At 45.7% G+C, this 219,779-nt stretch carries 141 protein-coding genes, 1 tRNA gene and 3 pseudogenes; 42 read left to right on the top strand and 103 right to left on the bottom strand.

Annotation, left to right across the window (positions count from 1 at the left end; translation table 11 throughout):
* Nucleotides 1-154: 154 nt before the first annotated feature.
* Nucleotides 155-1,251: pseudogene (locus D7D25_RS05620) on the top strand (IS481 family transposase).
* A 57-nt stretch (nt 1,252-1,308) separates the two neighbouring features.
* Nucleotides 1,309-1,584: a transposase gene (locus tag D7D25_RS05615; protein ID WP_122967972.1), complete on the top strand. Its 276-nt coding sequence runs from the start codon at nt 1,309-1,311 to the stop codon at nt 1,582-1,584.
* A 17-nt stretch (nt 1,585-1,601) separates the two neighbouring features.
* Here D7D25_RS05615 and D7D25_RS18475 read toward each other — a convergent pair whose 3' ends face one another.
* Nucleotides 1,602-1,802 carry a hypothetical protein gene (locus tag D7D25_RS18475; RefSeq protein WP_255417204.1) on the bottom strand — a complete coding sequence of 67 codons (201 nt, stop codon included), beginning with the start codon at nt 1,800-1,802 and terminating at the stop codon, nt 1,602-1,604.
* On the opposite strand from D7D25_RS18475, the gene D7D25_RS18780 reads away from it, so the two are divergent.
* Nucleotides 1,719-1,955, top strand: coding sequence for an IS3 family transposase (locus D7D25_RS18780; protein WP_370453837.1), 237 nt, complete (start codon nt 1,719-1,721; stop codon nt 1,953-1,955). The genes D7D25_RS18475 and D7D25_RS18780 overlap by 84 nt on opposite strands.
* A 9-nt stretch (nt 1,956-1,964) precedes the next feature.
* Nucleotides 1,965-2,075: an integrase core domain-containing protein gene (locus D7D25_RS05605; RefSeq protein WP_122967970.1), complete on the top strand. Its 111-nt coding sequence runs from the start codon at nt 1,965-1,967 to the stop codon at nt 2,073-2,075.
* A gap of 134 nt (nt 2,076-2,209) precedes the next feature.
* Here the strand turns inward: D7D25_RS05605 and D7D25_RS05600 are convergent, their stop codons facing one another.
* The 14 genes from D7D25_RS05600 to D7D25_RS05530 all read right to left on the bottom strand — a co-directional run bounded on the left by D7D25_RS05600 (nt 2,210) and on the right by D7D25_RS05530 (nt 26,042).
* Nucleotides 2,210-2,848: a hypothetical protein gene (locus tag D7D25_RS05600; RefSeq protein WP_122967969.1), complete on the bottom strand. Its 639-nt coding sequence runs from the start codon at nt 2,846-2,848 to the stop codon at nt 2,210-2,212.
* 10 nt (nt 2,849-2,858) lie between these two features.
* A complete protein-coding gene (locus D7D25_RS05595; RefSeq protein ID WP_122967968.1) occupies nt 2,859-3,449 on the bottom strand; it encodes a hypothetical protein in 591 nt (196 codons plus the stop codon).
* A 387-nt stretch (nt 3,450-3,836) separates the two neighbouring features.
* On the bottom strand, nt 3,837-4,313 hold the full coding sequence (locus D7D25_RS18470; RefSeq protein ID WP_255417203.1) for a glycosyltransferase family 2 protein: 477 nt from the start codon (nt 4,311-4,313) through the stop codon (nt 3,837-3,839).
* A gap of 13 nt (nt 4,314-4,326) precedes the next feature.
* Nucleotides 4,327-5,592: a glycosyltransferase family 4 protein gene (locus tag D7D25_RS05585; protein WP_148038858.1), complete on the bottom strand. Its 1,266-nt coding sequence runs from the start codon at nt 5,590-5,592 to the stop codon at nt 4,327-4,329.
* 244 nt (nt 5,593-5,836) lie between these two features.
* The gene (locus D7D25_RS05580) at nt 5,837-6,634 is read right to left on the bottom strand and encodes a lanthionine synthetase LanC family protein (RefSeq protein ID WP_221407957.1); all 798 of its coding nucleotides are present in this window, start codon (nt 6,632-6,634) and stop codon (nt 5,837-5,839) included.
* A gap of 708 nt (nt 6,635-7,342) precedes the next feature.
* Nucleotides 7,343-9,304 carry an alpha-L-arabinofuranosidase C-terminal domain-containing protein gene (locus D7D25_RS05575; RefSeq protein ID WP_122967965.1) on the bottom strand — a complete coding sequence of 654 codons (1,962 nt, stop codon included), beginning with the start codon at nt 9,302-9,304 and terminating at the stop codon, nt 7,343-7,345.
* 27 nt (nt 9,305-9,331) lie between these two features.
* Nucleotides 9,332-11,680 carry a beta-galactosidase gene (locus D7D25_RS05570; RefSeq protein ID WP_122967964.1) on the bottom strand — a complete coding sequence of 783 codons (2,349 nt, stop codon included), beginning with the start codon at nt 11,678-11,680 and terminating at the stop codon, nt 9,332-9,334.
* Between the two features lie 222 nt (nt 11,681-11,902).
* Nucleotides 11,903-16,099 carry a beta-L-arabinofuranosidase domain-containing protein gene (locus tag D7D25_RS18775; RefSeq protein ID WP_255417202.1) on the bottom strand — a complete coding sequence of 1,399 codons (4,197 nt, stop codon included), beginning with the start codon at nt 16,097-16,099 and terminating at the stop codon, nt 11,903-11,905.
* A 254-nt stretch (nt 16,100-16,353) separates the two neighbouring features.
* Nucleotides 16,354-18,042: a sodium:solute symporter gene (locus D7D25_RS05555; protein WP_122967962.1), complete on the bottom strand. Its 1,689-nt coding sequence runs from the start codon at nt 18,040-18,042 to the stop codon at nt 16,354-16,356.
* 18 nt (nt 18,043-18,060) lie between these two features.
* On the bottom strand, nt 18,061-19,734 hold the full coding sequence (locus D7D25_RS05550; protein WP_122967961.1) for a ribulokinase: 1,674 nt from the start codon (nt 19,732-19,734) through the stop codon (nt 18,061-18,063).
* A gap of 59 nt (nt 19,735-19,793) precedes the next feature.
* The gene (gene araA / locus D7D25_RS05545; protein WP_122967960.1) at nt 19,794-21,296 is read right to left on the bottom strand and encodes an L-arabinose isomerase; all 1,503 of its coding nucleotides are present in this window, start codon (nt 21,294-21,296) and stop codon (nt 19,794-19,796) included.
* Nucleotides 21,297-21,379: 83 nt separating this feature from the next.
* Nucleotides 21,380-22,069 (bottom strand): L-ribulose-5-phosphate 4-epimerase, encoded by a 690-nt coding sequence (gene araD / locus D7D25_RS05540; RefSeq protein ID WP_122967959.1) that lies wholly within the window; start codon nt 22,067-22,069, stop codon nt 21,380-21,382.
* A gap of 62 nt (nt 22,070-22,131) precedes the next feature.
* On the bottom strand, nt 22,132-23,676 hold the full coding sequence (locus D7D25_RS05535; protein ID WP_185140221.1) for an alpha-N-arabinofuranosidase: 1,545 nt from the start codon (nt 23,674-23,676) through the stop codon (nt 22,132-22,134).
* A gap of 425 nt (nt 23,677-24,101) precedes the next feature.
* Nucleotides 24,102-26,042, bottom strand: coding sequence for a glycoside hydrolase family 97 protein (locus D7D25_RS05530; RefSeq protein WP_122967958.1), 1,941 nt, complete (start codon nt 26,040-26,042; stop codon nt 24,102-24,104).
* A 259-nt stretch (nt 26,043-26,301) separates the two neighbouring features.
* On the opposite strand from D7D25_RS05530, the gene D7D25_RS05525 reads away from it, so the two are divergent.
* On the top strand, nt 26,302-26,991 hold the full coding sequence (locus D7D25_RS05525; protein WP_122967957.1) for an NUDIX domain-containing protein: 690 nt from the start codon (nt 26,302-26,304) through the stop codon (nt 26,989-26,991).
* Between the two features lie 73 nt (nt 26,992-27,064).
* Here D7D25_RS05525 and D7D25_RS05520 read toward each other — a convergent pair whose 3' ends face one another.
* From D7D25_RS05520 to D7D25_RS05435, 18 genes are all read right to left on the bottom strand, one after another.
* On the bottom strand, nt 27,065-27,220 hold the full coding sequence (locus D7D25_RS05520) for a hypothetical protein (RefSeq protein WP_185140220.1): 156 nt from the start codon (nt 27,218-27,220) through the stop codon (nt 27,065-27,067).
* A 178-nt stretch (nt 27,221-27,398) separates the two neighbouring features.
* Nucleotides 27,399-29,540 carry a RagB/SusD family nutrient uptake outer membrane protein gene (locus D7D25_RS05515; protein WP_122967956.1) on the bottom strand — a complete coding sequence of 714 codons (2,142 nt, stop codon included), beginning with the start codon at nt 29,538-29,540 and terminating at the stop codon, nt 27,399-27,401.
* A gap of 32 nt (nt 29,541-29,572) precedes the next feature.
* Nucleotides 29,573-32,707, bottom strand: coding sequence for a TonB-dependent receptor (locus tag D7D25_RS05510; RefSeq protein WP_122967955.1), 3,135 nt, complete (start codon nt 32,705-32,707; stop codon nt 29,573-29,575).
* Nucleotides 32,708-32,893: 186 nt separating this feature from the next.
* Nucleotides 32,894-34,213, bottom strand: a complete 1,320-nt coding sequence (locus tag D7D25_RS05505) for a glycoside hydrolase family 28 protein (RefSeq protein WP_255417209.1) — start codon at nt 34,211-34,213, stop codon at nt 32,894-32,896.
* Between the two features lie 144 nt (nt 34,214-34,357).
* Nucleotides 34,358-35,092 carry a rhamnogalacturonan acetylesterase gene (locus D7D25_RS05500; protein ID WP_122967954.1) on the bottom strand — a complete coding sequence of 245 codons (735 nt, stop codon included), beginning with the start codon at nt 35,090-35,092 and terminating at the stop codon, nt 34,358-34,360.
* Nucleotides 35,093-35,188: 96 nt separating this feature from the next.
* Nucleotides 35,189-37,501, bottom strand: a complete 2,313-nt coding sequence (locus tag D7D25_RS05495) for a glycoside hydrolase family 2 TIM barrel-domain containing protein (RefSeq protein WP_122967953.1) — start codon at nt 37,499-37,501, stop codon at nt 35,189-35,191.
* Nucleotides 37,502-37,519: 18 nt separating this feature from the next.
* Nucleotides 37,520-40,321 (bottom strand): glycosyl hydrolase, encoded by a 2,802-nt coding sequence (locus D7D25_RS05490; RefSeq protein ID WP_122967952.1) that lies wholly within the window; start codon nt 40,319-40,321, stop codon nt 37,520-37,522.
* A gap of 191 nt (nt 40,322-40,512) precedes the next feature.
* On the bottom strand, nt 40,513-41,745 hold the full coding sequence (locus D7D25_RS05485; protein ID WP_122967951.1) for a glycoside hydrolase family 105 protein: 1,233 nt from the start codon (nt 41,743-41,745) through the stop codon (nt 40,513-40,515).
* Nucleotides 41,746-41,766: 21 nt separating this feature from the next.
* The gene (locus tag D7D25_RS05480) at nt 41,767-43,047 is read right to left on the bottom strand and encodes a rhamnogalacturonan acetylesterase (protein WP_122967950.1); all 1,281 of its coding nucleotides are present in this window, start codon (nt 43,045-43,047) and stop codon (nt 41,767-41,769) included.
* A 22-nt stretch (nt 43,048-43,069) separates the two neighbouring features.
* Nucleotides 43,070-43,384 (bottom strand): L-rhamnose mutarotase, encoded by a 315-nt coding sequence (gene rhaM / locus D7D25_RS05475; RefSeq protein WP_122967949.1) that lies wholly within the window; start codon nt 43,382-43,384, stop codon nt 43,070-43,072.
* Nucleotides 43,385-43,485: 101 nt separating this feature from the next.
* Nucleotides 43,486-44,463 (bottom strand): rhamnogalacturonan acetylesterase, encoded by a 978-nt coding sequence (locus tag D7D25_RS05470; protein ID WP_122967948.1) that lies wholly within the window; start codon nt 44,461-44,463, stop codon nt 43,486-43,488.
* Nucleotides 44,464-44,564: 101 nt separating this feature from the next.
* Nucleotides 44,565-46,610 (bottom strand): rhamnogalacturonan lyase, encoded by a 2,046-nt coding sequence (locus D7D25_RS05465; RefSeq protein ID WP_122967947.1) that lies wholly within the window; start codon nt 46,608-46,610, stop codon nt 44,565-44,567.
* Between the two features lie 116 nt (nt 46,611-46,726).
* A complete protein-coding gene (locus D7D25_RS05460; protein ID WP_122967946.1) occupies nt 46,727-48,445 on the bottom strand; it encodes a RagB/SusD family nutrient uptake outer membrane protein in 1,719 nt (572 codons plus the stop codon).
* A gap of 15 nt (nt 48,446-48,460) precedes the next feature.
* Entirely contained in the window at nt 48,461-51,502 is a 3,042-nt protein-coding gene (locus tag D7D25_RS05455; RefSeq protein ID WP_122967945.1) for a SusC/RagA family TonB-linked outer membrane protein, read from the bottom strand.
* A 35-nt stretch (nt 51,503-51,537) separates the two neighbouring features.
* Entirely contained in the window at nt 51,538-53,490 is a 1,953-nt protein-coding gene (locus D7D25_RS05450) for a RagB/SusD family nutrient uptake outer membrane protein (RefSeq protein WP_122967944.1), read from the bottom strand.
* 124 nt (nt 53,491-53,614) lie between these two features.
* Complete coding sequence (locus D7D25_RS05445) at nt 53,615-56,779, bottom strand: TonB-dependent receptor (protein WP_122967943.1); 3,165 nt, start codon at nt 56,777-56,779, stop codon at nt 53,615-53,617.
* Between the two features lie 490 nt (nt 56,780-57,269).
* The gene (locus D7D25_RS05440) at nt 57,270-61,169 is read right to left on the bottom strand and encodes an ATP-binding protein (protein WP_122967942.1); all 3,900 of its coding nucleotides are present in this window, start codon (nt 61,167-61,169) and stop codon (nt 57,270-57,272) included.
* Between the two features lie 519 nt (nt 61,170-61,688).
* A complete protein-coding gene (locus D7D25_RS05435; protein ID WP_122967941.1) occupies nt 61,689-63,326 on the bottom strand; it encodes an alpha-L-fucosidase in 1,638 nt (545 codons plus the stop codon).
* Nucleotides 63,327-63,791: 465 nt separating this feature from the next.
* Here D7D25_RS05435 and D7D25_RS05430 point away from each other — a divergent pair, with 465 nt between their 5' ends.
* The gene (locus tag D7D25_RS05430) at nt 63,792-64,094 is read left to right on the top strand and encodes a hypothetical protein (protein WP_185140219.1); all 303 of its coding nucleotides are present in this window, start codon (nt 63,792-63,794) and stop codon (nt 64,092-64,094) included.
* A 152-nt stretch (nt 64,095-64,246) separates the two neighbouring features.
* Here the strand turns inward: D7D25_RS05430 and D7D25_RS05425 are convergent, their stop codons facing one another.
* The 11 genes from D7D25_RS05425 to D7D25_RS05375 all read right to left on the bottom strand — a co-directional run bounded on the left by D7D25_RS05425 (nt 64,247) and on the right by D7D25_RS05375 (nt 81,760).
* On the bottom strand, nt 64,247-65,158 hold the full coding sequence (locus D7D25_RS05425) for a BT_3987 domain-containing protein (RefSeq protein ID WP_158602544.1): 912 nt from the start codon (nt 65,156-65,158) through the stop codon (nt 64,247-64,249).
* A gap of 21 nt (nt 65,159-65,179) precedes the next feature.
* The gene (locus tag D7D25_RS05420; protein ID WP_255417201.1) at nt 65,180-67,147 is read right to left on the bottom strand and encodes a RagB/SusD family nutrient uptake outer membrane protein; all 1,968 of its coding nucleotides are present in this window, start codon (nt 67,145-67,147) and stop codon (nt 65,180-65,182) included.
* 11 nt (nt 67,148-67,158) lie between these two features.
* Nucleotides 67,159-70,248 carry a TonB-dependent receptor gene (locus D7D25_RS05415; protein WP_122967939.1) on the bottom strand — a complete coding sequence of 1,030 codons (3,090 nt, stop codon included), beginning with the start codon at nt 70,246-70,248 and terminating at the stop codon, nt 67,159-67,161.
* A gap of 20 nt (nt 70,249-70,268) precedes the next feature.
* Nucleotides 70,269-71,642: an IPT/TIG domain-containing protein gene (locus tag D7D25_RS05410; RefSeq protein ID WP_122967938.1), complete on the bottom strand. Its 1,374-nt coding sequence runs from the start codon at nt 71,640-71,642 to the stop codon at nt 70,269-70,271.
* 520 nt (nt 71,643-72,162) lie between these two features.
* On the bottom strand, nt 72,163-73,710 hold the full coding sequence (locus D7D25_RS05405; protein WP_255417200.1) for an alpha-L-fucosidase: 1,548 nt from the start codon (nt 73,708-73,710) through the stop codon (nt 72,163-72,165).
* A gap of 35 nt (nt 73,711-73,745) precedes the next feature.
* Nucleotides 73,746-74,132 carry an L-rhamnose mutarotase gene (locus D7D25_RS05400; RefSeq protein ID WP_019537826.1) on the bottom strand — a complete coding sequence of 129 codons (387 nt, stop codon included), beginning with the start codon at nt 74,130-74,132 and terminating at the stop codon, nt 73,746-73,748.
* Between the two features lie 87 nt (nt 74,133-74,219).
* The gene (locus D7D25_RS05395) at nt 74,220-75,143 is read right to left on the bottom strand and encodes an amidohydrolase (RefSeq protein WP_019537825.1); all 924 of its coding nucleotides are present in this window, start codon (nt 75,141-75,143) and stop codon (nt 74,220-74,222) included.
* A 1-nt stretch (nt 75,144) separates the two neighbouring features.
* The gene (locus D7D25_RS05390) at nt 75,145-76,161 is read right to left on the bottom strand and encodes a zinc-binding alcohol dehydrogenase family protein (RefSeq protein WP_122967936.1); all 1,017 of its coding nucleotides are present in this window, start codon (nt 76,159-76,161) and stop codon (nt 75,145-75,147) included.
* Nucleotides 76,162-76,165: 4 nt separating this feature from the next.
* On the bottom strand, nt 76,166-77,098 hold the full coding sequence (locus D7D25_RS05385; RefSeq protein WP_026326981.1) for an aldo/keto reductase: 933 nt from the start codon (nt 77,096-77,098) through the stop codon (nt 76,166-76,168).
* A 29-nt stretch (nt 77,099-77,127) separates the two neighbouring features.
* Nucleotides 77,128-78,759, bottom strand: coding sequence for a RagB/SusD family nutrient uptake outer membrane protein (locus tag D7D25_RS05380; protein ID WP_122967935.1), 1,632 nt, complete (start codon nt 78,757-78,759; stop codon nt 77,128-77,130).
* 22 nt (nt 78,760-78,781) lie between these two features.
* On the bottom strand, nt 78,782-81,760 hold the full coding sequence (locus D7D25_RS05375) for a TonB-dependent receptor (protein WP_044059913.1): 2,979 nt from the start codon (nt 81,758-81,760) through the stop codon (nt 78,782-78,784).
* Nucleotides 81,761-82,145: 385 nt separating this feature from the next.
* Between D7D25_RS05375 and D7D25_RS05370 the strand changes: the two genes are divergently transcribed.
* The gene (locus tag D7D25_RS05370) at nt 82,146-83,006 is read left to right on the top strand and encodes an AraC family transcriptional regulator (protein ID WP_026326979.1); all 861 of its coding nucleotides are present in this window, start codon (nt 82,146-82,148) and stop codon (nt 83,004-83,006) included.
* Between the two features lies 1 nt (nt 83,007).
* On the opposite strand, the gene D7D25_RS05365 is transcribed toward D7D25_RS05370, so the two are convergent.
* The 5 genes from D7D25_RS05365 to D7D25_RS05340 form a co-directional block, all read right to left on the bottom strand.
* Nucleotides 83,008-85,503, bottom strand: coding sequence for a sugar-binding domain-containing protein (locus D7D25_RS05365; protein WP_185140218.1), 2,496 nt, complete (start codon nt 85,501-85,503; stop codon nt 83,008-83,010).
* Between the two features lie 15 nt (nt 85,504-85,518).
* On the bottom strand, nt 85,519-87,102 hold the full coding sequence (locus D7D25_RS05360) for a glycoside hydrolase (RefSeq protein WP_122967984.1): 1,584 nt from the start codon (nt 87,100-87,102) through the stop codon (nt 85,519-85,521).
* A 277-nt stretch (nt 87,103-87,379) separates the two neighbouring features.
* Nucleotides 87,380-89,008, bottom strand: coding sequence for a RagB/SusD family nutrient uptake outer membrane protein (locus D7D25_RS05355; RefSeq protein ID WP_122967983.1), 1,629 nt, complete (start codon nt 89,006-89,008; stop codon nt 87,380-87,382).
* Between the two features lie 5 nt (nt 89,009-89,013).
* Complete coding sequence (locus D7D25_RS05350; RefSeq protein WP_122967933.1) at nt 89,014-92,046, bottom strand: TonB-dependent receptor; 3,033 nt, start codon at nt 92,044-92,046, stop codon at nt 89,014-89,016.
* A 226-nt stretch (nt 92,047-92,272) separates the two neighbouring features.
* A complete protein-coding gene (locus tag D7D25_RS05340) occupies nt 92,273-93,808 on the bottom strand; it encodes a hypothetical protein (RefSeq protein ID WP_255417199.1) in 1,536 nt (511 codons plus the stop codon).
* A gap of 242 nt (nt 93,809-94,050) precedes the next feature.
* Here D7D25_RS05340 and D7D25_RS05335 point away from each other — a divergent pair, with 242 nt between their 5' ends.
* From D7D25_RS05335 to D7D25_RS05320, 4 genes and pseudogenes are all read left to right on the top strand, one after another.
* On the top strand, nt 94,051-98,100 hold the full coding sequence (locus D7D25_RS05335; RefSeq protein ID WP_255417206.1) for a two-component regulator propeller domain-containing protein: 4,050 nt from the start codon (nt 94,051-94,053) through the stop codon (nt 98,098-98,100).
* Between the two features lie 51 nt (nt 98,101-98,151).
* Nucleotides 98,152-98,354: pseudogene (locus D7D25_RS18770) on the top strand (type II toxin-antitoxin system RelE/ParE family toxin); the annotation flags it as partial.
* A gap of 174 nt (nt 98,355-98,528) precedes the next feature.
* Nucleotides 98,529-101,579 (top strand): TonB-dependent receptor, encoded by a 3,051-nt coding sequence (locus tag D7D25_RS05325; protein WP_122967931.1) that lies wholly within the window; start codon nt 98,529-98,531, stop codon nt 101,577-101,579.
* A gap of 17 nt (nt 101,580-101,596) precedes the next feature.
* Nucleotides 101,597-103,216 (top strand): RagB/SusD family nutrient uptake outer membrane protein, encoded by a 1,620-nt coding sequence (locus D7D25_RS05320; RefSeq protein ID WP_122967930.1) that lies wholly within the window; start codon nt 101,597-101,599, stop codon nt 103,214-103,216.
* A 176-nt stretch (nt 103,217-103,392) separates the two neighbouring features.
* Here D7D25_RS05320 and D7D25_RS05315 read toward each other — a convergent pair whose 3' ends face one another.
* From D7D25_RS05315 to D7D25_RS05300, 4 genes are all read right to left on the bottom strand, one after another.
* Complete coding sequence (locus tag D7D25_RS05315) at nt 103,393-104,523, bottom strand: glycoside hydrolase family 88 protein (protein WP_370453836.1); 1,131 nt, start codon at nt 104,521-104,523, stop codon at nt 103,393-103,395.
* Between the two features lie 88 nt (nt 104,524-104,611).
* Nucleotides 104,612-105,832, bottom strand: coding sequence for a DUF2264 domain-containing protein (locus D7D25_RS05310; protein ID WP_370453835.1), 1,221 nt, complete (start codon nt 105,830-105,832; stop codon nt 104,612-104,614).
* A 248-nt stretch (nt 105,833-106,080) separates the two neighbouring features.
* On the bottom strand, nt 106,081-107,769 hold the full coding sequence (locus D7D25_RS05305; protein WP_370453834.1) for a RagB/SusD family nutrient uptake outer membrane protein: 1,689 nt from the start codon (nt 107,767-107,769) through the stop codon (nt 106,081-106,083).
* A 21-nt stretch (nt 107,770-107,790) separates the two neighbouring features.
* Complete coding sequence (locus tag D7D25_RS05300; protein WP_255417197.1) at nt 107,791-110,829, bottom strand: TonB-dependent receptor; 3,039 nt, start codon at nt 110,827-110,829, stop codon at nt 107,791-107,793.
* A gap of 540 nt (nt 110,830-111,369) precedes the next feature.
* Here D7D25_RS05300 and D7D25_RS05295 point away from each other — a divergent pair.
* Nucleotides 111,370-115,491 (top strand): hybrid sensor histidine kinase/response regulator transcription factor, encoded by a 4,122-nt coding sequence (locus D7D25_RS05295; protein ID WP_122967927.1) that lies wholly within the window; start codon nt 111,370-111,372, stop codon nt 115,489-115,491.
* Between the two features lie 129 nt (nt 115,492-115,620).
* Here the strand turns inward: D7D25_RS05295 and D7D25_RS05290 are convergent, their stop codons facing one another.
* Nucleotides 115,621-117,777, bottom strand: coding sequence for a translation factor GTPase family protein (locus D7D25_RS05290; RefSeq protein ID WP_122967926.1), 2,157 nt, complete (start codon nt 117,775-117,777; stop codon nt 115,621-115,623).
* A gap of 450 nt (nt 117,778-118,227) precedes the next feature.
* Between D7D25_RS05290 and D7D25_RS05285 the strand changes: the two genes are divergently transcribed.
* From D7D25_RS05285 to D7D25_RS05270, 4 genes are all read left to right on the top strand, one after another.
* Entirely contained in the window at nt 118,228-120,903 is a 2,676-nt protein-coding gene (locus D7D25_RS05285) for a calcium-translocating P-type ATPase, PMCA-type (protein WP_122967925.1), read from the top strand.
* A gap of 247 nt (nt 120,904-121,150) precedes the next feature.
* Nucleotides 121,151-121,417, top strand: coding sequence for an OadG family protein (locus D7D25_RS05280; protein WP_122967924.1), 267 nt, complete (start codon nt 121,151-121,153; stop codon nt 121,415-121,417).
* An 18-nt stretch (nt 121,418-121,435) separates the two neighbouring features.
* The gene (locus D7D25_RS05275; RefSeq protein WP_122967923.1) at nt 121,436-123,361 is read left to right on the top strand and encodes a biotin/lipoyl-containing protein; all 1,926 of its coding nucleotides are present in this window, start codon (nt 121,436-121,438) and stop codon (nt 123,359-123,361) included.
* Between the two features lie 3 nt (nt 123,362-123,364).
* A complete protein-coding gene (locus D7D25_RS05270) occupies nt 123,365-124,573 on the top strand; it encodes a sodium ion-translocating decarboxylase subunit beta (protein ID WP_122967922.1) in 1,209 nt (402 codons plus the stop codon).
* A gap of 40 nt (nt 124,574-124,613) precedes the next feature.
* Here the strand turns inward: D7D25_RS05270 and D7D25_RS05265 are convergent, their stop codons facing one another.
* The 25 genes from D7D25_RS05265 to D7D25_RS05140 all read right to left on the bottom strand — a co-directional run bounded on the left by D7D25_RS05265 (nt 124,614) and on the right by D7D25_RS05140 (nt 159,453).
* Nucleotides 124,614-125,813 (bottom strand): PLP-dependent aminotransferase family protein, encoded by a 1,200-nt coding sequence (locus D7D25_RS05265; protein WP_122967921.1) that lies wholly within the window; start codon nt 125,811-125,813, stop codon nt 124,614-124,616.
* Nucleotides 125,814-126,003: 190 nt separating this feature from the next.
* Nucleotides 126,004-126,429: an ACT domain-containing protein gene (locus D7D25_RS05260; protein ID WP_122967920.1), complete on the bottom strand. Its 426-nt coding sequence runs from the start codon at nt 126,427-126,429 to the stop codon at nt 126,004-126,006.
* 56 nt (nt 126,430-126,485) lie between these two features.
* A complete protein-coding gene (locus D7D25_RS05255) occupies nt 126,486-127,790 on the bottom strand; it encodes a phenylacetate--CoA ligase family protein (protein ID WP_122967919.1) in 1,305 nt (434 codons plus the stop codon).
* A 1-nt stretch (nt 127,791) separates the two neighbouring features.
* A complete protein-coding gene (locus D7D25_RS05250) occupies nt 127,792-128,367 on the bottom strand; it encodes an indolepyruvate oxidoreductase subunit beta (RefSeq protein ID WP_122967918.1) in 576 nt (191 codons plus the stop codon).
* Between the two features lie 243 nt (nt 128,368-128,610).
* Nucleotides 128,611-130,356, bottom strand: coding sequence for a thiamine pyrophosphate-dependent enzyme (locus D7D25_RS05245; protein ID WP_255417196.1), 1,746 nt, complete (start codon nt 130,354-130,356; stop codon nt 128,611-128,613).
* Between the two features lie 537 nt (nt 130,357-130,893).
* On the bottom strand, nt 130,894-133,059 hold the full coding sequence (gene pnp, locus D7D25_RS05240; protein ID WP_122967917.1) for a polyribonucleotide nucleotidyltransferase: 2,166 nt from the start codon (nt 133,057-133,059) through the stop codon (nt 130,894-130,896).
* Nucleotides 133,060-133,282: 223 nt separating this feature from the next.
* Nucleotides 133,283-133,954 (bottom strand): hypothetical protein, encoded by a 672-nt coding sequence (locus tag D7D25_RS05235; protein WP_122967916.1) that lies wholly within the window; start codon nt 133,952-133,954, stop codon nt 133,283-133,285.
* A gap of 39 nt (nt 133,955-133,993) precedes the next feature.
* Nucleotides 133,994-134,674: a hypothetical protein gene (locus D7D25_RS05230; protein WP_255417195.1), complete on the bottom strand. Its 681-nt coding sequence runs from the start codon at nt 134,672-134,674 to the stop codon at nt 133,994-133,996.
* 41 nt (nt 134,675-134,715) lie between these two features.
* Nucleotides 134,716-136,866, bottom strand: a complete 2,151-nt coding sequence (locus D7D25_RS05225; protein ID WP_255417194.1) for a hypothetical protein — start codon at nt 136,864-136,866, stop codon at nt 134,716-134,718.
* A gap of 204 nt (nt 136,867-137,070) precedes the next feature.
* On the bottom strand, nt 137,071-137,823 hold the full coding sequence (locus tag D7D25_RS05220) for a hypothetical protein (protein WP_122967913.1): 753 nt from the start codon (nt 137,821-137,823) through the stop codon (nt 137,071-137,073).
* Between the two features lie 52 nt (nt 137,824-137,875).
* Nucleotides 137,876-141,652: a hypothetical protein gene (locus D7D25_RS05215; protein ID WP_255417193.1), complete on the bottom strand. Its 3,777-nt coding sequence runs from the start codon at nt 141,650-141,652 to the stop codon at nt 137,876-137,878.
* 72 nt (nt 141,653-141,724) lie between these two features.
* Nucleotides 141,725-142,729, bottom strand: a complete 1,005-nt coding sequence (locus D7D25_RS05210) for a FimB/Mfa2 family fimbrial subunit (RefSeq protein WP_122967911.1) — start codon at nt 142,727-142,729, stop codon at nt 141,725-141,727.
* A 10-nt stretch (nt 142,730-142,739) separates the two neighbouring features.
* Nucleotides 142,740-144,143: a fimbrial protein gene (locus D7D25_RS05205; RefSeq protein ID WP_122967910.1), complete on the bottom strand. Its 1,404-nt coding sequence runs from the start codon at nt 144,141-144,143 to the stop codon at nt 142,740-142,742.
* 138 nt (nt 144,144-144,281) lie between these two features.
* Nucleotides 144,282-146,741: a Calx-beta domain-containing protein gene (locus D7D25_RS05200; RefSeq protein WP_122967909.1), complete on the bottom strand. Its 2,460-nt coding sequence runs from the start codon at nt 146,739-146,741 to the stop codon at nt 144,282-144,284.
* A gap of 15 nt (nt 146,742-146,756) precedes the next feature.
* A complete protein-coding gene (locus D7D25_RS05195; protein ID WP_122967978.1) occupies nt 146,757-148,616 on the bottom strand; it encodes an OmpA family protein in 1,860 nt (619 codons plus the stop codon).
* A gap of 16 nt (nt 148,617-148,632) precedes the next feature.
* Nucleotides 148,633-149,238: a DUF3575 domain-containing protein gene (locus D7D25_RS05190; RefSeq protein ID WP_122967908.1), complete on the bottom strand. Its 606-nt coding sequence runs from the start codon at nt 149,236-149,238 to the stop codon at nt 148,633-148,635.
* A 36-nt stretch (nt 149,239-149,274) separates the two neighbouring features.
* A complete protein-coding gene (locus tag D7D25_RS05185; protein WP_148038856.1) occupies nt 149,275-150,273 on the bottom strand; it encodes a hypothetical protein in 999 nt (332 codons plus the stop codon).
* A gap of 138 nt (nt 150,274-150,411) precedes the next feature.
* Nucleotides 150,412-151,653, bottom strand: coding sequence for a hypothetical protein (locus D7D25_RS05180; protein ID WP_148038855.1), 1,242 nt, complete (start codon nt 151,651-151,653; stop codon nt 150,412-150,414).
* Between the two features lie 406 nt (nt 151,654-152,059).
* Entirely contained in the window at nt 152,060-152,437 is a 378-nt protein-coding gene (locus D7D25_RS05175; RefSeq protein WP_122967905.1) for an HU family DNA-binding protein, read from the bottom strand.
* A 521-nt stretch (nt 152,438-152,958) separates the two neighbouring features.
* Nucleotides 152,959-154,794, bottom strand: coding sequence for a response regulator (locus D7D25_RS05170; RefSeq protein ID WP_122967904.1), 1,836 nt, complete (start codon nt 154,792-154,794; stop codon nt 152,959-152,961).
* Between the two features lie 160 nt (nt 154,795-154,954).
* Nucleotides 154,955-156,001: a PstS family phosphate ABC transporter substrate-binding protein gene (locus D7D25_RS05165; RefSeq protein ID WP_255417192.1), complete on the bottom strand. Its 1,047-nt coding sequence runs from the start codon at nt 155,999-156,001 to the stop codon at nt 154,955-154,957.
* 342 nt (nt 156,002-156,343) lie between these two features.
* Nucleotides 156,344-157,195 carry an energy transducer TonB gene (locus tag D7D25_RS05155; protein ID WP_122967901.1) on the bottom strand — a complete coding sequence of 284 codons (852 nt, stop codon included), beginning with the start codon at nt 157,193-157,195 and terminating at the stop codon, nt 156,344-156,346.
* Between the two features lie 32 nt (nt 157,196-157,227).
* On the bottom strand, nt 157,228-157,893 hold the full coding sequence (locus D7D25_RS05150) for a biopolymer transporter ExbD (RefSeq protein ID WP_122967900.1): 666 nt from the start codon (nt 157,891-157,893) through the stop codon (nt 157,228-157,230).
* A 120-nt stretch (nt 157,894-158,013) separates the two neighbouring features.
* Nucleotides 158,014-158,616: a biopolymer transporter ExbD gene (locus D7D25_RS05145; protein ID WP_122967899.1), complete on the bottom strand. Its 603-nt coding sequence runs from the start codon at nt 158,614-158,616 to the stop codon at nt 158,014-158,016.
* A 30-nt stretch (nt 158,617-158,646) separates the two neighbouring features.
* Complete coding sequence (locus tag D7D25_RS05140) at nt 158,647-159,453, bottom strand: MotA/TolQ/ExbB proton channel family protein (RefSeq protein WP_122967898.1); 807 nt, start codon at nt 159,451-159,453, stop codon at nt 158,647-158,649.
* 757 nt (nt 159,454-160,210) lie between these two features.
* Here D7D25_RS05140 and D7D25_RS05135 point away from each other — a divergent pair.
* From D7D25_RS05135 to D7D25_RS05125, 3 genes are all read left to right on the top strand, one after another.
* Nucleotides 160,211-161,371 carry a TlpA disulfide reductase family protein gene (locus D7D25_RS05135; protein ID WP_122967897.1) on the top strand — a complete coding sequence of 387 codons (1,161 nt, stop codon included), beginning with the start codon at nt 160,211-160,213 and terminating at the stop codon, nt 161,369-161,371.
* A 141-nt stretch (nt 161,372-161,512) separates the two neighbouring features.
* Nucleotides 161,513-161,983 carry a transcription elongation factor GreA gene (gene greA, locus D7D25_RS05130; RefSeq protein ID WP_122967896.1) on the top strand — a complete coding sequence of 157 codons (471 nt, stop codon included), beginning with the start codon at nt 161,513-161,515 and terminating at the stop codon, nt 161,981-161,983.
* 28 nt (nt 161,984-162,011) lie between these two features.
* Nucleotides 162,012-162,401, top strand: a complete 390-nt coding sequence (locus D7D25_RS05125) for an HIT family protein (protein ID WP_122967895.1) — start codon at nt 162,012-162,014, stop codon at nt 162,399-162,401.
* An 84-nt stretch (nt 162,402-162,485) separates the two neighbouring features.
* Here the strand turns inward: D7D25_RS05125 and coaA are convergent, their stop codons facing one another.
* Both coaA and htpG read right to left on the bottom strand, forming a co-directional pair.
* Nucleotides 162,486-163,436 (bottom strand): type I pantothenate kinase, encoded by a 951-nt coding sequence (gene coaA / locus D7D25_RS05120; protein ID WP_122967894.1) that lies wholly within the window; start codon nt 163,434-163,436, stop codon nt 162,486-162,488.
* 125 nt (nt 163,437-163,561) lie between these two features.
* Nucleotides 163,562-165,457, bottom strand: a complete 1,896-nt coding sequence (gene htpG, locus D7D25_RS05115) for a molecular chaperone HtpG (protein WP_122967893.1) — start codon at nt 165,455-165,457, stop codon at nt 163,562-163,564.
* 623 nt (nt 165,458-166,080) lie between these two features.
* On the opposite strand from htpG, the gene D7D25_RS05110 reads away from it, so the two are divergent.
* A complete protein-coding gene (locus D7D25_RS05110) occupies nt 166,081-166,599 on the top strand; it encodes an RNA polymerase sigma factor (protein ID WP_122967892.1) in 519 nt (172 codons plus the stop codon).
* Between the two features lie 128 nt (nt 166,600-166,727).
* A complete protein-coding gene (locus tag D7D25_RS05105; protein WP_370453831.1) occupies nt 166,728-167,690 on the top strand; it encodes a calcium/sodium antiporter in 963 nt (320 codons plus the stop codon).
* Between the two features lie 80 nt (nt 167,691-167,770).
* Here D7D25_RS05105 and lon read toward each other — a convergent pair whose 3' ends face one another.
* A complete protein-coding gene (gene lon / locus D7D25_RS05100) occupies nt 167,771-170,224 on the bottom strand; it encodes an endopeptidase La (RefSeq protein ID WP_370453833.1) in 2,454 nt (817 codons plus the stop codon).
* Between the two features lie 123 nt (nt 170,225-170,347).
* On the opposite strand from lon, the gene D7D25_RS05095 reads away from it, so the two are divergent.
* The 11 genes from D7D25_RS05095 (at nt 170,348) to D7D25_RS05045 (ending at nt 178,055) form a co-directional block, all read left to right on the top strand.
* Nucleotides 170,348-171,064: a tRNA1(Val) (adenine(37)-N6)-methyltransferase gene (locus D7D25_RS05095; protein WP_122967891.1), complete on the top strand. Its 717-nt coding sequence runs from the start codon at nt 170,348-170,350 to the stop codon at nt 171,062-171,064.
* Nucleotides 171,065-171,234: 170 nt separating this feature from the next.
* Nucleotides 171,235-171,771, top strand: coding sequence for a hypoxanthine phosphoribosyltransferase (hpt, locus tag D7D25_RS05090; protein WP_122967890.1), 537 nt, complete (start codon nt 171,235-171,237; stop codon nt 171,769-171,771).
* A 212-nt stretch (nt 171,772-171,983) separates the two neighbouring features.
* Complete coding sequence (locus D7D25_RS05085) at nt 171,984-172,682, top strand: energy transducer TonB (protein WP_122967889.1); 699 nt, start codon at nt 171,984-171,986, stop codon at nt 172,680-172,682.
* An 86-nt stretch (nt 172,683-172,768) separates the two neighbouring features.
* Nucleotides 172,769-173,734 carry a polyprenyl synthetase family protein gene (locus D7D25_RS05080; RefSeq protein ID WP_370453832.1) on the top strand — a complete coding sequence of 322 codons (966 nt, stop codon included), beginning with the start codon at nt 172,769-172,771 and terminating at the stop codon, nt 173,732-173,734.
* Nucleotides 173,735-173,784: 50 nt separating this feature from the next.
* Entirely contained in the window at nt 173,785-174,480 is a 696-nt protein-coding gene (locus tag D7D25_RS05075) for a hypothetical protein (protein ID WP_122967887.1), read from the top strand.
* On the top strand, nt 174,477-175,253 hold the full coding sequence (locus tag D7D25_RS05070; RefSeq protein WP_122967886.1) for a TatD family hydrolase: 777 nt from the start codon (nt 174,477-174,479) through the stop codon (nt 175,251-175,253). The genes D7D25_RS05075 and D7D25_RS05070 overlap by 4 nt, the downstream gene beginning before the upstream one ends.
* 187 nt (nt 175,254-175,440) lie before the next feature.
* Nucleotides 175,441-175,528 (top strand) — tRNA-Ser (locus D7D25_RS05065).
* A gap of 112 nt (nt 175,529-175,640) precedes the next feature.
* Nucleotides 175,641-176,435 carry a MotA/TolQ/ExbB proton channel family protein gene (locus D7D25_RS05060; protein WP_122967975.1) on the top strand — a complete coding sequence of 265 codons (795 nt, stop codon included), beginning with the start codon at nt 175,641-175,643 and terminating at the stop codon, nt 176,433-176,435.
* A 5-nt stretch (nt 176,436-176,440) separates the two neighbouring features.
* Nucleotides 176,441-176,920, top strand: coding sequence for a hypothetical protein (locus D7D25_RS05055; RefSeq protein ID WP_122967885.1), 480 nt, complete (start codon nt 176,441-176,443; stop codon nt 176,918-176,920).
* A 41-nt stretch (nt 176,921-176,961) separates the two neighbouring features.
* Nucleotides 176,962-177,594 (top strand): biopolymer transporter ExbD, encoded by a 633-nt coding sequence (locus D7D25_RS05050; protein ID WP_122967884.1) that lies wholly within the window; start codon nt 176,962-176,964, stop codon nt 177,592-177,594.
* A 2-nt stretch (nt 177,595-177,596) separates the two neighbouring features.
* The gene (locus tag D7D25_RS05045) at nt 177,597-178,055 is read left to right on the top strand and encodes a biopolymer transporter ExbD (protein WP_122967883.1); all 459 of its coding nucleotides are present in this window, start codon (nt 177,597-177,599) and stop codon (nt 178,053-178,055) included.
* 91 nt (nt 178,056-178,146) lie between these two features.
* Here D7D25_RS05045 and D7D25_RS05040 read toward each other — a convergent pair whose 3' ends face one another.
* Nucleotides 178,147-179,391, bottom strand: coding sequence for an anaerobic sulfatase-maturation protein (locus D7D25_RS05040; protein ID WP_122967882.1), 1,245 nt, complete (start codon nt 179,389-179,391; stop codon nt 178,147-178,149).
* An 81-nt stretch (nt 179,392-179,472) separates the two neighbouring features.
* On the opposite strand from D7D25_RS05040, the gene D7D25_RS05035 reads away from it, so the two are divergent.
* The 3 genes from D7D25_RS05035 (at nt 179,473) to gcvT (ending at nt 182,911) form a co-directional block, all read left to right on the top strand.
* Nucleotides 179,473-179,886 (top strand): DoxX family protein, encoded by a 414-nt coding sequence (locus tag D7D25_RS05035; RefSeq protein ID WP_122967881.1) that lies wholly within the window; start codon nt 179,473-179,475, stop codon nt 179,884-179,886.
* Between the two features lie 705 nt (nt 179,887-180,591).
* Nucleotides 180,592-181,824, top strand: coding sequence for a peptidase T (pepT, locus tag D7D25_RS05030; protein WP_122967880.1), 1,233 nt, complete (start codon nt 180,592-180,594; stop codon nt 181,822-181,824).
* A 1-nt stretch (nt 181,825) separates the two neighbouring features.
* Entirely contained in the window at nt 181,826-182,911 is a 1,086-nt protein-coding gene (gene gcvT, locus D7D25_RS05025) for a glycine cleavage system aminomethyltransferase GcvT (protein ID WP_122967879.1), read from the top strand.
* 55 nt (nt 182,912-182,966) lie between these two features.
* Here gcvT and folD read toward each other — a convergent pair whose 3' ends face one another.
* A complete protein-coding gene (gene folD, locus D7D25_RS05020) occupies nt 182,967-183,848 on the bottom strand; it encodes a bifunctional methylenetetrahydrofolate dehydrogenase/methenyltetrahydrofolate cyclohydrolase FolD (RefSeq protein ID WP_122967878.1) in 882 nt (293 codons plus the stop codon).
* A 29-nt stretch (nt 183,849-183,877) separates the two neighbouring features.
* Complete coding sequence (gene ffh, locus D7D25_RS05015) at nt 183,878-185,203, bottom strand: signal recognition particle protein (protein WP_122967877.1); 1,326 nt, start codon at nt 185,201-185,203, stop codon at nt 183,878-183,880.
* A 482-nt stretch (nt 185,204-185,685) separates the two neighbouring features.
* Between ffh and D7D25_RS05010 the strand changes: the two genes are divergently transcribed.
* A complete protein-coding gene (locus tag D7D25_RS05010; RefSeq protein WP_255417191.1) occupies nt 185,686-186,609 on the top strand; it encodes a cation diffusion facilitator family transporter in 924 nt (307 codons plus the stop codon).
* Between the two features lie 107 nt (nt 186,610-186,716).
* On the opposite strand, the gene D7D25_RS05005 is transcribed toward D7D25_RS05010, so the two are convergent.
* The 7 genes from D7D25_RS05005 to D7D25_RS04975 all read right to left on the bottom strand — a co-directional run bounded on the left by D7D25_RS05005 (nt 186,717) and on the right by D7D25_RS04975 (nt 194,406).
* Nucleotides 186,717-187,178 (bottom strand): V-type ATP synthase subunit K, encoded by a 462-nt coding sequence (locus tag D7D25_RS05005; protein WP_122967875.1) that lies wholly within the window; start codon nt 187,176-187,178, stop codon nt 186,717-186,719.
* A gap of 102 nt (nt 187,179-187,280) precedes the next feature.
* Nucleotides 187,281-189,107: a V-type ATP synthase subunit I gene (locus D7D25_RS05000; protein WP_122967874.1), complete on the bottom strand. Its 1,827-nt coding sequence runs from the start codon at nt 189,105-189,107 to the stop codon at nt 187,281-187,283.
* Nucleotides 189,101-189,715, bottom strand: coding sequence for a V-type ATP synthase subunit D (locus D7D25_RS04995; protein WP_122967873.1), 615 nt, complete (start codon nt 189,713-189,715; stop codon nt 189,101-189,103). Before D7D25_RS04995 ends, D7D25_RS05000 begins: the two co-directional genes overlap by 7 nt.
* Entirely contained in the window at nt 189,715-191,031 is a 1,317-nt protein-coding gene (locus D7D25_RS04990; RefSeq protein ID WP_122967872.1) for a V-type ATP synthase subunit B, read from the bottom strand. The genes D7D25_RS04995 and D7D25_RS04990 overlap by 1 nt, the downstream gene beginning before the upstream one ends.
* A gap of 98 nt (nt 191,032-191,129) precedes the next feature.
* Nucleotides 191,130-192,890, bottom strand: a complete 1,761-nt coding sequence (locus tag D7D25_RS04985) for a V-type ATP synthase subunit A (protein ID WP_122967871.1) — start codon at nt 192,888-192,890, stop codon at nt 191,130-191,132.
* A gap of 30 nt (nt 192,891-192,920) precedes the next feature.
* Nucleotides 192,921-193,772, bottom strand: a complete 852-nt coding sequence (locus D7D25_RS04980) for a DUF2764 family protein (RefSeq protein WP_148038854.1) — start codon at nt 193,770-193,772, stop codon at nt 192,921-192,923.
* Between the two features lie 46 nt (nt 193,773-193,818).
* Nucleotides 193,819-194,406 (bottom strand): hypothetical protein, encoded by a 588-nt coding sequence (locus tag D7D25_RS04975; RefSeq protein WP_122967869.1) that lies wholly within the window; start codon nt 194,404-194,406, stop codon nt 193,819-193,821.
* Between the two features lie 503 nt (nt 194,407-194,909).
* On the opposite strand from D7D25_RS04975, the gene D7D25_RS04970 reads away from it, so the two are divergent.
* The 5 genes from D7D25_RS04970 (at nt 194,910) to D7D25_RS04950 (ending at nt 199,303) form a co-directional block, all read left to right on the top strand.
* Nucleotides 194,910-196,205 (top strand): MATE family efflux transporter, encoded by a 1,296-nt coding sequence (locus D7D25_RS04970; RefSeq protein WP_122967868.1) that lies wholly within the window; start codon nt 194,910-194,912, stop codon nt 196,203-196,205.
* 56 nt (nt 196,206-196,261) lie between these two features.
* Nucleotides 196,262-196,411: a hypothetical protein gene (locus D7D25_RS17950; RefSeq protein WP_158602543.1), complete on the top strand. Its 150-nt coding sequence runs from the start codon at nt 196,262-196,264 to the stop codon at nt 196,409-196,411.
* A 302-nt stretch (nt 196,412-196,713) separates the two neighbouring features.
* Nucleotides 196,714-197,262 carry a DUF3267 domain-containing protein gene (locus D7D25_RS04960; RefSeq protein WP_122967867.1) on the top strand — a complete coding sequence of 183 codons (549 nt, stop codon included), beginning with the start codon at nt 196,714-196,716 and terminating at the stop codon, nt 197,260-197,262.
* Nucleotides 197,263-197,382: 120 nt separating this feature from the next.
* The gene (locus tag D7D25_RS04955; RefSeq protein WP_122967866.1) at nt 197,383-198,459 is read left to right on the top strand and encodes a DUF3810 domain-containing protein; all 1,077 of its coding nucleotides are present in this window, start codon (nt 197,383-197,385) and stop codon (nt 198,457-198,459) included.
* Between the two features lie 142 nt (nt 198,460-198,601).
* Nucleotides 198,602-199,303 (top strand): SGNH/GDSL hydrolase family protein, encoded by a 702-nt coding sequence (locus D7D25_RS04950; RefSeq protein ID WP_122967865.1) that lies wholly within the window; start codon nt 198,602-198,604, stop codon nt 199,301-199,303.
* Nucleotides 199,304-199,332: 29 nt separating this feature from the next.
* On the opposite strand, the gene D7D25_RS04945 is transcribed toward D7D25_RS04950, so the two are convergent.
* The 11 genes from D7D25_RS04945 to D7D25_RS04895 all read right to left on the bottom strand — a co-directional run bounded on the left by D7D25_RS04945 (nt 199,333) and on the right by D7D25_RS04895 (nt 219,143).
* Nucleotides 199,333-200,694, bottom strand: a complete 1,362-nt coding sequence (locus D7D25_RS04945) for a fimbrillin family protein (protein ID WP_122967864.1) — start codon at nt 200,692-200,694, stop codon at nt 199,333-199,335.
* Nucleotides 200,695-201,119: 425 nt separating this feature from the next.
* Complete coding sequence (locus tag D7D25_RS04940; protein ID WP_122967863.1) at nt 201,120-203,843, bottom strand: alpha-L-rhamnosidase; 2,724 nt, start codon at nt 203,841-203,843, stop codon at nt 201,120-201,122.
* A 355-nt stretch (nt 203,844-204,198) separates the two neighbouring features.
* On the bottom strand, nt 204,199-204,726 hold the full coding sequence (locus D7D25_RS18765) for a TlpA disulfide reductase family protein (RefSeq protein ID WP_122967861.1): 528 nt from the start codon (nt 204,724-204,726) through the stop codon (nt 204,199-204,201).
* The gene (locus D7D25_RS17945) at nt 204,704-204,859 is read right to left on the bottom strand and encodes a hypothetical protein (protein ID WP_158602542.1); all 156 of its coding nucleotides are present in this window, start codon (nt 204,857-204,859) and stop codon (nt 204,704-204,706) included. Before D7D25_RS17945 ends, D7D25_RS18765 begins: the two co-directional genes overlap by 23 nt.
* A gap of 7 nt (nt 204,860-204,866) precedes the next feature.
* Nucleotides 204,867-205,082, bottom strand: coding sequence for a PLD nuclease N-terminal domain-containing protein (locus D7D25_RS18760; protein WP_122967860.1), 216 nt, complete (start codon nt 205,080-205,082; stop codon nt 204,867-204,869).
* Nucleotides 205,083-205,410: 328 nt separating this feature from the next.
* Nucleotides 205,411-208,194 (bottom strand): family 78 glycoside hydrolase catalytic domain, encoded by a 2,784-nt coding sequence (locus tag D7D25_RS04920; RefSeq protein WP_255417190.1) that lies wholly within the window; start codon nt 208,192-208,194, stop codon nt 205,411-205,413.
* Between the two features lie 130 nt (nt 208,195-208,324).
* Nucleotides 208,325-210,973, bottom strand: coding sequence for an alpha-L-rhamnosidase (locus tag D7D25_RS04915; protein WP_122967859.1), 2,649 nt, complete (start codon nt 210,971-210,973; stop codon nt 208,325-208,327).
* Nucleotides 210,974-211,134: 161 nt separating this feature from the next.
* The gene (locus D7D25_RS04910; protein WP_122967858.1) at nt 211,135-213,864 is read right to left on the bottom strand and encodes a glycoside hydrolase family 78 protein; all 2,730 of its coding nucleotides are present in this window, start codon (nt 213,862-213,864) and stop codon (nt 211,135-211,137) included.
* 237 nt (nt 213,865-214,101) lie between these two features.
* The gene (locus D7D25_RS04905) at nt 214,102-215,031 is read right to left on the bottom strand and encodes a BT_3044 domain-containing protein (RefSeq protein ID WP_122967857.1); all 930 of its coding nucleotides are present in this window, start codon (nt 215,029-215,031) and stop codon (nt 214,102-214,104) included.
* Between the two features lie 19 nt (nt 215,032-215,050).
* A complete protein-coding gene (locus D7D25_RS04900; RefSeq protein ID WP_122967973.1) occupies nt 215,051-217,096 on the bottom strand; it encodes a RagB/SusD family nutrient uptake outer membrane protein in 2,046 nt (681 codons plus the stop codon).
* Nucleotides 217,097-217,106: 10 nt separating this feature from the next.
* The gene (locus D7D25_RS04895; RefSeq protein WP_370453830.1) at nt 217,107-219,143 is read right to left on the bottom strand and encodes a SusC/RagA family TonB-linked outer membrane protein; all 2,037 of its coding nucleotides are present in this window, start codon (nt 219,141-219,143) and stop codon (nt 217,107-217,109) included.
* Between the two features lie 181 nt (nt 219,144-219,324).
* On the opposite strand from D7D25_RS04895, the pseudogene D7D25_RS04890 reads away from it, so the two are divergent.
* A pseudogene (locus tag D7D25_RS04890) lies at nt 219,325-219,779 on the top strand (IS1595-like element ISPba1 family transposase); the annotation flags it as partial.

The raw sequence follows: 219,779 nt of genomic DNA, 5'->3' as shown, positions 1-219,779 counted from the left end.
AAGATGGAATAGAAATTGAAGTTATACCCGCATGGAAGTTTATAAGAGGATGGTAGAACCACTTGATTGGGTTCATTAATTTGAATTAGTCAAGACTTAATCTGACAGCTACGCATAAAAAAGAATAATTTTGTAACAGAAAACAGATTGAGTTATGACGACAGCAGAAAAAGTCATTAAGAACAAACTGGGATTGCTTGAACTTTCCCAACAGTTAGGAAACGTATCACGAGCTTGCAAGATTATGGGCTATAGCCGTGACAGTTTTTATCGTTTTAAAGAGGTATACGAACAAGGCGGTGAAGTTGCTTGCAGGAGATTTCCCGCCGTAAACCGGTCATGAAGAACCGTGTGGAGGAACATATCGAACAGGCTGTTGTACAAATGGCAATAGACAACCCTGCATTAGGACAAGTCCGTGTATCTAATGAACTCCGTAAGAAAGGTATTCTTATTTCTCCGGGCGGGGTGCGCTCCATATGGCTACGGCATGATATGGAAACTTTCCAGAAACGCCTGAAAGCATTATCCGCTAAAGTGGAACAAGAGGGTATCATCCTTGACGAGAACCAGGTAGCAGCATTGGAAAAAGCGAAAGAAGAAAAACAAGCACATGGAGAAATCGAAACCTATTATCCCGGTTTTCTTGTCTGACAAGATACTTATTATGTGGGATATATTAAAGGTGTAGGACACATTTATCAGCAGACTGTCATAGACACTTACTCCAAAATAGGGTTTGCAAAGCTGTATGATAGGAAGAATGCGCTTGTAGCTGCTGATATGCTCAACGATAGGGTCATTCCTTTTTTCGAACAACATGACTTGAAGTTGATGCGCATGCTCACTGATAGGGGCACGGAATACTGCGGGAAGAGAGAAAACCATGAGTATGAACTGTATTTGGCTGTAGAGGATATAGACCACTCTAAAATCAAGGCAAAAAGTCCACAGACAAACGGTATCTGTGAACGGTTCAACAGAACTGTGCAGAACGAGTTCAATGCCATCGCATTCAGAAAGAAAATCTATGCCACTATTGAACAACTACAAAATGACATTGACGCATGGATGAACTCTTACAACACGGAAAGAACCCGCTCCGGGAAGTACTGTTTCGGGAAAACGCCCATGCAGACTTTTATAGAAGGTATAACAGTCGCAAAGAAATACCAACTGCAAAATCAGGAAACAATAAAACCGAATGAAGCTGATAAAACTTCATTCGGTTGTGAGAGTGAGGAAATATAATTACCCCCAAATCTTAGACAACAAGTATCATTAAAAAAAAGTATTAATTTTGTTGTCATGGTCAAGAGAAAAAGTTACAGTTCAGGCTTCAAAACGAAAGTCGTTTTAGAAGTCCTAAAAGAAAGGGAAACAGTACAGGAGATCGCCCGCAAATACGAACTCCACCCAAGTCAGACCTCAACATGGAAGAGTCAATTTCCATCCAATGCGGATTCGATTTTCGCAAGGGGAGCAAGTAAACCTGAGGAAGACAGGGAAAAGGACGCACTTTTCAAGAAAGTGGGCCAACTCCAGCTGGAGGTTGATTTCTTAAAAAAAGTATTGGGGAAATAGATAAGAAAAAGCGGATGTCACAGATCGACAAGTCTCACCCATTGAGCGTTTCCCGCCAATGTGAGGTCTTGGATGTTCCCCGCGGCAGCTTCTACTATTCTCCCCGTGAAGAGGGCTCGTACAATGAAGAGCTGATGGAGCTGACAGACAAGCAACACATGGACACCCCGTTCTATGGAGTACCCCGGATGACGGAGTATTTGCGTGGCTTGGGGCATAATGTGAACCACAAGCGCGTGCGGCGGCTATACCGCCAGATGGATTTATACGGCATGGGCCCCCGTCCGAACACCGGCAAGCCGCACAAAGGCGAAGGGCACACCGTCCACCCCTACCTGCCCAGGGGGGTGAGGGTGGATCGTGTCAACTAGGTTTGGGCGATGGAGTTATATCACAAAATAAAGGATTATATGGAATTTTATAACAGGAAAAGACCCCATCAGTCATTGGGATATAAAACGCCGGAAGAGATGTTCCGGGTGGCCGCTTAGTTTCCCGGTACCGCCCCGCGGGGCGGTACCGGGAAACTAACTTATCTGATAGTAATAACTGTCTAAGAAAGGGGAGAAGCTTAATTCACTTAAAAATTAATTTTGTTTATATTCCTCGCAAATAAAATTTAATGTCAATATGTATCAGTTGTTTTTATAGAAATCAATTTTCCATTTTTGAAAACAAGCTCTTCAAGTGGTGTCGACAGTAACCACTTTTCAATATCCTCAAACGAATCCCTGGCTCTTTTTATTAATAAAGTATCGTTAAACCAATTCGCCAGTATCATACCAATTGTATTAGTATGCCTAAAGGGATCGCTTGATAAAGGTCGTTTTGTTTTATCAATTTTCACTTTAGTCAATTTTTCCATTAATTTATATTGTTCGTTGTTTGGAAAAACTGATTTATAGTCACAAATACGGAGACTGTAAAATTTAATATCGGATAAATAAAGGACACTATCTTTTAGGTACCACATTACTTGATAAGCAGTGTGGTTAAATGGGGGTATTTGTGTTCCAAATTCAAATTTCAGCTCTACAGGGGTAATTTCTTTGTAGGCATCATACAAGTTCTTATATTTTGGAAACACCTCTAATGGTGATCTATTCATCAAATATGGGATAGAGTCGTTTAAATAGAGCAAATCGGATGTTTCCGCATTGCGTAAAAAAACGTAATATTTTTTATCTATTGATTGTGCTTTTACGAGAGCATTGAAATTACCAATCAACAATAAAATAACCACAATAAAACTAATTTTTTTCATATTTTTATATTTAATAGTTGCCACTTGGGTCATAGTTACCACTCGGATAATTGTAACCACTCGGGATATAAGAATTATATTGATACATAGTATTACTTCTATAATATTCTGAAGTGTTTTGAAAAGATGGCTGATTTATTTCATATATTAATGCTTGAAATTCAGATTGGCTTGTCCCCGCATCTTCCATAGACATTAAATGATGATTTTCGTGATGTAAAACAGATAAGAAATCGTAATAGTTATTATGTGCCATTATATTTGCATTATAATTGAAATCAACACTTCCATCTTCATGGGCTCTACCATATAGGTCTCCCCTATCGAATATAATATTAACATTCCCTGATATACCAACTGCTCTTGCCATAGTTGTCATCACCTTACCAACGGTTTCCGGCGAGGCAACATCAAACGATATACCGGAATGTAAAATAGTTGGAGCAATAATAATACCGTTTCCTTCGCCATAACTACCGACGAAATTCCCATTAGAATCAAAATACATAGCTCCTCCTATAAAGCCGTTTTGCTGCGTTTTACTTACAATAGGCATTGTTTTTGCCAATTCATCCAAACTTTTTCTTGTTAATTTTTTCATTTGATTTTGTTTTAAATTGTTTATATTTCAATTATCCATTATTTATATCGGTGGTCAGGAAAATTTCATTTTTTGTAAAAAGCACATGGAAGAATCGGATAATATCCTCTTCCGATAATAAGTTATTCGTTTTCAACTTGTAGAAAACTGTTAAAGTTTCAGATAGTTCTGTAAATAGGTTATTATTTGAGGCTATCAAAAAATCAATTATTTCTTTTTTTATCCGGATAGAGGTTTCTGTCATTTTGTACTTAAAACGATTTGTTACTTGTGATTCGGATATCCTGTAATACAATAGCGATTGCGGTTCAATATAAAATATTGCTCCTGCTTTTGCCATTTCCACCCACCACTTGTAATCTTCAGCAAAATCGTAATATTCATATTTTAATTTGTTTTTCTGACAAAATTACTACGCATCATTGATGTTGGATTAAAGAAAAGATTGTTTCGCAATAAATGAAGCAGAGGAGATTTTACGATGCCTGAAATGGTGCGGTTGACAGTTCCTTTAGGTATTCCTTCGCCGAAAGGCGATATCCATGATGTACATACTGTGATATCGGGGTTCTCTTCCAAAATGGCTTGTTCGATTCTTAACCGATCTATATGCATAATGTCATCGGCATCCATTCGGGCAATATATTTACCGGTAGCCGCCTTCATCCCTAAATTTAGTGATTCAATAAAATCATGTTTATTTTCAATCAGTTTTATCCGTTCATCTTTAAAAGAACGTATAATTGAAAGTGTATCATCGGTGAAGCCGTCATTAACGATGATAAATTCAAAATCAGAAAATGATTGTTTTAATACGCTTTCAATTGCTTCAGATACGTATTTTTCAACATTATAAGTGGACATTACCACAGATATTTTACACATGATTTATTTCTTTCGTTATATTTTTATAAACTTCTACAGTTTGTTTCATCATTCGATCTAATGTCAATTCAGTTTCATATAATCTGCGTACATTCAGACTTAATTGTTCCCTTATTTTTTTATTCTCTATTAAAAATATTATTTTCGCCGCCAATTGTACCGTATCAACCGTGAGACCGCGAGCTTTCGAAAAAAGGGTATTTACTTTAAGCGCATTTACATTGTCGGTGAAAATTTCATCCAATCCATCCACAGCAGTTGTGATTACCGGCAATCCAAACATTGCCATTTCGATGGCCACATAGCTGGATTGTTCCTGAAGGGATGCAATGACTCCTACATCGCTTTCACGATAATAAACGGACAACTCTTCAAAAGGAATCCGCCCAGTAACATTCAACAACAAGTCACGATTTTTTTCCTTTATATCAAAAGCTTGAAGAGGATGAACCTTCCCGGCTATTGTTAAAGAAATGGCATAGCCTTTTCGCTGAACTATTCGCATTGCCTCTAGAATATAACTTAATCCTTTGCTTTCAGATAAAACACCTACATAAAGCATTTTTAAAATTCCATTATTATTCTTTGTTAAATCGGATTTTTTGGATTTAAAGTCGTTTATTCCGTTAGATATTACTTTTATTTTATTTTGCCGAATACCCATTGTGTTTTGTAAAAACTCTTTGGCGCAATTGGTTACACAAATAATAATATCAGCCTCAGTATAGGACTGAAGTTCGCTGTTATTCGTTAAGAATTTATTTCGTTTTCGCGTTAAACTCTTTCCTTTTGTTAACTGTAAAGTAAATAACTCATTAAACTTATTTTTGTCTCTGTTGTATGAATCTTTCCATGGAATACAATGCAAATGTGTAATGATTTTACAGGCAATGTGTGTTTTAATATAAAGGGCTAAATCAATCAGATTGAGGGTATGAATATGTAAAATACAATTCTCTTTTTCTTCAAACAAGTGATGAGCAATACGATAAATCTGTTCATTATACTTGTTTATCCAGAATTTTTGAGATATGATTTCATGAAACTGTTGCGGTAAAGGAATAGTGATTTTAGTATAAAATTCGGTTCGTTCTTCATAGTGAAATAAAATAGTTGTATCATGTCTTAAATGAATCCAATAAACCTTGATATGTGCATAAGCTTCCAATCCTTTTAACAAAGTATGCATATACCTATCGACCCCCGATGTGTTATCGGCATGAGACATATCCATCAGATATAAATTGAAAGGTTCCATTATGTTTCTATAAAAAAGGAATATTCGCCTGTCGATTTGAGTTTTTAAATATCCAATAAAGTAAGTAACGGGATACTCCAGATTGATATCCGGCCATAAAGGTGTTAGATGAAATGTATCGCACCAAATTCTTTTCCAAAAATATATCTTTCGTATTATCAAATAAGTCTTTTTTTAACCTGATAATTTGTTGTGCATAGTTCTCCTTATGTTGATGTAGCAAATAAAGTAAATCAATTCGTTGCTATAAGGACAAAACTGTGGGATAAATATTTTGATGGGCAAATAATATATTTTGCTCCGCAACTTCTTTCAACTTTTTATCATTCCCCTTATCTGCAATCTTTTTCAAGGCACATCCAATTGAAAAATCACATACTGTTTTATTCTTAACGTGAAGATTGATGTATCCCTTTAGCACTTGTGGTGAAAGGATAAGAGATGGACATGAGAGGGTAATATCTACATAATTCTTGAAAAAAGTGAGAAAAGCAGTTTTTAAATTTCCTTCATGTTTTTTTTCTAAAATAGTAATATCCCTTTCTAATTCAATATTTACGTTTTCTGAAAAGAGACGAATGAAATAGCCTGATTTTTCAGAACCCCTGTATTCCTCTAATGCTGATAGAAAATATACAACTTTAAGATGAAATGAGAGTATTCGTTTATCAAATGGCTTCTTCTCTAAATCAGATAATTGATTGAAGATTTTATTCAAGTTTTCCCCGAATAATTCCTCAAAATCTCCATCTATAAATTTATTTCCTAGTAAATAAATTAAAACATATCCAATCCCCGACAATCCGTTTTCAAAACTTATATCTTCGTTTTTACTTAATAATGATTCTTGTAATAAATCAAATGCCTGTTCTTCGATATATTCATCTTGTAAATACCTAGAAACTTCGAACAATGTCAATGCTATTCCTGCTTTTCCGTTATACAGCCCGGAAGAATTCACGGAGCATGAATTTAGCAAGACATAATCGACCAGTCTCCTGACCGTTGACAACTCTGGCAGTATTTGTGTATTGAGTATCAAAGTTCTCGATTTAATTTTGCGAAAGTTAGTGAAAAGATTAATAGTAAAAAGATATTTGATAAAAAGTTTCTCTTAAGTTCCAACTTAGAATTCAAAAATTGTTCTTTATCTGTAATAAATTATTCGTTATTTTGCAAAGTATCAATTATTATTTTATAACGAATTAAGCATTATGTGCCTTTGCATTTGATACTTACATTTCTAATTATTTGGAATTGTTTTAAATTAAGCTCTTATACGTAGAAATAACTTTTCTCGCTTTAAATTAATGCCGTAAAAACTAAAAATTTGAATTTTTTAATTAGCTTTGTAAAAGAATTATCCGGCTTATGAAAAATGTAGCAGACGACTGTTAAAAGAACCGTTTCTAAATCGTTACCTATTAAAAAAGCCTTCTTTTCAGTGCGATGATAAAGAGATGATTAACCTTATTTGACTGCTATCTGGAGGAGGTATCTTCAGCCACTAATTTTTTAAACTCGGCAATGCGCCAATCATTGACAAAGTCATAGTAATATATAAAAATTCTTTCTGCTTGAAGAAGGACTTCAATATGTGTCCGAATAAATATATTGAAACGGTTTACAGAGATATTGGGAGAATAATCAAACAGGGGCGGCCAAACGGTCGCCCCTGATGATGAAAAAGAAGGTTTTCCTCCGGAGATCGAACTCCGCGATATAGAGTAACGGCTTTTTATACACCCCGTTAATCTGTATAAGCAATCTTATACACATTGAATGAACCGGCTTCTGCTGTCGTTTGCAATACCGTTCCGTTGACAGAAACGGAAGAGTCGACAGGTACAATGGCATCGGGATCATCCAGCCTGTTTTCTTGGTCCGCTTCCCCCTTCAACAGGAACGCCTGCGCTCGCGGTTGTATCTTCATCCCGCGGTTTAAACCCTCCAAGCTGATCCGTATCTCTTTGTTTTCTTCCGATAGGTTGCTTAACTTCACGATGATCTCTTTCTTATGGGTGTCGATCACGGCAGAGGCATACAACCCGTCTTGTCCTGTAAGGGCTTTCTTATTCGATGTAAGCGGTAATACATGGGTACCCGCATGGTGCGCGTATAGCTTCTGTACATAATAATTGGGCGTGCGCACACAACGCAGGTTGTCGAACCAGATCAGGTCGGGACGCCACTGCCACGCATCCACATGTGCCAGCAGGGGGGCATAAGTCGCCATGTGCACAATGTCGGCATTGCGTTCCAGTCCGGTCATAAATGCGGATTCGCACAATGCCGATTCAAAATTGTTCTTCCTGTTTTGCGGATGGCAGGCATACTCGCCCGCGAATACTTTTGGGCCTTTACGGTCATAGGAGTCGTAGCGCGCGGCCTGTTTGAGGAACCATTCCGGCGAACGGTAATAATGTTCATCCACCAGGTCCACTTTCAACCGTTTCATCTCCGGCCACAGATAATCGAAATCCTCACCTTCGGCTTGTGGTCCGGAACTTCCGACGATCTTTATTTCGGGATATTGCGCGCGGATGGCTTCGATAAATTTTTCCAGTCGGGCAGGGTATTCGGGTCCCCATTGCTCATTACCGATACCGATAAACTTCAGGTTAAACGGTTCGGGATGTCCCATTTCCGCCCTGACTTTACCCCAGGTGGTGGAAGTGGAACCATTGGCAAATTCGATAAGGTCTAACGCGTCCTGGATATAATCCTGCAGTTCTCCCACCGGCACATGGCAATGTTCCCCTTCGTTCTGGTATTGGCAGGATAATCCCACGTTCACTACGGGCAGCGGTTCGGCACCCATATCTTCGGAAAGCAGGAACAGTTCATAAAATCCCATTCCGTAGGTCTGGAAATAATCGGGGAATAACCGGTGTGCGAAGGTGTAATGCCAGCGATTTTCGTTCAAGGGACGGTTTTCCACCGGGCCGACCGAGTTTTTCCAGTTGTAACGCGTTTCCAGGTCGGTCCCCTCCACGATGCATCCACCGGGGAAACGGAACAGGCCGGGATTCAGTTCATTGAGCGCCTCTACCAAGTCTCTGCGTAGGCCGTTTTCCCTGCTTTTCCAGGTGTCGGTGGGGAAAAGGGAGATATGTTCCAGATCCACCGGTCCTTCCGATGTGAGGAATATACGCAGTGAAGCTTTTGGCTCTTCCTTTGGCGAGGTAAGCACAATCTCGTATTTCTTCCATTCCCCGGAATCGATTGCCAACTCTTTCCGTTCAAAAGGATCGTTATTGGCATTGATCAGTTCAATCCTGATCTTTTGTCCGGCAGCGTTGCCGGAGCGTGCCCAGACCGAGAAACGGTATGCGGCATCTTTCTTCACCCCGATGCCGCGGAAACCCTCGTTTTCCAGTCCGGTATGCTTATGGGCGTGTCCCGCGTTGTCCAGACGCACATAGTGAGGATTGCGCTCAAAGGGAGCGTCATCGCTGCGTACCTCCACTTTGCCGAAAGTGTTCCAACCCATCAACGACTGGGGAAATTCGAAAGAGCGGTTTTTGATCAGTTCGGCATACAAACCGCCGTCGGCTCCGAAATTGATATCCTCGAAGAACAACCCGTACATGGTGGGCTGTATCTCCGCTCCCGGCTTTCCCGCATTGACAACCAATTCGTAGGTTTGTTGTGCGGATAGGCTATTGATGCATATGCACGATAAAAGAATGATTAAAAAATATTTCTTCATATCCAATATGTTTTTGAGTTGCTTATGTCATTGAGTTAATTTAAAAGCCGTTTTCTTCACATATACCCTGTAATCTTTAATCATACCCGGTTTTCCCGATTCGGGACGCGGCAGGTATGAAAATCCGCTGATGACTTTGTCTTCACCCAGATCGATGACGATATGGTGCGGGTGTGTGGGATTAAGGGTGGAGTAGTCGGTATGCCAGAAGGTCGATTCCTGCAGGTCGAATACGTTGGAGGCAATATTATTGGCGTTGTTGGTCTCCTCACTATCTGCATACACCACTTTCCAATGTTGACGTGAAACGGGTTTCCCCTCTTCTCCCAGCAATTCCAGTTCCGCGATGGCGGCATAATTGTCTCCTCCGTGTGAATTGAGTGATTCAAGGCAGAAATAGCGGATCTGCTCCTGTTTCCCGAATTTCACATGCTGCCATCCGTTTCCCGGTGTGAACGAACCGGTATGGTAGGGTTGCTCGCCGCTGAGATTCAACTCTTCTCCCGCTTTCCGGTGTGCATAGGCGGAACCTTGCAGTGAGAGTTCGTCGAGAATAGGTTCAGCTAATCCGCTCAGCGTGGGCTTCTCAGGAGAAGCCATATCCAGCACGATCACCTCGTTCTTGCCCTTCTTCAGCCAGCACCCCGGCACATATAACGCTTGCTGGGGCCCGATATGCCAATAACGTCCGATAGCATAACCGTTCACCCAGGCCATCCCTTTACTCCAATTCCTCATATCGAGGAAGGTGTCGCCGGTTTCATCCAGCGTAAAGGTGCCCCGGTAATAAGCGGGATGCCCGCCACTGTTGGGCTCTTCCCTGTAGTTCTTCTCTTTTGCAAATGTATAATCTACCGGGATGTTGTATACTTCCCAGCCTTTTAACTCCGTTGTCCCGTTTTCAGCAACCAGTTCCACTTTTCCGGTAATCCCTTTCCAGTCATATATCCCCTTGCCGAAATTCATGCGTCCCATCGCTTCCACAAGAATATCCAGCAGATCACCTTCCTTCACAGGCGGCAGTACGGCAGCGCCTTCTCCTTTCAGGCGGCTGAGAGTAGCGATCCGTTCCCCATTGAGAAACAGCTGCGTCCAGTCATTGGCCTCTGTGATCACCAGCGTCTGGCGTACAGCCGATTCTTTTAGCTTGGTGCGATAAAGGATACTTCCCCATCCCTGGTCGAAATACTCCATCGACCTTACCTCTTCACTGCGTACCGGTTGGGGGAGATTGTCGAACAAAATGGCATTTTCCTTCAACTCAAATTCAGGGATCAAAATGATGGGCATTGGATCCGGAACAGGAGGCAACTGTTCTCCTTCGGGAAGATATTGTTCCAGCAGTTCGCGTACCTGGTAATATTTCTCTGTTGGCCGGCCATACTCGTTGATGGGGGCATCATAGTCGTAAGAAGTGGTCGTAGGTGAAAAATTGGGAAAATTGGCTCCGCCCCAGTGTCCGAAACTTGTTCCACCGTGCGTCATATACAGACTGAACGAAATATTCTGATCCAGCATTTCCTTCAGTCCCGCTACCAGTGCTTGCGCACTGCGTGTTTCGTGTCTGGCTCCCCAATGGTCGAACCAACCGGACCAGAATTCGCTGCACATCAGCGGGCTTTCGGGACGTAGTTCTCTCAGGCGACGGAACTGCTCTCCGATATTTGCCCCGGTGCCGAAATTGATCGTCCACAACAGGTCGTCGAGCGCGTTGTTCTCGAAGTTGGAATTCCAGTCACACTGAAAAAGAGGTACCTCATCCAACCCCGCGTCTCTTACGATATCGCGGATATTGGCCACGTATTCCTTATTGGTGCCGTATGCCCCATATTCATTTTCCACCTGAAACATGATGATATTGCCGCCTCTCGTGATTTGCAGGTCCGCGAGCTGTTTTCCAACCTCGTTCATGAACAGGCGGGTGCGTTCCAGAAAATAGGGATCGTTGTCCCGAAGCTTGATGCCGCTTTTCTTCAACAACCACCAGGGTAATCCCCCCATCTCCCATTCGGCACAGACATAGGGCCCCGGGCGCACGATCACATGCATCCCATGTTTCTGGGCTAGCCTGCAGAAGGCAGCCACATCGTTATTTCCGGTGAAATCGAATTGCCCTTCTTCCTGTTCGTGGATATTCCAGAATATGTAGAGGCAAATCGTGTTCATTCCTAACGCTTTGGTCATTTGAATGCGGTGTTCCCAATATTCCCGCGGGATACGCGGATAATGGAGTTCTGCCGCTTTTACCGCGAAAGGTTCACCATTCAGCAGGAAGACATTCTGTCCGACCTCGAATATACCTTTCTTCCTGTTATTGCAACTGCTTGCCAATATGGCCAGGAGGCCAATGAGAATTAGTGAGGTAAATTTATTCATTTGTTTAAATATTTGGAGCCAAGAATCAAGATTCAAGAATCAAGACTATTTTAGTTTTGGGATTTGGGAAATTACCAATTACTAATTACCAATTACTAATTACTAATTACCAATTACCAATTACCAATTACCAATTACCGATTTTCCATTATTCCTTCTCTTCTTGACTTTATAACTTCTTGATTTTCAGCTTCTTGATTTTCAGCTTTCCAATATCCATTGTCAATTGTCCACTGCGGTGGGCACTACCGGTTTAATACTCCCGTCCTCGTTGAATTCCATGCGGTCGATACAAACTTCACGGTGATAACCGGCAGCATCTCCCCACTTGATCCCTTCGGGACGGAAAAAACGGTGGTATACAATATACCATTCGTCTTTATCTTTTATTTTTAACGTCGAATTATGGCCAGTACCCCAAATCCCGTGGTCAGGGGACTTCGACAGGATCAAGTTATTCTCAGGAATGGCAAGTGGTCCCAGTGGCGATTTTGAGGTAGCGTAACGTACCCTGTAATTCTCGCTTCGGGTATCCTCTTCCGACCAGAGGAAATAATAGATGCCGTTGCGGTAAAAGAGATGGATCGCTTCGCGGAATGTATCATCGGGCGTCATCACTTTGATGGTGTTCTTTTTAATGGATACCATATCGTCGTTCAGCTCCGCCACGGCCATATAGCCGTTGCCCCAGAAAAGATAGTTTTTTCCCGTTACAGGATCGCGGAAGACATCCGGATCGATCTCCTGTCCGCCTCTCACTCCTTCGGGTTTAAAGTCGATCAGCGGTTTTCCGGAATCGACGAAGGGGCCGGCGGGATCATCGGCGACGGCTACGCCTATTTTCTGCGCCGCCGTGAAATAGTAATAATACTTATATCCTTCCTTTGTCTTCTTTTCAATAACACAGGGCGCCCAGGCGTTCCTGTCGGCCCAGGAGACATCTTTTTTCAGGTCGAGGATGATGCCTTCATCCTTCCAATCGGCGAGATTATCAGAGGAGAATGTCTTGAAATAGGTGCCTGACCAACCGTTATACCCGTCGCTGGTAGGATAGATATAATACCTGTTTGTATTGTTGGAATAGAGCGCATAGGGGTCGGCAAAGAACCCTTTCAGCACCGGGTTGGGGATATTTGCGGAAAATTTCTCGGGTTTACCCCACCGGGCAATCAGCTTATCCAGCTCTTTTTGGGTGACAGGAATAATGGATCCGTGCCGGGGATGGAAATCCATGGATATCTCATGGTCGATCACCTGGAAATTCATAAGGTCGGTAGTTTCGGTGAACTGGTAGGCCCCTTTCATATAGACGTCATACATCAATATATATTTGTCGGAATCGATCAGTTTGAACACACTCGATCCTTCCACGGCTTCCGGCGTCTGCTGCTTGTAATCCTCATGCTCTGTCCATTGCCCGGAGGTCAGCGAGCGGGTAGTCGCCAGTTTGATGCCGTTGCCGTCTCCTTCGGTCTTATAGAACATATGGAACAGGCCGTCTTTGAAGATAATATCTCCATCGATACACGATTTTCGGTTTTCAGGCAGGAACAACGGACGGGGTTCTCCCTCCAGGTCGGTGAAATCGTCATTGGCGTAAGCATAGTAAATGATATCAGCTCCGTCTGCGTGTTTCATCGACCAGTATACCATGTATTTCCCGGCTTCCGGATCGTAAATGGTTTGCGGCGCCCATACCCGTTTCAGATCTTCCTGCCCTTCGTATTTTTCCTGGATATTGATGACGTTCGATGTCCAGTTGACCAGGTCGGAGGACTTGAGCAGCACCATCGCGCGGTTTGAGTCCCATCCTTTGGATGAGGTCATGTCGGTCAGCACCATGTAAAAGGTCTTGCCGTCTTCTCCCCGCAGAATATGGGGATCACGCACGCCGCCGGTCGAACTGATTTTCTTGGAGTCGATCACCGGCTGGTTATCGTTCAGCGTATAATAATTGTAGCCGTTGCTGCTGATGGCATACCTCACCGCTTCTTCTTCCACCCTGTTACCGGTGAAATAGGCGAAGAGGTAAGCGACATATCCAGTTTCTCCCACACATTGAGAGAGCAGACGCGCTTCTGCGATCTTTGCCGTCATACTGCCCGGCATCGCCATGAATTTTACAGTGAGGGTTTCGCTTCGGGAAATATTCTCCGGAATGGGAACGATCAGCTTCTGCATCTCATCTCCCTTATTGCCCGTTAATGAGAGTCCCTTTACCCGTATATCATTGACAAGTATTTCGAAATTACGTGAACGATCCCTGTCGAAATACGCCAGATAAAGGTGACGGGCTTTTCTGCCGCTGTTCTTCAGTTTATAACTGAACCATCCGTTTGCTTCACGCCAGCGTGTATCCTCAAAAACACCCGTTCTCGAATTATCAGACTCGATAAAGTGATCCGATTCGGGTTGTTGTTCACCGCATACCACCTTGTCTTCGGTCACAGCATCCAGTCTCAATCTTTCTGCCTCCTGTTTTTCCTGTTCAAGACGGATCTGTTCCGCCTCCTCTTCGGTCGCCTGCGGCCAGTAAATGATATAGCGGGATTCATGCAGGCTGAAGAAGGGAACCAGCTCCATACCCTCTGCATACTGTTCCGGGTAAAGGTTGCCCAGATGGAAGGTCAGCGGCTTACCGGGCACGGGAGAGAGGTAAGAGACCAACTTGTCGGGCTCTCCCACTAACAGTGGCATATTTTTCATCGGAATGTGTTTTCCGTGTGCGATATGCCCGCCTCTGCTGTCATCGGCAAACAAACCGGCCAGGTCTTCAGTGCCGGTTTTTGCAGCAAGTACTATCGGACCATACAGGAACGAATAGTAGCCGGAACCGTCCGGCAGTTGCTCGGCTTTCAACCTCATAGGCATCTCCATCACCACTTTGTCGCCCTTTTTCCATTTTCTGTCGACAGGAATATATCCGTTTTTATTTTCTACCGGATATGGTTTCCCGTTCACTTTAATTTTTACGGTTCCTTCATTTACCCATCCAGGATAACGCAATAAGAGTGTAAACTGCTTCTGTTCACGGGGATTCACGGTAATCCGCGTGGAGGCTTCATAGGGAAAGTTGTTTTCCTGAATGATCTCCGCATCCTGCTGTTTCCACTTTAACAACGATGGAATAAAAAGATTGACATATAGCTCGTTGTCGGTATGGGCATAGATCATCTCACCGTATTTCGAATGATTCTCCATGCCTGACCCCACGCAGCACCACATGCTGGTATGCGGTTGCGAATAGACTCTGTAATGCCCGGGACGCATCTGCGTGAAATAGACGAATCCACCCGTATGCGGATGTTGGGTGGAGAGGATATGATTGTAAAGGGCACGCTCGTAATAGTCTGCATATTTCTTATCTTTCGAGGTCCGATACAACATTTTGCTTAACCGTAACATATTGTAGGTGTTACAGGTTTCAGGGCCTTCGATGCTGCTGATCATCCGTGAGAAATCGTCCACGGGGTTGAAATGTTCGGAAACACTGTTTCCCCCGATCGATACCGACCGGTTTTCCACCACGGTTTCCCAGAAGAAACGGGCTGCCTTCTCCCACGATTCATTGCCCTCGAGGTCTGCAATACGTTTAAAACCCAGTACTTTCGGTATCTGGGTGTTGGCGTGCATTCCGGTCAGTTGATCCTGACGGTGAAGCAAAGGTTCCAATATCAATTGATGGGAAAACTTTCGCGCCAGTTCGAGGTATTTTTCGTCACCCGTAATGGCTGCCACGTCGGCAAAGGTTTCGTTCAATCCGCCGTGTTCGCTGCGGAGCATATCCTGCAATTGTTCTTCCGATAATCCGGAAACAAGCGTGATTGCCCAATCGGTCATTTTTATCAACATCTCCTTCGCTTCTTCATTCCCTGCCACCAGCCAGGCATCTCTCAGTCCCGCGCAGGTCTTATGGATATTGTAGAGTGGCACCCATTTACCGTTCAAGTCGAACCCGCCGGCACGGATATTTCCTGCGGCAACCTCTTCCCAGATCGCTTTTCCACCGGGTACGCCACCGATATATCCGTTGCCGTTCGCATCCTGACACCGTTTGAGTTCAGCGAGCATGTAATCCAGCCGGCTTTTGATCCGCGCGTCTGCGGTAGATGCATACATCAGCGACAGTCCGGAAAGGTAATGCCCTCCGATGTGCCCGTCGAGCCCCGTATTCTCCCAATTGGTATAACTCTCGGTTTTCTGTGGCAGACCTGCCTCCCTCAGGAAAGGTGCAAGGAGTCGATCGGCATCCATCTCCAGCAAATATTGCTTGTTTAATTCTTCCGCGTGCTTGAAAGGACTTTCCAAAAGTCTGACATCCTGTAACCTGAAATATTCTATCTGCGGACTTATCTGAGCATTCGCAAACGAGACACAAATAAGAAAAATGATTATCCAGTTGAGTTTTTTTCTATTCATCCTGTTTCCTCTATTATTATTTTTTCTATCAAAACTCCATTTCCAAACAAAAAATATTTTCATCGGTTTATTTCCGGCCATGCTATTCTTTCGTCTTCACGCGAATACCGTTAAACCCTTCATTGACGAGTGCAACTCCTGTTTTCTGAATCTGTAAAACCGCAGGGGCGATGGCTCCATCTTCGTCATTCAGACTCCAGAGAGCATGCCATTGCCCGTCGGGAGCCTTTTTGTTATTTCGGTTTGACTTCTTTTTACCAGAAATAGATATAGAATGCCACGGTAATCCCCAGGATGACCATTGTATGGATGATATCCCACTTGTTCCAGCTCGCGCGTGTTTCGGCACGTTGCCCGGCAGTTGCCGTTCCGAATACCAATCCCTGTATCTTGGCGGGTGACGGTGCTTGGGTGAACAAGCTGACTACAATTACCACGATGATACAGAACAGGAACATCCAACCGCAGAAGAAGAGCCAGTTAATATCATAAAAAACCGCTTTAAAGAGGTTTTGGGATGGATTCGCGGCATTGCTGTAAAAGACGTTGGCGCCCAACCGGGTTAACCCGATGACCATTCCGGAAATAAGTGCCCACATACCCCCTTTGGCGCTGGCACGTTTCCAGGTGACACCCAACAGGAATGCCGCGGCAATGCCCGGTGCAAGTACCGACTGCACATCCTGCAGGTAAGCATAGAGTACGTCGCCTACACTCCTCATGATAGGAATCCAGAGCACACCTAATATGACGATCACTACCGTGGCGACCTGTCCGATGACGACTAATTTCTTTTCCGATGTATTGGGTTTGAACCGTTTGTAAAAATCGATAGTGAACAACATCGAAGAAGAATTGAATAACGATGCCAGCGAACTCATCAAAGCCGCAAGGATTCCGCACACCACCAGTCCTCTCACCCCGGCCGGCAACAATTTGGCTACCAGTGTGGGGAAAGCGGCGTCGGCATTGTGCACTCCGTTTGCCATCATGGGAAGGAAACCGCCATTGGCCAGACTCTGCTGGTGGAGGGCGTAAGCGATCATTCCCGGTATCAGGAACAAAAATACGGGAAGCAGTTTCAGATATGCGCCGAAGATGGTTCCCCGCCGGGACTCTTTCTGGTTTTTACCCGACAATACACGCTGAACGATATACTGATCTGTACACCAGTACCAGAACCCGATGATGGCCGATCCAATCAGGGCACCCAGCCAGGGGAAGTTGGCATCGCGGTTGCTGCGTATCAGGTCGGTCATGGTATCACCGTATTCGTTGACAGGCGTGGCACCCGCAATCCGCATCATTTCATCCCATCCGCCCAGTTCGCGAAGCCCCAGCACTAATATCACAAGGGATCCCAACAACAGTATAGGCGTTTGAAGCACGGAGGTGTACAACACTGATCTCATTCCACCGAAAATAGTGTAAATCGCCGTGATAAGGATCAAGCCGATGGCCGATATCCAGAAAAAATCAATTCCCCACAATTCCTGTATCCCAAACACCTGTTGAAACACAAGTCCTCCGGCATACACTGTCACGGCTACTTTCGTCAACACGTAACTCACCAATGAAATAAGCGATAATATTGTCCGTGATTGAGGATTATAGCGCTGTTCCAGAAACTCGGGCATGGTATAGACCATACTGCGTGAATAAAACGGCACAAATACCCATCCCAGTATCAGGATCATCCAACCCTGTATTTCCCAGTGGGCCATTGCCATACCACTCGACGCGCCCGCGCCCGCCAGTCCGATCAGGTGCTCCGACCCGATATTGGAGGCGAAAATGGATGCTCCGATAGCGATCCATGTGGCATCACGTCCACCCAGGAAATAATCTGCGGAACTATCCTGTTTTTGCCTCATCACCCAAACAATAATTCCTATCAGGACGAAGCAGAATAATATGATAACAATCCAATCTAATAGAGCCATGGTTTATTTTTTATCCGATTAATTGATTTGCGTTAGTTCATTCTCAGTAAAAAGAGCTATTTGTTGGTATTTCTTATACAACTCCATGTATGCGGCGTGATTTTCAGCGTTCGGGTGGTATTCGAAAGCAAATCCTTGTCCCATCGCATCCTGGGCATCCTCCACTTTCCCATATACACCTGCCGCAACGGCTGCGAACATGGCGGCTCCGAAGGCGCATGCCTGCTCGGTTTTTGCCACTTTGATGGGCATGCCCAACACATCGGATAAGGTTTGCATCACGAAAGGTGATTTTAAAGAAATACCGCCTATACCGATCACTTCTTTGATCTCCACTCCGTTTTCCAGAAAACGATCGACGATCGCCTTGGAACCGTAGGCAGTTGCTTCTACCAGTGCCCTGAAGATCAGGGGGGCGGTGCTTCCCAGCGTCAATCCGCAAATAGAGCCCGTCAACAGTTGGTTGGCATCGGGTGTGCGGCGCCCGTTCATCCAGTCGGTGGCAATGAGAGTACTTTCGCCCACCGGCACTTTTTCAGCTTCCTTGGTCAGTTCGGGGATGATCGCATCTGCAATTTCTGTAACCAGTTTTTCTTTTGTTTCCCTATCCAGCAGATTCGATTTGTTGACGAGCAGTTTGAGCGGCCACTCCAATACCTGCTTGAACCAGGCATAAATATCTCCGAAGCCCGATTGTCCGGCTTCCAGTCCGGCCATTCCGGGTATTACCGACCCGTCCACTTGTCCGCAGATACCCGGAATCAGTTTGTCGCCGATCTCCTCATAAGGCACCGCCATGATATCGCAGGTGGATGTGCCGATCACCCGTACAAAGTCTCCCGGCTTGATCTGAGCTCCCACGGCACCCATGTGGCAGTCGAACGCTCCCACGGCCACGGCCACGTGGGTGGTCAACCCCAGCCGTGCGGCCCATTCGGGAGTGAGGTGTCCCACTTTTACATTGCTGGGATAGGTCTCTTCATACAAACGTGAACGGAAGCCGGCAAGCAGCGGATCCAGCGCCATCAGGAATTCTTCGGAAGGCAGTCCGCCCCACGAAGCATGCCACATCGCTTTGTGTCCTGCGGCGCAACGGCTTCTCGGCATCGTCTCCGGTTTGGAATTCCCGGTGATGAATGCGGGCATCCAGTCACAGTGTTCCACCCATGAATAAGCTGTTCCCCGCACCTGCTCATCTTCGCGCAGGATATGCAGCATCTTGGCCCATACCCATTCGGAGGAATAAATGCCCCCTTCATAAGCGGTATAATCGATTTCCCATCTCTTTGCCAGCGCGTTGATTTGGGCCGCCTCTCTCACCGCCGTATGGTCTTTCCAGAGCACGAACATCGCATTGGGGTTTTCGGCGAACTCAGGGCGCAAGGCCAGAGGAGTGCCTTCTTCGTCGATCAGCACAGGTGTCGATCCTGTAGTATCGAATGCCATCCCCACTACATTTCCTGCTGTTCCTGCGGGGGCTTTCGTTAAAGCTTCCCGGATACTCTCTTCCAATACCTCGATATAATCGAGCGGATGCTGGCGGTAACGGTTAGTTTTCGGATCACAATACTTCCCCTGTTTCCAACGCGGATAATATTTCACGGCGGTGGATATTTCCTTACCGCTCAAAGCATCGGCAATGACGGCACGACATGAGTCCGTGCCGTAGTCTAATCCTATGACGTATTTCATAATGTGCTGATGTGTTGATATGTGCCAATTACGTTTTTCATGGGCACATGTTGCAATGATTATTTTAACGCTTTATTTAACAGGTAATACACCTCATTATCACGCAGTTTCTTCCGGAAATCACGGATAGTGGTGTCTTTATCGATGACAACCAGTTCTATGTCGGCTATTTCGGCATAGTCTTCCAACATTTCGGTGGTCACTGAAAAAGAGAAACTGGTGTGATGTGTTCCTCCGGCCAATATCCATGCACCGGCTCCTACCTCCAGGTTAGGCATTGGTTTCCATAATGCGCAGGCAACCGGCAATTTGGGTAAAGCTTGCGGTTTTACCACTTCCACTTCATTGACAATCATGCGGAATCGGTTACCCATATCCACGACAGTGGCAGCCACCCCTTTACCTTCATGCGCCTGGAATACCAAACGGGCACAGGTGCGGGCATCACCTATCCCAAGAAAATGCACTTCGATGCGTGGTTTTGTCCCTGTAATATCGGGATTGATCTCGAGCATGTGCGATTGCAGTATGGTACTGTTCTCCCCATCGAAATTCAGGGTATAATCTTCGAGGAACGATTGTCCACCGGGTAAACCTTGACCCATTACCCACATGGTACGTACAAGGGCGGCAGTTTTCCAGTCGCCTTCAGCCCCAAATCCATAACCTTCGGCCATCAGCCGTTGAGAAGCGAATCCCATCAACTGTTTCATGCCTTCCAACTCGTTGAAGCTGGTTGTAAAGGCTTTGGCACCCTTATCCTGGAGGAAACGGCGCAATCCTATTTCCTGTGCCGCGGCATCGCGTACGAATTGATGTTTTTTGGCACCTTTCCTGCAATCTTCGGCAAAGTCGTATATTTGTTCGTATTCGAAAACAAGGGCATCGATTTCGGCATCTGTGACTGCTTCCACATACGGGACCAGGGTCGCGATAGGTGCATTGTCGACATGGTATCCCAGACGTATCTCCGCTTCTACCTTGTCTCCGTCCGTTACAGCCACATTGTTCATATTATCTCCAAAGCGAATGATCAACATCCCCTGGGCGTCGGCCCAACCGGCACAAACCCGCATCCACGCCGCAATTTTCCGCAGTGTCTCCTCATCTTTCCAATAGCCGACCACCACTTTGCGGGGCATTCGCAAACGGCTTGTGATATGTCCAAATTCACGGTCGCCGTGTGCTGATTGGTTCAGGTTCATGAAATCCATGTCGATTTCATTCCAGGGTATCTCCTTGTTAAACTGGGTATGCAGATGCATTAAAGGTTTCCTGAAGCTTTGTAAACCTCTGATCCACATCTTGGCAGGAGAAAAAGTGTGCATCCAGGTGATCACACCGATACATTTCACATCGGTATTGGCTTCCTTGAATACTTTCTCCACTTCGGGCGATGAATTGGCAGTCCCTTTATAGACCACCTTTACGGGGAGTAGTCCCGCGTCATTCAGCCCTTTGACCATTTCTTCCGAATGGGCATTTACGGTAACCACCGCGTCGCCCCCGTACAGGAGTTGTGCTCCTGTAACAAACCATACTTCCTGATCTTTGAATTGCATAAGTTGATGAATTATGAATTAAAAATTAAAAGTTAAGAATTAAGAACTGAGAATTAAGAACTGAGAATTACTTGTAATAGTCGTTATTTTTGTCCGTAATATGCTGCGGGTCCGTGTTTTCTGTAGAAATGCTTTTGGATAAGCAATTCGTTCATGGTGATGTTGGGGTTGACCTGATAGGCGATAAAAGCCATTTTCGCCACCTGTTCCATTACGACGGCATTATGAACCGACTCGCGCGGATCCTTTCCCCAGGAGAAAGGTCCGTGATTTTTCACCAGCACGCCGGGCAGGTGTGCGGGGTTCAGTTCTTTGAAGCGTTCAATGATAACCGTACCGGTCTCTTTTTCATAGTCGCCATTCACCTCAGGTTCGGTCATATCCCGCGTGCAGGGTATATCTCCGCTGAAATAATCGGCATGGGTGGTCCCGATGTTGGGAATGTCACATCCGGCCTGCGCCCATGCGGTGGCATAGGTCGAATGGGTATGTGCTATCCCGCCTATGGAAGGGAATGCTTTGTATAATTCCACATGAGTAGGCGTGTCGGACGAAGGTTTCAAACTGCCCTCCACCATGTTGCCCTCCAGATCCACGACCACCATGTCTTCCGCTTTCATGTCGTCGTACGACACCCCGGAGGGTTTAATCACCACTAATCCTTTTTCCCGGTCGATACCGCTTACATTTCCCCAGGTAAAGATCACCAGACCGTGTTTTACCAGCTCCAAGTTAGCCTGGAATACCTGCTGTTTCAGTTCTTGTATATTCATTGACAATTGGTAATTGGTAATTGGTAATTAGTAATTAGTAATTAGTAATCGGTAATTGGTAATTATTCCACCTCAATCATCACCACCGATTTAGGTGGCAATACCACCGAAAGACCGCTATTGGAGAGCGAAGCGCCTTTGAAGTCGCTCACCGTTACTTTAGACGGTTGTTCGAAGCTATTGTAATCGTTTATCTTAGCGGAAGTGACCATTTTACCACTCACCTTCTTTGCCGATGCTCCAACCAACTGTGTTGAGATACGTTGTTCATTGTTCGGATCGGCATTTACCAATGTGATATGAATTTTACCTCCGGCATCTTTCGAAGCGGAAACGCTTACCGCGTCTATCTCTTTGTCTCCCTGACGGTATTTGTTCCCGGCAAAGGATATGGGCAGACGCGTGGCATCCTGATGCACCTTGAAGAGATGGAACACCCAATAGGTGGGAGTAAGTATCATCTTTTCCTCGTCGGTGAGTATCACAGCCTGCAACACGTTCACCGTCTGTGCCAGATTCGCCATCTGTACCCGCTCACTGTGGTTGTTGAAAATGTTCAGGTTGATACCCGCAACGATGGCATCGCGCAAGGTGTTCTGCTGATAGAGAAAACCAGGGTTGGTGCCGGGCTCCACATCATACCATGTGCCCCATTCATCAATAATCATTCCTACTCTCTTTTGCGGGTCGTAACGGTCCATGATATCCGAATGTTGGGTGATCAGCTCGTCCATGAACAATGTTTTTTCGATAGTAGCGAAATATTCCTTTTCATCAAAATTGGTTGCCGAACCTTTATTTGACCAGTCCCTGGGTACGGTATAGTAATGTAAGGATAAACCCTGCATATGGTGGCCGGCGTTTTTCATCACAGTTTCCGTCCAGTTATAATCACCTCCGTTAGCACCGCAGGCAATCCGGTAAAGACGATTGTCGCCGTAATTGCGGCAATAGGTGGCGTAATGGCGATACAGGTCGGAATAGTAGTCGGGAGTCATATTGCCGCCGCAGCCCCAGCTTTCGTTACCTACACCCCAGAATTTCACTTTCCAGGGCTCTTCGCGACCGTTCTTGCGCCGCAAATTAGCCATTGGGCTTTCACCATCGAAAGTGATGTATTCGATCCATTTTGACATCTCCCCCACGGTGCCGCTACCTACATTCCCGCAGATATAAGGTTCTGCGTCGAGTTGTTCGCACAGGTCGAGAAACTCGTGGGTACCGAAACTGTTATCTTCCACAACGCCTCCCCAATGGGTATTGATCATTTTAGGGCGATCTTCACGGGGACCTATACCATCCATCCAGTGATATTCGTCGGCAAAGCAACCACCCGGCCACCGCAGGTTGGGAATACGGATGTCTTTCAGCGCCTGCACCACATCGTCACGGATGCCGCGGGTATTGGGAACTGGCGAGTCTTCGCCCACCCAATATCCGCCATAAATACAGCGCCCCAGATGTTCGGAAAAATGACCGTAGATATGCCGGTTGATGGTGTTCTGTCCGCGGTCGGCTTCGATGATCAATCGGTTCTGGGCCGTGATAGACACACTACTACCGATAAGTGATAGTAGTACAACGTAGAAAGTTCTCTTTAGTTTCATGTTTCTCTTTTTTTATCTTAAGTACTTAATTTGAAATCTGTTCAAACTATGTATGTTTGTATTTTGCTGATAATATGAATATTAATGCATCTGACAATCAAAACTATTGAATGGATTGTACTTAGCTTAGATAGTGAATGTATAATGCAAAACTAAAAACCCGTTTTTATCAGGTTACCCGCAAAAGGTAAGCCGATAGATTTTCTGAACTTATTGCGGCAAAATTAATAATAAGTGTAATAAAATACACTTATTTTTGTATGTTTAAAAACATAATATTGAAAATTTTTATTCTTGATCTTGGAAATTGTTTTGCCGCAACAATCCGCCACCGGTAGAGAGCCAGATAAAATCCCTGCTGTCGGTATTTCATGTTCATTAACATACTGGTACCAGACCGGTTCTACTATACCCATAATACTCCTTTAATTTCTCAGTATTACTCCGCCTTCGGGTTGTATTTCCAATGTGATCTCCCCGTCCTTGATGATAGTCACCTGTTCCCACTGCGGTGAACGGTCTTTCCTATCGGAATACAGATCCACTTTCGTATCCCGGAACATCGGAAGTGTCACTTTCAGCTTCTTTGTTTCTTTTTCGGCGTTGATGGCCGCCACATACCATTTATGTCCGCTGCGACGGGCCATTACCACATACTTTCCGGGATAACCGTCGACAAACACAGTTTCATCCCAGAGAGTGGGCACTTCTTTCATAAAATCGATAACGAAGGAGGGATATTCGGTCAGGTTGTTGGGGGTAATGCCGAAATTCTGCACAGGCGTTTGGAACAGTACGGCTGTGGCCAACTGGAATGTTTCTGTTGTCCTACGTTCGGTTCCACCATCGTTATTGCGGTTGTGCCGTTTATTCAGCAAAACAGGGCCGAAGTCCATGGATGCCACGCTGTTCCGGATAAAGGGATGCAGCGTGGCATTGTAGGCCTCGGTGTCATTAGCATGCTGCGTGAAAATCAGGTTCTCGGAAGCAAGCACCGCCTCACTTCCCGCGAAGTTGGGATACATCCGTTCCCACCCCCGGGGCAGTGTGCATCCATGGAAGATCACTGCCAGGCCGTAATCGTTGGCATCCGACAGGATATCTTCGTATAACTTCATGGTTTCCTGCTTGTCGCCGCCGAAGAAATCCACCTTGATCCCTTTCGCCCCGATGCTTTTCAACCAGGCCATCTCTTTCTTCCGGACTACGGAAGTGTTCATCCGGTTTTTGGGTCCCTGGGGCGCATCGCTCCAAAAGCCGTTGGAATTATACCACAAGCAGATGCCCACATTTTTAGAAGCGGCATACTGTGCCAGATTTTCAATTTTTTCGCGACCGATGCGGGTATCCCACCAATTGTCAATCAATACCAATTCATATCCTAATGCAGAGGATAGATCGATAAAGGTCTTCTGGTCTTCGTAGTTGATACTTCCGTCCTGCCAGAGCAGCCAACTCCAGGTAGAGCGTCCGAACCAGTACGCTTGCGAAGGGTCATACAGCGGCTCTACCACATCGAATGCGATAGTGGTTTCGACGATCGGTTTCAGGTTGTCACCCACGGTAATGGTGCGCCAGGGTGTTTCTCCCGGTAAGGAAATCACCGGTTTGGCGCTGCCGATACCGTTATTCTCCTCCTCTTCGGGGAAAGCAATGGTGTAAAGACCCTCTTTGGAGCCTTCGCTGAGTTTTGCGCCGCAGTACAAACTTCCGACTCCCGTTTCGGAAACCAATGCCCACCCGTTGCTCCCCACATGGAACAATCCGGGAAAGGTGTACCCCGCGCCATATTTGGAGGGCGTGCCGACCGGCTCGTCGGCCACATATTCTTCTTCATAACTCGGTTTAGTGCGCATCCAACCGGTCATGGGAGTTGCCTGCGGCGTAAGGAACGTGGTCGTGTGTTGCGGGAATTTGAATCCCGTCAACTCCTTTTCAATGATACATCGGGCTGTTTCACCGTTCCGCGCCAGTGAATATTTGAACGCGATGTCGTTATTGCTTACATGGAAGGTTACACTGATCTTTTCTTTTTGGGCCGTTTCATATATGCTAACAACCTCATTTGCCAGATATTCCACACGGCTCTTCTTGATCTTAGGTTCAGTATATGTCCTACTGACAACCTGTTCTCTTTTCTCTACAAATACCAGATCCTTACTAAAATCACTTACATTGGTGATCATTCCCAAAGGCGAGTCTTCCAGAATGACTTTTCCTTTATAGTTTACGTTGTAATGCAAAGTCCCGTCTTTCAGAAAAACCGAGACCTGCAAATTCCGGTCCGGGCTCACTATGGTAAAATCGTTAGCAGAAATATACTCAAACAGGCAGGCCGTTAATAGTATAATCAATATTTTCTTCATGATGACAAAGTACTATTATTTTCTCTCGCTTAATGAAATAGATTTATTGTGACAAAGTTAACAATAAGTGTATGAGATCACACTTATAGTTGTATGTTTAAAAACATAAAATTAAAGATACTCATTTTCACCTCATATTAAGGTTGTTATATCAGGATGATCTTTTCAGGATAATCGTAGGCAGGGGTATTACATATGTCCGGATAGGGGAGTTTGGTGAAATATATTGTACCTTTGCGCAAAAAAGGAGATATTTTTAATGGCGCCGTTTTATATAGAACAAGAGAAGTTTTTACTATCGGTCGATTGTATAATACTTGGCTTTAAAAAAGGGAAATTGTATTTATTGATCTCGAAACGAAAATTCGAGCCGTTGAGAAATCAGGATACCCTGATGGGAGGATTCCTGCGTTCTGACGAAAACCTCGAGGATACTGTTTCGCGCGTACTATATGAATATACCGGCATTAAGGATGTTTATATGGAACAGGTGGGCACATATGGGAATATCCACCGTGACGAAGGTGAACGTGTGGTCTCGGTTGCTTATTATGCCCTCATAGACCTTGAATTATTTGATGATGAATTGTGCAAGATCCATAATGCCCGTTGGGAGGAACTGGATAAGGTCGGTAAATTGATCTTCGACCATAATCAGATGCTGGAGGATACTATTGAAATACTGAGAAGAAAAGCGGCTATCCTGCCATTAGGTTTTAATCTTCTCCCCGAAAAGTTCACCTTGCCGCAATTGCAATCTTTGTACGAAGCCATTTATCAGACGAAACTGGATAAACGCAATTTTCGTAAAAGGATACTGGAAATGGATATACTCGAGAAACAGGGTGACAAAGATAAGTCAACTTCTAAACGCGGAGCCTTTTATTATAAATTCAACAAGGAGAAATACGACCAGTTACTCCAAAAAGGGTACTACTTCTCCTTATAAAATGGAAGTGATAATCATTCTGCCATCACAACAAAAACTCTTCCATATTATCCGGTGCGACCACAGAGAAATACTACCCGGATAACTTTCTGAGCGCCTGTTTAGGCGCTTTGTACTTGACGGAAGGATTCCATTTGAACTCAAATGCCTGGGTTTGTCCGTCTCCTTCTTCGATATAGTCGATTTCTTTCTGGTTTGTAGTTCGCCAGAACCAACTATTGTGCCACATCTTAGTCGTATTCCAGTTTTTTCTCCCCATGAATCCAAACAAAAAAATGGCTATTGCGTAATTTAGGTTGAAATCATGATCAGAGAAAAATCAGCCTGTGCCGCTTAATATAAAAAAGAGCCGTCTCGTTTTGAGACGGCCCCATCTTTTATTATCTTGCTCAGAGAGGCAATAATAGTCACCAGCCTGGGTTCTGGAGGGATTTCTTTTGCTCTTCCGTGAGCGGTGAGCCATTATCCTGCGTTAATCCATCAATAAATGTTTGAGGTATCGGGCGGAGAATGTGCCTGTCTGAAATATTGCGGGCTGCTTCGGGATTGAATGCCTTGGTTCGTTTTAACAATAATCCGGTACGGCTTAATTCTTCCCATCGATTCCATTCCCCATTCAGTTCACGGGTACGCTCGTTAAAGATGAAGTTCAGCATACGTTCATATTCACTCGACACACCCAACTTAGAGAGGATTGCTTCATCTTCTTCGGGGAGGTTGGAAGGACTGTTTATCTGTAGAGAAGAGGGATCAGTTGTCTTGTCAATACCCGTGGAGAGATAATAGGTATTCCGGCTGAGATAAATATTGCCGGCCTCATCTTTCAGATTACCTCCGTCATATCCGGGATGGGAATTGGCGAACCAGTTTACATAATTATCTGTCTTGCCATTCTTGGAATAATTTGTAGAAGATGAATGGAGAGAATTGCTCAAAGGAAAAGCAATAGAGCCATCCACATACAGTTCCCTGTCTTCACCCGGTTTCCACTGTGCGCGTGCTCTGAGTTGATTTATAGTAGCAATAGCTTCCTGGTATTTACCTTGGCGTACTTGTGCTTCGGCTTTTACCAGATAGGTTTCACCGGTACGGGCCATGATCACGTCACGATGGGAATCCCCTCCTTCTGCCGTTCGTGTTCCATCTTGTGTTTTGTTCAATCCGCAGAACACATTAGACTTTGTGGCATCACCATTACTATTATAAGCAGGCAACACATATCTTCCTTCCAGATATAAAGGGAAAGCATTTGGGACCCATTTGTCTGTTTCAGGATTAATAAAAGTACTTCCACCTTCAACGGCACGTCCGAATCTACCATAAGATTCACCGTCGAATCGGTTATCATCTTTTTTATTCAGGATAAAAATAATTCCCTCGTCTCCTAAATCAACCGCATTTTCACCAAATGATTCATTTAATTCCTTATTTACTATGTTATTTACGCCATACACTGTCCTGAATGATTTCCACAAGCGTGCATCATTGATATTGTCGTAGGTAGAATAGTTGTATTCTGTAGGACGGCAGCGTTGGAAATCCTGTCCGCCGATATGTGGTCCGCGGCTCACCCAACCACCGCTGAATGTATTGAACTGCGGGGTGAAATAGGAGTGGGTACGGTTACCGAACCGTCCTCTGGTGGACGAGTCCGCATTATGTTGGGCCGACATCAGGATTTCGGGAAGCCCCTCGTTGGGATTATCCACTCCGGTCCAACGGGCGAAAAGATCCCAATAGTCGCCTGCCAACGGACGGGCGGTTATTACCTCATCACAAAGCTGGATACATTTGGCCAGATCCGCGTCTATATAGCTTGCATTCCAATCGCTGTTCCTTTCTGAAGCGCGGAATAGCAATGCTTTCGCCCAGAAATGGGTGGCTGCATATTTTGTCCATGTACCCATACCGCGCCAGTTGGTAGTGGGAAGGTAGTTATATGCATTTTCAAAATCAGAGATGATCTGTGCCATTGTTTCTTCTGCACTGGAACGCTCGAAATTGCGGACTACGCCTATTACGGGTTCTGTTTGGAGAACCACACCGCCATATTGGGCAAATAACCTGTAGTAGTTATATCCTCGCAGGAAGTAGGCTTCTCCCAAAGATTTATTACGGATGTCTTCGTTAGATATTTTCTCTGAATTGGCTATTATTAAATTGGCCGAGGAGATGCCATAATACATCTGATTCCATAAACCATCTACCGGAGGACAGTTGTTATTGGCAGCACCGGTACCAACGGTAGCGTTTGAAGGGTTCAGGCGATTATCGTAGGTATTCCAAGGTTCGCTGGTCAAGTCGGCGCCGTTGGTGAACTCATCCGTGCCATAAAGGGTAATACCATACGCCCATTCGTAACCGAAATGCCAGCGAATGTTACCATAGAGAGAGGTCGCAAGGGCGGCGAGCCCTTCTTCCGTTTCAAAATATTGTGTGGAATAGGCTGTGGATTGTTCCTCATGAAGGAAATCATCGCCGCAGGACCAAAGGCCGATGGCAGATAGTGCTATCAGCCCTATCGTTATTTTATTGTATAAATATTGCATACTATTGTTTCTTTTGTCTGTAAGTTGATAAATTAAAATCCTATTTCAACACCGAGGGTAATTCCCCTGTTGTAATATGTAGAAGTACCATAATCCAGATCCAGAAAATCGATGGAAGAGTAGAGATTCCCCGGGTTACGTAATTGGGTGAAAACTTTTAAGCTGCTGATCCCGATCGGTTCGCAGATATTTCTTGGGAGAAAATATCCCAAAGAGATATTTCTAAATTTAATAAAAGCAGCTTTTTTGAATCCCAATAGGCTGGAATATGCATCACCTCCCACACCCGGTGTTCCAGTATAAACCGGTTTTTGCCATTCGGCATTCCTGTTTTCAGGAGTCCAGTAGTTGATCTTACGTTGGTTGGGAATACCGTTTTGAGTTTCACCGCCGGTTGAAACCCAATAGTTCATACGTCCGTAAAGTTCAATATTCAGCTCGAGCCCTTTGTAGTTGAAGGTATTACCCCATCCCGTAGTCCAGCGGGGGTTGCGATTGCCTAAAACTACCCGGTCTTCAGATCCTATGACGTAATCGCCATTTTGATCGACAGGTCTTACGCTACCTGCTGTGAATTTTTCACCCTTTTCATTGAATTTTGCCATTTCGACGGCATCCTCTTCCTGCCACAGGCCCGCATGCTCATATCCGTAGTAAACGCTGATGGATTGTCCAATAAACCAGGAGTTATCGACCATGTCGTTCTTGCCATTGGCTAATTCCACGATCTCTTCTTTTTGCCAGGCCAGGTTGAGTGTGGAGTTCCAGTTGAAGTCTCTTGTCTGGACAGGCACAAAATTCAGTGAAATATCGAAACCTCTGTTTTTTGTCTTACCTACGTTGGCCATCATTTCATTATAACCGGTCAGTGTAGGAATAGTCATTCTCATTAACAGGTCTTTTGTGTCGGACTGGTATAAATCGATAGCACCGCCGATCCGTCCTTTCAGGAAAGTGAAATCAATACCGAAGTTCCATTGGGTAGTTTTTTCCCATTCCAACAGGGGGTTGGCCATCAATGTGGCGCTCGAAAAATAGTAAGGCTCGTTGGTTCCATAGGCCAACACATTGCCTGTGCTGCCGAAAGGCACATAGAAAGAACGGATATTTCCCAAGGTGTCGTATGGATTAACAGCGGAGTTTCCAGTCATTCCCATCCCTAAGCGTAGTTTGAGTTGTTCCAGCCATGTAATATTCTGCATAAAAGACTCTTGATCCATACGCCAACCCAACGCTGCGCTGGGAAAGAAAGCCCATTTATGTCCCGCGGCTAGTACCGATGATCCGTCATAACGTCCGGAAATAGTCAACAGATACTTGTCTCTAAAAGAATAATTGATGCGTCCCATATATGAAGCCAGTTGCGACTGGACTAAATTCGAGCCCATAGAGGCTCTTGCGTCGCTGCTGGTGATATCCACAGAACCCATGTTATTCCATTTAAAACTAGATTTGGGAATATTCTCCGCACTCATGCTGGCTTCTTCACGATCGTTCTTTGAAGCAGATTGTAGCAATGTCAAGTCAAAACTATGATCCTTCATTTTTTTATTGTAAGTGACTATATTGTCTAATACCCAAGCAAACCTTCTGTCGTAGTTCCATGAGGCGTAACTTGTCCCTCCTTGGCGTACCGCCGATGTTTTATCGATGTAAATGCCCCTGCGGTAATATCTGAAATCCGGCCCGAAATTGGTTTTGAAATTTAATCCTTCCAGTGGTTTCCATATCTCGCCCAGATTGATATTTGCATAAAAACTACCTAATGCGCGCAAAGTCTGTCTCTGTTCATCCGATTTTTTCCATTCATCTATAACGGTATATACTCCGTTCAGATTACCGGGTGTCAGCACGATCTCTTCATTATCATCATAAGGGAGTGCCATATTGAAAATTTGTTTTGCTGCAGCATAAATTTCGGTAGGTCCGGAATTGGAAGATTGTCCAGTGCGGGAAAAGCCATAACTTTGGTTACTCCAAGAGGTATTGATGGAACCCCCAATGCTAAACCATTTAGTCGGATTAATATCCGTGGACATGGTCGCATTGTATCGGTTATATGATTGCCCTTTTTGTGTCCCTTCATTATTCAGGTATCCGAGGGAGAAGAAAGATTTGATTTTATCGGTTCCACCTCTTGCACTGATAGTGTGTTCCTGCGTTATGCCTGCTTGGGTGACGAAATCGGTCCAGTCAGTGTTGGTCACTCTTGAGCCGTCCCAGCTACCGTTTGTCCAACCTTTCATCACGTTATTATAAGAAGTCTGGTCGAGAGAACCGAAAAATATTTCGTCCTGTGCTTTTGAGGGTTGATTACCCGGAGTATACTCGGACGGATTTGCATTATGATGTGCCCAACGGCGCCAAGTGATATATTCACTGGCATTCATGGTTGGCGCCAGATCATGTATGTTCTCAAATGTAAATGTACCGGAATAGTTCAGTTGAAGAGAACCCTCCCGGCCCCGTTTGGTAGTTACCAAGATTACCCCGTTGGCGCCACGTGAACCGTAAATGGCGGTAGAAGAAGCATCTTTCAGAACGTTGATGCTTTCAATATCACGCGGATTAATGCTTTCAATTCCACCGGCACTCAATACAACACCGTCCACTACATAAAGAGGATCATTGGTTGCATTCAGAGAGCGGTTTCCGCGAATACGAATGGTACCTAATTCTCCGGGTCGTTGGGCAGATGTGATATCCAGTCCTGCCACTTTACCCTGCAACGCTTCGAAAGCATTGGTTACCGGTTTTGCTGACAATTCCTTGGCTGATACAACCGCCAATGCTCCGGTCACGTCGCTCTTGCGCATTGTGCCATAACCGACCACCACCAGTTCATCCAATAATTCCGTATCCTCTGAGAGGATGATATCAATAGAAGTCCGGCCGTTTACTGGGACCGTTTCGGTGCGCATACCCACATAAGACACCTCTAATGTGGCATTGGGGGGTACATTCGGGATAGAAAAATTACCCTCTATATCGGTAATGGTTCCGGATGCGGTACCTTGTACCTGAACGGTTACCCCGATCAATGCTTCTCCTGAACTATCCACAACATTGCCTTTTACAGTGATATTCTGTGAAAAAGCAAAAAAGGAAAATGTAAACAGTAGTGTGGACAAGATTCCTAACTTCAGATTAAAAATTTTTCTTCTCATTTCATTCTCTCATTTATTTAGATTAATAATTAAAACGGTCAGATTAGTTGTAGTGAAAAACTAATACATAATGATATTTAATATTTGAAAAAATAGTTATGTTATCAGATTTATCCGTCAGAAAAATACCTTAATTATACTCTTACCTTATTACATTATATAATTTCTTTCAAAATGGATTATTTATTATCTCCGAATAAACGATTGATACTCTTTACCATTGATTCGTACATCCTTTATGAGGAAATTTGAGATATACTCTTTGTAAATATCCGGTGTTTTTGTCCGGATGTTTAGATTCTCGAATGTAAAATCAGATAGAATATACTGGTCTGATTTGCTTACGTCGAAAAATATGTCGCAATTCAGCGTGATATTGCGCATGGTTATATTATTACCATAAGAAAGTGGCATTTCTTTTTGTCCCTGTAAATCAAAAAACTGAGTCCAGGGTTTGATATACAGGAAACTGGTTACATTTCCTGTGATCTCTTCCACCCGGACATATTCATAGTTCTGGGGAGTATCGGGGCGCATTTTCAGCCAAAGAAGGCGTTTTGCCTGATCTACCCGGCAATGGCGAAGGATAATGTTGCGATTATGTAGGGATTCACTGCCGAAGGTTAAAGCACTATGGCAAAATCCGTATGTGCAATCTTCGATAATAATATTCCGGTTCCCGCCGTTATTTTCATCTTTATCGGCCAACGGTCCTTTTCCACCTTTCAATGCGACCGCATCATCGTTTACCGACATGTAGCAATCTTTAATATGAACATAAGTGCAGGCATCTATATCCACCGCGTCGGTGCTTGGCGCCTTGACCGGTTTTTCGGGGGAGAATATATGCAGATTGAGGAGTTTCACTTTTTCACATTTGTAGAGATGGGTTGTCCAGAAAGGGGAGTTCACCAGAGTTACTCCTGCAATCTGTACGTTTTTGCAATTGGATATATATACAAGACGGGGTCTCAGTTCTTCAATATTGGTGCATTGGGGATTGACTTGTCTTCGTAGCCAGAACGATTTCCAATAGCGTAATCCGTTCCCATTTATCGTGCCTTCACCGGATATGGAGAATCCATTTATGTTGTCGGCGTTGATGAGCGCAGCAAAATAATTGATGTTTTGACCTTCAATCCTTGTCGGCAGAATCGGGAAATTACTGATATCGTCACTTCCTTTTAATACAGCATCTTTTTCCAGATACAAATGGGTTGTCGGCTTGAAAAAGAGGGCACCACTCAGGAAAACACCTTTGGGAATGATTATCACACCACCACCGTTTTGATGGGCCTGATCAATAACCGATTGGATTGCTTCCGTCTGTAGCAGTGCGCTGTCGCCCACCACACCATAATCTGTAATCCGGTAATGCTTTCCCAAAGTGTTGATGTCGACAATTTCATTTTGATTGAACCAATCCGGAATCGGTGTGCCGTCGGGAAACAGGTTGTTTCCAAAAGACGACAAACTCAGAATCACACAAAATACCAATGCCCACATTTTTTTATTCATAATCCGTTCAAATTTTCTTTTCATTCTGCTATATCCTGTTTTATGTCTTTTCTCAAAACCAATATGTTTTCATTGTATATTGTTTTTTGTGGATGATTTGCTTTCATATATATCGATTTCCACTATACGCAGCTATTTTCCACTTAACCTAGGCAGGTTCAGTTCCATGATCCCTTCTGCCACAAACTGGGCCACTTGTCTGGCACCTTTCTCCACCATATGAGTATCATCTTGTAATCCTTCAGGTTTGACTGGATCAACGCCCGGTTCCACCCACCTGTAATATGGTTTTGAATCTTCGTCACCAAGCATAGTTACAAAGTCGCGGGTTTTCAGGTTAATATCGATCATAGAAACACCCTGTTCCCTGGCTACTCTTCGTGTGATTACCGGATACCCCTTCAGCCGGTCATCCGTCAGATGACCGTTGACGAATGTGCGCATTACCACGGAGGTGAGCAGCACGGGAGTAGCCTGCTTTTCACGTACGTCATTGATCATTCTTGTGAGATTTCGTTCATATTCTTCGTAGGAAGTATGCCGCTCCGGACGGGTAGAAGCATCGTTATGGCCAAATTGGATAAATACATAGTCACCGGCTTTCACCTCCGAAATAAGCCTGTCCCACCGGCCTTCCCTGATAAAGCTATTGGTACTCCGTCCGCCGACCGCGTGGTTCACAACTTCTACATTTTCGTTGAGATACAATGCCAGCATCTGGCCCCACCCTTTTATCAATCCGTCTCTCTTTTCATTATAAGTCTGGGCCGTGGAATCACCGGCTATAAATATTCTGGTCTTATTCCCGGGTGGTAGGATAAAACCCATAAGCAATGCCAGGCTTAACATCAGCATATATCGCTTCATATCTGATATTTTAAATGGTTATGAACATTGATATTGATAAATTCATTATTTTCATTATAAACTGTTCTCGTTTTATATGAATTGCGTATAGTTTTGTCATTCTACCCTGATCTCAGCAGAGGCTATTCCTTCTATCCCCTCCGCCCGGGCGGTTATTTTGATTGTTCCTTCGTCCTGGTTTGCCCTGATGATGGCGACACATTCCCCCATATGGGCAGAGCGTTCTTTCGATATATAAGGCTCGTGGCCATATTGATCCCCGCTGTCGGTTGCGATCAACTCTCCGGCGCCTTCCACGTTGAACTCTATCAGGTGGAAAGCATTCGGGCAACGCACGCTATCTTCATCCACGATCACGGCACGTACGATAGAGACATCCTCCCAGTCGTTTCCGATGGTTGTCTTGTGAGGTGTCAGTACGATCTTATAGGGGAAGCCTGCTGTCCGTTGCACATCCGTGGCAACCACCTTTTCGCCTGTCCTTGCTTCGGCACGCAATTCCCCTTTCCGGTAGTTCACCTTCACCGGAATCGGTGCATGATTGTCGGGACGTTTAAATACCCCTACAGATTCATCGTTCAGAAACAGTTCCACCTCTTCGGCATTGGTATATATTTCCAGAAAGGCTTCGTCGTATGCTACCGGGTCAAGGGGTGTCCAGTCATGTACCCACTCGCCTGCCCCTGCATTGTCGGACCTGCGCACTACTGATACGGTCGGTTCGCTGCCCCACCATGCCTTTCGCAATAATCCTTCCCGGTTCCATCCTCCGGTCTTGTCGAAAAGTGCTGTCCCGAATGATATCCTGGGCCAGACGTTTTCACCCAGATAGTCGAATCCGGTCCATAAGAATTGTCCACACATAAATTCGTGATCGCGTAGCGTCAGGTAACTCTCCAGATCGTGGATATTTTCCGTGCCAATCACAATCCTGTCCGGATTCTGTCTGTGTGCTTCCAACAATTCCCCGGGACGGTAATTTTGGCCTACCACATCCATCATATCGGCAAATCCGTTTTTATACACTCCCGACGAGTTGGGGCGGAAGAGTGCCATGGTGACCGGTCGGGTGGAATCCAATTCGTGAATCAGGTCCTGTTGTTGTTTATACTTCCGGAAACCGTCCTCGTTGTTGAGGTTATCACGTATCTCGTTTCCAACACTGTAAAGTACGATGGACGGGTGGTTTCTGTCCCGCAATACCATTGCACGGGTATCTCTTTCCCACCATTCGTTGAAATAGAGGTGATAGTCATGCGCATTCTTGGCATATTCCCAGGTATCGAAATTCTCGTTCATCACCAGGATCCCCATCCGGTCACACATATCATAAAATTCGGGAGCCATTGGATTATGTGCTACACGGATGGCATTGATACCGGCCTCTTTCAGTTTATTGAAACGGTATTCCCACACGGCAGAAGGTACAGCAGCTCCTACACCGCCTCCATCATGGTGCATACATGCACCGTACATCTTCAGCGGTTGATCGTTCAGGAAAAATCCTTTCGTGGCATTGTAGCGGATGCTCCGGATACCGAAGTCGGTCACCTGCTCGTCTAACAGTGTCTTACCGTCCAATACCCTGGTTATCATCTGGTACATGTGCGGGTCTTTTGTGTCCCAAAGCAGCGGATCGTTCACCTGCAGGTTCTGTTCAACAAGCTGAGAGGCTTTGGCGCCAATTCGTTGGGTGGAAGAAGCTGTCCGCACCGTTTTACCCTCTTTGTCGATGATAGAAGAATGCACGGTTACACTTCTGTTCCTGTCCGTAGTATTGTCTATCTGAATGGCTGCATTGACGGTAGCTCTTGATTTGCTTACTTTGGGTGTAGTAACGAACACGCCCCTATGAGCGATATGTACCGGATCCTTTACAATCATCCGTACGTGGCGGTATATCCCCGCCCCGGTATACCAGCGTGATGCCGGCTGGTCGATATTATTGGCCCGGACTGTCAGAATATTGGCCTCATTTTCCCCAAACCGTATATGTCCGGTCATATCATAGAGGAAAGAAGTGTATCCATAGGGCCATATGCCCAGCAGTTCTCCGTTTATATATACTTCACTGTTGGCCATGATTCCATCAAATTCGATAAGCACTTTTTTTCCTTTATCGCTTTCCGGCAGTGTAAATGATTTCCTGTACCACCCGTCACCTGAAGGCAGGTATCCGCCTCCGCGACCGGTAAGATTATTTCTGTTATACCGACCCTGAATACTCCAGTCGTGCGGCACATTGACCGTCTGCCAGCCTGAGTCATCGAAATTGGGATTGATAGCATCCTTGTGTGTCCCTCTGGCAAACTGCCAGCTATGGTCCATATCGATGGTTTTTCTGCCTTGTTGAGGATAGATCACGAGATGGAGAGAAATGAACAGGAGTGTAAAAATTGTTTTTTGCATGTTATTGTATTGTTTTCATTATGGATGAATAGTTGTAAGTTCCTGAATCGTGACGGGTCCCAATAAACCGGATGGTGCAATATCCCAGATATCGAATGCGGTGGGTTTGTAGGTGATGCTCACAAAATTGATCTCATGGAAAATACGCCATTCCACACCACGACGGTCATAATCGGCGATGCGGTTGGCCGGGAGGTTGGTTACGTCGATTTCTATGGTGTTCTCCCCGTCGCGCAGCAATGATCCGATCGTTGTTTCGAACGGTACGGCATAAAGGGTTCCTGCATTCTCCCCATTGATCTTTACCCGCGCACTTTCGCGTACATCCCCCAGTGAAAGGAGGTATTCGCATCCGGGTGTTTTGGTGAAATCAAATGTCAGTGAATATCGTCCCGTACCCATATTCTTTTTCAACGCCTCATTGTCGATATCAGTCCACGATCCCAGAGTCTCCAATGCAAAACTTTCGGTAACTGCCGGTTCACTTTCTTCAAACTGTAACGTCCAACCGTTGTTTAAGGTAACTTTGTTTCCTGTGAGTTGATAATAAGCCCATTCTTCCGCTTCTATTTTTTTCCTGTTGAATGTTTTCAGAATAATTGATTCACCGGGTTTCAACTGCATATGCAGTTCTGTCCTACCGTTATTCTTACGCAGTTTTGCCAACCCTTTCTCGCCGTTCATCGGGTTAAAGAACAGGGCGCTTTCGGCTTTTACCCCTAAGGGGATCCATCCGTCCACGGGATTGTTCTTCAACATGGAGAAGAAATAGATATGTCCATTGTCATGTTTTCTGCGGATCAGTTGTCCACCCAATTCCGAGACAAAGAGTTCTTCGTTCCCTTTCCATGTTGCCAGCATATCCCTGTAATTATTACCGGTGATGACCGTTCCCTTTTTCATTGTGTTGACAGATACATTTTCGAAGGAGGCGACTTCCGGAAATAACGACAGTTGATCCTGGAACAGGTTCTTCCGCTCTTCCAGATGGGATAATCCCGGCACATCGGAAGGATAGTGATCCGAAATGATCACGGTAGCTCCCTGTTCTGTCAATTTCCTGATCTGTTCCATTGTTTCGGCCGGGATATATTTCACTGCCGGTAATATCAGGGCTTTGTAGGTGGTTCCACCCTCTGTTTTCAGCAGCCCGTTTTCAACAGTGGTCGTACTTATGAAGTGGTCAGAGATATAATCGAGGTCGTAACCGCATTCCATGATCTTTTCCACCGCTTTGCGGAAATCCGGAATTCGTTCCCGCATCCCGTGGATGGCGAACGTGGCGAAATAGTTCCCGCGCAATCCTTCCCAGATATCGTAAAGAGGGAGGTAGAGCAGAAAATCGTTGTCAGGCTTTCCGGTTTGCAGGAATGACTGTACCCGCGCGATATAATCGAAGAATGCCGGTGCGTCTTTCCAGATGGGATTGGTGGGTGACATATCTACCGATGCGTAGAATTTCCATCCCGGCCATGCGGCATCCCCCGGTGAGTAGGTCGTACCGTGAAAATATACCCGGTTTACTCCGGAGGTGAACATCTGGTCTATCTCCGGCTTGGCCTGCGAGAGGGAGGTCCTGAAATGTTCGGTCAGCCAGGTAAATGTTTCGGAAGAAGTATAGGTTTTACCGGCTACATGGGCGGCCGACGAAGCATATTTGAGGATGGTGGGGTCACTGTCGTTCTCTTTGCGGATCGAGTCTTTTCGCAGGCCCGGGATATCGAAATCGGTGATGCCGAACGATTCGCATTCGGGAATATCCACAGCAGCATACAGATCCAGCAGATTTGCCGGCGATCCGTGCGCCTGATTCCTTGTCTTTACACCGTGTGAGTGCGCCCATTCGGTCCAGGGTTGGGTGAAATTTTCCATCAACAGTTCACCAATGGTTTCCCTGTAATCGGTCATAACTCGTACTGAGAGCTCCGTTGCTCCTTTGGCCAGCAACTCAGGGAAGTAATCCTGCAACTTGTATCCCCTCCTTTTTTCAAATTCGTTCAACAGTTCCGGCGTCCAGTCAGCGCCGTACACTTCATACGAATCGTTGAAGAAAGTGTTTGGGTAAGGGGCGTTTTTTTCGGCAAACGCGGTATCGAATTTTCCGAGGTAACGCATGACCGCCTCCTTATCGAAATGGTTGAGCACGTAACCCTGTCCGCCCGGCGCCGCCCTTTTTACTTCTTGCCGGGTTTTTCCTATAAACAGTGCGATCAATGTAAACTCTTTTCCTTCCGGCGCCGTCCAGTTGAGTTTTCCTTCCACCGATACTTTATCCGTAATATCCACACTCTCACCATCCGGGGTGTATGCGATAAGTTTATTTAGCCGGGCAAACGGTTTCTGGCTTTCATCCCGTACTGTGACCAGCTCATCGAGTGATTGCCCCCCTTTGAGTTGGTATTCCTGAAAAACAGCCCTGGTGGCTGCATCCTCCAGAGTCACCTCAGGTCCCCCGAAGGGCCATCCCGTACCATTATTCATATCCACTCCCATTCCCAGGCGGGCCGCTTGGGAAATGGTGAAATCCAGCAAATTCATCCATTCGGGTGAAAGGTAATTGAGATAATGCGCTTCACGCCCTTTTACGCCGTAGATAGGTGTGATTTCCACGCCCCCTATCCCGGCCTTACCCAACGCTGCCAGATTGTATGTCAGGTTTGCAGAGTCCACATCACTCCCCATCCACCACCAACGTGTCCAGGGTTTACTTTCCTGAGTTATCTGAGGCCAATCAGTGTCTCCCGCAACCCCGGCGGGGGAAGAACATCCCGAGAGGGCAAAGAGAGAGGCTATCGCTATAACCGGTATATTTTTTCTCATACAATATTTATTTTGATTAGAAGTAGGAAGTGGAGAAGTCCAAGAAGTCAGGAATTTCAAAATTTCTATGGTTTCACTTCTTGATTTTTGGCTCCCATCTTCATTCTTCACTTTTTATTCTCATTTTTCTGTTCCTTTCCCTGTGAATCCCTCCGTCCGCCTGCTCACCGGCATCGATATTTTTATTCCTTTCATTGTGTGTTGCTTAATTTCATTATTTCAACGGCAGTATTTATGATCAGTCCGAGGCCATGTTTCTCATTGTCACCGACGGGACGGTTGAAGTAAAACGGCAGATCATTACTGATGCCAGTTCCTACGCACACATTCGTGAAACGACCGTCAGGAGTTATTTCGTTGTCCTTTAGTGCGTTCCATCCGGATCTTGCGATGCTTTGGTAAGCAGGATCGATCCACCGGTTATTGATTGCTTTAGCGATACCGTATACAAACATGGCTGTAACTGACGACTCATCGTAGGAATCACTCTTGTCGAGCAACTGATTCCACATTCCGTTGGCATTCTGCCAGCGGGAAGCACCCACAATTTGTTTTTCCAGTATGGAGATCAGTTCACCTCGTTGAGCATGATCCTGCGGCATAGCTTCGATAAGGTCGACCAGCGAGATCATGATCCAGCCGTTCGCCCGTCCCCAGTACGCAACACCGTTTCTCTGCCAGTCGGTATAGTAGCAGTGATAATAGAGTTGTTTTTCGGGACACCACAAATATTCGTCCATCAGGATAAGTTGTTTGGCTGCTTCGTCGAAATAGCGGTTCTCTCCTGTGAATTTCCCCATCCGTGTCAGGAATGAGGTCCCCATGTATGCGTCGTCTGCCCAGACTGTCATATTTCTCGGAAAAGTCCGGCTGAGCGTACCATCTTCCAAGCGGTCCTGACCCTCCATGATATGGTTTGCTGCCGTATGGATATAATCGAGATATCGTTGCTCTTTTTTTAACTGGTATACTTCGATAACCGCAGCCCCCATAGCACCGCAGTCATCCAGTTCTTTCATGTTCCAGAGTTGTCCGAACGGCCAGTGCCAATGATTGCGGTCGTGTCTGAAAGTGTTCTTGAAGTATTTGTAATTGTCGAATCCGAAAGCGACATGTCTTTTGGCGTATTCTACATATTTATCCTCGTTGAGATACTCTCCCAGATTGATCATGGCCATATCCAGTACACCGTTCGAATAGTGCCATTCGGTGAGCGGACTTTTAAACCGGACATCTTTCCCTTCGGGTATCTCTGCCGTACTGTTATAGACGGTGCCGTCGTCCACACTCACAAATTGGGTTACAGGTTGGGCCAGAATATTGTCGGCCACAACTCTTACAGCTTCTTCATCCGTTTTTTTCTGTGCAAACAACGATCCTATAAAAAGGAATAAAAAACAGGGTATCAATACATTTCTCTTCATAATTTTATTTATTGTATAGTTTTAATTTCCATCGGGTTTTATTACGGAGTAAAATGGAGTGGGGGGAATAAAAAAGTTATCTATATCATCGGGTTGCGCAGGATCGAACCAGGTCCAATCCTCTGTAATGTATTCTTTCAGTGGAGAGTCGTTGTCGATCAACCCTTTCAGGACACATTTGCAGAGTAGATAGCCTCCATACGCATTAAAATGGGTATTGTCTTCCAATGTCTCGGTCTGGCCGGGAAAGGTGCCGGCCGGATAATGCACAAAAGCCTTTTTTGACTCTTCAGGCCCCCATGCTTCATATAATACTTTACTCATGCTGTTCAGCTCGATCAGCATCACATTTTCTTCTTCAGCCAGTTGTCTTATCGCATCCGGGTATTCTCCCAACGTGTTGATAACCTGTCTATTATCGTCGAATCTTCGACGGTGCATCGGCGTGATTAATATGGGGGTGGCACCCTTTCTCCTTGTTTCGTCGACCATATACTTCAGGCTCTCCTTATAACTGGTATAGGGACCTCTGTTTTCACCTTTTTGCTTTTGATCGTTATGGCCGAATTCGATCATCAGGTAATCCCCTTCCTTCATTTGAGAGAGGATCTTGGCAAAGCGCTTCGCGGAGATAAATGAATTACCCGCTTCACCCGACTCGGCATAATTGGCGACGGCTATTCCGGCTTTCAAGAATCGTGGTAGCATTTGACCCCAACCACACCAGGGTTCGTTGTCCTGATCCACTACTGTAGAGTTACCCGCTAGAAAAACGGTAGGGACCGAAACACTTTCTATGACCATTGTCTGTAGTCCATGATTTGTACCGTTCACTTCGATGGTCAGTTTATCGTCCCAGTTCAGTTTCTCTGTCTCCCGAGGTTTGATCCTTACTGAATCCTTTTCTCCGATCTTTGTATTTCGTATGTTAACGATAAATGATTTACTGACAGTTTCACCTTTTGCTACGTCGATATTTTCCAGCATCAATCTCCTCGATTCGGATTTGATGGTTGTATTGGTGGGTTGATGCCTATCACCTAACGTAAGGGTTACTTTGTAATTCCCTTCAGGCAGATTAATAGAGAAAAAGAAAGGAGCGTTGCCCTTGTGCACACTGTTCAGATCGTAACCATACGGTGAATTAACGCCGTATATGGTTTGTTCCGTAATCTTTACGAATTCTTTTTTATTCCCTTCACCGAAATAGAATTGATAATTATGGTTCTTTCCGCTGGTGCATGATAATGAAAAGAAAAGGCACAGGATACTTGTCTTCTCAATAAAAGATCTTAGTTTCATTCGTCCATTTATTTGAGTGGTTTCAATCCATGTGGAAAACTTCTTTCAACGGGATAGATACCGGAGAATTGTCAGGATTTGTCTCCATAATGTCCGCCATATGCGTCCACCATTTCTGTACGATCGGGTTGTCACCCAGATCCTGTGAAGAGGTATCTTCCTTTACTTTCTGTACGCCAAACAATATGTTCGTATCCTTATCCCAGAAGATGGAATAGTCATACACTCCCGATTCGCGCAATAATTGTGTAAGTTCGGGCCATATTTCGTCATGCCGTTTTTCATATTCAGCCTCACACCCTTTTTTCAAAAACATTTTAAATGCGTCTCGTTTCATAAAATTTAAAATTTAGACATAAGCACCAACAATCAAGACACAAGATATTTTTAGCCATGTGTTTGTGCGAGAGTTTTTCTCTTATGCGGGTTTCATAACGATTATTGGTTTATATATTGATTCAATGATAGTCCGGGAACAGTGCGGATTCCCTCAATCAGCGCTTCACAGTTCAGTATTGCTCCTTCGTAGGAAGTATGTACCCTGTCTTTAAAGAGCTCATTGGTTTTCTCTTTTCCCAAAGTTTCGCATTTTGTGGCTATCAGGTAGTTCATGTCGATAAAGAGAATCCCTTCCTGTTCAGCCACCTCCCTCGACCATTTGCCGTATGTCTCATTGTTACGAACCATTTTATTGCCATCCCATGTATTTCCAGGAGTGTGTGACAGTACAATGGGGATTGCGCCACGGGCTTTTGCCTGTCGGATATATATGCGCAAATAATGGCCGAAGGTAAACACTTCCTCGGGGTTACCGTTCCTTTCCATAACCACGGTTTGTGATTCGTCGCCAATCCCTTTCAATGAGGCTCTTGCCCGGCCGGTATTCAAGGGCCCTCCGTCGTTATGGCCGAACTGGATGAAGAGGTAATCGCCCTTTTGTAGGCCGGGTAAGACTTTGTCCCATAATCCTTCCGTATAAAATGTGCGGCTGCTTCTTCCCCCCAACGCATGATTCTCGACAGAGATACGGGTGGTATCGAAAAACTGTTCGAAGAAACTTCCCCAGCCCCACTGTCCGTCATCCCCTTTTCCCCGGCCGTTTTTCATCGTGGAATCACCTATCAGCATGACGACAGGAGCGTTTTTGCTTTTACGGGTACTCCCAGCGACGATCTGGTCGGGGCGTGTCGTATCATTGACACTGAAAAGAGGTGCGGTGGCGGTTTGTGCGGATGAATAGACACATTTCATCTCTTTTTTGTCGGGGATGCCATAGGGGATACCATAATTGCGCTGTAATAAATGAAGCGGTATGTTAAAATCATTTATCGGATCCGATTTTTTTTGAGCGTATGACGGTAATGTAATGACGCACGATATAATAAAGAGTAAAACAGTAAAATATTTTTTCTTCATACGATTAAATTTTAGACTCAAGAATCAAGACACAACATAGTTAAATTATATATTTGTGAGTGAACTTGTATTTCATGAGTGTTCATAGGATTAAAACCAATTTATTTTAAGAATACAACTTCTACATAATCTTCTAATACACATCCCCTGTAGGTGACTTCCAACTCTATCTTGTGCTTTTGTCCGGGCATTATATCACTTTTTTTGACGATTATAGTGGGGGTTGTTTCCCCACTGGACCATTTGTAGGAATCGTACTCCATCGTTGTTTCTAAAGTTACACTATCCGAAGCTGTTTCTATCGCTTTTTCCGGGAAAATTTCCATTAAGTCGCTGCCGAAATAAAAGCCGGGTTGTGTCGGTTGATTATAGCCCACATTCTGGGTAGCTACGCTGATCCTGTAAACCGGATCTTCCATAAAAGTATGGAATCGGTAAGGAGTCTCGTACGGAGAAGTATAGATGCGCAGGTTTTTGTTGTCCTTTGTCCTGAGGATGATCTCTTCCCGCCAATCACCCAGGATATCGGCACATAATGCCGGGTTTGACTTGGTTCCGTTATTTCTCAGACACTCATCGCAATCGAAGATAATATCCGCTCTGCCGCTTTGGGGATTGTATTTGGATATACGGGTGCCGTCGAGTAGTTCCCTTGTCAGATCACCGTCCCACCAGCAGCCCATATTGATGGGGACACCTCTGATAGAAGGATTGATGACTTCTCCTTTTATATTTCTTATTCCCCCGGAAGCAATCGACCACATTTCCACACCTCTGACCGTGGGATCGATATCGGCGGCCATACATCTTCCTACATCTATGTTGCTCTTGATCTGGAAAAGGACCTTTCCTGTCTCCGCATCACGGAAGGTAGATCCGTCGCGTTGGTTCTCATGGCAGTCCCATACCTGCAGTTTGCGACTCGAGGGATCGAACACCGTCATATGGATCGCATCGCCATGTCCCAAACCGGTAGAATAGAGTCCTTTCCCGTCGTTATCAATGGCACAGGATCCATAGATGATTTCATCGTATCCGTCGCCATCTACATCACCTACCCTGAGATTGTGATTCCCCTGACCGGCATATTTTTCGTTACCCGGGGTATCGGAGTCGAACACCCATCGGTTGGTGAGTTTGCCGTCCCGCCAGTCGAATGCGGCCAGGACTGTTCTCGTATAATACCCCCGGCACATTACCACGCTCGGGTATTCCCCGTCGAGATAGGCCACACAAGCCAGAAAACGATCCGACCGGTTGCCTCTCTCATCTCCCCATGATTGGGAATCGCCTCTCTCCGGGATATAATCTATTGTTTGCAGGGCTTTTCCCGTCTTACCTTCAAAAACCGTGAGGTATTCGGGCCCTGATAAGATCCGCCCTTTGTCGTTACGGTAATCGGCATTTGCATCACCGATCACACACCCTGTTCCGTCGATAGTGCCGTCGCCTGTTTTCATGACAATCTCGGCTTTATTGTCCCCATCAAGATCAAACACCATGAATTGTGTGTAATGTGCTCCTGCACGTATATTTCTTCCCAGATCAATTCTCCATAACTGTTCTCCGGAGAGTTTATAGCAATCGATATAGACATTTCCCGTATACCCGTCGTGTGCATTATCCCGCGCATTGGACGGATCCCATTTGAGGATGATCTCATATTCACCGTCTCCATCCACATCGCCTACACTCGCATCGTTGGCATGGTATGAATACAGCTGTCCGGAAGGCGTGATCCCGTCAGGAGGAATATTCAGGGGAATATTGATATATCCGTGGGGCGCATTTTTCTCCAGTGTATAGTGTGTAGTTAGCTCCTTGTGTTGGGAGCGGCCTGCAATTCGCAACTCGTAATTTAGTTCCTGTCCAGGGGCATTTGAATCTTTAAAAAAGGTTGTATTGCGGACCGGCATGCTGTTTATTTTTTCCCCATCCCTGTATAGGTCGAAAGCAATATCGATGGGGTCGGAAGAGAGGTACCGCCAGGAGAGGTTAACGGTATTCCCATCTTCCCGGACGGCAATAAACCCACGTCCCAATTTCTCTTGTTTTAGTTTCGTGAAGTCATAGCCAGGTTGAGAGCATAAGAGGTTCCCGGCCGGGATGAACAAATATAGGAAAGCAACTATATAGAGGCGATTCATTCTTATGGAATTTTGCAGGTAAGTGTGACTATACATTACTTCACATTATTTTTATGCGATAACGAAGAATGCGATCCTGTTCTCTGGATAACCCTTTGTACGATTACCTGATTACTTTAATATCCGGGGTTTTGTGTAAGATTGGGATTCTTTAACCGTTCCGCCTGCGGGATGGGGAACAAATACATTTTGTTGTCCCATATACGGTTTTGTGTACTACGGGTATAGGTATAAGAACCGTCCGCGTTTCTGGTGATCCTCATCCGGTCTATACTCTTAAACTTTTCTCCCTCTTTCCATCTTCTCACATCCCAGAAACGATGCCCTTCAAATGCCAGTTCAACCATCCTTTCATTGCTATACCTTTTCCAGAAATCATCAGGGGCAAGTCCTGTCTCCAATGGAGGCATTTGTACCCCTTGGCGGTTGCGGACCACATTGACCGCCTCACGAGCCGACAGAGGAAATTCCGCAGACGTTGCATCGGCCGATCCGAGGTAATTGAATACGGCTTCCGCATAATTCAGGTAGAATTCGCCTAGACGGAAGGTGATCCATGAATGACGACTTCTGGTAGTTGTTCCCGGACGCAGGTCAATGGACGAATCCAGCAACTTTCTTAGATAATACCCGGTAGGAGTGGCGCCAGCAATAGGTGCACCATTGGCTCCGCCGACATAGGTCTGTATCGGTCGGGTGTTGTAGGAAGGCCATCTTGTATCACCATTCTTCACAATACTCATTTCGAAACGGGGATCCCTGCCTTCATACGGATTCGCAGGATCGAAACCGCTTCCATCTTCATTCCAGAATTTACCCGTTGCTTTCATCTGGTAGGCATCGACCAATGTCTGCGTCGGGCAATTTCCGGAGTTACCGCCCTCTACACCCACCGGAAAATTACGTTGCTCCAGAACGTTTGTGCCACCTGTATCGGGTAAACGGCGTACAAATATCGCTTCCTTGCTCTGCCAGTTCTCCGCTCCCCATATATCGGTATAGTTTCCTAATACATATCCATATTTGCTACAGGAATCGAGCACCGCTTTATTGGCCATAGTGGCTTCCTTCCACAGTTCTTTACTGTTATCGGTATTGAATAGAGGGCTGGCAGCAAACAGCAGGGTACGGGCTTTCAGGGCAAGGACTGCCAATCTGTTTGCCCGTCCGTTTTCCGGGTTACCGGGTATAGCCACACTTCCCAGATTGGTATAATCAACCGGAATCTTGTTTACGATCGCATCGCACTCATCCACTATAAATTCAACGATCTCGGCGAACGGCCTGCGGTGCAGTGAATTTATCTCTTCAGTACTGATCACATGGGTAAAGAAGGGTACGTCGCCATACTGGCGTATCAGATTGAAATAGAAATAGGCTCTTAAGAAGCGTACTTCATTTTCGTAATTATTATACCTGAACATCTGCGCTGCATAGTCATCGTTGAACGATAATTCGGGAAAAGTCAATCCCAGAAACTCTTCAAGGAAAAGGTTGCAACCCTGAATAGCAGTATAACTACTGTTCCAGGTAGATGACATGGGATTGCTGGGACTCCATGCGCCGTTATAGAAGTCGTGGATCTTGTTGGAACTCCACGCATATTCGGCCTCATCGCTGGCAGAGGCCAGCATAGCCTGGTCGTAGTTGCCGAAATCATAATCCAACCGTGAATATATATCACTTACCAAACCGCCTATATTGGAAAAATTCAGTTGGACATAATCTTTCCCGTAATTCTGGTGTTCCCTGTATTCCAACTGGTCGCTGCACGATACAGTAAAGAAGGCGAAAACTATAGTGGCGATTAATAATTTTGCTATATTAAGTCTCATTGTTATTCAATTTAATTAAAAAGTGATAGATAAACCTGTTATAATGCTCTTGTTAAGAGGATTGGTGGCACCGTATGATTCAGGATCCGCAATCTTGATATTGTCAAAACAGAGAAGATCAATACCTCTGACATATAATTTCGCATTTTCCATGAAAGAGATTTTCTTCATGAGTGTTTTCGAAACATTGTAATAGAGCTCGATATGTCGTAATTTCAGGAAAGAACGGTCTTCCAACCATACGGTATTGCTTCTGAAATTATTATTGTTACTCTGTGAACTGAGAGCCGGATATTTTGCATTCTGGTTGTCGGGAGTCCAGCGGTTGTCATAATAATGTTGCGATATTGTGTTGTTGTTGATCAACGGCCAGTAAACGCTTTTGGTATTCAACATGGCCGAATAGTTGTCTGCCCCCTGAAATAATGCATTGATCCCTAAGTTTTTCCATTCTGCATTTAATTGGAATGAATAATATATCTCGGGAGTCAAAGAGTTATAGCCTATGGCAGTCATATCATTGTCATCAATCTTTCCATCGTTGTTGATATCCTTATACTTTATATCACCCGGCCTTACTTCACTGAATAGATGCGGAACACTGTTGTCTATGTCTGCCTGGTCTTTGAAATAACCGTCGGCTACCAACCCGAAGATTTGCCCTACCGGTTTACCTGTCCTTACAAGATTATCGTACAGCCTCACCTCTTCATATTGTTCCACGATCTCATTCTTGTTAAAGGTGAAGTTGGCACCTATATTGAAGATGAGATCACTCATCTTTTTGAAATAGTCGACTCCTGTCTCAAAACCCCAACTATTGACGATACCTCCGTTTTCGTAAGGAGCCTCAAAACCTAACGCAGAGGAATATTTCCCACTGGATTCTACCCAGATATCTTTTCTTTTCTGGAAGTATCCGTCAACTGTCAGGTTAAGTCCTTTCAATAGTGTTGCATCGACACCCACATTGTATTTAAGGGCTTTTTCATGTGCAGGATGCAATGTCGGCAGGCGGCCGAATCTCCAGGGTGAAAGGCCGTCGGAGCCATAGCTTGTGTCGAATAAATACTGACTGCCGCCCACATATCTTTGTTCCCAGTAACTTTCCACAGGATTGCCGCCGTTATCCACAGGAATATTGTCCCTGTTTATTATTCCGAATGAACCCCGTAGTTTCAAAAAGTGAATAATTGCCGAATTCCATAAAAAATGTTCCTGTGAAATTAGCCATGCACCGGATAAAGTGGGAGAGAATCCCCACCGGCTGGCAGGTGCCAGTTTGTTTGCCGCAGAAGCCACCAGTGTCAAGTCTGCAAAGTAACGATCTTTGTAACAGTAGTGGTTGTAGAGGGACATATTATGGCGATACCAGGTGTTATTCACTCCCTCTCTGTTCCTGTACTCATAATCCCATTTCAACTGGGAATAGATACGATGTTTGTCGAAACTCTTTGCATAATTGAGTGTACCCGCAGCATTGGCCACACGTGTCCATGCAATCAGGTCCGAACCTGTAGCCAGGCCTGTCTCCGTGCCACCTGTATATTTGCTCAGGTTTTCCAAATTGGGTTCTCCGTTGACCCATTCGGTCACCGTGTAGCTTCCGTATGCGAATTGCCTGGAATGATCTTCCCAGTAGGTGGCTATATTGTCATAGGCCAGTTTAAAGCTACCGCCAAGGCCGGGCAAAAAGACCGAAAGATCTTGTTGTAGAGTCATATCGGCAAATAGAGAGCGCTTGTGTGATTTGGAGTAACCGCTCGCCTGCGATTGTGCGACAGGATTCCTTGTTCCATCCCATGTACTGTTGCCTCCCCAAAGACCATCTTCCGTCCTTATGGGAAAAGCGGCTGCCGGAAAGGAATAGATCATATCCCACAGATTGGCGGATTGTCCTGGGCGACTCATCTCCTGCAATGTGCCTAACAGGTTTAACCTCAGTTTTGTCGTTAAGGTCAGGTCGATATCCAGATTGTTTCTCACACTGGCTTTCGAATACTTGTTCTGTGTGGAGTATCCTTCGTTTTCATTTGGATTCCTGATGAATCCATTGTCGTTTTGCAGATTCAATAAAGTAAAATAACGGAACGACGTGCCTCCGCCACGAAAACTGATGTTATAGGTTTGTGTATGGGCTGCATCCTTGAATGTTTCGTCAAGCCAATTCACATTTGGGTACAGATTCGGATAGCGGCCTGTACGGAATGCCTCAATTTCCGCACTCGAATAGCGGGGATCCCTTTTGTCATTGGCAAGGGCTTCATTCATCGCATTTGCATAGGTATATGCATCTACGAATCTGGGTTTGCGCGACATGCTATTGTAGGAGTAATCGTAAGAGAATTTCACCTCACGAGTATTGTACTTTCCCCGTTTGGTGACGATGTTCACCGCTCCGTTTGCACCCTTGTAGCCGTGGATTGCTACTGCCGCAGCATCCTTCAGTACCGTTACGCTCTCCACTTCGTCGGGAGAGACATAGGTCAAATCACGTTCGATACCGTCCACCAATATAAGGGGACTATTGCCTGAAGCGGTTAAAGTTTGCAGACCTCTTATATGAAAATTATTCTGGTAATCGGCGTAGTTGCCTGCTCCCTGGAGAACCGTTAACCCCAGTATATTACCGTAGAGAGAACTGCCGATGTCCCTTGCAGCACGTTTATTCAGTTCGTCACCATAAGCGATTGCAACCGAAGCGGTAGATTCCCTTAAACTTTGTGTTTCATCGTAACCAATATTTACCGCCCTGCTCGAGAGTCCCATCACAATGTTCATTGGTTGGGCGGTTTCCGCCTCAACGATTTGATAGCTATTGTCAGAGGTGGTTATAAGTAACTCTTCCGATCCATTTACGGTAATCTCAAATTTCCCATCCCTGTCGCTGATTGACCTCACTCCTGTATTATTTACTGAGGTGATGATTGCCCCGTACACAGGCCTGTCCAGGTGGTCTGTTACCTGCCCCGTTATTTTAGAAGGCGTATTCTGTGCATAACTGGTAATTCCCATACAAATAAGGATTGCCAGTATGAATACTATTTTCTTTACCATAGAAATAACTGATTTATATTTTTGATTATATTAAATTACCATCCCGGATTTTGTGCGAGACCATATCCTTTATTCAACTCCCCCAACGGAAAAGGAGATAAATACCATTTCGGGTCAAAGCCCTGTGTCCACCATATCCGTGCGGGACTGGTAATAGGAAGTCTCTCGTATTTGAATTCCGGCCATGGAATACCGTTGTCCTTGTCAGCTCCAAACCATTGTCCATCTTTGTCGAGACGGGTAATCTTCAGCATATGCAGTTGTTTCTCAAATTTGTCTTGCATCTTGTAACGGATCATATCGAAAAAACGGACATCTTCCATTCCCAGCTCACAAGCCCTTTCCCTCAATATTTCTTCCAGCAGGGCATCTTTGTCTGCTGTCAGGTTTTTCCCAGGATTGGATTCTACCAGCCCTTTCAGATTGACACGTGCCCGGATCCGGTCTACCAGTCTGATTGCTTCCTGCAGACGTCCGGCATGGCATAATACTTCAGCGTAATTGAGCATTACTTCCGGTAAGCGGATATAGGACCAATGAGTATCCTGGTTGCCTGCATCTTCTTCAAGGTAATACTTCATCAATGTATATCCTGTGGCGTATCTGCCGGTTTGAGTTTCCGGAGCCTGCCGCGCATCGTATCCTCCAACCCATAATTCGTAAGGGTTTCCACTCATATTACCAGTGGACCAATCCAAGGTTTTAGGAAGACCGTTGACCATTGCGGTTTCGTAGAGTCTTGGATCACGTGTTAACTCGACACCGCTGGAAGGATCGTCGGTTCTCTTCATGAACATTTCATCCAGCTTATTATCCAGCTCGGCTTTTTCCCAGTCGAAAGGAGTACCGTCCGCCCATGGAAACATTTCTACATATTCCTGTGTAGGGTTATAGGCCATGCGGTTGTTGTTCTTTTGCCATGAATGCCATGTGTAGGTTGAACTGTTGAAGCGACTTCCTTCATAGGTCTGAACCCTGGTGGAATGGAGCACTTCGGGACTGGTCAACGTGAAATATGCTTTACGGAATGCTAAACGATAATCGCTGGGACGTGTTCCCGCTGCCTGCAGCAGATGAAAACGGCCGTTCCTGTCTAATTCGGTGAAGAACTCTTCGCATGCTTTGAGGGCACGATCCCATAACTCAGGTTTGTATCCGCCATACCATACATTCAGGTTTTGCACTGCATCCTGAGGTGGTGCGATGGAGTAGGGAACGGCATCATTGAAGAGCGGGGAAGCGGCGAAAAGTAAAATGGATGTTTTCAAACCCATGGCGCCCGCTTTCGTCCATCGTCCCGTTTCATTCGCTGGTACCGTTACCTGCCACGGAAGAATTTTGGCGGCATCGTCAAGTAGCTCTATCATGAAATCCACGGTCTCTTCCACTGTGGCACGAGGTAGTTCATAATTGCTATCCGTACCGGTAAAGGTAGATCTGATGATCGGCAGCCCCCCGTAATGGCGGAATGTGTCCCAATACCGGGAAGCAATGATACATTTGGCCTGAGCCTTTAGTTGTTCTTTTTCGGAACTTTGCATATCCGGTACCTCATCGATGTTTTCGATCAACAGCCATGCGTAACGGATGGCTTCCCATACGTTCATGCGACCGATTTCGAATTTCTCTTGTCGTATTCCATAGCCGGAATTATGTTGTCCGGTGTAATACCGTTGTTGGATAGCCTGCCCGTCCCAACTGCAATGCCAGCAATCGGAAAGATTTTCAAACTTGCCTACCCATCCGGTATGCATGTATGGAAACTCATTGTTTGTTCCGAAAGGAAGACCGTAATATTGTAATGAATAAATTCCTGTAAGGAATTGCCGGGTATATTCTGCACTGTTAAAGACGGTATCTTTTGTAACTGTTCCTCCGGGTGCTTTTTCAAGAAAGGCATTTCCAAATTTTAAATCATCTACACACGATATGAACAGAGAGCCCATAGCTATGATAGTGATAAAAAGCCATTGATTATATTTTTTCATACGATAATATTTAATTTTTACATTATGGTCGTATGGAACTCGCATATTATCATGCTTGTTTCGTACGATTATTTTATTTGTTTACATCATTGAATGATAGTGCCATCGATCACTGAGTAATTAATTAGAATCCGAGTTTGAGGCTCATAGAGTAAGTCTTCTGCAAAGGATAGGTAGGTGCATTGCTGGCCCTTGATTCCGGATCGCCCCAAATAAAATCGGTAAAAGTGAGAAGATTGTATCCGCTCAGTGAGACTACACAGGAGTTTAGATTGATCCTTTCCATAAACGGTAATTTAAGATTATAGGCGATCTCCATACTCTTCAGCCGTAAATAACTTGAATTTACTTCGAAAAGGGTCGATCCTCTGTAGTTATTTGTTGCAGCATCCCAAGTCGCACGTGGGTATTTTGCGTCTTGTGATGGATTCTCTGGGGTCCAAGTATTGTGCACATGGTAAGCCAACAAACCGCCTTCACTCTGGCTACTATTACTTGTAAACGGTTTTGCAAAAACATCTGATAACACGCGGCTCACTTTCCATGCACCTGTCCACTGGGTAGACAAACTAAAGTTTTTCCAGCTGAACCCCAGAATGAGCCCGGCAAGATATTCCGGATCTTCGGTATAACCATTTGCATAACTCTGATCTTCCGTGTCGATTTTGCCGTCACCATTCAAGTCTCTGAATACTGCATCACCCGGTTGGAGAACGAGTCCATGGTCAGGAAAGGGAGTGCCGAAAGTTTTTTCGTACAGTTCCGGAGTCTGTTCATCATAAAATCTCCAGAATTCATATAATCTGTTGGCTCCGATGCGGTGCCCTTTCTGATACAGCCAGTCATGATTCTGAGGTGTCTCTTTCCTTTCTATGATCTTATTCTGGTTGTTGGATAGATTCAGTCTTGCAAAATAGCGGAAATCGCTGCCTATCCTGTCTTCCCAGCGTAATGAGATCTCATATCCCCAACTTCTCACTTCCCCCAGATTGGCGTATGGGGTTGAAAACCCAATGATGTAGGGGGCTGTTCCATCACGGAGAAGAATATCAGTACGATTTTCGGTATAATAATCGAAGCTTCCGCTCAACCGCTCATTGATAATACTGATGTCGATACCGTAATTCTGTTTGAAGGCCTTTTCCCACGATACATAAGGATTGTTCCGGGCTGATTCCCGTGCACCCAGTAGCGTATTACGGTTTGTGCCAAAATAGTATCCCCAGTTGACAGGTGCTTGGTTTGAGCGGTTATGAAGTGCCTCTAAACCGATCAGATAAGGGTCATCGGTGTACATAAACCGGGTTCCTCCCACTTTATCGTTCCCTACCAATCCCCATGAAGCCCGGAGTTTCATATAATTGATGACGGGTTTAATATTTTCCCAAAAACTTTCTTCACTGGTAGTCCAGCCGACCGAACCTGCGGGGAAGAAGCCGAAACGACGCTCCGGAGCAAAGTTTTCAGAGCCATTGTACCCCATATTGAATTCCGCCATATACCGGTTTCTCCAGTCATAGGTAACACGCCCCACAAGTCCGACATAGCCGGTTGGTATATCTGAAAATTGACTGGGGTAGTAAGATTTTGACTGGTTGTAGAGAGCCAGGGCGCTGATATTGTGGCTGTTAAAGCTCCGTGCGTAGTTGAAGGCTGCTTCCATATACCAGTCACGTGCCTTTCCACGCCTTTCCACGTAGGATGGTTGGGCGTTTTCACCACTTTTCTTGTAGGCCATCGTTCCGTCAGCTTGTAATACCGGCGTATAGGTAGCTATTGCGGCGCTGACCTCTTTGTTTGCATAAAATGTACTGTTGTAAGAGCCTTTTATATTAAAGGAAAGCCCCTTGGCGATAAAATCCAGTTGTTGATTCAGCATAAGATCCGTATTCAGTACATTTCGGCTTGTAGCCATAAATCCTTTTCCGTAATAATCGGTCATCCCGTTTCCACCGATAAACGGTAAATTCACACCATCGGTATAATCTGTGGCAGCTCTCACCAGCTTGCCGTCTACCAGACCGGGGCTGGAGAAAGGGGTTGACCAATAGATACTTCTTACCATACCGCTACTTCCTTGTCCTGTAAAGGGTCTGTGCGCGTTATCCACATTTCCCCCGATATTTACCGATAGTGTGGTCGTTTCGGTGACATCGATATCGAGGTTTGACCGATAGTTGTACCGGTCGTATTGATATGACAGGTCATAGGGCAGGTCGAATTGTTTAAAAAGACCTCCTTGGGTGTGCACACCAGCTGAAACGAAATAGCGCACCGATTCTGTACCCCCGGAAATATTCACGTTATGCTGTGTTTGCAAGGTTGCATCCTTCATCACATAGTCCAACCAATTGGTGTTAGGGAAACGGATCGGATCGGAGCCATCCTGGAATTTCTTTAAGACAGCATCGGAAAATTGCGGATCCCTACCATCATTCCTTCTCATCTGATTGTGAAAAGTGGCGTACTGATATGCATCTGCCAACTCGACCATTTTAGTGGGTGTAGCCATACTAGCCGATGTACTGAAAGATATTTTGGCCTTCCCTGCTTTTCCCCTTTTGGTTGTGATCAACAGAACCCCATTTGCACCCCGTACACCGAATACAGCGGTAGCCGACGCATCTTTAAGCACGGTTATACTCTCTATTTCATTCGGATCGATGTCGTTAAAACTTCTTTCAACCCCATCTACCTGTACCAGAGGTCTGGCGTTTTCCCACGTCGCTTTTCCGCGGATAAATATTTCCGCTGCATCGGCTCCCGGTTCACCGGAGTATTGTACCGAAGTAATCCCGCTTACGAGACCAGATAATACATTGGATACCGCACTGGTAGGTGTTCTTAAAAGTTCTTCCCCCTGTACGGCCGCAATAGCACCTGTTACGGTTACTTTCTTCTGTGCCCCGTAAGCGACGATTTGCACGTCTTCCAACATAACTGAACTCTCCCGCAAGACAACCCGGATATTTCCCGGTGCAGCTTCAATAGTTTCCGATTCATACCCTATATAAGTAATCAATAACTTTGTTCCGTATGGAACGTTTAATGTAAAATTACCATCCATATCGGTGACAGTCCCGGTTTTGCCGTCTTCTGTCATGATATTAGCTCCAATAATAGTTTCGCCATGCTCATCTACTATTTTTCCGGTTACTCTATTCACCTGTTGTTGCATGCTGTTACCTCTTGCATTCACAGACGCTGTCTGTATAAATGAAAAGATAACGCAGAATAGCACAGAGAGGATCTGTACCCTCGTTTTCAGATAAAAATTCTTACTTCTCATTTCATTTTTTATTCATTTAGATAAATAATTAAAAAATCGCTCATGAAACCGCCAACAGCCATAGTCAACACTGTCTTCCTGGAAACATAAAAACGGTTAATTTCAATGAAGAGGTTATATCATATGTTTTTTATTGTTTCTAAAATTAAAATAAACAATGCAAATATAGAATGGCTGACCCCAGTTAGACTGTTTGGTATGTTGCAAACAATGTAACAAATGTTGCATTAATAAAATCTATATATTTATTAAGTTTTTGTTTATTAGGAGTTTAAATGTTCTCTGGTAAATAATACAAACACATATTTTCAATTATTCACTTCCTATTGAAATGAGATTTATTTTTCATAAGCATCCTCTGGTCTATCTATTTTTCAGATTAGATCAGTTGTAGGAGTAAAATTAGAGCCAAGGCAAAGTTCGTCCTATCCCTGTCAGGATAGTAACTCTCATGTTGGATTTTATTATATTGAAGTTCCAAAATTGACTATCATCCTTTTTTCTGATAATCGATAGGAGGCATTCCAAACATCTCCTTGAAAGATTTAGTGAAGTAGCTATGCGTGTTAAAACCGACTTTTTCTGCAATTTCTATAACAGGGTAGATACCTTCTTTAATTAATTCGGCAGCTTTCTTTAAGCGTATGCTTCGGATAAATTCTGACGGAGTAAGCCCGGTGATAGAATTAATTTTTCGATAGAGGTTTGCCCTGCTCATGCACATGTCCTGACTGAAATTTTCCACTGAATATTCTGAGTTGTCGAGATTCTTTTCGACTAAGGTTATTATTTTCGTTACAAAAAGTTCATCTGCCTTGGAAATGGTAATTTGATCCGGATTGATTTTGGTTTTCTTCCCGAAATCCTGTTTTCGTTGCAACGCCTGGTGCATCAGGTTCTCTATACGGGATAAAAGAATTTCCCAGAGGAATGGTTTTGAAATATAGGCGTCTGCACCTTCTTTATATCCCTGTTTTTTGAATTCAATATCATCATTGGCGCTGAGCAGTATGACCGGAATATGGGATATCTCGATATTGTTCTTTATTCTTTTGCAGAGTTCTACGCCGTTAATACCGGGCATCATCAGATCGGTGATAATTACATCCGGTTCTTTGTCTATCGCTTCTGACTCACCTGTAAGACCGTTGGTTGCCTCAAAGACGGTGTAATACTGGTTTAGTTCGCTTTTGAGATAAGTCCGGAATTCATCGTTATCCTCTACGATCAATATTTTTTTTGAAAGATCGGGTTGAATGATGAAAGACTGGTCTTGGTTTCCTTCTACAACAGTATGGATAGTTTCTACCGCTGGTTTCAGGTCAGTGGGTAGATAGATGGAGAAGGTGGAGCCCTTATTTATTTCACTCTCGACAGTGATCTCCCCCTCATGCATGTCGACATATTCTTTTGCCAGATGGAGCCCAATGCCACTGCCTATAGTGTTGCCATCATGATTCTCTACCTGATAGAAACGCTCGAAAATCCTTGGGATTTCCTGTGTGGGAATACCTCTGCCGGTATCTTTCACTCTAATTACCACATAATCCCGGTTATTACTCCTTTCCTTCTTTACGGACAGGATAATGGAACCGTTGACACCTGTAAACTTGAATGCATTCGAAAGCAGATTATTAATAACTTTTTTTAATTTTTCCGCATCAAAATATAGATAAAAAGAGTCGATCGCAGACTGATATTCGAAATCGATCTTTTTTTCTTCGGCCACCAACCGGAAATTTTCATAGAGTAAAAAAGTAAAATCCTTCACATCCCCTTTGGATAAGTATAGCGCCTCTCCCTCCATTTCTATCTTTCTGAAATTAAGCAGTTGATTAAAGAGTTCCAATAGATTGTGTGCATTCCGGCTGATCGACTCCAACTGTTGTTTGAGTTTTACATCTGCAACTTTCCGGATAATACTATCGAGGGGAGTAATTATCAATGTCAAAGGGGTTCGTAATTCGTGGCTTATATTGGTAAAGAAACGATATTTCATTTGTGCCATCTGATCCTCCATTTGTTTACGGTGTTTTTCGTGCCGGTATTTGAGGTATTTTTCAATAGAAAACAGAATGGTTATGGCCAGAAGCAGGAAATACAGTGTATATGAAAGGCGGGTCTCGTACCACGCCGGGAGACGATGGATAAAGAATGTGGATACAGTTTCACTCCAAATACCGTTTGAATCGGTCGCCCTTATCTCTATTTCATGCTTCCCTTTTGCCAATCTTGTCAGATAAATGCTGTTTTGCTGGGGAGGTAATTGATTCCAGCTTTCACCTGCATCTTTATACCGGAAAGCATAGCGTATCCTGTTTGTATTGAGAGGGTCGAAAGTGGAGAAAAAGAGTTCTACATTCCGCTCATTGGGTTTTAACGTTATTTTGTTGCTTTTTCCACTGGGTAGCTTGATATTGTCATTGACTTTAATAAATGTCCAACTGATTGGAATAGGTCTTTTACCAGTATCCTCACTTAGTTGTTCTTGTGGATTGAGCTCGACAATCCCTCCTATTCCGCCTGCATACATTTTGCCGTTTATCCCTTTCCTTAAAGCCAGGAAATTATTGAAAGAGATGGAGGGATTATGCGAATGTATCAGGTTGTAAGTCTGCTTTTCAGGACTATATATTATTAATTTCCGTGCAGTTAGCATCCATACATTTCCTTCGTTATCAGTCTCGACCTCAGATACAATATCACCATTTAATCCGCAGTCCAATGTTTTACAGGCTGTTTGGTTCGTTGCCGGCAAATAGCAATAGACATTCCCCGATTGTGTACAGAACCAGACATTTTTATCCGGAGTAATAGCTAAATCCAGATAATTTTCTTCAGTATTGTATTTGTAAACAACCTTTCCCTGGGATATTCTCCAAAATCCTTCCGATTCTGTGGTGAGATAGATATCCCCACTATCGGAAGTGATAATTTTGTTGATGATGCCGATATCTGCCAACTCTTTGTGTAATTTATTTGTTGTCAGATCGTATCGGTATAGGTGATAGGTTGTTCCTACCCATAAGTTACCTTTATTATCATTGTGTAAGGTGCGGATGCGTTCCCCCTCTTGTCCGGATAATGTATAGATTGGAGTTCGGAATATCTCTTTGCCGTCATGATAGGCATGTAGAATGATAGAATCATTGAGCACGATATGGAGTCCCCCGGAATCCGGACATTCTTCAAAGAAGGTGGATAATCTGTTACTTTTATAGGCTAACAGATTTTTATCTTTGGGATTATAAGCAAATAATCCTCCATCATATCTTTGTTTCAGCCAGAAATAATCCCCCTCGTTGGTTATTGCAGTAGGATATACAGGGACATTCAATTCTTTTTCCAATTCAAGTATCTGGTATCTTCCAATTCTGTTGGATAGAAAAGAGATAATCACGGAATTCAGATAAAGATCGGCCACCCAAACGTTTCCCAGGCGATCACACAGTATATTGTTCCCAGCTATTTTTCTGTGTTTTGGCAGGATCCCGGATAAGTCTATTTGGCGTAATATGTCCTTATCTATTTCATAAGCCTGTATATTATCGGCAGTAGTAATCCAGATATTATTTTTTATACTATCCTGTACAATATTATAGATTCGTTTTCCGGCAGTAGGAATATTCATGTTGGTGGCAGATTGGGCTGAAAACATCTTTTGGGGATCTTTTTCACCGGGATCGAAACGAACAATGCCGTGTCCCCATGTGCCAATCCAATAATAGGGGGTGGAGACGTCCTTTATAATGCATGTAGGGAATCCTTCATACGGCCATGACAAATAGGGAATTAGACTATCTTTTGTTGCATCGTGTCGGTACAGGTTGCCTCTCCATTGCATCATCCAGACAGTACCATTGTTATCTTCATATATATTTCTGATTTCACTGAATTCTCCCTTCCATTCTATTTCATATCTGGCGATTCTCGCTCCTGAAGAGCCGTACCTATAAAGATAATTTCCTAAAGATATCCATATTGATCCGTCACTTGTGGCTTTTATTGCTCTTATTACCCAACTCTTGATTTCCGGGTCGGGAACCGGGATGATTGAATAATCGTTTTTGTCCAGAATATAAGCCCCGCGTTTTGTGCCAAACCATATTTTTTGCTCTTTATCTTCCGTGATGCATGTAATGCTGTTGCTTTCCAAAAGTTTGGGTGTATTGATATCGGCCCGGAATGTATTTACCATGTACCCGTCGTCACGGCATAAGCCACCACCTTCCGTCCCGTACCACATATACCCTTCCGAATCATGAAAGAAACATTTTACTTCACTGTTGGGGAGTTGGTCTAAATTAGGCAGTTCGGTTACAACGATGTCTTGCGCGTTATTTTGCGTTAGAAATGACAAAAATATAAATATAAAGATACTTTTTTTCATTATGATGCCTCATAGAATCCCTGTGCAATTTGTAGAAGTAGCTACCCATACACCCTTATCACGGTAAATAGAGGGGTGGTAGGTATCATAAGAAAACAACTTACCATTTAAAACAAAGATACATAAAAATATTCGGTAAAAATAGCCGATTTTTATTAATAAAAAAATAAGCAATCAAACTCAATCATAATATTCATCTTTGTCCAAACCAATAGGTTAAGAAATGAAACAGCTCATTAGTGCGGACATAAGAAAGAGTTCTTTGACAAGAGGGATGAACGGCAGAAACGTCGCTATGCTGCCGTAGAAGCCATTAGTTTGGCTTACGGCGGATAAAGTGTCGTACACAGAGTCTTGGATATAAGCATAAGCGCTTTATGCAGAGGTATATCTGAAGTAAAGCGGGGCGATTCTGTTCCGGCAAACCGTATACGCAAGCAAGGGCATGGCAAAAAAAGGCATGAGGGCTACCCATTGGAAAGAAAAAATTAGAAGTAAAAGCTTTGTTCTCATCTCCTTTTAGTCACAATTAATTTTCAAGGCAAATGAAATTTCATTTGGTTTTACACCTTTAGGCAGATCAACCACTAATCCATCCGAAGTTTCAGTGAATGATATTTCTTCATTACTCCCCAGCATCGAGATTTTTTTGATTGACCCTTCCAGCAAAGAACTGCCCCTAGCCAATGATTTTATTGTCACTTTATCACTCTCCGGCCAGGCCAATACATGGGCATATAAAATATTCCGTTTTGTTACAAAACGGATATCTTCCGAAGTATAGGGGGCATGTCGTCCTTCGTTGAATCCTTGCGCATGGAGGGGGTTGGAGGCTTCGGCTACAGGTCCTTCACCAAATATCTTCCACACCCTGGTTCCGAATACGGCTTCTTCATTCACTTCCATCCAGGATGCCATATCTTCCAATATCTTCTGTTCCTTATCGTCTATGGTTCCATTACCCTTCATTGGCACACTTAACAACATATTACCATTTTTACTGATAATATCGATTAACATGTGCACGACAGTCTTGGCCGGTTTATACCAATCATTGTTGTAAACACTTTCATCATAATGCCAATGCCCCAGGCAAGTGCATGTTTGCCATGGTTTATCCTGCTTTTGGTCAGGAGTGCCTTTTTCCACATCCCACACTAAACACTCTTTTTGTTCATCGGTTAAAATTTTAGCGAAAACCACTGCCTCGTTTTTCCCATTGTTTTCTCTCAAGCTCTTGTTATAGAAATGGGCCACAGCACGTAACCCCTGATCACTAAAAGGCCAAAGAGGCATACTCGTGTCATCATAGTATACCAAATCTGGATTGTACTTATTGATCATATCAACATTCCGGTCAAAGAAGTTTTGAGAATATTCCTGCGAGGGGATAGAGGCTCCATTTCCCCATCCCCACTGACTATGAATCATGTGAGTGTCTTCACTATTCTTGCTTAATGGGTGATCTTGAACGTATAAATCCTGAGGGTTATACCCTTCCCACCATTTTCCTTTTCCATCTTCTTTCGTCATTTTTCCATCATAAGGAATTCCTGCCTTGGGACCCTCTTTATCTGATCTTTGAGCTGTTTCATACCAAGTCCAGGCATGAGCCGAATGTATGCTGACGCCAAAATATAAATCGTTTGCACGAGCTGCTTTTTCCCAACCCGCGACGATATCTTTCTTCGGTCCCATGTTTACGGAATTCCAAGGTTGATGCTTGCTATCCCACAAATCAAAATTATCGTGATGATTGCCTAAGGTGAAAAAGTATTTGGCTCCTGCTTTTTTGTATAATGCCATTAACTGATCAGGATTCCACTCTTCCGCTTTCCAGAGATTAATCACATCTTTAAATCCAAACTCGGACGGGTGGCCGTAATTTTGAACATGCCAGCCATATTGGTCTCCCCCTTCGTCATACATCCCACGCGCATACCAATCACCTTGTTCCGGCTGACATTGCGGGCCCCAATGTGCCCAAATACCGAACTTCGCATCCTGGAACCATTCCGGAGCTTCTCCGTATTGGGAGAGTGATTCCCAAGTAGGTTCATACTTCCCCTCCATCATTGACTCGTGTGGTGACACTTTACAAGAGATGAAAAGAACCGCAGATAAAACAATAATAAATAAACTCTTAATAGCTTTCATTTTGTATGTTGTTGATTTAGTATTAGTTTGCTCGACTATTCAAACCCTAATTATAGCCATCATTCTGTTCAAGATTCTTATTGATATTCAACTCCGAAAAAATTATGCTGCCTGCTTCCCCCTCCCCCCCTTTAAGTTGCATTGGTTAATTGAACTTACATCCTTGCCGTGCTTTGATGTTAAAAAAGCAACTCCTCGAAGAGTGATTAAAAGAGAAAGAGTTTCAATTTTCAAACAAAGTAGGGTTGTATTTTGTTCTCTAGTTCGAACAGGTGGTGGCAGTAAGGTAAATCCCGGCAAAATGCATAGATTGACAGGAATTGGGATACCAGGCACCTGCTCAATCTTATCGCGGGATATTGTATCGCAAATAATTGGAACATTGCGGCCAGATGGAGATATGCGGGAGGGGCCCCCTATTCCCCTATTGATGAATCGCTCTCATCGGATAGGGAAGCGTGGGAGGTGACAAACCAGGCTTATATTGACTACTCCCGCTTCAATACGCTAAGGCTGAGCGATTCGCATCAACTCGATGTCCGGGTTGACAAGGAGTTCTATTTTAATAGATGGCTGCTCAACCTCTATGTTGACATTCAGAATGTTTACAATTTCAAAAGTCAGAGACCTCCGATATATACAAATAGGAATCAAAACGGAGACATAATTTCCGATCCGGGAGGAGACTTTTCCAAACAGGGACTGAGAGTGCTCGAGGAGAGTAGCGGCACAATTCTTCCAACACTCGGACTGATTATCAAGATGTGACCAGGATGTGTTTTATTTTCTCTCTCATCCGATATTAATAATTACTCATCAGGTTTGGTATTACAACCCTTATGATCATTTATTATGGATAAAGTAAAGAAGAACCACCCTAAATAATTTTAGCTAATTCAGATGGTTCTTCTTTAAAAACGCTATTTGGTGAATGCCCCTTTCATGCGATAGCGGGTAGTTCCCTGCATGTAGTCATACCAGAAAGTAAAACCTTTTTCTCCAAAAGTGGCTTCACCGTCAACAATACTCATTGATTTCCAAGGATGAACGCTAAAATCGTTTGTTTCACCCATTCTTTCAAATACAACACAGAAATTATCAATTGCCCTGAAATAATCACCTCCCGGATCGTACGAGTTCGTATATTCGCTGTATGTCTCTCTTTCCTTATCATGAAAGAAACGTACGGCATTTTCCGAAACAGCTGTCAATGTGCGCTGAATGCTTACAGGGACAGGAAGCCCCATCTCAATCCATTCTCCATTCTCGTCCTGGACCAATGTGCTTTTCGTAGCTTCCAGTTGAAATCCTCCGGAATAATCATTCGTGAGGTTCAGAGTCAATATCAGTGAAGCATCCTCTTCTGATTTCATATAATCCGATACTGACTCAATCTCGAAACTGACAGCATACAAAGAATCACAATGCAATCCCGTACTTTTGATTTTGAACGGGAGGCGGGCGTATATTTCACCTGCTTTGATGGTTGTTGACCAGGAAGGGACACTCACCAACTCTGTGTCCAGAAGCTGGTATTTGACAGGCCTGTCCAGCATGAATCTGTTATTATACCATTCCACCAAGCCGTCATTTTGTTTGAACGTCACTTTTACGTCCCGGTCTATACGCTGTGAGCCACTCACTGCAACGGAAATGTATGTGTCCTCGTTATCTCCGAAGGGTAAGTCAACAGAAAAAACATTATCATAGGCTCCTACAATATATACCTCCTTGCGATACTGTTCACTTGCCAGGGGATCGACTACTTCGCATGCGCTAAATAGGATTGAGACAACCATCAACCATGGTACAAATAATTGAATTTTTCTCATAACTATCATCTTTTAAAAGTTTTACCAGCCGGGATTCTGGACCAATTTGGGATTTCTGTCAAGTACTGTTCTGGATATTGGCCAAAAGTAATTTTTATAATCAAAATACCTCCGGGCTTTATCATTTGTCAAAGTCGTGATCGTGTAGAATACTTCACGTTCCGATCTCCTTGCTTTGATGTTCATCCCCAGCACCGGACGGTTATAGGCATCGTATGCCTCTCCCCATCGGCGGAGATCAAGATAACGGTGTCCCTCGCAGTTAAATTCTATGCGGCGTTCAGCCTTGATAAGGTCACGCATCTCACCCTGAGAAGGAAGAGAGGTTAACCCCGGTAATCCAGCGCGGTAACGTACCTGATTGAAAGCGTTAAGAATTTCCTCCGCATCTCTACCGGTTACTGTAATGCCGTTTTGGGTATAGCTTCCTTCCAGTTCATTCAACGCTTCCGCATAATTGAGGAGGGTTTCAGCATAACGGAAAATCGGAAATGATTTTGGCCGGATGGAACCGTCGGTGATAATGTCTTCCGGGTTCACATATTTTTTACAGGTATAGCCTGTATGGTTGAAGTCCACAGCGAAGTTTGCGGGAGGTCCTGCATTTCCGTCTGCATAATATTCAACCTGAAGGTTTTTTAAATTGCTTGATCCGGTATAAGAGGTATTCGGCCAGATACAGTGATTGAATCCAATCGAGACGTAAAAGCGCATCTCCCGGTTATCATGCATTCTGGCGACATTGCCTGAAAGTTCATAACCGGAAAAACTTTTTCCCGATCCAATCGGCTCGTGCGCCCCAATGGGTGGGGAGTAAGGAGAACCGTCTTCCATATAGAATGCGGAAGCAAGATCATGCGTGAGGTTCAGCCCGTTCATTCCCCCCATAAGGGCCGGCATGGCAATTCCGGCAGGTGAATCCTTGCCACTCTGGGTCGGATTGCATGAATAGATCACTTCGTGATTCATGGAAAGTGACACATCACCATTGAAAACTTCCGCATACGAGCGTAACGGGTCAATATCTTCCGGTGAGAATTGAGGGATCGGCCTCGCATGATAAGTCTCCATCACTATTTCAGGTAATTCTTTGGTATCATTTCTCCTTCGGGAGGTATAGAGTTCATACAGATTCATATCCATCACACGTTTCGCGGCAACCGCAGCTTTTCCCCATTTCTCGTTATCGACGGCCTGACTGATAAAATGGGCTCCGTCACTTGCGCGTCGCCAGTCGGTATACAAACCTCCACTTCCACCATTGAACCAAGGGCTCGCGGCATACAGCCTTACACGGGATATCACCGACAGGGCAGCACCTTGGGTTGGCAGGGAGATTTGCGCCATCGACCTTTCTGTAGGCAACAATTGTGCTGCCATTTCCATATTTTCACAAATATATTCAACCGTCTCGTCATAGGTCGCCCTTTCTTTCGACATCTCCTCGATACTCGCGCCAACAGAAAATGGATCATCCGGCACAATAGGCACACCGCCATACATCAGCAGTAATTGATAATAATAATAACCTCTCAGGAAGTAACATCTTCCCATGAAATCACGCCTGTCGATATCTGAAATATCTTCGAGCTCATGGATGCGCTGCAAAACGATAGAAGCTCTTCTGATGCCTATGTAATAATTGCCCCATGGATCAAAAGCGGGCGCAAACGGGGTTACTTCATCCAGCAGAAACTTGATGGCGGCATGTCTGTTATCATTGAATGAGGTGAAGTTTTCGTCGGACACTCCCTGGAAAGGCGTGGAAGCGTTAGTCCATAGATTTCCCTCATTGGGCAGGTAAGCGGCCGCTCCATGAATATACTGTTCGGTAAGTTCCTTTCGTTGAAAGACTGAGTCTAACTGGGTTGTATGCTTAAAGTAGTCATCTACATCCAGAAAGTCTTTACAGGAAAAAAAGGCGCCACCTGCCATGAACGCAACCAGTAGTGTGGCTATATCGCGGGTGTTTATTCTGATTCTTTTCATTATTCCATTTTTTAGAATGTGGCATATAATTGGATTGTATATTTTCTCTGCAACGGATATACAGCACCGTTTTCCGACGCCTGCCCCGGATCCCAGAGTTTAACACTGTCCCATACGCGCAAGTTGTCTCCGACAAGACTGACAGACAAAGATTCAAATATCCTCAGTTTTTGCACGAAGTCTTTAGGCAACGTATAGGTAATCTCTACGTTCTTCAAACGAAGATAACTGCCATCCGCCAGCCAGAATGTTGACTGACGGTTATTATTTGGATTGTTGCCGTGCGTCAGTCGCGGAAATCTGGCATTTGGATTTTCTGTAGCAGGATCCCCTGAATAGGAGGCAGGAGTCCAGCGGTTTTCCTGTTTTGTCACTATATCCAGTATATTTCCGGTGTACCCCCAGGCAAACGGATAATAACCGGTTCCCCCCAGGAAATATTCCACACCCTGCACACCTTCCAGGAGTGCATTGATCCGGAAATTCTTATAATTAAACTCAAATGCTGCCCCGTACTGGAATTCCGGGATGTTTGAATGAGAAAGCGGAACAATATCATCATCATTGATCACACCGTCCCCATTGACATCCTTATATTTTATGTCGCCGGGCCTCACATCCGACATAAAGGTTTGTTTTGGACTACTCCGGATATCATCCTCGTCTTTGAAAAGCCCTTCCGATATCAAACCGCGCATAATGCCGTAAGGAACGCCCGACCACGACTGGTAAGGATATCTGACGCCGGCCTGTTCCCAGTTGTCGACATTATTCCTTGACATCGTGAAATTACCACGAACAGTAAAATTCATGTCATTGTTGATTTCCTGAAAATAAGACCCATGTCCGTCAAAACCCCAGGAGGTCATTTCACCTATATTGGCATAAGGGAGCGTTGAATACAAGCCGGATTCAAATGGAACACTCTCCCGTTTCTGGAAGATACCGGTTGTTTTGTTTCGGAAAAAATCGACCGAGAAATCAACTTTCTCTTTGAATATTTTCCCGTCGATCCCGAAATTGAACTTCGTGGATGTTTCCCACTCCATGTTTACCGCCCCAATCTGCGTTTCACTTATTGCCGATCCGCCCCATATCCCTGCACCGACTCCTCCAACAATAGTGAGATAGGGAAAACGTATTGGATCTCCGTTACCATCCACCAGTCGGTCGTTTCCAACCTGTCCGACAGAACCCCTGAACTTAAGAAAGTTTACAAAAGGAACTTTCTCTTTCACCCATCTATACTGAGTGGGCACCCATCCGAGTGCAATGGAAGGAAATACTCCATAACGGCTTTCCTTATTAAAGTTTTCAGAGCCGGTATATCCCACATTGAACTCGCTCACATAGGTATCCTTATACGAATAGGTCGCTCTTGCCGAGTAGGCTTGATAGCGCTCCGGAATTACGGTGAAAATTCCATCTCCCCAGTCACTGTTTTTTGTCTCTTGTCTGTAGGCATGTATCAATCCGGTGACCCGGTGATCATACTGAAAGACCTGGTTATAGTTGGCTTGAAGCTCAAGGTAGTACTGTCGGTTTGACGAAGAACTTTGTGTGGCCGTCAGATCCTCTTTTGCCATCTTCCGCGTCGTGGAAAGCGAACCGTCGGGATTCCGGCCTATTTTCGGGTCTGCAAAATAGAGATCCGGGCGCATTCTGTTATTCACGTCATGCGCCCCGTTTGAGGTTAAAGAGAAAAGCCCCTGTATCGACAAACCGTCCAGGAACATGCCCAGATCCTGTTTCAATAATAAATTGGTCTTGGTGGTGTAACGCTCCTTCGCCTTGTATCCCGTATAATTCAACTGAACGTAAGGAGACATTTCGTCCGCATTCGCTCCATATACCGGAAGCAGACCGTTGGAATAGCGGACCGGAACAAGATTGGGCGGCAGGTTGGCCTGTGCTAACCAGAGAGCCTTATTATCATCACCAAATCCCGGAGAATTCTGTGAGACCAATACACTCTCGATATTCAGCGAGAGAAGGGTCGATTGGGTCACATTGGCATCCACATTGGCCCTGAAATTCAACCGATTGTGGTTCACATTGGCTGAAAAAGGAGAGTTCTTATCCTGCTTAAAGAGCGCCTCGCTGTTTATATAGCCCAAACTCACGTAATAACGGGCAGCTTCACCTCCACCGGAGATTCCGATATGATGTTGAGTATTCCAGGAATGGCTTTTCAATATCACATCTCTCCAGCTTACATTCGGGTAGAGGTCCGGATCCAGGCCGGTACGGTACAACTCCAATTCCGTTGGTGAGTAAAGGGGTTCATTACCCCTCACCACCCTTGCCTCATTGGCGAGCAGAGCATACTGATAAGAGTCCGCGTATGCCGGCATTCTGGGAGAATAGGAGTAGGTGGCATTTGTCCTGAAATTGATACTGAGCTTTCCCGCTCTGCCTCGCTTGGTAGTCACAACTACAACCCCGTTTGCCCCCCGCACACCGTACACCGCGGTGGAGGAGGCATCTTTCAATATTGAAAAACTCTCGATATCCGCCGGATTGAGGTCGTTGAGATTTCCTTCAATACCGTCAATCAGCACCAGTGCGCCCTGTTTTGCCCCGAATGTGCCAATACCTCTGATCCAAAATTCAGAGATGTCCTCACCCGGTTCACCACTGCGTGAAACGGCAATGATACCGGGGACACGTCCTGCCAGCATATTGGAGACAGAAGTGGTGGGAACCTGCAGTTCATGCGCATTGACAGTGGTGATTGCCCCAACCACGGATACTTTTCGCTGCACACCCCTTGCTGTAACCACCAACTCGTCAAGTTCGTCCACATCCTCCGCCATCCCGATCCGAATGCGGTCGTTGCTCTCGTTATACCGCACTTCAACCGTTTGGTAACCGATATATGAGTAGACTATTGTGGAACCTGCCGGGATATTGTTAAGAACGAATCGTCCGTTGAAATCGGTGGCTATCCCTGTTTCTGTCCCTTTTACCACCACGGTAACCCCAATCAGCGGTTCCCCCTGCTGATCCATTACTATCCCGGCTATATTAATCGGATTTCTTTGAGCAAACATACCGAATGATATAGCGATTACTATAAATAATAAAAATATTTTCTTCATGTGTATAAATATAAATGTTATCATAATACGGCATATCTCCTGATGGTAGCTTCCCACCATTCCACGATAAAAAAGTTACCCGCCCCGTCATAACATATGTCGCGCGGATCCAGGAATATGGCTTCTGCCGGATCACCGTTGGTTTGAGGTGATTCCGTATCCAGTGTTCCGGCAACGGTAGACACGTAACCATCTTGCATGGAGATCATCCTGATCACATTCGAGTTATTGAACTCGCAAATGTAGAGGTTGCCATAATCATCCAGGCTCATGCCCCTCGGATCTCTAAACCGGGCGTCTGTCAGGCTTCCGTCCACAACGGCACTCTGACTGGGAGATCCGGCGAAAATTTCGGAAGTCACCCCATCTGTCCAGTTGGCTCCGCTCTTGCTGAACTTGTAGATACAATACCTTCCATGGTGTGAGAGGTAAAAGCAGTCGTTGAATTTGTCATACACGATATAGCCGACAAAATCATGTGCTGGGAATAAATCTGCTCCCAGTTCTTCCGTGAGCTGAGTATTTACATTGAATCTCAGGAAACGCCCTGTTTTATGTGCGAAATAAAGCCATTCCTGAAGGGGATCATGTGCCTTATCCATCATGGTCAAACTTTGAATACGGTCGTTACCCGAACCCATTGCCGGAATCTCTCCAATTCTGTAGGGCATCCATCCGTTGTCTTTCCTGTATTCATATACGGTATGGGTGGGATTCAGAGTGGTTGTATAGACAACGGTTCTATCCTCGTTTATGGCCGGTTTCGTCAGATATACCCCATTTTGAAGAGTGATCACACTGTTTTCAGGGACAGAGACGTAACGCACTTTATTTGCAGCCGACTCCCAGGAGCCGGTTGTAATGAATCGATCGTCCCCAAGCGCCACAATTCCCGCGATTTTGTGGAAATGGGCATCGGCTAAAGTACCATCCCGGTGAAAAGCCCCCAGACCCTCACGAGTTCCTACCCCTGCCACCCATGAGACCTGTTCCGAAGCGGTATAATGAAATTTCTTGGGTGCTACTGCCTCCACTTTATCTTCCACCACAACTCTTAGATGGTTATTACCATTCGGAAGCCGGGGAGCAATACAGTAAATCGAACTTCCGTTGACGTTTACAACAGAGGCCTCCCTGACGGAAGCTCCCTCAAAAAAATAAACTTTTACTTTCTCCTTGTCATTGCCGAAATTGGATCCGCTAATCACGACTTTTTCCGAATAACGTCCCGAGTCAGGTATAAATCCCGTGATTTCCACAGGCAAATTAGGATTGAAGGGCGTACCTTTATCCGACTCCTGCTGATGCACATACGTTTCATCTTTACAGCCAATAAAGACGAGCATTCCTAAAAATAGGGATGCCAATAAAGGAATAAACTTCTTACTTTTCATTTCACATTTGATTAGATTAATAAATTAATTAATATTGACAATGAGACAACTGCCCATATGGTTTTCTTTTATTTTTACAAATAAAAAAACATGGCGATGTTACCTCTTTTTGGAGACAGAAGAGAACACTTTTTTATAGTGAGTGATAAAATATGGATGAAAATAAATTACAACATCAGCACCACGTAAATTTAGATTTATAAAAAACTGATCGTCTCATGATAATGTAATCTTGATCGTTCTTCAAAAGGTGAAAAAATATTCAACACATCACATCTTGCTGTTTAACAGCAAGAACCGTCTTTTCAAAGTTTATTGTAATTATGACAAAATTATGATACATTCTAACAAAATAAGGATAACAAATCGTGCAAATGGGGATGGTAAATCATGCAAATAAAAAAATCCCGGCAATTTATTGTTCAATTACCGGGATTAGATAGAAGCTGTTGGCAATTTTCTGATGGATTTGGAATTTCATTTATTGAAGGGGACCCCTGTCTCTTTTTCACCTATTGAATTATGCGCCGTGCTTCATTACTTCATTTACAGCCTCTGACTCCAAATGTTCTCCCACTTTTTTGTCAAAAGTGATTTTAAATGAATAAGCGTATTTACAAGGTTTATTTTCAGGAAAAGATATCTTTAGCCCCATGTCTGTTGTTTCCCAATTGATCCTTTCGTCTGAACCCAGCAGGTTGATATCTACAATTACAGCATCTCCCATAGTTTCTTGGTTTAATGATTTGATAAGTACCCCCTCATCGTCCCAATCCAGTACAACAGCATAGAAAACATTGCCTTTGGTTGTGAAACGAATGTCACGTGCCGTATAAGGAGTTGCCTCATTGTCGGAAAAAGAGCCTTTGGCCGGTTCTGTCTCTCCCTCGCCGAATTTCTTCCATGGACGTGTACCGTAAATAGCTTCGCCATTTACTTTAAGCCATTCTCCAATGGAAAGTAATATGTTTTTCTGCTCATCAGGGATGATCCCGTCAGCCCGGGGGCCTATATTGAGTAACAGGTTTCCGTTTTTACTAACGATATCCACCAAATCATGCACTATTTGTTGAGGAGTTTTGTATTCTTCGCCTTCAATATGTGACCATGATCTTTTACCAATGGAGGTGTCGGTTTGCCAGGGAAATAGCATCATTTTACCGGATTTCCCCCGTTCAACATCCCACACATGTATATTGGTAGGATATCCTTGTTTGGTATTTACAACAACACCTTGCCCCCAATCTATGGCATTGTTGTAATAATATGCCATGAACTTATTAAAATAAGGCATCAAAACGGGATTGTTTACCGTCCAATCAAAATAGAATAATTTAGGTTCATATTTGTTGACTAATTCATAAGCATGCGTTAACCATTCGCGTGCAAAATCTTCCGTATATGACTGGTCATCGTAACGCCTCCCATAGAGGGAAATGTCCATATCTTGCACATCGGAAGCGAATTCCATTCCTCCATTAAAAAACCATGCGTTTTCGGCTCTATGCGAGGATAAGCCAAAGATAAGCCCTTCTTTCTCTACCGCATTTTTCAGGAGTCCGATGACATCCTTTTTAGGGCCCATTTTCACAGCATTCCATTCATTCAGGCTGCTGTTATACATCGAGAACCCGTCATGATGTTCTGCTACGGGGACAACATATTTCGCGCCTGATTTTTTGAATAATTCGGCCCATTGCTGTGCATTAAATTGTTCAGCTTTAAAGAGAGGTATGAAGTCTTTATAACCGAATTTGTCGTGCGGCCCCCATGTTTCAATATGATGCTTGTAAACTTTATGGTCTTTCTGGTACATGTTGCGTGAATACCATTCATTATCAAACGCCGGAACCGTGAAAACTCCCCAGTGGATGAATATGCCGAATTTTGCATCTACGTACCATTCCGGGAATTGATAATATTCGGCAATATTATCCCAATTTGGCTGAAATAGGTCCGTACCTTTAGGAGAGGCAACAGAATCGATGTTGTAAAAATCTTTTTTTGTTGACTGGCATGACAGGAGTAAAAGCAAACCTATCATAGTTACTGATATTCTTTTTTTCATGAGGATCAAATTTTTAATTATGTATGCATTCTACCTTATTCATATAAATGAAATAATCGTTCCATTTTCTTCCATTTTTTCGACAGATCATCGTCACATGATGTTTCTTGAAAACCAGACATGTATTTTTCCCATTCGGCTTGGCGGGGAAGTTCGGCCAATTTGGTAAAAGCAACTTCCCAATCAAAATCCAGGGGTGTTTCCACAATCATAAAAAGAGTGGTATTATAAAAGTATATCTCCATTTCCAAGATACCCACCGAACGGATTCCCTCTCTGATTTCCGGCCAATGGTACGCCTCGCTGTGCAGTAGGATATATTCCCTTATAAGTTCCGGATTGTCCTTTAATTCTAATGTTTGGCAATAACGTTTTGTTGGAATGGTATGATTTTTCTGTGTATATCCTTTCGCCTTTTCCATATTTGATTAATCTTGATTTACAACACGATCCGATGTCATGCTGGGTTTATGAATTTCCTGTTGAATTTTTCCTATTCGTTTGGATTATTACTCCGACATGTTTTTAATGTAAGGAAGCTGCACCCACCGTTTAAAGCCGTAAAACCGGACGGCGTTTTTGCCTAAAAACAGGGCTTTTTCTTCTTCCGTCAATAAATTGGATCTGACGATAAAGTCATAAGACATCCGATAGGTAATTGCTACAATGGTGCGCGGATAATCGGAACCCCACATTAATTTGTCTATCCCGACCAACTCAATGGCTTCCCTTATTGCCCGAATTGCACCCCTGAAAGGGTAAAACTCATCATGAAAGAGCCAGGTGATTCCCCCGGATTCAATCATCACATTTTTATGCCGCGCCAGTTTGATCTGTTCCTGCCAATCTTTGCGGGTAACCATTCCAAAATGGCCGATCGCTATTCGAAGGGATGGACATTCTTTGATCACTTCCCGCATCTCGGCTACCTGTGTGGCACCGTCAGCCAGGTCAATCGAAAGGATGAGATCTTTTCTTTCCATCAGACGAAACATTTTCATCATTTCATCAGAGGTAAGCCAAACCCTCTTGCCCGTGCTGATCAATCGTTGGGCAGGTACTTTCAATGCTTTGAAAACTTCTTGGTTGATCAATTTTTCGGCATGTGCGTAGAAACCCGGTTTGCGGGCATCCACCATTCCACAACAAAAGAAACGTTCCGGATATTTCTGCTGCACTTCCAGGAGGTAGTCGTTTTGTAATCCGTCGATATACTCCTGTGTAATGACTGCCGCCGACACTTGCGCGTAATCCATGTTTGAGAGTAAAATCTCAGCGGTATTTCGCCCTTCTATCATAAAAGGGGGAAGCATCTGCCGTATTTCTCCCATAAACTCGGATTTGCCATTCTCGAGAGTCCTTATCTTCTTACCTTCCACCACGGTATCCTGATACAGCCAGAGATGTGCGTGGGCATCGATGATCGGGAACATTTTAAAAACGAATTAATATCCGGAAAACTTCACTTGGATGAGCGGACCATTTTTCTAACGCAGTCTGCGCCTCTTCAGGGGGATGGACCGCCGTGATCAATTCTTCCACCGGCAAACCACCCTTTTTCATGTATTCCATGACCGCCTTGAAGTCGGCCGGCGTGGCATTTCGCGACCCTTTTATATTTACTTCCTTTTTGACAAAGTATTGCGTGTCGAAAGGTATCCTTTCTTTCGCATATCCGATATAAACCACCCTGCCGGTATAAGCCACTTCCGAAATGGAGGCGATATAAGTCTCGGGACGGCCTACTGCTTCTATAATCACATCCGCGCCCCGTTGTCGTGTTATTTCCTGAGCACGCTCATGCAAGTTTTCATCCACTGAATGAATAGTGTATTGTGCGCCCAGGCGTTTGGCCAGTCTCAGTTTTTTGTTATCAACGTCCACGGCGATGACTTTTGCTCCCCGGAGGGCCGCCCGCGCGATGGCTCCCATGCCAATCATACCGCAGCCAATCACCATAACGGTGTCTATGTCGGTTACTTGCGCGCGATTTACCGCATGGAAGCCTACGCTCATCGGTTCCACCAATGCAAAATCGCGGACAGAAATCGCCGGGTCTGCCATTACTTTTTCCCACGGGACAAGAATATATTCTGCCATGGCGCCATTGCGTTGAACGCCTAATGTTTGATTAAATTCACATGCGTTGGGGCGCCCGTTTTCACAAGCCGGACAATGTCCACAACTGGAATAAGGATTGACTGTGGCGTTCAAGCCCGGTTTGAAAAAAGGAGGAACGTCATGCGCCACTTCTTCTATCCGGGCACCGATTTCATGCCCTGGTACAACCGGAAGTTTTACCAAAGGGTTCAATCCTCTGAAAGTGTTGAGATCGGAACCGCAAAATCCCACGTAGCCTGTTTTCAACAATACGTGGCCGGGAATAAGCTCCGGTTTGGGTGTTTCAACAACGCGCGTTTTCCCTTGATCCGTTATTTGTATCGCTTTCATTTTTTCAGTCATTAACCCATGTGTCCCGAAACCCGGGCTCGAACATCGTTTGCACTTCTTTCAACAATTCCATGTCTAAAGGGGTATTCGCATACCGGATAGTTTTCAACACATTTTCAGGGTTGGCTGTACTGAACAATGTGGTGGAAATACGGGGATTGGACACAGAGAAGCTTACAGCCAGTTGTTCAATCGGGACGCCTTTCATCTCGCAAAAACCGATTACCTTTTTTGCAAGCCGTTTCAACGATTCCGGAGCGGGATGCCAATCGGGCACGCCCCGTTGGGTCAATAATCCCATGGCGTAGGGCGAGGCATTGATAATGCCTATCTGGTTTGATTCGAAATAATTGAAATAATCGGCCAAAGAGTCGTCGTTGAGCGTGTAATGGCAAAAAGATAAAACAGACTCAACGGTTCCCCGGGGTACATGGTCAATTACATATTTAAAATGACGCAGATTCAGATTGGTTATGCCCACGTGTCTTACCACCCCTTCGTTCCTGAGATCTGCCAAAAGTGGAAGTGTTTCATCACAAATCTGTTCCAAATCGGCAAATTCAATATCATGCACATTGATTAAGTCGATATAGTCGACATGCAGACGTTCCAAACTTTCATAAACACTTTCTTTCGCTCTTCTCGCGGAATAATCCCAAATCTTGATGCCATCCTTGCCGTAACGCCCTACCTTAGTGGAAAGATAATACTTACCGCGGTTGATGTTTTTTAATGCCTTGCCCAAGACGATTTCGGCTTTGAGATACCCGTAGTAGGGGGAGACATCGATGAGATTGATGCCATTCTCGATGGCCGCATAAACGGCCTGAATGCCCTCTTCTTCCCTGATCGGATGAAAAACACCCCCAAGGGAGGAAGCCCCGAAGCTGAGATTCGAGACTTTCATGCCGGTTTTCCCAATTTCCCTGTATTCCACAATAGTCGTGTTAATCTATTCTTCAATGATTAATAACCCGGGTTTTGTGCCCAATTGGTATTTGAGTTCATAACACCTGTGGGAATCGGGAAGATGCGCCGCCATTTCTGAGTTTTGGCGGCTGGATTTATCACATGTTTTAACCCCCAGTCATTCTCGAACTGGCCAAAACGAATCAAGTCGTTGCGGCGCCACATCTCACTGAAAAACTCACGCCCACGTTCGTCAAGAATATCTTGTAGAGTGGGAGGTGTGGTTATTGTAGGAGCTTTTACATAACTGCGAACCTGATTGAATAAGCTCATGGGAGTATCGCTATTGGTTGCTGTGGCGCCACGAAGAATAGCTTCCGCCTTCATCAGCAGAATATCCGCATAACGAAGAACAGGCACATCGTTACTTTGGTTGCGGTTATAGGTTTCATAATCAGCCACCTGGATACCCCACTTGATACAGCGGTAACCTTGATTCCAACCGTTAAAATCATCGCCCACATTCATAGAAGCATCGCCGGGTATGAGTAAAGTAATATTTTTCTTAAGCGTCACACGCTGTCCGTTATACATGTAAGGCGTTGTGGTTTTGTCAAAGGAGGAAATATTATAGGTGAATAGCGCATCTTTTAAGATAATATCATTGCGTTCGTCTCCTGCCAGAGAGAAACGATCGGCCGCTTCAGGTGTGACTGTGAAAATACCACCGGCATTCCTTGAAAGGGTTATCCCGAATAACCCGGCGCCATTCGCTCCGTCATTATTGAATTTGGGCCACAATTGGAATCGGGCGTATGTCATGCCTTGTGCCGTGGCATTATCATAAGGCATCGCGTAGATGAAATCTTTAATATGATAACCGTTATCGGGCATGAATTTTTTACGATAACTGTCGCTCAGATCAAACTTGCCACTGTTAATTATATCATCACAGTAACTCACGGCATCATTAAGTCTGGAGTTTGTCAAAGTGGGTTCATAGTCGGCGACATCAGCGCAAGAGTAAACAGCCCAATTTAGATAGAGTTTAACAAGGAGAGCCTCAGCCATCCATTTCGTGGGTTTTCCATACGTGGAAGCATCCACATTTTCGGACAAGCCGCCGGAACGGATGGCGCGAAGCAGATCCTCCTCTATAAAGGCTGCCACCTTGGCACGCGGAGAACGTTCGATCGCCTCATCACTTCCAACGACATGGTCCAAGATAGGAGCATCGCCAAACATATCCATAAAAATGAAATGATAAAAAGCGCGCATTGCCAAGGCTTGAGCGATAGACTCATCGCTTGCCTCGTCGCCTCCGAGATCCACAATAGCCTGATTACACTTGGTGATGACTCCTGTGATATCGCCAAGCCAATCGATATGCGCGTCATCCGGGTTAGTCATGTGGAGCGTTGCGTGGACATAATTGCCCCCGTCATACCAGTTGCCACCATAAGTGACCGCCGCGAATTCATCGGAAGACAACCACGCGGCTTCCGTGTAACGGCGCCCCAAAGCGCCACGGAATCCATAGTATAAATCTGCCATTTTCGCTTCGGTGGCAATGTCGGAATTCGGATAGGAAGTGTAGGTGGATTTGATATCTACATCCAAATCGGTACAGGCCATGGCTGATGATAACAGCAAACCTGCAAGTAAGGTGTTTTTGATATAGCTCTTCATTGTAAGTTCAATTTTAAGATGATTAGAAATTCACATTTACACCAAACATAAATGTGCGAGTACGAGGATAATAATTAGTACGCCTGTCAATTCCCGGTTCCAAGCCACCAAGATTAATTTCAGGATCACGGCCGGAATATCCGGTAATTGTAAACAAGTTATTGCAGGTTCCATATACTTTGAGTGAGTTAACCCAATTACCCAACTTTCCAAATGAATAACCTAAAGAAAGAGTCGACAAGCGGAAATAATCTCCATTTTCCAACCAACGATCGGAAGGAGCCTGTGACTGGACATCGGTTGGTTTTTGTTCTGTAGCCACCGATTTCAACACATTTCGGCCTTCGGTGACGAAAGCGACATTACTGTATTGTTCGCGAGTTGCATTATAAATCTTATGGCCAAAAACTCCGGTAAAGAACATATTCAAACTCCAATTCTTATATTTGAAGTCGTTTGTCCAACCCAAACTCAACTTGGGCTGCGCACAGCCTGTAATGGTGCGGTCCGAGTCAACGGGGTCCGTTGTAGTCTCACCGGTACGCTCGCCTGTTTCCGCGTCACGTTTGTAGAATACTGATATGCCGTCGTCATTATAACCAGCCCATTCAAATGTGTAGAAAGTCCCGAGCGGATGGCCTTCCATGATACGTCCAATATTTGCGGTGGAATAACCGGCGATCTCCGGATTGCCCGTTGAGATATAATCTACAGAATACTTGCTGTTGGAAATGCTTTTCACGTTATTTTTATTGTGTGAAAGGTTCAGGCTCGTATCCCAAGTGAAGTCTTTCAGTTGGACAGGCGTTGCATTGATTGTAAACTCAATTCCCTTGTTGGTGATATCACCCACATTGGCATACATCGAACCATAAGGATAGCGGTTTGTCGATACATTGTATGAATAAATCAGATCGCTTGTCTTTTTGTCATAGTATTCAATGGTGCCTCCCAGACGTCCTTTGAGAAATAAAAAATCAATGCCCGCATTCAGCATGGCCGTTCTTTCCCATTTCAAATCGGGATTTGCATTTGACTGGGCGGCTATCGTGCGATAAAGGCTGGAATTTCCCTGAGAGTCAGTATAGGTAAACCATCCCGAAGGGCCATAGGTCTGAATGGCCTGGTATGCTCCGAATCCCAAAGAGTTGCCGCTTACGCCATAACTTACCCGTAACTTCAAATCATCAAACACATTCCAATCATTGACGAATTTCTCTTCGCTTGCGCGCCATGCAAGAGATGCGGAAGGGAATGTTCCCCAACGATTATTTTTACCGAAAGCCGATGAGCCGTCGCGACGGACAGTGGCCTGGAGCATGTATTTACTATTGTATGAATAGTTTAAACGGCCATAGAAAGAAATCATACGGAGCGTTTCCAGTGCATAGGCCGTTATGCCGCTCATATCCATTTTATTGGCAAACCCAAGATTATAATAAGAAGTGGCATCGCTATAGAAATCATAAACGGTAAGGCCATAGCCATCGTTATTGTCGGTTTGCTCGTAAGAATAACCGCCCATCAGACCCAATTTATGAGCATTGGCGAATGTATGATCGTAATTGAAATAGGTTTCCAACACTTTTTTCTTATTTTCAAGCGTTCCGCGAAAAGCCTGCCCGTTCGCGGTAACTATCTGGGAGGCAGTGCTGTTGTAGTTGTTGTAATTGATTTGTTCGTTTTCATAGGAAAGGTTTAGGTTCCACAATAAATCCTTGTTGATTTGCAGAGAAGCCTTACCCGTTCCCTGAAGTACTTTCTTGATGGTTTCATAATTGTCCTCATAAATCATGGACAGCGGGTTATGATATTGGTTTACTGATGTGTAATTATACCACGAACCGTCTTCATTTTTTGTGGGGAGCAAGGGTGAATAATAGTTCATGGCATCAAACACACTTTGGCCGTCCTTACTTGATGAAACGGATTTGCCTTTGGTTTGTGCGGTATTGACATTTAAATCCAAAGTCAAACGATCGTTCAAAGATTTTGTCTGGGCATAAGCTCGACCTGAAATACGTTCAAATTCAGTACCGAGCACAATACCTTCTTTATTCAGATAATTCAAGCTGGCATTGTAGCTGGAACGTTCGCTCCCTCCGTTAATAGAAACATTGTGGCTTTGGCTGACTGCCGTGCGAAGCACTTCATCATTCCAATTGGTATTGTAGCCCTTATCATTGGGAAGTGTTATGTTATTGGCGGACGCATAAGACCGCAAATCGCTGGCCGACATCATATCCAGGCGTTTGGCTATGTTGTCAAATCCGACATAACCACTATATGAGACAGATGAACGATCTGTTTTGCTACCTTTTTTTGTGGTGATGACAATCACGCCATTGGCCGCCTTAGAACCGTAAATAGCCGTTGCAGAGGCGTCGCGAAGTACATCAATTGATTCAATGTCCTCCGGAGCTATAAGGTTCAAAGACACGTCAGGAATACCGTCAACAACATAATAAGGTTCCATAGCTTTGCCTGTACGCAGAGAAGAGGCCCCCCGGAGAGAGATGGAAGTTGTTCCATAAGTAGGATCGCTGCTCTGAACAATTGTTAACCCGGGAACCTTGCCTTGCAACAACTGCCCGGGGTCGGTATACACACCGGTATTCAGTTTGTCGGCTTTCACGGTGGTAATAGAACTGGTGACATCCTTGCGAGTCATGCTGCCGTAACCCACAACCACAATCTCATCCAACATTTTATGATCCTCCTTCATCGTAATGTTGATGACATCTTGGCCAGCCACATCCACCTCTTCACTTATAAAACCCACATAGGTAAATATTAAGGTATTGCCGGCATCGGCCGTAATCCGGTAATTACCTTCTATGTCAGTGACAGTACCAACGGAACTGCCTTTTACTTCAACGTTGACACCAATCAGCGATTCCCCATTGACATCAACCACTTTCCCGGTTATGCTCCTTTGAGCAAAAACCGAAATGCCGCTCATCAAAAAGATGAAAAAACAGACTAAATGTGTCTTGCACATAACATTGATATTTAATAGTTTATTAATTATTACACAATACAGGATGTATATATCATGACCTTTCTTGCATTTTTCCCGTAAATAGATCTTTTTTCATTCTCACATATTAGAAGCTGTTTTGAATTTTTTCATCCATTGTTTTTTAGCCATTTTTTGATGGATTTGGATTTTCATTTATTGAAATGTGGCGGGCCACTTGAAAGAAACAGTTTCTTGTTTTTCAATAAATTGCTTTGTCTTCATGCACGGAATTCTCCTTTTCACCAGTAAAATTCTCACTGTGCAAAATTAGAGATTGTTAGCATCTCATTTTTTATATGTTATCGATATAAAATTGCACTTTATCGATATTATTGCTATATTTACAGCCCAAATAGCGGTGAGAATGAATAAAGAAGGATTAAGAAGAGATTTCATTTTATTGAATGTGGGCTATGCCTATCATAATGCTGACTGGAACTGGAAGAATGTCGATAGCCCTTTCACCCGGATACATTATGTGAAAAACGGCACGGCAAAGATCATCAGGGAAGATGGCGTCTTCGAACTGAAAAAAGATCATTTATATATGACTCCTTCCTTTACAAGGCATGCCTATGAAAGCGACGGTATTTTGGAACTTTATTATATCCATATATATGAAAATCCGGGAAAGAACCTGAGTATATTTGATTTGCTTGATTTTCCGGTAGAAATCAAATCGGATCCTCTGGATATACAATTGATTGAACGTCTGATAAAAATAAATCCGGGTAGAGAATTAAAGTATTACGATCCATACCTTTATGATAATTCGGCGAATATTGAGCAAAATATGATTCTCCAAAAGCAAAGTCCCATTGCCTTTGAAATGGAGACACAGGCGATAATTAAACAAATTATATCTCGTTTTTTAGCGCAGGCGGTTCATAAAAATGAGCATATTGAAGAGCGGATACTTATGTCTCTCCGCCACATTCATAAAAATATTGACAGCATGATCGACATCAATCATTTGGCCGATATGTGTTTCTTGACCAAAGATCATTTCATCCGCCTCTTCAAAAAAGAGATGAACTGTACCCCAGGCAAATATATCAATCAAAAGAAGATTGAATACGCCCAACTGCGACTGTTAGTCGATAATGTCCATATCAAGGATGTCGCGTATGGCTTAGGTTTCGAAAATATTTCTTATTTCAACCGGCTTTTTATAAAACTCACGGGAGAAAGTCCGGGTAAATATAAGAAAAGGATGCAGGCATGAATTATTCAGCCGTCACTGTTATTTCCGCCGGTTCCAGCCAGGGAGAAGCAAACCCTATCTTTATTTCGCCCTTCTCGCCGGTTGCCTGCACATAAGCCAGGATACGTCCGTGGAACACGCGATGGCTGTTGTCGGTATAGTCGCCCATATCGGAATTGTTGCTGGCTTCCAGACCGAGAAGTTTGGCGGGACCGCTTATCCGGCAGGTAACCTCATCGTCGGAGAGCATCACCGGAACGCCGTCTTCATCCACCACCTGCAGCACGATCTGGGCCAACCCTCTCCCTTTATCTATCCGCTTTTCGCACTGAACGATCTGTAAAGCATGGGGCCGTTTCGATGATTGTATGGCATAGCCGGCAACAGGGTTGTTATCCTTATCCATACCCACCACTTCCAATTTTCCGGCCTTGTAGGGAATATCCCAGAATATAATGCCGGTATTGTCGTCATACTCTTTTGTCTCACCCGCCTCTGTGCCGTTGAGCAACAGCTTTGCCTTGGCGGCATTGGTATAGCATACCACCCGTATCAATTGGCCTTCCCGGTAGTTCCATACGGACCATGCATCCATCGAGGGTGCTCTTTCCTGATGGTTCGAAACATTCCCGGTTTCCGTCTGCGACAATACATCCTTCGACTGGATACTGCCGCCCCTGCCCGGTGTGGGATATGTTCCCAGGTAGGCCATGGGCTTGTCCGACCATAACGACTGGCGGAAATATCCCCGTGGTTTGATGAATCCACCGAAATCGAGCAAGCCGGAATAGAAACCTCTTGAAGGCCATCTGCCCGACTCCCCGAGATAATCGATCCCGGTCCAGAGGAACTGGCCGAAAATATGCTCCCTGTCGCGCGTAGCCTTCCATGCAGCCATATCGTGCCGGTTCTCGCTTCCATAGATCACCCGGTCAGGGTATTTCTCATGATCACTGTCATACTTGTCTTCGGTATAATTATATCCTGCGATGTCCAATGCGCCCGGGTATTCAGTCTCGTTCGACATGGCCACTCCGGCTAATCCCGCAGTTACCGGGCGTGACCGGTCATATTCTTTTACCACTCCTGCGAGACGCTTTGCGATATTACCCAGTTCCATTGCATCGGGCGCATCGGGATTATAACCGCCATAAGAGGCCTGCGTGAATCCTGCTTTCTCTCCCCCGAGCACCGGATGCGAATAGGGATCGTTGGGATAGTCCACCTCGTTGCCGATGCTCCATGCAAAAACAGAGATATGATTCCGGTCGCGCCGCACCAGGTCGGCCAGATCGATCTCTCCCCATTCCTTGAAGATGTCGTAAGAACCCTGAAAGCCGGGAGTGCCCACATTCCAACCTTCCATCCATTTGCGTTTGGGAAATACCCACTCGTCATACATCTCATTAAGTACCAATAGGCCCATCTCATCACAGAGACCGTAAAGATCGGTGGCCTGCGGATTGTGGCTCGTTCGCACTGCATTCACGCCGATCTCTTTCAGGGTCTGTAAACGTCTTTTCCATACTTCCCGGGGAACAGCCGCCCCCAGTACACCCGCGTCATGATGTATGCATACTCCTTTCACTTTCGTCCACTCCCCGTTCAAAGCAAATCCTTTATTGGGATCGAAGGTGTAGGTGCGGAATCCGGTACGGGTTGTGGTCCGATCGGTTTCAACTCCACCCTTCAGCACGATCGTCTTTAACTCATACAGAGTAGGATCGGACAGGGACCAGAGCGCCGGTTTGCTTACCTTCAATGAAGTGGTCAGTTTATTTTCATTGCCCGGCTTTGCCGTGAACTTCTTCGAGTCCCTTGTCACAAGCTTTCCTTCCGCGGAGTATAATTCATTCACGACTGTTAAAGAGGCATTGCTCTCTTCTTCATTATTTATTTCGACCTCCACATTCAGTTGATAGCCGTTCTTTGTTTGTTCAGGATAGGCGTATACACCCCATCGGGCAATATGTACGGGGTTGGCATATACCACCCACGCATCGCGGTAAATCCCCGAACCGGTGTACCATCGCGAATCGGCATATCGGCTGTGATCGACCCGTACTGCGATTACGTTCTCCCGACCGTATTGAATATAGGGTGTCGCATCATACATGAACGAGATATACCCGTTAGGGCGCTTGCCGAGAGGCTGCCCGTTGAGGAATACTTCGCTGCGGTTATACACTCCTTCGAAATAGAGATATACTTTCTGTCCCTGTTTGTCGGCTGGAATATCGATTGTTTTACGGTACCATCCAATGCCTCCGGGAAGGTATCCCGTGCAACTGGCAAGTGTGGGACTTAACTGCCCTTTTACGCTCCAGTCATGGGGTAACGATATCTGTTGCCACCTTGTGTCGTCCAATGTGACCGATTGTCCGTCGCGCACGTCGTTCAGGACAAATTTCCAGTTGTCATTGATTTTTTCAGGCGACCCGAAAGAGACCTGCGCCCGGAGAGATGGGGCAATGCACATAACCAGTAAAATAACGATTGACAGAGTTTTTTTTCGCATGCGATGATTAATTAATTAAAATTCATAGACGAATGTGGTAACGGACAAAGGGTCAATCACTGTTTCCTCCCCGGAAGGAGTATTTTCTCTCAGGTCTTGTGTCCGGGATGTAGTATATTGTTTCACCGATGAGTACCTTCCCAGCCCCGTAACGTTCAGATCAATGGCGATAGATTTTCCGGTCATATTGGTATATACCACCGCCAGCCGTTTTTTGTCGGGGGAGATCCAGGCGGATCCGAAAAACGAGCTCGAGGGATTCTCTATGCTCAGATCGACACGTTGGTAGCCCGGCCTGATAAACAGACTGTAATTTCCCAATACCCACAAAGTTTTGGTGGCCTCATGCCTGCCGCTTTCGGAAATATCACCGTAAATACCGCTTCCCGGAACCAGGTCGATCAGCAGAAAACGGTTCTTATGATCCCAGCGCGCCATGTCCATACTGGTCCAGAACGACCATGAACAGACATTGGCGGTGGTTAAATCGTGATAGATGACTTTTGACATGTGAAGCGCTATGTCAAGAGGAGTCGCCGACTCGTGCCCGGGATAATCCTTGTCGTTGAAATGATCTCCAAGCATGCTCCATTCGGTCTGGTATATTTTTAATCCTTTTGCCGACGCCGCTGCTCCCAGTTGACTTCTGACACTTTTCATCGTATCCCAGTTTCCGTCTGTCCAGTAACTGTGTCCCCCTATCAGGATATCCACATGCGTGAGGTCACCGATATAATTGGCTGACTCTGGCGAGAAAAACTCGGTTATTTGATCGCTGCGGGCAGCATCACCCTTTATTTTATAAAGGTACTCCCAGTCTCCTGATTCCGTAATAAGGATCCTGCTATCCAGGTTTTTCCGGCTGAGGGCGTTATCCAGTTCAATAACCAGGCGTTTTATTTCGGCATTTTGCCAGCCACTTCCCTCCTGGCCGCCTTCCCAATTGTATTGAGGTTCGTTCACCGGACTTATGTATGAGAATGTAATATTTTTATTGTTTTTGAAGTATTCTGCCACGTTGGCCATGTAAGCTGCAAAATCACCGTAGTGTTCCTCCTTCAGGTTACTCCGTGCTCCGCGTGCCGAAAATCCTTTTTCGTTGTAGGTGTAGTGAACCGGCGGCGAATTGCTGAACATCACGAACGACCCGCAGCCATAATCGCGCGCTTTTTCCAGAAAATACTGTTGCCCCCGTTGACGGCTCCAATCATAAGTCCCGTCGGCATTGAGGAAAGATTCCGCGCGGCGCGATTTGTCGTCGATACCACTATCATCACCCTGTTCTGCCGTTCCTGCTCCCAGGTTGAAACGCCACATCGACAAGCCTATTCCTTCCGGGGCACCATTATTGATATCCTGTGAAAATAACAAACGGGCTATCGATTCCTTCTGGCTCCCTTCCCAGTCTCTACCAACATAATTGGCCGTCCAGCAGTCCGAAGCACCGAATCCGTCTATCGTCTGAAACGTTTTTCCGATATCAATCGTAACCGCCTTTTCCACGTTTGTACCCGTCTGTCCGGGTTCCGGGTCTGTGCCGTGGTCGCAGGCGGAAATTACAAATATTAAAAGTAAGCAGGGATAATATTTAAATTTCATAGTGAATGTTATTTTGATATAACTGCCGCGGATAATTTTTCTGAACAACCCGCGGCAGAAATATGACTCACTTGGAGAATTATTTAGAAACTGTTTTGAATTTTACGAGTAATTATTTCACGCTTATTTTTCCACTCTTTCCTATTGTTTTTTGCCCTTTTTCGCGACTTTGAACTTTCATTTCTTTTAAGTGGCCCGCCACATTTGAATCAATGAAAACCCAAATCCATCAAAAAATGGCTAAAAAACAATGGATGAAAAAATTCAAAACAGCTTCTTAATTCCAACCCGGATTCTGTGTGATCGAACCATTGGACATGGTGATTTCATAGAGCGGAATCGGGAAGAGCAAGTCCCGGTTTTCGTTGAATGTGATCCCTTTATTACTGGGTTCATACTGATTCTCCCATTCATAAGGATCAGCGGTTGTTTCACTCGTGTTCCATTGCACAAATGATCCATTCACTCCCATGATATTGGCAATCATCTTCTTTCCATTGTCGTCGGTCCAGCGGCGGATGTCATAGAGTCGGTGGTTTTCACATGCCAGTTCAAGACGACGCTCGGCGCGGATGGCATTACGAAGTTCATTTCCACTGAGCGTTACGGCGCCAAGGTTAACACGGTCGCGTACCTGATTCAAGGCGTTACGGGCCGTGGCATCGTCGCCGGTCTCATTGCAAGCCTCAGCATACATCAGAAGGATGTCGGCATAGCGCAGGATGCGATGATTCAAAGGCACTCTGGGTTGATTATAATTTGCGGGACGTTTTGTAAAAGGCAACCAGAATTTGCGATTGACGCGGGCCGACTTATGTTTTGCGGGATCAATACAATAAGTGCCGTCACCATTCTGGTTACCCTGCGCGGTAATGAGTTGGTCGAACTGGTTTTCTCCCGCTATTTCTGTCGCGCCGTGTTTGATAATTGTCCATCTGAGTCGTTCTGTGTCCCCGGCTTCAATGAAAGCATTCTCAAGATTGGCAGTAGGCAATCCCCAGGCCCATCCATCCTGGTCGCCGCCGGAACGGTTGCCTGTCACGATAGACAAGCTGCCGCCAAGTTCATAGGTCTCGTCATACATGTTCTGCACCTCGAAGAGCGACTCTTCATTATTTTCGGCATCGATACTCCATACATCCCCGAAATCGGTCATCAGCTTATACTCACCTTCATTGATGACTGTTTTGAGGATATCCCTGGCCTCTGCAAATTTATTCTGATAAAGAAAGGCTTTCCCCAACATCCCGAGAGCGGCACCGCGGGTTGCGCGCCCCATGTCATCGGCACCATATTCACTGCGCTGAGGAAGTACGTTGGCCGCATCTGTGAGATCCTGTTCGATCAAGGCATACACATTTTCGGTACTCGAACGCGTGATGCCGCTCACTTCTTCCGGCAATAAAAATCCTTGTATAATAGGTACATCGCCAAAGTTCTTTACCAGTTCAAAATAGAAATAAGCACGCAGGAATTTGGCTTCGGCTATGAAGCGTTCTTTTTTTCTCTCATCCCGGATAGGTGCTTCAGGGATACGCTCAATAGCGATATTGCAGCGTAGGATACCTTTATAACGGTATTGCCAGAAGTTGGATATGGTGCCATTGCTTTGACCGACACCCTGGTAATGTGCCAGAGAGATGTACCCGCTTTGGTCTTGCGTGGTGTTACCCATCCAGAGGTCATCGCTACACATATCGGTCAAAATCCAGAAGTTTTCAACTTGCCACCAGCCATGGTAGGTGATCGCATTGTAGCAGCCAGTGAGAAACGATTCCGCATCGTTTTCACTTTGAAAGTAGGTGTCGAGATTCTCTTGTCCCCTCACGTCTTCCACCAAAAAGTCGGAGCATGCCGAAAAGGATAGGGTGGCAAAGAGTGCCAATATAATAAATATCTGTTTCATAATCATTAGAATTTTAAATCAATACCGAATAAAAAAGTACGCGGGTTGGGATAAGCTATCCAGTCAATTCCGGTTTCAATGACGCTTTCACCCATCTGTGGACGTTCCGGGTCCATTCCCGAATAGCTGGTGAGGGTGAAGGGGTTTTGTGCGGAGAATGAGACACGAAGGTTTGTGCCGGGAATAATATTCTTTGGCAAGGTATAACCCAGCTGGAGCAGCTTGCAGCGGAAATACGACCCATCTTCCACATAGAAGCTGGACACGCGGGTGTAGTTTAAGTTATTGTCGTTAACCGTCAAGCGGGGAATGTCGTTACTGGTCCCTTCGCCATGCCAAACTTTGTTTAGCGTGCCGGCATACACGTTGCTACCGTTCGTGCCGGCATACAATCTCTTGGTGGTGTTGAAAACATCGTTACCAAACGTGCCGTAAAAGTTAGCATTGAAATCGAAGCTCTTATAGTTAAAAGCCAAGTTCAGACCGGCCATCAAATCGGGATAGGCATTCCCGATATAAGTCTTGTCATTTTCATCCAACACACCGTCATGGTTCAAATCCCTGAAACGGATATCACCCGGTTGCGCGTTGGGCTGGAGGATGGTTCCATGCTCATCGGTATGAGCATACACTTCACTTAAATTCTGGAACAGTCCGTCTGCCACATATCCATAGAAGCGGCCGATTTCCGCGCCATCTTCATTACGGATAATCTGATCGGAGTTGAAACCGCCGGTATTGACCGGACCGTCTCCGGAAAGTTTCACTGCTTTATTTTTCACAGCCGAAAGGTTCAGGCCGATATTATAACTAAAATCATTGGTTATCCTGTCGTTCCAGTCAAAGCTCAATTCCCAACCGGAAGCTTTCATGCTCCCGATATTCATGGTTACCTGGCTATTCCAGTCAGGATATCCTACGGCAAAGATATTCTGTTTTTTATAAAGCATGTCGTATGACTTTTTTTGATAGATGTCAAATGTCACATTCAGACGGGAATCCAGAAATGACATATCCAATCCCAAGTTATAGTCTTCCACAGTTTCCCATTTCAGCCTGTTGTTGCCGACAGAGGAGATGGTGGTACCGGTCACACGGCTGGGGTTTCTGCCAAATACGGCGTCGGCACTTGACAGAAGGGTCAGGTAAGCGGAGTTGTCGATATTCTGGTTGCCCACACGCCCCCAACCTGCGCGTAATTTCAGGTTGTTGAAAATATCCTGGTGCTGCATGAACTCTTCCCCGGTTAAACGCCAGGCCGCTGATATGGATGGGAATACTGCATATTTGTTGCCCTCAGGAAATTTGGAAGAACCATCTGTGCGGAGTGAAGCGGTCAGATAGTAACGACCATCGTAATTGTACATCACACGCCCGATATAAGAAAGTAAAGAACTGTATGCGGTATTACCTGTGGCTTGTTGATTCAGTGTGCCGGCGCTTACCTCCTGCAAATTTTCGGAATTATTGGGAGTATCGTCGCGCGCTCCCTTTACCCAGTATTCGGCAAAGCGTTCCGCGGTAAAACCCGCCATGAGGTTAAGATTATGTTTATCGTCAAAAGTGCGCATGTAATTCGCGGTATTCGTCCAGTTCCAGTCCAACCATTCTTTCATCTCCCGGGAGACATTGCTGTAAGTGGATTTCTCGAGCTGATCGATCTCGAATTCCGGAGTAAAGGCGTCCGAACGACGGATATGGGCATTGGCGCCAAACTGGGTACGCAGTGTTAATCCTTTGAACGGAGTCAATTGTAAATAGGGATTCACAATCACCCCGTACTCGCGGGAGTAAGCGTTCTGGCGCGCGAGCGACGCGACGGGGTTCCATTCCTGGTTGTTGTGAGAACGCGCGTAATTGTTATAGTGATTGTCTACCCATTCTTCCTCCGGTTTAAAAACAGGAGTAGTGGGATCCATGGCCATCGCTGCTGAAAATAAATTCGGGGTATTATCCCACGACTCTACACGTGGAGCAATATCAAAACCCATCTTTACATGCTGATTGAATGTATATTCCGTATTCAACCGCAGATTGATCTTATCCCAGTATCCCACATCGTACTGTGAATTGTTGCGGAAATAGCCCATGCTCAAGTTATACACCAGTTTGTCGTTTCCTCCTGAAACACCGAAAGCGTAGTTCTGTACCAGCGCCGTTTTGTTGACAACTTCATTCCACCAGTCGGTACCTTCGGCATCGGTGATATTGTCTTTGCTGTTCCATACGGGCGTGCGTCCGTCGTTTGTGTAACGGGCCTTGAAAACCTGTTCATATTCCGAAGCTTTCGCCATATTCGGATTGGAGATAGTCTGGAAACCGATTGAAGAAGAGAAATTGAACAAGGTCTTTCCTGCAGAACCTTTTTTAGTCGTGATCAGGATGACACCGTTAGAACCACGCGTACCGTAGATGGCGGCAGCCGAAGCATCTTTCAGCACTTCCATGGACTCGATGTCGTTGCTGTTCAGAAAATTGATGTTCGTGCCCACAGGCATTCCGTCAACCACGTACAACGGGTCGCTGCCATTCACTGTGGTGACACCGCGGATCAGTACTTTGGGAGTTGTACCCGGTCCGCCTCCACTGGTCACCTGCACCCCGTTAATCTTGCCCTGAAGGGCATCCATGGCGTTACCGGTAGTTACCTTGGTGATTTCCTCACCTTTTATGGTGGAGATGGAGCTGGTCAGGTCGCTCTTCCGCACGGTGCCGTAACCGATCACCACCAGTTCTTCAAGCAGCTCCTGTGCCTCTTTCATCACCACATTGATTGTGTTCTGATGAGCTACCCTGATCTCTTGGGTTTCATAACCTATCGAAGAGAAGACAAGAACATCGTCTTCAGCGATATTGCTCAATGAGTAATTACCATCCAGATCAGTCACAGTCCCGTTACCCGAACCTTTTATCTGTATTGTCGCGCCGATCAGCGGCTCATTGTCCGTTGCTGAAGTGACTTTACCCCTCACAGTGATCTGCGCATGGGCGCCCAGGCTTATCAAGGCAAGACACAATAATAATATCTGTTTTTTCATATGATTATTTTATTTTTTTATTTCGGTATATGGAACCTTCGATGTTCAAAATATTCACTAAAGTTAGATATTTGAGTCGCCTCCGCTCCTCGATTTTCAATTCCTCGCTATGGCATAGTCCAAACAAGTTTATCCTTTGCTCATTTAGCTTAACGGAAATAATCATTCCCTTCGGGTGTTTAATGATTATTTTAAACATGTCGGTTTCATATCAAATGTTACTTAATTAATTAGCGGGAACCAGTTTGGCCCTTTCAAGATGAGCATCAAATATAAGTTTGTAATTTCCGGTGGTGTTCACGGCCGGTTTCGCCCAGTTATCCCCTACATGGTCAGGTTTTGTCCACGCGGGATTGGTGTATTTGGCCTCTTTGCCGTAGTATCCGAAGATTTCGGGTTCAGCGGAATTGTCCACACGCCATGTGCAATAGTTCCACCAACCGTCGGAATGCCAGTTGTGGATAACGAAGTTCATCTGAGTGCCGGCTTCAAGGAATAGTGACTCTTCGAGATAGAAGAGGTTCGGGTTGGTTTTGTCCTGCGTGAATCGTTCTACTTCGCGCGGATTACTTGTCATGTAACCAAAGTAAAACTCTTGCAGCCAGGAACCGCCGTCTCCCCATGTGTCGAGACTTGTTGAGCCATATGTGTGAGGTATGGGATTAACAGCTTCGGCGATGGGGTAAGTCCTGATGCTGTAAGTACTCTTTTGGGTGTCAAATGTGATCTCATAGTAAATATTGGCCTGCTCCAGTACGATCGGTTTTGCTGTTTCAGGATCGTCTGTCAATTTACTGTTATCTTCGGGGTCGAGTCCGAAGCAAATCGGAGAGAAATCGCTCTTTTGCGGCAGGAAGAAGATTTTCGTGCCTGCCTGCTGGTTATAGTAATTGGCCTTGTATTGATAATCGCCTGTACGTTCAATACGCATCGGGACCCCGAATACGTCACTGTTCAATTCTTTCACTGTGGCGACGTCTGCCAGATACATTTTTTCGAAATCGGGCATTTCTGACACTGAGATCATACTCGCGGCCACCGATTCATTTCCCATTCTGTCCACGGCTGTAATCGTCACATTGTAGATTTGCTCGATGTTCGGCAAGGTGATTCGTTCTACGAAATCAAATGTTTTCTCTCCGTCGGCTTCCAACCGGAGTGATGTAAAACCCTCTATACCTGGAATCTCAATCGTCACATAATCTAAAGCACGATCGTCTGAAACGGAAAAACGCAGATTAAATTTAGTCTCGGCTTTAATAAGCACCGTAATATTCTTGTCCGGAGATAGTGTGAATACAGGTTTCTCAAAATCACCGTCCATTGTCACCAGTAAATCTTGCGAGACAGTGCGGCCTCCCACGTCGGTCACCGTGACTTTAATGGTAAATTGGTCTCCGGTCTCATCCCTCTGAATATTGAATTTGTAACTCAGATCATACGCTTCGAGCGGTTTTTCATAAATCTCGATCAGGTTAATGGTCTTATCGAGATGAAGATCCTCACATTCGAGTCTGATCGCTGAAATTCCGTCTTTATCGCTGACACTCCCTTCAATGGTGATTGTCCGTCCAACCCCGGACTGAATATGAGTCGTTGTCAATGTCAGCACAGGATTCTGACCGTCAACCTCTGGATATCCATCATCACCATCACATCCTGTAAACCATAAGGCTGATAATGAAAAAATCCATAGCAGGAAGGTGTTGATAAAATATTTCAACCCCCTTTTTGCAGAATAATAATAATTTTTTGTTTTCATCCTTTTATGCTTTTTTTAGATTATAACGCCATTTTTGAATTCTATGCCAATGTTCATCCGACCTCGATTCGCAACATATGAAGAGGCAAAATTATGACAAATTGCAAGCCGGGATGAGACAGAAATCATGCAAAGAAGGACGTTAAATCATGCAACGCGTCATTTAACATCACTGGAATATAAATTAGTGTTATATTTGAATCATGAAGCTGTTTTATAGTATGAAGGGTACAAAGAGAGGGATGTTTTTGATACCGATTTTAGTTGCCATGATGGCCGGAGTGCAAGCCCAGCCGTCTGTCATCGCTTCACTGGGACGGGAGCAGGGATTATCCAATAATTATGTGGTAAGTATCACACAGGATAAAGATGGGTTCCTCTGGTTTGCCACTGAAGAGGGCCTCAATAAATTCGACGGAACCCGTTTTACCAGTTACTACAAGCATACCGGAAATATCAGCGGCAATGAACTCAATTATATTTACGCCGATCCGGCTGAACCTGTCATTTGGATAGCGACTCAACGCGCCGGACTGGATGCGTACAACTATGAGCATAACACTTTAGAAGTTTTCACACATCATGATGATTCCCCTTCAAGTCTTGTCACCAATGATATCACATCGATTACTCCTGCTGCCGACGGCAACCTGTGGATCAGTACCTATTACCGGGGGGTAGAATATTTTGACAAGCGTGCAAAAGGATTTACTCACTATAATACAGAAACTTTGCCTGATCTGGTGTCGGATATGGTATGGACAATATTGGACGACCATAACGGGCATCTTTACATCGGACATGTACAGCATGGAATGAGTGTTTTGTCATTGAATGACGGACAGGTTGTCAACTTCCGGAATGACCCTTCCGACCAGGGCAGCATCCCCGGAAACGAGGTGAGATGTATATACAAAGACACGCACAACAATATCTGGGTAGGTACCGATAAGGGTTTGGCCCTTTTTCACAGTGATACGGGCAGATTTATTTCTGTGGGCAGTTCTTCCCGGGGAATACTAACTTCCCGGATATTCGATATCCGGCAGATGAACGACAATAAGTTGTGGGTGGCAACAGAACTCAACGGTATTGCCGTGATTGATCTAAAGCAACATTTTTTTATGCCGTCGGGCCAGCCTTCCATACAACATTACATGGCAGGACATAATAAACATAGCCTTTCCGTGGCGACGGTCAGGGCGATTTTTCAGGATTCATTCAGCAATATATGGTTAGCCACCTATGGTGGAGGAATCAATTTTATCGGTCACACCCAACCGCTATTCGAATCTTACGGATACTCCCCGCTACCGGACGATGTGAATAGTCTGAATAACCGTATTGCATTGAGTTTATGTTTAGATAACGATGAAAGGCTATGGATCGGTACCGACGGAAGCGGTGTCAATGTTTTTGAGAACGGACAGCGCGTCCGCATATACAACAAAGAGAGGGGCACTCTTACGCATAATACGATACAGACAATGATGAAAGACAGCCGGGGGAATATCTGGCTGGGATCTTTTCTGACGGGGATAGACTTTTACGATTGCCAGCGCAAAAGAATCCAACCTATTGTGGTGAATGGTGGTCGCAATTGGGATGTCCGCTGCTTCTTTGAGGATGCCGATGCCAATATATGGGTGGGTACTCAGGAAGGCATCTGGGTGTTGGATGGGAAAACAAAGAGAATGGTAGATCACTATAACGCAAAAAACAACCAGCTACCGGAGGATCAGGTGAGAGCGATTAATCAGGACCATCTCGGACGGATGTGGATTGGTACCTTTGGGCTGGGACTTGCCGTTTATACCAAAGATATGCAGTTATTGGCCGGCTTTAATGAATACAACAATTTCTGTTCCAATACTATAAATCAGATCTTCCGGGATTCATACGGAGAGATATGGATTGCCACAGGGGAGGGACTGGTACGTTTTGCGGAATCCCATTCGTTCAATTACGAGGTCTTTCAGCGTGACAATGGTTTACATAATACCAATATCCGGGCCATCACAGAGGATGCCGCGGGAAATATCTGGTTCAGCAGTAACGACGGAATCACTTGTTATGTAAGAGCAAAAAAACAATTCCATAATTACAACCTCCTCGATAAGTCGCCCATGGGTAGTTTCTCATCCGGTGCCGTGACAAAAGACAAAAAAGGGAGCATCTATTTCGGATATAACAAAGGGGTTTGCTATTTTAGTCCAGCCTTTGTATTGGAAGAGCGTATTGTGCCTCAGGTTGTTATAACTGACATGAAAATCTATGAATCGGGAGTGGCACCGAAGAATGACCGGCATGTCAACTCATTTGTGGAAAAAAACAGACATATCGTTCTGAATCATAAACAGAATACATTCAGTGTCTCTTTCAACATTCAGGACTATTCGTTGACCAATCACGTGGATTATGCATATATGCTGGAAGGATTGGATGAAGTATGGCATACGGTAAACGACAATACGGTCATGTTCCGTAATGTCCCTCCGGGACGTTATAAATTCCTTGTCAACACACGGATAAGAAATCAGGCGTGGTCTCCGGAAAGCATCTATCCCCTTTCCATTCATATACAGCCTCCTTTATGGCTCACCTGGTGGGCTAAAACGCTTTATGTGACGGCAGGCCTGCTCATCGTGTTCTTTTTCCTGCTGGCTTATAAAAAAAGATTGGAAATGCAGAGTTCTTATGAGTTGGAGAAGAATAACCGTGAGCAGGAGCAGGAATTGAATAATGAGCGATTGAGGTTCTACACGAATATTGCCCATGAGTTACGTACGCCGCTGACACTTATATTGGGTCCTCTGGAGGATTTACAAAAGGATGCTCAATTGTTGCCTAAACAGCAGCAGAAAATATCCGTGGTGCATCAGAGTGCGCTCCAACTATTGAACCTTATCAATCAAATACTCGAATTCAGGAAAGCGGAGACCCGGAACAGAAAACTCCGTGTGAGTAAATCCAATCTGGCTGTCCTGGTAAAAGAAGCCGGACTTAAATACATGGAGCTGAATGTGAAACAAAACATCCAATTTGGGGTAAATATTGAGGAAGAGGAGATGTTTCTCTACTTTGACAAAGAGATTGTGAATATCATATTGGATAACCTCATCTCCAATGCGATGAAATATACTGACCAAGGATCAATAACAATATCTTTATACACAACAACGCGTAATAATCTTTCCTATACCGAAATAAAGGTGGAGGATACCGGTTACGGAATATCAAAAGAAGACCAGGCCCGTATTTTTGACCGATACTACCAGGCAAAAGCTACCCGGCAGGTCCCGGGCACGGGTATAGGGCTCGCGCTTGTGAAAAATCTCGCGGATCTGCATGAGGGAGAGATCAGGGTTGAAAGTAAAATAAACGAAGGCAGTAGTTTCTATTTTTCATTGCTCACACATAATATGTATCCGAATGCATTACACAATGACCGGGACGAAGAGACTCCTGAATCATCGGAAAGTATAAATGAATCTGCCGAGGAGACAAAGTCGAACGGGAAACCTATTTTGCTGGTGGTTGAGGATAACCCGCAGATCCGTGAATATATACTTGACTCTTTGTCTGACTCATTCCATGTGATTACCGCGGGTGAAGGCGAAGAGGGATGCGATGCGGCCTTCACCCATATTCCTGATATCATTGTGAGCGACATCATGATGCCCGGTATGGATGGGATCACTTTTTGCCAGAAGATAAAGGCGGACGTAAGAACCAGTCATATCCCGGTTGTCCTGCTCACGGCCAAAGATTCAATACAGGATAAAGAAGAGGGTTACAGATCAGGGGCCGATTCTTATCTGACAAAACCATTCAGCGCGTCTCTTCTTCACAGCCGCATCAATAACCTGCTGGAGACCCGAAAAAGACTGGCCACACAGTTCGTGCTCGACTCGGGGAAAGATGAAAAAAGCGCCCTCTTTAAAGAGTCACTCAACAAACTTGACAATGAGTTTTTGGAGAACCTGACACGCCTGATCGAGGAAAATATCCAATCGGAAAAAGTCGACATAAGCTATTTGTCCGGTAAGCTCTTTATGAGTAATTCCACCCTCTATAGAAAAGTGAAAGCGCTGACGGGTATTTCCACCAATGAGTTTGTGCGCAAAGTAAAGATGAATAATGCGGAGCGCCTCCTGTTAACAGGAAAATACAATATCTCGGAAGTCTCCTTCAGGGTCGGCATGAGCAGTCCTGTTTATTTCAGGCAATGCTTCAAAGAAGAATTCGGCCTGTCTCCTTCGGAATACCTTAAAAAGATCAAAACGGAATAAAGGATATATATGATCCCCTTTAAAATTCTCTAGTATCGACGAAAACCAGATGAAACGGGAAAAACGGCAAAGAAGAAATACCGTTTCCAGCCCCAAGTAGTAAATGGTTATTTGAAATGTGTGAAAGCTTTACAAAAAGGGCAATACGGATGGAAGATTTATTTTTGATCAAGTCTTTGAATTACGAGAAATTGAAAGGTGATAAAAAAGGTCTTTCTTTTTTGCGCGTTAACGATAAATATATTTTCAATTTTATGTTTAAAAACATATAAATAATAAGTGTATGTTTGTACACTTATTATTACCTTTGTTTCGATAAGTCTATATAACATGTCTGGTACATTGCACAGTCCGAGATAGTCGATTGGGTAGTGTGTGAAAACGTATTTTGTGTTTTTTTTATTCAAATTTTTAATCAGGTGAAGACAATGAAAATCATTAAATCTTTTCGATGGGGAAGGTTTTCCTTGCCCATCCATTGGGTTGCTGTTTTTGTATTATTGGGTACACTTAACAGTTTTGCGATCGACCATGTTGTTGAAACAAAGGCCTCTTTGAGAGAGCAACAGCAAAAAAGAGAAATTTCCGGAACCGTAACGGATGTAAATGGAGAAGCTATTATCGGAGCCAATGTTATGGAAAAAGGCACCACAAACGGGACTGTGACCGATTTGGACGGACAGTTTTCCATTACGATAGAAAGCGATGCTGTACTTCAGATTTCCTATATTGGTTATCTGACACAGGAAGTTAACACCTCGGGAAGCACATCTTTCAATATAATCTTGGAGGAAGATGCCATGGCGCTGGAGGAGGTCGTCGTGATAGGCTACGGCACACAGAGAAGAGGGGACATTACCAGTTCCGTGGCGACTGTCCGGGCGGATGATTTCAATAAAGGAATGGTTCAGGATGTTGGACAGTTGATCCAGGGAAAGGTTGCCGGTTTGACGATTTCCCTGCCCTCGGGTGATCCTACTGCAAGTACCCAGATGTTACTTCGCGGACGCTCTACTATTAACGGGACCAGTACAAACCCATTGGTAATTATTGATGGTGTGCCGGGGAGTTTCAGTTTGATCTCCCCTGAAGATATTGAAACCATTGATGTTTTAAAAGATGGTTCTGCCGCGGCAATTTATGGGACACGGGGTACCAATGGCGTCATTATTATTACTACCAAAAGGGCAAAAGAAACAAATTTCAACACTGTGGAGTATAATACGTATGTTTACACTCAGGCGATAAGTCGAAAGATGGAAATGCTCACGGCCGAGGATTATCGGAGGCAAATCGCCGAAGAATATAGACCTGCAAGCTGGGATAAAGGATACGATACGGATTGGTTGAAACAAATAACCCGTACCCCTGTGAGCCATGTGCATAATGTGACTTTTACCGGGGGGACCAATAAAACGAATTATTTACTGAATGTGAATTACAGGAACACGCAAGGCATATTTAAAAAGTCAGACAATGAAAATATGAATGTAAGGGCAAAAGTCAATCATAGCTTGTTTGATGATAAAGTGAGGGCCAACCTCGAAATCATCAGCAGGAATAATACCTTTACAACAACCGGCGACGGGTATAGCTTCAACGGTTACACCTATCGGCAAGCCCAGATCATGAATCCCACCGCGCCTGTAAAAAATGAAGACGGTTCATGGTATGAAGAGCCGGGGCTCTTCAATTATGAAAATCCCGTTTCAAGATTAGAGGAAAGTGATGGACGCAACAAGGTGCAATTTTCCAGATTGAATGCGAACGTTGTTTACAATCCCGTCAAAGATCTTACCATAAACGGTGTTTTCTCTTTGAGTAAATATAATCAGACGAGAGGATATTCGGAGACAAAGAAACATATATCCAATATTAGGGATTCCAGAAATGGTTTTGCTTCCAACGGGCAAGATGAGTCGATTGACCGCTTGCTGGATCTCACCGCACAATATAATAAGAGCATTGGGAAGCATCAGTTCTCTCTGTTGGGCGGTTATAGTTATCAGGAAAATGAATATTTCAATTTTTGGATCAATAATGAAGATTTTCCCACCGATATATTCGGCTATTCACAGATACAATTGGGAGAAGGGCTGGCCAATAAACGCAGTAGTTTCAGCAGTGACCGGGGTGTCAGTAATCTTATTGCTTTTTTTGGCAGGACGACCTATTCTTTCAAAGACCGTTATTTATTTATGGCAAGCCTTCGCTATGAGGGTGCAAGTCAATTGGTTGGCACCAACAACGAGTGGGGGTTGTTTCCTGCTGTTTCGGTAGGATGGCGTTTAAGCGAGGAGGAATTTTTAAAATCCACGGGATTTTTTGACGACCTGAAACTGCGTGCCGGCTACGGAGTTACAGGCAGCCAGCCCCAGGATCCCTTTATCGGTCTGGCCACGTTGTCTTACAGTGGATATTATTATTCAGATGGGAAATGGATACGGACGTTGCTTCCTTCGAGGAATACCAACAGGCATATTAAGTGGGAAGAAAAGCACGAATGGAATATCGGTCTCGATTTTGGCATCCTCAATAACCGGATCAATGGGTCCATTGATTTCTATAACAGGGATGTGAAAGACCTCATTTATAATTTTTCCGTACCTGTTCCTCCTAATCTTGTGAATAATACAACAGCCAATGTCGGTAAATTGCGCAATAGGGGCATTGAAGTTTTGGTTAATTTCGTTCCTGTCAAAACAGGGGATTTCACATGGCAGTCAAGCGTTAATTTCTCGACAAATAGTGATAAGCTCGTGAGTTTGTCAAACGATCTTTATCAGGTCTCATCCAATTATATTTATCCCGGTTCAACCGGTGAACCGATACAGACCTATACACATAGAATTGAAATAGGCGACAAAATCGGTAATTTCTTCGGTTATAAAGTGGTCGATGTGGATGAAGAAGGAAAATGGATCTATATCGACGGAGAGGGTAACACGGTCAGTTACGATGATTTCAACGGCAAACGCAATACCGACAACAAACACATCTTGGGAAACGGGCTTCCTAAATATTACGCGGGTTGGAATAATTCATTCGCGTTTAAAAACTGGGATCTGAATGTCACGATGCGGGGCGCGTTCAAGTACCAGATACTCAACTTCCAGAGAATGTATTATGAAAACACGAGCATCATGAATTATAACCGTTTAAAGTCTTCCGAGCATAAAGTTTTTGGTAAAGCCGTGTTGAATAAGGAAGTTCCTTTGGAATTCAACAGTTATTATGTGGAAGACGGTGATTTCTGGAAAATTGACAATGTGACTATTGGATACACATTCACCAAGACACCATCCAGGTATGTCAAAGCGCTCAGGCTTTACGGTTCCTGTGCGAACGCGTTGACGATAACGGGATACAAGGGTATCGACCCGGAAGTAAACAGGATCGGCCTTGATCCCGGTAATGACAACCGTGACAAGTATCCTCAAACAAGAACATTTACGTTAGGTGCAAATATCACTTTCTAATTTAATATTTTAGTCGTATGAAAACAAAAATAACAATCATACTGATAGCTGTCCTATCGTTCATTTGTACGAACTGTACTAAATTGCATGATACCAGCTATTCTTTGATAATATCCGAACAGTTTGAACCCACATCCGAAGATCTGGCCTCCATTGTCGGAACCACGTATGTGAACTGGCGGCAAGGACTTTTATTTTGGAACAGTATCCTGAGGATCATGGAAGTATCTTCCGACCAGTCGGTGATACCTGCCCGTCCCAATGGATGGGTGGATGGGGGTGTGCACCGGCTCATTTTCGAACACCAGTGGAGTACCGACCATGAAGTGGTGGAAAACTGTTGGAATCATTTGTATGCGGGGGTAAATAATTGTAACCGGGTATTGTTCCAGATTGAATCCGGAAGCATTCCGGTAACGGAAGGAAAAGAGGAGACGATCGCCGAATTGAAAGTCCTGCGCGCTTCTTATTATTATATGTTGTGTGACCTTTATGGGAATGTTCCCATTATGACCAAATACGACATTCCTGAAGGGTTTATACCCGAACAGTCGACACGTCAGGACGTTTTTGACTTTGTTATAAAGGAAGTAACAGAGAATATGCCTTTATTAAGTGAAGAAAAGGGTGGCATTATGTATGGCCGCTTCAACCAATGGGCAGCCTGGGCACTTTTAGCCAAAATGTATCTCAACGCTGAAGTATATACCGGCACGTCACATTGGCAGGAGTGTGTTGAAGCATGTGATAAAGTGATTGAAAGTGGTCTTTTTGAGTTGGATGCCAATCAAAGGGATGTCTTTGCGACCAATAATGAAAATGCGAAAGAAATTATTCTGGCTCTTCCCTTTGATGATCAATACGTGACGGACTGGAATGCGTTTGATATCCACATGCAGACCTTGCAACCTGCGAACCAGGCAACCTATAAATTGGCGTCAAGTCCATGGGGGGGAATCTGTGCTGTTCCCCAATTCATCGATACGTTTGATCCCGACGATATACGTTTAAAGGAAAATTGGATCCAGGGCGATCAATATTCCGCAGAAGGAGATATGCTGCTATGTACCATGGGCAACCTTTCCGGTCAACCGCTATCCTATATAAACGAAGTTCCCAGTATTGCTTCATCAGAGGAAATACATGGTTTCCGCCATGGGAAATTTGAAATCGCCATAGGAGCACGTGTGCAATTAAGCAATGATTGGCCACTTTTCAGATATGCGGATGTACTGATGATGAAAGCCGAGTCTCTTCTGCGGACTGGTTCTCGCAACGAGGCGGCTGAAATAGTAACCCGGGTGAGGGAACGTAATTTCAAAGCAACTCCGGAAAAGGCGGTAGTTACTGGGGACCAATTGTTGCAAGGGAGTGTATACGATTATGGACGTCGAGATGACCTTGTTCCTCACACTTTTGAAGGAGGTGGGGATGTGCCGTTCGGACGCATGCTGGACGAATTGGGTTGGGAGTTTAATCAAGAAGGACGCAGACGGCAAGATATGATACGCTTTGGTGTTTATACACGCAAGTCATGGTTCTCTCACTCTCCCAATGGAGATTACCATTCAATCTTACCGATACCCAGGTCGCAATTGGAAAAGAATGCGAATTTAAAACAGAATCCGGGGTATTAATTGGCAATATTTATAATGGAGGCTGTACAAAAAAGCAGCCTCCATTATAAATGGACAGTTTTGATATACAGGTTTTCACTGTTTGGGAAAAAATTGACAAGTGTTTTGCTACTACATGACTGTTACTAAACATTTTCCAGTAAACAGCCGGAGTTTCATATGACCGGGATATGAAATCACTGCTGAGTAGAGCGATAGTATTTCACCATTTCCGAGGCAGCCAACAGGAAAGCGCCCACACCGAAGTCGGCGGTGGTTTCCGCGTTTACATTATGTTGGTCGGCCCGCTCACCGATAGGCTGTACATAGCCGACCTTGCCGTCATCCTGTAAAGCGGTATTCGTCAGGTAACTCCAACCTTCATCCACCACTGTGCTGTAGTCGTCTTTATCAAAGAAACCGTTGTTTATCCCCCATAAATAGCCGTAAATGAAAAATGCCGTCCCACTGGTCTCATATCCGGCAGCATGGCCGGCATCGAGCAGGCTTCTCGTCCAGAATCCCTCTTCCTGCTGGCAACCGGCAAGCGCCTTCGCCATATCCCGGTACACATTTATATATTCATCTCTATGGGGATTGTCTTCGGGCAGATCCTGTAATACTTTGGCCAGTCCGGCGAATACCCATCCGTTACCACGCGCCCAGAAGTCTTTCTTCCCATTGTTCGTCTTGTGGGCAGGATATATGTATTTGGCATCCCTGTAAAACAAACCGCTCTCCTCATCATGCATCAGCTCTTTCGCAAAGGTGAAATATTCATGAAGTTTACTCAGATACAGTTCGTTTCCGGTTATATTGTACAGTTTCGTCATCACCGGCATCACCATATAGAGCCCGTCAGCCCACCACCAGTAATCATTCCGGGGTGTGCTCATCTGGTATTCCATCACCTCTTTCGCGCGTGCAATCTTTCTTTCGTCTTTTGCCTCATCCAGATTATACAGGTCGGCATACACCTGGAAACAGATCTGCCAATCTCCGAAAAGCACAAAATCGTCAGACTCCCCATATGAATACCTCCAGTTCTCCTTATCGTCTGATTTGGCACCCTTCCACTCATTGTGTTCTGCCCAGGCTTCGGAATATGCCTTGTATGCCTGGTTTCCGGTCACTTCATACGCGGCCATGTTTCCGGCATGATAGGCCGCGGTGTGCCAGAATGCATTGCCCTGTTCCGGATGATTGGCCTGCCAGTAATTGTTTATTTTGTGGATAATATCCATCACTTCTTTCACATCTGTTTTATTATTATCCTTATTTGGACCGCATGCCGTAAAACAGGCGATCGTTAGCGGGAAGAATAGCATTACAGACCAATCATAAAACTTGTGGTGCATAATTCAGGGAGCTTGTTTGTTAAAATAAAGTGCGAGTATCTCATTCATTTGGGTGTTATCAGTATCTTATAGCATGGTCTTTGGGGAAAGAATTTCCCTGCCATGCTTTTTTAGTTGTCCAGTCTTCGGCGGGAGAGATCCAGAACGAATGATCCACCGGCAATCCCAACGGGAGAAACACCTCTGATGTGAGGTACATGCTGCCGTTGTTGGTATACCAGTCGGACAGGTCGGGCTGATGGCCGGCAAATCCTAATTGAAGGAATCCTCCTTCATTGAAATTGCCTTCGTTTGTGAACATTCGTTTCATGGCGGCAGTGAGCGCGCTCCTGACCTGTCCTTCTGACAATTCTTCCGGTAGGAATTCCTTCCACGAAAGCAAGGAGAGGGGTTGGAATACGCCTAAGCGGTAGGTCATGGAACGTCCGAACAAGGGGAAGGTTCCTTCGGGAGAAATAAAGCGCTCCAATATGATCCCGAAGCGTTGCATCCGTTTTTTCGCGATATCCAAATCGTCGCGTATCGATTCCGGGCTTTTGTCCCGTAATGGTGCTTTCCTGTCCACAAGCACCTGAAGGACCTGTATATACATCGGTTGTATCACATAACTGTTATAGTAGTCGAAGGCGAAATGCTCCCCGTCGGAATACCATCCGTCGCCAACGTACCATTCATCGACCTTCCTGATAGCGCTGTGAATGCGGTACATATCATACTGCGCCCCTGCCTCCATCAGGAAAGTTTCTACCATTGCCGAGAACAAGAGCCAGTTGGTGTAAGGAGGATCTATGCGGCGTAGTTGCTGGAATTCCTTGATATATCTCTCTTTGGTTAATTCATCGAGCGGCTCCCATAACTGTTCGGGTGCCCGGAGAAAACTGCTTGCGATATAAGCGGCATCCACCAACGGCTGCCCTTCATTTCTCCACAACAGGTAGTCGGGACTTTCGGGGTTGACCGCATGCGCGTAACTCTTCAATGCCCATTCGCGGAGTTGTTTCCTTTGCCTGCCTTCCGCCGTATCGTCGTCCGGCAGGCTGAGCCAGGGAGCTATCCCCGACATAAGCCTTCCGAAACATTCCATGTAGCTAACATCTTTATCGCGTCCATCCCATGTGGGGCTGACTTCCACCTGCATATTCTTTTTCAGTTCACCTTTACTCATATTTTCCAGCACAGGCGCGGCGATCCGGTATGCTAACGCGGCCCAGTATCCGCGGTCACCATCTACCGGTACGGCGGGGGAACCTTCCACAGTCTCCATCGGATAGACAAACATGGCTGCCAGGAAAGAAGACACCATCAATGATATTATTTGTTTCATATGACTAAAATTATTATTTTCAAAGGTGTCATATGGAACTCGCTTTAGTCATGATCTTGTGTGATAATGATTATCATGCTCGTTTCATACGATTATTTTATTGTTTTTCAGTTTACATATTTCACCATTTCAGATGGTGCCAGCAATCCTTTTTCCGCTATTTAAGAAACCCGTCAAAAACCTTTATCTGGAATTATGTCTTTTTAGTAACCCGGATTCTGTCTCAGTTCAGCCTCCTTGTTGCGCTGTATCTCTGAGAGAGGAATCGGCAGCAGTGTATGCTTGTTGGCATCAAAACCGGTGATGGGCTTGTAAAGGTCATCGTTCAAAGGAATACGTGAAGCCAACATGCCTGTACGGTGCAACGTCATGCGGCGATTCTCCTCCCCGATCAGTTCGCGGGCGCGTTCATCCAATATGAAGTCCATATTGATATCCGAGGCCGACACTTTACCCGCGTCGGGTACAAGCTGGCGATACTCCTTGAAAGCGCGGTCGCGCAATACGTTGATATCGTCGGTAGCACCGGCAGTGTTGCCTTGCCGGAAGCGGGCTTCCGCGCGCAGCAGGTAGGTTTCGCCCAGACGCATCATCGGCCAGTCTTTTACGACAGCATAACCGAAGTCATCCGTCGGGTCATAACCACCCCACTTGGTACAATAAGTGTACATCGTTTCTATGCTGTCGGTAGCGTATAAGATGATGGGATCACCCAACTCAACATGCACTTTCCTCACACCGGTTCCCGCAGCCACCCGCCAACCATTGGCGTCCACATCAATATCCGCGCCGGTAAAACCCGGTTTGTTATAATAAATTGTCCGGCGGATGTTGAAGTTGGAATTGCGGATGTCGCCCTGCATACCGTTCCACACATAATACTTCATGAAGTTGCTCAGGCGCAGGCGTCCGTTGCCGCGGCCCCCGAGGGAATCGCAGTTGGCATAACCTATGTCAATCTTATGCAGCGCGGGTTGCCACACGCGGCGCTGTTGCGGATAGTCGATAGTCCCGCCCGTAACATTCACATTATATTCCATCTCAAATGTCCAGATGGCTTCGGTATTACCCTCCGAACGGCGCTGATTCCCGAAACGGAACATATCGCGATAATAATCGCCGCCTTCTCCCAGGTACTTGCCGTAACGGGCTTCAATCAGCTTGTACTTGCCACCATCAATAATCTGGGTGGCCATTTGTTCCGCCTTGGCGTAGTAACTGTTATCGCGCATCCCCATACGAAGGTATGCCTGGGCGCCCAATTGACGTGCCATATCCTTATTGCAACGGCTTGGTTTGGCCGCGGCGCCCACTTCAGGCAGATTGGCAACCGCATAGGTGATGTCTTGTTCGATGAGGGCATCCACTTCGGCAACCGGCTGGCGGGTGAAGTTGAATGTCGGCACAGTTACCGGAGCGCTCAACAGGGGCACATCACCCCAAAGGGTGACCAACTGGTCATAGGCATACGCGCGGAAGAAGCGTGCTTCGGCACTTGCGGCCGGATTCACTTCGTCAACAGCCGCGATAATCAGGTTGGCATTGTTAATGAACTCATACAGCTTGCCCCAAAGATAGGAAACACCCGCATTTTCGGAATTCAGGTCGGCATACTGGTAGAATGGGTTCTCTACGCCTTGCGTTGCGCCGGCAGAACAAACGTCAGTACCTATCTGCCAGATACCACAATAACCCTGATTGCTTGAATAACCGCCGATTTCGGCAACGATGCGGTGCAAGCCCGCCAACTGTGCATCCACGGTGGCATTGTCTGTCGCGCCGGTGGCATCAAAACTATACGGATTTTCTTTCAAATAGTCGCTGCCACATGAAAGGAGGGTCATGCCCAGGGCAACCAATGAAATGATGAATAATTTATTTCTCATTTTAATCATTTTTATCAGGTGAATACTTTAGAAAGTGACATTAAGGCCAAATACGACGTCGCGCGTGAGGGGGTAGTTCACATCCCAATTTTCTGATCCGCGCGTGATATACCTGGCTTCCGGATCCCAACCAATCCAGTTGGTAAACGTGTAGAGGTTACGTCCGCTTACATAGAGCTGGACATCGCTCAAACCGGCTTTATTCAACAGGGATTTGGGCAAACGGTAGCTCAACGTGACATCCTTGACACGGGTGTAGCTGGCATCGCTCGGGAATCCGTAACCGTGTGAGTTGGAGTGGTTGCCAAGTGATCGCCATTGGTTGCTCCTGTTCTCGGGTGTCCAGAAACCGACCTCGGCCGGACCGTTGCGACGGCCAAGCTCGTCCGAAGCCGTGGCGAGCACGCCGTTGTTGCTCATGATCCCCTGAACAGTTTGAATGAAGATACTCAAAGAAAAGTTCTTGTATGTGAAGGTGTTTGTCAGACCTCCTGTCCACTTGGGCTGTGTGGTGCCAAGGACCCGTCTGTCATTATTGTCAATTTTACCGTCGGGCCCGTCTTCGGGAAGACCGTCGCCGTCCGCATCGGGACTGCCAATATCGGCCAACTTCAAGTCACCGGCCACAGCGGAGTCATCCCAACCGATGTTGCCGCCTTCGGAAACAGGTTTGCCAATCTCATCTTCTTGCCATATACCGACCTTCGTATAGTCATAAATCACGCCGAAAGGTTTTCCGATAAACCAACGGTTACTGAGGTCACTTTTCCCGTCTCCATATACATCCACCCATTTGCTGGCATTCTTTGAGAACACGAGTGTGGTGTTCCAACGGAAGTCTCTCGTATCAATATTGGTGGAGTTCAGGGTAAGCTCTATACCTTTATTGTTCAGTACGCCAATATTGTCCCACACATCGGCAAAACCGGAGATGGTGTTCAGGCTTTGAAGCAGCAATACACCGTCGGTCGTGCGGTCGTACCATTCGATAGTACCATTGAGGCGATTGTTCCAGAGCCCGAAGTCGGCAGCGATGTTGAGCGACTTGGTGCGCTCCCACTGGATACTGGAGTTACCCATACGCGTACCTACCTTCATGGTGGTGGTGGTAGTGCCATCCATGGCCAAGGTGTTCGAGGTCAGCTTGAAGAATGAGCTGTATACAGGCAGCGAGGCATTCCCGGAATATCCATAGGAAGTGCGGAGCTTCAAGCTGTTGAGTACATGGGTGATGGGTTGGGCAAACTCTTCGCGGGTTACATTCCAGCCGATGGCGAAAGAGGGGAAAGTTCCCCACTTGGTATCGTCTCCGAAAACAGAAGAAGCGTCGCGACGGACTGTCGCGGTAAACAGGTAGCGGCTCTCATAGTTGTAATTCAGACGACCCATAAGGGATTGAAGGCGACGCAGGTCGGCCTCGGATGAGACAGATTGCGTGGAACCGGTCTCCAGGTTTCCCCAGCCCAGGTTGTCGTTCGGGAACATGCGGGAGTAGGCATACGCCTCCTGCCAATACTTGCTCGAGGCGGAGAACAGGCCTGTAAAGTCGAAGTGGTGCCTGTGAATGTCCTTCGCGTAAGAAACAATGTTCTCTATCAGGTAATACTGCGACTCGGAGTTGTAGATGTATCCATAGCCGTTTTCGTTGTAGACGGATTCACCCTCATAGTAATTGTTGCGGGTAGGTATATAGGTAAAACCGCCGTTCAAACGATACTTCAGGCCGTCAAGCGGTTTCAGCAGATTGCCAAAGTCTATTTCGCCATAACCGTTGACGGAGATGTTGAACGAACGGCGTTCGGGGTTCAACGTGGTATTCAGCAGGGGGTTTGCCCACAATGTCTCGGCGTACATCGGATAGTGGGTGTAGGTCACGCCGTCGTCTTCATACATCCTGGCATAGGGAGACATGGCGGCGGCATTCAGCAAATTGGCGCGGCCGCCGTCGCGGTTGTGAGCCGTAATGGAAAGACTTGAGCCGATGGTGGCGTATTTCGTGGGCTTCACGTCGATGTTGCTGCGGACGGCATAACGCTTGTAGTTATACCCTTTCACAACACCTTGCTGATCCATAAAGTCCCCGGCCACATAATATCTGGCCGTTTCGTCGCCTCCGGTTATACTCAGGTTGTGGTTCTGGATGATACCCTGCCGGGTTACTTCGTCGATCCAGTCAATGGTCTTACCAGCCTTGAAGTTATCCGCCTCGTAAGCATACTGCACACCACCGTAATCGGGATTTAACGGTTTATTCTGGATACGCGCATATTCGGCATAACGTTCAAGCAGCTGGTCGGTGGAACCCGGTTCAAGCACGTGGGCAATTTCGGAGAACCCCACCCAACCGCCGTAGCGGACGGTCGGTTTGGCAGAAGCCCCACGCTTGGTGGTGATAAGGATTACACCGTTGGCACCCTGCACGCCATAGATGGCTACGGAGGAAGCATCCTTCAGAATCTCGATAGATTCAATATCGTTGGGATTGACATCGTTGAGCGAGGCATCCACCGACATGGCCACACCATCCACCACAATCAGCGGGGAATTGCTCAGGTTCACCGAACTCCTGCCGCGGGTAACGATGCTCGCGGCATCGCCCGGCACCGATGAAGTCTGCGTGATGTTCACACCGGCAGCCACACCCTGGATGGATTGTGCAATGTTTTGCACGGGCAAGTTGCTCAAGCGTTCTTTCGGCACGGAGGTAACCGAACCGGTGATGTCCGAACGCTTCTGGGTACCGTAACCTACAACTACCACTTCATCGAGGGTTTGGGTGTCTTCTTCAAGGATAATGGTCAGTGACCGGCCGGTTACAGGTACCTCCTGTGTTACATAACCGATATAGCTGATCTGAAGGGTGGCTCCCTGGGATACGTTCAGGGTAAAATTACCATCGATATCGGTTATGGTACCATTGGTAGTGCCTTTCTCCAGTATGCTCGCGCCAATAACCGCTTCGCCGTTCACGTCGGAAACATTACCGGTTACGCTGGTTTGTGAAAACGCCGTCATGCCGCCTAAACATAAGGCGATGCATGTGATAAATGTTTTTAGCTTGTACATAGATTGATAATTTAGTGATGATATTGCATTAAAGTTTATGTGAATTAGGTTTTCAGATGCCTGATCATCGGCATTTTTACTCTTAAATCGATATGATCTAGAGTAGGCTCTTGAACTTTTTCCGCTTTCAAGGTTGATCTTTACAATAAAATCAATGCCTCTCTATAAAATCAAATTTCTCTAAAAGCTCTCAATTTTTTTCATAGGCAAAATTCATTTAATTATATTAAAATATTATTTAAAACTCACAGTGTCCAAAGGTAGGCTGGCGGGATATAAATTAACTCGAATTATCACTCAAAAAGGTGGAAAAATATGAAGACAACTTTATTTTAACATGGCGTCTTATCGTCAATCCTTTAATAATTAACCGTATTTAGTGACAGATTCCTTTTCTGATAAGCCATCTTTTTACATAAAATTTTTCCGGACCAGATTTAGTTTTCTTATATTTGTAGAGTATAAGATGCGTGTCGGGCAAGCTCAAGCAAGCTTGGCTTACCTGTCAACTTTCATTATTTTTGTAAAAAACTGATTTTAATGAAGAAGTGGTCGCCAGATATTCTACCCAATCATTTAACATTCATTACCGTCGTTTTCATTTTGCTGTTCGGCTCTACAGATTGTATGTATTCCCGACAGGGCAGCGTTGGGTTGGATTTTGATATCCTGAGCACGACGGATGGTTTTCCCACCAATGAAATACAGAAAGTATATCAGGATCGGGAGGGATTTATGTGGTTTGCCACGAGAAACGGACTATGCAAATACGACGGGTACCAGATGACGGTTTATAATTTGTTGACAAGCAATAATATTCATTGTCTGGCGGATGATGACCGGGGAAATCTCTGGGTAGGAACCTACAGCGGGATGAACCGATTCGATAAGAGGTCGGGGACATTTGAACCTGTCGAGATCCGGAACACAACCAATAAGGTGGTTTCCTGTATTCTGGTGACAAAAAATAATGAGGTGTGGATCGGATTGGATGACGGACTCTTCAGATACGATTCGCGTGAGAACGCCTTTACCCATCATAGTCTGCAAAAAGTTGGCGACATATCCATCACTGCTTCACTCAAATCCATCATTCAGGATACCTCCGGTGAGATATGGATCGGCACATGGGATAACGGATTATACCGTTATGCTCCCTCTAAGAATATCTTTTACGTTTACCCGCGACTGAACCCGCGTAACTCGGCGCATGTGATCTATGAAGACAGCAGGAAGAATATCTGGATAGGAACATGGGGCGAAGGTCTTCATCTGCTCGAAAACCCGCGTGATACGGCGAACCTCCGGTTGAAGACATACCGGCATGATGACGACGATCCGGAAAGTCTCTCGGACAACCTTGTCTATGATATCTGTGAAGATATCCATACCAATACCTTGTGGATAGGTACCCGTAGCGGTCTTAGTATGCTGGAATATGATAACCCTTCCGGATTTATCAATTGGAGTACAACACATAAGACCAATAAGCTTCCCTCCAACGAGATCAATTCCATTATCCGGGATAACAAGGAAAATATCTGGATCGGCACTATCGGCGGTGGTGTCTTGTTTGCAAATACGGAAAAGCCGAAGTTCGGTTTTTTTGATCTGGATCTTCCGGAGATACCTACCGGTGCGATACGGTCGGTTTTTTTAGACAATGACGATAATATGTGGATGGGGATAGGCACATACGGAGTTGTCTTGTATGATAAAAAATCGGGAAACACCTTCTCGCAACTGGCCTTACAGGAATTCGACGGGTTAGGACAAGTCACAATTTACGATATCAGGCAGCGCAATGCCGGCGAAATACTTTTCGGCACCTATGGTGGCGGACTATGGGTTTATGAAAAGGGAAAACCGGTGAGGAGCTATACTGACACCAATTGCTCTTTCATCACTGATAACCGGATACGAAGTATCCATATTGACCGGCAAGGCAACACCTGGATCGGCACGCAATACGGTTTGGGTGTGTGGCTCAACGATAACAGAGGATTTGCTTTTGACGAGATCGTAGTTGACGGAAAACGCCTGGAGCCGTCAAGTATGATCGATATAACAGAAGACGGCACAGGTAAAATATGGATCGCAACGATCAATAAGGGTGTGATATCGTTGGAAGGTAATCTCCGGAATAAGGAAGGGCTGGTTTTCAAAAACTATGCTGTTGAAAACGGAAAGATATCCGCGCGCACTATCCATGTGCTGTATTATGATACTTCCGGACGTTTGTGGGCCGGCAGTGAGGGCGGAAGGTTGTATCTGTATGACGAAATATCCGACTCTTTTATCGATAAATCGCCTCAATTCTCTATTCTGGGAACTCTGATAAGCTCCATCAAAGAAGACCGCCAGGGAAATCTCTGGGTCGGCACAAGCAATGGACTTGCCAGACTCTCTTTCAATGAAACGGCAGAATTGACAAGTTATCGGATTTATACTACAGCCGATGGCTTATGCGATAACTTCTTTATACCGAAATCATCCTGTAATCATAAGGGAGAGCTGTTTTTTGGAGGGTATAAGGGATTGGTGCGGTTTAACCCGGATAATATAGAGGCAGAAATCAATCCTACACCGTTTTATATAACCGATATAAGGGTATTGAACACCTCTTTCTATAATCTGGGCGGGGAAATAACCGGTAAAATATCTGAAAAGGTGCCCTCTTTCTCTGACCGGATTACGATCCCGCATAAGTATAATAATTTCAGCATCCATTTTGCCACCCTCAATTACAAAAATCCTGAACTCAACAGGTATGCCTATAAACTGGCGGGGTTTAATCAGGACTGGACATATGCCGATTCGAAACAGAATGTGGCTTATTACAACAATCTTTCACCGGGACAGTATGTTTTTCAATTAAAGGCGACTACACAGAACGGCGTGTGGAACGATGAAATCAAGGAGATGCGGATCCATGTGCTGCCGCCATTCTGGCTTTCATGGTGGGCTTTTATCATCTATTTTTGCCTTTTGACACTGATCGGTTATGTAATATACCGAAATATCCTGAATCGGATACAACTGCGTAATCAGCTTCGATATAAAGAAATAGAACAGGAAAAGGCCGAGGAACTCAATCATGCCAAACTACAGTTCTTCACCAATATCACCCATGAATTTCTGACCCCGCTCACCATTATTTCGGCCACAGTGGATGAGTTACAACAAATATCACCCGGGAATGACGACCTTTACGCCACTATGGGGCGTAATGTGAATCGGCTTACCCGGTTGTTACAACAAATCCTGGAATTCAGGAAAGCTGAAACCGGGAATTTACAATTGCGTGTGGCATACGGTAATATCTCCGAGTTTATAAGAAATGCCACCGAATCGTTCTATCCGCTGATCAGGAAGAAGAAACTTCATTTTTCCTATGTGAGTGATCCGGAAAATATTCAGGGTTTATTTGATATTGATAAGCTGGATAAGATACTCTACAACCTGGTCTCAAATGCTGCCAAATATGTAACGGAAGATGGCTACGTGCAGCTGACACTCTCGTATCGCGATGAAGATAAAGACCATATCCGCATTTCGGTAAAAGACAACGGCGCGGGAATCTCAAAAGACGACCAGCAAACATTGTTCAAGCGGTTCTACGAGGGAGATTACCGCCGCCACAAAACTACCGGCACCGGCATCGGATTATCATTGGTAAAAGACCTTGTCCACCTCCATCACGGGACGATACAGGTGGAAAGCGAGATCGGTAAAGGTGCTGAATTCACGGTCATCCTTCCCATCGACGTCTCTTGTTTCGAGGATTCAGAAATCGATACCAATAAATTTGAAACCGTCGGGGAGCCGACTGTCGCGGAGGAGAACCCGATAACGGAAGAAAACGTGCCTGCGACGAAAAATCAAAAAGCATCATCCGTACTGGTTGTGGAAGACAGTGCGGAGATATTGCAACTTATTCATCGGTTGTTAAACAGGGATTATCATGTATTGACTGCTACAAACGGAAAAGAGGCGACGCTTATTCTCGAACATGAAAAAATAGATATTATTGTTTCCGATATCATGATGCCGGAGATGGATGGCGTGGAACTGTGCAGATCGCTGAAGAACAATATCGAATATAGTCATATTCCTATTATCTTACTGACGGCCAAAACCGATGAGAAAGACCGCGCTGATGCCTATGAGTCGGGAGCCGATGCATTTATCAGTAAGCCTTTTAACCTGACCGTGCTGCATGCGCGTATCAAAAATCTGTTAAAAAACCGGGAACGCATGGCACGGGATTTTAAGAATCAGTTGGTATTTGAATTGAAAGATCTGGAATTCACCAATCTCGACGAAGCATTCATACGAAAAGCGATCGATTGCGTGAACCGGCATTTGGATAACACGGAATTTGACCAGCAACAGTTCTCTGAAGAGATGAACGTAAGCAAGTCCACGCTGTATAATAAACTGAAAACCCTTACTGGATTGAATACTTCGGCATTTATCACGAACATCAGGCTAAAAGCGGCTTGCCGGATCATGGATCAAAACCGGAATATCCGGATATCGGATCTGGCTTATGCCGTGGGGTTCAACGATCCTAAGTATTTCAGTTCCTGCTTCAAGAAGGAATTCAATATGCGTCCGAGTGAATATATGGAACGATTTTCGGGTACATTGGGTGAATAAGCCAATTTGCCAATGAGAATAATATGCCAGTGGGAAAACAGGAAAGATGAGAGGAGCAAGGTTAATTATTAGTATAAAAACGGGGCGACCGTTTTGGTCGCCCCTGATGTTGAAAAGTGTGGGTGGTTATTATTCCTCCTTTTCCTGCGCCTCATAGGCTTTCAACAGTTTTTCCTGCACATCGGAAGGAACCAGTTCATAGCTCGAGAATTTCATGGAAAAAGAAGCCCTTCCGCCGGAGATGGAGCTCAGTGATGTGGAGTAGGAACTCATTTCTTTCAGGGGCACTTTCGCCTTGAGTTTTTCGAATCCTTTTTCACTTTCCATCCCCATGATCATGGCACGGCGTCCCTGCAGGTCACTCATCACATCGCCCATATACTCACCCGGTACCGATACCGTCACATCATAGACAGGTTCGAGGATCTTGGGCCCCGCATTTTTGAATGCGGTGCTAAACGCATTACGTCCCGCGAGCATAAAAGAGATTTCATTGGAATCCACAGGGTGCATCTTGCCGTCGTACACAATCACGCGTACGTCGCGGGCATACGATCCGGTAAGGGGACCCTGCTCCATACGGGCCATGATCCCTTTCAGGATAGCAGGCAGGAAGCGGGTATCAATGGCTCCCCCCACGATACTGTTCACAAATACCAGTTTACCGCCCCATTCCAGGTTGATCTCCTGGGTGTCGCGGTTCTGCACTTTGTATTCCTGGCCGTTGAATCGGTAGACTTCCGGCACGGGCATGCCTTCGGTATAAGGCTCTACGATAAGATGCACCTCTCCGAACTGGCCCGCGCCACCCGATTGCTTCTTGTGACGGTAATCGGCGCGTGCTGCCTTCGTGATGGTCTCACGGTATGGTATCTTGGGTTCCAGGAATTCAATTTCGATCTTGTCGTTGTTCTCCAACCGCCATTTCAATGTCCTGAGGTGAAACTCGCCCTGTCCCGAGACGATCATCTGTTTCAACTCTTTGGAGTTTTCCACCAACCATGTGGGATCTTCCTCTTTCATCCGGGTGAGCGCTTCGCTCAGCTTTTCGGAGTTCGACTCGTTGACAGCCTTGATCGCCCGGCGGTAACGGGGTTCCGGATAACGGATGAAATCAAACTTGTGCCCGCTATCTTTTGCGTTGAGTGTATTCCCTGTACGCGCGTCTTTGAGTTTTACCGCCGCGCCGATACTGCCTGCCTGTAACTCTTCCGCTTTGTTGCGGATCTGTCCGGCCACGGTATAAAGCTGTACGAGACGCTCTTTTGAGCCGCGGTTGGCATTGACGAGGTCGTCGCCTTCTTTCACCGAGCCCGACATCACCTTAAAATAGGAAACTTCCCCGATATGGGGCTCGACCGTTGTTTTAAAGAAAAACAAGCTTGTGGGGGCTGACGCGTCGGGTTTCACTTCTTCCCCTTCGCTGTTGAGCGGGGCGGGCACTTCGAGCGGAGAGGGCGCCACCATACTCAGGAAGTTCATGATGCGGTGCACCGCCATATTTTTTTCTGCCGAGGCGCAGAAGAGCGGGTAGAGGCTGCGGCTGACCATGCCCTTGTGGATACCGTCGCGCATCTCTTCTTCGGTAAGGGAGCCTTGGTCGAAATATTTTTCCATCAGACCCTCGTCATTTTCGGCCGCTGCTTCCAATAAAGTCTGATAATATTCTCCCGCTTTATCCTTCTCACTGTCGGGGATTTCCAATACGTCGGGGGCTGTGGCACCCGGTTTCCATTTATACAGTTTTTGCTTCAACACATCCACGATCCCGTCGAAAGAGCTGCCGCTGCCAATAGGATATTGTACCGGTACGACTTTGTTACCGTATTGTTCTTTCAGGCTTGCAAGGGTGTTGTCGTAATCTGCTTTCTCATGGTCCATCTGATTCATCAAGAAAACGAGCGGTTTATTCAGGTCGTCCACATAGCGGAGCTGATTGACGGTGCCCACTTCCACCCCGTTGGCTGCATCGATCAGCATCAGTGCCATATCCGTAACATTGAGGGCTGAAACAACGCCTCCCACAAAATCATCCGAGCCGGGACAATCGATAAAGTTCATCAGTCTCTCTTTCCACTCGTATGAAAAAACAGTGGAGAAGACGGAATATCCATATTCCTTCTCTACAGGGAAGTAGTCACTCACGGTATTCTTTCCCTCTACCGTGCCGCGTCGTTTTATAAGACCACACTCGAAAAGCATGGCTTCCGCGAGAGTGGTCTTACCTGAGCCTGCATTGCCAATGAGGGCAATGTTCCTGATTTCGTTTGTCTTGTAAACTTTCATACGCTTTTTTTATTTTTTTTGTTGATGTGAATGGAATATTCGCGTTAAGCCAAATGGGCAGAGCCAAGTTTATTCGAGCTATGCCAAAATCTTGCATCTTGAGTTTCCAAGTTCTTGATTCCAATTTTATATTGTATGAAAAAAGACTTTGCCGTGGCATAAATACCGGCAAAGTCATGCTATCTTAAATAGCGTCGCAATATATAAAAAACGCATGACAAAGGAAAGTGTTACGATTATGTTATAAAACATATCCGGGCGGAGCTGGCGCCGGGAGAGGAGTCGTCCCCGGTGCGCAAAAGGTATTCCCACCATGGGTAAAGTTCTGTCTGTGATCCTTTGCGGTGAAACGGTGTAAACATTTCTCCCTACTGTTTGTTTATTTCGCATATGCTTCAGGAGGTTTACTCCAGCCATGGAGACGCACGTTTATATTTAAAAGATTAAAGAATGAAAGATCGCCATTACAATCAACCGGTTGAAGAGATATTGCAACAATTGGAAGTTTCATCCGATAAGGGGCTTTCGGAAGATGAAGCGAAAGAACGGCTTGCCCGGTATGGCCCCAATCAACTCCAATCCCAAAAACAGAAAACGCTCCTGATGATGTTCTTTGAACAATTCAAGAGCATCATGGTAGTTATTTTACTTATCGCTGCCGCCGTGTCGGGAGTGATCGGCGTGATGGAAGGCGAAGGATTGGTGGAGGCTTTTGTGATAATGGCGATATTGGTGGTCAACGCGGTAATCGGCACGGTACAGGAAAAAAAGGCGCAATCGTCGTTGGATGCGCTGAACAAGATGAGTTCACCTCATTCGAAAGTATTACGGGAAGGGGAGGTGACGGAGATCACGTCCACCGAAATTGTGCCCGGCGATATAGTGGTGTTGGATACCGGCGACATTATCCCTGCCGATTTGCGTCTGATAGAGGTGGTGAATATGAAAGTACAGGAATCGGCCCTTACCGGCGAGTCGGTGCCTGTGGAAAAGAGTGGGGGAGTGTTGGAGGCGGAAGATCTTCCTTTGGGCGACCGGGATAACATGGCTTTTTCCACCGGTACCGTGACCTATGGACGCGGGAAAGGAGTGGTGGTCGGCACCGGCATGGAAACCGAAGTGGGCAAGATAGCCCAAATGCTCCAAAATACGCGGGATACGGAAACGCCGATGAGTAAACGTCTCGGACAACTCGGTAAAGTGTTGGGTTATGTGGCGCTGGGAATCTGTGTCTTTATATTTATGATAGGCGTCTTGTACGGAAACCACTGGTTGGAGATGCTGATGATGGCTGTCAGCTTGGCAGTAGCGGCTATTCCCGAAGGGTTACAGATAGTCTCTACCATTGTGTTGGCTATTGGCGTGCAGCGGCTGGTGAAACTGAACGCCATCGTGCGCACATTGCCTTCTGTGGAAACCTTGGGAAGTGTCACGGTGATCTGCTCCGATAAGACAGGTACGCTTACACAGAATAAAATGACCGTCGTGGAAGCATGGACGAGCGGTAACCGCATCGATTTCCGCCATCCACCGCTTGCCGAAGAACTCGGTGACGATGAGCGGATGTTGCTGCAATCATCTTTGCTCTGTACCGACGCGCACCTGAAAAAGTTGCCAGGCGGAGAACATGAGGTTGCCGGGGATCCCACGGAAACTGCCATTGTGGATGCTGCTCTCAGGCTGAAAATGGACAAGAAGGAACTGGACAACCGCTTTCCCCGGGTGGCGGAGATACCGTTCGACTCTGAAAGGAAAAGAATGTCGACCATTCACCGCATGGAAGAGGGGATATTTCGCGTAAACCTGAAAGGGGGAGTGGATGAGGTGCTCGCGGTCTCCACCCGGATGCTTGTCCGGGGAAAGGTGCGTCCTGTTACCCAAGAAGATATTGAGACCATCAAAGAGGAGAATCAGCGGATGGCACAATCGGCATTACGTGTGCTTGCCGTCGCATACAAAGATATGGATACCCTGCCTGATGAAGTAAGTACGGAAACGATCGAGAAGGATCTCGTCTTCGCGGGGCTGCTCGGCATGATCGATCCGGCCCGTCCCGAAGTGGTAGAAGCCGTGAAAAAGTGTAAGACGGCCGGGATTCGTCCGGTGATGATCACCGGCGACCACAAGGTGACGGCAGTTGCTATTGCCGATGAGATAGGGATTTACAATGAAGGGGATCAAGCCGTTACCGGCACCGACGTGGAAGAGATGGACGATGATACGCTTTATCGCGACGTGGAGGCCTATTCGGTATATGCGCGTGTGGCTCCTGAACACAAAGTAAGGATAGTGAAAGCCTGGCAGTCGCATGATGATATCGTGGCGATGACCGGCGACGGGGTGAATGACGCGCCGGCACTCAAACAGGCAGATATCGGTGTGTCGATGGGGATGGTGGGCACCGAAGTAGCCAAGGAAGCATCGGATGTGATCCTGACGGACGATAATTTTGCCACTATCGTGAGCGCTGTGGAAGAGGGACGCCGTATTTATGACAATATACTAAAGGTTATACAGTTTCTACTGTCAGCCAATGTGGGGGAGGTGTTGCTGATCTTTATCGCTTCCATTGCCAATATCGGCAATCCGTTAACCCCTATCCTTATATTATGGATTAACCTGGTCACAGACAGTCTTCCCGCGTTGGCATTGAGTATGGACCCTGCCGATAAGGATGTGATGACCCGCAAACCGCGGGATCCCAAACAGGGTTTCTTCACCAGAGGAATGGTCCGGAGAATAGGCTACCAGGGAGCTACCATCGGCTTTATCTCATTGGTTGCTTATATGATCGGCTTTAAGGATGGCGGTCAACCTTTAGGACAGACCATGGCTTTTGCCGTGCTGGGTTTCTCGCAATTGTTGCATGTGCGAAATCTGCATTCCAACAGACGTTCGTCTTTCCAAACAAGTATATTCAGTAACCGGTCATTGCTAGGCGCGATCTTCCTGTCGGCCCTGCTGCTATTGGCCGTGCTGGTGATACCCGGCGTAATGGAGATCTTTGGTGTAACGCCCATGGATGCTGCTCACTGGCTTTACGCGGGTCTTCTTTCCCTGGTGCCTATTGTGGTGGTGGAACTGGTGAAACTGATGAAGATCAATCACAGTAAAGAGGAGTATTGAAAGGAATGTGCCGATATGGCAATGTCCCGGTTTTGGCAGCATGCATATGCCCCGGTTGTATGCTCCTTGAGGATATGAAATCACGTTAAACAATCCTTAAATTGCGCAAATTGCAGCTTTTTGTGCAATAAATCAGATATTTTTTGTATTTTTGAGGTCCGAAATTTACATTCTTGTGTTAAATCTGCCCTAATCCTTTCAATTTTATTTTGTTAGGTTGTCATCTTTTGGGTTAAAAAAAGGATATATGGAAAATCTGAATACGGCATTAGGCCTATTGGTGGTGGGAATGGTGACTGTTTTTATCATTCTTTGTCTGGTTGTGGTGATCGGCAATCTGGTGATTCGTCTTACCAACCGTTTTATTCCGGTGGCCGGTCCGGCGGCGGGTACATCAGGAAACGGAGATGCCGCGGGAAAGAGAACGCATTCCAAAAAGCTTGCAGTCATAGTGGCCGCCGTGGATGTGGTGACACACGGGCAGGGTAATGTGGAATCCATAGAGAGGAAATAATCAAAAAATATATTTTATATGGGAAGAGAGATTAAGTTCAGTCTTATGTACAGGGACATGTGGCAATCGTCCGGTAAATATGTTCCCACTGTAGAGCAGCTCAGGGAGGTAGCTCCCGCCATTATTGATATGGGTTGTTTTGCCAGGGTGGAGACCAACGGCGGTGGCTTTGAGCAGATTAACCTGCTGTTCGGGGAGGACCCTAACAAAGCCGTGCGTGAGTGGACGCAGCCCTTTAATGATGCGGGTATACAAACCCATATGCTGGAGCGGGGATTGAATGGAATACGTATGAGCCCGGTGCCGGCCGATGTGCGCAGGCTGATGTTCCGGGTGAAGAAGAAACAGGGAACCGACATAGCCCGTTCATTCGACGGACTGAATGATCCCCGCAACTTAGAGAATTCCATTCAATTTGCCAAAGAGGCAGGGATGATTGCCCAGGCTGCGCTCAGCCTGACGGTATCACCTATCCATACGGTGGAATATTACACTGAGTTGGCTGATACCCTGATCGGGATGGGTGCGGATGAGATCTGTGTCAAGGATATGGCCGGCGTGGGGCGTCCCGCAAGCATCGGCAAGATCATCAAAAAAATCAAAGAGAAACATCCCGGCATACCGGTCCAGTACCACGGCCATGCCGGTCCCGGTTTCCAGATGGCTTCCATTCTCGAAGCTGCCTATGCCGGTGCCGAATATATCGATGTGGGTATGGAGCCGCTGGCCTGGGGGACAGGACATGCTGACGTGCTGGCAGTACAGGCGATGCTTAAGGATGCTGGTTTCAATGTGCCGGAGATCAATATGAAAGCATATATGAAAGTGCGTTCTCTCACGCAGAAGTATATTGACGATTTTCTCGGTTATTACATCAACCCGAAAAACCGGTTGAACAACTCACTGCTGATCGCACCCGGATTACCCGGTGGCATGATGGGCAGCCTGATGGCCGATCTGGAGAACAATCTTTCTTCTCTCAACAAGTGGAAGAAGAAGCATGGACAGCCAAAACTCACGCAGGACGATCTGTTAATCAAACTGTTTGATGAAGTGACGTATGTATGGCCCAAGATAGGATACCCTCCGCTTGTCACGCCGTTCAGCCAGTATGTCAAGAACCTGGCGCTGATGAACGTGTTACAGCTTGAAAAAGGCAAAGAACGCTGGACGATGATCGCGGATAATATCTGGGACATGATCCTGGGTAAGTCGGGTAAACTCCCTGGCGAGCTGGCTCCGGAAATAGTGGAGATGGCCAAACAGCAGGGGCGTGAGTTCTATGCCGGCGATCCGCAGGCATTCTATCCTGACCAGTTGGATGAGTTCCGTGCGGAGATGAAGAGGAATAATTGGGATTTTGGACAAGACGACGAAGAGTTGTTTGAATTAGCCATGCATCCGGAACAATACAGAGCCTATAAGTCGGGTGATGCCAAGAAGTCTTTCGAGGCCGAATTGGCTGAGAAAAAAGCGGAAAAAGAAGCGTCGGCGGCTCCGGCACCTCCAAAAGCGGAGGCAACCCATGTCAATAGTTTCCAGCCCAGGACACTGGTCGTCAATATTGATAATGAAGAGTATGTGGTGAATATATCCTATCCCGGAAACGGGGAGGGAACGTCTCTGCCGCAACCGAAACCCGCTGTTCAGTCAACCGCTCCTGTAAAGCAACCAACCGCGGTAAATGCCACACCACCCTCTTCCGGCGGACAGGTAAAAGAGGTGGTTTCGCCCTTGGAAGGGAAATTCTTTCTTACCAAAGATTCTTCGGAAACTGCGGTGAAGGTAGGGGATAGTGTGCGGGCAGGTGATATTATCGGTTATATCGAGTCGATGAAGACTTATAATGCCGTGGCTGCTGAAGAGAGCGGTAAGGTGACGGAGATTTGCTTCGCTAACGGTGCCGCGGTAGACGAAGATGACGTACTCATTAAAATGGTGTGAGAAATGAGTGAAATCTTTGCCAGTCTGACAGAAATGATGGGATTCAGCATGATCGGTTGGGAGACTGTTTTGATGTGGGTGATCGCATTTGTCTTGTTGTATCTCGGTATCTTTAAAGAGTATGAACCGCTTCTGCTCGTTCCCATTGGCTTTGGCGTACTACTGGCCAACCTGCCCGGGGCGGGGCTGGGGATAGTGGATAACAGCCTGGTGCAACATGCCGACGGTAGCTATAAAAGTCTGCTTGATATCGCCAATGAGCATGGAATCATGAATTTTCTCTATTACGCGCTGATCAAGACCGGTATTCTGCCGCCTATTATATTTATGGGAGTGGGTGCGCTTACCGATTTCGGGCCAATGTTGCGTAACCTCAAGCTTGCATTGTTCGGAGGTGCGGCGCAGATCGGTATCTTCTCGGTATTGCTTGCTGCCGTTATCATGGGCTTTACACTGCCGGAAGCCGCTTCCCTCGGAATTATCGGGGGTGCCGACGGGCCCACGGCCATCTACACCACCATTAAGCTGGCACCCCATTTGTTAGGTCCTATTGCCATTGCTGCCTATTCTTATATGGCGTTGGTACCGGTGATCATCCCGGCAGTGGCCAAACTGCTCATGAAAGAGAAGGAGTTCAAGATCCATATGAAGAAGATGGATAAGCAGTATCCGCCCAAGCATGATATCAAGCATCTGAAGACTGTAAAGATCATTTTCCCGATCGTGCTGGGAGTAATTGTGGCGGTTTTCGTGCCTTCTTCGGCGCCCTTGTTGGGGATGTTGCTGTTCGGTAATTTAGTGAAAGAGATCGGCCCCAATACGGGCCGGCTTGCCGAGGCGGCTTCCGGCCCCATCATGAACACGGCCACCATCTTTCTGGGGCTGACCGTGGGGGCTACCATGACATCGGAAGTATTCCTCTCAGGCCAGACTCTGGGCATTATTGTGGGGGGATTCCTTGCTTTTGCCGTTTCGGTAGCCGGCGGGATCTTTTTCGTGAAGCTATACAACTTGTTTGCGAAGAAAAAAATCAATCCCCTTGTGGGTGCCACGGGACTGAGTGCCGTTCCCATGGCCTCTCGCGTGGCCAATGATTTGGCATTGAAATACGATAAGTCGAATCATATCCTGCAATATTGTATGGCCAGCAATGTGTCCGGCGTGATCGGATCGGCCGTTGCGGCAGGTGTATTGATCTCGTTCTTAGGTTGATAAAAAACGGGGCCCGAGTGTGAATGATAGGGTGTGCGGCTCATGGGCCGCACATTTCTTTAATGGCCTGCGCAATCAGTGGGACACCCCGCCGGATGGTGTCCACATTGGTATTGCAGAATGATACCCGCATACAATCATTCTTGATGCCCGCGGGATCGAAAGTTTTTCCCGTGACAAAGACTACCCCTTTCCCAATCGCTTTTTTCAGGATGGCGGTAGCATTGCTGCCTTCGGGCAACTGCAGCCAGGCATAGAATCCCCCGCGTGGCTTTTCGAATGTCACATAGGCCGGCAGGAATTCCTCCAGCGCCCCGATCATGGCCAGTCCCCGCTTTTTATATTCTTCCCTTATGTTTGCCGTATAATTGTAGAGATCTCCCCGCCGGATAAATTTGTCGGCGAGCATTTGTGATATGCTGGGTGAACAGGCATCGATTGACTGTTTAATCAGCTCACATTTCCGGTAGATCTCATCCGGCACCAGCATCCACCCCAGGCGTAGTCCCGGGCCCAATATCTTGGAAAACGACCCGGTGTGGCAGACATCGATTCCCTCCGGATCGGTCACCTTCATCAGCCGCATCTCCGGCAGATCTTCGTCGTAAAAATAGAGCTCGCTGTAAGCGTCATCCTCGATCACAGCGATTTGCCTTTCTTTTAACAGAGCCATCATTTCCTGTTTCACCTTCCGTGAGTAAATGATTCCGGCGGGATTATGGAAATTAGGCGTGTAGTAAAGGAATTTTGGAGCGGGCAGGGTGCTCTCGAGCCTCTTTTTGAGCTGGTCGACATCCATTCCGTCCTCTTTCAGCGGTATGGATACCAAGTTTGCCTGACAAGCACGGAAGGCGGAGAGCGCTCCGATAAAGCCGGGGTTTTCTACCAAAACCGGATCCCCAGGGTCGATAAATGCCTTTGCAAGGATGTGTATGGCCTGTAGTGAACCGGTGGTGATCATCAACCGGTTGCTCTTTACCGGTAACCCCTTTTTTTCGAGGTAGTCCGACAGCGACTCCAGCAACGAAGGCAGCCCCGTGGTAGGGCCATACTGTAACGCCGTCTGTTTTTCCTTTTCCGTGAGGGATTGATAGATCCGGTCAAGGGTTTCGAGGGGGAACAGCTCATTTCCCGGCATGCCGCCGGCAAAAGAGATCATATCGGGAGCCGTAGCGAGGCTCATCAGGTCGCGTATTTCCGAAGAACGGAGATTTGTGATACTGCTTGCGAATCGGGGCATAATTTGGAACTTGGAACTTGGAACTTGGAATTTGGAACTTAGAACTTGGAACTTAGAACTTGGAACTTGGAACTTGGAACTTGGAACTTAGAATTTGGAACTTAGAAATGGGAACTTAGAAATGGGAGCCGGGAATTGACAGTTGATAATCACAAATATGTTGAGGTTTCATCTTGAATCTGAAATTTGATCAAAGTTGATAAATGTCACGCTGCGACAATAGCTTCACCCCTCTCTTTTCCAATATCCCCGCTACCCCGGATATATCCGCGGTTCGGATCACTGCCAGGGCCACATCCCTGTTTGAGAAAGCATACATATAGTCTACATTGATATTCTCCTCGGTCAGTATTTTCAGGACCCGGTACAACGAGCCCGGCTCATCGGGTATGTTCACGCAGGCCACGTCGGTGAGTCTGATCGAAAATCCTGCTTTTTCCAGTACTTCCTTAGCCAGTGCAGGTCTTCCCACCACCATGCGCACAATACCATAGTCGGTTGTCTCGGCCAGGTTGAGCGCGGTGATGTTTATATCATGTTCGGCCAGAATACGGGTTAGCTCGGTAAGCCTCCCCGACCGGTCTTCCAGAAAAATAGATAATTGTTGAATATGCATCCTGTTGATTATTTTGGTGATTGGGTAATGAATTCAAAAATGGTTGATAATTTATCTCACACACCCTTCTTCCTGTGGTCGATGATCCGTTTTGCTTTTCCTTCGGAACGCTCTATGCTGTTAGGTTCCACTAATCTGATGATTGCGCTGATCCCCAGCAGGCTTTTGATGTTATGGTCGATGCGCCGCCGGATCCCTTCCAGTTCGCGGATGCTGTCCGACCAGTTCTTCTCATCGATCTCCACCAGCACTTCCAACGTGTCGAGATTGTTTTCCCTGCGGACGATCAGTTGATAGTGTGGCGATGTTTCGGACATCTCCATCAGCACAGATTCCACCTGCGAGGGAAAAACGTTCACGCCGCGGATGATCAGCATGTCGTCGGTACGTCCCAGGCATTTTTCCATGCGTACCAGCGTTCGTCCGCAATCGCATTTCTCCCGGTGCAACCGTGTAAGGTCGCGTGTCCGGTAACGCAGCAGCGGCATTGCCTCTTTACTCACCGTGGTGAATACCAGTTCACCTATTTCCCCGTCCGGCAGCACCTCCAGTGTTTCGGGATGGATGATCTCCGGGATGAAATGATCTTCGAAGACATGGTTCCCACACTGGCACTCGCACTCCATGGAGACGCCCGGTCCGATCACTTCGCTCAGGCCGTAAATGTCGTATGCTTTTATGTGGAGTAACTTTTCTATCTCCCTGCGCATCTCGTTCGACCACGGCTCCGCACCGAAGACACCTGCCCGCAGTTTGATATCCTTCGGTGAGATTCCCTCTTTCAGGATGCTTTCACCCAAGTGCGCCGCGTACGATGGAGTACATGCCAGAATGGTGGCATTGAAATCGGTCATGAACTGCAACTGTTTCCGGGTATTGCCGCTCGATATGGGAATGACCGTTGCTCCCACTTTCTCGGCGCCGTAGTGCAGTCCCAGGCCTCCTGTGAAGGGGCCATAGCCGTAGGCTATCTGGATGGTATCCCCGCTGTGGATGTCTGCCATGGTCAGGCTGCGCGCCACCATTTCCGCCCAGATATCGATATCCTGTCGGGTGTAACCTACCACCGTCGGTTTTCCCGTTGTCCCGCTTGAGGCGTGTATCCGTACTACGTCATTCTGGCGTACGGTAAAGAGACCGAACGGATAGTTATCCCTCAGATCGGCCTTGGTGGTGAACGGAAGCGATTTCAACTGATCCACGCTTCGAATATCACCCGGTTCAATTCCTCTCTCTTTCAGCCGGTCTCTGTAAAACGGCACGTGGTCACACATCCGTTGTATCATGGCGGAGAGTTGCCTGCTTTGCAGTGCGCGCATCTGTTCTCTTTCCGCACATTCTCTTTCGGGGTTCCAAATCATCTTATTCCGACACATATTCTTTTCCAAGCCTGAACGCTTTCATATTCATATCGATTATTTCTTCTCCTTTTCTCTCAAAAAACAATCCGATCGCTTTTTCCAGTTCCTTTTCTTCTATCCCCAGATAAGGCGAAGCGGCTCCCAGCATAACCACATTGAAAGTTTTCGGGCTTCCTGCCTTTCCGGCCAGAGACGCTGCTTCTACGGGCAGGTGTGCGGCCGATTTCCTGATGGTCTCGATCAGTTGCTCCTCATCCGGATAGCCGGGAATATTCTTATAAGGTTCGGTTGCGGTGACGATAATGCCCGCGGGCGACAGGAAAGGGAGATAACGGAGCGCCTCCATGGGTTCGATCGACAGGATCAGGTCTGCTTTGCCGAGCGGGATCAGATCCGAAAAGATTTCTTCCGACGAGATACGCAGGTGGGATTCCACCGCACCGCCGCGCTGGCTCATGCCGTGTACCTCAGCTTGTTTTACGTTCAATCCCAGGTTCATGGCCGCCAAGTCGATGATCGACGCGATGGTAAGTATCCCCTGGCCTCCGACACCTGCGATAATGATATTCTTATGCATATACTTTTTTAAATACAAGATTCAAAAACCAAGACTATGGAAATTCAATATGCAAAATTTGAGTCCCCTCCAAAAAGTCTTTTTTTACCCAAATTTCCCTCAAAACGACTATTGATTTTCAATGAGTTGGAAACCTTTGAAATCGGTTTTTTGGGATTTCGGAGCAGACTCAGATTTTCGAACTTCTTGACTTCTTCATTATCTTTTTTGATTATTCACTCCTTCCCGAAGAATCGGGACAAGTTACCCCGCTTTTCCTTTTCTCCTGTTTTCCTGTTTTCCAGTTCTCCGATTCTCCGGTTCTCTGGTTCTCCAGTTTTCTGGTTCTCCAGTTTTCTGGTTTTCTGGTTTTCCGGTTTTCTGGTTTTCCGGTTTTCCGTTTCTCCTGCTTTCCGGTTCTAAGGTTTTCCGGTTTCCCGCTTTTTTCGCTGTCTGCACACATTCCCGTTGGGCGATGATCACGGAAACACCTTCATGGTCGAGTTCCTGTTTTAGGATGGTCACGTTGTTTTCGAGGTTTTTCTTCAACGGTACTATCCTCCGGATGTGTTCTTCCTCCACGCCGATCCCTCTGCAAATATCATAGAATCGGCCTGTTCCCGCCGAGTCCTGCCCACCTGTCATTGCCGTAGTGCCGTTGTCCGATATGATGATGGTCATGGGCGACCGGTCGTTCACCGCGTCGAGCAACCCCGTCATTCCCGAATGGGTAAAGGTGGAGTCCCCTATCACACAAAGGGCGGGTCGCATTCCCGCGTCGGCAGCCCCTTTTGCCATGGTAATGGCCGCTCCCATGTCCACGCAAGTGCTGATGGCATTGTAGGGTGGCAATGCCCCCAGCGTGTAACACCCGATATCGCCGAAGAGATGATGCTCCGGATAATTTTCCATTACCCGGTTGATGGCGTCGAACAAATCCCTGTGGCTACACCCTTTGCATAGCATAGGCGGCCGTTCCGTTACAATTCCGGGCACAGTTTTTATTTCTCCGGTATCCACTTTGAGCGCTTGAGCCAGCAGGTTGGGAGAGAGTTCTCCGGTACGGGGCAACGCGCCATCCAGCCGTCCGCGGAATTTCCCGTTTCCGAAATATCCTTTCAGTAGTTCTTCATAGACGGGATACCCTTCTTCGGCAATAAGCAGGGAGGAATATCTGTCTGTGAATTCTTTTATTTTCTTTTCAGGGAGAGGATATTGTGATATTTTAAGCACCGGGATACGGAGCCGGTAAGAACGGATCACTTCCATGGCGTAATTGTAGGCGATGCCGAAAGCGATGACGGCCGTGTGGCCTTCCCCTTCTGTGATCCGGTTAAAATCCGATAATTCCGAAGAAGCTGCCAGTTCCTGTTGCTTTTCGAGCAGGCGTTGGTAGTTTTTCCGGGCATTTGCAGGCAGGAGGATCCATTTGCCCTTATCCCGGGAAGGGCGCAATCCGTTTTGTCCCCGCGGTTGCCCGCGCATGATGGCCGCGCGTGAGTGGGAGAGTCGCGTGGGGATACGCAGCATCACCGGCAATTCCGTTCTTTCCGACAGGTCGAATCCGTAACGTACCATATCGTAGGCTTCCTGTTGGTTGGCAGGTTCGAGTACCGGGATCATGGCGAATTTGGCATACACTCGGCTATCCTGTTCGTTTTGTGACGAGTGCATCGAAGGATCGTCCGCCACGGCTATTACCAGTCCCCCGTGTATGCCGGTAATGGCGGCGTTCATGAATGCGTCGGCAGCCACGTTCAACCCTACATGCTTCATGCAGGTCAGACTTCGTTTTCCCGCGTACGACATTCCCAGTGCGGCTTCGAAAGCTGTTTTCTCGTTCGTCGCCCATGCCGACCGCACCTCTGCTCCGTTGGTCTGTGCCGACTGTTGTATAAATTCCGTAATTTCCGTGGAAGGAGTGCCCGGGTAGGCGTATACCCCCGATATTCCTGCGTCCAGCGCTGCCTGCGCAATGGCTTCGGCTCCCAGTAATAGTTGTTTGTACATATTTTAAAGCAGGTTCCCGTAGATTGTGAATCATACAAAAACCCTCCTGATAGTGTGTTTTTATTCAAAAAATAAAGATTCAGGTTGCAAATGTACAAAAAATAAGCCCATAAAGTTTTAAATTCTCAAAATAGAATGATTCTAAATATGCCTCATTTTGACCGAAACAATACTTTATGGAGGTTCTCCCTCTCAATCAGGGTTTTGTTTTCGAGCACCCGGAATATCGTAGGAAGCCATCTTTATTGAGGTTCCACATCCGGATGTTTCCAATTGATTTTATCATGGAGGATGCTAAAATCTATCCATTATGCCATAATTTCCCGAGATATGGAATACAATATTCCATGTTTATATCGCCGTTTGCCTTCCGGATTGATTTGTTTTACGGTTTTCCACGCGGAATGAGGTAAGACTCCGGTGGATATAATCTTCTAAGTCACTAAAAAAAGTATCCAGTGTGACACAATTGTTTGGGGAAACATAAAAAAAGCGGACCTGGAAAAGGCCCGCTTTTACTATGAATATGTTGCCTGTTTAATACTCCATACCCTGGTTGCCGCTTTTTTCGGGGCGTTCGGTCCTTTCGGGACGGGGCAGTAATACTTTACGTGACAGTTTGAATTTACCGGTTCTGGGGTCGATATCCATCAGTTTCACCTGAATCTTGTCGCCTTCCTTGATACCCGCATCTTCCACTTTCTCTAACCGTCTCCATTCGATTTCGGAGATATGGAGGAGTCCGTCTTTTCCGGGAAGGAACTCGACGAAAACACCGTATGGCATTACCGAGCGGACAGTCCCTTCGTAGATTTCCCCGATCTCGGGAATGGCCACAATACCTTTGATCTTCGCCATGGCGGCATCGATAGAGGCTTTGTTGTTGGCAGATATTTCCACTCGTCCCTTGTTGTCGATTTCCTCGATGGTGATGACGGTGCCGGTCTCTTCCTGCATCCCCTGGATAATTTTTCCACCCGGGCCGATTACGGCTCCGATAAAATCTTTCGGGATCTCGATCACTTCAATCCGCGGAGCATGCGGTTTCAGGTCGGCGCGGGGTTCTGAGAGGGTTTCCATCATTTTCCCCATGATGTGTTCGCGTCCTGCTTTGGCCTGCGCCAGCGCTTTTTCAAGGATCTCGTAGGAGAGCCCGTCCACTTTGATGTCCATTTGCGTGGCGGTAATGCCGTCTCTGGTGCCGCACACCTTAAAGTCCATATCGCCCAAGTGGTCTTCGTCACCTAAGATATCGGAAAGGACGGCAAAATTTTCTCCTTTGTTTTCCGAGATCAATCCCATGGCGATGCCGCTCACCGGTTTTTTGAGGTTCACTCCGGCATCCATCAGTGCCAATGTGCCGGCACAAACGGTAGCCATGGATGAAGAACCGTTCGACTCCAGGATATCCGACACCACACGCACCACATAAGGGTAGCCTTGCGGGATCATCCGTTTGAGGGCGCGGTGCGCCAGGTTGCCGTGTCCTATCTCGCGACGACCGGTAGCACGTTGCGGACGGGCTTCTCCGGTGGAGAAAGGCGGGAAATTATAGTGCAACAGGAAGCGGTCGGTACCATGTACCAACACATCGTCTACAATCTTTTCATCGAGTTTGGTGCCCAGGGTGACGGTTGTCAACGACTGTGTTTCGCCGCGGGTGAAGAGCGCTGAACCATGAGGTCCGGGAACGAAATCCACTTCGCTCCAGATCGGACGAATTTCGGTAGAGCTGCGACCGTCGAGACGTTTTCCCTCATCGAGGATGCAGCGGCGCATTGCCTCTTTCTCCACAGCGTGATAGTAGCGGGCTACCAATGGTTTTTTCTCTTCTCTTTCTTCTTCGGGGATCGATTCCAGGAATTCTTCCAGGATGGATTCGAAAGCTTCTATCCGCTCATGTTTGTTGGGATTCCGGGAAGAGGCTACCGCATAAGCTTTTTGGTAACATTTGTCCCATACCTGTTTGCGGAGTTCTTCGTCGTTCTCTTCGTGGCAGTAGGTGCGTTTTACCGTTTTTCCAGCCAATTCGGCTAGTTCCATCTGCGCGCGGCAATGCTTTTTGATCTCTTCATGGGCAAATTTGATGGCATCGAGCATTTCCGCTTCTGACACTTCATTCATCTCACCTTCCACCATCATGATGTTGTCGATGGTGGCACCCACCATGATATCCATGTCAGCTTCCTGCAATTGCTTGAAAGTGGGGTTGATCACGAACTGACCATTGATACGCGCTACCCGTACCTCGGAGATCGGTCCGTTGAAAGGTATGTCTGAAACGGCCAATGCCGCTGAAGCGGCCAGTCCGGCCAGCGCGTCGGGCATATCTTCACCGTTGGAGGAGTAGAGGATGACGTTTACAAAAACATCGGCATGGTAATCGTCGGGAAAGAGGGGACGCAGCGCGCGGTCGATCAACCGGCTGGTCAGCACCTCAGAATCGGAAGGTTTTCCTTCTCGTTTCATGAAACCACCCGGAAAACGTCCGGATGAGGCGAATTTTTCTCTGTATTCAACCTGTAAGGGCATAAAATCGGTTCCGGGGGTTGCGTCTTTGGCGGCACAAACGGTGGCCAGCAACATGGTGTCACCCATACGAAGGGTGACGGATCCATCGGCCTGTTTTGCCAGTTTCCCCGTCTCCAGCGTAATCGCGCGTCCGTCTGACAGCTCGATCTGCTTTACAATTGGATTCGTCATAAATGATAAGTTATTATTTTCTTTGCATAAAATCCCCCAAAGGTACATAAAGTTTTGGTTTCTTGGAGCATTCGGCACAATAAAAAACAGGAACTGCCTTAATCTGGCATCCCTGTTTCCCGGAGAAGAGTGTAATTTGTTACTTTTTATTCATATTTTTTAAACGATGATTGAGTTATTGTAACAAAATAATCTGCTTCTTTTCCGTTATCTCTCCTTTTCCTTAGTAGTAGACAATACCGTATTCGCGATTTCTGGCGAGTTTTTTCTCGGGGGGTAAACCGGTATTGTGCTTTTCCACCTCTTCCCATATTTCGATAATAATCTTATCCACTTTTTCACGGTAGGCGGCTACCTCCTGCAAGACGCACGCGGTAGCCTTCTGATGCAGTTTCTGTGTCTGATAGCCATCTTTGAAGAGGGTGAACATTACATTCACTTTGGCGATGGAAGGATTATAGATTGGCACACCTCCGCGTGAGATACGCTCATATTCCCCCCGGATGGTCTTTTCTCCCCATTCCAGCAGTTGCTCATCAGAAGTCAGATCAGGAACGACTAAGCGGGTGTCTCTCAAACCGTATATATCCAGTTGTTCTTCTTTGATTTCGGAACGTACCACACACAGATACAATACCTGAATGAAATGAGAGATATAGATACGGGCGTTCTGGGTGGTTTTAGCGAAAGAGTGGCCGGCATTCACCTCTATATCGTACAACTGCCGGTAACGGGCCGATAACTGTTCGAACACTGTCAACACACTTTTGGCTTCATCAAGAATATCCGCTGAGAACGAGAGTTCCGGAAAATCGGTATTGGATGCTTTTTCAATTGCCGATTTCAAGGCCCTGATACGGGCACTGTCTGTATTTGGTAATCTGCGATAGGGCATGTGATGTAGAACTGAGAACTGAGAATTCATCGCTAAAAGTCACTTATTCCACTTTTTGGCTCGTTGTCGTAATTCTTCGATAGACTCTTTCCTCTGCGGAATAGTATGTTGGGTGTCGACTTCGTCTATTACACTCTTCTTATCTCCTTCCTGCGACCGGCGAAGCGGCGGTGATGCCCGTTCAGGAACAGCCTCCGGAATAATCGCTAAGAAATTAGTATATGCTTTTCTCAACAAAACGGCTTCCTGAGGATTGAGGTCGATAGTTTGGTAACCCTGCGCATATTGCACGACAAATTTCTTCACCAATCTATTGGCTAAGAAAGAAAGATCTCCCTCGAACACGACCTTCATATCCGCGATCTTCTGTGCCACGGTATTCATTCTGCGGGCTTTCGCATACCGGGCGGCTCTTAATTCGTATTTGCCGCTTTCTGTCTCGACTACAAGCTTTTCGTTTTTTAAATATTCCACTGGGACAGCTTCTTCAAACACGGCATCTGTGAACATATACTTCAAAGAGAGGTTCATAAATTGCGCTTGATTCTCATATATAAATCTTACCGTAATCATCGGGTCTCTGAATCGAGGGTTTTTCTGTAATTTTCCCTGAGAAACTATCTCCCATTCGGACGTTATTGCTTCGGGTGGATGTTGTGAAAAGCCGTTGAAAGACATGAATATGCATGTCGTTAGCAATAAATGCCTGATCGTTTCCATAATTGTTGTTTTATAAATAATATGTATCAAATTCTGACTTCTTAGTTCTGATTATTCAGCGTATCCCATAAATTGAGTTCATCGGCCAATTCCCTTACTTCAGAATCCAATCTGGTGCGGGAATATAATTCCGGACTCAGCTGACATGCTTTTTGAAGATGCTTCGCGGCTTCATTCTTATTATCTTTTCTTGCTTTGATAATGGCAAGCAAGTACTCGTTCCTACCGGTTTCAGGCAATGCTTCCAGTACTTCCTGCGCTTTATCGTTATATCCCAGACAAACTAATGCTAACGCGGTATTGTAATCGGCATATTTGGCCAATTTCTCTAAAGCAAGCATATACTCCTTTTCTCTTAACAGCTTTATTCCTTCGGCATAATCTTCACGATGAGTTTCCTGCAAGGTGTTTTCTTCTATACCTGGACGATTAATATGGAGTGTCACATCAAAACGTACGAGCTTAGGATATATCTCCTGTCTGATAATCTTGTAATCATCCGGGTAATCCCTTTTAATATTTTCTTCGGTCATATCGGGGTATATGGCACTGGTAAGGGAGTCCAATATGGCTTGCCGGTACAGCAAACTTCTGTGTGATTGTACTTGCCTTGCCAATGTAGGCCAATCTTCTCCCGCCGCTTTGGGCACCGGATTTCTCACCCCTTTTTGTCTTAAATAATCAGCCACCTCTTTTGCTCTTTCAAGTGAAAGTTCGTAGTTTTCATGCCATAACCCCTCGAGATCGGTATAAGCGCGAATGGATATGCTGTCGACAACCAGGTCCGCTTCATTATTATAAATCTGATATGCTTCCACTATCTTGTCAAATATCTCCGGATTTCTGATATCCCTGAATCTATGGGATTTTTTCGTCCGGTAATCCGGATAAAGGCTTTGATTATCCACCATGTTCTTATGAAGCATCTTTCGTTCGATTACCAGCGATTCATCAGCCAGTTGAGCCAACGAAGCGATGAAGTATGTCAGGGTGTCCGACAGCGGAAAGACGAAAGTGGACTTGTCTACCCCTTCCACCATCGCGGCTAAAACGACCTCCAATTTTTTGGTGCTCTTCTCAATTTTCCACGGTTGTTTATAGGGATACCTGAAATCGTACTCCGCGGTAATAACCGTATCCAGTCTCAATCCGGTCATTTCCTCCCCAGGGATAGGGAATTCGACCACTTCTTTAAATATCTCACCTTTTCGCTCTATATTCATATCATTGAGCACTATGTCATCGATCAGATAGTGATGTTTGGCTATTTTTGCCGAATCTTCCTTCGTAAACGGTTTCGCTTTAATATCCCTCAGGGTTAATCCTTTTTGATGGATTTCCCGGTATTTCCGGGGAATATAACTCCGGCTCATTATACTGTCTTTCTGGGCGTGAATATTTATATCAGGGGTGATCGAAGGAAGCCAGTCAAAAGAAAATTGCTTTTTAAGGTAATCTGTATAATCTTTTTCATATTTACCCATATATCGATGATAGATGCCCAGCGTATCGGTATTCTTTTGTAAATAACGCAATGCTTTTTTTTCTGATTGCCGCCAATAGCGTTCCTGCACATGTCTTTTATGCCTTCTTGCGATCGCTTGCGCGCGGAGAAATTCCATTTCATTCATTTTCCTCCAATTATCATAGTCCATCATCAGGTCATAGGCGCGCTTGTAATCGGAGTAGTTGCGTTTTTGCACCTTCAATATCTCCTTGTTCAGGCTCTTCCAGTCCACAAATAAGGAATCGTAGGCCGACGGGTCCACGATAGTATTCAGAAAATCCTCATATGCTTCGTAATCGCCCATCTGTTTATCCCTGAATCCTTCGCCCGTCACATACACAGTATCCAAGGGAGTTATGCTGTCGCCGTCTATCAACATGGGAGCCAACGTTAACCGCCAGTACGGGTCGAGCACGTCGGTCGGGGCAATAATATCAAAATCCACATGCACCCTGCCGTCTCTTTCTGTAGCGAAATTAGACTTTGCTCTCACCACTACGCCGGATAACCGATAAGTCTTAGTGGTATCCAAACGGTCCATTTCATTGGCGAGCACCTCATTGTTATCAAGTTCACTACGGGTAGACTGGGTAAACGTTACTTCTTCCGATACGGAGCGGGAGCCGTTCATTCCTTCCAGGCCTCCCGAATTCGTAAAGGTGATTTCCGGTTTCGTGGTTTGCATGAATAGCCGTTCTATATCTAATTTCCGATGATTTTTCTTTGTCGAACACGACGGCGAAATCGTAATTATAAAAACAAATGTTGCTACAACAAATAACAGACTACAATTAAGCGGGGTATATTTTTTCATACGATTATTCTCTTGAATTTTAGAAGTTAGAAGTCTTGCTTCTTGTTTCTTGGCTCTTGTTCCTTTATTGTTTATTTACAATGGGTTCATGCTCAGCCGTAAACGAGGGATCTTTATATGCAAATGCTCTCCTCTCGAGGTTCCGGGATAGCCTAACTGCACTTCTTTGATTTGAGGGGTTGCGTCCCGGTATGTATAATCCGGATCGCACAGGTATTGCTCCAGAACAGCCCATTGCTGCTCACCTTTTCTTAAATCCCTGATGAGGTCGTCAGATTCTTTCATCTGGTAAAGCGTATATTTTCCTTTCATTTCCCCTTTCTCATTGACCGATCCCATGGCCTCGTATTTGTAGTTTCCCAATGCAAAATTAAACGAACCGGTTAAGGTGTCGTTTTTGACCTCTAATTTCAAATTACGGGCCACATAAGCTTCTACCGGCACCATGGTGACCTGCCTTCCTTTCCCTCTTATGAATTCGCTTTTTCGTTTCCATTTGAACTTTTCACAATTGATCTCAACCGTTCCATTGATTTTGTCATCAACGAATGTGGCTGTAATGTTTTCCGAGCCTGACCACAGATTCCGATCGTTTTTCTCCAACGACCATTTCCGGGTGAATTTTCCATGTTTGATTTTATTGCCGTTAGCGTCTCTATAATATTCGTAGCGTATTTTGCAACCTGTATTCCGGTCGTGAAATTCTTCTACCTGGATCTTTTGTTTGGCACTCCCTCTTTCTTTCTTTTGCTTATCCTGTATATTCCCCGGATAACAGAGATGGGTAAATAAAACACATGCTGTCAATAAAATCAATCTGGTTCTCATATTTTATATTGTTAAATCATCAAATCAAATATTCCGCATCCCAAGGCCCACATCATTCCTCTCCCATTATCTTTTTTACTTTCACTGTCCCTGAAATCGTTTTTACCCGGACCAGGAAAAGCTTTCCCCGTAATGATACAGGATGGCTATATTGGGACAGATTGATTGAGTGGGCCGAAAACACCAGGCGTCCATACAAGTCGTACACGGAAACGGCGCCGATATTTTCGTCTGAGGTGATCTTCAATATTCCCGAACGGTACATTACATTTATTCCGTTTTCAGGATCGTCCTCTTCGATTGTCCCGCTTTCACCGCTTAATTGTAAGACAAAGCGATTCTTGTCGACATATTGCCTGTCCAAACCCGATGCCTGTTGTGTGAAGACATAGACCGGGTTACGCGCAAGATCCTGCCTCACATTCAGTTGTTTGTCCACTAAGATCGCTTTTGCGCCTGTGGATGCGGTAAACGCGTATATATTCCGGAATTCGAGAGATAAACGAGAACGCACATCGGAGGTTTTTACGCCTATGGGAATCTCTTTTTCGTCTGGTGCGAGATTTCTGATCAAATAGGAAAGATCCCGTCCGGAAGACATGAAAAATATTTCCGGCGCTTCGTGTCCTTCCGGCAGGATCATTTTCCTTATTTCGGGATTGTTCGTATTCCGATTATTCTGTAATATGGCGCAATCGCCCGACTGAATGCCGTTTTTCAGTATCTGCATATAAAGGGCGTTATCTGCCTGGTTCGCCTTATAAGACGTGCGGGTGATGCTGGAGGCCGCGGTTGCTCTAAGTGTATTAGCTTCCAGGGGAAATGATATGGTTGAGACCGATGGCCGCAGAGTAACTATAAACGCTTTCCATGCGGGAATTGCATTACCCTCCGTAAAAGAGTTCTGCTCCCATATTGATCCGTCCTCCGACAGGAGTTTATACCCCTGTCCGACATCTATTTTATCCGTATTCGCATTGGCAAAGGCCATGGCATCGATGGGAGCAAGAAGCGGGTTGCCGACCATTATTTCACGAGTGCTCCCCAGTCCCTCTGTATTCAGCGGCATTTCATATCTCCCGTTTGCAGGCGGTTCATTCTGGTCCGTCTCATATATGAACCGGTAAGCTTCACCGGCCCTGCCCATCGACCCCACGGGTGAATTGATGATTTTCAGCGTCTTTGTGTCGAAATAGTAGAAATAACTCTTTCTGGAAAGTGCGTCGTAGTTGTGCGTTGGGTAATAGGGGATCACGGTTTTGTTTTCGAAATAGGGGATTTCGACCACCCCCTTCAGTCCCTCCAGGTTCTCCTGACGATAACCTGTCTGGTTTTGGTATCCTGCCATTTTTACCGCGATCGCATTGTTTGTGCCCGCCAGTGGCATGTCGTTTGTCGCGAATGCCCGGGAAAAATCTCCCTCCGCCACATTTCCGGGAATAGTCGTTACCTCAAACTGTTTTTGCCAGGAAAAGGGATATCCGGCCAAGGAAAAATCGCCCGAGGCCATGCTTTTCAAGGGTGCGGCAAGGATATGCCAGGTATCTCGCGCCAGTTTCTTCGCGTTTTCCCACGAATAAGGGGGCTGTTGGCCGTTTGCAAACACATTGTTGTAATACCCCCAGTTGTAATTCACATACGCTTTCTCGTATTTCAGTTTGTGTTGGTGGTGGAGTTCGCTTCCGTACCGGAAAACGATCTCACCCGTTTCGGGTTGACCGTAGTGTGACCAGTCGGTATGCTGATCCTTATCGTCTTTCAATGAAGGATATTTCGCCGCGTTTCCCGGCAGGTACACCTTGGTGTAGGCCGAAGGCACAATTGAGAGAGGTTCTCCCGCAGCGTTTACCCAGTTGTCTTCATTATTCCAGTTGCGGTCTTCCGCGTCGGTTTTCCAATACATCTCTTCCGGTGCAACAAGCACTTCTATTGTCCGGGTAATCGTAGTATCGCAAAGCGCGTCCTTATTCCATATTTTTAATGAAACCGTTTTGGTGCCGGGTGTCGAATAGAACACTTCGGCCGCGGGATCGGTTGACGTCCCGATCGAAGCGCCCTCTCCGAATGTCCATTCATATTCCGTTTTAAAATAGTTATCGGGATCCTTTTGCGGATTCAACTCTATTGTGAATCTGTATGACTTGCGCTCAAGTAATTTGGACGGCGCGTTAAGCGTATGGCTGAAATTCTGGAGCTTGAGGTAAGTTTCGTCTGTTATCTGATAGGGATCCTGATTGACTTTTAAAACATAGGACCCGCTCTTTTTTGCTTCGAGCCTGCTGTCGGTTGATATGCTATTGTCGGGTAACGTCCACTCATAGGAGAGTGCGTACGGCGCATCGAACAGATAACTGTTCCCGCAATGATATATGGTGTCGCTACCGAAAGAGAATGTCCCGAAAGCCGATAAATAGCCGTACAATGATGTCCCCGTACTGCTTCCGTTGAAATAACCCAAAGCAAAGGATCCATCCGGATTAGCAATTGTGCAAACCGGCTCCATACCCGAGATTGATTTGAGATCTACCTTGGCATACATCCAATCGTCAAAACCTGCCGTTTGGGCATTTAAAGTCAGGGGGGTACCGTCTAGCGTAAACCCGTCCTTGGCTGAATCCCGGAACACCAGGAACATTGAGCTGACTGGAAGACTGTTATTCTTTATAAAAGTGATGCGGCGCCCCGATATGGAATAGAGGCTGGGCAATAAAGCCCCGCCAATTTCAGTAGCTGCGGCGGACTGATGCATGCAATACACCGGTTGACTCGTATTTACGTAATAACCCTGTTTGCCTTGTATGCCCGGGCCCAAATCATAAGACCAATGATCACCGGCATTGAGAGTTGTTTGCAGGCTATTATCCAAATACACCTTGGTGTCATTTTCCACCGCCACCACAACCACATTGTCGGTCACCGAATTACTGCCATTCGAATACCCCTTGATAACAATATAATGTTTTCCCAGATTCCCTGTCGGCACAAGTTGGTCCCCGATCGGATCAATACTGCCGGCAGTCCCTTGCAAACAATCTTCAAAAAGAGTCACGGCAATCGGTTTGTCAGCAGTGACCCGGGTACCGGTCAAGCCGGTAGTGGTTCTCCTGTAAGCCCGCCAGAGAAGGGTTTCTCCCTTCATCAGTTTTTTTCTCCTGTATTGCAAATTGGAGGTATTGTCAATATACCCCCTCGGATCATCCGGAGAAGCCAATTGTCCCTTGGGATCAACAGTAACCCATGTGTCATCTTCGGTGGCCACAATCTGTATCTGCCGGAAAGCATCTTCATTATATGTCGCACTCACACCGTATTTGGTTTGGAAAGGTATATAAAAGTCATCTCCAAACGCTTTTTTCCCCTTAAGCGTGAATATTTCTTTCTGGTTGACTTTTACCCCATCGATCTGATAGTATGCGGAAACCGGCGATGTGGAGGTGATTTGTATTCCTTTGTTGGTCACCCTGCCCGATTTCGTGTAATCATTCTCTACAATATCCACCTGATCGCCTTCAAACTCAAATTTCCAATAGGAGTATGCCCCAAGGGTACGTACGGTATCTGTGAAGTTTTGTTTGAATTCCGGGTTCTTCGGCATGCTGATCGTGACCGTCGCGGGCTTGTCCCCTGTGGTGATCATCAAGAACGTGGGGCGGTCATCATGCTTTTTAGAGGCGTCGGGCGCGACGAACCAGAATTCCTGGTTGTCCGCATCCTGTGCCTGCACTGAAAAGGAAAACACCGCAAGGAAACCGATAAAAAGCGTCTTGAAAAAAACATGTTTCCTCCCGTTCGCGTAATCCCTCCTGCTTGTATTTTTACACTTCATCATTGTTATCTCTCCTTTGTTTGCCATATCAAATTCTGAATACTCTTGTCGTATCTTGCCGTCAAAATCCAGCGGTTAAAATTCTTCCTCCTGGATTATCCAGTCTTCCCAAGGTTTCACGCCGACCTTGATATCCAGGGAGGTTGTGCCGTAAAACGTCACGTTAATCCGTATAATGCCATTGACTTTCGGCACATAAGGTATCTCGATGCCATTTGCGCTTTTCCCAAAATACTCCTTGTTGTCCAGGGGCATGGAGACACGCAACTTCAATTTGTGTGTCGACGTGTCCGCGGGCGCCGGATTCTGGATCAACACCCCATCGCTGATTATGAAAGCATCATTGCCTCTATGGGCCGGGACAAAGAAATTCAATGTGTCGGCGACACCGTTTCCTTTAAAAGTGAAATTTTCCCGCATGGGTTTTTCCGAAACATCGGGTTGCCCCCCATTGGGGTATAACTTGCCGTTCCATGCCAGCGTGGTAGGAACCTCCAAGAGTTCCGCATAGGCCATAGCCTTGTTCGCGTCCGTGATCTCGTCGAAACCACCGTAATGTTTCAGGATAACCTGTAATTTCGCCACATTGCGGTACAATAAGGTGCTCACCTGCTTTACTACGTCTTTTTCTATTGTCACATTCGGCAGCGACACGTACCGGAGTTCCGAAGGGGTTTGAGGTAAAAAATTCCCCACCGTTTTGGTTTGCCACATGGTTGTGGTTCCCATTGGTGATGTGGGCGGCGGCACGGAAATGTTTTCCGATATGTCCCGGTCGCAGGTTAATAATACGATGTTCCAGGTACCTACCGCCACATTGGTGGAAAGCTTATTCCCTTGGCGCGTCACGTTCAATTTTTTTTCAACAAAGCGGTTGGTGGCATCGAACATATAAATAGAGGTATTGTCGATGAGTGTTTCTGCCTTGTCTGACCTTAATTGTATCGACAGGCTCGACTCCACGCGGTCTTCCGTATCGAACCCGTTGCGGTCGTTGCATGAATAAGACAAGAGGGCAAACAGCAGAAAGGCTATTCCATAAAAATAATGCGTTCTTGTTTTGAATGTGCTTGTATTCATCGTTTCCTTATTATTTGTATACGTTGCCCGTCCACGGGAAAAGATCCGTACCGACCGTTTCCTCGATTTCCACGGCTCCTGCCGCGTCCCAAAGAGAATTCATTGGCGGGAGCGCGACGCTTCTCACTTCTGGATAATTGGCTACAAAACTTCCCAATCCCTTTATCGTTACCTTGATGCCATATTGGTTGTTCCGTTTTATATACCTGTGATTATTACCCCTACTACCGCCACCGGTCGAGTTGACAACAACCGGATAGTATACTTTTTTTCTTTTCAGTTCGTTACCCGGTCCCTTGTATTGATACTTCACGCCGATCACAAAACCGGTCGGGGATGATGCGCTGTCCTTATTTTCAAAGGCATAGAACCATAAGGGTACCTGATTTTGGGTTATGTCATATTCCTTGAAATTGATTGGTTTGTACAAATATGCGGCGTAGGTGCTTCCGTCGGCAACACTTGAGGATTGATTTTTCAGGAATTCATACCCTATTGTATTTCCATGCCCGAAAAAACCTTCAGGATTCGGGAATGTGCCATCTTCCGGGAAATAGGAGGATACGGTCTTGGCATTGATCATAAAAACCGTATCCACATAGTGGTTGTATTCTCTTGTTGAATATCCGTCAAATGCCAGCATTTCCGGAAGATCGAATGCTATTTTCTGGATAGCCACCCTTGCCACAAGACGCACCAATTCAACAGGGTTTGTCCCGTTAAGAGGGGTGCCTGTAGTCTCGCCATCGGGTAACCCGCCGTTTCCGGTGTAGCCCAGGTAGTGTTTTTTCGCACCGCTATTTACAGGAAGCCCTGTAAAGGATTGGGTCATCACGAGATTGGTATGCCTGTCGTCCGGCTCTTCACCTCCGATGGGAATATCGCCGGAGGATGTTCCGGCGCCTTCCGGATGATCATAAACTCCCTGTGCGCTTAACTCTTCCAGTTTCTCCCTGAAAGAGAGCCGGTCTGTGACATTGCTGAAGTGCCCGTCCGGGGCGTTTGCTATGATATACACATCCCGTATGCCGGACGTAAGCTCGATTCCCTTTATTTCGTCCAGTTCCTTGTAATCTTTATAGCCGCTCCCCGGTATCTCTATGATTTCACGATCAATGAATTTCTTTCCATCCAGTTCATTGTTCCCGTTCTTGAAAACCAATACCGCCAGGCTGTAAATCGCACTTTCCCGTTCGATCACATCCTCCCCAATTTCATTTGATCTTAGGCCGTTTCCAACCCTTGTCTGTTGGGCGGAATGAAAGGATATGGACAGGGATGTCTTGTCATTTGGGTGATCGGGATCTCCCAGTCCGTTCCTGTCGGTGCAGGAGGAAATCAAGGCGGCGGTCGTAAACAAGCTGAGAAGCAGGTATACAATATATTTACCGGTTTTATTCATTTTCTTAGCCATGCGTAAAACTTATGAATTCTTCAATCGAACGTTTTCGTCAAGCTCAATGAGCAGAGTCAAACTTGTTTGAACTTTGTCGTTGCGAGAAAAACGACCCATGTTTATATTGAACAATTGTATGGCAAAGCTTGCATCCTCTTATTCAATAATTGAGAATTCGGCAGAAGCCATTTGGGGTGCCACAATGATGTCGGGGGCATTGCCGGGCTTGGTTATGGAATCTACCCCGATCACAATTTTTTTGGATCCTTCACTTTCCCGGTTGAACAGCACGATGCCATCCAGATTGACGGCGCTACGGTTTCCGTCGCCCAGGATCCTCAAATTATGCATATTGGTCAGTACGAAATCTTTTCCTTCCGCGGCAGTGGTTTGCGGCAAGATGGAGCATGCGATGCCAATATCTCCTCCGGTGACATTGATCAGGGGTTGCCCGTCGGATGCCCGCAAGAGGGAGAGTTTGAAAAATCCCGAAACGATATTGTTCATCCGTCCATGATCTCCCAAGGCTGTGATACCAACGGTGGCAGGCTGGTCGATAATCGATCCCTTGCAACTGAGTACCGAGCCTTCAAAGCCAATCGTTGCGTCATTGATCGTCAATATTTTGTTGAAATCGACCACCACTGTCTTGGGTAATTCAAACCGGGTGTCCACCAGCGTGTTTACTTTAAAGGTGCCGCTTGAAGCGCCTTTTTCGACAACAAGCCTCGGAGCGATACCCATGTCGTAGTCTAACTTGTCAGCCGTCCCCTTGCCATAGTAACCCTCTATGATGATATCGGATCCGGTGGCATTGATCAACTTCTCTCCGTTGGTTTTGAAAATCCCCAGCTCATACACGATATCTCTTTGTCCTTCCAGCCCGTTTTGCGTGTTGATATGTTTTACCAGTACCTCCTGGTCTTCTATGGTTCCCGTACCGACACGTTTAACCAGATAACTGTGTTCCACATTTGCCAAATTTAACTCGAAAATCTTTTGCCCTTCAAACAGGTTGTTCGTTTTGATGGGCACCTCAACATCCTGTTTGATCATATAGCGTCCGGCCCCGTCGCTTGCCGGGATGAAAGAGAGGCTCCCCTTCACAGGGCTGTAATTTTCACTTTGATTGGCCGTTCCGTCCTTGGTGAAATACTCGACCCGTACCGGCATTGGAGCCCCCTCTTCCGAAGTGGGGAAACCCGTGAGGGTTACGCTGAACAGCGCTGTGATGTATCCGTCTATAGGTTTATTGACTTTTACGTCGGATACGTATAACCCGTGGCTCATTTTGACAAGCCTGTTTTTTCCTCCTTTAAAGAGAATATCTCCGTTGGGGACAAACAAGACCTCATCAAAGTTGGTTTTTCCCCCATCCGTGGCATAACGGTCGAATAACAGTTCACCTGTCGGTGATAACATGCAAAGGCGCCCGGTGTGACTTTCCGCCAGGTAAATACCGTTGGAGGTCACGTGTATTTCATTGAAATTACCGTCCGAGCTTTTTTGGTATATCTGCCGCCCGTCTTTCGCCAAACCGGTAATTGTTCCCCGCGAACGTTCATTGTCGAAACTGGCGATGACCGATTCTCCTGTGACGGGATTGATCCCCATGCCGGAAATATATCCGGAAACGACATATTTCTGCAGTTCCGTGCCGTCATTGCGCAAAAGTGAATAATAGCTTTTGCCATCGCCTCCGTTACCTCCGACCAGTAAGTTGCCGTCGTTTGTAAGGAACAAATGGTCGATCATCGTGTTCGACGAGGGAGGAACAATTTCCTTGTTGAAAACAATATCGCCTTCCGGCCGTATCTTAATGACACGCCCGTCACCTGCGTGGCTTTTCCCGATAAGAAAGAGGAAATCGTCCTGGGTTGTGAGCATTTTGTTAATTGAAAACCCTTCGTCGGTGAATTTCGTGATGAATGCCACCCGGCCTTTACTGTCGAGGCTTATCACCGATGATGCCGTATTTTCGGAGGATGTGAAGGCGGCGTGGACATACTCGATCATGCTACCCAGAACTTCAAAGCCTATACATGGCCCGCTTTCTTCGGAAACATATTTGTAAATTGACCGGCCTGTCTTATCAATCTTGGTCAACATCCCCAAGTGGGAGCCAGCCGCGCTCAGTTCGTATCCGCCTAAAATAAGATTTCCGTCTTTTAACTGCCCTCCGCAAAAGAACTCGCTGCCGTTATCACCGGCGTAGACATCATTCAGGACCGTGCCGGTGTTATCTACAATAACGGCCCTTCCGCAGGTATTCTTTTCGGTTTTGCGCGACGACCAATTTTGGGATTGACCTATGATAAGCAATTTCCGGTCGCCGATATGGTAAACGTTGTTCACCACGGCAAATCGATGGGACAAGGCTTGGGAGAACAGGATCTCGCCGTCTCTTTTTACCCAGGTGACAATCGTTTGCCGGTCGTTGTTCCCCACAAGAGCTACTTCTCCTTGCGAAATAGGACAAGTATGCTGATACACCATATCGTTGCCATATGTTCTGTCATAAACTATCGGCATTATTTGCGCTTTGGCATTTCCGCAGAGAAACAGAAACAGGATCCCCCAAAACGCTCCTCTGATCACATTCTTTTTGTAGTTCATTATTTTATTTCTTTTTTATTTTATTGTTGCTATTATATCCACACGCCTAGCTTCCTTGGTCAACCATACAGGTTTATTCCCTGTGGCCGGCCAGGAGGTGTCTAAGACTACGCCTTTTCGCCGTAAGTCGTTCAGTATTAGCTGCATGCCTTTTCCTATGGTCTTTATCTCGACATCTATCCCGGCCGAATTCAAGTAGTCACCCACAGTATGCGCCCTTTTTTCCGACAATTCTACATTGTATTCTTCTTCCCCGAACTCATCGGCATATCCTTCTATTAAAAAGGATTCTATACGGCTGGTATCGACATCGGTGATCCAGGAACGGAGTTGCTCGAGGGCCTTGCTGTTTAGCTCGGAAGAATCAAAATCGAAGAACAGGCTTAATACTCGCTCGGAAAAAGTATGATTGGGTAATTCCTCGACACGAGGCACACCCGAAGTCAATTCTTTGCCGGGGAAATTGATCAGATTGCTGAAAATAAATTGATTGCCTGACATTCCGAAAGGCTGGGTTGTTATCCCGGAATTGAGATTCCGCTCAAAATAATAAATATCGTCTTTGTTCGTCAAATTACGGTCGGAAATGATATAACCCTTGTTTTCATCGATCGGGAGCATATTGAAGTCGTTGAAAACGGTATTGATCGGATAGCCGAAGTGCAATAAGCTGCCTACGGTGACCTTTCCCTCCAAAAATTCCACTCCATAGAGGTCGTATCCGCCAAATCCGATGTGTCCGTTAGATGCGAAGATGAGGGTATTCCGGAAGATATAAGGTGTGATTTCATCTCCCGCGGTATTCACGTAAGCTCCCAGATTTACCGGCAATCCCCAATTGTTTTTTTCTTCGTCCCAATGGATAACGTAGATATCGTATCCGCCGAATCCTCCCGGCATATCGGAGGCAAACAAAAGGGATTTGTCGTTATTGAACAGGAAAGGATGCGAATAGGAATATCCCCTGTTACCGCGGAAGAGTTCCGAAAATGACGACCAACCCTTGCGTTGGGTGTTGTAACGGGATGAATATAGTTTTGTCCGGTAGGCGTTGATGCCTTCATCGGTTATGACGACACTTTCTCCTTTTTCGTAATGAACGCCCGTGATGATCATGTTCGACAAGTCATTCGACACGGTAAGGGGGCCATTTTGCATGACCTGGGGAATTTTGTTAAGCAGGAAGCCCTCACTTTTTCCCGGAGTAGCAATCGGAAGATATTCGCAACGGTGGTAAAATTTCTTGTGAGGATCATGAAAACGGCTGTTGCTGGCGGCATAGAAATAATTGCCCTGTATCTCGCCGACCCAGAATTCGGAATTGATCGTATTGAATTCTTCCAACGCATATATATTGAATTCAGGAGCGCCGATTGGCAAGATACCCTCTTCGTAGTTGAGCGCGTGCAAGATGTTTTGGAAACGACGGTCGGAATTATATGCATCGCGGTAAGCGTATTTCCTGGCCAAGGCGATAGCTTTTATCTTTGATCCGGAAAAGCGCAAGGCGTCCAGGTAATTGCATATGTCGGACGTGTTGAATAAATCGTCGTTCAGAGCCATCGCGGCGTCGTAGTGCGGTATTGCCGATGTATATTCGAGCAAAGTCAGGTAAAGCCGGGCTATTTTCAAATGCAATTTGGCCGAATAGGTAGGGCTTGCTACCACGTTGTTTTTGAATGCCGCTTCATAGATTTCCATCGCCTTGTCGAAATCTTGCCGGACAAATCTGCGATCGGCTTTGGCTTCAATGCCTCGAATGCTCCTGTCTCCCTCTGCCATCACTCTTTCGTCCTGTGATTGTGCCTCAGGGATAAGGATGATCATAAGGAGCACCGTCAGAACAGTATTGAAGGATATTTTTGTGTAATGCATAAGCATGCGGCTTTTTTCACTTAAAAATATTGTAAATTATATGTACGCCGGCCTTGGTGGGGCCAACATAACTTTTTGTGTTTTTTATTTCAAGGGGAAAGTCGGCAAATTCTCCGCCCAATTGGAACTTATCATATTGAAGATGCGCATAACCCGCTCCCAGGTTAACATCGACCCTGAACCGGCTGGAAAGATAGAATTTATATCCGAAAGTCACCCCGCTGGATATTCCCCATCCCCTGTGGCGATAACTGGTTTTGGTCTCATCCCTGTTTTTCAGGCCGATATTGAAATTGCCCACCATGGCATAGGGCCCGACATAAAATCCATCCCACAGGTCGTTCGTGTAATAATACCTGGGATTGATGTAATACCTGAAATCGATGCTGCCTATCAATGCCCGAAAAACTTCTTCGTGTTTTTTAAACAGATAAGGCATCCACAAGGCATCGGCATTTATAGTAAATTGCCGTCCTACGGACCACTCCAGTCCTATGTTTGGATTACCGGTCAGGATGAGCGGAACGTTGGTTTTGATAGCTTGCGCGTGGATACTTTGACCGGCAAAAAGCGGAAGCAGGAAGAGAATTGATAAAAAAGCGTATCGCAATAAATGTTTCATCTTCAAGAGTATAATGTTTGGTTTGTGATTTGTTGTTTAAACACCCATTCCTTCATCACCTCCGGACTGATTTCCTCCGGACACTATTTCGGAATTCCATTGTTCGGGATCGCTTATATTCAATACCATGGTTGTGAAACCGTCTGTCCCCACATAAATCGTTTGATTCATATGGAGCGTTTCCGTAACGTCCATGTAAACAACCTGTATCGAATTCCCGTTGTGGTCGATAAAATCCATCGTCAATGAAATGGGGAGGCCTTCGGCGTCACTCAGCGACGGGAAAAAGTACCCGTCTATACCGAAAGAATAATCTTCATACGGATTTTCATAGGGGATACAATCCATGATCACCTTGTCCGATGAGGTATAACTGCTGGAGCGCGTGTGAACGGAATCTGTCAGCAAGGACATGCGTTGATAGGTTCCTGTGCCGGTGGCCGCTATCTTTACATTTTTTATGTTACTATAACTCAGTAACGGGTTTATCTTTGTCAATTTCTTGAATGCCACGCAAATTCTTCCACTGTAACGTTTATTGAAATAGGCGGTATCTACCACCAAAGGGCCGGGATAATTGATTTTCGGATTTGTGATTTCCACTGAGAACCGGGGAAGAGAACCGGGATAACGATACTCCATGTTATCCGACTCGGGTAATCCGAATGTGGCGTCTTGCCGGGATGCCATTTGGTGGAAATTTATTTCCCCTGTATTGGCGAAACAGTAAGTGGAATATGATCCCGGGAACAATCTGAAATTGAAATTCCCCAATTTCATCCTTGCATTCTCCTGGAAAGGGAACGAAGCTGATTTTTGTTTCTCGAGCGTCTCACTATTGTAGATATAGATGTGTATGTCCTCGATCCTGTACTCATCGGTTATCAGTTCGGCATTCGCCTTCGGGACGTATATCACGTAATTGGTCTCATCCTCGAAATAGTCATAGGTGCACGACACGGAGAAAATCAGACAGAAAGAGAAGATCATCCGGAGAAAGAATATATGAACGCTATATCTTTTTATCATATTCATTCCTGTATTTTATTTGCAAACAGATCAGGCGTCGGTAAAAGCCTTTTCTTTTGTCATACTCACCCCTCGGGGTGAGTATGACAAAAGAAAAGGGGAATTTTAAATTCAGTTATTTCCAAGTCTCTGCTGATTAGTAGATTATGCTTCAATATCCGTGTTGACTATTACGGAATCCCAGTTTTCCGGCAATCCGATGGTTATTTCCAGTCCGCCTTCATCTTCCGGTTCCGGAATAATGGGATACCCCGGCGTTTTAAGAGTCATATTGACTTCACGGATCACGTTCTTGGTAAATACGCCGTTGATAGTACCGGCCCAATAAACTGCCTTATTTTCACTAGCGACTGTCCCGTCGGCAAATTTATATCCGGCGTCAACCCAAGCACCGATGATGATAAAATATCTTCTGCTACTCGAAGCATCGGCTTCCTTGTCAAGGTTTTCACTTAGCGAAGCATTGGGGAGCACCCGGATATCGTGCCACAAGGTGAAATTGCTGTCGATAATTTTATTGGGATTATAACCCGTGGCAGGATCGGTATTTTTATACGTGTCCGCACCGACTGAACCGACCAACACCCTGTCCACATCCGAGGCGGCCATAACTCCTCCTGCGAAGGTACCCACTTTTAAACCGAAACCGACCGGGAGCCGTTGAATGGCGATAAAATTGGATTCCGAATTATCGAAATGCACCGTTTTTGTAGGATCGGGTTGAACGGGAATTTCCTTGATATTGAAACGGGCGCGCAGTAACGAAATTTCACGCTTGAGTTGCAATTCCGGGACTACGGTTGTTTCTCCCACCTTGATTTCGACATCCTCGCTGTAGGCTGTAAATATCTCCGAAGGGGCGGCGTAACCTCTCAGACTTGTACCCCACACATGAGGAATTGTAGGGCTAGTGGGAAGGGATTTCTCTTTCAGGTCGATTTGCAACCCCTGGGTCGTGTTGAAACTGGCATTGAAGACCTTTCCTATGACATTATAGTTGGTAAATTCTTCCTTTGTGCCATTCACCCATGTTACAATGTCATCGGTGTTACTTTTCACATTGGCCAGCAAGGCAAGGCGGTAGGTTCCTGCCGGAACGTTGGTCCATGAAAATTTCTGCTGGGCGGACGTTGGCGTGACCGTATGAGAAAATTTGACTTCACCGGAAGCTTTATCATACAAAAACAATTGTACCTGTTTTACATTAGCCCAACTAACTGTGGGGATCGCGGTTGATGAAGCAGCTCTTAACGTTTTGGCGTCGAAAGAGATCTTTGCCTCCAAACTTCCTCCTTCGGTCACTTCCTGATTACCCGGCACGTCATTGGTGCAGGCCGCGAATAACAATATACCTATTGTTATCAGACTAAAATAGATTTTTTTCATTTTGTAATGTTGTTTATGAATTTTAACTTTAAAAAGTGTTGAACGTGATTCAAAAGATAGTAAGAACCCATTATTGGGAAACTTCTCTGTTTTGATTAATTGGAGAATTTCTCGGTTTTGATTGATTTTCTCCTTCCCTGATCGGTCGAGAAACGGCAAATTATTAATGATGCCCCAGACTATTGCCTGCCACGGCAATGGATGGTCTGATGAGCCATTTTCTTTTTTTTCAGGACTTCGTGTCGAATCATACTCGGGGATATAATTTAGCTCCACCGATCCGATCCCGACCATGTCATCGCTACTGGCAAAATTAAGAAATACCTTCAGGAGGATCTCTCTTGTTCATCTATATGGGTGGTCTCTTTATTACTTTTTTCTTTCCCTTATGAGCGACATGCTTATTTTATTCCGCCCTTTCGTATTCCACGCTCGACAGAGTCCGTTTAAATTTAGGTGAGGGTGTAAAAATCACGCGGACACTCTTGATGTTATCGGATGAGAATTCTTCAGGATCATTCACCCCTTCGTTTGAAAACGAAAGCCGCAATGTGCCGAGATCGTTCAGATTCACACTGTAACCTTCTATCAAGTAATGAGGTATTTCTTTCACCATGTTTTCGAGCACATACATCACCGTGCTGCGTGTGATAGACGACTTGGCGGCAATATTTTTGCTCAACTGATAATGATTTATCGTACCCTCTTTTACAGGGCTGGCATACCACTTGCGTTGAGATTTAAGTTCACGTGGATTGGGTTTTTGAATTAATTTGTACTTCATATATCTCTTTTTTTTTATTGTTTGGTTATATTTTATTTACTGTCCTTTGACGGGGTGGTAAATTCTTAATTGGGTGTGCAACACTTTCGCTTTGTTTCTTTGAAAAAGTATTTAAAAACTAAGAAAAACCTTGCTTTCTCGCCGCTTTCTCGCCCTAAAAAGATTGTATCCACCCCTATTTTAACGCATGTTGCATTTTAGCTGCGTTTGAAACTTCTCCCTGTCTGATAGCGCTCTTTTATTGGACATCGATTTTTTATGCTCCAAACATTGGGAAATATCAAGATGTCTTTTGACCGCGCTTTGATATTTTGGTAGCAAACTTACGCTTTTTCACAACTGATGATTAGGATTAATTTTGTCAAATATAGGACCAGACACGCATTAACATTTGCTGTTATTAGCATAATTTGCGCACAGTTAAATATAAATGTGTTGAAAAATAAAAAGATAAAAGTGCGAATCATTATTTTGAGCGGAGAAGAATTTTCTCACTACATAGAGTAATTTCTTTGTCAATTTTATGATCGTTGGACATAAGACCTGGGGGATGTTTTTGGCGGGAGGCGCTTAAATTGTGTGGGGGTGATGCCATTATGCTTTTTGAATACACGGGAGAAATAATTCACATCGTAAATGCCACATTCTGCTGCAACCTCTCCGATGGTTTTGTTCTGGGTGGAAAGGATTTTTTTTGCGTAATCCAGTTTCACCCGCAAGATATAGATGGAGGTGGGATAACCTGTGGCGACATTCAGTTTTTTATTCAGTTGAGAAGCACTGATAGCCAGTTCCTGTGCCAATTTTGCGGGAGTGAAGTCAGGGTTTTTCATTTCACGATAAATAATATCGGTGGCACGACGCAGGAAGTTTGTATGAATATTGTCGCTGTATCTTGCTTTTTCTTCTTTTAGTACAGTTCTGTGATATTTTTCCTTTAACAATTGACGGCTTCCTAATAAATTTTCCACCCGTACTTGCAGTTCCTCCGGTTGAAACGGCTTTCGGATATAACTGTCAGCGCCGCTTTTTAGACCTTCAATCAGATCGGCTTTTCTGTTTTTCGCGGAGATAATGATAACGGGGATATGATTAAGCAGCGGCGACGCCTTAATTTCTTTGCATAATTCGATGCCGCTTTTTTTCGGCATGATTACATCGGTGATTACGATATCGGGGAGTTGCTTGTGGTTTATAATATCCCATGCTTTTTCCCCATTGGGGGCATATATGATGTTGTATTGTTCCGGATGAAATATGGAACGGATATAAAGCGCGATATCCTTATTGTCTTCCGCCAATAAAATGATCGTACGCTGGTCGTTTTCATTGACCTCTGATGAGAAAAGTTCGTCGTATTTTACTTTTTCCGGAGTATTTACCATGGTTTGTAAAGTACTTTTTTCGGGCTTCCAGTGAGGGAATAACAGTTTTTCATTTTTCCGGACAGGTAATTCAATCGTGGATGTCGATCCCTTTCCTTCTTCACTTTCCAGATAGATGGTTCCACCCAAGATTTCTGTCAATTGTTTGGCGAGTGTAAGCCCTATTCCATTATCGGCAGGTGTTTCGGTATCTCCGTACGGAGATTTGTAAAATAAATTGAAGATATGGGGTAGGATCTCCTTGTTGATCCCTTTTCCATGATCAATCACTTTGATAATTATCTTTTTCCGATCTTTTTTGCTCCTTTCCAGGATAAGATAGATACGGCCACCTTCGTAGCTGTACTTGATGGCATTAGTGAGAAGGTTGTACAGTATCTTATCGAGGTAATCGGGCACAAAATCGGTTTCAATCTTCTTTTCATCGCTAAAAAAGTATAGATCGATCTCCTTTTGTTGTGCATGGAAACGAAAGGTTTCCGATATCATTTCCACAAAAGCAACAATATTACCGGTTTTCCATTCCATGGTTTTGTCGGCCCTATACAGATTAGCAATATCGAGCGACTGGTTGACCAACTCTGAAAGATATCTTCCTTGTCGTTCAATCGCGCTAAGATAGGTGAGTGAGCTGTTGGTGGAGAGATCTTTCTGTTTCCGGAGCTGTTTGCTTAAACCGAGGATAATGGTGAGCGGAGTCCGGAATTCATGGGTGATCTTTGTGAAAATATCATTACGTAGTTGTTCCGCTCGTTGCAGCGTACGCCTGTTCTTCATCCGTTCAAAAGAGATAACGGTAACAACGATGACTATCAGCAACAGAATCATTCCGATATACATATCCATTTTTTCGGGATAAGCATCAGATGACAGTATCTTCAATGTCGGTGGGATAACAGCCGTGCCCGGAGCCTTGAATAATAAAAAGTTACCCGATAATACACCGGATAAATGCAGGTAAAATATATCCATAAGCTTAATTTACTTTTTATAAGGAATAAAAAATCTACAACTTTGACTTTTGAATATACCCCGTAATATAAAAATAATACGATGATAAGAATTTTTGTATATAGAATTACGCTTTTTATGTTGAAAATAAAGAAGTTGCTCCGATAGTATTCACGACTGTTTAGTTGTGGATCTTAGGATTTTCTGTTCTCTGAATGAGTCTGATTGGCCGGTTTGCCGGCAGAATGCCGGATTTCAATATGATCCGTTGCCCCCGGTCCCCGGCGATAAAGTTGAAGAATCCCGAGGGCAAGCCGCCGGAGGCATCCGTGATAATGATATATATGTCGCGTATCAACGGGTATCCGCCTGTTGGGAATTCAAGCGGGGATTCCCGGTGAGCCAGCTCCAAGGCCAACTGGTAAGGATATGGCTTGTGGCTGTTGTTGGGAGTGGCCTGTGTCACACTACTCACGGCCACAATGTTCACGTTGTCGATAAAACTGAGATTTGTGGTGTCGACGGGATTGGCAATCCAGTTCAGGCCTACAAATCCCAGTGCATTTGGATGTGAAGCGACATATTCAATCACTTTGCCATGGGAGTTCACCCGTGTTATGTCGACTGACGAGCTGTCGGAAGAAAGAGCTTTTACATTTTTTCCAAAAGGGAGCTTATTACAGAGCGAATCCTGTATATGGCGGACCATGCTCGAGCTGGGCGTGTCGAACACAACGGTCAGGCTGTCCAGCGGGGAGTCGGGATTGATCTGTTTCCAACTTTCTGTTTTACCTGACACTATATCCCTTATCTGGTTTATAGTCAAGAGGGTGTCTTTGTTTTGTTTGTGGGTAACCAGCGCGATACCGTCGATGGCGATTTTTTGGCTGCGGACGCGTTGCTTGCGCTCTTTGATGACGGCTTGTTCCTGGTCCGTTAATAAACGGGTTCCGATAAGTAGGCGTATACTGTCTTCCATCAGTAAATTGTAGGCATTTTGCCCGGAAGTATAGACAGGGATGATGGCCGCATCGGGGTTGAGCGATTCAAACACATTGATCCCTGCCTCGATGATAGGCGCGAAACTTTCATCCACGGCCATCTGGGCAATGCCAGATGTCACTGTGTCTGAGCGGATCTTCCTTTGATGACAGGAAGGCAGAAGACACACCCCCAGGATGATCAAAAATAAAAACGGCGGCATGGTATATTTCATTATTCTTTCCATAATCTATAGCCTCTTAATATCCCATAAACAGTGAAGATTACGCCAAAGGTAATCCTTATTCCTGCTGGAATATTTCCCCGGAATAAAGGCGTAAAAACCAATAAATATGCGACCGATATGTAGATAACGACCATCATTATACCCCACGTTAGTTTTAAGCCTCTTTTATAATTGCCGGCTTGTACTCTTCCTTTCATTGTTTCTCGCTTTATTTTTACCCTGTGATACTTTTTATATTATTCTCTCTTTTGTTTCTTTTGGGAGACACACTGGCTGTTTTATATTTTAGTGATTGAGCAATAGAGAATTGCTCAATCACCTTCTTAAACAGTTGAACAGTTTCTAAGAGTGTAACCTGAATTCAACCGGAAGAGTAAAATAGACGGAAACCGCTTTTCCTTTCTGTTTGCCCGGTATCCATCTTGGCATCGATTGCACTACCCGGACTGCTTCTTTGTCGAGCGAAGCATCCACGCCGCGTATAACCTGAACATCCATTATATCGCCAGTTCTGGATACCACGAATTTGATGACCACCCTGCCCTGGATACCACTCTCCTGAGCAATGATCGGATAGTGAATGTTCTCCGATAAGAATTTGTTCAGTGCATCCACTCCACCCGGGAATGAGGGTGCCTGCTCCGCATTCTCGAGCGGCTTATCCTCCTCTATCTTTTCTTCCACTACCACTTTGGGTCTGCTTAACTCGCTGATATCTATTCCGTGCTGCTCATCCGTCCCCATGACATCCGCGATGGATATCTGAAGTGTGGATGCTTGTATTTCCTGCTGGGTCTTCATGAAATCGTTCCCGGTAACCTCTTCGTCTTTCGCGATTACCGGGGGGATGAACTGAATGGAGGATTTCAAAGCAGGAGGTGGCGGGGGAATCTCTCCCTGTTTTATAATATCTTCTTTAATAATCTCCTCAGGAACCTGCTTCTCAATCGGAAGAATCGACAACTCGACCGTCTGTTCCATGGGACCGAGATCCTTTTGTGTCAGGTTCTCCACCACTCCGTACAATTGGGGCAGCACAGCAACAATAGCTGTGAAAACCACCATTATAAGGAATGCAACAAGGTATCTTCTGGATGAAGTCTGACGCAACTTATATGCCCCGTATTTTTTGTTTCTCCCCTCGAATACCAGGTCGCACCATCCTGGAGAGTTTAAGTTTATAAATTTATCCATATCGTATCTTTTTGTTTATTGGCCGAGAGGTGTTATTTCACAGAACTATAAGCTCCCTGTGCCTTATAGTTCTCCACAAGGAAAAGATCTCCTTCCGTGACATCTACAATAGCGTATTTCCCGACACTGCATATTTGCATCTCATCGAGGGCATCCACCAGGTTTTTATAATTGGAGTTAGCCATCGGCTTGATGATCACCGTGAGGGCATCTACATCGCCTTTTATCTCCCTGGAACGTTCATTGAACTCTTCCTCCGACATCCTGTTACCTTTTTCAGCCCTTTCGAGTTTCAGGTCTCGCATCTGGTTGACGGCTTCCGCGTTTCGTTCCAGAAGAATACTCCGCAGACCTTCATTCGAAGTGTTGGAAGAGTAGGTCGTTTCCTTCAAAACAGTATAATCGCTATAAGCGCTTTCGTCGAGTTTACCCAGATAATAATAGACCTTGTCGTCTTCTCCTAATAAAAGGGTGATTGCTCTCGACTCTTTCACCTTGGGTGCCAGCGCGTCTTCAATTTTCTGGTCTGAAGGCATTGCGATGTCCATTACCTGTGGTTTGGATAGCGTTGTGACGAGCATAAAGAAGGTGATAAGCAGCATGTTCATGTCCACCATAGGGGTGAAATCCACGCGCAGGGTTTCCTGTTTGGGTTTTCCTTTCTTCACTTCGTCTCCGCCTGTGTCAATATTTGCCATATTCTGTCAATTAATTCAATAAATTTAGACTATTTGAGTCGCCTTCGCTCCTGGATTTTCAATGGAACGTTCGGCAAAGCGAATAAATTTCCTCTGCCCTCCACTTAATGAAAACGTTCATTAAAACCCTTCCGGTGCGCCTTTGAGTACGGTTACCAAACTATAACGGTTCGCCTTTATCTTTACCAGATCCTTCATCACGCTTTCAATAAGCGGATAGGGTGTGGATTGATCTGCTTTCAACGTTATTTTCATTTCATTGTCAATCTCTCTTGCCTTCTGTATCCAGCCGATAAACTGATTGTTGATGCTGTCACTTGGGATGCCATGCTGCCGCATTGCCTCGTCCTGTTCCCGGAGAGGTAAATCCAGAAAAGCGGGAAGACGATTCATCGGCACACCAATAAAAGGCTGCTCCATGAAAACTTTCTTTTGCCTGTCATTCAGCGTTACTCCGTATTCTTCAGACATCTTTTCCAATGCTTCCATGCGCACCTCGGGACGATCGATGTTCAAAAATATCTTTCCCTGCAAATCGACCAGGATATTCATTACATTGTATTCCGGCACCTTGATCTCCATTACGGATGCCGGGGCGGTGACCCTGACAGGTTCCTGGGGCAGGAAGGTGGAAGTGAGCATAAAGAATGTAAGCAACAGTACCGTCACATCGCTCATGGCGGTCATGTCGATAAAGATGCTATGTTTTTTTATTTTGGCCATGTTTTTCTTTGATATGAATAAGTACCATAATTATTTCACAAGGCCGCCATGGCGTTTTACGAATGACTGTCCGATGGCAAATCCGATCTCATCGACGGCATTGGTCATTGTCTGGATTCTTCCGGAAAAATAGGTGTAGGTGATGATAGCCAAAGCACCGGTACCGATACCCAAAGCCGTGTTCATCAAGGCTTCCGAGATACCTACGGCCAAAGCGGTGGAGTCGGGCGCGCCTTCATGTCCCATGGCCGAGAAGGCCCGGATCATCCCCAGCACTGTGCCGAAAAGCCCGAATAATGTGCCCAAAGTAGAAATGGCTGCAATAATGTTCAGGTTCTTTTCAAGGTAGGGCAATTCCAGCGTAGTGGCTTCATCGACCTCTTTCTGGATCAGTTCGGCCTTATCGGCATTGGTGATGTTCGGAATGTCTTCCACATCTTTATAGCGTACCAAACCCTCCCTTACAATATTGGCTATAGAGCCTTTCTGTTCGTCGCAGAGTTTAGTCGCTTCGTTGATATCGCCTTCGTCTATTTTCCGTTTTACTTTCAAGACAAATCGTTCGTTCTTTTCTATACCGCTGGCCCTGTTCAATGCAAACAAACGTTCAATGGAAAGTGTTATAACCGTTAATAATAATGTGATAACTACTGGGATTACATATCCTCCCTGATAAAGGGTGCCGAAAACGTCGCCCGGCAGAGGATGACCTTTATCGTCGAAATGGCTTGGATGACCACATACACCGAAAAAGAAAATAGCTGCGAGAGCTAAACATCCGAGGATTATTAAACCGGCTGAAACTCCTTTACTTTTTGTTTGTTTTTTTGTCTCCATAATGCAATTTGATTTAGTTTTGTTTCAAATGTGAATTTAATTTATATTTAATAGTCTGATTATACTCCTCACTTGCGGATTGTATGATTTTAGTATAATTGGGAAATACCTCTTTTGGCGAGAGGTAATTTGCTTGCAATTACGCCATTTACGAGCTTGGAGTTTATGTAATTTTGTCGAGTATAGTGTCACAATAGAATGCAATGATAAGACTTTTTTATTTTTAGAGCAATGCTTTTTTTTTGTTGAAAATTCACAAAAAAACGCTGATAGGTTAGAGAGCGTTTTTTTTATTTATTTTTAACTATACGGTGGTATTTGTTGTCCTCTATCTACATTATTGTGCCTATTGCGTTTTATAAGGCGTTTTTAGTTTATTTTATTCAAGATTTTATTCAAGGTAAGTTGAGTAAGTGGACTCTTTAATGATTCAAACAATTATCAGATGTCTGAAGGTAATAAATATTCCAAACCTTCCTGTTTCAAAAGAAAATCATGTAAATTTGCAATTAGTTACAGGTTAATTCAATTCTATTGTTCTCAGCTACGCCGCTATTCGCTTAGCGTTATTCAGCTACGCTGTTATTCGGCTTTGCCGTTGTTCGCACTTCGCGCCTTGTTCACCACGTGTTATTTCCCGCCCCTTGCGGGATTATTTTCAAGCACCAATTGAGCAATGACCGAATACGAGCAACAACTGGACAACAATTGAACAACAACCGAATACGAATCACAATTGGATAATAACTAAATAGATATGAAGAAATTATTGGCTGGATTTTTGTCGCTCTTGTGGATGGGCACGGTGTTTTTTTCGTGTCAACAGGCAAAGACTTTTAAAGTGACAGGGAATATCGGATCTGCGGAAGGAGATACTTTATACCTGGAACATCGTGGACTCGCCGGGGTCAGGGTACTCGACTCGACGGTATTGAAAAATGACGGGGCGTTTGCTTTCAAGCAATCCGCTCCGGAAAATCCGGAATTCTATCAATTACGTATTGGGAAGCGGATTGCCGCTTTTGCCGTGGATTCCACAGAGACGCTCCGTATCAGCGCCAACACGTCGGATTGGTATGATTCTTTTACTGTGGAGGACTCGCCCACCAACGACCAGATGAAAGAGGTAGATCTCCTTACCAGATCGGCGGCTCGTAAGATTGACGAGTTGGAGAAGAACCACCAATCCGGATTAATTGATGAAATGGCTTTTATCGAACAACTGGATAGCGCGTTGCGGGACTATAAGAGAGAGGTGTCACGGTTGATCCTTGGAAATCCTGCCGGTGCGACGGCTTATTATGCGGTTTTCCAAAAAATAAAAAATTATCTGATTTTTGATCCCTATGACCGGCAGGATTATGCGATGTTCGGTGCCGTGGCCACTTCATGGAACCGTTATTATCCTGATACGGAAAGAACAAAACATCTGTACGAGTTTACTATGAATGCGCTGAAGACAAGGAGGCAGAAGGAACAACAGGCGAAGCTGTTAGAGAAGATACCGGTGGAAGAGGGGGCGGGTTTACCCGATATAGTCTTGTCAGGAGTGGACGGACGCAAAATGGCGTTGTCATCACTTGCCGGGAAGGTGGTATTGCTCGACTTTGTGGTGTATGGTGCCGATTTCTCTCCGAAGCACAATATGGACCTGAATACCCTATATGCCCGTTATCAATCGAGAGGGTTTGAAATATATCAGATATCGTTCGATTCGGATGAACATTTCTGGAAAACATCGGCCGCCAACCTCCCCTGGCTTACCGTCAGGGATCCGCGATCGGTTAACTCCACATTGTTAGCCACATATAATGTGCGGCAGATACCGACGGCATTCCTTGTGAACCGTGCGGGAGACATTGTGGCCCGGATCGAGAACTATGCCCAGTTGAGCGGCGAGTTGGATAAGGTGTTGTAAAACATACCTGAAAATTTTGCATAATTGGAATAAAGCATTACTTTTGTGAAAAGATGAACATGGAAAAAAGGGTTCCGGTCTTGTGGTAAAGGCCGGAATTCTTTTTCTTTACGTCGAGTTTAAAGTATAAAAAAAGAGACTATGGCTGTAACGTATATGACCGAAGAAGGTCTTCGGAAATTGAAAGAAGAACTGGTAGAGTTGGAATCTGTGCAGAGACCTGAGATATCTCGCCAGATTGCTGAGGCAAGAGACAAGGGCGACTTGTCGGAAAATGCGGAATATGACGCGGCGAAAGAGGCGCAAGGAATGCTGGAAGCGAAGATTTCCCAGTTGAAAAACCTTATCGCCAATGCCCGCCTTATCGATGAGAGTGCTATTGGTACGGATGAAGTGCAGATTATGAACAAGGTGACGATCAGGAATCTACAAACGAAAAAGTTGATGACCTATCTGCTCGTGTCGGAAAGCGAAGCTGATCTGAAGAGCGGTAAAATTGCGGTCAATACTCCCATCGCCCAGGGTTTAATGGGTAAGAAGGTAGGCGATATAGCCGAAATAAAAGTACCCTCAGGCACGATGACCTTTGAGGTGGTTGAGATATCGGTTTGATTTTTCACTTTTAAATTTTCACTAAAAGATGACTATTTTCAGCAAAATTATCGCGGGTGAGATCCCTTCTTACAAGATCGCCGAAAACGACCGGTTTTACGCCTTTCTCGATATCCGTCCGATGTCGAAAGGGCACACCTTGGTTATTCCCAAGCAGGAGATTGATTATCTCTTTGATCTGGACGATACCCTTTTGGGTGATATGGCTGTTTTTGCCAAAAAAGTGGCAAAGGCGATAGAGAACGCGGTTTCCTGTAAAAGGGTAGGGATGATGGCAATCGGCCTGGAAGTGCCTCACGCGCATATTCACCTGATTCCTATCCAAAAAGAGGGTGACATGAGCCTTGCCAATCCGAAATTGCAACTCTCGGCAGAGGAATTCGAGGAAATCGCGGAAAAGATCCGCGCGGCATTTTGATCTGAAGCGTGAATTTGCACTACAATGATATAAGATGGACTTCTGCGGGGGTTCATCTTTTTCGATTCTAATAGGTGGGTTGTTTTATATTTTCCTGATACGGACACCTCTGACAAAATGACATTCTCCCTTCTCAAGAATGAGGTCGGCCCGGAAACGGGTGGGAAGAATATTTTGCAGCAGATTGGGTAAGTTGATCTCATCCCATACCTGGTTGGCAAATCTAAGCAATTTTTTTTCCGAATAAGAGGCATATTGATGAAAATAGGAATCCGGGTCCCGAAAGGCAGTCTGTTGTAGTTTTTTAAATCGTTCGATATACCATTCCCGCAAATCTTTCTCGCTCGCGTCCACATAAATAGAGAAATCGAAGAAATCGGAGACAAAGACCCTCTTGCGTATTTTTTTGCCGGTGGAAACTTGCAGCACGTTGATCCCTTCCACGATAAGGATATCAGGCCGTTCAATGATTTGCGTCTCTCCCTTGATCACATCATAATAGAGGTGCGAATAGACCGGTATCTCCAATATGTCACGTCCCGATTTCACACTTGCCAGGAATGCCAACAATTGTTTGGCATCATAACTCTCGGGGAATCCTTTTTTGTTCAGCAGCCCCCGTTTCCGCAACTCATCATTGGAATAGAGGAATCCGTCGGTGGTGATCAATTCCACTTTTGGCTGCTCAGGCGTCATCGAGAGCAGTTTCTGTAATACCCGGGCAGTGGTGCTTTTACCGACTGCCACACTTCCGGCAATACCGATAATATAGGGGATCGGTTTGCTTTTATTGGAGAAAAACTGATCCCGCTCATTGTGCAGGTTGCGGTAGTGGGTGAGATGGATCTGGAGTAGCCGGATCAAAGGAATATAGATGTCTTCGACTTCTGCGATGGTAAGTGGCTCATTGAGTGCCTGCAGTTTGGTGAGATCAATATCGGAAACAGGAAACATAGGGTGTTCCTCCAACTTACTCCACTCCTCACGGGTGAAGGAACGAAAAGGGGAAAAGGTCACCTCGTAGGCTTTGTTCATTGCGCAACTTTTTGCTGCAAAGATAAAGTAAAAACCGGTAAACAGGAGTTGTTTGCCGGTTTTTTACTCGATTGATCTCTGACTATGCGGGACGGGGGAGACGAGATGAAATGGAGATAACTGAATTAAATCATTTCGAAACTTCTTTTCACGAAGTTATTCAATGCTTCCCCTTTGAGCATCCCGTTGGAGAGCAGGGCCAGATCGATCAACTGCTTTAAACGGTTGTCGGAAGCCACTTGTGCGATAAGCGCTTCCTTATCTTTATGCTCACTCTCATCGATAAGTGCTTTGACAAACGGATGCTGCACATTCAGTACGATCTGGTATGTGTCGGGCATCTCACCATAGAACGCCATTTGTTGCTGCATGGCAGCCATCTCTTTCATCCTTCTGGAGAATTCGTTTTGGGTGATTTGAATCGGCCGGGTAGTTTCTCCAAGCGCTTTGAAATCGACGCTGAATTCCGTTTTTTCCATCGCCGGGAGTTGTGATTTCACCGCCTCCGACACCTTTTCCTTCTGTGGGTCGGTCAATTCCACTTTCGTCGTCTCTTCTTTCTCGATGATATGTTCAATGGTGTCGCTGTCCACTCTCACAAACCGGGTCTTGTCGGATTTTTGTTCCAGAAGTCCCATCCAGTGAGTGTCGAGTTGTCCGTCCATCAGAAGCACATCATAACCCTTCTCTTTCGCCGCCTCGATGTGGGTGTATTGCTCCTGTCTGTCGTTGGCATAGAGGTGGACAAGGCTTCCATTCTTGTCGGTTTGTGCCGACTCGATGAGCGTTTTGTATTCTTCCGGAGTGAAATATTTGCCCTCCATATTTTTCAACAAGGCAAATTTGAGCGCTCTGTCACAGAATTTTTCGTCGGAAAGCATTCCGTATTCAATGAACAGTTTCAGACTGTCCCACTTCTCTTCATACCGGGCACGCTCTTTTTTGAACAGTTCTTCCAGCTTATCGGCCACTTTTTTGGTGATGTGGTTCGATATTTTCTTCACGTTTTGGTCGCTTTGCAGATAGGAGCGGGAGACGTTCAGCGGGATATCGGGCGAATCGATTACACCGTGCAGCAATGTGAGAAATTCAGGCACTATGCCTTCCACTGAGTCGGTCACAAAAACCTGGTTGCTGTAAAGCTGTATCTTATTGCGTTGCAGATCGAGGTTGTTCTTTATTTTCGGGAAATAGAGGATACCGGTGAGATGGAAAGGATAATCCACGTTCAAATGGATCCAGAACATGGGCTCGTCGCTTATGGAGAATGGATATAGCTCGCGGTAGAATTTCAGGTAATCTTCCTCTTTTAATCCCGCCGGCTTCTGTCGCCATAGCGGATTGGTGTCATTGACAACATTATCTTCCTCCGTAGCCACGTATTTACCCTCTTTCCATTCCTGTTTCTTTCCGAAAACGATCGGCACGGCAAGGAATCTGCAATATTTTTTGAGTAATGATTCAATCTTATCCTTTTCTAAAAATTCCTTGTTGTCTTCATCTATATGGAGAATGATATCGGTACCACGATCTTCCTTGGCAGTCTCTTCCATGGTGAATTCAGGCGTGCCGTCGCAAGACCATTTCACGGCTGGTGTATCCTCTTTATAAGATTTGGTGATAATCTCCACTTTTTTGGATACCATAAAGGAAGAGTAGAATCCTAAACCGAAATGGCCGATAATGGCGTTTGCATTTTCTTTGTATTTATCCAGAAAATCGTTGGCCGAGGAGAGTGCTATCTGATTGATGTACTTATCCACCTCTTCGGCGGTCATCCCGACACCTCGGTCGGATACGGTAAGCGTTTTATTCTTCTTGTCAATCGAGACATGTACCGATAAATCTCCCAGCTCACCTTTAAAATCACCCACATCGGCTAAGGTTTTCATTTTCTGTGTGGCATCCACCGCATTCGATACGATCTCACGGATAAAAATCTCATGATCGCTGTAGAGAAACTTCTTGATAATGGGGAAAATATTGTCAGTTGTTACCCCTATCTGTCCTTTTTGTATCATATGTATTGTAAATTAAAAATTAAGAATTAAAAATTAAGAATTAAGAGTGAAGAATTAAGAATTAAAAATTAGCTCTTCCCTCTTCATTCTTCATTCTTCACTTTTCATTCTTCATTCTTCACTTTTCACTCTTCATTCTTCACTTTTCACTCTTCATTCTTCACTTTTCATTCTTCATTCTTCACTTTTCACTCTTCATTCTTCACTTTTCACTCTTCATTCTTCAATGCAAATTGTATGCCATAAAGTCCGATTGTCAGGATCCGGGAATGGTAATTTTCTTTCTTTCCCGATAATTAACCGGTTGTGTTAAACCGGGCGATTAACATATGGAATAGTTGTTTGTCATCTCAAAAAATTGCCGGTCTAAAAAATCCACGCCTTCAATTTTATTGTAATCATTTATTCAATGATTTAAGATATAAATTTTTTTTATCAGTTATCGAGGGTTTGAGGTGTATTTTTTTGATGTTTATTTGTCTGTTTATCAGCATATTTTTGACAATTCTTTATTTGTTAACACTAATTAATCGTTTTTGGGTGCATAAAAGGAGTGTTTTTAAATATATCTCTTTATATTTGCAAGGACAACGATCAATTAACACAACTAAAGCACATCGCTTATGAAAACAAAGATTTCTTTCGAAAAACAGTTATTAGGACTACAGGACAACATGTTCAATTTCGCATTGACATTGACAGCCGACAGGGAAGAAGCTAAAGATCTGTTGCAGGAAACAACTCTCCGCGTACTGGATAACAAGGAGAAGTATTATGAGAATGTCAATTTTAAAGGATGGGTTTTCACCATCATGCATAATATTTTCGTGAATAATTATCGTAAGATCGTCCGCAGCCAGACTATCATTGACAAGACAGAGAATCTGTATCATCTGAATTTACCGCAGGATTCCGGTTTTGACACGCCTAACGGAGCTTATACGATCAAAGAGATCAACAAGGCGATCAATAGTTTTACCGATGAATATAAGGTGCCTTTTTCAATGCACGTGTCGGGATATAAATATGAAGAGATAGCAAAACATCTTGGATTGCCGATCGGTACTGTAAAGAGCAGGATATTTTTTGCCAGGAAACGGCTTCAGGAGTTACTCAAGGATTTCAGATTTTATGCTGAATAATCTTGGAAGAATAAAGAGTAAGTAACAAACACCCCTTTTTCACAAAGGGGTTTTTTTATGGGTCGCTACAATATTTACGGGATGAGAGAACGATATCTGTATCCCAATTGAGGAAAAGACAGGGTGAGATGATGGAGATTGTTGGGTTGTTGATTTCGCTGGTTATTTTGTATTTTAGTGCGGAAGGTTTGGTTTCCGGAGCGTCGTCGTTGGCGAAGCGTGTCGGAATCAGTCCGTTGGTGATCGGGCTGACCATTGTTTCAGTAGGCACCAGCGCGCCGGAATTGGTGGTGAGCATAAAAGCAGCTTTGCACGGGCAAAGCGCGCTTTCAATTGGAAATGTATTGGGTTCGAATTTTTTCAATATAGGTCTTATTCTTGGACTGGCAGCCATAATTTACCCGTTGGCGGTAAAGAGGCAGTTGCTGAAACTGGATGTGCCGGTGATGATATTGACAACGTTGTTGTTTTTTCTGTTTTTTCTCGATTCCGTAATTTCGAGGGTTGAGGCCTTCATCTTTATTGTGATGCTTGTCTCCTATATGGCATATCTTTTGGTTTCTTCAAAAAAGAAAAATATGAAAACACAGGATAGCGACAGTGAAAAAGAGACACATTTGGAGGAAGGGATACGTTTAAATAAACACTGGACCTTGGATATTTTGTTGATTGGAGTGGGGTTGCTGGGTTTGGTATATGGTTCCGACCTGCTGGTTGAGAACGCGGTGATTATTGCGGCGCGGCTGGGAATGTCGGAATCAATGATAGGGCTTACTATTGTGGCGGCAGGAACCAGTATGCCGGAGTTGGCCACCTCGGTGGTGGCGGCCGTCAAAAAGCGGGCAGACATAGCGATAGGGAATGTGGTGGGGTCGAACATCCTCAATATTCTGTTAATTCTGGGTGTGGCGGGGTTCATCCAGCCGATCAGCGCGCCCGATATCAATTATATCGACAGCCTCTTTGTGATTGGGATCAGCCTGTTATTATGGATCTTTATGAAACGAGGCATCCGCATCACCCGATGGCAGGGAGTGGCGTTTCTCCTGTTCTATCTGGTTTACTTTTCCTTCAAGCTCTCCCCGGTGTGAGAGATGAAAAACAGCGTATCCGAAGAGGCCTCCATGCCAATGGGATACGCTGATGTCATCAAAAAATTGAAAATCGCGATTTACTTTTGAGATTTCTCCTGTATGATTGAAAAGTTTTTCGGCTGATCCACCTTCTCGTTCATAAGCGCCAAATCCAGCACTTCTTTCACGTCACTTACGTAGTGAAAGATGAGTCCTTCCACATATCGCGGATTGATCTCATCGATATCTTTCTTATTCTCCTTGCAAAGGACAATCTCTTTGATACCCGCCCGTTTGGCGGCCAGTATCTTTTCGCGGATCCCGCCAACGGGGAGCACCTTCCCTCGTAGGGTGATCTCGCCGGTCATGGCCAGGTTGGGTCGTACCTTCCGTTGTGTATAGGCGGACGCCAGTGAAGTGATCATTGTGATACCTGCCGAAGGTCCGTCTTTGGGCATGGCACCTTCCGGTACGTGGATATGAGTATTCCAGGTTTCAAAAATTTCCGGATCAATATTCAAATCCTGGGCATGTGAATGTATATATTCCATGGCAAGCATGGCCGATTCTTTCATCACATCACCCAGATTTCCGGTAAGGGTAAGCTTGGAGCCTTTTCCCCTGCTGAGTGAGCTTTCCACAAAAAGGATCTCGCCACCTACGGCAGTCCATGCCAATCCGGTGACTACCCCGGCGTACTGGTTGCCCTGATAGCTGTCCCTGCTGTATTCTTCAACACCTAAATACTCTTTCAGATCGGATATCCTGAGCGTTCTCGGATAAGGTTCTTCCGCCGCAATTCTTCGAGCTACTTTCCGCATGATCTTGGCGATTTTCTTGTTCAGTTCACGTACACCCGACTCTCTTGTGTAATTTTCAATAATCTTCTGCAAGGCAGACTTGGAGATGGAGAAAGCACCTTTCTTGATACCGTGGTTCTGAAGTTCTTTGGGTATAAGATGGCGATGGGCGATCTCGATTTTCTCTTCCGTGATATAGCCACCCACGTTGATTAACTCCATTCGGTCGAGCAGCGGTTGAGGGACGGAGTTCAGGTTGTTTGCGGTGGCAATGAAAAGTACTTTCGACAGATCATAATCGATCGAGAGATAGTTGTCGTGAAATGCGGAATTCTGTTCCGGATCCAGTACTTCGAGCAATGCCGAGGAGGGATCGCCCCGGAAATCATTCCCTATCTTGTCCACTTCATCCAGTACGAAAACAGGATTGGATGAGCCGGCTTTCTGTATGTTTTGTATGATCCTGCCCGGGATAGCGCCGATATAGGTGCGGCGGTGTCCGCGGATCTCGGCTTCATCATGCAGCCCGCCGAGCGAAACACGCACGTATTTGCGGTTGAGCGCCTCGGCAACGGATTTGCCCAATGAGGTCTTTCCTACACCCGGAGGGCCATAAAGGCAGAGGATGGGAGATTTCAGGTCGCCTTTGAGTTTCAGCACGGCCAGGTGTTCAATGATACGCTCCTTTACTTTTTCCATGCCGAAGTGGTCTTTGTCGAGCACCTTTTGGGCATTCTTCAAATTGAAATTGTCTTTGGTATACACTCCCCACGGTAGCTCGAGAATGGTCTGAAGGTATCCGAACTGTACCGAATAGTCCGGTGACTGCGGGTTCAATCGCTCCAACTTCTGCACCTCTTTCTCGAATGTTTTCGCCACCTCGTCGCTCCATTTTTTCTCTTTTGCTTTTTTCCTGAATTCGTCAATCTCTATCTGTTGGGTATTTCCTCCCAGTTCTTCCTGGATGGTTTTAATCTGCTGCTGGAGAAAATATTCTTTCTGTTGTTGATTCAAATCTTCCCGGGTTTTCATCTGGATATTCATTTTTAGCTCCAGCACCTGGGACTCGCGGTTCAGGATCATCAGCAGGCGATAGGCTTGCTCTTTCTCGTCGTTGATGCTAAGCAGTTCCTGCTTTTCATGTCCTTCGATGGGCAGGTTGGTGCCACTATAGCTGATCAGCATATCGGAGAACGATTCACTGTTAAGGGTCTGTATCAACTCCCGGGGAGGTTCACCCAGCATGTGAAGCATATGGAGCAGGGAATCCCGGATAGAATCCAGGATTGCCTTGAATTCTTTGTCATCTTTTGATGCCCTCACATATTCCCTCAGCTTGAAGGTTGCCCTCATATAGGGTTCGGTCTGTGTGATCTGTTGCCACTCGAACCGTTTCCTTGCCTGTACGATGATACTGAGATTATTATCTCCCAATTCAATGACACGGATCACTTCGGCAATCACACCGACAGGATAAAGATCACCTTCTTGTGGATCGTCGATAGCAGCATCTTTCTGACATACCAATCCGATGTACTTTTGTTTCTTGCCAAGCGATCTGATCAGATCCAGCGATTTTTTCCGACCTACCGATATGGGCAGGGTGCTTCCCGGGAAAACAATTGTGTTCCGTAAGGGAAGGAGGGGAAGGGTCTCTTCCAGCTGGGATTCGTCGATCTCCTGGTTCCCGTCGACGAAGTCACTGGTAATAAAAGATATTACATTTGTCTCGGGATACTCCTCAGGGGCCATATGTTTTTTGAATGGATTCATCATTGTATTTGTTTCTGTTATCAGAACAGAAAAATGTTTACTTTTGTTTTTGGTTTTCTATTGAATGATAGTGATCAAAATCCGTGCCAAAGTTGGAGAGATATGAGTAATCCTTATTTCCGGTTCAAGCAATTCACGGTCTTTCACGATCAATGTGCGATGAAAGTCGGAACAGATGGCGTGCTGCTTGGCGCGTGGGCCGGCGTGGATAACGCGGCAGAAGTGCTGGACGTGGGAACAGGCACCGGACTCATTGCGTTGATGGTGGCACAACGCAATCCGCAGGCAAAGGTGATGGCTATTGATGTGGATGAACAAGCGGTGGAGCAGGCGAAAGAGAACATAGGGAATTCCCCTTTTTCTGACAGAATTGATGTGGAATTGGTGGCTTTCCGGCAGTTTGCCCAAGATAGTCCGAAACGTTTCGATCTGATTGTTTCCAATCCACCTTATTTTTCCGATTCTCTTTTGCCGCCGGAGAAAGGACGGGCAAGAGCAAGACATTCCGTTTCGCTTACATTGGATGATTTGTTGCTTTCCGCCCGGCGCTGCCTTAAAAACCGCGGAACACTCTCCCTTATCCTCCCTTACGGCAAGGGGGATGAGTTGGACTGCTTGTGTGAAAAACATAGGTTTTACATGAAACGGAAAACCATTGTATATCCTTTGCCGGATACCGAACCGAAACGGCTCCTGGTTGAGTTGACGATGCGACCGGCTGATCATACAGAAATAAGTTCGCTCATCATTGAAAACAGCCGGCATCGATACACTGAAGGTTTTTCCGACTTGGTAAGCAGTTTTTATATTCACCTCTGACATCTTTGTCAGGTTTTCCTCGAAAATTTTTTCAGACAATTGCATTGGATCGGTTGATTTCCCGGACCGGTTATCCGGGAATTATCCATGATAAATACTGAAAAAGCTATTTTCATTTTTGTAAAATCATAAAAAGTAGTAATTTTGACGCTTTAAAAAAATCCGGAATAGTGAAAGAAGTCATAACCATCAAGGATAAACAGTTTGAATTGTTTATTGAACAAGAGATCATTGAACAGGGAATAAAACGGATTGCCGAACGTATAAACTCCGACCTGGGAGGAAAAGATCCGATCTTTCTGGCTGTGCTCAACGGTGCTTTTATGTTTGCCGGAGAGTTAATGAAGCAGGTCTCCATCCCCAGTGAGATCACTTTTGTGCGTCTTGCCTCCTATCATGGAACCTCTACCACAAACAAGATCCAAGAAGTGCTAGGCCTGAATGAAAGCATCCAAGGCCGTAATGTGGTGGTTGTGGAAGATATTGTAGATAGCGGGAATACCATGGTGGCGCTCAAAAAGGAGTTGGAGAAATATAATCCATTGGAGGTGAAGGTGGCTACTTTGCTGTTTAAACCTGCCGCGTTGCGGCAGAAGCTTCATATCGATTATGTGGCATTGGAAATTCCCAATGACTTTATTGTCGGTTACGGGCTGGATTATGATGGATACGGCAGAAACCTGAAAGATATTTATAAAGTAAAATAAACGCTTTTCGTTAAACCTTGGCCCGATTATAGTGTCTTATTTTTAAAGATGATGCCGGCAGGGGAGCGAAAACTGTGATAATCGCATAAAAGAAATTAAAAAGTTCTTTTTTTCGGATTTTTCTTTATAAATTGCGCTACGGAATAAAAAAATAGCTATTTTTGTATTTAAACAGAGTGATAAAAACAAGCAGTAGATAAAAAAGATTCACAATGAACAAAGATGAAGTAAAAAAATCGCCGAAAGCGAATCTGGAAAGACATCGAGGCACATATATCCTGATGGGTATGGTGCTTGGTGTTTCCCTCCTTTTCTTCGCTTTTGAATGGTCGACCGAAACCCGAAAACTGGATGAGACTGTCCTTGTTCAGGATGTTTTGGCCGAAGAGGAAATCGAGATCACTCGTCATGAACCGCCTCCACCACCTCCTCCACCACCACCAGAACCGCAAGCTCCCGAGATCATCGAGGTGGTAGACGATAAAGTGGAAACCAGAATGGAGATCAAGGTTGAAGACGACCAGACCAAGCGACAGACCGATGTGTATATTCCACCCCCACCACCTAAACCGAAACAGGAAGAGGTGACCGAAGAGATTTTCGTAGTGGTGGAAGAACAGCCGGAATTCCCCGGTGGGAACGCAGCCATGATGAAGTTCCTGAGTGATAATATCAGGTATCCGGTCATCGCGCAGGAAAATGGTATCTCCGGACGTGTAATCTGTAACTTCGTGGTTGAGAGAGATGGCAGCATCACCGACGTGCAGGTGGTGCGCGGCGTAGACCCGTCACTCGACAGGGAGGCTATCCGTGTAATCCAGCAGATGCCCAAATGGAAGCCCGGAAAACAACGCGGCTCCGCGGTGCGTGTTCGATTTACACTGCCTGTGGTATTCCGCTTACAGAATTAAATGATTATAAAAGGTGAAGGTGAAGAAGCTGCTTTTGAATCCCAAGAGCAGCTTTTTTACTTAAGTCAATCGCGATGATGCATAAAATATCTGTTTTCGAGAAACTGATCGATAAGGCGGCCAGGGAGGTGTTGAAAGATTGTCAACCCCGCACACTTTTCGCTCCCGCCGAATATATATTGTCGATGGGAGGAAAGCGGCTCAGACCCCTATTGACATTGATGGCAGCGGACCTTTTCGGGAAAAATGCCGAAGAGGTCATAGATCCCGCGTTGGCCGTGGAAATATTCCATAATTTCTCCCTTGTGCATGACGATTTGATGGACAATGCCGATTTGAGGCGCGGATATCCGACTGTGCACAAAAAATGGAATGAAAACAGTGCGATCCTCTCAGGTGACGCTTTGGTGATAGAAGCTTATAAATATATCGCCAAAGTTCCTGCCGGTGTGCTTCCCGACATTTTGGAGCTGTTCACAACCACAGCCATGGAGATATGCAAGGGACAACAATACGATATGGATTTTGAACAGCGTCTCGATGTGACAGAAGAGGAATATGTCGAGATGATACGCCTGAAAACGGCGGTACTCATCGCTTGTGCCTTGAAAATCGGCGCCATCATAGCCGGAGCCCCGGCTGAGGATGCCGATTTGCTTTATGAATTCGGGATCAATATGGGGCTGGCATTTCAGTTAAAGGACGACCTGCTGGATGTATATGGCAATCCCAAGACCTTTGGAAAGAAAATAGGGGGAGATATCTTATGCAATAAAAAAACCTTCCTGCTCATCAGGGCGTTGAAGAATGCGAACGATAGGCAGAGGGAGGAGTTGGACAGATGGTTGACAGCCACCGAATATGATCCCGACGAAAAAATCAAGTTTGTTAAAAATATTTATGATGAATTAAATTTGAAATTTGCCGTTGAAAATCTTATCGAAAAGTATTATCTTGCGTCGCTTGATTATCTCTCATCCATCAATATTGCCGATGATCATAAAGGGGATCTGATCACTTTGGCGGAAAATCTGATGTACAGAGAGAAGTGATAAAAAAGAAAAAAGAAGAGGCTTATCGATGAAGCATAGCCGTTAGTCACATGCCCTACCGCAGATTACCAAATACAGACAGTGCCCGTATCAGGGCCTTGAGATCGGCAGTTGAAAAAGCGGCCGATACTGATTTTCAGGAACTCTCGTTCTCCGCGGGAACTCTTGACGAGGCTAGGAGTGTATTGACCCATTTCGAACATTTGTTGGCCCGCTACCAGCAGTTGTACGACACACAGGTGAAAGCCGGGAAATCCTTCGCCGGGAAGACGAAAAATGCCCGTATGTATATTTCCCATTTTATACAGGTGCTATATATGTGTGTGATGCGCTCCGAGATTAAGGAAGCACAGCTGTCTCTGTATGGATTGGAAGAAACCAATATGGTTGTTCCCGATTTGACCTCTAACGAGCAACTATTGGAATGGGGCCAAAGAATCATTGACGGGGAGCACCAACGTACCATACAGGGTGGAGTCCCCATCTATAACCCCTCCATTGCCAAGGTGAAGGTCATGTTCACCCTTTTTAAAGAAGGATACCAGACCCAGAAACTGCATCGGAAGGCCACGGCCCGCGTCTTGGAGGAGGTGGCCGCCTACCGGGAAAAAGTGGATAAGATTATTTTTGAGATATGGGAAGAGGTGGAAAAACACAACAGTGGTTTACCTCCCGAAAAACGGCTTGCCCGTAATAGGGAGTATGGTATCGTTTATTACTATAGAAAAGGGGAAATCGCGGAATGAACCTCATTGACACGCACGCTCATCTGTTTGTCGAAGAATTTAAGGATGATCTTTCTGAAGTGGTGATTCGCGCGAAAGAGGCGGGGGTAGAGAAAGTATTGCTGCCCAATATCGATGAAACCTCTATCGTGCCTCTCAAGCAATGCGTGTTGGATTACCCCGGCTTTTTTTATCCGATGATGGGACTTCATCCCACCAGTGTGGCCGGAAACTGGGAAAAGCAGCTGGATGTTATTTACCGGGAATTAAACTCCGGAGATTATACAGCCGTGGGAGAGATAGGGATCGATCTCTATTGGGATACTTCGCTGCGGGAAGTTCAGACACATGCCTTTGAAGAACAGTTGAAGTGGAGCATTGAGAAAGATTTGCCTGTCTCCATCCATTTCAGGAATGCGACCGAGGAGGTGATACGAAGCATTCGAAGGGTGGGAGCCTCATCATTGAAAGGTGTGTTTCACAGTTTTGGAGGTGGAAAAGCAGAGTTGGAAGCCATATTGGAGTTGGACAATTTCCTGATAGGGATCAATGGAGTGGTGAGTTTCAGGAACTCCGGTTTGTCTGAAACGCTGAAACATTGTCCTTCCAACCGGGTGGTACTCGAAACCGACTCTCCTTATCTGGCACCAGTCCCTTACAGGGGAAAGAGAAACGAGCCAGCCTACCTGTCGCGTGTTATTACCCAACTGGCCGGTATATGGAATGAGAGTCAGGAGTCAGTCGCACGCATCACCAGCCGGAATGCCCGTAAATTGTTCAAATTGGGCGAATAAACGGGCGCTCATATATCAACCTGAGGTGGGAAAAAGGTTTTTTATTAAAATTATTGGGATAGAAGTGGTATATATTTGATAAATTCTGTAATTTTGTTTCCTGAATGGAGCGGGAATGAAATATTTTTTGTAATTTGCACCCGTTTTCAGAAAAATCTCTTTCAGAAGAGATCTCCATTCTCTTTAGGGAGAGATGCTCGAGTGGTTGAAGAGGCACGCCTGGAAAGCGTGTATACGCCAAAAGTGTATCGCGGGTTCGAATCCCGCTCTCTCCGCTCCCCAATAAAAGAAAAAAGTCATTATAAATATAAGGATAGACAGAAAAACTGGAATTTAAATATTAAAAACAAACAAGTAAAGATCATTAATCAAAAAATTGAACACACAATGAAAAAGTTATTTGCAATTTTAGCGATCTTCGGAATGATGTCCGTGGGATTGTCATCGGTTCTTTTGGCGCAAGATACTGCTGGAGAGACAGAACAAGTTGCCGCAACTTCGGTTGAGACAACACAGGCTGCCGTTCAGGAAACATCAGGAGGGTTTCATCAGGCGCTGAAAGTGAAATTTATTGAGGGTGGCGCCAGTTTTATGAGTACAATTGCCATCGCTTTGATTTTGGGATTGGCTTTTTGTCTCGAAAGAATCATTTATCTGAGTTTGGCTGACGTGGATCCGGATCCGTTTCTGAATAAAGTCGGCGATGCGCTCGACAGGGGTGACGTGGAAGCCGCAAAAGACATAGCCCGTAATACCAGAGGCCCTGTTGCTTCGATTGTTTATCAGGGATTGCTCCGTCTGGACCAGGGACCCGATGCCGTGGAACGCTCCATTGTTTCTTACGGTGGTGTACAAGCGGGCCTGCTCGAAAGAAACTTCTCATGGATCACTCTCTTTATCGCGATTGCCCCCTCTCTCGGATTCTTGGGAACGGTAGTGGGTATGGTACGGGCATTCGATGATATCCAGAGAGCGGGGGATATGAGTCCGACGATCGTTGCCGGCGGTATGAAAGTAGCTTTGATCACCACTGTGGGTGGTTTGATCGTGGCCCTTATCCTTCAGGTAATTTATAACTTCATCCTTTCCAAGATGGAAGGTATCCTTGGCAAAATGGAAGATGCTTCCATCACTTTCCTGGATCAGGTAATCAAATATAACGTTAAATACAAAAACTTGTAATAACTATGGCTGTAACGAAAATACACAGAACTTCCAGAACGGTTCTCCTGATTGGGATTGTCATCTCACTCGTGGTGTTGGGACTGTTTTATCTGGGAGGTCAGGTACCGGCGCATCAAAAAATTGCCGCCGATATGAGCCAGCCTAAGTTTACGGATATAGTATTGTACTGGGCTTATGTGCTCCTGGCGGTTACGCTAATTGTGCTTCTATTGTTTGCTATCGTGGCCTTCTTCAAACAGATGAAAGAGAGCCCCAAGAAAGCGATGGGGGGACTTCTGATCCTTGTGGGACTGGCTGCGTTGCTGATAGTCACCTATGTGATCGGTGACGGCACATTGCTGAACATCCCCGGCTATGATGGAAATGATAATAGGCCTCCAACGCTGAAAATGACAGACATGTGGCTCTACAGCGCATATTTCATGTTTACCATGACAATATTGGCAATGGTTATTTTGCCACTGTTCAAAAAGAGAAAATAATCGACTCGTTGAAGAGATCAAATTAAAGAAAGGTAAATTTTATGGCAAAATCTCAAAGAAAGGTTCCGGCACTTAACGCGAGTTCAATGGCTGACATTTCTTTCCTGTTGCTGACCTTCTTCCTGCTTGTTTCGAATATGGACGTCGATTCCGGATTGGCGCGCCGGCTTCCGCCGCCACCACAGACAGAAGATCAGACCTCGGTAAACGTGCAACGCAGAAATCTGCTGATTGTTTTGGTAAATGCGCAAAATGAGACCATGGTGCAGAACCAGCAAGGAGTGGAGATGTACGCTAATGAGGATGAGTTGAGGGGTGTGGGAGGAAAGCCCGCATTGAAAGATAAGGTGAAAGAGTTTGTTTTGAATACGTCTAACAGTTCCGATTTGCCCGAACTGGAGGAACAGGATTTCGGGAACCCGATAGGTGTTGTGCCCGTTACCGCTTCTCATGTGGTTTCCATTCAGAACGACGCCACGACCAGTTATAAGGCATACATCGCCGTGCAGAACGAAGTGGTGAGGGCATACAATGAGTTGAGAGAAGAGGGAGCCAGGAAATATTTCAATACCTCTTACGGAGAGTTGACGGAAGAACAGAAGAACCAAATCAACGAACTCTATCCTCAACGTATCTCTGAGGCGGAACCAAAAAATTATGGAGGAGGAGAATAATTATGGGAAAATTCAATAAGAGTGGAAAGAAGCAAATGCCGGGTTTAAACTCATCTTCTATGCCTGATATTGTATTTGCTATTCTTTTCTTCTTTATGGTTACGACCACTATGCGTTCGGAAGAATTACTGGTTAGGGTGAAAGTGCCTACCGCATCGGAAGTACAGAAGTTAGAAAAGAAGTCACTGGTGACCTATATTAATATTGGTCCTCCGCTGGATATGAGACTGGGTACCGGTACACAGATGCAGTTGAACGACAGGTTCGCTCATGTGACTGAGATTCAGGATTATATTGCTCAGGAGAAAGCCAGTATGAATGAAGCGGATCAACCGTTAATGACTGTTTCCATCAAAGCGGACGAAGATACGCGGATGCAGTATATCACAGAAGTGAAGCAGGCGTTGAGACAGGCTTATGCATTAAAGATCAGTTATTCCGCCCGCACGGGAGAGAATTAATGACTGAAAAGAATATTTTAAAAAACCGGATCATTTCAAGTGATCCGGTTTTTTCACATTCCACCTTTTCACCTTCCCCTTTTCCATGTTCCTACCTTCCCGCTTTTGCGTCTCTATGCCGTGCCCATTCCATCACGTTGGCGGGTGGGCGTTTTGCCAGCAGCTCACCTTTCATGAAATCCATATAGGGGGCCACATGCGATAAAAACTTGTAATATCCTTTACAAAGGTAGTTTAACCCTTCATTACCGTATTTATCCTTCATGAACCTGTTCTTGGGGCACTCGCCATGACAGGCAAAAAGCATGTCACATTCACGGCATTGTCGCGGAAGCTTGTCGAATTTGTCATTTCCGAAATTCAGTTGTTCTTCCGAATACATCATCGAAGTGAGTGTTCTACTGTAAATGTTTCCCAACTTATATTCCGGAAAAACGAAATGATCGCATGAATAGACATCCCCGTTGAATTCCATTACCCCCGCATGCCCGCATGTCTTGGCCATGGTGCATACGCCCGGTTGCTCTCCTACCCAGTTGGCAAGTGTGGAGTCGAATAGCTGAATAAACACTTTGCCCACATCCTGCTTAACCCATTCATCAAAAATGGCGCAGAGGAAATCACCCCATTTTTCAGCATCCACAGTGAAAGGAGCCAGTTCCACCTCTTCCTCTTTTTCTTGTGCTGTGGCCAGTTTCATTTCACGATTATTCTTCCGTAAACGCTCTACGATAGGTGTGAACTGTACAAATTGACATCCTATTTCTTTGAAAAACCGGTAAAACTCCAAAGGATAATCTACATTATAATCATTGACTACCGCCATGCAGTTAAACTCCACACCCTGTTTCTGAAGGAGTTGTATCCCCTTCATCACGCGGTGAAATGAAGGCCTCCCCATTTTATCGCGGCGGTATTCATCATGGAAGTCCTGTGGCCCGTCGATCGATATTCCCACCAGGAAATTATTCTCTTTGAAGAAAGCGCACCATTCGTCGTTGAGTAATGTGCCGTTGGTTTGAATGGAGTTATCGATCTGCCGTCCGCCCGCATATTTTTTTTGTAACTCTACCGCTTTTTTATAGAACGAGAGGGGCCGCATCAGCGTTTCACCACCATGCCATGTGAACATTACCTGGGGCATGGTCTGCGATTCGATATATTGTTGAATAAACCGTTCGAGAAGCTCTTCGCTCATTACTTGGTTCTTCCTGCCGTATAGGACAGCCTTTTCCAGATAGTAACAGTAATCGCAATCGAGATTACACTTCGAGCCTACTGGCTTGAGCATTACGTACATCGGTTTGGCAAAGGGCGCAAAAGTCGACATATTGATATTATTTATAAAGCAAAGATAAACAATTCATAAGATTAGGAGGTTTAAAGAGAGAAATTTTGGATTCTAATAAAAAATCATATGAAGAAAGAAGATTTATCACAGTGGGGTTGGTTCATATTAAGGGTAGGTATAGGTTTATCGATTTTTCTACATGGTTTTCCCAAAATTACCGGTGGAACGGAGATGTGGACAGCTATAGGCGGTAGTATGGGAATATTCGGCATTCATTTTGCCCCCACTTTTTGGGGATTTTTAGCGGCCGTGGCTGAATCGGTTGGTGGACTTCTTTTTGCCCTTGGACTATTCTTCCGTCCGGCTGCCATTATGCTTGGCGTGACGATGATAGTTGCTTTGGCTACTCATCTGGCTGCGGGTGACGATTTTATGCGATTCGGGCATGCCCTTGATCTGCTGATTGTGTTTGTCGCGTCAATTCTGATCGGTGCCGGTAAATATTCTTTTGACGCGAAATTTTTGCCCAAAATCGCGTAGAAAAGAAGTGGCACCGGTCGTTCGCATCCCCGCGCACGCTCCGCCATTGCCAGAGCGGCGGACTTGTATTCCGCTTCGGCACCATTTTTAACCATCTCGTATCGGGATTTCGCTGCCGCGGCTTGTGCAATTGCTGCCTGAAAGAAATGAAAATTGCCTTTTCGGGTATTTGATCGCGATAGGACATGAAAAAAGGGTAAGCTTACTATATCGCGCCGCTACAACCAAATACCCTTGCTTCGATCAAGACCTGGGGGATTCAATGGGAGCTGGCCGTATAGGACTTACCCGACCACAAAGATAAGGCTTTTTTTTGAGTTGCAAAATGGTGGGACTGATTTTTACCGTTCAGTCCCCTTTTTTATTTTTAAAGAAGATGGGATGCATCTCGACAATTTTTAGAGAGTAAACTCTCACCATTGCTCTCGATTTTTCATATCTTTGCAGAATATAAGATGCGTCTCGGGCAAGCTCAAGCAAGCTTGTCTTGCCTCTCGACTTTCATTATATTTGTAGAATATAAGATGCGTCTCGGGCAAGTTCAAGCAAGCTTGTCTTGCCTCTCGACTTTCATTATATTTGTAGAATATAAGATGCGTCTCGGGCAAGCTCAAGCAAGCTTGTCTTGCCTCTCGACTTTCATTATATTTGTAGGACAAGTGCGATTTTAACTATACAATGAATATTACCAAATACAAATAAATCATGGATATTGTAGATAGGTTTATAAAGTATGCCCGCATCGATACACAATCGGATGAGAACAATACGCAAACTCCGAGTACGCAGAAGCAATTCAACCTTGCCAAGGAGGTGGAGCAGGAAGCGCTGGAAATGGGGTTGACAGACGTAAGTCTCGATAACAATTGCTACCTGATGGCCACTCTACCGGCCAATACACAGAAGAAACTGCCGACGATCGGTTTTATCGCTCATTTCGATACCAGTCCCGACATGAGTGGCAAGAATGTGAATCCGAGAATTGTAAAGAATTATGACGGAAAGGAAATCATATTGAATGAACCCAAGGAGGTGGTGTTGTCGCCTACCGATTTCCCCGAGCTGCTCGATCATGTGGGTGAAGATATTATCGTAACCGATGGGACGACACTGTTGGGAGCTGACGATAAGGCTGGTATTGCGGCGATCATGAACGCGATGCAGTATCTGATTGATCATCCTGAAATAGAACATGGTAAGATCCGTGTCGGTTTCACACCGGATGAGGAAATTGGCCGGGGAGCTGATAAATTCGATGTCGCCAAATTCGGTGCCGATTGGGCATATACCATAGATGGAAGTGAGGTGGGAGAGTTGGAGTATGAGAACTTTAACGCTGCTTCGGCCAAGGTTGATATACAAGGAAGAAATGTACATCCCGGCTATGCAAAAGGCAAGATGGTCAATGCATTGCATCTGGCCAACGAATTGATAGGGCTTCTTCCCGAGAACGAACGCCCCGAACATACAGTGGGTTATGAAGGATTTTTCCATCTGATTTCCTTGGGAGGCACAGTAGAGGAAGCCAGCCTGTCGTTCATTATCCGTGATCATGACCGGGAGAAATTTCAAGAGCGTAAGCGGTTAATGGAGCGCGCTGTGGAAACGTTGAACAAAAAATATGACGACCGGCTTGCGCTGCAGATGAAAGACCAGTATTATAACATGCGGGAAAAAGTGGAGCCGGTGAAATACATAGTGGATTATGCCTACCAGGCCATGGAAGAAGTGGGCGTGAAACCTAATGTGAAACCTATTCGTGGGGGAACCGACGGCGCCCGTTTGTCATTTATGGGGCTTCCTTGTCCCAATATCTTTGCCGGAGGGATGAATTTCCACGGCAAATATGAGTTTTTACCTGTTCCTTCCATGAAAAAAGCATCGGAAGTGATTGTGAAGATAGCCGAAATAGTAGCCAGAGAGGAAAAATTTATTTAATATGAAGACAACTCCATTTACAGATTTGCATGTCGGGCTGGGAGCCAGGATGCATGAGTTTGCCGGATATAATATGCCCATTGAATATTCCGGAATTATAGATGAACACCTGGCGGTAGTCAATTCCGTGGGGGTATTCGATGTGTCGCATATGGGTGAGTTTTGGGTGAAAGGCCCAAAGGCCTTGGAATTTTTACAGCGTGTAACCAGTAACGACGTTTCCGTGCTAAAACAGGGAAAAGCCCAATACACCTGTTTCGTGAATGAAAAGGGCGGGATAGTGGATGATTTTATCGTTTACCATTACGAACCGGAGAAATACCTTTTAGTGGTAAATGCCGCCAATATCGAAAAGGACTGGGCCTGGTGCCGACAATGGAACACTATGGGCGCCGAATTGGAGAACGCCTCGGATCATATGGCCCAATTGGCAATCCAGGGCCCCAAGGCTACAGGGACGCTGCAGAAGCTCACGGGCCAGGATCTGTCGGACATCCCCTTTTATGCTTTTACAACCGGCAGATTGGCAGGAGTGGACGATGTGATCATTTCCAATACCGGATACACCGGAGCCGGAGGTTTTGAACTTTATTTCTATCCGGAATATGGCAGGAAAATCTGGGATGCCATTTTTGAAGCGGGTGCGGAATATGGCATCAAACCTGTCGGGCTGGGGGCGCGCGACACGTTGCGGTTAGAGATGGGATATTGTCTTTACGGGAATGATCTGGATGATACCACCACGCCGTTACAGGCCGGATTGGGGTGGATCACCAAGTTTGCGGATAATAAACCTTTTATAGGCCGTGAGGTGCTGGAAAAAGAGAAAGCAGAGGGTGTGTCCCGTAAGCTCTGTTGTTTTGAACTGGCAGATAAAGGAATTCCCCGCCACGGGTACGAAATCGTAAACGCGGAGGATGAGGTGATCGGCAATGTCACTTCCGGTACTATCTCACCCGTATTGAAAATAGGTGTCGGTATGGGATATGTGAAACCGGAGTTGGCCAAACCCGGCACCGAAATCTATATAAAAGTACGTAACAGAAATCTGAGAGCGAATGTAGTAAAGCCGCCTTTCAGAAAGTGACTCTCTCAGTGAGCCTGGGCTGGATATCACTTCTCTCAGCCGGATATCACTTCTCTCATTTGTAAATCTCCTTTTTCCCTGCCAGAAGGGTGTTCTTTAGCAAAGAGACGATGGTCATTGGTCCCACGCCGCCGGGAACGGGAGTGATATAGGAGCACTTGGGTGCTACCTCGTCGAATAGTACGTCTCCTGTGAGCTTGAAGCCTGATTGGGTCTTGTCACTGGGAACACGGGTGGTGCCCACATCGATCACCACCACCCCTTCTTTTACCATGTCGCCTTTCAGGAATTCGGGCACACCCAATGCCGCGATGATGATATCTGCCCGCAATGTGATCTCTTTGATATGGGGAGTACGGCTATGGCAGACAGTGACGGTACAGTCGCCGGGATAAGCTTTCTGCAACATCAGCATGGATGCCGGCTTACCGACAATATTGCTGCGACCCAGCACCACACAATGTTTTCCCCTGGTTTCTATTTCATACCTTCTGAGCAACTCCACGATGCCGGAAGGCGTGGCGGAAAGGAAACAGGGCATGCCGAGCGACATGCGGCCCACGTTTACGGGGTGGAAGCCATCCACGTCTTTGCGATAATCGATTGCTTCCGTGACTTTTGTTTCAGAGATATGTTTCGGGAGAGGTAATTGCACGATAAATCCGTCGATATCGGCATCATTGTTCAGCCGCTCCACACAGGCCAGTAATTCTTCTTCGGTGACATCCTCTTCGTAACGGGTCAGTGAGGAGCGGAATCCAACCTCTTCACAAGCTTTTACTTTGTTGGCCACGTAGGTCTCACTTCCTCCGTCGTGACCGACCAACACTGCCGCCAAGTGAGGTGTTTTGCCGCCGTTGGCTTTTATCTCCGCCACCTCTTGGGCGATCTCTTTTTTTATCTGTGCGGCTACCGCTTTACCATCAATTAGTTGCATGTCCGTGGTTGATTTGCTGACTCATTGGTTTATCTGCGTCTCATATTGCGCATTGCCTGACGGCCTCCGCCGGTGGTCATCATGCGCATCATCTTGCGGGTCTCGTCGAACTGCTTGAGAAGTTTGTTCACTTCCTGTACGTTGGTCCCGCTGCCCTTGGCAATACGGGCGCGGCGGCTTCCGTTCAGTATCTCCGGATTGGTGCGTTCCTGGGGAGTCATGGAGCGGATGATGGCTTCGATACCCTTGAAGGCGTCGTCGTCGATATCCAGGTCCTTGATTTGTTTGCCTACCCCCGGGATCATTGATGCCAGGTCTTTCAGGTTGCCCATCTTCTTGATCTGCTGGATCTGGGCAATGAAATCGTTGAAATCAAACTGGTTCTTGGCGATTTTCTTTTGCAGGCGGCGCGCCTCTTCTTCGTCGTATTGCTCCTGTGCCTTCTCTACGAGCGAGACGATATCACCCATGCCGAGGATACGGTCTGCCATACGCTCGGGATGGAATACGTCGATAGCATCGAGTTTCTCGCCGGTTCCGACGAATTTGATCGGTTTATCCACTATCGAGCGGATAGATAATGCGGCGCCGCCCCGGGTATCCCCATCGAGTTTTGTCAGCACCACCCCATCGAAATCGAGCCGTTGGTTGAACTCTTTGGCCGTATTCACCGCGTCCTGCCCGGTCATGGAGTCTACCACGAAGAGGATTTCCTGCGGATTGACCGCTTTCTTGATCGACTCAATCTCGTTCATCATCTCCTCGTCGATGGCAAGACGTCCCGCGGTGTCGATGATGATCAGGTCTTTTCCGTGCTGGCGGGCATATTGAATGGCGTTCTGCGCGATCTTGACAGGATTCTTGTTGTCTTCTTCGGCATACACCGATACTCCGATCTGTTCGCCCAATACTTTTAACTGTTCAATTGCGGCGGGCCGGTAGACGTCGCCGGCGACCAACAAGGGATTTTTTCCCCGTTTGGTTTTAAGCATGTTGGCCAGTTTGCCGGAGAAGGTGGTTTTACCCGATCCCTGCAGACCGGACATGAGGATAACGGCGGGATTTCCCTTGATATTGAATTCGGCGGCGCCTCCACCCATCAGCGCGGCAAGTTCGTCGTGGACGATCTTCACCATCATCTGCTCGGGCTTCACCGCGTTGAGCACATCCTGTCCCAGCGCTTTCTCCTTTACCGTTTCGGTGAATTCCTTCGCGGTTTTATAATTGACGTCGGCATCCAACAATGCGCGGCGCACATCCTTTAATGTCTCGGCCACGTTGATCTCGGTGATCTTGCCCTGGCCTTTCAGTATCTTGAATGACTTCTCCAGTCTTTCACTTAAATTTTCAAACATAATTCTTCACTTTGTTTTTTATTCCGCATTTCTGGCAAACAGCATGCGAACGCCTGGTTCCGCCATATAGGCACGGTATGGAATCAGTTCATTATCCGTACTCATCCTTTGGCGCATACGCAGTCCTGCTTGGAGGATACAAAAGTACATGAAAATCGATGTATTTCCAAGTAAGTGAAATGAAAACTACGTCGCGCCTTTTGTCCACGCTCGGCATAGCTCAATCGGGGCTTGGCTCAATCATTCCGTTGCCATTGGCGGAGCCAAAAAATGTCGTATTGTAAAAGAACACTTTCGATGCCGCAACTGCGGTTTTGACGATTTAGTCATGCTTATTGCTTGCGGATTGCATGATTTCAGAATGTCAATGAGTTTGAAAAGGAGGTCAGACCATCTGATCAAAGTGAGCTTTGTTTCTGCTCTCATTTATCGGAATAGTTCATTTTAATTGATTATTTTTGCTGTCTCTAAGCATGGTTGCAATGAAAAAAAATCTACTCCGTAAATTTATATATCTATCTATTGCCGCCGCAATGGTGACCATTTTACTGAAATTTTACGCTTACTTTATTACCGGTTCTATGGGCTTCCTTTCGGATGTGTTAGAGTCGTTTGTGAATCTGTTCGCGGCGATCTTTGCCCTGATCATGTTCAACATATCGCTGAAACCGGCCGATAAAGAACATGAATTCGGGCATAGTAAAGCGGAATACTTCTCCAGTGCGGCGGAGGGTGCCCTTATCCTGATAGCAGCGTTCACTATTATCTGGTCTGCCGTTCCGCGACTGATCGATCCCCATCCCATTGAGAATATCAACACAGGTCTGCTTTTTTCGTTGGCGGCGTCGCTTGTTAATCTGGCTGTGGGTATGACGTTGGTGCGCAACGGCAAAAAAAAGAGATCTCTCCTGCTGGAGGCAGACGGAAAACATCTGATGGCGGATGTGTGGACTTCGGCAGGTGTGATTGTGGCGATCGTGATGGTGAAGTTCACCGGTTGGTTAATCGTCGACCCCATCATTGCCATCTTAGTGGCACTCCATATTATCTATACGGGATACCGACTGATCAGCCGTTCCGCCAGCGGTTTGATGGATGCTTCCATTCCCGCCGAAGATTTAGAGAAGATTACTAACTATCTTGATTCACTGAATGACCAAAAGATTGAATATCATTCGCTGTTGACCCGTGTGGCCGGACGCCGTAAATTTATCACCATGCATGTACTGGTTCCGGGTAAGTGGACAGTGAAAGAGGCACATGACTATGCGGACGAGATTGAGGAGACCATTGTGGATATGTTCGATGAGCCGGTGACAGTGCATACACACCTTGAACCGGTGGAGGATCCTGCTTCGATGAAAGATATCGGTCTCGACCGGCAGGAGATCGATTATCATTTATAGATTGCTTTACTCTTTTACGGTATCGCCCCTTTCACAATCAAAAAAAGCTGCCGCGGTACGCGACAGCTTCGTGGAAATTACTTTTCTTATTCGTTCTCCCCAGTTTATCATCCAACGGCAGAGCCGATCAGGAACACACCGGCTAACGCCACAATGGCGTACAATTCCGGGAATACGGCAAGGATAAGGGTGTTTCCGAATACATCATTTCCCTGGCCGATAGAGGCGATACCATTGGCGCAGACCTGTCCCTGACGGATGGAGGAGAGCAGCCCCACCAATCCCATGGCGATACCTGCCGCGAAAGCCGCGGCGGCCTGGATGGCGGTGATATCAGGGGTTAGAATATTGAAGATACTCTGGAACATGAAGTATCCGGCGAAGCCGTATAACCCCTGTGTGCCGGGTAACGCCGTCAACACGAGGAAATTCCCGAATTTGCTGCTGTCTTTTTTGAGCGCGCCGATAGCCGCATTCCCGGCAATGGTGACCCCATAGGCGCTGCCGATACCCGAAAGTGCGATCATAAGTCCGATGCCTGAATAGGCGATTAATAAATTGGTGTCCATAATGTTTTATTGTTTGTTATTGATTTGAATTTTTCCGTTTATTTCTTCCCTCTTCCCTCTTCATTCTTCATTCTTCATTCTTCATTTTTCATTCTTCATTTTTCATTTTTCATTCTTCCTGAAAGGATTATATTTTTTTCCTCCTCCTTCAAATTCCGCATTCTTATAGAATTCCACAAAGGTAAGACGCAGTGGGTGGACAAAAGCGCCAAGCACGTTCATGAACATATTGATGGCATGTCCGAAGAGGAAGATAAGCAGGAAGACAACCGCCCCCCCGACCATGTTGTCGGGACGCAGACCCAACGCCAGGCTGTTGAACACGCTGGCCAGGATACCTCCGGAGAGACCCAACGCAAAGAGCCGCACATACGACAATACATCACCCAGTAGTCCCGTGGCCATATTATAAGTATCCCATAAGCCGAGTCCCACATTCATGAACAGATTCTTTCCGGGAGAGTTCAGGAAGAAGATCAATAGGGCCGAGAGCCCCATCACGATAAGGTGTGCGGTGCCTCCCATCGGCATAAAACCAGGGAACAGATAGGCCACGATCACGCTCAGGAGCAACACGAACCAACCGATAGTTGAGAGTGTCTGCATCCATCCGAACTGCTTGAGGCGGTTGACGATCTTCAGGGACATGGCGAACATGATCTGCACGACCCCCAATATAAGGGAAAGCATGAACATTTGTTCATTGTCAAAATAGACCTGATCCTTCATATTCCGGAAGAAGGGGATATTGGCCTCGTAGATGCTGAAGCCGAAAAATCCGCCGGTAAGCAGGCCGCACACCATCGTCGAGATCCCCAGTATCTGTACCAATGCGAGGATGCCCCGCATCGAGCCGGCTATCTTTTCTTTTCCGAAAATTCTTGCCGCTGTGGCCCCTATCAACAAAAAGGCCCCGTAACCAATATCCCCGAGTGATAATCCGAAGAAGATCATATAGAAAGGAGCGAAGAAAGGGGTGAGGTCTATCTCGTTATATTTGGGCAGCATATAGAGTTCGGCGATCGGTTCAAAGAGCCGCATAAAACGGTTATTCTTGAATTTGATCGGCACGTCGTCTTCAGGTGTGGGGTCGGATACCCGGAAATAGACATCCTGCGATTCCAGGTAACGGGTGATCTCTGTCACATTCTCTTCCGGCGCCCAGCCTTGCAGGAGCATGAGCTTGTCTTCGGCCGCGGGTGTGGCGCTGCGGGCTACCCTTGTGAAGAAGATATCCGATTCCAATGATCTCAATGCCGCCTCTGCTGACGGGATCTCGGCCGAGAGCGCTTTTAGCGCGTCTTCTTTCTCATGGATCTTTTCCCGTAGTGAGTCGATAAGTTTGTCAAGCGCGTCTAACGATACCTCGGGGAGTTTCATCTCCTCTAATTGCAGTTCGTCGACTGCTTGGGCTCCTTTCGTTACCGTAACAAAGTAGGTTTTGGATGCTTCCTTCCGGATAACAATGGCGTTATATAGGGTTTCCCACTCAGGATGATAGTCCTTGTCAGGAACGATGAAGAACCGCACATGGTGTCCTGCTTCTTTCAGCCGGTGGATATTCTCCGGATCAAAATTTCCCCAGGGGCGCAAGGTTTCGTGTTCCTTGACGCTCACCTGTAACTGCTGGTTGAGGGCCGACTTTTTGTTTTCGATCTTCTCTATCTCCGCCGGGATATCCATTCCCCTTTCCACATCGGCTGCGTGAAGGGGAACGACTGTGGTCTTGTCCCGCAGTTGCTTGAGCTTTTTGATCGACTCATTCAGCCGTTTTGATGCCGAGAGATAGTCCTGTAATTTCTCATCATCTACCCTCCTGTTATCCTGCTCTGCCACGTGTATCATGCCCAGGTCGCGCAGCGCATGAAGGAACCGGTCATAGTCCTTATGGAAAGAGATGAAAACAAATTTCTTCATTGTAGCTACCATACGCTTCCCTCCTGTTGTCTACGTTGTTCCTGATGGGCCCGCATGATTTTCTGCGACGATTTGGAGAGATTCTCCTCATCTTCCAGATAGCGCTTTATTTTCAGGATGGCTTCCTGATAGCCCGGTATCTGTACTTTCTCGAAGAGGTTGACCTTTTGGGTGGTTTTCTTCCTCGCGTATTCGAGCCGGGAGAGCCTTATCTCCTGGAAATCGCGGCGAATCCCTAGCTCAGCCAGTCCTTCGAGGGTTTTTACCCCATCGAGAAACCATTTTGGGCGGTTGAAAAGGCTGAACGGCCGGATCTCGAAATCCACCTTGTCAAGCATGGGCAGGAGCACCCCTGCAATCTTTCTCTTTGAAAGGTGCACATCCTTTACACGGAGAAGGGTAGGGTCGAATTCCGTCCACATACTGACCATCTTGTCGTATGACTTGATCTTTGCTTCGAGTTCCTTGTCGAGCTCTTCTATCTCCGCTTTGGTCTTTTTCACTTCCATCCGCAATGCGGATTCTTTGTTCTGCAGCGTGGGAAGTGCCCGTTCACGTACCGCCAGTTGTTTTTCCAACTGCTGGCGTGAGGTTTTGTTATATTGAAATCGGATAGCCATTATTGTTGCCAGTAGGTATCTATCAATTCCTGTTTCATATTCACCTCGGCCGGTTTGAAATGCCTTGACAGCAGCTTCCATGTGTTGTCCAGCATCTCGGTGGTATCGAGGTTCACATCGATAGCGAGTATCTTTTCCGAATAATCCAGGGCAAACGAGAGCGCCCGGGTATCATAGTCGGTCAGGTCGAACCCGTTTTCCATTTTTGTTTTCGCATTGGCGGCATCGGCATAGAGGCGTACGGCAGCGTTCATCACCTGTGGATGGTCTTCGCGGGTCTTCTTGCCCTGCACCAGTTGTTTGAGGCGGGAGAGCGAGCGGAACGGATCCACCACCACTTTCCCCACATCGCTGTCGCGGCGCAGGAAGAGCTGACCTTCCGTAATATATCCCGTATTATCAGGTACGGCATGGGTGATGTCGCCTCCTGAAAGGGTCGTCACCGCCACAATGGTGATGGAGCCACCCGAGGGGAATTGAGCCGCTTTCTCGTAGATCTTGGCCAGGTCGGAATAAAGAGAACCGGGCATCGAGTCTTTCGACGGGATCTGATCCATACGGTTAGATACGATGGAGAGCGCGTCGGCATAAGAGGTCATGTCGGTGAGCAATACCAGCACCTTTTCGTTTTTATCCACCGCGAAATATTCGGCGGCCGTCAGCGCCATATCGGGTATCAGCAGACGTTCCACTGCCGGGTCTTCGGTGGTGTTCATAAAGCTGATGATCCTGTCCAGCGCCCCCGCGTTGCTGAATACATTCTTAAAGTAGAGGTAGTCGTCGTGGGTCATCCCCATACCTCCCAGGATGATCTTGTCGGTCTGCGCCCGAAGCGCCACCGTAGCCATCACCTGGTTGAACGGCTGGTCCGGGTCGGCAAAGAAAGGGATCTTTTGTCCCGACACCAGGGTATTATTCAGGTCGATACCCGAGATACCGGTGGCAATCAGTTCCGAGGGTTGTTTGCGGCGTACCGGATTGACGGATGGTCCGCCGATGGGGCGTTCCTCCCCTTCGGGTACAGGGCCGCCGTCAATGGGATCGCCATAGGCGTTGAAAAAGCGACCCGCCAGTTGGTCACTCACCTTCAATGAAGGAGATTTCCCCATGAAGATTACTTCGGCGTTGGTGGGAATACCCTCAGTGCCTTCGAAAATCTGGAGAGTCACCTCATCGCCGATGATCCTTACCACCTGTGCCAGACGACCTTCCACCTGTGCCAGTTCATCGTACCCTACATTGGTGGCCTTTACCGAACAGGTGGCTTTGGTGATCTGGGTAATTTTTGTATATATTTTCTGAAATGCTTTTGCCATAAAATTGATTTGTTGATTTGTTGATTTACTGATGTGATGATTGAGTCATCACTACATGTCCCGACTTGTCGGGAGTATCACATCGGCACATGATCACATTAGGCAGATACTTTTTTCCGGGATATCAATTCGTCTAATTGTGTCCTGTATTTATGAAACCTTTCTGACTGGAATTCCGAGTAGTTCATCTGCCTTCCTATATTGATTAACTCCTTGAAAAAGTCGGCAACTTTGTTAAAGTTATCGAACTCGAAATCGGTGCGGCAAATATCCGTCACCATATCCAGGATATATTTCTGCCGCTCGATGGGAGTTACCGCGTCGATATCGTCGAAAGCGTCCTGTTGTAATACGATAAAATCGATCAACTCAGATTTCCAGAAAGTAATATGATATTCGGTCGGTACCCCGTCGTCGCCCAGGATATTGATCTGCTCCGCGATCTCCTTCCCGCGTAATAGCCGGGTTTTGGCTTCATTCACCTTTTCTGTCCAGTCGTCCGATATATGTTCCGAGATATACTCTTCAAACTCGGGGTATTCGATATATTTAGAATAGGAGTCGATCGGATTGATGGCCGGATAGCGTTTTTTATCGGCACGATCCTGTTCCAGCGCGTAGAAGCAACGAGCCACCTTCTTGGTGTTTTCGGTTACGGGCTCCTTGAGATTTCCCCCCGCGGGTGATACTGTCCCGATAAAGGTGATAGAGCCCTCTTTTCCATTGTTCAGGGTCACATGTCCCGCGCGGCCGTAGAAATTGGAAATGATGGCCGACAGGTCCATCGGGAACGCATCGGGACCAGGGAGTTCTTCGAGACGATTACTCATCTCACGCAGTGCCTGTGCCCAGCGTGAGGTGGAATCGGCCATCAGCAGCACTTTCAGTCCCATGGAGCGGTAATATTCTCCGATCGTCATGGCAGTATATACCGATGCCTCGCGGGCGGCTACCGGCATGTTGGAAGTATTGGCAACGATGATGGTACGCTCCATGAGTTTGCGGCCGGTATGGGGATCGATGAGTTCCGGAAATTCGGTGAAGATTTCCACAACTTCGTTGGCGCGTTCACCGCAGGCGGCAATAATCACAATATCTGCTTCGGCCTGTTTGGAGATGGCATGCTGTAATACCGTCTTACCCGTGCCGAATGCTCCCGGGATAAATCCTGTTCCTCCTTCCACGATGGGATTCAGGGTATCGATAGAGCGTACTCCCGTTTCCAATAATTTGAAAGGACGGGGTTTCTCTTTGTAAGCCGTAAGCGGCATCTTTACCGGCCAACGCTGGATCATGTTTAGTTCGGTTTCCTGACCGTTATGGTCTTCCACTACGGCGATGGTTTTGTAAATATTGTAATCACCCTCTTGGGTAATGCTTTTCACAGTATATTCCCCCTTCATGATGAAGGGCACCATGATCTTGTGGGGCTGGAAATTCTCATCCACTTCTCCCAGCCATGATCCGGCGGTGACTTTATCGCCGGGCTGGGCTATCGGTTTAAAATGCCATAATTTCTCTTCGTCGAGGGGGAAAGTGTAGTCACCCCGTTTAAGAAAGATGCCATCCATCTTGTCGAGATCGTTCTCTAACCCGTCGAGGTTGCGTTGCAGCAGTCCCGGTCCCAGCACCACCTCGAGCATATGTCCCTGGAACTCCACCTCCGTGCCGACGGTCAATCCGCGGGTACTTTCGAATACCTGCACGTAAACATTGTTTCCCACCACCTTGATAACTTCCGACATGAGACGGGTGCCATTGAGATCGATATAGGCGATCTCATTCTGGGCCACCGCGCCGTCCACTTCCACAATAACGAGATTGGATATAATCCCTTTAACTGTTCCTTTTGTTAGCATATATGATTGTTTATTTTTTCTTCTTCAATGTCAGATATCTTCCGGTTTCTGTATCTCATTTTTCAACTGTGTGATCAGTTCCCGGAAAACACGCTCCCCTTCTTGGGCGTTCAGGCTTACCCACCGTTCCAATATCCTGAGTTTGCAAAGATAAGCGAAGATATATTCGATATTGAAATAGTCGAACAGGGTGTTGTCGTCTAACCAGTCCCAGCGGAATTTATCGATCTTGCGTTCCCTCTCGTAAATATCGGGCTCTTCGGCTATCCGCAGGATGTCATCGTAATAATCGAGTTCGCGGCTGATGCCGAAATCGCGTGCATTGGCATTTTCTCTGATGAGGTTGGCGATTTCGTTGTTTCCGACAACCACCTGGCTGACATCCATTCCGTATTTCCTGGCGAAGATTGCGGCAAGGATATTGCCGATGTTGAGATTCATTTCGAACCATGCGGCGATCAGGCTGTTCCTCACCTCCATCCCGTAGTCCGCATATAAAGAACTGATAAGATCCTCCAGCGTTTTCAGGTGTCCGGGTATCTCTTCATCGAGCCAAGCCCTGACGGCCTTTTCGAAATAGGGCGGTACCTGCTCGTTCTCTGTGGTATCTCCCTGTTTCACCTGCCGGATCACCTCTTCCAGCTCGGCACGTGAGAGTATTCCCTTCTTTTCCAAGTCACTTTCCTTCTTTTCCAGCAACCGGAAAAGATTGTCGTTGTCGTAAGAGAGAAAATAACTGTGTAAGAGCTTTTTATCTTCCGGTTCAAGGGCTTCGTCGAGCATCTCCCTGAACTCCTCCACGGAGAGGGGTAGTTTCATGCTGTCGAAAGAAAAGTCGGGTAACCCGGATATGAAATAGTAATATTGATTCTTGAAAATCATAGGCAAAGCCAATCTCCTGAAAGAGATCGATGAAAATTTTCAGTTTCTAAAAAAGAAGTTGCTGGATCTGGGGCCGTAAAAATTCCCTGAAATAGTTGACAAACTCTTCTTCCCCGAATTTTACTTTGTAGGAGCCATCTTCGGGTGCGAGGGTGAACCCGGTTTTGATGCCGTTCACCGATTCGATCTTTAACCCTTTGTCCAGTAGGTTTTTCGCATGTGAGGCGATATAGGATTTCAGTTCTTCCGGATTTTCCACACCAACGGTCAGTGTGTCGTTCTTCGACCAGTTTTGTACCAGTTCCACAATTAATTGTTGCATGAAAGTTTTGTCTTCCACGGCTGTTTTTACCTGGGTTGTGGATAACTTGTCGGTCATCAGGTTGATGATTTCCGTTTTGAGTGCTTGGGAAGATTGGGTAGCATAGAGTTTCAGTTCCGCTTCGGTGTTTTTTTTCAGTTCCGCGCTCTCCTTTTGGGCCGAAGAAAGCATTTCTTCCGCTTTAGCACGCGCGGCACCCAGTATTTGTTGCTCCTGAACCCGTGCCGCGGCAATAATTCTTTCGGCTTCTTCTTTGCCTTTTTCCACGCCTTCCGCGTAAAGTTTTGAGGTAAGTTCCTGAATCTTATCCATATATTAGTTTGTAAAGAGTTCTTCAAAAAACGAAACACCTTATTTATATCAATAGGGTGTTGATTATCAATAATTTTACTATTCAAGTAAAGTGAATTCACAAATTTACAAAAAAGAATGTATAATTACTGCTTTATCATTTCAAAAAAAATAGAATCTTTTATTAAAAATGGAATTTAGCTTGTTTTCTGAAATGAAAATGATACCGTTGCTACTGTTTTGGATCTTTTGACAAAGATATGACATGAAGAGATTTCCTGTCACATTAACTTCCCGAAACGAAAGATTTGCATCCTGAACCGCATAAAGCCACTACCCGGCTGTTCCAATTTAGCTTAACGGAAATATTCATTCCCTTCGGGTGTGTAATGATTATTTTAAACATGTCGGTTTCATCTTGTTTTTTGCCCTTTTCCGCGCCTTCGAATTTTCGTGGACAGGGTAAAAATGATAATGGCCGGTAAAATTGGGGAATATCGTCTTTTTGACGTATTTTTGCGCCAATGGACAAAAGAATCTTCAGGCTTGCCCTTCCCAATATCATTACCAATATCACTGTTCCCTTGCTGGGGATGATTGATATTGCCATTGCCGGCCGGCTTGGGTCGGCTGTATATATCGGAGCCATCGCACTGGGTGGCAATATCTTTAATATGATCTACTGGAACTTTGGCTTTCTGCGGATGAGTTCCAGCGGTTTTGCCTCCCAGGCGTTGGGAGCCCGGAATTTCCCGGAGGTGATGAATGCGTTTGTCCGTTCGCTGGCGATCGGCCTGGGGGCAGGTTTGCTGATCATATTGTTGCAATATCCTATCGGGTTGTTGGCTTCAAGCCTGATACAGTCCGGGCCCGAATCCACGGGACATGTGATGACCTATTTCCGTATCGTGGTATGGGGCGCGCCGGCAGTGCTGGGGATGTATGCCTTCAAGGGTTGGTTTATCGGTATGCAGAACGCAAGGATCCCGATGGTCATCGCCATATTGAACAACCTTCTGAATATTGTCCTGAGCATCCTTTTCGTGTTCGGCTTCGGGATGAAGATCGAAGGGATCGCATTAGGAACAACACTTTCACAAGTTATCTCGCTGATGGTGGCGGCCGGTTTCTGGTGGAACTACTATCGCCGGTTACGAAAATACATCCGCAAAGAGACTATTTGGGACAGGCAAGCCATACGGGAGTATTTCAGGGTGAACAGCGATATTTTTGTCCGTACTTTTTTGTTGACCATGGTGACTACCTTTTTCACCTTCGCCTCTTCAGGAATGGGAGAGACCATATTGGCTGTGAATGCTTTGCTGATGCAGTTCTTTATGCTGTTCTCCTATTTCATGGATGGCTTTGCCTATGCGGGTGAAGCGTTGACCGGACGGTTTTATGGGGCAAAGAACCGGGAGTACCTGCAATGGATGATCCGCAGGGTCTTTTTCTGGGGATTGGTAGTGAGCCTGGCTGCCGTATTGATCTATATGCTCTTTCCCGATCCGATATTGCGAGTCATGACCAATGACCTTTACATTATCGAGCGCACCAAAGATTTCATGTTCTGGACGGTGCTTATTCCCGTTGTCGGTTTTGCCGCATTCCTGTGGGACGGCATCTTTATCGGGGCGACCGCTTCGGCCGAGATGCGCAACGCGATGATCCTTTCGTCTATTGTCTTTTTCGCCTCCTATTTTGTCATGACTCCATTATGGGGAAATAACGGTCTTTGGCTGGCGTTTATCCTCTACCTTTTCGCGCGAGGCGCCACGCAAACATTGTGGGCGAAGAAAGCGCTACGATTTGAAAATTAGAAATTAAGAGTGAAAAACGAATAGTGATTTGATGATCTGGCCCTGTCGATGGTCAGGTGCTGACAGGTAAACTCGACAACGGACTGACTTACTACATCCGTGAGAACAAACTACCTGAAAACAGGGCTGATTCCCACATCGTACAGAAGGTCGGCTCCATTTTGGAGGAGGAAAACCAGCGCGGACTGGCGAAAGCCACTATGTGAAATCGAATATGATTGAAGAAGAACTGGCAAAAGCAGATTTATCCTGTAAAAACAACTGGTTGGATTTCAGTTTCTTGTCGTTGGTCAGAAAATAGTCGGCATTGCAATAAATAGATGATGCAATTTGGATAGCATCAGGAGTCCGCAGGGAATAGTCTGCCCTAAGGTATGGAATGAAAAAATCGTTTTTACATACCTTCTCCTTATTGAAAAAAATGATAAATATTGACTCTCTGACCGGAATTATGGAGTAGAAACATTATTTTCGTGCTGCATAATTTTGAGTATCTATCATTTTAACAATGGAAAATTTTGACAATTACGAAAAAGAGAAGAAAACGATCAATATATATACCGCAAATGGAGTGGCCCTGGCGATTACCGGTATGGCCGCGGCACTGTTTGGTATTCCTTTTTACTTTATCTGGGGCTCGGCATTCTCTCTCTCGCTACAGCAAAGCCTGTTATTCATGCTGTTGCTTGTGGTGGGTATTATCATTCATGAACTGATCCACGGTTTTTTCTTCGGGTTGTTTGCCAAAAACGGGTTTAAAAGCATCCGTTTCGGGGTGATGTGGCAGACGCTTACACCCTATTGCCACTGCAAAGAACCGCTAAAGATAAAGCATTACTTCCTTGGGGCGTTGATGCCGGCGTTGCTGCTCGGGGTTGTCCCGGTTGTTATCTCCCTTTTCAACGGCAGCGGACTGCTGCTGATATTAGGCGTTTTTTTTACGGGCGCCGCGGCGGGTGATTTTATGGTGGTGTGGATTCTGAGAAAGGAGCATCCGGAAACTTACGTGCAGGATCACCCGTCGGAAGCCGGTTGTCATGTCTACCGGAAGAGGTAGTTTGTGCAGGGTCAGTTGTGGATTTAATTCCTCTTTATTCTTTCCCGATTCTGTGTCAATTCTGAATATATTCGACAATGATATATAGAGTTTTAGAAAAAGAGCCGTATTTTTGATAATATGATTTCAAAACATGGATATAAAGTGCAGAAGCGGCAATTCGCGCTTTTGCTGATAATTTCAGTTGCATTGTTCGCGATCATCTTTCTGTTCAGCCTCAGCGCGACACTTTCGGAATGGTATATGCGTGGGGTTTATCCTATTCTGGCTGCAATACTGTCCTTTATTTCGAACCTTTTTCCCTTTTCATTGTACGATATATTCCTGGTCGTGGCGGTGCTGCTGCTGATAAAGCTGGTCGTGTTCACCATTATACGCAAAACCTCTTTTTTGAAGTTCCTTTTTTTGTTGATCCGGTTCGTTACGGTCATCGTCGCCTGGTTCTATTTCAGCTGGGGGATTGCTTATTTCCGGGAAGATTTCTACGATCGGACCGACATAACGGAAATGACATTCGATCCGGAAATTTTCAGGGATTTTGCCGTCCGGTTTATTGCCCGGGCGAACCTTTGCTATACCGATTGTGCAGATTTGGACAGGCAAGAAGCACGGCGAGAAATCGAGTTGTCGTATCGTAGGATGCATGGGATGTTAAGAATAACTTATCCCAACGGGAAAAGGAAACCCAAGCCGATGATGTTCGAATCGGTCTATTCGAAAATGGGTGTTTCCGGCTATTTCGGCCCCTTCTTTAATGAAATCCATGTGAATGACTATGGCCTTAATTTTGCCTATCCGTTTACTTTAGCGCATGAAATGGCGCATCAGTTCGGCATTGCCGCCGAATCGGAGGCGAATCTGTACGCATTTGTGGTCTGTAGCCTTAGCGGTGACGAAAAGATCCGATACAGTGCGTACCTCTCCACGCTCCGGTATGTATTGAGCGATACACGCAAGTTCCTTCCTGATGAATATGAGTCGCTGGTTTCATCCATCCGGCCGGAGATCATTGCAGACCTGCGACGAAACCGGGAACATTGGCTCGCGGCGAGAGACGAAGCCTTGTCAGAGGTTCAGGACAGGGTATATGATGCTTATCTGAAAACTAACAAAGTCAGCGCAGGGCAGGATAATTATTCTCAAGTAGTCGGCTTACTTATTTCTGTTGATGATATTTTCACCGAGTGGCCGCTATAATCATTCTCTCCCAATCTCCCCGGTCAACACTCAAATGGGGCTGACTTCAAATAAATCGATGAACGTTGTTTGGAATCAGCCATTAAATAATTATTTTTGACATTCGAAAACGGGATTCAATACAATTAAAAATATAAACAGGATGAATGTGAAAAAATTGTTTCTTGCATTGTTATTTGTGATGAATGGTATATTGTGTGCGGAAGCCCAGGACTGGGCGAACTTGGAGCGGTTCAGGGAAGATAATGCGAAGCTGGGACCCGCGAAAGCATGTGACGACCGGGTGGTCTTTATGGGTAATTCCATTACACAGGGGTGGAAAGAAAGGGTACCTGAATTTTTTGAGGGTCGCCCCTATGTCAACCGGGGGATTAGCGGGCAGACCACACCGCAGATGTTGCTCCGTTTCCGTCAGGACGTGCTTAATTTATGGCCTAAAGTGGTGGTGATCCTGGCCGGAACCAATGATATTGCCGGCAATACTGGCCCGTCGACACTGGAAATGATCGAAGACAATATCCATTCCATGACGGAATTGGCACAAGCGCATGGCATACAGGTGGTGTTGTGCTCGGTTCTCCCCGCATACGACTATCCCTGGCGCCCCGGTTTGGAGCCGGCTCCCAAAATTGTGGAATTAAACAAACGTGTCAAGCAGTATGCCGGCACACGCGGGGCTGTCTATTGCGATTTCTTCTCCGCCATGGCCGATGAACGGGACGGCCTGCCTAAAGAACTCTCCGAAGACGGTGTCCATCCAAACAAGGAGGGATATGCCATGATGGGGCCTTTGGTAGAGAATGCCATTGCACGGGCGTTATTGATGTGGAAAGAATTCAAATAATCACAATTTCACTTCTGCACACCCGTGATTTACGGTTCTGGACCGACCCATTGGTAGTCTTTGATATCCCTTAACCCTGGCACACGATAGTAGGTTTCAAGGTCTCCTCTGATCTTTACCTTTTTATTGAGATTATCGGGATTTTCCCTTAGATTTACCGCTGCTCTGATATTTCCCGATCCCAATTCCACCGGAATCATTTTATCGGTATCGGTCTCATCAGGGGCGTCCGCCAGGACGATGTTGCTGTTTGACGCTTCAGAAACATCGGGAGTAAAGTGGTTCATACTATTGCCCGATGTGGATCCTGCAATGAAACCTTCTACCCATACTCCTGTCTTGCCCTGATTTGTTTGTGCCTCTGCCACAGTGAAAGGTTTTTTCTTCGACCCCTTGATAATGGGGGGCGTTTCACTGGTACGCTCTGTTCTCACATTTGCGGACGGTCCCTCAATCCATGCCGTGATATTGCTTTCCGTGACTGCTACTATTCTTTCGGTGAAAAGTGTGACGTTATAGGTGTATATGGTGGAACTCTCGAAAGCATTGATCTCGAAGACATCAGCCAAAGGAAACTTATAGACTTCGGTTTCCTCTTCATCGAGAACAAACCACAGATTCATTCCTGATAAGTCGGGCTCCGGTAACAGGATCGCCTCGGCAACCGAACCATTGCTGTGAATGTTGACTTTGATATCACCGCGTTCCAAAGCTGAGGAGAGATTGCCGCTAACCAGATCGAAGGTTGCTCGTGTAGCCGCGTTGGAAATGATTACCGAGAGTTCGCTTAGATCGATAGATTGCTCATGGACGATATTCAGCACAATTTTGGATAGTTGATGGGTGAATTGCATTCGTACATTCGGATTTTTCGAATCAAACCCTTTGGCGTTGTCAGAATACATCAGGTCAATGCCTGCCTGTACCGACTGGTCAGTCAGATCAATAGGGAAGGAGAAGTTGTTGATATCCGCGCGATAAGGATAATAGCTAATAAAATCGACAGTAGAACCGTCGAATGGAAGAATAATTTCTTCTGTTTCGTCGGCCGGTTTGAAGGTAGAGGAACCCGCAGTTACATATTTCACATTTTGGCTGATGGCTGAGGAGTTGAGTGGTTGCCCCGCTTTGATCATATAAACGCCAATGGCATCCTCGTTTTCCCATGAAGAATGGGTGGCGCGGGTTTTCAATCCCTCGATTTCCGCGTGTAGTTGAAGGGATCTTCCGGCCTTATCGGGATCTATCGTTTCTCCTTCACACGAATAAAGAATGATGCAGAGTAATGATAACAGTAATAACGAAAAAGAGGGGCGGATCTTTTTTGGCTTTCGATGGAACTTGCCTATTGCGATGTCCCGGTGCGTGAATAAGCTTGATACTCGTTTCATGATGAATACAATTTAAAGATGCAACTTAACTAAGGTAAGATGGTGGTGTGGAATAGATAGAATTAAATAATCAGCAGAGAGGCCAATAATTTGCGATAAGGGAAACAAATTACGCGAAGCGAATAATCCGAATGATACTCAAACGCCGTATCTAAATACCTTACGGCGAAAAAAGACAACCTGCCCGGGCGGGCATGCATATGTAAATCTATCCGTTAATCAGATAAAAGAGAATAACAGTGCAAATTTAGGGAATGCCGGAAAAGGGGCAACTGTTTTAACCAAAAAAATCAAAACAGTTCACCCCTCCCGGTAATTTATATCAATTCTGAATGCGGACGATCAGTCATTTCATCCCATCCATTATGGATTGGTTTGGCGGACAGAGTCGATCATAAAATCGATTTATATACTTGAGAGCCAATTTAAATGCTTGAGAGCCGGTAACTTCCGGAACCTAATTCTATCTCGATGCCGGTTTCGGTTTCCATAACATTCCTTACGCCTTTCCCGGCCGGTGCGGTCACATTCAACTCTTTGGGCAACCGGATGATGGCCGAACTGTTTCCGGGAATGGTGATGTCCCAATGGAATCTCCCGTTTTCTTTCTCCCATTCGCTTTTAATTTCTCCGTATACCGATTTGTAGGAGGCTTTCACATGCGATAATCCTTCGGGGAATTTCGGCTCCATCAGCAGTTTTTTATAAGCCGCACTTTCCGGGTGGTTTTTGATCCCTGCCAGATCCTCATAAAACCAGACAAGCAGATCGCCCAGCAGCATCACGTGATTGGCGGAATTCATCGCCGGATCGGCCGTATCCCCGTTCCACAGCTCCCAGATGGTGGTCGCCCCTTTTTCAATCATGTATCCCCAACTGGGATAGGTGCGGTTGGTGGCGATCCTGTAGGCCAGGTCTACGTTTCCCTGTTCCGTCAGACCGCGCATCAGGTGCTGGATTCCCAATACTCCTGTGCTGACATGACCGTTGAAATCCACCTCTGTCTTGCGTACGATATTGTCGAATAGTTTTTGCTCATATCCTTCGGGAACCAATCCCAAACGAAGCGAAAGGATATTGGCTGTGACGGTATTATTGTCATACAAAGCTGAATCGGCATTGAAAAAACGGGCATTATATGCTTCTTTGATTTTTGACGCCAGCTCCCGGTATCCGGCAATATCTTTCTCATTTGCGGTGAGCAGGGCAAATTCGCTCATCAGCTCCAACAGGCTGTAATACATGGTGGTGCTGAGCACTGCTCCGGCGGTTTTCCTGGCGGGGTCTTGCGAGTGGATGAGTTCCTGCGATTCGGGCGGCATGCACCAGTCGCCGTAGGTGTCTTTGGTGAGGATATAATCCTGCATCGATACCTGTTGAACGCGTTCCAGATAGCGTTTCATGGATGGGTAGTGCCTTCTTATGGGTTCGGTGTCGCCATAGTTCTGCCACAACATCTTTGCCCCGTAGAAATAGGCGGCCGGCCAGGTCACGTCGTCGTTGTAGATTGTCCAGTAGCGCGGGGAGACCACCGAAATGCTTCCTTCCGGGCTTTGGGAGTCATTGATATCCTGTAGCCATTTACTATAGAGGAGCGCATTATTGAATACGAACGCCTCTCCGAAACAGCCGGTCACCCGGTCGCCCAGCCATCCCTGACGCTCGTCGCGTTGCGGGCAGTCGGTGGGCATACCCCTGTAGTTCCCGCGGATACCCCAATAGGCATTTTTGAATATTTGGTTGATGGTTTCGTCGGATGTCTCAAATTGGCCGGTCGTTTCCATTTGGTCATAAATAACCCTGCCGGTGAAGTCAGAGAGCGCCGGCTGATAATCCAGCCCCGATATTTCCACGAACCGGAATCCGTGATAAACGAAGGAAGGCTCCCAGCTGAATTCCCCGTCTTTCACGGGGGTATAGATATCGGTCACCTTGGCACCCCTGAGGTTTGCCATATAGAGTGTCCCGTCGGGATTGAGCATTTCCGCAAACCGCATTGTGACAGGCTGATCCTTTTTCCCGTTTAACCGGTTGATCTTTATCCAGCCTACCATATTCTGTCCCATATCCAGGATAAATTTCCCGTCGGTCAGTGTTGTAATGGCTACCGGTGTGAGTTCTTCCTGTACCCGGATATTCGGATTGGGTTGTGCGGTAAGTGTCCCTCCGGGTGCAGACATTATATCGACCGGTTTCCATGTCGTATCGTCGTAACCGATCTTATCCCATCCGGGAAGCTCCATCCGGGCGTCGTATTCTTCCCCGTCGAATTCGTTATTGGCGATGATGGGGCCCTTGGAGGTGACTTTCCACGACTCGTCGCTGACAATGACATCTGTTGAACCGTCACTGTACTCAATTTCCAACTGTGCCAGTAGTCGAGGCAAACCGAACACCTGGGTTGTAGACTCGCGCATACCGAAGTAACGGCCGTTGCCTAATTTTACGGCCAGCAGATTGCTTTTTCGCTGTATCAGGGAGGTGACATCATATGTGTTGTAATACACTTTTTCGGGATACCATGAAACCGTGGGGGCAAGAACGTCATCCGATACTCGCTTGCCGTTTATATAAGCCTCATAGGCGCCCAACCCGGAGATATAGAGGACGGCGTGTTCCACCTTCTGTTTACTGCCAAAGGGTTTGCGTAGATAACGCACAGCCAGACGGGTATTTCCCTTATCCGTTTCACCCGGATTTGAAAGCGCATTTTCGCCAATCCATTTGGCCTGCCAGCCGGCAATATCGGGTAGGGCCATCGACCAATGGTTGATCTTGCTCCAGGCTGTTTCTCCCTGATTGGTGGTCACTTTTACCCGCCAGTAATATACTTCTCTGGGAGAAAGTGTTTCTCCCGTATAAGGGATAAGGATGGATTCATCGTCAGTAACAACCCCCGAATCCCATGACAAGTTGTTTCCTTTTTGCAGATCCAGCTCCGATCGGGCCACCTGAATCTGATAGCTTGCCTGCTGCAAATCTCGATGATTTGAGGTGATCTGCCATGAGAATCGGGGCGTCGATGTGCTCACTCCCCGGGGATTCTCCTGCATTTCTACTTTCAGGGAATCCACCTTGACCGTTCTTCCCTGACATCCGGCCATGAATATGGCCAGGCTAACTGCAATTAAAAAATAAATGTGTTTCATATTGATTAAGAAATTAGAAATTAGAACTTAGAACTTGGAACTTAGGACTTAGAACTTAGAACTGGGAAGTTAGGAATTACCAATTCCAATTACCAATTACCAACATCTGCTTATCCGTTATTCAAATCACATGATTACTTCACAGGTACTTTGCCCAATCCCTCTGTTTGTGTAACAGAAAAACTGCCGATTGTAAAAAAATACAAAACAGGAAGTAATATAAGTGCGCCTAATGCCCAATACCAAGCCCTGTGTACTTTCTGCTTGTTTTTTGTTTTAATATATATCATTATCAATACCCATAGGAGCAATAACGAATATATGCTGAGTATAGCTATCTTCATATTTTAATAAGTTAAAGGGTGAATAAGTTAAAGGGTGAGTGTGGGTTCCCTGACAGGTTATTTTTCTCCGATCGCAGACTGTCGGGCCTTAGTGACAGCATTCTAATGGTATCTTGAACCTTGGTGTCGAAGAGTGTTGATGCCCCATTGCTCGGTTTATTTTTATTGAAACGTTTTTTTAAAAAGCTCTCGCAGTTGCTCAAATTACCCATAAAGATTTTTCTTGAATGATCATCCACTATGATAATGGTTGGATAGGCTTTTATCCCCAACTTTTCCGCATCCTTTCCTCTGATAACGAAAGATGGCAGATTAATGTTCCTCTTGTTTAAAACGTCAAATAGGTTTACGGAGTCATTAAAAGTAACACCCAATGTATAAAATTGGAGATTAGGGATCCCCTTATAGTTATCAAACAATTCCTGAAAGCGGGGTAATTGTTTAAAACATGGACCACATCCATCGTGCCAGCAATCTAAAACCAGTATTTTCCCTCTATTTTGGGATAATAAGGTCTCATTTCCGTTTATATCGGTCATATAAACATCCTCCGGTTATAAATGGATCTTTCGTGTCAATATCTTTATCTTTGTCGTATTTCTTCAGGTAGGCAGGAGCGCCCTTGGCGTTGGGTGTTCCAAAAGGCAATCCTGCCCTAAGAAATAAGAACAAAGTTTTCTTAGTTTTTCCTATTATGCTTCCGTTGACTATTCCTATGAAAGAGTGAAACCTGAAAGTAATAAATGGAAACCCCAAGAATTGGAAAAAGAATAATGACCACTATCCATAAAATCTTCATTCCATGCGAATATTGTTTCTTATTTATTAAATCCCAAATAGCTAAACCATCAATGATAATCACCAAAGGAATGAGAAGTAAACTCCAATCTGTCATAATAATTTTATTAAACTTTTTATTTCATACGATCCGATCGAACTACTTGTCCGTCTTTATTCTTTCAGACATAGAATATTTTAGAAGAAAGTTAATTCTCCACTGTTTGAGGATAAATCGTAATACCCGCGCATTGTGACAGAATAAGAGGTGATGATAAAGAATACGGCTGCAAGCGTCAAAAAACACTTTACCCATCCATTCAAAAAAAGTCATCCGCCGATGCTGTATTTCACCCCTCCCGTCACCCGGAATCCAGGCTGGGGAAGGTTTCCGAAATCCGCATGCGTGGCATGGAAGATTCATCTAATACCGGATACAATATCGGTCAATCATTGAACCGGTACTTTCCTGCCGGAATTTCAAACAAGATATATCCGTCTTTCCTGCTGGTTTCTTTCACATGCTCAGCATTCACCTGTACGCTTTTCCCTTTGTTATCAGGAAACAGGACTGTGGCTATACAATTTGGCGGCACAGTCACATTTAGTGTTGTCTTTCCGTTTTCCCGCTTCCATGCCGACTCAATCCATCCTGCGGGGGAGTCGAACGAGGCTTTTGCATTGGAAATTTGTGTTTCGGTGAGCTGGGGTATCCGTATCATAAACTTTCTGAATCCGGGTACCGCGGGATCCCTTCGGATGCCGGCCACACCGTCGATATACCACGCACCGGGATAGAGATAAGAGCTGTGCAGCAGTGAATGCCCCGGAAGGTCTTTTTCCCACATTTCCCAAATAGTCGTGGCGCCGCTCTCACGCATAAGCCCCCAACTCGGGTAGGTGGTCTGGGAGGTCATGGAGTAGATGAGGTCGTCTCGCCCCTCATCGCGCAATACTTTAAAGAGCATCGCTCCTCCGGTGATCCCCACGTCGATATGTCCGTTCTTATGAACGAGAATTTCTTCAGCCAGCCTCTCCATCACTTTCGGGCGTAATTCAGCCGGCATGATGTTGCCATACAGGGCCGCTGAAAGGCTCCGCATCGATCTGTCCGAATAATTATGATCGTCCGGGTGATAATATTTGGCATGGATGGCTTTAGACGACCGTTCCGCCTGACGCGACCAGCGTGCTGCCTCTTCAGTTCTTCCGGACACACTGGCTATTTGTGCTGCAGTTTTCAGGTTATACACCCAATAACAATTATTGAAAAACAGGTTTTCATCGGAATCGTTATTCATCCCTTGCGACGTAGCTCCCGGCCAAAGCCAGTCACCCAGAAAATCCCACCGGCCGCCGTATCGTTTGAGCATATCGTTTTCCACATGGGTATCGAGAAAATCCAACCAGCCTTTGATCATCTCGAAATTATCTTCGAGCACCCGCATATCACCATGATGTTGGTATATGAACCAGGGGAGGGTGACCACTATTCCGCCCCACGCAGGGCCGCCTCCGCCATGGTAGGTGGGCGCCGTCTGAGGCAGCACGCCTCCACCCAGTATCCTGCCGCTTCCTTCGCGTTTGCGCGCCCACTCCGGATCGTTCATATTGCCTGTCATCGGTTCCGTTCCCTGTACGTCGCGCCAGTCTTCCAGCCATTTGGTGTAAAAAGCGCCCAGCTTATAGTTAAACAGCCCGGTTTCGGAAGTGGCATGTGCATCGCCGCCATAGCCGAACCGCTCGCGTTGGGGACAGTCGACGATAAATCCGCCGAGAGACAGATTCTCAAAAGTCCACTTTACCGTATTATAGATCCAGTTCTGCAACGGATCGGAACACTCGAAACGGGATGCATTATCGAAAGCGGTACGTACCATCCATCCCTTGATTTCCTCTTTTTTCGGAGCCGATTGCAAGCCTTTGATCGTGATCCATCTTCCCGAACTGTAATTGAATCGGTTTTCAAAGGTGCCTTTCCCTGAAGCACCGATCACGTAAGCGTTCATCAATCCGAAGGTGATATCATCCTGTTCCCGTTCTGAAAAAAGGAAATGAATGGTATCTCCGGGGTGACCCTGTACGGAAATTTGTGTCCATCCTGCGAAATTCACGCCCATATCCACACGATAAGTGCCATCGGGGCGGGAATCGATGGAGAGGGGACGGATTTCGTCAAACCGGATATTGGTCTCCACCTGCTGAGCCGACAGTTTCAGCGCCGGCGTGTACACTGTGGCGTTTTTCCAGTTACGGTCATCAAGGGTTGCCAGATTCCATCCTTTCACCTCTTTGCCGGCATCCCAGATCTCGCCCCCATAGCCGCCTACACCGAATCCCCAATTGCCAGTCAGCATATTGGGGCTGGGATGCGTTTTCCATGACTTATCGGTGGTAATCCTTAGTGGTGATCGGTTGTCTTTGCCATAAATATCTGCCTGGGCAATCACGAGGGGAGCACGGGGTTTGTCGGGGGTCGCATAAGGCCCGAAGATAGACCATGAGGTTCCCAGCCACAACACAATGACATTTGTGCCGGCGGTGAGTGCGGGCGCAATATCGTAGGCAATATAACGGGCCCGTTGGGTGTGATCCGTCACTGCCGGTGCAAGCACATGGTCGTCCATTTTTTCCCCGTTCACATAGACTTCATGATATCCCACCGAAGCGACAAACAGAGTCGCTTTAGAAGGCTTTTCCTTTAAATCGAAAGTTTTACGGAACCAGGGATCCTGCATCTTATTGGGGCCTTTTGCCGGATCATACGCTTCGTCCGTGCCGATCCAACTGGCTGTCCACTCATCCTGTGAGAACAATCCCGTACTCCACTCGGCTGCCTCGCTGTAACCCGATTCATTGCCTTTTTCATCCTTTACGGCCACTTTCCAGAAATACTTCTCGTCAGACCGCAGCGGTTTGCCGTTGTATTCTATCAGTTGCATATTGTCCGAGTCGATCCATCCGCTGTCCCACATGTCGCCGAATTTGTCGGCTTTTTTTTGCTGCGAACGTCCGACCAATATGCGGTACGCCGTCTGTTGCTGTCCGTAAGCGGATTCGTCCGTCGGTTGGAGTGTCCAACTGAAACGGGGGCGGGTTACATCCAAACCGGCCGGATTGATCAGGTATTCACAGGTGAGATTGACAGGCACCACCGAGGATTGTTTGTTCCCCAAAACGGTTATAACGCTAAGGATAAGAAAAGTCAGAAAAAAGATTATTCGTTTCATTTTTTTAGTTTTTTGAACTTGGAACTTAGAACTTAGAACTTAGAACTGAGAACTTAGAAGTTGGAACTTAGAAGTGAATAAGGGCCGGGTATCAGTCGATTATAAAATCGTTGAATCGCCCCATCAACCTTCAACCACTTATCGTAAATGTAAAGTGATGCGTTCCCGCATCCAGTTCCAATAATTTGTTCCCTTCCACATAATCGGGAAGATACAAAGTGGCACCGCTGTTTGCAGGTATCACAACCCGATAGTTTATCTTTCTTTTCTTCCACTCCCATTGAGAGTGGATCAAACCATAAGGTGAATGAAACTGTGCGTCGAATCTCTCCAGATCTTTCTCAAAGTGTGGGCGCAGGATAATATGCTTGAACCCGGGTTGTGCGGCATCGGGGTAGATGCCTCCCAGTCCTTTGAAGAACCATGCGCCGATCTCGCCGAACATCATGTGATTGTCGGAAATATCCCGGTCGGCATCCAGATCCCAGTTCTCGAGCAGGGTAGTGGCTCCATTCACGATCCACCAGCCCCAAGAAGGGTAAGTGTCTTGTACCGCCACCTTGTATGCCACATCGGGATAACCGTTTTCACTTAATGCGTTCAGAATAGCTTTGGCACCTAATACACCCACATCCAGGTGAAATCCTGCTTCTTCCACTTTCTTCGCGAGATTATGTGCCACTTTGGGTATCATATCTTCCGGAACCACCTTCCATTGAAGCGGCACGCTTAGTTCGGTTTGAGTACCACTGGCATAAATGCCGGTTTCACGATCCAGGTATTTATTGTTGATGGCATTTTTGATTTTCTCCGCCAATGCGGAGTAATACCGGTGATCGTCTTCTTTTCCGAATAGGTTCGCCGCTTGGGCCAGTATTTTTGCATCTACATAGAAATAGACGGAGGAAGTCAACTCCAGGTTCGAACGGGATTTCACCGGTACCCAGTCGCCGCGTCCCCAAGAGGTCAGCCCTCCGGGACTTGTACGATCCACATAATCCACATACCGTTTGATATTATCGTAACAATCTGCCAATAGTTTGCTGTCGCCATAGAATTTATATATTTCCCAGGGTATAATGGCAATTGTACTGGTCCAGTCCAATCCGTTGGCCGTGCCATAGCCCCAACCGCCCGTGGGGATAATATCGGGTAGCACGCCATTGGGTTGTTGTTCGTCCCGGTGGTCGGCCAGCCATTTCTCATATACCGTGATACCGTCGAAATTGTACAATGCGGTTTCGATGGCAAAATGGCCGTCGCCGGTCCAGCCGTTTTTTTCGCGTTGCGGGCAGTCAGTAGGATAACCCATCAGATTTGACCGATAGGCATTATTGGTTGCCCGCCATAATTTGTTGATGAGGTCATTTGAAGTCTCAATTTTCCCGATCGGCGGCACATCGCTATGCATGAAATAAGCAGTCAGGTTGTTTTTATCCAGTTCAACCGGTTTACTGCTCGTTACTTCCACATAACGGAATCCCTTGTAATTGAAACGCGCCATAAACTCATCCTCTCCTTTCCCGCTCAATATTAATATATCCGTTTGGAAAGGATCTTTTTCCCTGTCTCCCCGGTAATATACATCAATATTGGACATATCGATCCGTCCGTTGTCATAGAGCCGTTCACCATGTTTTATCCGCAGCTCGGTACCTTCTTCACCCGAGACTTTTATCCTGGTCACCCCCGACATATTTTGCCCGAAGTCGTATACATAAGTCTTTTCATCTATCTTATCGACTGATTTGGCAGCGATCGTCAATACATTCCGTATCGGTCTCAATTGTTGCGCGGTAATATTCTGGGAAGGAGCAGGGCGTAACCCCACCCCCTGCCATTGTGAATCGTCAAACTCCGGCTTGCTCCATCCATCCTGTTCGAGCCGGGCATCGTAATGCTCGGCCGTGTAGATACTGTTAAAGATTACCGGGCTGTCCGATTTTTTCCAACTCAGGTCAGAGGGGATGGTCTCCACAGTACCGTCTACGTAAGTAATCCGCAGGTCGAGGCAAAAAGTGGGACGGTTGCGCCAGGGCGCCCGGTGAAAATCCCATACGGCCATGGACTGATGGTTATACCATCCGTTGCCGAGGATAACCCCTATGGCATTCTCTCCCCTTTGCAGATGAGCAGTCACGTTGTGGGTGACATAGAGGTTTCTTCTGTCGAAGCGGGTGTACATCGGATCGAGGCGATGGTTGCCGATTTTTTCTCCGTTAATATGGAGTTCATACAATCCGGCGACGGCTATATATACACGGGCCGATGCGATCTCTTTGCCGGTCTCGAATTTTTTACGGAACCAGGGAGCGGATGCATGATGTATATCCCTTCCGTCACTGATCCAGTTCCCTTGCCAATTGCTGATGTCCATCATCCCGGTTTCAAAGCACCGGATATCGGATTTGCTTTCATTTTGCCATGCATCCCATACCATCACCTTCCAGTAATATTTTGTGAAAGGGGCAAGGCTGTTTCCTGCGTAAGTGACTAACTGCCGGTCTGAGTTCATCTTTCCGGAATCCCATATGCCTCCTTCCCCGTTAAGGACTTTCAGGGAATCGGTTCCGACAATGACCCGGTAGGCGGACTGCCGCGCTCCCTCCCTGTTGTCTTCAATTCTCCATGTCAATCTGGGATTAGGGTTGTCTATGCCGATAGGATTTTCGAGATGATCGGTTTTCAGACCGACCGGTAAAGGAGATGATGCCCCTTTCAGAAAATAACCCGACAGAAGTAGTATAACCAGAATGGTATATCTGTATAATTTCACCATAAATAATTTATTAATGTGCCAATATGCCAATGTGCTAATGTGCCAATGTGCCAAACAGCTGTTGGGTACGCCAATGTTGACTACGTCGATTGTTAATTCAATTCAGGATTTCATCATTAAATCACCAAACTAATGAATTGACACATTGGTACATTATCACATTAGCTCATTATTAGTGTTGTTGTAAACGAGTGATGTCCGCTCCCCACGGAGGTGTGGTCACCTTGTTGCGGAAGATATACTTTGGCCGTGCAATTGTGGGGGACGAACAAATCCATTTTAAATTGGTTGCCCTCGATTCTCCAGTTGACGGAGATGGTGCCATACAAAGTATCGTGGGATGCTTCCACGAACTTCAGATCTCCCACCGGTTCAGGTGCAATCACTATGTTTTGGAACCCGCTGTAGTCTTCTGTCGTTATTCCAGCCAGCGATTTATAGAACCACTCTTCAATCTGACCCATCATGAAATGGTTCCACGATGCCCCGTCTCTCGGATCCCATAACTCAGTCAGGGTTGTGGTGCCGAATTGCAGTTGGAACCCATATCCGGGCACTTCCCTGTGATTATGCATTTTGTACATGACCTCGTTCAATCCGTTATCGGCCAATGCTTGGAACAGGTATCTATTCCCGACATCCCCCGTAGAAAGCCTATACCCCTTTTCTTCTATATCTTTCACTAAATTATCCAGCACAGCCTGTTTGTATTCGGGTTCCACAATACCGGCAAACAACGGCAAGGCATTGGATGCCTGGCTCCCCGTACCGTATTGCCGACTGTTTTCATCAAAGAACTCTTTATTAAATGCCTCTTTTATCTTCTCTCTGAGGTTTGCATAATGGGTGTGATCGTTGACATTGCCTGTTATTCCGGCAGCCTGTGCCAGATAATCGACCACCATATAATAATGGGTGGACGCGGACAAAGGTACCGGGGTGTTTTGGGAGGGGCCATAGGGTTGGTCTTTGCGGTAATCACACCAGTCACCCAGTCCGTGGGAAACAATATGGTCGGTCGCGGTAGTAGAAAGGTAATCGACGTATCTTTTCATTACGTCATAATATTCCGTGATCAGTGATTTGTCGCCGTAGAACCGGTAATAGATGAACGGCAGGAAAACGGCGGTACTTCCCCATTCGGGAGAATCGCGGAATCCTCCTTCGAAAATAACATATTCGGGAGCTATATCGGGAACCAGACCGTTGGGCAACTGCGCGTCGCGTATGTCACGCATGATCTTGGGGGCGAATGTGGTCAGGTCAAAATTGTAAAACAATCCCGGACCATTCAGATGTACCTGTTCCAGCCATCCGAGTTTTTCGCGGTGGGGGCAATCGGTAAACACTGCGTGCATATTACTTTTGATCGCGTTGACAATAAGCCGGTGAGCCTCATTGAATATCTCATTGGAACAGCGAAAACGACCTGTTTGAACGCTCGAATTATATACGAAATGAGACTGTACCTCTTCCGGTTTAACACCATCTGCCTGAATATATTTATAACCGTAGTAGGAGAAACGGGGACGCCATGTCTCTTCCTTGTCTCCTCTTAAAGTGTATTCATAATAATAGGGCGATCCCGATTGTGATTGATTTACAGAGCCGTCCTGGTGAATGTTTTCACCTACTGTTAACCTGACTTTGTCCCCTGATTTTCCCGAGACTTTGATCATTGGAAAACCCGACAGGTTTTGTCCCATATCGAAGACATATGCATCACCCACCTTTCTCACCGACTTCGGTGTGTATGTTTCCATTATTTTAACGGAAGCAGTGACCTGTGGAGTCAGGCGGCCATTGGGGGCGTTTTGCACGACTACCGGCAGCCAATCCGACTCATCGAATCCATAACTATCCCATCCTTTCCGCTCCAGCCTTGCATCGTAATCCTCTCCACCATACATATCATTGAAAACAAGGGGGCTTAAGGAGTATTTCCAACTTTCGTCCGAAGGGATTTCCTGCTTTGTCCCATCCGTATAAGTTATATGTAGTTTGAAAAACAGGGTGGGAGGACCAAAACTCACCTGCATTTTTATGTACCGGCCACCCTGCTGATTAAAGAATCCGTTTCCCAACAGTACTCCGATAGCATTATCCTGTTGCAGGGAATGAGTCACATCATAGGCATTATAATAGATAGTCTTGTCGTAATCGCTCCACATCGGATCAAACTGGGAGTCACCCACTTTTTTCCCGTTTAGCGACAGTTCGTAATGCCCTAATCCACTGACATAGATAATTGCCTCATTTATTTTCTTGTCGACGGAAAATTCTTTTCTCAGATAGATGCTTCTTTTGGAAAGGGGATGGGTATTCCGCCATTTTTCCGCCGCTTCCGATGAGGCAGCCAGCGCATGATAGGTTCTTCCTTCCGGGATATGGGCATCTTTCTTGTCGATCGCTCCGATCCATTCGGCTTTTAATTCCGTCTCCGAAGGAGCCATCCGGAAGCTGTTCATATCACTCCATTCCGAAGAGTTATTCCGGGTATCCCAGGCTTTGACTCTCCACCGGTACACCCTTCCCCTTTCCAATGTTTCCAAGCCATGGTATTTTACCCGTTGGCTTTGACCGGATTGGACTTTTCCGGAATCCCATATTTTTGCTTCTTTGCCTTTGATACGGGTATAAATCTCTATGGTGTAGGCAGATTGAGCTGCTTCCTGTTGATCCGATTGCAACTGCCATCCGAAAAGAGGGGTGTCTGAAACAACCAGGAGCGGATTTTGTTGGTACTCGCAGCTGAGTTTTGTGATCCTGAGCGGATGAATGTCATTTCCATAGGCTGTATTGTGACCACAGAATAGAAAGGTTGACAGAATAATTAAAATTCCGGGCCTTTGAAACTTGTGTGAAGCAGTTAGTCGGTTTAATAAGAACATGTTGTTGTCTTTTGTATGGTGGCATTATTGCTTAATTCCGGCACAAGAAACTATATCTCACAAAAATAAAACATTATTTCGATTTTGTAAATCATTCGAAATGATATAAATACTAAGCGATTTGACATGGGGGGAGATTATCGTAAACCCCAGTGACCTGAAGTTGTCTCCACCTTCACTTTCTAAAGCGGTTAAAACCGTTCAGGAGACCATTGGCGAAGTCAGTGAAAATTCTACTCAATTTTGTCTTCTCAAGACTTCTTCAACTTCAACCCAACTGCTATATACAGCATCATTCTCTTCAGTTGCCGGAGTTTCTAATGTGCGATAACGATAAGATAAATAAAAACGTGTCAAATCTTTAATTTCCAATCTGTTGTCTTCAGGGTCTCCTAATTGTTCGATTTCAATTGTACCATAAGGTTCTATCGTTACAGTATTGTCACTATTCACTGTAAGTTTGATACTATACTTATTAATCAAATCCAGGTTTACACGACTATTGCCGTCTAATTCCGTATACTTCTCCACCGTGATTCTTATCTGATTGGCGGCTAATGGATAGGCATTTTTTGAACCTGTTATTTCAACACCATTTCGTTTTCCCCGCAAACCATAAATTGTCTGTGTCATAGTTCCGGCATATTTATTCTCAACAAAAGGTCTATACAGCAGTTTATTCATTTCAGGATTCACATCATATCCATCAGTAATGCTTTTTATCTTCAAAGGGATAAAAAATATGGTGTCGGGAGTGATACCTTCTGTGAAAATTCTTATCGGAATTGTTACATAAGGATCTTCTTGACCCGCCTTCATTGTTGCAGAGAATGTTTGTATTTCATATTTAGACTGATCAAGCCACTTGGCGTACCGCGAAACATCAAGATCAAATGTAAGTTCATTATATTCTTGTATGCTTTCCAAATCGTATTCCAATTCAATAGTCACGTCGTTTGTTACCGGATTAGTACCGCCACAATAGATAGATACAAAACCTTCATAAACCTCGTCATCAAACGGAATAGATACTGAATAAATATTGTCTGAACCTGAAACAAGACAAAACACATTCTTATACAACTCTTCTTTGAACTGTTCGTAGATATTACATGCCGACATTAAAAAGCATGAAATCAATATAACTATCTTTATTAAATGCTTCATTTTCACATTATTTAAAGAATTACCAACCCGGATTCTGAGATATTGTGGGTACCTTTTTAATTTCTGTTGTACTTATAGGCAGCCAAATCATTTTTTTGTCTGTAACACGGCTTCTCGCCCTAAGGTTATTTAACCTTACACGGTGATAATATGTGCCGTCGCTTCGTTTACCTTCGATATCCATTCCCTCTATTGGCTCGGAATCCCTATTCAGGTAAATCCCCCAACGCCTGATATCGTAATACCGTCTATTCTCATGCAGGAACTCTATCATACGTTCCCTTTCAATAGCATTAAACATAAGCTCTTTACTCGCGAGCTGAGCAGCGGTTAAACCGGGTAACCCCGCTCTATATCGGACCAGATTGAAAGCTTTGGCTATTTCGTTTTCATCCCGTGAAAAAACATATTCCACCCCGTCACTCCCCTCAATAGTCCAGGTCTGAGTCAAATTATTCAAAGCCTCTGCATAAGAAAGCAGAATCTCAGCATACCTGATAATTCCAAATGGTTTATTCAAGCGTGCCGCATTAGTCCCTGAAAAAGCATCGTCACGATGAATATACTTTTTTGAAACATATCCCGTTGTAGTGTAATCTTCGACATTCCCCACAGACTGGTATTTTCCGGCGTTATCGTCAGCGGCGTATCCGAAATATTGATTGTATTTTCCTGATTCGGTAGTTGACGACATGGGCCAAAAACATTGACTGAAGCCCACACAGGCATAAAACCGCGCTTCTCTGTTTACATACATGTTAAAAACCGGGGGGCCTCCGCCTAACTGATATCCTGAAAAAGATTTAATTCCTGTCATAAAACCTGTTTCGTCGTAAGGGCAATCGGCCGTTCCCGGTGCGACCGGATCGCTTCCATCAGCCATATAAAAAGCATCCACCACCTTTTGAGTTAATGCCATTCCTCCATAACCTCCAAATTCTTTAGGAAAACTGTGACGGGTGTATTCTCTCACAGAAGCATCCATTCTTCCCCACACAAATTCGGGATTATTGGCAGCAAGACTTTCTCCGGTAAACATATCGGAATAAGACCGATATGGATCAATACCTCCGGGGCCATTGGGATAATTCTCCTTATTCGGCATATTGGCAGGTAAATCGGGAGTAAACAGGTCTGCTTCATAAATATGCAACGAATAGGTATTCATATCCATTACTCTCTTGGCGGCATAAGCTGCTAATGCCCATCGGCGCTCATCATATTCCTGATTTACATAATGTTTCCCGTCAGATGCTCTTGTCCAGGTGTTAAAATATAGTCTTGCGGAATTTCCGGCATCTCCTGAAGCTCCGCCCCCTCCGTTAAATAACGGACTCGCGTGTTGCAAACGTATTCGGGCAATCATACCGTAAACAGAGCCTCTTGTGGGTCTTCCAAAATATGATATAGGAACGGAAACCGGAATAAAAGGCGCCGCACTTTCCATCTCAGAGCAGATATATTCAACCGACTCGTCATAAGTAGCCCTTTCAATTACATAATAGTCAGGCGTCATATTCGTTTCATATACCTGATCGCCGACCAAAATTACAGGTCCGTGCACCGATAAAATATGCCAATAAGCATATGCTCTAAGAAAACGGGCATATCCTAAGTATTCATTCCGCTGAAGTGTAGTAAGCCCCTCGCATAAATGGATATTAGCAATAAGTATGTTGACCTTGCGAATAATCTTATACATCTGATCCCATATATACATATTGGTACCGGCCACGTTGTCCGCGTTAATCATACCTTGTATTAATTGGCCTGACTGCCATCCCGCGGAAATCCATTGTATAAAACCTTCGTCGGAGCACGCTATTCCGGGAAAAGACTTTCCCTGAGCAGAACCATTACCCCAAATGGCGCCTTCCAGAGGAAGTTGGGCCGCGGCTCCCCATAGATATGCTTCTAAATTGTCTTTATTGGAAAAGATGGAATCGTATGTCAATAAGTCGCGGGAATACTCACTAATATCTAAGAAATCCTTACATGACTGAGATATTAGAATCAGACAAAAAAACGGTATAATTAAAAATAAGTTTATAAGTGTTTTTTTCATTTTGTCTTTTTTATAAATGAATATATAATTGGAAAGAATATTGAGCGGGTATTGGATAAATAATACCATTCCGCCAAGCCTGTTCTGGGTGATAAATTCCTACTTTATCCCATGTATACAGGTTGGATCCTACTAGTTGAAATTCAATAGATGATATACCTATTTTTTTCAATTTTTGAAGTTTCATTTTATACGATGCCGATACTTCCTGTAATCTTAAATACCTGCCATCGCGTTTCCAGAAATCAGATAATTTGGAGTTATTTTCATTATAACCATAGGTTAAACGAGGAAACATTGCATTCGGATTTTCAGTGGCGGGATTACCCGAGTAAGACGCGGGAGTCCAACGATTAGATTGATCAGCTACGATGGACAGCACATTACCCATTTCCTGGTCATGAAAAGGTATATATCCTATGCCATTATTGCCCCCTAATCTGGAGTCATGAATTCCCACATGATAATATTCCATTTTTCCTGTCCCTTTGAAAAGAAAACCAAAAGTCCAATCTTTATACGATATTTCCCCTCCAAATCCATACATTAACGAAGGAAAATTATTTTGCAAAGAGAGAGGTATTTTGTCATAATCATCAATCTTACCATCAGCGTTGATATCTTTATATTTTATGTCACCGGGCAAAACCGTTCCAAATTGAGTCGCACTCGCGGCGACGTCCGCCTCATCGCGGAAAAGCCCCAATGACTTGAACCCTCTTACAGTCCCATTGGGCCAACCATTATTGTACTGATAGTCATATTTTTGCACCACTTGTTCCCAGTTTTTCACTTCGTTGCGAGAATAGGTGAAATTACCTCTTACGGTAAAACTGAGATTATCAGTAACCGGCTGCAGGTATGTTATATTTCCATCTGAACCATAACTGACCATACTTCCCACATTTCCATAAGGCATATTGACTGCTCCGATATAACCCGGCACTTGCGTACGCTGTTGGAATATACCGTCACGCTTATCATTAAAGAAATCCACTGTAAAAGACAATCTTTGTTTAAAAAGTTGAGACTCAATCCCTAAATCGCTTTTAATGGCTTTTTCCCATTCCAGATTATCGGCACCGACAAGATTTTCATTTATACCGGTGGTGCCTCCCCATCCGGCACCGGTATAATCGAAAGTTGTCAGATATGCAAATCTTCTATTGCCTGTGATACGATCATTGCCAACACTACCATGTGAAAATCTTACTTTGAAAAAATTCAGCCAAGGCACTCCATTTTTGACGAAATCGTATTGTGTGGGTATCCAGCCTATAGCCATAGAAGGGAAAAACCCATATTGTCTGCCGGGTTGAAAATTTTCCGAACCGGTATAACCAAAATTCAAGTCTAACAAATATGTGTCGCGATAGCCGTAAGTTATCCTTCCGGACAAGCCCTGATATCTTATAGGCAGAGCGGCCAAACTGGAAGGCAAGGTCTGCGCATAGGTAGGTATCGATGATACTTGCTTATGGTCGCTAATGTAATAATAAAGCAAGCCGGAAAGCCGGTGGTTTTCATCAAATACATTTTCATAAGTAATATTCGATTCGAGAAAGAACTTTCGATATTGGTCTTGACCACTGCTATACATAGTCTGCACTGCTTGAAATGTTCTCAACATCCTTAAGGAACCATCCACATTTCTTCCGGTTGCGTAATACATTTCCGGGATTGTGCGTCTAAGCTCATCAAAATAACTTGTTGCCGTATAAGCTCCCTGTGCCCGCATTTTCAGGCCTTTGATAAGTGGGGAAAAATCCTGCTCAATGGCAATGGTGCCCTGCAGATTACCCTGCTCTTTCGTGTAAATACCTGTATGATTCAATGCGACAAAAGGAGAAAAATTATTAAATCCTCCGGCATAACCCGCTGTAGAGTTGAAAGAAGGAATATGTCCTGTAGAATATACTTTTGGTATAGTTAGAGGCGTTAAAAGCGCCAGCGCCTGCCATAAATTATCCGTGTTAGATATCCCAGGCATGGTGTTTTTTGAATAGAAACCTTCTATACCAAAATAGACTTTGGAGGACTCGGTCAAATTTATATCAATATTGGAACGGAATGTGTACTTATTATAACCGATATTTTTATTAAATGATTATCCGCAGTTATTCCTAAAGAATTTAACGGGAAAAAGTTATAAATAAGTTTCAAAAACACTTGTACAATTCACTGATATTCATTATATTTACATCGCTAACGATATAAAGATTCAAACTATGAATATCCTGGATTTTGCTATAAATTACCCCGATGAGGAATCCTGTCGGAAAAAATTCAAAGAACAAAGAGACCAAATGGGAGTAACCTGTCGTCATTGTAATTGTAAAGAACATTATTGGCTGGAAAACAAGCAGGCCTATGAATGCAAGCGTTGTCGCGCACGCCAAACCTTGCGTTCAGGCACCGTCATGCAGCACTCCAACCTGCCTTACCGTTACTGGTTCGTGGCCATGCACCTGCTCACGGCGACCAAGGGCTCCTTTTCCGCGGCGGAGCTGCAGCGCCAGCTGGGGCACAAGCGTTACCAGCCCATATGGGAAATGGTCAATAAACTGCGTGACGTGATGGGCAAACGCGACGACGAGTACACCCTTGAGGGAGCCATCGAGTTGGACGACGCCTTCTTTTCCACCGAAATATCCCTTGAAGAGAGGGACAAACCGTTGAAGCG

Source organism: Proteiniphilum sp. X52 (assembly GCF_003712195.1).
GTDB lineage: Bacteria > Bacteroidota > Bacteroidia > Bacteroidales > Dysgonomonadaceae > Proteiniphilum.
This window is presented reverse-complemented; position numbering and strand designations above follow the sequence as displayed.

Excerpts from the sequence above, each read along its gene's own strand:
- D7D25_RS04970 (WP_122967868.1), top strand. The coding sequence starts at position 194,910 with ATGGACAAAAGAATCTTCAGGCTTGCCCTTCCCAATATCATTACCAAT.
- D7D25_RS05060 (WP_122967975.1), top strand. The coding sequence starts at position 175,641 with ATGAAAAAGTTATTTGCAATTTTAGCGATCTTCGGAATGATGTCCGTG.
- D7D25_RS05505 (WP_255417209.1), bottom strand. The coding sequence starts at position 34,213 with ATGTGGGCATTGGTATTTTGTGTGATTCTGAGTTTGTCGTCTTTTGGA.
- pnp (WP_122967917.1), bottom strand. The coding sequence starts at position 133,059 with ATGACGAATCCAATTGTAAAGCAGATCGAGCTGTCAGACGGACGCGCG.
- D7D25_RS05195 (WP_122967978.1), bottom strand. The coding sequence starts at position 148,616 with ATGCATTACACAAAAATATCCTTCAATACTGTTCTGACGGTGCTCCTT.
- D7D25_RS05315 (WP_370453836.1), bottom strand. The coding sequence starts at position 104,523 with ATGCTATTCTTCCCGCTAACGATCGCCTGTTTTACGGCATGCGGTCCA.
- D7D25_RS05335 (WP_255417206.1), top strand. The coding sequence starts at position 94,051 with ATGTTTTTGATACCGATTTTAGTTGCCATGATGGCCGGAGTGCAAGCC.
- D7D25_RS04995 (WP_122967873.1), bottom strand. The coding sequence starts at position 189,715 with ATGGCTATCCGATTTCAATATAACAAAACCTCACGCCAGCAGTTGGAA.
- D7D25_RS05290 (WP_122967926.1), bottom strand. The coding sequence starts at position 117,777 with ATGAAAGTTTACAAGACAAACGAAATCAGGAACATTGCCCTCATTGGC.
- D7D25_RS05410 (WP_122967938.1), bottom strand. The coding sequence starts at position 71,642 with ATGAAAAGTAAGAAGTTTATTCCTTTATTGGCATCCCTATTTTTAGGA.
- D7D25_RS05400 (WP_019537826.1), bottom strand. The coding sequence starts at position 74,132 with ATGGAAAAGGCGAAAGGATATACACAGAAAAATCATACCATTCCAACA.
- D7D25_RS05140 (WP_122967898.1), bottom strand. The coding sequence starts at position 159,453 with ATGGAGACAAAAAAACAAACAAAAAGTAAAGGAGTTTCAGCCGGTTTA.
- D7D25_RS05575 (WP_122967965.1), bottom strand. The coding sequence starts at position 9,304 with ATGAAGAAATATTTTTTAATCATTCTTTTATCGTGCATATGCATCAAT.
- D7D25_RS05230 (WP_255417195.1), bottom strand. The coding sequence starts at position 134,674 with ATGGAAACGATCAGGCATTTATTGCTAACGACATGCATATTCATGTCT.
- D7D25_RS05485 (WP_122967951.1), bottom strand. The coding sequence starts at position 41,745 with ATGAAGAGAAATGTATTGATACCCTGTTTTTTATTCCTTTTTATAGGA.
- D7D25_RS05460 (WP_122967946.1), bottom strand. The coding sequence starts at position 48,445 with ATGAGACTTAATATAGCAAAATTATTAATCGCCACTATAGTTTTCGCC.
- D7D25_RS05395 (WP_019537825.1), bottom strand. The coding sequence starts at position 75,143 with ATGTTCCCGATCATCGATGCCCACGCACATCTCTGGCTGTATCAGGAT.
- D7D25_RS05255 (WP_122967919.1), bottom strand. The coding sequence starts at position 127,790 with ATGATTTGGAACCCCGAAAGAGAATGTGCGGAAAGAGAACAGATGCGC.
- D7D25_RS05105 (WP_370453831.1), top strand. The coding sequence starts at position 166,728 with ATGATGGAGATTGTTGGGTTGTTGATTTCGCTGGTTATTTTGTATTTT.
- D7D25_RS18775 (WP_255417202.1), bottom strand. The coding sequence starts at position 16,099 with ATGAATAGAAAAAAACTCAACTGGATAATCATTTTTCTTATTTGTGTC.
- D7D25_RS05365 (WP_185140218.1), bottom strand. The coding sequence starts at position 85,503 with ATGCGAAAAAAAACTCTGTCAATCGTTATTTTACTGGTTATGTGCATT.
- D7D25_RS05390 (WP_122967936.1), bottom strand. The coding sequence starts at position 76,161 with ATGAAAGCGATACAAATAACGGATCAAGGGAAAACGCGCGTTGTTGAA.
- D7D25_RS05585 (WP_148038858.1), bottom strand. The coding sequence starts at position 5,592 with ATGGAACCTTTCAATTTATATCTGATGGATATGTCTCATGCCGATAAC.
- D7D25_RS18780 (WP_370453837.1), top strand. The coding sequence starts at position 1,719 with ATGGAGCTGACAGACAAGCAACACATGGACACCCCGTTCTATGGAGTA.
- D7D25_RS04905 (WP_122967857.1), bottom strand. The coding sequence starts at position 215,031 with ATGAAGCATTTAATAAAGATAGTTATATTGATTTCATGCTTTTTAATG.
- D7D25_RS05325 (WP_122967931.1), top strand. The coding sequence starts at position 98,529 with ATGAAAATCATTAAATCTTTTCGATGGGGAAGGTTTTCCTTGCCCATC.
- D7D25_RS05165 (WP_255417192.1), bottom strand. The coding sequence starts at position 156,001 with ATGGAAAGAATAATGAAATATACCATGCCGCCGTTTTTATTTTTGATC.
- D7D25_RS04910 (WP_122967858.1), bottom strand. The coding sequence starts at position 213,864 with ATGTTCTTATTAAACCGACTAACTGCTTCACACAAGTTTCAAAGGCCC.
- D7D25_RS05085 (WP_122967889.1), top strand. The coding sequence starts at position 171,984 with ATGAACAAAGATGAAGTAAAAAAATCGCCGAAAGCGAATCTGGAAAGA.
- folD (WP_122967878.1), bottom strand. The coding sequence starts at position 183,848 with ATGCAACTAATTGATGGTAAAGCGGTAGCCGCACAGATAAAAAAAGAG.
- D7D25_RS05050 (WP_122967884.1), top strand. The coding sequence starts at position 176,962 with ATGGCAAAATCTCAAAGAAAGGTTCCGGCACTTAACGCGAGTTCAATG.
- D7D25_RS05145 (WP_122967899.1), bottom strand. The coding sequence starts at position 158,616 with ATGGCCAAAATAAAAAAACATAGCATCTTTATCGACATGACCGCCATG.
- D7D25_RS05470 (WP_122967948.1), bottom strand. The coding sequence starts at position 44,463 with ATGAAGAAAAAATATTTTACTGTTTTACTCTTTATTATATCGTGCGTC.
- D7D25_RS05285 (WP_122967925.1), top strand. The coding sequence starts at position 118,228 with ATGAAAGATCGCCATTACAATCAACCGGTTGAAGAGATATTGCAACAA.
- D7D25_RS05265 (WP_122967921.1), bottom strand. The coding sequence starts at position 125,813 with ATGCCCCGATTCGCAAGCAGTATCACAAATCTCCGTTCTTCGGAAATA.
- D7D25_RS05220 (WP_122967913.1), bottom strand. The coding sequence starts at position 137,823 with ATGAGAACCAGATTGATTTTATTGACAGCATGTGTTTTATTTACCCAT.
- D7D25_RS05295 (WP_122967927.1), top strand. The coding sequence starts at position 111,370 with ATGAAGAAGTGGTCGCCAGATATTCTACCCAATCATTTAACATTCATT.
- D7D25_RS05355 (WP_122967983.1), bottom strand. The coding sequence starts at position 89,008 with ATGAAACAGATATTTATTATATTGGCACTCTTTGCCACCCTATCCTTT.
- D7D25_RS05095 (WP_122967891.1), top strand. The coding sequence starts at position 170,348 with ATGAGTAATCCTTATTTCCGGTTCAAGCAATTCACGGTCTTTCACGAT.
- D7D25_RS05605 (WP_122967970.1), top strand. The coding sequence starts at position 1,965 with ATGGAGTTATATCACAAAATAAAGGATTATATGGAATTTTATAACAGG.
- D7D25_RS04975 (WP_122967869.1), bottom strand. The coding sequence starts at position 194,406 with ATGGATAAGATTCAGGAACTTACCTCAAAACTTTACGCGGAAGGCGTG.
- D7D25_RS05570 (WP_122967964.1), bottom strand. The coding sequence starts at position 11,680 with ATGAATAAATTTACCTCACTAATTCTCATTGGCCTCCTGGCCATATTG.
- D7D25_RS05280 (WP_122967924.1), top strand. The coding sequence starts at position 121,151 with ATGGAAAATCTGAATACGGCATTAGGCCTATTGGTGGTGGGAATGGTG.
- lon (WP_370453833.1), bottom strand. The coding sequence starts at position 170,224 with ATGGCCCCTGAGGAGTATCCCGAGACAAATGTAATATCTTTTATTACC.
- D7D25_RS05515 (WP_122967956.1), bottom strand. The coding sequence starts at position 29,540 with ATGCAATATTTATACAATAAAATAACGATAGGGCTGATAGCACTATCT.
- D7D25_RS18760 (WP_122967860.1), bottom strand. The coding sequence starts at position 205,082 with ATGACAGATTGGAGTTTACTTCTCATTCCTTTGGTGATTATCATTGAT.
- D7D25_RS05490 (WP_122967952.1), bottom strand. The coding sequence starts at position 40,321 with ATGAGAAAAAATATACCGGTTATAGCGATAGCCTCTCTCTTTGCCCTC.
- D7D25_RS05055 (WP_122967885.1), top strand. The coding sequence starts at position 176,441 with ATGGCTGTAACGAAAATACACAGAACTTCCAGAACGGTTCTCCTGATT.
- D7D25_RS04920 (WP_255417190.1), bottom strand. The coding sequence starts at position 208,194 with ATGAAACGAATAATCTTTTTTCTGACTTTTCTTATCCTTAGCGTTATA.
- D7D25_RS05275 (WP_122967923.1), top strand. The coding sequence starts at position 121,436 with ATGGGAAGAGAGATTAAGTTCAGTCTTATGTACAGGGACATGTGGCAA.
- D7D25_RS05175 (WP_122967905.1), bottom strand. The coding sequence starts at position 152,437 with ATGAAGTACAAATTAATTCAAAAACCCAATCCACGTGAACTTAAATCT.
- D7D25_RS05245 (WP_255417196.1), bottom strand. The coding sequence starts at position 130,356 with ATGTACAAACAACTATTACTGGGAGCCGAAGCCATTGCGCAGGCAGCG.
- D7D25_RS05350 (WP_122967933.1), bottom strand. The coding sequence starts at position 92,046 with ATGAAAAAACAGATATTATTATTGTGTCTTGCCTTGATAAGCCTGGGC.
- D7D25_RS05190 (WP_122967908.1), bottom strand. The coding sequence starts at position 149,238 with ATGAAACATTTATTGCGATACGCTTTTTTATCAATTCTCTTCCTGCTT.
- htpG (WP_122967893.1), bottom strand. The coding sequence starts at position 165,457 with ATGATACAAAAAGGACAGATAGGGGTAACAACTGACAATATTTTCCCC.
- D7D25_RS05250 (WP_122967918.1), bottom strand. The coding sequence starts at position 128,367 with ATGCATAAGAATATCATTATCGCAGGTGTCGGAGGCCAGGGGATACTT.
- D7D25_RS05205 (WP_122967910.1), bottom strand. The coding sequence starts at position 144,143 with ATGGCTAAGAAAATGAATAAAACCGGTAAATATATTGTATACCTGCTT.
- D7D25_RS04990 (WP_122967872.1), bottom strand. The coding sequence starts at position 191,031 with ATGGCAAAAGCATTTCAGAAAATATATACAAAAATTACCCAGATCACC.
- D7D25_RS05500 (WP_122967954.1), bottom strand. The coding sequence starts at position 35,092 with ATGAAGCGATATATGCTGATGTTAAGCCTGGCATTGCTTATGGGTTTT.
- D7D25_RS04940 (WP_122967863.1), bottom strand. The coding sequence starts at position 203,843 with ATGAAACACATTTATTTTTTAATTGCAGTTAGCCTGGCCATATTCATG.
- D7D25_RS05550 (WP_122967961.1), bottom strand. The coding sequence starts at position 19,734 with ATGAAATACGTCATAGGATTAGACTACGGCACGGACTCATGTCGTGCC.
- D7D25_RS05480 (WP_122967950.1), bottom strand. The coding sequence starts at position 43,047 with ATGAAACTAAGATCTTTTATTGAGAAGACAAGTATCCTGTGCCTTTTC.
- D7D25_RS05125 (WP_122967895.1), top strand. The coding sequence starts at position 162,012 with ATGACTATTTTCAGCAAAATTATCGCGGGTGAGATCCCTTCTTACAAG.
- D7D25_RS05555 (WP_122967962.1), bottom strand. The coding sequence starts at position 18,042 with ATGGCTCTATTAGATTGGATTGTTATCATATTATTCTGCTTCGTCCTG.
- D7D25_RS04985 (WP_122967871.1), bottom strand. The coding sequence starts at position 192,890 with ATGCTAACAAAAGGAACAGTTAAAGGGATTATATCCAATCTCGTTATT.
- D7D25_RS05615 (WP_122967972.1), top strand. The coding sequence starts at position 1,309 with ATGGTCAAGAGAAAAAGTTACAGTTCAGGCTTCAAAACGAAAGTCGTT.
- D7D25_RS05260 (WP_122967920.1), bottom strand. The coding sequence starts at position 126,429 with ATGCATATTCAACAATTATCTATTTTTCTGGAAGACCGGTCGGGGAGG.
- D7D25_RS05170 (WP_122967904.1), bottom strand. The coding sequence starts at position 154,794 with ATGGATATATTTTACCTGCATTTATCCGGTGTATTATCGGGTAACTTT.
- D7D25_RS05235 (WP_122967916.1), bottom strand. The coding sequence starts at position 133,954 with ATGCCCTATCGCAGATTACCAAATACAGACAGTGCCCGTATCAGGGCC.
- D7D25_RS05420 (WP_255417201.1), bottom strand. The coding sequence starts at position 67,147 with ATGAAAAGAATCAGAATAAACACCCGCGATATAGCCACACTACTGGTT.
- D7D25_RS05425 (WP_158602544.1), bottom strand. The coding sequence starts at position 65,158 with ATGAGAAAAATTCAATTATTTGTACCATGGTTGATGGTTGTCTCAATC.
- D7D25_RS05415 (WP_122967939.1), bottom strand. The coding sequence starts at position 70,248 with ATGAAGAAAATATTTTTATTATTTATAGTAATCGCTATATCATTCGGT.
- D7D25_RS05010 (WP_255417191.1), top strand. The coding sequence starts at position 185,686 with ATGAAAAAAAATCTACTCCGTAAATTTATATATCTATCTATTGCCGCC.
- D7D25_RS05380 (WP_122967935.1), bottom strand. The coding sequence starts at position 78,759 with ATGAAGAGCTATATCAAAAACACCTTACTTGCAGGTTTGCTGTTATCA.
- D7D25_RS05360 (WP_122967984.1), bottom strand. The coding sequence starts at position 87,102 with ATGAAATTTAAATATTATCCCTGCTTACTTTTAATATTTGTAATTTCC.
- D7D25_RS05185 (WP_148038856.1), bottom strand. The coding sequence starts at position 150,273 with ATGAATATGATAAAAAGATATAGCGTTCATATATTCTTTCTCCGGATG.
- D7D25_RS05180 (WP_148038855.1), bottom strand. The coding sequence starts at position 151,653 with ATGAAAAAAATCTATTTTAGTCTGATAACAATAGGTATATTGTTATTC.
- D7D25_RS05530 (WP_122967958.1), bottom strand. The coding sequence starts at position 26,042 with ATGAAGAAAATATTGATTATACTATTAACGGCCTGCCTGTTTGAGTAT.
- D7D25_RS05150 (WP_122967900.1), bottom strand. The coding sequence starts at position 157,893 with ATGGCAAATATTGACACAGGCGGAGACGAAGTGAAGAAAGGAAAACCC.
- D7D25_RS05465 (WP_122967947.1), bottom strand. The coding sequence starts at position 46,610 with ATGAATCGCCTCTATATAGTTGCTTTCCTATATTTGTTCATCCCGGCC.
- D7D25_RS05495 (WP_122967953.1), bottom strand. The coding sequence starts at position 37,501 with ATGCAAAAAACAATTTTTACACTCCTGTTCATTTCTCTCCATCTCGTG.
- ffh (WP_122967877.1), bottom strand. The coding sequence starts at position 185,203 with ATGTTTGAAAATTTAAGTGAAAGACTGGAGAAGTCATTCAAGATACTG.
- D7D25_RS18470 (WP_255417203.1), bottom strand. The coding sequence starts at position 4,313 with ATGTCCACTTATAATGTTGAAAAATACGTATCTGAAGCAATTGAAAGC.
- D7D25_RS05510 (WP_122967955.1), bottom strand. The coding sequence starts at position 32,707 with ATGAGAAGAAAAATTTTTAATCTGAAGTTAGGAATCTTGTCCACACTA.
- D7D25_RS05005 (WP_122967875.1), bottom strand. The coding sequence starts at position 187,178 with ATGGACACCAATTTATTAATCGCCTATTCAGGCATCGGACTTATGATC.
- D7D25_RS05445 (WP_122967943.1), bottom strand. The coding sequence starts at position 56,779 with ATGAGAAGTAAGAATTTTTATCTGAAAACGAGGGTACAGATCCTCTCT.
- rhaM (WP_122967949.1), bottom strand. The coding sequence starts at position 43,384 with ATGAAACGAGACGCATTTAAAATGTTTTTGAAAAAAGGGTGTGAGGCT.
- D7D25_RS05525 (WP_122967957.1), top strand. The coding sequence starts at position 26,302 with ATGGCGCCGTTTTATATAGAACAAGAGAAGTTTTTACTATCGGTCGAT.
- D7D25_RS18475 (WP_255417204.1), bottom strand. The coding sequence starts at position 1,802 with ATGCCCCAAGCCACGCAAATACTCCGTCATCCGGGGTACTCCATAGAA.
- coaA (WP_122967894.1), bottom strand. The coding sequence starts at position 163,436 with ATGAACAAAGCCTACGAGGTGACCTTTTCCCCTTTTCGTTCCTTCACC.
- D7D25_RS05435 (WP_122967941.1), bottom strand. The coding sequence starts at position 63,326 with ATGAAAGCTATTAAGAGTTTATTTATTATTGTTTTATCTGCGGTTCTT.
- D7D25_RS04980 (WP_148038854.1), bottom strand. The coding sequence starts at position 193,772 with ATGATTTTCAAGAATCAATATTACTATTTCATATCCGGGTTACCCGAC.
- D7D25_RS05155 (WP_122967901.1), bottom strand. The coding sequence starts at position 157,195 with ATGGATAAATTTATAAACTTAAACTCTCCAGGATGGTGCGACCTGGTA.
- D7D25_RS05440 (WP_122967942.1), bottom strand. The coding sequence starts at position 61,169 with ATGAAAAAAAGTATCTTTATATTTATATTTTTGTCATTTCTAACGCAA.
- araD (WP_122967959.1), bottom strand. The coding sequence starts at position 22,069 with ATGAATATACAAGAACTGAAACAGCAGGTATTCCAGGCTAACTTGGAG.
- D7D25_RS05375 (WP_044059913.1), bottom strand. The coding sequence starts at position 81,760 with ATGTGCAAGACACATTTAGTCTGTTTTTTCATCTTTTTGATGAGCGGC.
- D7D25_RS05035 (WP_122967881.1), top strand. The coding sequence starts at position 179,473 with ATGAAGAAAGAAGATTTATCACAGTGGGGTTGGTTCATATTAAGGGTA.
- D7D25_RS05215 (WP_255417193.1), bottom strand. The coding sequence starts at position 141,652 with ATGATGAAGTGTAAAAATACAAGCAGGAGGGATTACGCGAACGGGAGG.
- D7D25_RS05520 (WP_185140220.1), bottom strand. The coding sequence starts at position 27,220 with ATGTGGCACAATAGTTGGTTCTGGCGAACTACAAACCAGAAAGAAATC.
- D7D25_RS04900 (WP_122967973.1), bottom strand. The coding sequence starts at position 217,096 with ATGAAAAAAACACTTATAAACTTATTTTTAATTATACCGTTTTTTTGT.
- pepT (WP_122967880.1), top strand. The coding sequence starts at position 180,592 with ATGGATATTGTAGATAGGTTTATAAAGTATGCCCGCATCGATACACAA.
- D7D25_RS05075 (WP_122967887.1), top strand. The coding sequence starts at position 173,785 with ATGCCCTACCGCAGATTACCAAATACAGACAGTGCCCGTATCAGGGCC.
- D7D25_RS04960 (WP_122967867.1), top strand. The coding sequence starts at position 196,714 with ATGGAAAATTTTGACAATTACGAAAAAGAGAAGAAAACGATCAATATA.
- D7D25_RS05600 (WP_122967969.1), bottom strand. The coding sequence starts at position 2,848 with ATGAAAAAAATTAGTTTTATTGTGGTTATTTTATTGTTGATTGGTAAT.
- araA (WP_122967960.1), bottom strand. The coding sequence starts at position 21,296 with ATGCAATTCAAAGATCAGGAAGTATGGTTTGTTACAGGAGCACAACTC.
- greA (WP_122967896.1), top strand. The coding sequence starts at position 161,513 with ATGGCTGTAACGTATATGACCGAAGAAGGTCTTCGGAAATTGAAAGAA.
- D7D25_RS18765 (WP_122967861.1), bottom strand. The coding sequence starts at position 204,726 with ATGACCGATATAAACGGAAATGAGACCTTATTATCCCAAAATAGAGGG.
- D7D25_RS04950 (WP_122967865.1), top strand. The coding sequence starts at position 198,602 with ATGAATGTGAAAAAATTGTTTCTTGCATTGTTATTTGTGATGAATGGT.
- D7D25_RS05210 (WP_122967911.1), bottom strand. The coding sequence starts at position 142,729 with ATGAATACAAGCACATTCAAAACAAGAACGCATTATTTTTATGGAATA.
- D7D25_RS04945 (WP_122967864.1), bottom strand. The coding sequence starts at position 200,694 with ATGAAACGAGTATCAAGCTTATTCACGCACCGGGACATCGCAATAGGC.
- D7D25_RS05135 (WP_122967897.1), top strand. The coding sequence starts at position 160,211 with ATGAAGAAATTATTGGCTGGATTTTTGTCGCTCTTGTGGATGGGCACG.
- D7D25_RS05070 (WP_122967886.1), top strand. The coding sequence starts at position 174,477 with ATGAACCTCATTGACACGCACGCTCATCTGTTTGTCGAAGAATTTAAG.
- D7D25_RS05000 (WP_122967874.1), bottom strand. The coding sequence starts at position 189,107 with ATGGTAGCTACAATGAAGAAATTTGTTTTCATCTCTTTCCATAAGGAC.
- D7D25_RS05270 (WP_122967922.1), top strand. The coding sequence starts at position 123,365 with ATGAGTGAAATCTTTGCCAGTCTGACAGAAATGATGGGATTCAGCATG.
- D7D25_RS05300 (WP_255417197.1), bottom strand. The coding sequence starts at position 110,829 with ATGTACAAGCTAAAAACATTTATCACATGCATCGCCTTATGTTTAGGC.
- D7D25_RS05200 (WP_122967909.1), bottom strand. The coding sequence starts at position 146,741 with ATGAACTACAAAAAGAATGTGATCAGAGGAGCGTTTTGGGGGATCCTG.
- D7D25_RS04955 (WP_122967866.1), top strand. The coding sequence starts at position 197,383 with ATGATTTCAAAACATGGATATAAAGTGCAGAAGCGGCAATTCGCGCTT.
- D7D25_RS05310 (WP_370453835.1), bottom strand. The coding sequence starts at position 105,832 with ATGTTTGTCTATCCGATGGAGACTGTGGAAGGTTCCCCCGCCGTACCG.
- D7D25_RS04915 (WP_122967859.1), bottom strand. The coding sequence starts at position 210,973 with ATGGTGAAATTATACAGATATACCATTCTGGTTATACTACTTCTGTCG.
- D7D25_RS05455 (WP_122967945.1), bottom strand. The coding sequence starts at position 51,502 with ATGGTAAAGAAAATAGTATTCATACTGGCAATCCTTATTTGTATGGGA.
- gcvT (WP_122967879.1), top strand. The coding sequence starts at position 181,826 with ATGAAGACAACTCCATTTACAGATTTGCATGTCGGGCTGGGAGCCAGG.
- D7D25_RS05045 (WP_122967883.1), top strand. The coding sequence starts at position 177,597 with ATGGGAAAATTCAATAAGAGTGGAAAGAAGCAAATGCCGGGTTTAAAC.
- D7D25_RS05450 (WP_122967944.1), bottom strand. The coding sequence starts at position 53,490 with ATGAAAAAATATAATCAATGGCTTTTTATCACTATCATAGCTATGGGC.
- D7D25_RS05370 (WP_026326979.1), top strand. The coding sequence starts at position 82,146 with ATGAATAAAGAAGGATTAAGAAGAGATTTCATTTTATTGAATGTGGGC.
- D7D25_RS05405 (WP_255417200.1), bottom strand. The coding sequence starts at position 73,710 with ATGAAAAAAAGAATATCAGTAACTATGATAGGTTTGCTTTTACTCCTG.
- D7D25_RS05225 (WP_255417194.1), bottom strand. The coding sequence starts at position 136,866 with ATGCAAACCACGAAACCGGAAATCACCTTTACGAATTCGGGAGGCCTG.
- D7D25_RS05535 (WP_185140221.1), bottom strand. The coding sequence starts at position 23,676 with ATGAAACTAAAGAGAACTTTCTACGTTGTACTACTATCACTTATCGGT.
- D7D25_RS05595 (WP_122967968.1), bottom strand. The coding sequence starts at position 3,449 with ATGAAAAAATTAACAAGAAAAAGTTTGGATGAATTGGCAAAAACAATG.
- D7D25_RS05110 (WP_122967892.1), top strand. The coding sequence starts at position 166,081 with ATGAAAACAAAGATTTCTTTCGAAAAACAGTTATTAGGACTACAGGAC.
- D7D25_RS05320 (WP_122967930.1), top strand. The coding sequence starts at position 101,597 with ATGAAAACAAAAATAACAATCATACTGATAGCTGTCCTATCGTTCATT.
- D7D25_RS05340 (WP_255417199.1), bottom strand. The coding sequence starts at position 93,808 with ATGAAAACAAAAAATTATTATTATTCTGCAAAAAGGGGGTTGAAATAT.